At 75.1% G+C, this 229243-nt stretch carries 212 protein-coding genes, 3 tRNA genes, 2 pseudogenes and 2 riboswitches; of the genes and pseudogenes, 108 read left to right on the forward strand and 109 right to left on the reverse strand.

Annotated elements, in window-relative coordinates:
• The first annotated feature begins 142 nt into the window (after positions 1–142).
• The 17 genes from dnaA to E5225_RS00085 all read left to right on the forward strand — a co-directional run bounded on the left by dnaA (position 143) and on the right by E5225_RS00085 (position 21550).
• Positions 143–1732 (forward strand): chromosomal replication initiator protein DnaA, encoded by a 1590-nt coding sequence (gene dnaA, locus E5225_RS00005; RefSeq protein ID WP_135972194.1) that lies wholly within the window; start codon positions 143–145, stop codon positions 1730–1732.
• 934 nt (positions 1733–2666) lie between these two features.
• The gene (dnaN, locus tag E5225_RS00010) at positions 2667–3797 is read left to right on the forward strand and encodes a DNA polymerase III subunit beta (protein ID WP_135972195.1); all 1131 of its coding nucleotides are present in this window, start codon (positions 2667–2669) and stop codon (positions 3795–3797) included.
• 29 nt (positions 3798–3826) lie between these two features.
• The gene (gnd, locus tag E5225_RS00015) at positions 3827–4855 is read left to right on the forward strand and encodes a phosphogluconate dehydrogenase (NAD(+)-dependent, decarboxylating) (RefSeq protein ID WP_424945116.1); all 1029 of its coding nucleotides are present in this window, start codon (positions 3827–3829) and stop codon (positions 4853–4855) included.
• Between the two features lie 8 nt (positions 4856–4863).
• Positions 4864–6075, forward strand: a complete 1212-nt coding sequence (gene recF, locus E5225_RS00020; protein WP_135972197.1) for a DNA replication/repair protein RecF — start codon at positions 4864–4866, stop codon at positions 6073–6075.
• Entirely contained in the window at positions 6065–6748 is a 684-nt protein-coding gene (locus tag E5225_RS00025) for a DciA family protein (RefSeq protein ID WP_243738077.1), read from the forward strand. The genes recF and E5225_RS00025 overlap by 11 nt, the downstream gene beginning before the upstream one ends.
• Positions 6749–7051: 303 nt before the next feature.
• Positions 7052–9076, forward strand: a complete 2025-nt coding sequence (gene gyrB, locus E5225_RS00030; RefSeq protein ID WP_135972227.1) for a DNA topoisomerase (ATP-hydrolyzing) subunit B — start codon at positions 7052–7054, stop codon at positions 9074–9076.
• A 54-nt stretch (positions 9077–9130) separates the two neighbouring features.
• A complete protein-coding gene (gene gyrA / locus E5225_RS00035; RefSeq protein ID WP_135972198.1) occupies positions 9131–11782 on the forward strand; it encodes a DNA gyrase subunit A in 2652 nt (883 codons plus the stop codon).
• 317 nt (positions 11783–12099) lie between these two features.
• Complete coding sequence (locus E5225_RS00040; RefSeq protein WP_244243674.1) at positions 12100–12876, forward strand: DUF3566 domain-containing protein; 777 nt, start codon at positions 12100–12102, stop codon at positions 12874–12876.
• 130 nt (positions 12877–13006) lie between these two features.
• Positions 13007–13080, forward strand: a tRNA-Ile gene (locus E5225_RS00045).
• A gap of 58 nt (positions 13081–13138) precedes the next feature.
• Positions 13139–13258 carry a DLW-39 family protein gene (locus E5225_RS17810; RefSeq protein ID WP_243738078.1) on the forward strand — a complete coding sequence of 40 codons (120 nt, stop codon included), beginning with the start codon at positions 13139–13141 and terminating at the stop codon, positions 13256–13258.
• Positions 13259–13306: 48 nt separating this feature from the next.
• Positions 13307–13379, forward strand: a tRNA-Ala gene (locus tag E5225_RS00050).
• Between the two features lie 966 nt (positions 13380–14345).
• The gene (locus E5225_RS00060) at positions 14346–17177 is read left to right on the forward strand and encodes a Z1 domain-containing protein (protein WP_135972201.1); all 2832 of its coding nucleotides are present in this window, start codon (positions 14346–14348) and stop codon (positions 17175–17177) included.
• Positions 17174–18283: a hypothetical protein gene (locus E5225_RS00065; RefSeq protein WP_135972202.1), complete on the forward strand. Its 1110-nt coding sequence runs from the start codon at positions 17174–17176 to the stop codon at positions 18281–18283. Before E5225_RS00060 ends, E5225_RS00065 begins: the two co-directional genes overlap by 4 nt.
• Complete coding sequence (locus E5225_RS00070) at positions 18280–19149, forward strand: hypothetical protein (RefSeq protein WP_135972203.1); 870 nt, start codon at positions 18280–18282, stop codon at positions 19147–19149. Before E5225_RS00065 ends, E5225_RS00070 begins: the two co-directional genes overlap by 4 nt.
• Complete coding sequence (locus E5225_RS00075) at positions 19146–19433, forward strand: hypothetical protein (protein ID WP_135972204.1); 288 nt, start codon at positions 19146–19148, stop codon at positions 19431–19433. The genes E5225_RS00070 and E5225_RS00075 overlap by 4 nt, the downstream gene beginning before the upstream one ends.
• A 183-nt stretch (positions 19434–19616) precedes the next feature.
• Complete coding sequence (locus tag E5225_RS00080; protein WP_135972205.1) at positions 19617–21077, forward strand: DNA cytosine methyltransferase; 1461 nt, start codon at positions 19617–19619, stop codon at positions 21075–21077.
• Between the two features lie 32 nt (positions 21078–21109).
• Positions 21110–21550 (forward strand): very short patch repair endonuclease, encoded by a 441-nt coding sequence (locus tag E5225_RS00085; RefSeq protein ID WP_279536510.1) that lies wholly within the window; start codon positions 21110–21112, stop codon positions 21548–21550.
• Between the two features lie 175 nt (positions 21551–21725).
• Here E5225_RS00085 and E5225_RS00090 read toward each other — a convergent pair whose 3' ends face one another.
• The 6 genes from E5225_RS00090 to E5225_RS00115 all read right to left on the reverse strand — a co-directional run bounded on the left by E5225_RS00090 (position 21726) and on the right by E5225_RS00115 (position 30237).
• Positions 21726–22073: a UBP-type zinc finger domain-containing protein gene (locus E5225_RS00090; protein WP_135972207.1), complete on the reverse strand. Its 348-nt coding sequence runs from the start codon at positions 22071–22073 to the stop codon at positions 21726–21728.
• Positions 22070–23590 carry an ATP-binding protein gene (locus E5225_RS00095; RefSeq protein WP_243738079.1) on the reverse strand — a complete coding sequence of 507 codons (1521 nt, stop codon included), beginning with the start codon at positions 23588–23590 and terminating at the stop codon, positions 22070–22072. Before E5225_RS00095 ends, E5225_RS00090 begins: the two co-directional genes overlap by 4 nt.
• Entirely contained in the window at positions 23587–25266 is a 1680-nt protein-coding gene (locus E5225_RS00100) for an NAD(P)/FAD-dependent oxidoreductase (RefSeq protein ID WP_135972208.1), read from the reverse strand. The genes E5225_RS00095 and E5225_RS00100 overlap by 4 nt, the downstream gene beginning before the upstream one ends.
• Before the next feature lie 81 nt (positions 25267–25347).
• Positions 25348–26049: a GNAT family N-acetyltransferase gene (locus E5225_RS00105; protein ID WP_135972209.1), complete on the reverse strand. Its 702-nt coding sequence runs from the start codon at positions 26047–26049 to the stop codon at positions 25348–25350.
• Between the two features lie 261 nt (positions 26050–26310).
• Positions 26311–28956, reverse strand: a complete 2646-nt coding sequence (locus E5225_RS00110) for a glycoside hydrolase family 9 protein (protein WP_135972210.1) — start codon at positions 28954–28956, stop codon at positions 26311–26313.
• A 297-nt stretch (positions 28957–29253) separates the two neighbouring features.
• Complete coding sequence (locus E5225_RS00115; protein ID WP_208012445.1) at positions 29254–30237, reverse strand: hypothetical protein; 984 nt, start codon at positions 30235–30237, stop codon at positions 29254–29256.
• Between the two features lie 150 nt (positions 30238–30387).
• Here E5225_RS00115 and E5225_RS00120 point away from each other — a divergent pair, with 150 nt between their 5' ends.
• Together E5225_RS00120 and E5225_RS00125 are read left to right on the forward strand one after the other, a co-directional pair.
• Positions 30388–30927 (forward strand): peptidylprolyl isomerase, encoded by a 540-nt coding sequence (locus E5225_RS00120; RefSeq protein ID WP_135972211.1) that lies wholly within the window; start codon positions 30388–30390, stop codon positions 30925–30927.
• 175 nt (positions 30928–31102) lie between these two features.
• A complete protein-coding gene (locus E5225_RS00125; protein WP_341765554.1) occupies positions 31103–31804 on the forward strand; it encodes a rhomboid family intramembrane serine protease in 702 nt (233 codons plus the stop codon).
• 156 nt (positions 31805–31960) lie between these two features.
• On the opposite strand, the gene E5225_RS00130 is transcribed toward E5225_RS00125, so the two are convergent.
• Complete coding sequence (locus E5225_RS00130) at positions 31961–32212, reverse strand: cell division protein CrgA (RefSeq protein ID WP_135972212.1); 252 nt, start codon at positions 32210–32212, stop codon at positions 31961–31963.
• Between the two features lie 187 nt (positions 32213–32399).
• Between E5225_RS00130 and E5225_RS00135 the strand changes: the two genes are divergently transcribed.
• From E5225_RS00135 to E5225_RS00145, 4 genes are read left to right on the forward strand one after another with little or no spacing between them, the layout of a single operon-like run.
• Positions 32400–33254, forward strand: a complete 855-nt coding sequence (locus E5225_RS00135) for a DUF881 domain-containing protein (protein WP_243738080.1) — start codon at positions 32400–32402, stop codon at positions 33252–33254.
• Complete coding sequence (locus E5225_RS00140) at positions 33251–34051, forward strand: class E sortase (protein ID WP_135972213.1); 801 nt, start codon at positions 33251–33253, stop codon at positions 34049–34051. Before E5225_RS00135 ends, E5225_RS00140 begins: the two co-directional genes overlap by 4 nt.
• Positions 34052–34082: 31 nt before the next feature.
• Entirely contained in the window at positions 34083–34241 is a 159-nt protein-coding gene (locus E5225_RS17355; RefSeq protein ID WP_166435873.1) for a hypothetical protein, read from the forward strand.
• Between the two features lies 1 nt (position 34242).
• Positions 34243–34866: an aminodeoxychorismate/anthranilate synthase component II gene (locus E5225_RS00145; RefSeq protein ID WP_135972214.1), complete on the forward strand. Its 624-nt coding sequence runs from the start codon at positions 34243–34245 to the stop codon at positions 34864–34866.
• Positions 34867–34954: 88 nt separating this feature from the next.
• On the opposite strand, the gene pknB is transcribed toward E5225_RS00145, so the two are convergent.
• Genes pknB through E5225_RS00180 form a run of 7 tightly spaced genes read right to left on the reverse strand, consistent with a single transcriptional unit; the run spans position 34955 to position 44047 of the window.
• The gene (gene pknB / locus E5225_RS00150) at positions 34955–36964 is read right to left on the reverse strand and encodes a Stk1 family PASTA domain-containing Ser/Thr kinase (protein WP_135972215.1); all 2010 of its coding nucleotides are present in this window, start codon (positions 36962–36964) and stop codon (positions 34955–34957) included.
• Positions 36964–38361, reverse strand: a complete 1398-nt coding sequence (locus tag E5225_RS00155) for a serine/threonine-protein kinase (protein ID WP_136225236.1) — start codon at positions 38359–38361, stop codon at positions 36964–36966. The genes pknB and E5225_RS00155 overlap by 1 nt, the downstream gene beginning before the upstream one ends.
• Complete coding sequence (locus E5225_RS00160) at positions 38358–39809, reverse strand: peptidoglycan D,D-transpeptidase FtsI family protein (RefSeq protein WP_135975455.1); 1452 nt, start codon at positions 39807–39809, stop codon at positions 38358–38360. The genes E5225_RS00155 and E5225_RS00160 overlap by 4 nt, the downstream gene beginning before the upstream one ends.
• Complete coding sequence (locus tag E5225_RS00165) at positions 39806–41314, reverse strand: FtsW/RodA/SpoVE family cell cycle protein (RefSeq protein ID WP_135975457.1); 1509 nt, start codon at positions 41312–41314, stop codon at positions 39806–39808. The genes E5225_RS00160 and E5225_RS00165 overlap by 4 nt, the downstream gene beginning before the upstream one ends.
• A complete protein-coding gene (locus E5225_RS18095) occupies positions 41314–42810 on the reverse strand; it encodes a PP2C family protein-serine/threonine phosphatase (RefSeq protein ID WP_135975459.1) in 1497 nt (498 codons plus the stop codon). The genes E5225_RS00165 and E5225_RS18095 overlap by 1 nt, the downstream gene beginning before the upstream one ends.
• Positions 42811–42813: 3 nt before the next feature.
• Positions 42814–43332 carry an FHA domain-containing protein FhaB/FipA gene (locus E5225_RS00175; protein ID WP_136225238.1) on the reverse strand — a complete coding sequence of 173 codons (519 nt, stop codon included), beginning with the start codon at positions 43330–43332 and terminating at the stop codon, positions 42814–42816.
• A gap of 10 nt (positions 43333–43342) precedes the next feature.
• Positions 43343–44047: an FhaA domain-containing protein gene (locus E5225_RS00180; protein ID WP_135974226.1), complete on the reverse strand. Its 705-nt coding sequence runs from the start codon at positions 44045–44047 to the stop codon at positions 43343–43345.
• A gap of 285 nt (positions 44048–44332) precedes the next feature.
• Between E5225_RS00180 and E5225_RS00190 the strand changes: the two genes are divergently transcribed.
• The 3 genes and pseudogenes from E5225_RS00190 to E5225_RS18250 form a co-directional block, all read left to right on the forward strand.
• Positions 44333–44415: transfer RNA gene (locus E5225_RS00190), tRNA-Leu, on the forward strand.
• Between the two features lie 933 nt (positions 44416–45348).
• A pseudogene (locus E5225_RS18245) lies at positions 45349–45423 on the forward strand (hypothetical protein); the annotation flags it as partial.
• A gap of 128 nt (positions 45424–45551) precedes the next feature.
• Positions 45552–45932, forward strand: a pseudogene (locus E5225_RS18250) (transposase); the annotation flags it as partial.
• Between the two features lie 240 nt (positions 45933–46172).
• On the opposite strand, the gene E5225_RS00205 reads toward E5225_RS18250, so the two are convergent.
• Together E5225_RS00205 and E5225_RS17370 are read right to left on the reverse strand one after the other, a co-directional pair.
• Positions 46173–47114 (reverse strand): pentapeptide repeat-containing protein, encoded by a 942-nt coding sequence (locus E5225_RS00205; RefSeq protein WP_166435995.1) that lies wholly within the window; start codon positions 47112–47114, stop codon positions 46173–46175.
• Positions 47115–47125: 11 nt separating this feature from the next.
• Positions 47126–47419 (reverse strand): hypothetical protein, encoded by a 294-nt coding sequence (locus E5225_RS17370; RefSeq protein ID WP_135974222.1) that lies wholly within the window; start codon positions 47417–47419, stop codon positions 47126–47128.
• A 287-nt stretch (positions 47420–47706) separates the two neighbouring features.
• On the opposite strand from E5225_RS17370, the gene E5225_RS00210 reads away from it, so the two are divergent.
• The gene (locus E5225_RS00210) at positions 47707–49284 is read left to right on the forward strand and encodes a pectate lyase family protein (RefSeq protein ID WP_135974221.1); all 1578 of its coding nucleotides are present in this window, start codon (positions 47707–47709) and stop codon (positions 49282–49284) included.
• 98 nt (positions 49285–49382) lie between these two features.
• On the opposite strand, the gene E5225_RS00215 is transcribed toward E5225_RS00210, so the two are convergent.
• Positions 49383–49955, reverse strand: a complete 573-nt coding sequence (locus E5225_RS00215) for a hypothetical protein (protein WP_135974220.1) — start codon at positions 49953–49955, stop codon at positions 49383–49385.
• Between the two features lie 178 nt (positions 49956–50133).
• Here E5225_RS00215 and E5225_RS00220 point away from each other — a divergent pair, with 178 nt between their 5' ends.
• Both E5225_RS00220 and E5225_RS00225 read left to right on the forward strand, forming a co-directional pair.
• Complete coding sequence (locus tag E5225_RS00220; RefSeq protein WP_135974219.1) at positions 50134–50556, forward strand: hypothetical protein; 423 nt, start codon at positions 50134–50136, stop codon at positions 50554–50556.
• A 137-nt stretch (positions 50557–50693) separates the two neighbouring features.
• On the forward strand, positions 50694–50942 hold the full coding sequence (locus E5225_RS00225; protein ID WP_135974218.1) for a hypothetical protein: 249 nt from the start codon (positions 50694–50696) through the stop codon (positions 50940–50942).
• A gap of 69 nt (positions 50943–51011) precedes the next feature.
• Here E5225_RS00225 and E5225_RS00230 read toward each other — a convergent pair whose 3' ends face one another.
• The 5 genes from E5225_RS00230 to E5225_RS00250 all read right to left on the reverse strand — a co-directional run bounded on the left by E5225_RS00230 (position 51012) and on the right by E5225_RS00250 (position 55204).
• Positions 51012–52190, reverse strand: a complete 1179-nt coding sequence (locus E5225_RS00230; RefSeq protein ID WP_135974217.1) for an AI-2E family transporter — start codon at positions 52188–52190, stop codon at positions 51012–51014.
• Positions 52191–52285: 95 nt separating this feature from the next.
• Positions 52286–53887: a polyamine aminopropyltransferase gene (locus E5225_RS00235; protein WP_208012578.1), complete on the reverse strand. Its 1602-nt coding sequence runs from the start codon at positions 53885–53887 to the stop codon at positions 52286–52288.
• 2 nt (positions 53888–53889) lie between these two features.
• Positions 53890–54096 (reverse strand): DUF350 domain-containing protein, encoded by a 207-nt coding sequence (locus tag E5225_RS00240; RefSeq protein ID WP_135974216.1) that lies wholly within the window; start codon positions 54094–54096, stop codon positions 53890–53892.
• A 24-nt stretch (positions 54097–54120) separates the two neighbouring features.
• Positions 54121–54849: a DUF4178 domain-containing protein gene (locus E5225_RS00245; RefSeq protein ID WP_135974215.1), complete on the reverse strand. Its 729-nt coding sequence runs from the start codon at positions 54847–54849 to the stop codon at positions 54121–54123.
• Between the two features lie 10 nt (positions 54850–54859).
• Complete coding sequence (locus E5225_RS00250; RefSeq protein WP_135974214.1) at positions 54860–55204, reverse strand: S-adenosylmethionine decarboxylase family protein; 345 nt, start codon at positions 55202–55204, stop codon at positions 54860–54862.
• Between the two features lie 366 nt (positions 55205–55570).
• Between E5225_RS00250 and E5225_RS00255 the strand changes: the two genes are divergently transcribed.
• Entirely contained in the window at positions 55571–57136 is a 1566-nt protein-coding gene (locus E5225_RS00255; protein ID WP_243738322.1) for a glycoside hydrolase family 64 protein, read from the forward strand.
• Positions 57137–57212: 76 nt separating this feature from the next.
• On the opposite strand, the gene E5225_RS00260 is transcribed toward E5225_RS00255, so the two are convergent.
• Positions 57213–58778 (reverse strand): outer membrane protein assembly factor BamB family protein, encoded by a 1566-nt coding sequence (locus E5225_RS00260; RefSeq protein WP_135974212.1) that lies wholly within the window; start codon positions 58776–58778, stop codon positions 57213–57215.
• A 161-nt stretch (positions 58779–58939) separates the two neighbouring features.
• Complete coding sequence (locus E5225_RS17655) at positions 58940–60088, reverse strand: hypothetical protein (RefSeq protein WP_243738324.1); 1149 nt, start codon at positions 60086–60088, stop codon at positions 58940–58942.
• 253 nt (positions 60089–60341) lie between these two features.
• On the opposite strand from E5225_RS17655, the gene E5225_RS17820 reads away from it, so the two are divergent.
• Both E5225_RS17820 and map read left to right on the forward strand, forming a co-directional pair.
• On the forward strand, positions 60342–61013 hold the full coding sequence (locus tag E5225_RS17820) for a GNAT family N-acetyltransferase (protein ID WP_243738321.1): 672 nt from the start codon (positions 60342–60344) through the stop codon (positions 61011–61013).
• A gap of 390 nt (positions 61014–61403) precedes the next feature.
• Positions 61404–62168: a type I methionyl aminopeptidase gene (map, locus tag E5225_RS00275; protein WP_135974210.1), complete on the forward strand. Its 765-nt coding sequence runs from the start codon at positions 61404–61406 to the stop codon at positions 62166–62168.
• A 10-nt stretch (positions 62169–62178) separates the two neighbouring features.
• On the opposite strand, the gene E5225_RS00280 is transcribed toward map, so the two are convergent.
• Both E5225_RS00280 and E5225_RS00285 read right to left on the reverse strand, forming a co-directional pair.
• Positions 62179–62997 carry an alpha/beta fold hydrolase gene (locus E5225_RS00280; RefSeq protein ID WP_135974209.1) on the reverse strand — a complete coding sequence of 273 codons (819 nt, stop codon included), beginning with the start codon at positions 62995–62997 and terminating at the stop codon, positions 62179–62181.
• Between the two features lies 1 nt (position 62998).
• The gene (locus E5225_RS00285) at positions 62999–63274 is read right to left on the reverse strand and encodes a DUF1905 domain-containing protein (protein WP_135974208.1); all 276 of its coding nucleotides are present in this window, start codon (positions 63272–63274) and stop codon (positions 62999–63001) included.
• A gap of 58 nt (positions 63275–63332) precedes the next feature.
• Here E5225_RS00285 and E5225_RS00290 point away from each other — a divergent pair, with 58 nt between their 5' ends.
• Together E5225_RS00290 and E5225_RS00300 are read left to right on the forward strand one after the other, a co-directional pair.
• Positions 63333–64025: a TetR/AcrR family transcriptional regulator gene (locus E5225_RS00290; protein WP_135974207.1), complete on the forward strand. Its 693-nt coding sequence runs from the start codon at positions 63333–63335 to the stop codon at positions 64023–64025.
• A gap of 128 nt (positions 64026–64153) precedes the next feature.
• Positions 64154–65611, forward strand: a complete 1458-nt coding sequence (locus E5225_RS00300) for a carboxypeptidase-like regulatory domain-containing protein (RefSeq protein ID WP_166435997.1) — start codon at positions 64154–64156, stop codon at positions 65609–65611.
• An 80-nt stretch (positions 65612–65691) separates the two neighbouring features.
• On the opposite strand, the gene E5225_RS00305 is transcribed toward E5225_RS00300, so the two are convergent.
• Together E5225_RS00305 and E5225_RS00310 are read right to left on the reverse strand one after the other, a co-directional pair.
• Complete coding sequence (locus tag E5225_RS00305) at positions 65692–66621, reverse strand: endo alpha-1,4 polygalactosaminidase (RefSeq protein ID WP_208543835.1); 930 nt, start codon at positions 66619–66621, stop codon at positions 65692–65694.
• 14 nt (positions 66622–66635) lie between these two features.
• Positions 66636–68240 (reverse strand): DNA polymerase IV, encoded by a 1605-nt coding sequence (locus E5225_RS00310; RefSeq protein WP_135974945.1) that lies wholly within the window; start codon positions 68238–68240, stop codon positions 66636–66638.
• Between the two features lie 222 nt (positions 68241–68462).
• Here E5225_RS00310 and E5225_RS00315 point away from each other — a divergent pair, with 222 nt between their 5' ends.
• Complete coding sequence (locus E5225_RS00315; protein ID WP_166436039.1) at positions 68463–69290, forward strand: CPBP family intramembrane glutamic endopeptidase; 828 nt, start codon at positions 68463–68465, stop codon at positions 69288–69290.
• A 47-nt stretch (positions 69291–69337) separates the two neighbouring features.
• Entirely contained in the window at positions 69338–69832 is a 495-nt protein-coding gene (locus E5225_RS00320; protein ID WP_135974949.1) for a protein-tyrosine phosphatase family protein, read from the forward strand.
• A gap of 105 nt (positions 69833–69937) precedes the next feature.
• Here the strand turns inward: E5225_RS00320 and E5225_RS00325 are convergent, their stop codons facing one another.
• Complete coding sequence (locus E5225_RS00325; protein WP_135974951.1) at positions 69938–71023, reverse strand: phosphotransferase; 1086 nt, start codon at positions 71021–71023, stop codon at positions 69938–69940.
• A gap of 230 nt (positions 71024–71253) precedes the next feature.
• Here E5225_RS00325 and E5225_RS00330 point away from each other — a divergent pair, with 230 nt between their 5' ends.
• Together E5225_RS00330 and E5225_RS00335 are read left to right on the forward strand one after the other, a co-directional pair.
• Complete coding sequence (locus tag E5225_RS00330; protein WP_279536566.1) at positions 71254–71784, forward strand: low molecular weight protein-tyrosine-phosphatase; 531 nt, start codon at positions 71254–71256, stop codon at positions 71782–71784.
• 19 nt (positions 71785–71803) lie between these two features.
• Positions 71804–72979, forward strand: a complete 1176-nt coding sequence (locus tag E5225_RS00335; RefSeq protein WP_135974953.1) for a pyridoxal phosphate-dependent aminotransferase — start codon at positions 71804–71806, stop codon at positions 72977–72979.
• Between the two features lie 28 nt (positions 72980–73007).
• Here E5225_RS00335 and E5225_RS00340 read toward each other — a convergent pair whose 3' ends face one another.
• The 3 genes from E5225_RS00340 to E5225_RS00350 all read right to left on the reverse strand — a co-directional run bounded on the left by E5225_RS00340 (position 73008) and on the right by E5225_RS00350 (position 74215).
• Positions 73008–73535 carry a hypothetical protein gene (locus E5225_RS00340; protein ID WP_135974955.1) on the reverse strand — a complete coding sequence of 176 codons (528 nt, stop codon included), beginning with the start codon at positions 73533–73535 and terminating at the stop codon, positions 73008–73010.
• Positions 73532–73783 carry a hypothetical protein gene (locus E5225_RS00345; protein ID WP_135974957.1) on the reverse strand — a complete coding sequence of 84 codons (252 nt, stop codon included), beginning with the start codon at positions 73781–73783 and terminating at the stop codon, positions 73532–73534. Before E5225_RS00345 ends, E5225_RS00340 begins: the two co-directional genes overlap by 4 nt.
• Before the next feature lie 69 nt (positions 73784–73852).
• The gene (locus E5225_RS00350; protein ID WP_135974959.1) at positions 73853–74215 is read right to left on the reverse strand and encodes a hypothetical protein; all 363 of its coding nucleotides are present in this window, start codon (positions 74213–74215) and stop codon (positions 73853–73855) included.
• 123 nt (positions 74216–74338) lie between these two features.
• On the opposite strand from E5225_RS00350, the gene E5225_RS00355 reads away from it, so the two are divergent.
• The 8 genes from E5225_RS00355 to E5225_RS00390 all read left to right on the forward strand — a co-directional run bounded on the left by E5225_RS00355 (position 74339) and on the right by E5225_RS00390 (position 80955).
• Entirely contained in the window at positions 74339–74725 is a 387-nt protein-coding gene (locus tag E5225_RS00355; protein ID WP_135974961.1) for a TFIIB-type zinc ribbon-containing protein, read from the forward strand.
• Between the two features lie 42 nt (positions 74726–74767).
• On the forward strand, positions 74768–75913 hold the full coding sequence (locus E5225_RS00360; RefSeq protein ID WP_135974963.1) for a lactate/malate family dehydrogenase: 1146 nt from the start codon (positions 74768–74770) through the stop codon (positions 75911–75913).
• Positions 75910–76389: an ACT domain-containing protein gene (locus E5225_RS00365; RefSeq protein ID WP_135974965.1), complete on the forward strand. Its 480-nt coding sequence runs from the start codon at positions 75910–75912 to the stop codon at positions 76387–76389. The genes E5225_RS00360 and E5225_RS00365 overlap by 4 nt, the downstream gene beginning before the upstream one ends.
• Positions 76390–76618: 229 nt before the next feature.
• Positions 76619–77575, forward strand: a complete 957-nt coding sequence (locus tag E5225_RS00370; RefSeq protein ID WP_243738378.1) for a PaaX family transcriptional regulator — start codon at positions 76619–76621, stop codon at positions 77573–77575.
• A 173-nt stretch (positions 77576–77748) separates the two neighbouring features.
• Positions 77749–78987, forward strand: coding sequence for a cellulose binding domain-containing protein (locus tag E5225_RS00375; RefSeq protein ID WP_136225246.1), 1239 nt, complete (start codon positions 77749–77751; stop codon positions 78985–78987).
• Positions 78988–79098: 111 nt separating this feature from the next.
• Positions 79099–79998 (forward strand): DUF72 domain-containing protein, encoded by a 900-nt coding sequence (locus E5225_RS00380; RefSeq protein WP_135972603.1) that lies wholly within the window; start codon positions 79099–79101, stop codon positions 79996–79998.
• An 82-nt stretch (positions 79999–80080) separates the two neighbouring features.
• A complete protein-coding gene (locus tag E5225_RS00385) occupies positions 80081–80386 on the forward strand; it encodes a hypothetical protein (RefSeq protein ID WP_135972602.1) in 306 nt (101 codons plus the stop codon).
• A 23-nt stretch (positions 80387–80409) separates the two neighbouring features.
• Positions 80410–80955, forward strand: coding sequence for an RBBP9/YdeN family alpha/beta hydrolase (locus E5225_RS00390; protein WP_135972601.1), 546 nt, complete (start codon positions 80410–80412; stop codon positions 80953–80955).
• A 98-nt stretch (positions 80956–81053) separates the two neighbouring features.
• On the opposite strand, the gene E5225_RS00395 is transcribed toward E5225_RS00390, so the two are convergent.
• Positions 81054–82064, reverse strand: coding sequence for an aldo/keto reductase family protein (locus tag E5225_RS00395; RefSeq protein ID WP_135972600.1), 1011 nt, complete (start codon positions 82062–82064; stop codon positions 81054–81056).
• Between the two features lie 155 nt (positions 82065–82219).
• On the opposite strand from E5225_RS00395, the gene E5225_RS00400 reads away from it, so the two are divergent.
• Positions 82220–83296, forward strand: a complete 1077-nt coding sequence (locus tag E5225_RS00400) for a YeiH family protein (RefSeq protein ID WP_208012476.1) — start codon at positions 82220–82222, stop codon at positions 83294–83296.
• 91 nt (positions 83297–83387) lie between these two features.
• Positions 83388–83987 (forward strand): sugar O-acetyltransferase, encoded by a 600-nt coding sequence (locus tag E5225_RS00405; RefSeq protein ID WP_135972599.1) that lies wholly within the window; start codon positions 83388–83390, stop codon positions 83985–83987.
• 70 nt (positions 83988–84057) lie between these two features.
• On the opposite strand, the gene E5225_RS00410 is transcribed toward E5225_RS00405, so the two are convergent.
• From E5225_RS00410 to E5225_RS00420, 3 genes are all read right to left on the reverse strand, one after another.
• The gene (locus E5225_RS00410; protein ID WP_135972598.1) at positions 84058–85203 is read right to left on the reverse strand and encodes a COG1470 family protein; all 1146 of its coding nucleotides are present in this window, start codon (positions 85201–85203) and stop codon (positions 84058–84060) included.
• A gap of 72 nt (positions 85204–85275) precedes the next feature.
• Positions 85276–87927, reverse strand: a complete 2652-nt coding sequence (locus tag E5225_RS00415) for an alpha/beta hydrolase (RefSeq protein ID WP_166435913.1) — start codon at positions 87925–87927, stop codon at positions 85276–85278.
• Between the two features lie 335 nt (positions 87928–88262).
• Complete coding sequence (locus E5225_RS00420) at positions 88263–88634, reverse strand: VOC family protein (protein ID WP_135972596.1); 372 nt, start codon at positions 88632–88634, stop codon at positions 88263–88265.
• A 142-nt stretch (positions 88635–88776) separates the two neighbouring features.
• A riboswitch (glycine riboswitch) is annotated at positions 88777–88887 on the forward strand.
• Between the two features lie 198 nt (positions 88888–89085).
• On the opposite strand from E5225_RS00420, the gene gcvP reads away from it, so the two are divergent.
• The 6 genes from gcvP (at position 89086) to E5225_RS00450 (ending at position 95508) form a co-directional block, all read left to right on the forward strand.
• Positions 89086–92052 carry an aminomethyl-transferring glycine dehydrogenase gene (gene gcvP, locus E5225_RS00425; RefSeq protein WP_424945121.1) on the forward strand — a complete coding sequence of 989 codons (2967 nt, stop codon included), beginning with the start codon at positions 89086–89088 and terminating at the stop codon, positions 92050–92052.
• A gap of 38 nt (positions 92053–92090) precedes the next feature.
• Entirely contained in the window at positions 92091–93260 is a 1170-nt protein-coding gene (gcvT, locus tag E5225_RS00430; protein ID WP_135972609.1) for a glycine cleavage system aminomethyltransferase GcvT, read from the forward strand.
• Positions 93261–93333: 73 nt separating this feature from the next.
• Positions 93334–93705, forward strand: a complete 372-nt coding sequence (gene gcvH, locus E5225_RS00435; RefSeq protein WP_135972594.1) for a glycine cleavage system protein GcvH — start codon at positions 93334–93336, stop codon at positions 93703–93705.
• Positions 93706–94044: 339 nt separating this feature from the next.
• The gene (locus tag E5225_RS00440) at positions 94045–94281 is read left to right on the forward strand and encodes a helix-turn-helix domain-containing protein (RefSeq protein ID WP_135972593.1); all 237 of its coding nucleotides are present in this window, start codon (positions 94045–94047) and stop codon (positions 94279–94281) included.
• A 149-nt stretch (positions 94282–94430) separates the two neighbouring features.
• Positions 94431–94901 (forward strand): (deoxy)nucleoside triphosphate pyrophosphohydrolase, encoded by a 471-nt coding sequence (locus E5225_RS00445; protein ID WP_135972592.1) that lies wholly within the window; start codon positions 94431–94433, stop codon positions 94899–94901.
• Positions 94902–95061: 160 nt separating this feature from the next.
• Positions 95062–95508 carry an Hsp20/alpha crystallin family protein gene (locus tag E5225_RS00450; protein ID WP_135972591.1) on the forward strand — a complete coding sequence of 149 codons (447 nt, stop codon included), beginning with the start codon at positions 95062–95064 and terminating at the stop codon, positions 95506–95508.
• A gap of 69 nt (positions 95509–95577) precedes the next feature.
• Here the strand turns inward: E5225_RS00450 and E5225_RS00455 are convergent, their stop codons facing one another.
• A complete protein-coding gene (locus E5225_RS00455; protein WP_135972590.1) occupies positions 95578–96705 on the reverse strand; it encodes a MalY/PatB family protein in 1128 nt (375 codons plus the stop codon).
• A 109-nt stretch (positions 96706–96814) separates the two neighbouring features.
• Here E5225_RS00455 and E5225_RS00460 point away from each other — a divergent pair, with 109 nt between their 5' ends.
• Positions 96815–97456 (forward strand): dihydrofolate reductase family protein, encoded by a 642-nt coding sequence (locus E5225_RS00460; protein ID WP_135972589.1) that lies wholly within the window; start codon positions 96815–96817, stop codon positions 97454–97456.
• Positions 97457–97590: 134 nt separating this feature from the next.
• Here the strand turns inward: E5225_RS00460 and metE are convergent, their stop codons facing one another.
• The 5 genes from metE to E5225_RS00485 all read right to left on the reverse strand — a co-directional run bounded on the left by metE (position 97591) and on the right by E5225_RS00485 (position 103303).
• Positions 97591–99939, reverse strand: coding sequence for a 5-methyltetrahydropteroyltriglutamate--homocysteine S-methyltransferase (gene metE, locus E5225_RS00465; RefSeq protein ID WP_135972588.1), 2349 nt, complete (start codon positions 99937–99939; stop codon positions 97591–97593).
• The gene (locus tag E5225_RS00470) at positions 99936–101045 is read right to left on the reverse strand and encodes a methylenetetrahydrofolate reductase (RefSeq protein ID WP_135972587.1); all 1110 of its coding nucleotides are present in this window, start codon (positions 101043–101045) and stop codon (positions 99936–99938) included. Before E5225_RS00470 ends, metE begins: the two co-directional genes overlap by 4 nt.
• Positions 101046–101139: 94 nt before the next feature.
• Positions 101140–101247: riboswitch (SAM riboswitch) on the reverse strand.
• Positions 101248–101383: 136 nt separating this feature from the next.
• Entirely contained in the window at positions 101384–101602 is a 219-nt protein-coding gene (locus tag E5225_RS00475) for a hypothetical protein (RefSeq protein WP_135972586.1), read from the reverse strand.
• 53 nt (positions 101603–101655) lie between these two features.
• A complete protein-coding gene (locus E5225_RS00480; protein ID WP_135972585.1) occupies positions 101656–102336 on the reverse strand; it encodes a DNA-3-methyladenine glycosylase I in 681 nt (226 codons plus the stop codon).
• Between the two features lie 109 nt (positions 102337–102445).
• Positions 102446–103303 carry a TetR/AcrR family transcriptional regulator gene (locus E5225_RS00485; protein ID WP_135972584.1) on the reverse strand — a complete coding sequence of 286 codons (858 nt, stop codon included), beginning with the start codon at positions 103301–103303 and terminating at the stop codon, positions 102446–102448.
• Positions 103304–103373: 70 nt separating this feature from the next.
• On the opposite strand from E5225_RS00485, the gene E5225_RS00490 reads away from it, so the two are divergent.
• On the forward strand, positions 103374–104345 hold the full coding sequence (locus E5225_RS00490) for an ATP-binding cassette domain-containing protein (protein ID WP_135972583.1): 972 nt from the start codon (positions 103374–103376) through the stop codon (positions 104343–104345).
• Positions 104342–105142: an ABC transporter permease gene (locus E5225_RS00495; protein WP_135972582.1), complete on the forward strand. Its 801-nt coding sequence runs from the start codon at positions 104342–104344 to the stop codon at positions 105140–105142. The genes E5225_RS00490 and E5225_RS00495 overlap by 4 nt, the downstream gene beginning before the upstream one ends.
• Positions 105143–105161: 19 nt before the next feature.
• Here the strand turns inward: E5225_RS00495 and fabG (E5225_RS00500) are convergent, their stop codons facing one another.
• Positions 105162–105923 (reverse strand): 3-oxoacyl-ACP reductase FabG, encoded by a 762-nt coding sequence (gene fabG / locus E5225_RS00500; RefSeq protein ID WP_135972581.1) that lies wholly within the window; start codon positions 105921–105923, stop codon positions 105162–105164.
• A gap of 147 nt (positions 105924–106070) precedes the next feature.
• Between fabG (E5225_RS00500) and E5225_RS00505 the strand changes: the two genes are divergently transcribed.
• The 3 genes from E5225_RS00505 to E5225_RS00515 are packed head-to-tail and all read left to right on the forward strand — an operon-like array spanning position 106071 to position 108987.
• Positions 106071–107468 carry an MFS transporter gene (locus E5225_RS00505; RefSeq protein ID WP_135972580.1) on the forward strand — a complete coding sequence of 466 codons (1398 nt, stop codon included), beginning with the start codon at positions 106071–106073 and terminating at the stop codon, positions 107466–107468.
• Positions 107465–108511 (forward strand): alpha/beta fold hydrolase, encoded by a 1047-nt coding sequence (locus E5225_RS00510; RefSeq protein WP_166435912.1) that lies wholly within the window; start codon positions 107465–107467, stop codon positions 108509–108511. The genes E5225_RS00505 and E5225_RS00510 overlap by 4 nt, the downstream gene beginning before the upstream one ends.
• A gap of 50 nt (positions 108512–108561) precedes the next feature.
• A complete protein-coding gene (locus E5225_RS00515; protein WP_135972578.1) occupies positions 108562–108987 on the forward strand; it encodes a pyridoxamine 5'-phosphate oxidase family protein in 426 nt (141 codons plus the stop codon).
• 81 nt (positions 108988–109068) lie between these two features.
• Here E5225_RS00515 and E5225_RS00520 read toward each other — a convergent pair whose 3' ends face one another.
• The 10 genes from E5225_RS00520 to E5225_RS00565 all read right to left on the reverse strand — a co-directional run bounded on the left by E5225_RS00520 (position 109069) and on the right by E5225_RS00565 (position 117753).
• Complete coding sequence (locus E5225_RS00520; protein ID WP_135972577.1) at positions 109069–110004, reverse strand: aldo/keto reductase; 936 nt, start codon at positions 110002–110004, stop codon at positions 109069–109071.
• Positions 110001–110315: a DAK2 domain-containing protein gene (locus tag E5225_RS00525; RefSeq protein WP_135972576.1), complete on the reverse strand. Its 315-nt coding sequence runs from the start codon at positions 110313–110315 to the stop codon at positions 110001–110003. Before E5225_RS00525 ends, E5225_RS00520 begins: the two co-directional genes overlap by 4 nt.
• 15 nt (positions 110316–110330) lie before the next feature.
• On the reverse strand, positions 110331–111236 hold the full coding sequence (locus E5225_RS00530; RefSeq protein WP_135972608.1) for a siderophore-interacting protein: 906 nt from the start codon (positions 111234–111236) through the stop codon (positions 110331–110333).
• A gap of 178 nt (positions 111237–111414) precedes the next feature.
• Positions 111415–111855 (reverse strand): type II toxin-antitoxin system VapC family toxin, encoded by a 441-nt coding sequence (locus E5225_RS00535; RefSeq protein ID WP_135972575.1) that lies wholly within the window; start codon positions 111853–111855, stop codon positions 111415–111417.
• Positions 111845–112111 carry a prevent-host-death protein gene (locus E5225_RS00540; protein WP_135972574.1) on the reverse strand — a complete coding sequence of 89 codons (267 nt, stop codon included), beginning with the start codon at positions 112109–112111 and terminating at the stop codon, positions 111845–111847. Before E5225_RS00540 ends, E5225_RS00535 begins: the two co-directional genes overlap by 11 nt.
• 142 nt (positions 112112–112253) lie before the next feature.
• The gene (locus E5225_RS00545) at positions 112254–113021 is read right to left on the reverse strand and encodes a GNAT family N-acetyltransferase (protein WP_135972573.1); all 768 of its coding nucleotides are present in this window, start codon (positions 113019–113021) and stop codon (positions 112254–112256) included.
• A gap of 92 nt (positions 113022–113113) precedes the next feature.
• Positions 113114–114316, reverse strand: coding sequence for a VIT1/CCC1 transporter family protein (locus E5225_RS00550; RefSeq protein ID WP_135972572.1), 1203 nt, complete (start codon positions 114314–114316; stop codon positions 113114–113116).
• Between the two features lie 185 nt (positions 114317–114501).
• A complete protein-coding gene (locus E5225_RS00555; protein WP_135972571.1) occupies positions 114502–115404 on the reverse strand; it encodes an ornithine cyclodeaminase family protein in 903 nt (300 codons plus the stop codon).
• Between the two features lie 181 nt (positions 115405–115585).
• A complete protein-coding gene (locus E5225_RS00560; protein WP_135972570.1) occupies positions 115586–116581 on the reverse strand; it encodes a TIGR03557 family F420-dependent LLM class oxidoreductase in 996 nt (331 codons plus the stop codon).
• A 47-nt stretch (positions 116582–116628) separates the two neighbouring features.
• Positions 116629–117753 carry a Gfo/Idh/MocA family protein gene (locus E5225_RS00565; RefSeq protein WP_135972569.1) on the reverse strand — a complete coding sequence of 375 codons (1125 nt, stop codon included), beginning with the start codon at positions 117751–117753 and terminating at the stop codon, positions 116629–116631.
• 123 nt (positions 117754–117876) lie between these two features.
• Here E5225_RS00565 and E5225_RS00570 point away from each other — a divergent pair, with 123 nt between their 5' ends.
• The 3 genes from E5225_RS00570 to E5225_RS00580 all read left to right on the forward strand — a co-directional run bounded on the left by E5225_RS00570 (position 117877) and on the right by E5225_RS00580 (position 121273).
• Positions 117877–118587 (forward strand): Pr6Pr family membrane protein, encoded by a 711-nt coding sequence (locus tag E5225_RS00570; protein WP_243738121.1) that lies wholly within the window; start codon positions 117877–117879, stop codon positions 118585–118587.
• Between the two features lie 25 nt (positions 118588–118612).
• A complete protein-coding gene (locus tag E5225_RS00575) occupies positions 118613–119731 on the forward strand; it encodes a winged helix DNA-binding domain-containing protein (RefSeq protein ID WP_135972568.1) in 1119 nt (372 codons plus the stop codon).
• Positions 119732–119857: 126 nt separating this feature from the next.
• Positions 119858–121273, forward strand: a complete 1416-nt coding sequence (locus tag E5225_RS00580; RefSeq protein WP_166435910.1) for a family 43 glycosylhydrolase — start codon at positions 119858–119860, stop codon at positions 121271–121273.
• Here the strand turns inward: E5225_RS00580 and E5225_RS00585 are convergent.
• Positions 121266–121925 carry a hypothetical protein gene (locus E5225_RS00585; RefSeq protein ID WP_208012475.1) on the reverse strand — a complete coding sequence of 220 codons (660 nt, stop codon included), beginning with the start codon at positions 121923–121925 and terminating at the stop codon, positions 121266–121268. The two genes, E5225_RS00580 and E5225_RS00585, sit on opposite strands and share 8 nt — an antisense overlap.
• A gap of 139 nt (positions 121926–122064) precedes the next feature.
• Here E5225_RS00585 and E5225_RS00590 point away from each other — a divergent pair, with 139 nt between their 5' ends.
• Together E5225_RS00590 and E5225_RS00595 are read left to right on the forward strand one after the other, a co-directional pair.
• The gene (locus E5225_RS00590) at positions 122065–123351 is read left to right on the forward strand and encodes a sensor histidine kinase (protein ID WP_166435909.1); all 1287 of its coding nucleotides are present in this window, start codon (positions 122065–122067) and stop codon (positions 123349–123351) included.
• A gap of 83 nt (positions 123352–123434) precedes the next feature.
• Positions 123435–124091, forward strand: coding sequence for a response regulator (locus E5225_RS00595; RefSeq protein WP_208012477.1), 657 nt, complete (start codon positions 123435–123437; stop codon positions 124089–124091).
• A 272-nt stretch (positions 124092–124363) separates the two neighbouring features.
• Here the strand turns inward: E5225_RS00595 and E5225_RS00600 are convergent, their stop codons facing one another.
• Positions 124364–124708, reverse strand: coding sequence for a hypothetical protein (locus tag E5225_RS00600; RefSeq protein ID WP_135972564.1), 345 nt, complete (start codon positions 124706–124708; stop codon positions 124364–124366).
• Between E5225_RS00600 and E5225_RS00605 the strand changes: the two genes are divergently transcribed.
• From E5225_RS00605 to E5225_RS00625, 5 genes are all read left to right on the forward strand, one after another.
• The gene (locus E5225_RS00605; RefSeq protein WP_135972563.1) at positions 124707–125708 is read left to right on the forward strand and encodes a LacI family DNA-binding transcriptional regulator; all 1002 of its coding nucleotides are present in this window, start codon (positions 124707–124709) and stop codon (positions 125706–125708) included. The two genes, E5225_RS00600 and E5225_RS00605, sit on opposite strands and share 2 nt — an antisense overlap.
• Positions 125709–125832: 124 nt before the next feature.
• A complete protein-coding gene (locus E5225_RS00610) occupies positions 125833–126819 on the forward strand; it encodes an ABC transporter substrate-binding protein (protein ID WP_135972562.1) in 987 nt (328 codons plus the stop codon).
• Positions 126820–126923: 104 nt separating this feature from the next.
• Entirely contained in the window at positions 126924–128474 is a 1551-nt protein-coding gene (locus E5225_RS00615) for a sugar ABC transporter ATP-binding protein (RefSeq protein WP_135972561.1), read from the forward strand.
• Entirely contained in the window at positions 128471–129553 is a 1083-nt protein-coding gene (locus E5225_RS00620) for an ABC transporter permease (protein ID WP_135972560.1), read from the forward strand. The genes E5225_RS00615 and E5225_RS00620 overlap by 4 nt, the downstream gene beginning before the upstream one ends.
• Complete coding sequence (locus tag E5225_RS00625; protein WP_208012474.1) at positions 129550–130608, forward strand: ABC transporter permease subunit; 1059 nt, start codon at positions 129550–129552, stop codon at positions 130606–130608. The genes E5225_RS00620 and E5225_RS00625 overlap by 4 nt, the downstream gene beginning before the upstream one ends.
• Before the next feature lie 166 nt (positions 130609–130774).
• Here the strand turns inward: E5225_RS00625 and E5225_RS00630 are convergent, their stop codons facing one another.
• Positions 130775–131632: an SDR family oxidoreductase gene (locus tag E5225_RS00630; protein WP_135972559.1), complete on the reverse strand. Its 858-nt coding sequence runs from the start codon at positions 131630–131632 to the stop codon at positions 130775–130777.
• A gap of 73 nt (positions 131633–131705) precedes the next feature.
• On the reverse strand, positions 131706–133076 hold the full coding sequence (locus E5225_RS00635) for a SpoIIE family protein phosphatase (protein WP_135972558.1): 1371 nt from the start codon (positions 133074–133076) through the stop codon (positions 131706–131708).
• 183 nt (positions 133077–133259) lie between these two features.
• On the opposite strand from E5225_RS00635, the gene E5225_RS00640 reads away from it, so the two are divergent.
• The 4 genes from E5225_RS00640 to E5225_RS00655 all read left to right on the forward strand — a co-directional run bounded on the left by E5225_RS00640 (position 133260) and on the right by E5225_RS00655 (position 139524).
• Entirely contained in the window at positions 133260–134291 is a 1032-nt protein-coding gene (locus tag E5225_RS00640; RefSeq protein WP_135972557.1) for a TIGR03885 family FMN-dependent LLM class oxidoreductase, read from the forward strand.
• Complete coding sequence (locus E5225_RS00645) at positions 134288–135982, forward strand: alpha-amylase family protein (protein WP_135972556.1); 1695 nt, start codon at positions 134288–134290, stop codon at positions 135980–135982. Before E5225_RS00640 ends, E5225_RS00645 begins: the two co-directional genes overlap by 4 nt.
• 384 nt (positions 135983–136366) lie before the next feature.
• A complete protein-coding gene (locus E5225_RS00650; protein WP_135972555.1) occupies positions 136367–137341 on the forward strand; it encodes an FKBP-type peptidyl-prolyl cis-trans isomerase in 975 nt (324 codons plus the stop codon).
• A 125-nt stretch (positions 137342–137466) separates the two neighbouring features.
• Positions 137467–139524 carry an elongation factor G gene (locus E5225_RS00655; protein ID WP_135972554.1) on the forward strand — a complete coding sequence of 686 codons (2058 nt, stop codon included), beginning with the start codon at positions 137467–137469 and terminating at the stop codon, positions 139522–139524.
• 15 nt (positions 139525–139539) lie between these two features.
• On the opposite strand, the gene E5225_RS17660 is transcribed toward E5225_RS00655, so the two are convergent.
• Together E5225_RS17660 and E5225_RS17665 are read right to left on the reverse strand one after the other, a co-directional pair.
• Entirely contained in the window at positions 139540–140238 is a 699-nt protein-coding gene (locus E5225_RS17660) for a 4'-phosphopantetheinyl transferase family protein (RefSeq protein ID WP_208012473.1), read from the reverse strand.
• Positions 140235–140777: an SRPBCC family protein gene (locus E5225_RS17665; protein WP_208012472.1), complete on the reverse strand. Its 543-nt coding sequence runs from the start codon at positions 140775–140777 to the stop codon at positions 140235–140237. The genes E5225_RS17660 and E5225_RS17665 overlap by 4 nt, the downstream gene beginning before the upstream one ends.
• Positions 140778–141027: 250 nt before the next feature.
• On the opposite strand from E5225_RS17665, the gene E5225_RS17670 reads away from it, so the two are divergent.
• Both E5225_RS17670 and E5225_RS00670 read left to right on the forward strand, forming a co-directional pair.
• On the forward strand, positions 141028–141873 hold the full coding sequence (locus E5225_RS17670; RefSeq protein WP_208543836.1) for a helix-turn-helix transcriptional regulator: 846 nt from the start codon (positions 141028–141030) through the stop codon (positions 141871–141873).
• A 3-nt stretch (positions 141874–141876) separates the two neighbouring features.
• Positions 141877–142788 (forward strand): alpha/beta hydrolase, encoded by a 912-nt coding sequence (locus tag E5225_RS00670; RefSeq protein WP_135972552.1) that lies wholly within the window; start codon positions 141877–141879, stop codon positions 142786–142788.
• On the opposite strand, the gene E5225_RS00675 is transcribed toward E5225_RS00670, so the two are convergent.
• The 20 genes from E5225_RS00675 to E5225_RS00770 form a co-directional block, all read right to left on the reverse strand.
• Entirely contained in the window at positions 142767–143549 is a 783-nt protein-coding gene (locus E5225_RS00675) for a DsbA family protein (protein WP_135972551.1), read from the reverse strand. The two genes, E5225_RS00670 and E5225_RS00675, sit on opposite strands and share 22 nt — an antisense overlap.
• Complete coding sequence (fabG, locus tag E5225_RS00680; RefSeq protein WP_208012470.1) at positions 143546–144307, reverse strand: 3-oxoacyl-[acyl-carrier-protein] reductase; 762 nt, start codon at positions 144305–144307, stop codon at positions 143546–143548. The genes E5225_RS00675 and fabG (E5225_RS00680) overlap by 4 nt, the downstream gene beginning before the upstream one ends.
• Positions 144304–145206 carry a 3-hydroxyacyl-ACP dehydratase FabZ family protein gene (locus tag E5225_RS00685; protein WP_135972550.1) on the reverse strand — a complete coding sequence of 301 codons (903 nt, stop codon included), beginning with the start codon at positions 145204–145206 and terminating at the stop codon, positions 144304–144306. Before E5225_RS00685 ends, fabG (E5225_RS00680) begins: the two co-directional genes overlap by 4 nt.
• Positions 145203–145454, reverse strand: coding sequence for an acyl carrier protein (locus tag E5225_RS00690; protein WP_135972549.1), 252 nt, complete (start codon positions 145452–145454; stop codon positions 145203–145205). The genes E5225_RS00685 and E5225_RS00690 overlap by 4 nt, the downstream gene beginning before the upstream one ends.
• Positions 145455–145531: 77 nt before the next feature.
• Positions 145532–146632 carry a beta-ketoacyl synthase N-terminal-like domain-containing protein gene (locus E5225_RS00695; protein ID WP_135972548.1) on the reverse strand — a complete coding sequence of 367 codons (1101 nt, stop codon included), beginning with the start codon at positions 146630–146632 and terminating at the stop codon, positions 145532–145534.
• Between the two features lie 67 nt (positions 146633–146699).
• Positions 146700–147044, reverse strand: coding sequence for a hypothetical protein (locus E5225_RS00700; protein WP_135972547.1), 345 nt, complete (start codon positions 147042–147044; stop codon positions 146700–146702).
• Positions 147045–147497 carry a hypothetical protein gene (locus E5225_RS00705; protein WP_135972546.1) on the reverse strand — a complete coding sequence of 151 codons (453 nt, stop codon included), beginning with the start codon at positions 147495–147497 and terminating at the stop codon, positions 147045–147047. It abuts the gene before it with no gap.
• A complete protein-coding gene (locus E5225_RS00710) occupies positions 147494–147853 on the reverse strand; it encodes a hypothetical protein (RefSeq protein WP_135972545.1) in 360 nt (119 codons plus the stop codon). Before E5225_RS00710 ends, E5225_RS00705 begins: the two co-directional genes overlap by 4 nt.
• The gene (locus tag E5225_RS00715; RefSeq protein WP_135972544.1) at positions 147846–148829 is read right to left on the reverse strand and encodes an alpha/beta hydrolase; all 984 of its coding nucleotides are present in this window, start codon (positions 148827–148829) and stop codon (positions 147846–147848) included. Before E5225_RS00715 ends, E5225_RS00710 begins: the two co-directional genes overlap by 8 nt.
• Positions 148826–149692 carry an SDR family oxidoreductase gene (locus E5225_RS00720; RefSeq protein WP_208012469.1) on the reverse strand — a complete coding sequence of 289 codons (867 nt, stop codon included), beginning with the start codon at positions 149690–149692 and terminating at the stop codon, positions 148826–148828. The genes E5225_RS00715 and E5225_RS00720 overlap by 4 nt, the downstream gene beginning before the upstream one ends.
• A 1-nt stretch (position 149693) precedes the next feature.
• The gene (locus tag E5225_RS00725; protein WP_136225250.1) at positions 149694–150752 is read right to left on the reverse strand and encodes a beta-ketoacyl-[acyl-carrier-protein] synthase family protein; all 1059 of its coding nucleotides are present in this window, start codon (positions 150750–150752) and stop codon (positions 149694–149696) included.
• Positions 150749–151903, reverse strand: coding sequence for a beta-ketoacyl synthase N-terminal-like domain-containing protein (locus E5225_RS00730; protein ID WP_135975250.1), 1155 nt, complete (start codon positions 151901–151903; stop codon positions 150749–150751). The genes E5225_RS00725 and E5225_RS00730 overlap by 4 nt, the downstream gene beginning before the upstream one ends.
• The gene (locus E5225_RS00735) at positions 151900–152907 is read right to left on the reverse strand and encodes an acyl-CoA thioesterase family protein (protein ID WP_135975252.1); all 1008 of its coding nucleotides are present in this window, start codon (positions 152905–152907) and stop codon (positions 151900–151902) included. Before E5225_RS00735 ends, E5225_RS00730 begins: the two co-directional genes overlap by 4 nt.
• Positions 152904–153674, reverse strand: a complete 771-nt coding sequence (locus E5225_RS00740; RefSeq protein ID WP_166436054.1) for an alpha/beta fold hydrolase — start codon at positions 153672–153674, stop codon at positions 152904–152906. The genes E5225_RS00735 and E5225_RS00740 overlap by 4 nt, the downstream gene beginning before the upstream one ends.
• Entirely contained in the window at positions 153671–154606 is a 936-nt protein-coding gene (locus tag E5225_RS00745; RefSeq protein WP_135975256.1) for a beta-ketoacyl synthase N-terminal-like domain-containing protein, read from the reverse strand. The genes E5225_RS00740 and E5225_RS00745 overlap by 4 nt, the downstream gene beginning before the upstream one ends.
• On the reverse strand, positions 154603–155871 hold the full coding sequence (locus tag E5225_RS00750; protein ID WP_135975258.1) for a beta-ketoacyl synthase N-terminal-like domain-containing protein: 1269 nt from the start codon (positions 155869–155871) through the stop codon (positions 154603–154605). The genes E5225_RS00745 and E5225_RS00750 overlap by 4 nt, the downstream gene beginning before the upstream one ends.
• Entirely contained in the window at positions 155868–157100 is a 1233-nt protein-coding gene (locus E5225_RS00755) for a beta-ketoacyl-[acyl-carrier-protein] synthase family protein (protein WP_243738398.1), read from the reverse strand. Before E5225_RS00755 ends, E5225_RS00750 begins: the two co-directional genes overlap by 4 nt.
• Before the next feature lie 4 nt (positions 157101–157104).
• Positions 157105–157365, reverse strand: a complete 261-nt coding sequence (locus tag E5225_RS00760; RefSeq protein ID WP_208012632.1) for an acyl carrier protein — start codon at positions 157363–157365, stop codon at positions 157105–157107.
• A gap of 222 nt (positions 157366–157587) precedes the next feature.
• Complete coding sequence (locus tag E5225_RS00765) at positions 157588–160128, reverse strand: ABC transporter permease (protein ID WP_341867944.1); 2541 nt, start codon at positions 160126–160128, stop codon at positions 157588–157590.
• Between the two features lie 23 nt (positions 160129–160151).
• Positions 160152–160910 carry an ABC transporter ATP-binding protein gene (locus E5225_RS00770; protein ID WP_135972310.1) on the reverse strand — a complete coding sequence of 253 codons (759 nt, stop codon included), beginning with the start codon at positions 160908–160910 and terminating at the stop codon, positions 160152–160154.
• 169 nt (positions 160911–161079) lie between these two features.
• On the opposite strand from E5225_RS00770, the gene E5225_RS00775 reads away from it, so the two are divergent.
• From E5225_RS00775 to E5225_RS00785, 3 genes are read left to right on the forward strand one after another with little or no spacing between them, the layout of a single operon-like run.
• Entirely contained in the window at positions 161080–161697 is a 618-nt protein-coding gene (locus E5225_RS00775) for an L-threonylcarbamoyladenylate synthase (RefSeq protein WP_135972309.1), read from the forward strand.
• Between the two features lie 20 nt (positions 161698–161717).
• Positions 161718–162212, forward strand: coding sequence for a TIGR00725 family protein (locus E5225_RS00780; protein WP_243738096.1), 495 nt, complete (start codon positions 161718–161720; stop codon positions 162210–162212).
• A 7-nt stretch (positions 162213–162219) separates the two neighbouring features.
• Positions 162220–162987 (forward strand): uracil-DNA glycosylase, encoded by a 768-nt coding sequence (locus E5225_RS00785; RefSeq protein WP_135972308.1) that lies wholly within the window; start codon positions 162220–162222, stop codon positions 162985–162987.
• Positions 162988–163003: 16 nt separating this feature from the next.
• Here E5225_RS00785 and E5225_RS00790 read toward each other — a convergent pair whose 3' ends face one another.
• The 3 genes from E5225_RS00790 to E5225_RS00800 form a co-directional block, all read right to left on the reverse strand.
• On the reverse strand, positions 163004–163861 hold the full coding sequence (locus E5225_RS00790; RefSeq protein WP_135972307.1) for a CPBP family intramembrane glutamic endopeptidase: 858 nt from the start codon (positions 163859–163861) through the stop codon (positions 163004–163006).
• 191 nt (positions 163862–164052) lie between these two features.
• Positions 164053–164703, reverse strand: coding sequence for an NAD(P)H-binding protein (locus tag E5225_RS00795; protein WP_135972306.1), 651 nt, complete (start codon positions 164701–164703; stop codon positions 164053–164055).
• Positions 164703–165596: an SDR family oxidoreductase gene (locus E5225_RS00800; protein WP_135972305.1), complete on the reverse strand. Its 894-nt coding sequence runs from the start codon at positions 165594–165596 to the stop codon at positions 164703–164705. Before E5225_RS00800 ends, E5225_RS00795 begins: the two co-directional genes overlap by 1 nt.
• 173 nt (positions 165597–165769) lie before the next feature.
• On the opposite strand from E5225_RS00800, the gene E5225_RS00805 reads away from it, so the two are divergent.
• Both E5225_RS00805 and E5225_RS00810 read left to right on the forward strand, forming a co-directional pair.
• Positions 165770–166189, forward strand: coding sequence for a VOC family protein (locus tag E5225_RS00805; protein ID WP_135972304.1), 420 nt, complete (start codon positions 165770–165772; stop codon positions 166187–166189).
• A 168-nt stretch (positions 166190–166357) separates the two neighbouring features.
• A complete protein-coding gene (locus E5225_RS00810) occupies positions 166358–167248 on the forward strand; it encodes a dihydrodipicolinate synthase family protein (RefSeq protein ID WP_135972303.1) in 891 nt (296 codons plus the stop codon).
• Between the two features lie 69 nt (positions 167249–167317).
• On the opposite strand, the gene E5225_RS00815 is transcribed toward E5225_RS00810, so the two are convergent.
• A complete protein-coding gene (locus E5225_RS00815; RefSeq protein WP_135972302.1) occupies positions 167318–168646 on the reverse strand; it encodes an alpha/beta fold hydrolase in 1329 nt (442 codons plus the stop codon).
• Positions 168647–168742: 96 nt separating this feature from the next.
• On the opposite strand from E5225_RS00815, the gene E5225_RS00820 reads away from it, so the two are divergent.
• From E5225_RS00820 to E5225_RS17825, 5 genes are all read left to right on the forward strand, one after another.
• A complete protein-coding gene (locus E5225_RS00820) occupies positions 168743–169153 on the forward strand; it encodes a DUF3817 domain-containing protein (RefSeq protein ID WP_135972301.1) in 411 nt (136 codons plus the stop codon).
• 9 nt (positions 169154–169162) lie between these two features.
• Positions 169163–172978 (forward strand): TM0106 family RecB-like putative nuclease, encoded by a 3816-nt coding sequence (locus tag E5225_RS00825; RefSeq protein ID WP_135972300.1) that lies wholly within the window; start codon positions 169163–169165, stop codon positions 172976–172978.
• A 70-nt stretch (positions 172979–173048) separates the two neighbouring features.
• Positions 173049–174470, forward strand: a complete 1422-nt coding sequence (locus tag E5225_RS00830; RefSeq protein ID WP_135972299.1) for a glucose-6-phosphate dehydrogenase — start codon at positions 173049–173051, stop codon at positions 174468–174470.
• Positions 174467–175150, forward strand: a complete 684-nt coding sequence (locus E5225_RS00835) for a hypothetical protein (RefSeq protein ID WP_135972298.1) — start codon at positions 174467–174469, stop codon at positions 175148–175150. The genes E5225_RS00830 and E5225_RS00835 overlap by 4 nt, the downstream gene beginning before the upstream one ends.
• Before the next feature lie 150 nt (positions 175151–175300).
• The gene (locus tag E5225_RS17825; RefSeq protein WP_243738095.1) at positions 175301–175639 is read left to right on the forward strand and encodes an antitoxin; all 339 of its coding nucleotides are present in this window, start codon (positions 175301–175303) and stop codon (positions 175637–175639) included.
• Between the two features lie 112 nt (positions 175640–175751).
• Here E5225_RS17825 and E5225_RS00845 read toward each other — a convergent pair whose 3' ends face one another.
• The gene (locus tag E5225_RS00845; protein ID WP_425267383.1) at positions 175752–177134 is read right to left on the reverse strand and encodes an MFS transporter; all 1383 of its coding nucleotides are present in this window, start codon (positions 177132–177134) and stop codon (positions 175752–175754) included.
• Positions 177135–177477: 343 nt separating this feature from the next.
• Between E5225_RS00845 and E5225_RS17375 the strand changes: the two genes are divergently transcribed.
• From E5225_RS17375 to E5225_RS00885, 8 genes are all read left to right on the forward strand, one after another.
• Positions 177478–178206 carry a DUF998 domain-containing protein gene (locus E5225_RS17375; RefSeq protein ID WP_166435892.1) on the forward strand — a complete coding sequence of 243 codons (729 nt, stop codon included), beginning with the start codon at positions 177478–177480 and terminating at the stop codon, positions 178204–178206.
• Positions 178203–179165 carry an LLM class flavin-dependent oxidoreductase gene (locus E5225_RS00855; RefSeq protein WP_135972296.1) on the forward strand — a complete coding sequence of 321 codons (963 nt, stop codon included), beginning with the start codon at positions 178203–178205 and terminating at the stop codon, positions 179163–179165. Before E5225_RS17375 ends, E5225_RS00855 begins: the two co-directional genes overlap by 4 nt.
• A 28-nt stretch (positions 179166–179193) precedes the next feature.
• Positions 179194–179418 (forward strand): ribbon-helix-helix protein, CopG family, encoded by a 225-nt coding sequence (locus tag E5225_RS00860; protein WP_166435891.1) that lies wholly within the window; start codon positions 179194–179196, stop codon positions 179416–179418.
• Positions 179415–179786: a type II toxin-antitoxin system PemK/MazF family toxin gene (locus E5225_RS00865; protein WP_243738094.1), complete on the forward strand. Its 372-nt coding sequence runs from the start codon at positions 179415–179417 to the stop codon at positions 179784–179786. Before E5225_RS00860 ends, E5225_RS00865 begins: the two co-directional genes overlap by 4 nt.
• 226 nt (positions 179787–180012) lie before the next feature.
• The gene (locus tag E5225_RS00870; protein WP_135972294.1) at positions 180013–182250 is read left to right on the forward strand and encodes a glycoside hydrolase domain-containing protein; all 2238 of its coding nucleotides are present in this window, start codon (positions 180013–180015) and stop codon (positions 182248–182250) included.
• Positions 182251–182402: 152 nt separating this feature from the next.
• Positions 182403–183719: a glycosyltransferase gene (locus E5225_RS00875; RefSeq protein WP_243738093.1), complete on the forward strand. Its 1317-nt coding sequence runs from the start codon at positions 182403–182405 to the stop codon at positions 183717–183719.
• A 101-nt stretch (positions 183720–183820) separates the two neighbouring features.
• Complete coding sequence (locus tag E5225_RS00880; RefSeq protein ID WP_135972293.1) at positions 183821–184054, forward strand: type II toxin-antitoxin system Phd/YefM family antitoxin; 234 nt, start codon at positions 183821–183823, stop codon at positions 184052–184054.
• A complete protein-coding gene (locus tag E5225_RS00885; RefSeq protein WP_135972292.1) occupies positions 184051–184422 on the forward strand; it encodes a type II toxin-antitoxin system VapC family toxin in 372 nt (123 codons plus the stop codon). Before E5225_RS00880 ends, E5225_RS00885 begins: the two co-directional genes overlap by 4 nt.
• A 40-nt stretch (positions 184423–184462) precedes the next feature.
• Here E5225_RS00885 and E5225_RS00890 read toward each other — a convergent pair whose 3' ends face one another.
• Positions 184463–184708, reverse strand: coding sequence for a hypothetical protein (locus E5225_RS00890; RefSeq protein WP_135972291.1), 246 nt, complete (start codon positions 184706–184708; stop codon positions 184463–184465).
• Between the two features lie 173 nt (positions 184709–184881).
• Between E5225_RS00890 and E5225_RS00895 the strand changes: the two genes are divergently transcribed.
• Together E5225_RS00895 and E5225_RS00900 are read left to right on the forward strand one after the other, a co-directional pair.
• Positions 184882–186126 carry a sensor histidine kinase gene (locus tag E5225_RS00895; RefSeq protein ID WP_135972290.1) on the forward strand — a complete coding sequence of 415 codons (1245 nt, stop codon included), beginning with the start codon at positions 184882–184884 and terminating at the stop codon, positions 186124–186126.
• Complete coding sequence (locus tag E5225_RS00900) at positions 186114–186773, forward strand: response regulator (RefSeq protein ID WP_135972289.1); 660 nt, start codon at positions 186114–186116, stop codon at positions 186771–186773. The genes E5225_RS00895 and E5225_RS00900 overlap by 13 nt, the downstream gene beginning before the upstream one ends.
• 50 nt (positions 186774–186823) lie before the next feature.
• On the opposite strand, the gene E5225_RS00905 is transcribed toward E5225_RS00900, so the two are convergent.
• Entirely contained in the window at positions 186824–187696 is an 873-nt protein-coding gene (locus E5225_RS00905; protein ID WP_135972288.1) for a hypothetical protein, read from the reverse strand.
• 109 nt (positions 187697–187805) lie between these two features.
• Between E5225_RS00905 and E5225_RS00910 the strand changes: the two genes are divergently transcribed.
• Together E5225_RS00910 and E5225_RS00915 are read left to right on the forward strand one after the other, a co-directional pair.
• Complete coding sequence (locus E5225_RS00910; RefSeq protein ID WP_208012451.1) at positions 187806–189023, forward strand: sensor histidine kinase; 1218 nt, start codon at positions 187806–187808, stop codon at positions 189021–189023.
• Positions 189020–189625 (forward strand): response regulator transcription factor, encoded by a 606-nt coding sequence (locus E5225_RS00915; RefSeq protein ID WP_135972286.1) that lies wholly within the window; start codon positions 189020–189022, stop codon positions 189623–189625. Before E5225_RS00910 ends, E5225_RS00915 begins: the two co-directional genes overlap by 4 nt.
• A 46-nt stretch (positions 189626–189671) precedes the next feature.
• Here the strand turns inward: E5225_RS00915 and E5225_RS00920 are convergent, their stop codons facing one another.
• The 11 genes from E5225_RS00920 to E5225_RS00970 form a co-directional block, all read right to left on the reverse strand.
• A complete protein-coding gene (locus E5225_RS00920; RefSeq protein WP_135972285.1) occupies positions 189672–190421 on the reverse strand; it encodes a hypothetical protein in 750 nt (249 codons plus the stop codon).
• Between the two features lie 40 nt (positions 190422–190461).
• Positions 190462–190878, reverse strand: coding sequence for a DUF3592 domain-containing protein (locus E5225_RS00925; protein WP_136225256.1), 417 nt, complete (start codon positions 190876–190878; stop codon positions 190462–190464).
• Positions 190879–190912: 34 nt separating this feature from the next.
• The gene (locus tag E5225_RS00930; RefSeq protein WP_135972283.1) at positions 190913–191311 is read right to left on the reverse strand and encodes a universal stress protein; all 399 of its coding nucleotides are present in this window, start codon (positions 191309–191311) and stop codon (positions 190913–190915) included.
• Positions 191308–192834, reverse strand: a complete 1527-nt coding sequence (locus tag E5225_RS00935; RefSeq protein ID WP_135972282.1) for a tripartite tricarboxylate transporter permease — start codon at positions 192832–192834, stop codon at positions 191308–191310. Before E5225_RS00935 ends, E5225_RS00930 begins: the two co-directional genes overlap by 4 nt.
• Complete coding sequence (locus E5225_RS00940) at positions 192834–193394, reverse strand: tripartite tricarboxylate transporter TctB family protein (RefSeq protein WP_208012450.1); 561 nt, start codon at positions 193392–193394, stop codon at positions 192834–192836. The genes E5225_RS00935 and E5225_RS00940 overlap by 1 nt, the downstream gene beginning before the upstream one ends.
• Complete coding sequence (locus E5225_RS00945; protein WP_135972281.1) at positions 193391–194485, reverse strand: Bug family tripartite tricarboxylate transporter substrate binding protein; 1095 nt, start codon at positions 194483–194485, stop codon at positions 193391–193393. The genes E5225_RS00940 and E5225_RS00945 overlap by 4 nt, the downstream gene beginning before the upstream one ends.
• 218 nt (positions 194486–194703) lie before the next feature.
• Positions 194704–198834, reverse strand: coding sequence for an RICIN domain-containing protein (locus E5225_RS00950; protein ID WP_166435890.1), 4131 nt, complete (start codon positions 198832–198834; stop codon positions 194704–194706).
• Positions 198835–198981: 147 nt separating this feature from the next.
• Positions 198982–200739 carry a glycoside hydrolase family 35 protein gene (locus E5225_RS00955; protein WP_135972279.1) on the reverse strand — a complete coding sequence of 586 codons (1758 nt, stop codon included), beginning with the start codon at positions 200737–200739 and terminating at the stop codon, positions 198982–198984.
• Positions 200740–200838: 99 nt separating this feature from the next.
• On the reverse strand, positions 200839–202173 hold the full coding sequence (locus E5225_RS00960) for an ABC transporter substrate-binding protein (RefSeq protein ID WP_135972278.1): 1335 nt from the start codon (positions 202171–202173) through the stop codon (positions 200839–200841).
• Positions 202174–202253: 80 nt separating this feature from the next.
• Entirely contained in the window at positions 202254–203192 is a 939-nt protein-coding gene (locus tag E5225_RS00965; RefSeq protein ID WP_135972277.1) for a carbohydrate ABC transporter permease, read from the reverse strand.
• A gap of 3 nt (positions 203193–203195) precedes the next feature.
• Entirely contained in the window at positions 203196–204122 is a 927-nt protein-coding gene (locus tag E5225_RS00970; protein WP_424945117.1) for a carbohydrate ABC transporter permease, read from the reverse strand.
• 188 nt (positions 204123–204310) lie between these two features.
• Between E5225_RS00970 and E5225_RS00975 the strand changes: the two genes are divergently transcribed.
• On the forward strand, positions 204311–205342 hold the full coding sequence (locus E5225_RS00975) for a LacI family DNA-binding transcriptional regulator (protein WP_243738092.1): 1032 nt from the start codon (positions 204311–204313) through the stop codon (positions 205340–205342).
• Positions 205343–205566: 224 nt separating this feature from the next.
• On the opposite strand, the gene E5225_RS00980 is transcribed toward E5225_RS00975, so the two are convergent.
• A complete protein-coding gene (locus tag E5225_RS00980; RefSeq protein ID WP_135972275.1) occupies positions 205567–206475 on the reverse strand; it encodes a TetR/AcrR family transcriptional regulator in 909 nt (302 codons plus the stop codon).
• Between the two features lie 114 nt (positions 206476–206589).
• Here E5225_RS00980 and E5225_RS00985 point away from each other — a divergent pair, with 114 nt between their 5' ends.
• Together E5225_RS00985 and E5225_RS00990 are read left to right on the forward strand one after the other, a co-directional pair.
• Positions 206590–207543, forward strand: coding sequence for an ABC transporter ATP-binding protein (locus tag E5225_RS00985; protein WP_135972274.1), 954 nt, complete (start codon positions 206590–206592; stop codon positions 207541–207543).
• Positions 207540–208274, forward strand: coding sequence for an ABC transporter permease (locus E5225_RS00990; RefSeq protein WP_135972273.1), 735 nt, complete (start codon positions 207540–207542; stop codon positions 208272–208274). The genes E5225_RS00985 and E5225_RS00990 overlap by 4 nt, the downstream gene beginning before the upstream one ends.
• A gap of 139 nt (positions 208275–208413) precedes the next feature.
• Here E5225_RS00990 and E5225_RS00995 read toward each other — a convergent pair whose 3' ends face one another.
• The 3 genes from E5225_RS00995 to E5225_RS01005 all read right to left on the reverse strand — a co-directional run bounded on the left by E5225_RS00995 (position 208414) and on the right by E5225_RS01005 (position 213021).
• On the reverse strand, positions 208414–209694 hold the full coding sequence (locus E5225_RS00995; protein WP_135972272.1) for a hypothetical protein: 1281 nt from the start codon (positions 209692–209694) through the stop codon (positions 208414–208416).
• Complete coding sequence (locus tag E5225_RS01000; RefSeq protein ID WP_166435889.1) at positions 209684–210556, reverse strand: DUF429 domain-containing protein; 873 nt, start codon at positions 210554–210556, stop codon at positions 209684–209686. Before E5225_RS01000 ends, E5225_RS00995 begins: the two co-directional genes overlap by 11 nt.
• Before the next feature lie 794 nt (positions 210557–211350).
• Positions 211351–213021, reverse strand: coding sequence for an MATE family efflux transporter (locus tag E5225_RS01005; protein ID WP_135972270.1), 1671 nt, complete (start codon positions 213019–213021; stop codon positions 211351–211353).
• Positions 213022–213259: 238 nt separating this feature from the next.
• Between E5225_RS01005 and E5225_RS01010 the strand changes: the two genes are divergently transcribed.
• Together E5225_RS01010 and E5225_RS01015 are read left to right on the forward strand one after the other, a co-directional pair.
• Positions 213260–214162, forward strand: coding sequence for a phosphotransferase (locus E5225_RS01010; RefSeq protein ID WP_135972269.1), 903 nt, complete (start codon positions 213260–213262; stop codon positions 214160–214162).
• Positions 214163–214452: 290 nt separating this feature from the next.
• Positions 214453–215715 carry a hypothetical protein gene (locus E5225_RS01015; RefSeq protein ID WP_135972268.1) on the forward strand — a complete coding sequence of 421 codons (1263 nt, stop codon included), beginning with the start codon at positions 214453–214455 and terminating at the stop codon, positions 215713–215715.
• A gap of 29 nt (positions 215716–215744) precedes the next feature.
• Here the strand turns inward: E5225_RS01015 and E5225_RS01020 are convergent, their stop codons facing one another.
• The gene (locus E5225_RS01020; protein WP_243738091.1) at positions 215745–216608 is read right to left on the reverse strand and encodes a hypothetical protein; all 864 of its coding nucleotides are present in this window, start codon (positions 216606–216608) and stop codon (positions 215745–215747) included.
• Entirely contained in the window at positions 216605–217201 is a 597-nt protein-coding gene (locus E5225_RS17830) for a DUF6318 family protein (RefSeq protein ID WP_341867951.1), read from the reverse strand. Before E5225_RS17830 ends, E5225_RS01020 begins: the two co-directional genes overlap by 4 nt.
• Before the next feature lie 206 nt (positions 217202–217407).
• Between E5225_RS17830 and E5225_RS01030 the strand changes: the two genes are divergently transcribed.
• Positions 217408–218640: a Fic family protein gene (locus tag E5225_RS01030; RefSeq protein ID WP_135972266.1), complete on the forward strand. Its 1233-nt coding sequence runs from the start codon at positions 217408–217410 to the stop codon at positions 218638–218640.
• A 68-nt stretch (positions 218641–218708) separates the two neighbouring features.
• On the opposite strand, the gene E5225_RS01035 is transcribed toward E5225_RS01030, so the two are convergent.
• The 3 genes from E5225_RS01035 to E5225_RS01045 form a co-directional block, all read right to left on the reverse strand.
• Positions 218709–219266 (reverse strand): hypothetical protein, encoded by a 558-nt coding sequence (locus tag E5225_RS01035; RefSeq protein WP_135972265.1) that lies wholly within the window; start codon positions 219264–219266, stop codon positions 218709–218711.
• 66 nt (positions 219267–219332) lie between these two features.
• Positions 219333–220301, reverse strand: a complete 969-nt coding sequence (locus E5225_RS01040) for an HNH endonuclease (RefSeq protein WP_135972264.1) — start codon at positions 220299–220301, stop codon at positions 219333–219335.
• A gap of 71 nt (positions 220302–220372) precedes the next feature.
• Positions 220373–222250 carry a DUF2075 domain-containing protein gene (locus E5225_RS01045; protein ID WP_243738089.1) on the reverse strand — a complete coding sequence of 626 codons (1878 nt, stop codon included), beginning with the start codon at positions 222248–222250 and terminating at the stop codon, positions 220373–220375.
• 289 nt (positions 222251–222539) lie between these two features.
• Between E5225_RS01045 and E5225_RS01050 the strand changes: the two genes are divergently transcribed.
• Together E5225_RS01050 and E5225_RS01055 are read left to right on the forward strand one after the other, a co-directional pair.
• The gene (locus E5225_RS01050) at positions 222540–222815 is read left to right on the forward strand and encodes a type II toxin-antitoxin system Phd/YefM family antitoxin (protein WP_135972263.1); all 276 of its coding nucleotides are present in this window, start codon (positions 222540–222542) and stop codon (positions 222813–222815) included.
• Positions 222812–223204, forward strand: coding sequence for a PIN domain-containing protein (locus E5225_RS01055; protein ID WP_135972262.1), 393 nt, complete (start codon positions 222812–222814; stop codon positions 223202–223204). The genes E5225_RS01050 and E5225_RS01055 overlap by 4 nt, the downstream gene beginning before the upstream one ends.
• Before the next feature lie 31 nt (positions 223205–223235).
• Here the strand turns inward: E5225_RS01055 and E5225_RS01060 are convergent, their stop codons facing one another.
• Positions 223236–223898, reverse strand: a complete 663-nt coding sequence (locus E5225_RS01060; RefSeq protein ID WP_135972261.1) for a hypothetical protein — start codon at positions 223896–223898, stop codon at positions 223236–223238.
• Between the two features lie 327 nt (positions 223899–224225).
• Here E5225_RS01060 and E5225_RS17835 point away from each other — a divergent pair, with 327 nt between their 5' ends.
• Complete coding sequence (locus tag E5225_RS17835) at positions 224226–225194, forward strand: lytic polysaccharide monooxygenase (protein WP_136225258.1); 969 nt, start codon at positions 224226–224228, stop codon at positions 225192–225194.
• Positions 225195–225383: 189 nt separating this feature from the next.
• Here the strand turns inward: E5225_RS17835 and E5225_RS01070 are convergent, their stop codons facing one another.
• The gene (locus E5225_RS01070; RefSeq protein ID WP_135972260.1) at positions 225384–227936 is read right to left on the reverse strand and encodes a hypothetical protein; all 2553 of its coding nucleotides are present in this window, start codon (positions 227934–227936) and stop codon (positions 225384–225386) included.
• Positions 227937–228310: 374 nt separating this feature from the next.
• Between E5225_RS01070 and E5225_RS17840 the strand changes: the two genes are divergently transcribed.
• Complete coding sequence (locus tag E5225_RS17840) at positions 228311–228862, forward strand: excalibur calcium-binding domain-containing protein (protein WP_243738088.1); 552 nt, start codon at positions 228311–228313, stop codon at positions 228860–228862.
• 77 nt (positions 228863–228939) lie between these two features.
• Here the strand turns inward: E5225_RS17840 and E5225_RS01080 are convergent, their stop codons facing one another.
• Entirely contained in the window at positions 228940–229230 is a 291-nt protein-coding gene (locus E5225_RS01080) for an early set domain-containing protein (protein WP_243738087.1), read from the reverse strand.
• Positions 229231–229243 lie beyond the last annotated feature (13 nt).

Genomic DNA, 229243 nt, shown 5'->3' on the forward strand with positions numbered 1-229243 from the left:
GACGGACCGCCGGAGGTCTGGGACGCCCCGCACGCCGGTCGCGCACGAACGCACCCGCGCGCACAGGTGTGGACAACTATGTGGACGACGGGCCCGCGTGCCAGACTCGCCGGACCGCGAGACCGATCATCGAGGTAGGACGTTGTCACAGGACGAAGAACCGGCCCGCGTCTGGGGGCACGTCGTGGCGTCCCTCGAGGCCAGCCCCGACATCACCCCGCGCCAGCTGGCGTTCGTCCGCCTGGCGCACCCCCTGGGGCTGCTCGACGGGACGATGATCCTCGCGGTCGGCAACGACCTGACGAAGGAGTACCTCGAGTCGCGCGTGCGCGGCGAGGTGACGGAGGCGCTGACCGAGGCACTCGGGCGCGAGGCCCGCTTCGCCATCACGGTCGACCCGGACGTCGCCGGTGACGTGCCGCCCGCGCTGCGCGTCGTCCCTCCCGGACCGGCCGACGACCGCTTCGGCCGCGACAGCCGCGACGCCCGCGACAGCCGCGACGACGACCTGCGCCCCGACCTCGCGCTCGTCTCCTCCCCCGGGTACGGCGGCTTCGGGCGCGACGACCGCGACCCCGACCCCTCCGGACGTGCGGACCGCACGGGCGACGGGCGCGACGACGGGCGCCCCCCGCTGCGCGCCATCGACGGCAGCCTCGCCGAGGACGTCCGCCCGGCCCGCCGCGGCCTGTCCGAGCCGGCGCGGCTCAACCCCAAGTACCTGTTCGAGACCTTCGTCATCGGCTCGTCCAACCGGTTCGCGCACGCGGCGGCGGTGGCCGTCGCCGAGGCACCCGCGAAGGCCTACAACCCGCTGTTCATCTACGGGGACTCGGGACTGGGCAAGACGCACCTGCTGCACGCGATCGGCCACTACGCCCAGAACCTCTACCCGACGGTGCGGGTGCGGTACGTGAACTCCGAGGAGTTCACGAACGACTTCATCAACTCCATCAGTGAGGGAAAGGCGGGCGCGTTCCAGCGCCGCTACCGCGAGGTGGACGTGCTCCTCATCGACGACATCCAGTTCCTGCAGGGCAAGGAACAGACGATGGAGGAGTTCTTCCACACGTTCAACACCCTGCACAACGCGAACAAGCAGGTCGTCATCACCTCGGACGTCCCGCCGAAGCAGCTCAACGGCTTCGAGGACCGGATGCGCTCCCGCTTCGAGTGGGGCCTCATCACCGACGTGCAGCCCCCGGACCTCGAGACGCGCATCGCGATCCTCCGCAAGAAGGCGGCGAGCGAGCGGCTGCAGGCCCCGGACGACGTGCTCGAGTACATCGCGTCGAAGATCTCGACCAACATCCGTGAGCTCGAGGGCGCGCTGATCCGGGTGACGGCGTTCGCGAACCTCAACCGCCAGCAGGTCGACGTGTCGCTCGCGGAGATCGTCCTCAAGGACCTGATCACCGACGACCAGACGCAGGAGATCACCGCGACGACGGTGATCGGCCAGACCGCCGCGTACTTCGGCCTGTCCATCGAGGACCTGTGCGGCTCGAGCCGCTCGCGCGTGCTCGTCACGGCGCGGCAGATCGCCATGTACCTGTGCCGGGAGCTGACGGACCTGTCGCTGCCGAAGATCGGCCAGGCGTTCGGTGGCCGTGACCACACGACCGTCATGCACGCGAACCGGAAGATCCGCGAGCTCATGGCGGAGCGCCGGTCGATCTACAACCAGGTGACCGAGCTGACGAACCGCATCAAGCAGCAGCACCGCGGCTGACCCCGCCGGCCGTGCACGGCTCCCTGACGGCGTCCACGCACCGCGTGGGCGCCGTCGGTGCGTCCGGGGCCCCGCGACCGCACCATCCGTCGCGAGCACCCGCGTGCGCACGCGCCGACGAGCGTTCCGGTCGCGCCGCGACGCGGCCGGTCGGCCGCTGGCGCCGGTGGCCGCCGCACGTCGCCGCTCCACGAACGCTTCCCGCCACACGGCCTCATCCACCGCGATCTCCACCGCCCGCCCGGAGTTGTCCACAGGTTTGCCCACGGATGGGGACAACCTTCGACCTCCTCGAACGTTGCCCTGGAGCGGCCCTGGGGAGCGGTGTCAGCAGCACGGGCCACGCGCCCTGACCTGCTCTGACGCGTCCGTCCCGCTCTCCGGCCGGGCGTCGTGCTACGTGCTCACCGAGGACCGCCCATGAGAGGACTCTCACCATCAAACCCGGACAAACGTCTTGACGCGGCTGTCCACTGCAGGGTGAGACATGCATGGGACGATTGTTCACACCTGTGCACACACCTGTGGATGACGGTGGACGAACCCAGGCGTTGCTGTGGAGCGATCCTGTGCCGTCGGTGGACGGCGGTGCACGGTCCCGCGTCCGTGCACCGCCGTCCACACCTCGAGGTCGTGCCGTCACAGCGCGGCACACACCCCGATCTGCGCCCCCACCTGCACGTACGTCGCCCGTCCACACGATGCACAGCCCCGATGACGACGACGACACTTATCTGCTGGAGAGATCCACACACCGCCGTACGGCTGTGGTGGCGTGGCGACCGGGCGGCGCCCTGCCGACGGTGTTCCGGCCGTCGGACCCGTCGCGTAGTGTTCGGCAGTGCTCCGCCGGTAGCGGCCGGCCGCTCGCCGGCACCCAGCCCGGACGCCGACCGGCGGGAGCGACGACGGGTCGACGACGAGAAGGTGACGCATGAGGTTCCGGGTCGAGCGCGACGTGCTGGCCGAGGCCGTCACGTGGACCGCGCGCAGCCTCCCCACCCGCCCGCCGGTCCCCGTGCTCGCGGGAGTGCGCATCGAGGCGGACACCACGGGCACCGTGCAGCTGTCGAGCTTCGACTACGAGGTCTCGGCTCGCGCGCAGCTCCCCGCCGACGTCTCCGAACCGGGCACGGTGCTCGTCTCGGGCCGCCTGCTCGCGGAGATCTCGCGCGCGCTGCCCGCCAAGCCGGTCGACGTCGTGCTCGACGGTACGAAGGTGCAGGTCACGTGCGGGGCGAGCCGCTTCACGCTGCTCACGATGCCGGTCGAGGACTACCCGGCGCTGCCCGTCATGCCGCCCGTCACGGGAACGGTCGACGGCGACGAGCTCACGCACGCGGTCGCGCAGGTGTCCGTGGCGGCGAGCCGCGACGACACGCTGCCCCTGCTGACGGGCGTGCGCGTGGAGATCGAGGGCGAGAAGGTCACGCTCCTGGCCACCGACCGCTACCGTCTCGCGCTCCGCGAGATGACGTGGAAGCCGTCGACGCCGGACCTGTCCGCCGTCGCGCTGGTGCGGGCCCGGACGCTCAACGACGCCGCGAAGTCGCTCGGCAGCGCGGGGTCGGTGTCGGTGGCGCTGTCCACCGGCGGCGGCGTCGACCTCATCGGCTTCGAGGCCGGGGGCCGGCACACGACCAGCCTCCTCGTCGACGGCGACTACCCCGCGGTCCGCCGCCTGTTCCCGGACGAGACGCCGATCCACGCGATCGTCCAGACGCACGCGCTCGCCGACGCCGCGAAGCGCGTCGCCCTCGTCGCCGAGCGGAACACGCCGATCCGCCTCAGCTTCAGCGACGGCCAGGTCGTCCTCGACGCGGGCCAGGGTGACGACGCACAGGCCTCCGAGGCGCTGGAGGCCGTGCTCGTCGGTGACGACATCTCGGTCGCCTTCAACCCGCAGTTCCTGCTCGACGGCCTGGGTGCCCTCGACACCACGTTCGTGCGCATGTCGTTCACGCACCCCAACAAGCCGGTGGAGTTCACCGGCCAGGAGTCGCTGGACGGCGAGGCCTCCAAGGACTACCGCTACCTGCTGGTGCCCATCCGCTTCGCCAGCTGACGCCGCCCGCCCGGGCGGCGGCGGACGAGGTGCGGCACAGTGACCGGGGAGCATCCCCACGGCGGTGCTCCCCCGCGTTCGACGCGGACCACGACACGGCGGAGAACCGCCGCAGGAAGGGGCGAGGGATGCACATCGGGCTGGTCGGCCTGGGCAAGATGGGCGCGAACATGCGCGAGCGGATGCGTGCGGCGGGGATCGAGGTCACCGGCTACGACCGCAACCCCGACGTCTCCGACGTCGCGTCGCTCGAGGCCCTCGCGCAGGCGCTCCCCCCGGGTGAGCGCGTCGTCTGGGTGATGGTGCCGTCGGGTGAGGTGACGGACGCCGTCATCTGCGACCTGGCGGGCCTCCTCGACGCCGGTGACCTGGTGATCGACGGCGGCAACTCCTACTACCAGGACGACGCGAAGCACGCGGAGCTCCTGGGGCGCACGGGCATCCGCTTCGTCGACGCCGGTGTCTCCGGCGGCGTGTGGGGCCTCGAGAACGGGTACGGCCTCATGGTCGGCGGCGCTCCCGAGGACATCGAGCGGGCGATGCCGGTCTTCGATGCGCTGCGTCCGGTGGGCGAGCGGGCGGACGGCTTCGTGCACGTCGGGCCCGTGGGCGCCGGCCACTTCGCGAAGATGGTGCACAACGGCGTCGAGTACGGCCTCATGCAGGCGTACGCCGAGGGCTACGAGCTGCTCGCGGCGAAGGACCTGGTCACGGACGTGGCGGGGACCATGCGCGCGTGGCGCAAGGGCACGGTCGTGCGGTCGTGGCTGCTGGACCTGCTGGTCCAGGCGATCGACCAGGACCCGGGCTTCGCGGCCATCGACGACTGGGTCGAGGACTCGGGCGAGGGCCGCTGGACCGTCGACGAGGCCATCGACCTCGCCGTGCCGGCCCCGGTCATCGCGGCGTCGCTGTTCGCACGGTTCGCGTCCCGCCAGGGCGAGTCGCCCGCGATGAAGGCCGTCGCGGCGCTCCGCCAGCAGTTCGGCGGCCACGCCGTGAAGGTCGCCGGCGGCGAGACCGTCACGCCGACGGCCCCGGCGACGTCGGAGGGCTGAGGCGCCTCGTGTACGTCGCGCACCTGTCCCTCACCGACTTCCGGTCGTACCCGCAGGTCGAGCTGCCGCTCGAGCCGGGCATCACCGCGCTGGTCGGGCCGAACGGGCAGGGCAAGACGAACCTCGTCGAGGCCATCGGGTACGTCGCGACGCTGGGCAGCCACCGGGTGCCCAGCGACGCGGCGCTCGTGCGCGCCGGCGCCGACCGCGCGGTCGTGCGCGCCAAGGTCGTGCGCGAGGAGCGGTCGACGCTCGTCGAGATCGAGGTGACGCCGGGCCGGGCGAACCGCGCGCGCGTCAACGGCGGCTCGCCGGGCCGGGCGCGCGACGTGCTGGGCATCCTCCGGACTGTCCTGTTCGCGCCCGAGGACCTCGCGCTCGTCAAGGGTGACCCGGACGGGCGCCGGCGCTTCCTCGACGACCTCCTCGTGCAGCTCACCCCGCGCATCGCGGGGGTGCTGACCGACTACGAGCGGGTGCTGCGCCAGCGGTCCGCGCTGCTGAAGTCGGCGGGAGCCGCGATGCGCTCCCGCGCGGGTGCGGACCTGCGCACGCTCGACGTCTGGGACGCCAAGCTCGCGCAGGCGGGGGCGCAGATCGTCGTGGCGAGGCAGGCGCTGGTCGCGGCCCTGCGGCCGCAGGCCGCGGACGCCTACCGCAAGGTCAGCTCGGGGCAGGGCGAGCTGGAGATGGCGTACCGGTCCTCGCTCGACACCGCCCTGGGACTGCCCGACGACGAGGACGCGCGGGCGGCCTCGGCCGACGCACCGCCCGCGACGGCCGAGCTCGTCGAGGCGCGGCTCCTCGAGGCCATGGGACGCCTGCGGTCCAAGGAGGTCGAGCGCGGCGTCAGCCTCGTCGGCCCGCACCGCGACGACCTCGTGCTGACGCTCGGCGCGCTGCCGGCGAAGGGGTATGCGAGCCACGGCGAGTCGTGGTCGGTGGCGCTCGCCCTGCGGCTGGCGTCCTGGACGCTGCTCACGCACGGGTTCGACGACGCCGGCGGCTGGGCCGCCGACTGGGGCCCGGACGGCGAGCCGGTCCTGATCCTCGACGACGTCTTCGCCGAGCTCGACACCCGCCGCCGCGACCGCCTGGCGGAGCTCGTCGCGCCCGCCCGGCAGGTGCTCGTCACGGCCGCGGTGCCGCAGGACGTGCCCGAGCCGCTCACGGGGGCGCGCGTCGACGTCATGGGCGGCGAGGTGTCGCGTGTCGTCTGACCGGCCGCGCGCCGGCCGGGGCGCGGGACGTCGGGGCGGCGCACCGCACGCCGACCAGCACACCGACCAGCACGACGACGACCAGCACAGCACCGACCAGCACCATGACGACGCCGAGACCGACGCGACCCTCCTCCCCGCGCCCACCGTGGTGCCGGACGGCGTCCCGGTCTCGGAGCTGGTCTCCCTCACGCCGCCCGAGCAGGTGGCACGCACGGCGCTCGCGCGCGCCAAGGCGGCGGCACGCGCCCGGGGCCTGCGTCCGGGGCAGCCGGCGCGCGGTACGGCGGTCTCCAGCGGCGCGGCGCCCGGGCCGCGCGACCCGCAGCCGCTCTCGGTCTCGGCCGGTCGGCTCGCGCGCGACCTCGGCTGGGAGCCGGGGCTCGTGGTGGGCGACCTGGTGCACCGGTGGGCCCACATCGTCGGTCCCCAGGTCGCGGAGCACTGCACGTACGAGTCGTTCGAGGCGGGCCTGCTGACCGTGCGGGCGTCGTCGAGCGCGTGGGCCGCGAACCTGCGCCTGCTGGCGCCGGCGATGCTCGCGCGGTTCGACGAGGCGCTCGGGCCGGGCGTCGTGGTGCAGATCGCCGTGCTGGGGCCGGCGGGCGGTCACGGTTTCGGGCGCGGGCCCAAGAGGGTCCCCGGCCGCGGCCCGCGGGACACCTGGGGCTGAGGCGCGGGCGGCGCGACGACGCGTCCACCACGGGTCCCCCAGGTGCCCCGTTCCGCGGCCTCCACCAGGTAGAATGGAAAGGTCATTGCAGGCGTCTGCGCGCCCCCCTGCGCGGCGAACTCAGCACGCGCGGTGTGATCCGGTCTCCTGGCCGCTCGCAGCCGCTCTCGACGCGCATCACGCGCGCAGACCTCTCGAGGAGACCCGCCGCCCGTGGCCGACCAGAGCACCCCTCGCGACACCGACTCGGACCACGGCGACGACGCCACCCCCACGCCCCGCGCACAGCCGTCCCCCTCGTCCCTGCCCGGGGGCGGCGAGTACGACGCGAGCGCGATCACCGTCCTCGAGGGTCTCGAGGCCGTGCGCAAGCGGCCGGGCATGTACATCGGGTCCACCGGAGCGCGCGGCCTGCACCACCTCGTGTACGAGGTGGTCGACAACTCCGTCGACGAGGCGCTCGCCGGGTACTGCGACACCATCGACATCACGCTGCTGGCCGACGGTGGCGTCCGCGTCACCGACAACGGCCGCGGCATCCCGGTCGCGATCCACCCCACCGAGGGCAAGCCCACGCTCGAGGTCGTCATGACGATCCTGCACGCGGGCGGCAAGTTCGGCGGCGCCGGCTACGCGGTGTCGGGCGGTCTGCACGGCGTCGGCATCTCGGTCGTGAACGCCCTGTCGCGGCGCGTCGAGGCGAAGGTCCGCCGCGACGGCTTCGAGTGGGAGATGGACTTCGTCGACGGCGGCCGGCCGGACGGGCCGATCCGGCAGGGCGAGGCGACGTCCGCCACGGGTACCAGCATGACGTTCTGGGCGGACCCGGCGGTCTTCGAGACGATCGACTTCGACTTCGAGACGCTCCGCTCGCGCTTCCAGCAGACGGCGTTCCTCAACAAGGGCCTGCGGATCACGCTCACGGACGAGCGGGTGGAGCACACGGGCACGGAGGACGAGGTCACCGACCCGGGCACGGCGGACGCGGGCGCGACGACGGACGGCACCGTGGAGGCGCCGCAGGGACGCAGCGTCACCTACAAGTACGACGGCGGCCTGGTCGACTACGTGACGCACCTGAACTCCGCCAAGAAGGTCGAGCTCGTGCACCCGGACGTCATCGAGATCGCCTCGGAGGACACCGAGCGGCGCATCTCGGTCGACATCGCGCTGCAGTGGACGAGCGCGTACAGCGAGTCGGTGCACACGTTCGCGAACACGATCTCGACGACCGAGGGCGGCACGCACGAGGAGGGCTTCCGTGCGGCGATGACCTCGCTGATCAACCGGTACGCCCGGGAGAAGAACATCATCAAGGAGAAGGACGAGAACCTCACGGGCGACGACATCCGCGAGGGCCTGACGGCCGTCATCTCCATCAAGCTCGGCGAGCCGCAGTTCGAGGGCCAGACCAAGACGAAGCTCGGCAACACCGAGGCGAAGACGTTCGTCCAGCGCGTCGTCAACGAGCGCCTCGGCGACTGGCTGGACTCGCACCCGACCGAGGCGCGCGACGTCATCCGCAAGGCGATCCAGGCGGCCACCGCCCGCATGGCCGCCCGCAAGGCGCGCGAGGCGACCCGCCGCAAGGGCCTGCTCGAGTCGAACTCGATGCCCGGCAAGCTGCGCGACTGCCAGTCGAACAACCCCGCCGAGTGCGAGGTCTTCATCGTCGAGGGCGACTCCGCCGGCGGCTCGGCCGTCCGCGGCCGCAACCCGCGCACGCAGGCGATCATGCCGATCCGCGGGAAGATCCTGAACGTCGAGCGCGCGCGGCTCGACCGCGCCCTGGGCAACCAGGAGGTGCAGGCGCTGATCACGGCGTTCGGCACGGGCATCGGCGAGGACTTCGACGCCGCGAAGCTGCGGTACCACAAGATCGTGCTCATGGCCGACGCCGACGTCGACGGCCAGCACATCCGCACCCTGCTGCTGACGCTGCTGTTCCGGTACATGCCCGAGCTGATCACCCGCGGCTACGTCTACATGGCGCAGCCGCCGCTGTACCGGATCAAGTGGTCGAACTCCCCGCACGACTACGTGTACTCGGACCGTGAGCGGGACGCCGTGATCGCGGACGGCCGGGCCAACGGCAAGCGCCTGCCCAAGGAGAACGCGGTGCAGCGCTACAAGGGCCTCGGCGAGATGGACTACTCGGAGCTGTGGGAGACGACCATGTCGCCCGAGCACCGCACGCTGCTGCAGGTGACCCTCGACGAGGCGGCCGCGGCGGACGAGATCTTCTCGGTGCTCATGGGTGAGGACGTCGAGGCCCGCCGCGCGTTCATCCAGCGCAACGCCAAGGACGTGCGATTCCTCGACATCTAGGCGTGACCCGCACCCCCACGCCCCTGGCCCTCGTACCTCTGGAGTGACCCGCACGTGACCGAGACCCCCGGCGAGATCGAGCACGGCCGCATCGACCAGGTGGACCTGCAGCTCGAGATGCAGCGCTCCTACCTGGACTACGCGATGGCCGTGATCGTGGGCCGCGCCCTGCCCGACGTCCGCGACGGCCTGAAGCCGGTGCACCGCCGCGTGCTGTACGCGATGTACGACGGCGGCTACCGCCCGGACCGCCAGTTCTCCAAGTGCAGCCGCGTCGTGGGCGACGTGATGGGCAAGTACCACCCGCACGGCGACACGGCGATCTACGACGCGCTGGTGCGCCTCGTGCAGGACTGGTCGCTGCGGTACCCGCTGGTCTCCGGGCAGGGCAACTTCGGCTCCCCCGGCGACGACCCGGCCGCCGCGCCCCGGTACACCGAGTGCAAGATGGCGCCGCTGGCCATGGAGATGGTCCGGGACATCGACGAGGATGCCGTCGACTTCCAGGACAACTACGACGGGCACACGCAGGAGCCGACGGTCCTGCCGTCGCGCTTCCCGAACCTGCTGGTCAACGGCTCGGCCGGCATCGCGGTCGGCATGGCGACGAACATCCCGCCGCACAACCTGCGCGAGGTCGCGTCGGGCGTGCAGTGGTACCTGGAGCACCCGGACGCCTCGCGCGAGGAGCTGCTCGAGGCGCTCCTGCAGCGCATCAAGGGGCCGGACTTCCCCACGGGCGCGACGATCCTCGGCCGCCGCGGCATCGACGAGGCGTACCGGACGGGCCGCGGCTCGATCACGATGCGCGCGGTCGTCGAGGTCGAGGAGATCCAGAACCGGCAGTGCCTCGTGGTGACGGAGCTGCCGTACCAGGTCAACCCGGACACGCTCGCGAAGAAGATCGCGGACCTCGTGCGCGACAACCGCGTGCAGGGCATCGCCGACATCCGCGACGAGACCTCGGGCCGCGCGGGCCAGCGCCTGGTCATCGTGCTCAAGCGCGACGCGGTCGCCAAGGTCGTGCTGAACAACCTGTACAAGCACACGCAGCTGCAGGACACGTTCGGTGCCAACATGCTCGCCCTCGTCGACGGCGTGCCGCGCACGCTGAGCATCGACGCGTTCGTCCGGCACTGGACGGCCCACCAGGTCGACGTCATCCAGCGCCGCACGCGGTTCCGGCTGCGCCGGGCCGAGGAAGAGATCCACATCTACCGCGGCTACCTCAAGGCGCTCGACGCCCTGGACGAGGTCATCGCACTCATCCGCCGCTCCCCCGACGCCGAGACGGCGCGCGCCGGCCTGATGGAGCTGCTGGAGATCGACGAGCAGCAGGCGCAGGCGATCCTCAACCTGCAGCTGCGCCGCCTGGCGGCCCTGCAGCGGCAGGAGATCCTGCAGCGGCACGCCGAGCTCGAGGCCCGCATCGTCGAGCTGACGGCCATCCTCGAGTCGCCGGTGCGCCAGCGCGAGATCATCAGCGAGGAGCTGACGACGGTCGTCGACCGGTACGGCGACGAGCGCCGCACGCACATCCTCCCGTTCGACGGCGAGGTCAGCGTCGAGGACCTCATCGCCGAGGAGGACGTGGTCGTCACGATCACCCGCGGCGGCTACGCCAAGCGCACGCGGGTCGACGCGTACCGGGCGCAGCGCCGCGGCGGCAAGGGCGTCCGCGGCGCGCAGCTGCGCGAGGACGACCTCGTCGACCACTTCTTCGTCACGACCACGCACCACTGGCTGCTGTTCTTCACGAACCTCGGCCGCGTCTACCGGGCGAAGGCGTACGAGCTGCCCGAGGCCGGCCGCGACGCCAAGGGCCAGCACGTGGCGAACCTGCTGGCGTTCCAGCCCGGCGAGCAGATCGCCCAGGTCCTGGACCTGCGCGACTACGAGCAGGCGGAGCACCTGCTGCTCGCGACCCGCCGCGGCCTGGTGAAGAAGACGCGGCTGACGGAGTACGACTCCAACCGCTCGGGCGGCGTCATCGCGATCAACCTGCGCGAGGACGAGGAGGGCCGGCCGGACGAGCTCGTCTCGGCGCGGCTCGTGAACTCGGACCAGGACGTCATCCTCGTGTCGCGCAAGGGCCAGTCGGTCCGCTTCACGGCCTCCGACGACGCGCTGCGTCCCATGGGCCGCGCGACGAGCGGCGTGACGGGGATGAAGTTCCGCGGCGAGGACGACCTGCTCGCCATGGACGTCGTCCGCGAGGACGCCTACCTGTTCACGGTCACGCAGGGCGGCATCGCCAAGCGCACGGCCCTCACGGTCGAGAACTACCGCCAGCAGGGCCGCGGCGGCCTCGGCATCAAGGTCGCGAACCTGCCGGAGGCGAACGGTGACCTCGTGGGCGCGCTGGTGACGGACGCGGACGACGAGGTGCTGGTCATCATGGAGCGCGGCAAGATCGTGCGCTCGTCGACCTCCGAGGTGAACGCGACGGGCCGCAACACGCAGGGCGTCATCTTCGCCAAGCCGGACGCGGGCGACCGGATCATCGCCGTCGCCCGGAACAGTGAGCGACACCTCACGGACGTAACGGGTACCGTGGACGGGAACGGCCTGAGCACCGACGGGCCCGACGGCACCGGCACCGCACCGGACCGCGCGGCGTCCGACCTCGCTGCGACCGACGCCACTGCGCCCGACGCGACCGGGTCGGAGCCGGACAGCGGTGACCGACCCGCGGAGGACGCATGACCGACACGCCCCCCTCGATCCCGCCGCGCAAGCGGCCGACCCCGCCCGTGACGGGCCCCGCCGGCCGCGCCCCGGAGGGCGTCGGGGACCGCGCCGGCGCCGCGGCCGTGCCGGAGGGCGACGGCGCGACGTCCACGTGGTCCGCCACGGTGCGCACCTCGACGATGCCGGGCGGGGCCGGTCGCAGCACCGGGCCGACGGGACCGCGGACGAGCGGCCCGGCGGTCGGCGGACCGGTGATGCCGGCACCCGGGCGCACCGCGGAGGCGCGCCCGGACCTCCGTCCTGCGGACACACGGCCCGGAGACGCACGGCCGGTGGACGCACGGCCGGTCGACGCGCGACCCGCGGACCTGCGCCCGGCGGACGCACGCGCCGCGGGGGCACAGCCGGTCGCCCCGCCGGAGGACGAGGTCGACGGCCCGCAGGAGCCCTCTCCCCTCGTCACGGCCGTCGACACGACGACCGTCTGGCTCAAGAAGGCGGCCGGTGCGACGAGCGCCAAGCTGTCGCAGGCGTACACCCAGCTGACCCGCCCGAGGACCGAGGACCCCGAGATGACGACCACCCCGGACGCCCCCGCCACCGTCGCCCCGAGCCGTGCGGAGGCTCCTGCTGCGGGCGCCGCGCCGCGCGTGACGGGTCCCGCCACGGGTGGCACCCCGCGTGCGACGGGTCCCGCCACGGGCGCCACGCCCCGCCCCGGCACGGGGCGCATCCCCGCCGTGGGCGGGCCGCGCCGGGTGCGCCTGTCGGTGTCCCGGGTCGACCCGTGGTCGGTCATGAAGCTGGCGTTCCTGCTGTCCGTGGCGGTCGGCATCATGATCGTCGTCGCGGCCGCGGTGCTGTGGTTCACCCTCGACGGCCTGCAGGTCTTCGCGCAGGTGGACGAGCTGATCGCGCAGGTCGCCGGGCCGGAGAGCACCCTGAACGTGCTCGAGTTCCTGTCGTTCCAGAAGACGATCTCGGCGGCGACGCTCGTGGCCGTCATCGACGTCTTCCTGCTGACGGCCCTCTCGACGATCGGCGCGTTCCTGTACAACCTCGTGGCGGCGCTGGTCGGCGGCGTGCACGTGACCATGACGGACGAGTGACGTCGCCGTCGGGACGCCCTCGCCGGCCGCGCCCGGACCGGTCCGCCGGTTTGGGTTCGTCCCCGGCCCTGAGGTAGTCTCGACCGTCGCACCCGCCCGGCTCCCCGGAGCGGTCAGGGTGGTGCGAGACGGGCCTATAGCTCAGACGGTTAGAGCGCTTCCCTGATAAGGAAGAGGTCACAGGTTCAAGTCCTGTTAGGCCCACGTACGCGTCGGTCCCGCTCGGGTCGCGCCACCGGCACCACCCGAGACGGGGGATCCGATGAAGAAGCTCCTGCTGGTCGCCGCGGTCGCGGCCGTCGGTTTCGCCGCGTGGCAGAAGTACGCGCAGGACCGCGACGAGCGCGACCTGTGGGCCGAGGTCACCGACACGTTCGAGTGACCGCCGGCTCCGCTCGCGGAGCGGCGCGAAGCGGCAGCAGCCGCACCCGGGGCCATGGCGCAATTGGTAGCGCACCTGCTTTGCAAGCAGGGGGTTAGGGGTTCGAGTCCCCTTGGCTCCACTACAGATTCACTCCCGGTGAGCCTTTCGCCAGGGTGGCGACCGGTGATGCTCGACTAGGGCGTGTCTCCCATATCTGGGGGAGGCTCGCGACATTGCGTGAAGGTGTCGGCGTCTTCGCGGTATCGGGCGCTCCCGGACGAGCAGTGGGCTCGGGTCGACCCGCTGCTACCCTCGAATGAGGGCCGGAGTGGGCATCCGTCCGGGGACAACCGTCGGGTTGTCGAGAGGATCCTTACCGGTATCGGACGGGGATCCCGTGGCGAGACCTGCCGCGCGAGCAGTTCGGCGCGTAGCAGACGGCCTGGAAGAGTCATCGCTATGCCGCGGACGGGACGTGGGACCGGGTGTTGGCGCGGTAGCTCACCGAGGCCGACGTGGTCGGCGAAGTGGACTGGGCCGTCTCGGTGGACGCGACGATCGCTCGTGGACACCAGCACACGACTAATACCAGTCACCCGCACCAGGACACAGAGGGCCCCGTCGAAGCACAGGAATCTGCCGATCGCGAGGTGAACCTGCCAACCATGGCATCGGACGATCTCGCGGAGGGCTGACCACCAAGATCCACACCGCAGTCGACGGGGGTGGTCGCCAGCTGGCTGCCGTGGTCACTGTTGGGCACGGCAACGGCGGCGCGCTGCTCCCCCGCTGTGCTGGCCGACATCCGCGTCCCACGCCTGGCTGCGCGTCGCCCGCGCACCAGGCTCGACGCGGGATCGCGGACAGGCGCACTCCGCCGGCATCGATCGCCGGGCGCTGCACGCCCGCGGCACCGTGGTGCATCGTCCCGGCGGGCGGGCGCTGGGCTCAGTCGGGACTTCAGCGAGGGTGCGAGCGCGCCTTCACCCGCCCCGGGGGGCGTTGCTCCATAGGGAGGCCCCAGCTGGTAGCTATCCTCCGACTACTTGCGGCGACGCAGCCGTAACGAGTGATCGGACAGGTGGGCCGGCGATTGACTGACGAAGTGCGGAACTGGGCGACCACCCAGGACCGCGATCGACAGATCTATGAGATGCGTCTTTCTGGTGCACGCCTCGAAGCGATCGGGCACGCCTTCGGGCTCACCCGTGAACGCATCCGGCAAATCGTCGGACAGATGGGCGGCGTCGACCGCGAAGACGTCGCAGCAGCACGGAGCGCGAGGCGGGAGGCGGAGGAAGCACAACTGCGCGACCGGATCCTCGCTGTCGTTGCAACGGGCCTCGCTAGATCGTCGGCGCAGGCAGCCACGATGGTGGGGACGGACGAGGCCACCGTACGGCGCCTCGGGGGGAGGGCCCTCACCACATGGCTCGGCTCCACGAGACCGCCCAGGACTCGGTGGGCCGCGTCGGATGTCATTGGGGCCCTGCGAGTCGCTGCAACGTACGAGTGGCCACTGTCTCGAGCTGCCTACCAAGATCTGGTCGATACAGGGGAGATCGAAGGCCCAAGCTCTGCCCGGATCGAGCAACTCCACGGCTGGGCCGCCGCATGTGAGTTGGCGGGAATCGAGAGCTCGCGGCGTCGGCGTAGGGACTACCAGTCGACATGGACCGACGACGACCTGTGGCACTTCGCGCGTAAGTACATCGAGCACTGCGGGTCGACGGCACCGTTTCACGGGTTCGACGTCTGGCGCATCGAGCACGCGCCAGACGCGCCATCGAGCGGCGTCTTGCGACGGCGACTCGGCAAGTGGAACGGCATCCGACGCACCATCCTGTTCGAGGGAGATTCGATGAGCGAGGAGACGCTCACTGGCAAGGAGTCGCTCCGCCTCGATGAGCAGCTCGTCGACCGCATGGACGACGAGAGTCGTGTGCGCGTCTGGAAGTCCGTGATCGACATCTTGGAGCGCGGTCCGCAGCGCACGGGCGTCGGGGGGCAGACCGGCCTTGCGCTGGGCTACGTGCAGTCGGGGAAGACGACGTCGATCACGGCCCTGATCGCCGCAGCAGCGGACCAGGGCTACCAGATCATCGTGGCGCTGCTCGGAGGTACCAACCTCCTGCTCGACCAGAACAAGGACCGGTTGGAGAGCGCACTCGGGACGCAATCGCGCAAGGACTATCGATGGGTCACTGAGGTGAACCCCTCTGGAGCCGCGACGGCCAAGCGCATCGGGGCGCGGATCGAGGGAGGACGAGCGGTCCTGATCCCCGTGCTCAAGCACGCGGGCCGACTCAATGCTCTCGCGTCCGTGCTCGACAAGGTGCCCGAGATCGAGCGCGTCCCGGTGCTGATCATCGACGACGAGGCTGACCAGGCTTCGCTGAACACGAGCTCGACGGCAGAGAGCAAGACCTACGAGGCGATCCGTATCCTGCGCTCACGCGTGCCGAAGCACCTCTACGTCCAATACACGGCCACGCCGTACGCGCCACTGATGCTCGATGCAGATGATCTGTTGAGTCCCGACTTTGTCGAGTTTCTCGAGCCCGGCAATGGATATACTGGTGGCCGCGAGTTCTTTGTCGAGTTCGCTGACCAGGTCATCCGGGACGTGCCGCTCTTGGAAGAGCAGCCAGCAAAGGCGCCTCCCCTCGAGCTGCCTCGGAGCCTCGTGGCGGCATTGGGCTCGTTCGTCGCGGGTGCTGCGTTGCTGGTCCAACATCAGCCCGATGCAGCGCCTGTGAGCATGCTCATCCACTCCACCCAGAGGAACGACGTCCAAGAGCGGTATCGCTTCCTGGTCGAGCGCGAGCTCCGAAAGTGGAGGACCGCCGCGGACACAGCTGTGGCGGTGACCGACCTCCCCGAGTCCGTCGGGAAGGAGCGGACCGTCCTGACTGAGCGAGGGGCGCCCGACGTCGACGACGCAATGTTCATCGATAAGGTTCGGTGGGTGCTGCGTGAGACGTCGCTCTGGCTCGTCAACTCTACGTCGGCGCTCAACAAGGTCGAGTGGAACGTTACGCCGGTACACATACTCATCGGCGGCAACAAACTCGATCGCGGGTTCACGGTGGAAGGCTTGACGGTCACGTACATGAACCGGCCCCCCAGCACACAGGTCGATACGCTCGAGCAGCGCGCGCGCGCTTTCGGCTACCGGCGTGACCAGCTGCCCTATTGCCAGTTCTTCGCGACGAAGCGAAGCATCCGCTCCCTGAGAGACATCGTCTTCACAGAGTACGACCTTCGGGCCCAACTTCAGGACCACGTCGATGCTGGCGGCACCGTGCATTCGTGGGCGCGTGACGTCGGCCTGATGCTCCCTGAGGGGATGAAGCCGACGAGGGATGTCGTCGTGAACCAGCTGGACTATCTCGCTCTCGGTTGGTCGTCCGTTCGCCTGCCGCGTCTGAATACCGCATCTCTGGCCACCAACCGTGCGATCGCCGCGGAGATCGGGCTGTTCGACGCTCCGCCCGTCGACTATGGACGGCTCCTGTTGAGGACCGTCGACATCACCGTGGCTGAGGTCTTGGAGAAGGTCGTCGCGAGATGGTCTGCCGACGAGTACGGGCCGTCGTGGAGGCTGCGGGACGTCTCCGAGGCGCTTGCCCGGCACCACGATCAGGAGCAGAGGGTCCCCGTAATCCTCATGGAAGACGACGGCCGGCCACGGCTTCGCAAGTGGGACGTCGAAACGGGCTTCGTCAACCTCTTCCAGGGGCGCGACAACGTGCGCAGCAACGGTGGGGCGGCATACCCAGGAGACCGGGCCATCGGAAACATCGCTGACGACTCCAGCTCGATCGTGGTCCAGATCCATCGCGTCGCTCGCCGCGACGACCCAGGTACCGAGCTGCTCACGCTCGCCGTCCATCTCGGCGACCGCAAGATCGTTCGAAAAGGAGCCACCGCGTGACTGAGAGCCCGTCTGGGATTCGTTCCGGCGTCCCGATGCAGGTGCCGATCTCGGCGCTCTTGCTCGACCCCTTCAACCCTAGGCTCCCAGAGTCGCTCCGCGGTGGGGACCAGTCCGACTTAGCCGTCGTGCTGGAGATGGGATTCGACGCGTTCGCAGTCGCGCAGTCGGTCGCGGACAACGGGTTCTTCGCCGCCGAGCCATTGATTGCGATCCACGACGAGATCCCTGGAAAGTACGTCGTCGTCGAGGGAAACCGTCGGCTCACCGCGCTGATCGGACTGTCTCACCCCGAGATCCGAGAGCAGTTCGCGGATCCTTCGCGATGGGAGGCGGTCGCGGAGAAGGCTGCTATGTCGCCTGAGGTCGCCGTGCCGATCGTCGTCCACACCAACCGCGAGGCAACGCACGTGGAGGTGTCGCGTGCGCACGTCGTTGGCAAGCTCCAGTGGCGGCCGTACATGCAGGCCCGCTTCATCGCGGCTCGGGTAGCCGAGGGGCGCACTATCAAGGAAGTCGCCGACCTGATCGGCATCACGAAGAGCAAGGCCGCCGACCTCTACCGAGACCAGGCGATCGTGGCACAGGCCGAGACCGCCGGCCTGAACACGGGTGAGGTGGAGCGCGCATTCTCCGTACTGACGGTGGCGATGGGCAACACGAAGCTCCGTGACCACATTGGCGCGCCCCTGGGTTCTCGGCTCGAGCCCGGTCAAGCTCCGGTGCCGCCTGGAAAGATTCCCGAACTCAAGGAGGTCATCTCCTGGGTCTTCGGCGACGAGGAGGCGGAACCGGTCATCACCGACTCCCGTCAGATGAGCGCACTCGGTAACGTCGTGGCGAGCGAGGTCGGGTTGGCCTCGCTTCGATCAGGCAAGAGCCTCGAGGAGGCTAAGCAGCAGGTCCAAAGCGCTGGTATGGACCCTCGGGAACGGCTGCTCAAGCGGATGACGGCTGCCACGAACGCGCTCGGCGCAGCAAGTGACGACCTGGCCGAGCACGCGACCGACAAGCAGGTGGTCGGCCTCGTTTCCGACCTGGAGTCTCTGGTCGAATCGATGCGTAACGTCATCGATCAGGCAGCGAACGAAGCGCGTGCCCAGTGACGATCCGCGGTCGGGCCCGCATAGCCGACTGGATCGAGGTTGGGCTCCTCGTACGAGGGCCACGACCGCTCGGGCTTGACCCGCTTCAGTCGTTCTTCGAGTCGTCGATCGGTCTCGAGCCGCAGCAGGTAAACACGGGTGTTCGAGAGATGGCGCGCCGCGGGGCGTTGCTTGGTGCCCGCTACCCCTTCAAGGTCCATGGGGAGTACGCAGTGCAGTCCACGACGGACGCTGCACGGTCGACGTACATGACCGCTGCCCTGATGGCGCCCGGTAACCCGGTCCGCGAGTACCTCAAGGCGGCCCCCGACGAGTCGATGGCGGTGACGTTCGAGAATCTCGTTGCAAGCGCGGCCGCGGGTATCTGGGGCGATGCTGGTCATGCGCTCAGATTCGGTTGGCCGTCCGAGATCGGCCGGCCACCGGAGTTCGACGCTGCTATCAACTGGCTGGCTCACAGGATCGGCGTCAGCGTCGGGCAGGGCTATCGACAGCCACGCCGCAGGGATGGCGGCGTCGACGTAGTCGCGTGGCGGCCCTTTCCCGACGGACGATCAGGGTTCCCGGTTTTGCTCGTACAGTGCACGTTGCAGGAGAACCTCCTGGCGAAGGGTATGGATGTCGATACGAGACTCTGGAGTTCGTGGCTGGCGATGGACGTCGACCCGACCACCGCGCTGGCCACTCCGACGGTGGTTCCCCCTGGGGCGGTCTGGAACGAGCTTGCGCTCAAGTACATGGTGCTCGACCGCATCAGGCTGATCGGTCTGTCACCGGCGGCGACTGCGGAGCAACTAGCGGTGGACTGGGTCGCCGCCACCGTCGAGGGCCTTCGTGAGCACCTGGAAGAGATCAGAGAGCTGTGAGGATCCAGAAGCAGGACGTCGTCAGGGAGATCGCCGACGCGCTCGGTCGAGAGGCACCGACGATGTCGACGGGGTCGACGGAGCCGAGAGCGATCTTCGACATGATCGACAAGGAGCTTGCGCTCGGGCTTCCACCCGGGCTCACCAAGCCGCAGATCGCCCAGGCGATCGTCGAGTCGTCGGGTGAGGTCTGGGGACCGGATTACGAGTCGCGAGGCGGGACGGTGACGCTAAGGGGTCTTCAGGCGGTGAGGGAGGCCGTCCGGTTCTACCTCGGGAGCTAGGTGCCGTTGCGCCACAGTCCACGCGCGCCGCCCCGAGCGCGAGCGATCCGCTAAGCTGGGGCCTAGCTGAAAGCTTAGCTAAGCTCGAAGGCGTCGTCCGGTGACAGCCGGTCGCGACTCGGCTACCGTACGAGTGTTTCGAACACACGTTCGAGTTGGTGCACAGCGTCGGAGGAGGTCCAGGTGGCAACGTCGACGGATGTACCGTTCAGGTATATCGACCTCTTCGCAGGGATCGGCGGTTTCGCCGCCGCTCTCGAGGCGTTCGGCGGCGAGTGTGTCTACTCTGTGGAGATCGACGCGTCGGCAGCTAAGGTCTACGAGCGCAACTGGGGCCACTCGCCGCTCGGTGACATCACCAAGGACGCCAACGATGGTGCCATGAACGTCCCGCCGCACGACCTGCTAGCCGCCGGCTTCCCGTGTCAGCCGTTCTCTAAGTCAGGGGCGCAGCGCGGCATGGAGGAGACTCGCGGCACGCTCTTCTGGAACATTCTCAAGATCATCGAGGCACACCACCCGACGATCGTGCTCCTCGAGAACGTGCGAAACCTGGCCGGGCCGCGACACAAGCACGAGTGGGACCTAATCATCCGGACGCTCCGGGACGAGGGGTACCGGGTCTCGTCGAGCCCGACGGTCTTCTCGCCCCACCTGCTGCCCCTCGAGCGCGGCGGCCGCCCGCAGGTGCGTGAACGCGTGTTCATCACGGCCACCTATGACCCTGACGGGATCCTCGAGGGTGTCGATCCACTTCCCGCACTGTCCAATAGAACGCAGCGAGGCACGGAAGAGTGGAGCCTGCTCCATGACCTTCCTGTCGACGGTACGAGTGAGGATCCGGGCACAAGGCTGACCAAGGCTGAGGTTGCATGGATCGATGCCTGGGACGATTTCGTCACCACGATGTGGGCGGAAGTGCAGAAGACCACGGCTGATGGAAGAAGGCTGGCCGCCCTCCCAGGGTTCCCGATTTGGGCAGACCACTGGGTGACGTCGGAAGAGTTGGCCCTCTGGATGGTCGGAGGGAATTCGCCCTACGGCACGGCCGACGTTCCGAACACCTGGGACGCGGTGCCGGCCTGGAAGAAGACGTTTCTGCTCAAGAACGCCGAGTTCTACACGCGGCACAAGGCGCAGCTTGACCGGTGGGCTTCTCGGCACGATCTTGCGTCGTTCCCGCCTTCCCGTCGGAAGCTCGAGTGGCAGGCCCAGCACGCGGCGACGTTGTGGGAGTGCGTTCTACAGCTTCGGCCGTCGGGAATCCGCGCTAAGCGTCCGACGCACGTTCCTGCCCTTGTTGCGATCACGCAGACATCGATCATCGGCCCGCTGCGCCGTCGACTCACGCCTCGGGAGGCCGCTCGCCTCCAGGGATTCCCCGACAACTTCGACTTCGGTCCGCAGCGTTCGGCAGTTACGTACAAGCAGCTCGGGAACGGCGTGAACATCGGCGCCGTGTGGAACGTGCTCCGGGCGCACGCAGAACGGGATGCTGCGATCCTCCGGAGCACCGAGAGGGGCCACGCTCTACTGAAGGCGCTCGTCGACGACGCACCCAAGACGCCCGACGACCGCCTCGACGCCGTCGTGGCTCGGGGGCGCGCCAGATTCGCCGACGCGAAACTCGCGCTTCCGGTGTGAACGGACCCCCGGTTCCGACTCGGCCCCAGCATGTGCCGACACACCCCGGATCCTCGTCTGCCGCCGTTTCGAAGCGGATGAGCGCGGCGAAGCGACGTGACACCGGCGCTGAGATGGCGCTGCGGCGGGCGTTGCACGCGCTCGGCCTCCGCTATCGAGTCGCATACCCGGTGCCGGGTCAACGTCGACGAACGATCGATGTCGCGTTTACGCGTTCGAAGGTGGCTGTTTTTGTCGACGGGTGCTTCTGGCACGGCTGCCCCGAGCACGGCACCATGCCGCGATCAAACCAGGAGTGGTGGGAGACGAAGATCGGCGCAAATCGCGCCCGAGACCGTGACACCGACCGGGTTCTCGGAGAATCGGGCTGGACAGTCGTTCGGATCTGGGAGCACGCGGCGCCCGGCGCTGCTGCCCAGCGGGTTTACGGGATCGTAGGACTTCGCGCCGCATCGAGGATCACAGACAGTTGACTGACGAAGCCACGATTGGTAGAGCGCGCCTTCGTGGGCGGGGTTGGCGGTTCGATTCCCCTTCGGCCCCGTGGAGCGCGTGGCTTGTCGCATTGAACAGGCCTACGTTCCGCGGGCGTGCGCCTGGTGCGGACACACCGCGGGAAGGGACGTGCGCTCGTGCCTGGCCCGGACGTCAGGTGTGCAGGTGGGACCGCCAGTCCGCGGGGACGCGCCCTGCCGGCCCGGGCACGGGCTGGTCGTCCGGGCGGCTCTCCGGCGGGGCCAGCGCCGGGCCGCGCGCGTAGTCGTCGGCGGCGTAGTCCCAGAACCAGTCCTCCCCCGGCTCGAACGAGCGCACCACCGGGTGGCCGGTGGCGTGCCAGTGCGCCGTGGCGTGCTGCGACGGCGACGTGTCGCAGCAGCCCACGTGGCCGCACGCCGCGCAGCGGCGCAGGTGCACCCACCAGCCGCCGTCGGCGTCGCACTCCACGCAGCCGGGGCCGCTGGGCGGGACGGTGGGGTCGATGGCGTCGACGGTCATGAGGGGCGCACCTCCGCGGTGTAGGGGAGCCGGACGAGGAACCGGGTGTCGCCCGGCTGCGAGCGGACCGTCAGGTCGCCGTGGTGCTTGCCGACGACGATCCGCCACGCGATGTCGAGGCCGAGCCCGGTCCCGGACCCGACGGGCTTGGTGGTGAAGAACGGCTCGAAGACGCGGCCCACCACGTCGGGCGGGATGCCCGGGCCGGTGTCGGCGACCTCGACCTCGAGCCAGTCGTCGACGCGGCGCGTGGTGACGGTCAGCGTCCCGGCGCCGTCCAGGGCCTGCGCCGCGTTGTCGAGGAGGTTCGTCCACACCTGGTTGAGCGCCGCGCCGTACGCGTGCACGGGCGGCAGCGTGCGGTCGTAGGCGCGCACGACCGTGACGCCCTCGAGCCGCTTGTCGAGCATCGTCAGCGTCGCGTCGAGCAGCTCGTGCACGTCGAGCTCGCGGTCGGGTGCGAGGCCGATCTGCGAGTACTGCTTCGCGGCACCGACCAGCGTGGAGATGCGCGTGGTGGCGTCCTCGACCTCGTTCATCAGCTGCTCGGTCTCGAGCGCGTAGCCGAGCCAGCGCACCGCACCCTCCAGCACCTCGGGCGCGACCGCGTCGGCGACCGCGTCGAGCCACGTCCCGTCGAGGCGTGCCGACACGAACGTCGGCGCCAGGTCCCACGGCTCGCGGACGCTGTGCGCGTCGAGCCAGTCGGTGACGGCGTCCTCGGCGTCGGTGCGCTCGAGGGCCGTCGGGGGCGGGGGCGCGCCGGGCGCCCGCGACTTCGCGAGCGACTCCACGGCCTGCTCCTGCAGGTCGACGAGCGTGGCCAGCGTCGTCGCGTCGTACGGCCCCGACGCGATCAGGGCGAGCTTGTGCCGCATGCCGGCGACCCGCTCCCGCAGGGCCGACGTGGCCCGGCCGGCGGCGGCCGCGGGGTTGTTGAGCTCGTGCGTGAGCCCGGCGGAGAGGGCGCCCAGGGCGAGCAGGCGCTCGCGCTGGTTGACGGCCAGCTGGGTGTCCCGCTGCCCCATGAACAGGCCCTCGAGCAGGTGCACGGCCATGGGGAACCACTGCGTCATGAGCTCGCTGAAGTCGGCCGCGGGCAGCGCGTAGAAGCGGGACGGCGCGAGCACGCGCATCGTCTGGCTGTACGTCTGCGGCGCGCGCTCGCCGAGGTAGGCCGCCCACGCGCCGCCGTACACGCCCCGCTGCGAGGTCCGGGAGATCTCGACGTCGTCGGTGCCGACGCGGTGGTCGAGTGCGACCGAGCCCTCGAGGAGGACGTAGAACCACGCGGCGGGCTCCCCCTCGGCGTATAGGACGCCCGGCTCGCGCCGCTCGACGTGCCCGTGCGCGCACAGCCACCGCAGCTGGTCGTCGTCGAGGTGCTCGAACAGGAAGAGCGTGCGCAGCTCGTCGATGTCGCACGGCTGGGCGTCGGCCGGCCGGGCGGCCGCCACGGAGGCCGTCGCGCGCCCCGACGGGCGCACCGCGTCGGGGCCACCCGTCCCCGCGCTCACCGCTCCCCCAGGTACCGGTGCACGAGCATGACCGCCATGGCGCCCTCGCCGACCGCCGAGGCGACGCGCTTGGCCGACTCGGCGCGCACGTCACCCGCCGCGAACACGCCGGGGACGCTCGTCTCGAGGTGGTACGGCGGACGCTCGAGCGGCCACCCCGGTGGTGGGCCGCCGTCGACGAGCAGGTCGTGGCCGGCCCGCAGGAAGCCCCGGGCGTCGCGCTCCACCGTTCCCTCGAGCCAGTCCGTCAGCGGGGCGGCGCCGATGAACACGAAGAGCCAGCCGGCGGGGACGTGCTCCTTCTCCCCCGTGCCGACGTCGCGCAGCACGATCCCGTCCAGGTGCTCGTCGCCGACCGCGTCGACCACCTCCGTGCGGGGACGCACCGTGATGCGCGGGTGCGTCGCGATCTGCTCGACGAGGTAGTGCGACATCGACGCCTCCAGACCGTCGCCGCGCACGAGCAGCGTCACCGAGCGTGCGTCCCGCGCGAGGAACAGCGCGGCCTGCCCCGCCGAGTTGGCGCCACCCACCACGTGCACGTCCTGGTCGCGGCACGCCGCCGCCTGCGTGAGGGCGGACCCGTAGTAGACGCCGCGGCCGACGAGCGCCGCCGGCCCGGCCCCGTCGAGCTCCCGGTACGCGACGCCGTTGGCGAGGACGACGGCGTGCGCGGCGACCGTGCTGCCGTCCGCGAACCGCAGGGCCCGCGCCGACCCGTTCACCTCCAGCGCGACCACGTCGCGCGCCATCACGATCTCCGCGCCGAACCGCTGCGCCTGCCGCCGGGCGCGCTCGGTGAGCTGCGCCCCGGAGACGCCGTCCGGGAAGCCGAGGTAGTTCTCGATCCGTGAGCTCTGCCCGGCCTGCCCGCCGGTCGCGGTGCGCTCCACGAGCGCCGTCCGGAGCCCCTCGGACGCGGCGTACAGCGCGGCGCTCAGCCCGGCCGGTCCCCCGCCGACGACCACCAGGTCGTAGAAGTCGGACGCCGGCTCGACGGACAGTCCCACGCGCGCGGCGAGGGCGGCGTCGTCGGGGGCGACGAGCACGTCGGCGTCCGCCGTCACGACGACCGGCAGCACGCTGCCGTCCACCCCCGCAGCCTCGAGGATGCGCCGGCCCTCGGCCGACTCCACGGCGTACCAGCGGTACGGCACCTGGTTGCGGGCGAGGAACTCGCGCACCTGCGTGGACCGCGCGGACCACCGGTGCCCGACGACCTTGGGCCCGTGCACCGGCACCGGCGCCGCGGTGCGCCACGCCTCGAGCTGCGCGTCGAGCACCGGGTAGAGCTTCTCCTCCGGCGGGTCCCACGGCTTGAGCAGGTAGTGGTCCAGGTCGACGACGTTGACGGCGTCGATCGCGGCCGCGGTGTCCGCGTACGCGGTGAGCAGCACGCGGCGGGCCACGGGGAAGAGGTCCATCGCCTCCTCGAGGAACTCGATCCCGCTCATCCCCGGCATGCGCTGGTCGGCGAGCAGCACCGCGACCTGCTCGCCGCGCAGCTTGAGCTCGCGGCACGCGTCCAGCGCCTCCCTGCCGGACTCGGCGCGCACGATGCGGTACTGCTCGCCGTAGCGCCGGCGCAGGTCGCGCGCGACCGCGCGCGAGACGGCCGGGTCGTCGTCCACGCTGACGAGGGCGGCGCGCGGTGGTGGGGCTGCGACAGTCGGCACGGGGCCCTCCAGGTCGCGGAGCGCAACGGGTGGCACCGCACACTCTGCCGCTGCGCGGTGCGCCTGCACACCCCCCACCGGTCAGGGCGTCGGCTCGGCCAGCCCCAGCTGCTCGCGCAGCGCGTCGACCCCCTCCATCTGCACGTCGAGCCGCAGGTCGTCGCGGCGCGCGTCCCAGTCGGCGCGCTCGAGCACGTACAGCCGGCTCTCGACCGGGCCGCCCTCGCGCGCCTGGTACGCCACACCGTTCTCGCGGTAGCCGATCTTGCGCGTGACGCCCGACGAGCCCGGGTTGTCGGCGAACGCCGACGTGGTCGCGTGCTGCGCGCCCAGGCCCTCGAACAGCAGGTGCAGGATCAGCAGCCGCATGCGCGTGCCGATGCCCTTGTGGTGGTGCTCGAGGCCGAGCCACGAGCCCGTCTCGGCGCTGCGCGTGATCGCGAAGTCCTTGGCGTACATGCCCTGCGTGCCCACCGGGACGCCGTCGTGCAGCACGGCGAGCTCGATGGCCCAGTCGGCGGGCGTCGTGCGCTGGCGCAGGCCCCACTGGTACGTCATGACGCTGCGCGCGACCTGCACGGGGGTGCCGCGCGTCCACGGCACGAGGAACGGCATGTAGTCCGGGGGGTGCACGCCGCGGGCCGCGAGCCGGGCGAGGTCGAAGAGCATCCGGTCGTCCGGGGCGCGCAGCTCGAGGTCCCCGCTGCGCACGCGCACACCCAGCAGCGGCCAGATCTCGACGTCGGTCAGCGGTGGGGGCGCGTCCTGCTCGGGTGCCGTCATCCGCGCAGGGTGGCGGCTCGCGCGGGGCCGGGTCAACCGGGATCGCGGCGCCCCCCCTCCCGGCGGTGCCGCACGGACGCCACGGCGGCGCCGCACGGACGCCACGAGGGCGCCGCACGAGACGTGCGGCGCCCTCGTCGTGCGTCCGGACCGCCCCCGCGTCGGACGCACGCACCGTCGGCCCTTCACGGGCCGCAGCGGTGGTGGTTCGGTCCCGATCCGGCGACTCGGGGGTCGAGCCGGACCGGGACCCGTTCGGTGTCAGCCCACGGTGCAGGCCGTGCCGTTCACGGTGAACGACGTCGGGGCCGGGTTCTGGCCGGTGTGCGACCCGTTGAAGCCCACCTCCACGGACGCCCCCGGTGCGAGCGTGGTGTTCCACGCGGCGCCGGTGGCCGTGACGCGGGTGCCGGACTGCGCCCACGTGGCGGACCAGCCCTGCTGGAGCCTCTGCCCGCCCGTCAGGTCGAACGCGAGCGACCAGGTCAGCGGCGTGGAGCCGGTGTTGGTCAGCCGCACCGCGGCCGTGAACCCGCTGCTCCAGCTGTTCGCCGAGTAGCGGACCGCGCAGCCCGCGGGGGTGGGCGGCGGCGTGGGGGTCGCGGTCGGCGACGCGGTCGGGAAGCCGTCGACGATCTCGATGTCGGTCGACACCCAGGGGGACGTGCGGCCGTCCGCGGCGACCGCACGCACGCGCAGGACGTACCGGCCGTTCCTCAGGTCGTAGAACGTCGCCGTCCGCTCGGTCACCCGGAGCGTCTGCCCGCCGACGACCTCGACGTCGTACGAGACGGCCGGCGCGCCGGTGGCCGCGGCGTCCCACGTGGCGTCGACGGTCCCCAGGCTGCGCAGCCGGTAGGCCAGGTTCGTCGGGGAGCCGACGGGTGCCGGCGTGGCCGTGGGCGTGGCTGTGGGCGTCGGCGTGGGGGTGACCGTGGGCGTCGCCGTCGGGGTCGGCGTGGGCGTCGTCCCGCCCGGCTCCGTGCCCCACACGAGGCGACCGGCCTCGTACAGCGTGATCGCCGCGGTCTTCACCGGGTCGCCCGTGGCGGGCAGGCCGGCGAAGGACGGGTCGTTCGCGGCGTTCCACGACGCTCCCCCGCTGACCCGGAACTGGATCTCGCGGCGGTGCTGCGACTGGCCGCCCGGGTGGATGTTCTGCCCGGCGCACGCGATCTCGGCGTAGTACAGGTTCCCGCCGGCGTGCCGCACCACGGTCGGCTGCGTGCCGCACTCGCTGTAGTTCGTCGAGACGGTCAGCCCGGACGCGGCGTCGGAGCCGTCGAGCGTGAACCAGTACCGGATCGACGCGTCGCGCAGGGACCGCGCCGGGAAGGCGGACCGGTTCCGGATGATCGCCTTGACCTCGGTGAACGTGCCGCCCGCGGGCTGGTTGAGCTTCGCCTCGACGAACAGCTCGTCCTGGTCGGGCTTCTCGGCGACGGGGAAGCCCGCCAGCGGCGTGCCGCCGTACTCCTCGGTCAGGCGCGCGAGAGCGCTGGTGAACCCGGCGTTGTAGTCGGTGGCGACCTCGTTCGCGACGTAGTCGGAGCGGCTGTCCGTGTACGCGTCGTTGGGCGAGCCGGGCCCGCCGACGAGCGCGCCGTACAGCACGTGCCGCGTCTCGGCGGGCTGCGTGAGCGAGTCCAGCCACGAGCCGTGCGCGGTGCGGTGGTGCGGGTTCTGCGGCGGGTTGGCGCCGAAGCCGACGACGTACGACGCCTTGCGCGGGTTGTCGCCGAGCGCGTAGTGGATCTGCCGCACGCCGAAGTCGTGGTACCGCGCCTTGCGGACGGGGTCGGTCAGCCAGTCGGAGTAGACGAGCGCCACGAACGACGTGTTGGCGGCGTACCGCAGCGCGCCCCACGAGTCGAGCACGGCCATGCCGCCCGGCGAGTAGCTGACCCGCGCGCCGTTGACGCCCACGGTCCAGTAGTCGAGCCACCGGTTGGCGTCGTCGACGTACTTCTGCTTGCCCGTCTCCATCGCGAGCAGCGCGTACGCGGCGTACGACTTGTCGTCCCACGCGACCGTCCACTTGTACGACTTCGTCGTCGTCTGGTTCTCGTTGCTCAGCTTGTCGTACTCCGCCTCGGCCTTGGCCAGGTAGGCGGCGTCGCCCGTGGCCTCGTACAGCCAGTACGCGCCCCACACGAGCTCGTCCTGGTAGCCCGACCACGAGCGGTAGAACGACTGGGCGTCCGTCACGCAGTCGGAGTACTTGCCGCGGTACGTGTCCGCGAACGTGTAGAGCTGCTTGGCGTGCGTGAGCAGCGTCGACGCGTACGCCGGGTCGTCCTGGCGGAACAGCACGGAGGCCGACGCGAGCGAGGCGGCGGTCTCGGCGGCGACGTCCGACCCGGGGCACGACGCCGTGATCTTGTAGGACGGCCGCGCCATGGTCATGACCTCGGCGGGGCCCCACCACTTGTGGTCGTCGTCGCCCTTGCCGACCTGCACGTACAGCTCGTTCGGGGCGGTGTGCGCCTTGACGAAGTAGTCGTTGACCCAGCGCAGGTTGTCCTTGAGCTCGTCGAGCTGACCGGCCTTGGTGTAGCCCTGAGGGCTCTCGATCGCGCCCCACGCGAGCATCGTCGCGGTGAACGCCATCGGCAGGCCGAACTTCACGTGGTCCCCGGCGTCGTACCAGCCGCCCGTGAGGTCCTCCCCCACGTCCGCGCCGTCCTGCAGCCCCGAGTCGCCCCGCCAGGAGACCGGGAAGTCCTCCGGCAGGTCACCGGAGCGCTGCGCCTGGTAGAAGAACATCGACTTCTGGAGCGCCTCCGCGTAGTTGTACGCGGGAGCGGCGCTCGCGGCGGACAGCGGGACGGTGACCGCTCCGGCGGCGACGGCGAGGGCGGCGGCGCCGGCCCAGAGCGACCGTGACGCGCGTGCAGGACGTGGCATGGACCTACCCCTTCACGAGAACCAGGAGCGTGGTGGAGCGCTCCCACGGGGCCGGGCCCGCGGGCGACGGCGTCGTCGTCCGGGGCGGGGGCCGGGTGCGATGCTGCCCGACGCCCACGTCCGGGCGTCAACGCACTAAAGGTTTCGGCAGGCCGTCCGGACCCGGCCCGGACGCACACCGGCCCCGGTCCGTGGGGGACCGGGGCCGGTGCGGTGCAGCGGGGTGGTGCAGCGCGGTGGTGCAGCGCCGGTGGTGCAGCGCCGGTGGTGCAGCGCCGGTGGTGCAGCGCCGGTGGCTCAGCTGCCGGAGGTGCCCCGCTCGTCCTCGGAACGGGCGTCGACGACGGGGTCGGGCACGTCCCCGGTCGTCACCGTCTCCGCCGGCAGGCCCTCGGTCGACGCGGGCACGGCGGTCTGCAGACCCTCGGTCGGCTTCGGCGCGTCGGGCGTCTTCGCCGCCGAGCGACGGGTCACCTTGCGCGCCGCCTCCTCCGCGGCCTCGCGGGCCTCCCGAGCCTTCTCCGACAGGTCGTCCGTGGCAGCCGTGACGCGCTCGGCGGCCTTCCGGGTGGCCTCGCGGCTCCGCGCGACGGCGGACCCGGCGGCCTGGCCCACCACGTCCGCGGCGTCGCCCGTGGCCGCCTGCGCGCGGGTGCGCAGCGACTCGGCGTTCGCCGAGTCGCCCGGCTCCCACGGCTCGGCCCACGGGTCGGTGGTCGAGCGCGAGCGCAGCCACGCGAACGCGGCGGCGCCGGCCCCGAGCAGGCTCGCGACCAGGAAGAACGTCTTCGCGCCGGAGCCCTTCTTCTCGGCCTTCGCGGCCTCCTTCGCCGCCTTCGCGGCGGCCTTGGCGGCCTTCTTCGAGTGCTTGCCGGCCGTCGTGGCGGCGGCCGTCGCGGCCGCCTCCACCTGCGCGCCGGCCTTGACCGCCGCCTCGTTCACCGCGGCGACGACCTTCGGGATCAGGTCGGCGACGAGCTTGTCGTGGGCGCTGTCGATCGCCGGCGTCGCCCGGAGCGCGGCCTTCTCGACCTGCGGGGCCGTCGCCTTGATGCTCTCCCGGTACAGGTGCTCGACACGCGGGGTCAGCCACTCGGCGAGGGCGTCGATCTTGGGGGTCGTCCACTCCTTGGCGTGGCCGGCCGCGCCGGACGCCTTGGCAGCGGCGTCGAGGGCGCCGAGCTTCGCGACCCCCGCGGCGTCGGCGAGCGTCGCGCCCAGGCCTGCGGCCTGCACCTTCAGGCGCTCGGTGTCCACGTCGATCTTCGGACGATGGGTCATGTCCACTCCCGGAACTGGTCTCGACGACGGTGGGTTGTGGCCCCTCACTCTGCCACCGTCGTGCCTGGTCCGCCCCCCGTTCACCCCGCCGCGGCGGCGTGGCGCCCGCCGCGCCGGTGCGGCGTCGGTGCACCGTGGAACACTGGGCAGATGTTCGCCACCATCCACACGACCGCCGGTGACATCCGGGTCGAGCTCTACGAGAACCACGCGCCGCGCACCGTCGAGAACTTCGTCGGCCTCAGCACGGGCGCGATCGAGTGGACCGACCCGTCGACGGGCGCGCCCCGCACCGACCCCCTGTACAAGGACGTCGTCTTCCACCGCGTCATCCCGGGCTTCATGATCCAGGGCGGCGACCCGCTCGGCTCCGGCCGTGGCGGCCCCGGCTACCAGTTCGACGACGAGATCCACCCCGAGCTCACGTTCTCCGAGCCCTACCTGCTCGCCATGGCCAACGCCGGCAAGCGGATGGACCCGGTGACGGGCAGGGTCGGCGGCACCAACGGCTCGCAGTTCTTCATCTCCGTCGCGCCCGTGACCTGGCTCAACGGCAAGCACACGATCTTCGGCAAGGTCGCGGACGACGCGAGCCGCCAGGTCGTCGACGCGATCGCGTCGACCCCGACGCGTCCGGGTGACCGCCCGGTGCAGGACATCACGATCACGTCCATCTCCGTGGAGGACTGAGATCAGCACGTCGACGCCGGCCGGCGGCTCCGTCCCGGAGCCGCCGGCCGACCAGCCCCCGGTGTGCCCGCGCCACCCCGACCGCGCGGCGTACGTGCGCTGCCAGCGGTGCGGGCGCCCCGCGTGCCCGGAGTGCCAGCGCCCGGCACCCGTCGGGGTGCACTGCGTCGACTGCGTGGCCGAGGCGGCCCGCACCGGGCCCGAGCAGCGCACCGTCCTCGGCGGGCGCGCCCGCGGCGGGCGTCCGGTCGTCACGATGACGATCATCGGGCTGTGCCTCGTCAGCTACGTGCTGCAGTGGACCGTCCCCGGGTGGACCGACCGGTGGGTGTTCAGCCCGGTCGCGGGGGCGTTCGAGCCCTGGCGCTTCCTCAGCGCGGCGTTCCTGCACGCACCGAACCAGCTGCTGCACATCGTCTTCAACATGGTGGCGCTGTGGATGGTCGGGCCGTACCTCGAGCAGGCCCTCGGCCGGCTGCGCTTCACCACGCTCTACCTGCTGAGCGCGCTGGGCGGTTCCGTCGCCGCCGTGCTGCTCGCCCCGGCCCTGGGGGACTGGTACCAGGGCATGGTCGGGGCGTCCGGCGCCGTCTTCGGCCTCTTCGGCGCCGTGCTGGTGGTGCTGCGCCGCCTCGGCGGCGACGCGCGGAGCATCCTCGGCGTCATCGTGCTGAACGTCGTCCTGGGCTTCGTCCTGCCGGGCATCGCGTGGCAGGCGCACCTGGGCGGGCTGGTCGTCGGCGCCGTCCTCGGGGCGGCCTACGCGTACGCGCCGCGCGAGCGCCGCGCGCTCGTCGGCGTGCTCGCTCCCGTGCTGGTCGGCGTCGTGCTCGTCGGGTCCGCGCTCGCCCTCTACGGCGCGTACGGGCTCGTCTGAGCGACGGTTTCCGGACCGTCGCCCGCGTCCCCACCGTTACTCACACCTGTGGAACTACAACGGTGTAGTTATCCACAGGTCTGTGCACCGCCTGTGTACGGAACCCTCGAGCAGGCCTTGAACCTGTGGACGGCGTGGTGGGCGACGGACGGCGGCTCAGCGCCAGCGCGTGAGCATCCCGAAGCCGACGACGATGATCCCGAACCCGATCGCGAGGTTCCACTGACCGATGCCGGGCACCGGGTAGGCGGCACCGGGGGACAGGTACGTGACGACCAGCCACACCAGGCCCAGGATCATGAGGCCGAGCGAGACCGGCAGGTACCAGCGCGGCAGCGGCTTGGGCGCCGACGGCGTGCTGGGCGGCGGGGTGAACGCGGGCTTCTTGCGAGACTTCGACTCGGGCACGTCGGTGAGCTCCTGTCTGCGACGGTGGTCCGGCGGCCGCCGCCCGTCCGCCTTCGGTGCCGCCGTCCGGGGCACGTCGCTGGCTCGGTGGCGGACCGGTGTCGGCACGGCGCCGATCGTGACCTAGCGTAGTGCTGTCGTCCCGGCTGCCGTGCGCGCCGGTCTCGACCGGCGGGAAGGAGCAGGCGTGAGCCAGCGGGCGCACCGGGTGGCGGGGGAGACCGCACCGGCCGTCGAGCGCACCCGCCGCGCGCGCGTCGGCCGCGGCGCGGTGGCCGTGGGGGCCGTCCTCGGCCTGTCCGGGACGCTGTTCACCGTCAGCGCCCGCACCGCCGACGCCGGCGCCGACCGCCACCCGCAGGACCTCGGTGAGCTCTCGCGGCAGCAGGCCGCCAACGTCGAGCGGATGTCGGTCGAGGTCGACGCGCTGCGCTCGGACGTCGAGCGCCTGGCCGCCGAGCAGAACGCCGTGTCCGGGTACGCGCTGCCCACCCCGTCGGCCGCCGACCTGGTGGAGGGCGGGTCCGTGCCCGTCGTCGGGCCGGGGCTGACGGTCGTCCTCGACGACGCGCCCGCCGACGCGCAGCGCGAGAGCCTCAACCCCGACGTCCTGGTCGTCCACCAGCAGGACCTCCAGGCGGTCATGAACGCCCTGTGGGCGGGCGGTGCCGAGGCGATGGGCCTGATGGACCAGCGCGTGGTGTCGACGAGCGCATTCTGGTGCGTCGGCAACGTGCTGCGCCTGCACGGCCGCGTGTACTCGCCCCCCTACGTCGTGCGGGCCATCGGCGACCCGCAGGCGCTGCGCGCCGGCCTGGACGCGTCGCCGGCCGTGCGCGGCTACGTGCGCGACTCGGTCGACGTGGGCCTCGGGTGGGACGTCGCCGCCGACGAGCGCATCGAGCTGCCCGCGTACTCCGGTGCCACCGAGTTGTCGTCGGCCCGCGTGCCGGGTGGCATCGAGGTCCTGCCCGGCCTGCCCACCCAGCCCGACGCCTTCCCCGCACGGGGCGCGGAGCCGACCGAGGAGACCGCGTCATGACGCAGGGCGCGACCCGGCACCGCACCGCCGGCGACGCACCAGGGCACGCACGCACGGGTGCGCCGGCCCGGCGTGGCCGGGCGGTCGCGTACGGCGTCGTCGGCGTCCTCGGGGAGCTGCTGATCACCCTCGGTGTGCTGCTCCTCGGCTTCCTCGTCTGGCAGCTGTGGTGGACCGACGTCGAGGGCGACCGCGATCAGGCCGAGATCGTGCGGGAGCTGGACTACGAGGCGCCGCCGGTCGCACCCGCCGGGGACGACGCCCCGCTCGTCGCCGTGCCGCGCCGCGACGAGCCGCCCCCGCCCGCCGTCGAGCCCGCACACGCCGAGACGATCGCGACCCTGCAGGTGCCGCGGTGGGTCGGCGAGCCCGAGCGGCCGATCAGCCAGGGCACCGACCGGCCGACCGTGCTGGACGTGCTCGGCATCGGCCACTACCCCGGGACGGCCATGCCCGGCGGCCTCGGGAACTTCGCCCTCGCGGGGCACCGCGTGACGTACGGCAAGCCGTTCAACCGCATCGAGGAGCTGCAGACGGGCGACGCGCTCGTCGTGCGCACCGCCGACACCTGGTACGTCTACCGGGTGACCGGCAGCGAGGTCGTGCTGCCCAAGGACGTGCGCGTCATCGCGCCCGTGCCGAACGAACCGGGCGTGGAGCCGACCGAGCGGTACATCACGCTGACCACGTGCCACCCGATGTACTCCGCGCGCGAGCGGTTCGTCGTGCACGGCGTGCTCGACTACTGGGCGCCCGTGTCGAGCGGCACGCCGGCCGAGCTGCTGGGCACGGCATGACCGGGGCTGGGCGAACCGACGCAGGAGGCTCATGATGTACGGGTGGTTGTGGCGGCACCTGCCGGGCCCGTGGCCCGTGCGGGCGTTCCTGGCGCTGGTCCTGGCGGCCGCCGTCGTCGCCGCGTGCTTCCTGTGGCTGTACCCCGCCGTGGCGCCGTACATGCCGTTCAACGAGACCACGGTGGAGTGACGTGACGCGGATCCTGGTGGTCGACAACTACGACTCGTTCGTCTACACGATCGTCGGGTACCTCGACCAGCTCGGCGCCGCGACGGAGGTCGTGCGCAACGACGCCGTGCCGCCCGCGGCGGAGCGCGCGGGGTACGACGGCGTCCTCGTGTCCCCGGGCCCGGGCACCCCCGCGGCGGCCGGCCAGAGCATCCAGGTCATCCGCGACTGCGCCGAGGCCGGCACGCCGATGCTCGGCGTGTGCCTGGGCCACCAGGCGCTCGGCGAGGTCTTCGGCGGCACCGTCACGCACGCGCCCGAGCTGATGCACGGCAAGACCAGCGCGGTCGAGCACGGCGGCGACGGGGTGCTCGCGGGCCTGCCGACGCCCTTCACGGCGACGCGGTACCACTCGCTGGCCGTCGTCGACGGCACGTTCTCCGACGAGCTGGCCGTCACCGCCCGGGCCAACGGCATCGTCATGGGGCTGCAGCACCGCGAGCTGCCGCTGCACGGCGTGCAGTTCCACCCCGAGTCCGTGCTGACCGAGGGCGGGCACCGGCTGCTGGCCAACTGGCTCGAGCTGTGCGGCGCCACCGACGCCGTCGAGCGGTCGCAGGGCCTGCACCCGCTCGTCCGCCTCTGACGCACTGACGCGCGCCACACCCACGACGAAGGCCCCCGGGGAGATCCCGGGGGCCTTCGTCGTCGTGTGCGGCGTCAGCCGGCCGCGGTCACGGCCGCGGCCCCGTGGCCGACGGGCTGGGCGCCGGTGCGTCGTCGTCGTCCTCGCTCGGACCGCGGGACACCCGCAGCGTCACCTGCTGCTCGCGGGCGATCTGCGTGCCGCCGTTGGGATCCGAGCTGACGACCGTCCCGGCCGGCTCGTCGGAGTCGACGTCCTCGCGGCGCACGTTGGTCAGGCCGACGCCGGCGAGGGCCTCCACGGCCGCCTCGTACGTCTGCCCGCGCAGGTTCGTCGGGACCGTCGCGGTGGTCGGCGGGGAGGCGACGCCGAGGTTGACCGTCGTGCCCTGCGGCACGATGGCGCCCTCGCCGCGGTCCTGCGAGACCACGGAGCCCTCGGGCTGGTCGTCGCTCGGCTCCTCGAACGTCGAGACCTGCAGGCCCGCGTCGCGCAGGGCGGTCGTCGCCTCCTCCACGCTCCGGCCCGTCACGTTGGGGACGACCACGTTGCCGGTGGACACCGCCAAGGTGACCGTGGCGCCCGCCTCGACGGGGGCGTTCGCCGCGGGGTCGGTGCTGACGACGCGCCCGCGGGCGATCGTGGGGTGGTCGACCGGCTCGCGGTCGTCCGAGACGACCAGACCGGCCGCCTCGAGCGTGCGCACGGCCTCGGCCTCGGTCTGGTCGGTCACGTCGGGCACGGTCACCTCGGCCGGACCGGTGGAGATGAACAGGGCCACGTCGGAGCCCGGGTCGACCTGCTCGCCCTCGGCGGGGTCCGTGCGCGTCGCCTGCCCCGCGGGGACGGTGTCGCTGGGCTCCTGCTGCGGCACCGGGACGAGGTCGACGGCCTCGAGCGTCTGGATCGCCTGCTCCCGTGACTGCCCGGCGACCGGCGGCACGGGCACCGTCTCCGGGTCCGCCGCGCCCTTCGGGATCAGCAGCCAGACGATGCCCGCCACGGCGAGCACCGCGACCGCGATCAGCGTCCACATGAGCCAGGGCTTGCGCTTCTTCTCGTCCGGGTCGTCCTCCGGCGGCGTGGGCGTCGTCGTGAGCCCCGTCGACCCCCACGGCGCGCCGACCGCGGTGGGCGGCATGGCCTGGGTCGTCGCAGCCGGCGGCGCCATGACCTGCGTCGCGTCGCCCGCGGGGACCGCCGCGAGGGCGGCCCCGACGGCCGGGGCTGACACGGCACCGCCGCGCAGGACGGCCTCGAGGTCCGCGCGGAACTCCGCGGCCGTCGAGTACCGGGCGTCGCGCTCCTTGGCGAGCGCCTTGAGCGTGATGCGGTCGAGCGCCTCGGGGACGTCGGACGCGATCTGGCTCGGCACCGGCGGGGCCTCGCGCACGTGCTGGTACGCCACGGCGACGGGGGAGTCGCCGACGAAGGGCGGGCGGCCGGTCAGCAGCTCGAAGAGCAGGCAGCCCGTGGAGTAGAGGTCGGAGCGCGCGTCCACCTGCTCGCCGCGCGCCTGCTCGGGGGAGAGGTACTGCGCGGTGCCGATGACGGCCTGCGTCTGGGTCATGGTCGCCGCGGAGTCCGCGATCGCGCGCGCGATGCCGAAGTCCATGACCTTGACCGCGCCCGTGGGCGTGATCATGACGTTGGCGGGCTTGATGTCGCGGTGCACGATGCCCGCGTGGTGCGAGTACTCGAGCGCCGACAGCACGCCGGCGGTGATCTCGATCGCCTCGTCGATGGGCACGGCGTGGCCGTCGCGCAGGATGTCCCGCACGGTGTGGCCCTCGACGTACTCCATGACGATGAACGGCACGTGCGCGACCGTGCCGCTCGGCTCGGTGACGAGGTCCTCGCCCGTGTCGTACACCGCGACGATCGCCGGGTGGTTCAGCGCCGCCGCCGACTGCGCCTCGCGGCGGAACCGGGCCTGGAACGAGGGGTCGCGGGCGAGGTCGGAGCGCAGGATCTTGATGGCGACCGTGCGGCCGAGCCGCGTGTCGTGCCCGATGTGCACCTCGGCCATGCCGCCGCGCCCGATGAGCTCGCCGACCTCGTACCGGTTGGCCAGGATGCGGGATCCGTCGTCCACCACTAGGCGTCCTTCACTTCCGTCGATCGCGGGACGGGCGGATGGCCCGGGTCCCGACCTGCCGGGTCGGTCGTCGCACGCGCAGCCCGGCGCTCCGCGGTGATCATCGCACCGGGTGCGTCCGCACGAGGGTACTGGTCGGCGGCGTCCGCACCCGTCGCCCGCGCGGTCGACGTCACGCCGGACGCGCCGTCGGCGCCCACGACGCGGTCGGCCAGCGCCGCGCCGAGGAGTGCGACGAGCACGAGCACGAGGATGACGAGCGGAAGCCGGAGGCGGCGCAGGTTCTCGCCCGCGTCGCGCACGGCGCCGAGCACGGAGCCCGACGGGGGCGTCGCCGCGCGGGCCACGGCGCGGCGCGTGCCGGGCGCGGGCTCGGCCCGGCCGGAGCGGCTGCGACGCGACGGCGGGTAGGACGGCGGCACGGCACCGCGCGCGGCGCTCCGGGAGGTGGGCGGGGCGGGCGCGGCCGCGACGGCCGGGGCGGCGGCCGGGGCGGGCTCGTCGCGACGGGTGCGCGCGAACTCGTCGCGCGGGCGCTGCGGGTGCGAGACCAGCATGGGGACCCCCGCCGCCGGCGTCTGCGGCATGAGCCGGTCGAGCATGCCGGCCAGCTCCTCGCCCGACGCGGGCCGCTCGGACGGCTCCTTCGACAGCAGGCGCAGGACCAGCGCCGACAGCCGCCGCTCGACGGTGGTCGGCAGCGGCGGCACCGGGTCGTTGACGTGCGCGACCGCGATGTCGACCGCCGTCGGGCCGGTGAACGGGCGCTTGCCGGCGAGCGCCTCGTACGCCACCACGCCGAGCGAGTACAGGTCCGACAGCGGCGTCGCGGGCCGCCCGACGGCCTGCTCGGGGGAGAGGTACTGCGCCGTGCCCATGACCATGCCCGTGGCCGTCATCGTCTTCTGGTCCGCGGCGAGGGAGACGCCGAAGTCGGTGATCTTCACCTTCCCGGACCGCGCCAGCAGGATGTTGCCGGGCTTGACGTCACGGTGCACGACGCCGGCCTGGTGCGCCGCGTGCAGCCCGCGGGCCGTCTGCGCGAGCACGGGCAGCAGGCGGCGCAGGTCGAGCACGGGCTCGCGCTCGAGCAGGTCGCTCAGCGGCTCGCCCACGACGAGCTCCATGACGAGGTACGCCGACCCGTCCTGCTCGCCGTAGTCGAACAGCGCCGCGATGTTCGGGTGCGACAGGGCGGCGGAGTTGCGCGCCTCGGTGCGGAACCGCTCGAGGAAGCCGGCGTCGCCGGCGAACTCGGCACGCAGGACCTTGACGGCGACGGGGCGCTGCAGCGCGTCGTCGTTGGCCTCCCACACCTCGCCCATGCCGCCCACGGCGATCCGCCGCAGGAGCCGGTAGCGCCCGCCGCCGAGCGCGACGCCCGGAGCCGTCCTCACGATCCCAGCACCGCCTCGATCACGGCACGCGCGACGGGCGCGGCGACCTGCCCGCCGGTCGCCTCGTTGCCGAGGTTCCCGCCGTTCTCGACGATCACGGCGACGGCGACGCGGGGCGCCTCGGCCGGCGCGAACGCCGTGAACCACGCGTGCGGCGGCTGCCCGCTCACGGTCTCGGCCGTCCCCGTCTTGCCGGCCACCTGCACGCCCGGGATCTGCGCCGAGCGCCCCGTGCCCGAGTCGACGACGCCGCGCATCATCTGCGTCAGCGCGCCCGCCGTCTCGGGGGAGACCGCCGTCGACAGCTCCTCGGGCTCGGTCGTCGAGACGACCGTGAGGTCGGCCGCGCGCACCGTGTCCACCAGGTAGGGCTGCATCAGCCGGCCGCCGTTGGCGATCGCGGCGCTGATCATCGCGACCTGCAGCGGCGTCGCGGCGACGTCGCGCTGGCCGATGGCCGTCTGCGCGAGCGACGGCGGGTCGAGGTCGGTCGGGAAGACGCTCTCGACGACCTGGATCGGGACGGTCATCTCACCGCGGTCGAAGCCGAAGCGCTCCGCCTGCTCCTGCAGCGCGTCCTCGCCGAGCGTCAGGCCGAGGCTCGCGAACGCCGTGTTGCACGAGACGCGCAGGGCGTCGGCGAGGCTGACCTGCTCGCCGCCGCAGCTGCTGCCGCCGAAGTTGCCGATGGTCGCGGTGGTCTGGGGGAGCGTCAGCTCGTTGGGCGACGGCACGGGGGTGTCGGCCGTGTACGCGCCGCTCTCGAGCGCGGCCGCGGCCGTGACCAGCTTGAACGTCGAGCCGGGCGCGAAGCGCTCCTGCGTGGCCTTGCTGCGCAGCGGGTTGCCGGGGGCGGCCTCGAGCTCCGCGTACCGGGCCGACGCCTCGCTCGTGCTGTGCACCGCGAGGGCGTTGGGGTCGAAGCCCGGCGTGGAGTAGAGCGCGAGGATGCGGCCCGTCGACGGCTCGATCGCCGCGACCGCGCCCTCCTGGTCACCGAGCGCCGTGCTCGCCGCCTGCTGGGCGGCCGGGACGATCGTCGTCTCCACGGCGGCGCCCTCGGGCCGGCGACCCGTGAGCAGGTCGCGGATGCGGGAGAAGAAGAGCTGGTCGCCGCGGCCGGTGAGCTCGTCGTTCGCGGCGCGCTCGAGCTGGCTGCGGCCGTTCGCGATCGAGTAGAACCCCGTCACGGCGGAGTACAGGTCGCCCTGCGGGTACACGCGCTGGTAGCCGAACGGGTCGTCGACGGGGACGGACTCCGCGATGGCCTCGCCGCCCGCGACGATCGGCCCGCGTGCGTTCCCGTGCTCGCGGTAGAGCGTCCGGGCGTTGCGCGGGTCGGTGTTGAGGTCCGACGCCTGCCCGAACTGCACCCATGACGCGCTGCCCATGAGGGCGACGAACATGACGAGGACCAGCGTGGCGAGGCGGCGCAGCGGCGTGTTCACCGGCCGTCACCCCCGATGTGCTCGGTCGGCCGGTCGTCGGCGCGGGGCCCCGCGCCGTCGGGTGCGGTGCGGGCCGACGACCGCACCGGTGTCTCGGCGTCCTCGGCGCGTCCCGCGACGGCGACCGGCACGCCGATGTCGGGCGTCGGCACGGCCCGCACCACCGGCACGGGGCGGCGCGCCTCGTCGGAGATCCGCAGCAGCAGCGCCGCGATGACCCAGTTCGCCACGAGGGACGAGCCGCCGTACGCGAGGAACGGCGTGGTGAGGCCCGTCAGCGGGATGATCCGCGTGACGCCGCCGACGACGACGAACAGCTGGAACGCGACGACGAACGACAGGCCGCCCGCGAGCAGCTTGCCGAACCCGTCGCGCACCCCGATCGCGGTGCGCAGGCCGCGCTCGGCGAGCACCGTGTAGAGCAGCAGCACGGCCAGCAGCCCCGTGAGGCCGAGCTCCTCGCCGATGGACGCGATGATGAAGTCGGACTCGGCGTACGGCACCAGGTCCGGGCGCCCCTGACCCCACCCGGTGCCGAACAGGCCGCCGTTGGCCATGCCGAACAGGCCCTGCACCACCTGGTAGGAGCCGCCGACGTCGCGGCCGTAGATGTCCTGGTCCAGCGCGCGCAGCCACACGTCGAACCGCGCCCCGACGTGCCCGAACGTCGTCGCCGCCGCGGCCGCGCCGCCCACGAACAGGATGAGGCCGATCACGACCCAGCTGGTCCGCTCGGTGGCCAGGTAGAGCATCGCGACGAACAGGCCGAAGAACAGCAGCGACGTGCCGAGGTCACGCTGCCCGACGAGGACGAGCAGCGACGCGCCCCACACGAGGAGGATCGGCCCGAGGTCGCGCGCCCGCGGCAGCTGCAGCCCCAGCACCTTCTTGCCCGCGAGGGCGAGCGTGTCGCGGTGGGTGACGAGGTAGCCGGCGAAGAAGACGGCGAGCGCGATCTTCGCGAACTCGGCGGGCTGCATGCCGACCGGCCCGACCCGCACCCAGATCTGCGCGCCGTTGACCGACCGCCCGATCACGGGCAGCAGGGGCATCACGATGAGCGCCAGCGCCAGGACCATCGCGGTGTACGTGTAGCGCCGCAGCGTGCGGTGGTCGCGCAGGAACAGCAGCACGCCGACCGCCAGGGCCACCGAGATCGCCGTCCACGCGAGCTGCCGGTCGGCGAACCCCGAGTCGGCGCGCCCCCGCTCCGCGTACGCGAGCGAGATGCGGGAGATCATCGCGAGGCCCAGGCCGTTCAGCGCCACCACGACCGGCAGGATCACGGGGTCGGCGTACGGCGCGCGCACGCGCAGCACGACGTGCACCACGAGCGCGAGGACGGTCATCCCGACCGCGTACGCCACGGCGTGCGCCGGCACCTCGCCGGTCACGCCGAGGCCGGCGAGGACGTACCCGGCGATGCCGATCGCCAGGGCGGGCACGAGCAGCAGGAGCTCGGTCCCGCGCCCGGGACGGACCCGGTGGGGCTGGATGCTGGCCATCACCGCGCGCCGGCCTCGTCGAGGTCGGTCCCGGCGGGCACGGCGGCGCCCGCCGCGTTCGGCTGGGGGTCGGTGGGGGCGGGCACCAGCGGCTCGGTCGGCGCCGGCGGCAGCGTGGTGCCGTCGGTCGGGAGCTGGCCCGGATCGGCGGGCTCCGGCGTGGCCGGCTCCTCGTCCTCGATGCCCGCGGAGAGCATCTCCACGAGGTCGCGGGCCTGCGCGAGGGAGTTCGCCGAGATGGTCTGGTGGACGCGTTCGCGCAGGTAGGCGGGCAGATCGGCGACCGCGAGGTCGGTCCGTTCGACGACGGACGTCAGCTCGAGCGGCCCGAGCGTCTGCGGGATCCCGCGGTACACCGTGACGCGTCCGTCGCCGTCGCCGACGTAGTACTGCTGCTGGGTCCACAGGTAGCCCAGCACCACCGCGGCGACCAGCGCCACGCCGACGGCGACCCACGTCACCAGCAGCCCGCGGCGCTGCGGCGGCGGGGCGAGCGGCTCGTCCTCGTCGTCCTCGTGGTCGCCGTCCCCGCCGTCGGCCGGGCCACCCGCGGCGGCGACGCGTGCGGTGCCGTCCGCGGGGGTGTCCTCGTCGGGCTCCGGCGCCCCCTCGGGCGTCGGTGCCGCCTCACCGCGGCGCGCGCGGCCCGTGAGCCACGCGGCGCGGGCCGCGGGGCTCTCGGCCGCGGCGGACCGGCGCTTGCGGGAGCGGGCGGCCGCACCGACGACGCTCGCGTTCGTGCCCGGCATGGCACCGTCCGGCAGGTCGTCGAGCTCGACGACGTCCGCGAGCACGACCGTGACGTTGTCGCCGCCGCCCGCGCGCAGCGCGAGCTGCACGAGCAGGTCGGCGCACGCGTCCACGTCCGGGACCGTCGCGAGCGTCTCCTCGATCGTCTCGGCGGACACGAACCCGGACAGGCCGTCGGAGCACAGCAGCCACCGGTCACCGACGCGCGCCTCGCGGACCGAGAGGTCGGCGGTGACGTCGGCGTCGAAGTCCCCGAGCACGCGCATGACGACCGAGCGCTGCGGGTGGTGCTCGGCCTCCTCCGCGGTGATGCGGCCCGTGTCGACCAGGTGCTGCACGAACGTGTGGTCGGTGGTGACCTGCGTGAGGACGCCGTCGCGGAACAGGTACCCGCGGCTGTCGCCAAGGTGCACCATCGCGAGCTTGTTGCCGGCCCGCAGGATCGCCGTGACGGTGGTGCCCATGCCCGCGAGGTCCGGCTCCGCGGTGCTGCGCGCGATGATCTCGGCACGCGCGTCGTCGAGCGCGACCTCGAGCTCGTCGAGCGCGTCGTCCGGCCCGTGCGACTCGCCGTCCAGGGGCGCGAGCGCGGCCACCGCGACCGACGACGCCACGTCACCGCCCGCGTGCCCGCCCATGCCGTCCGCGACGACCAGCAGGTGCGGTCCCGCGTAGGCGGAGTCCTGGTTGTCGGAGCGCACGAGCCCCACGTCGGAGCGTGCGGCATAGCGGAGGGCGACCGTCACGGGCTACCTCTGCAGCTCGAGGACGCTCTGCCCGACCCGCACCGACGTGCCGGTGGGGACGGGCGTGGCGCGCTCGACCCGGTGGTCGCCGACGTAGGTGCCGTTGGTGGAGCCGAGGTCCTCGACGAACCACTGGCCGTCCTGCGGGAACAGGCGCGCGTGCCGGGAGGAGGAGTAGTCGTCGTCGAGGACGAGCGTGCAGCTCGGAGCGCGGCCGATCAGCACAGCCGACGAGCCGAGCGGCAGCGTCGTGCCGCGCAGCGGGCCCTCGGTGACGACGAGCCGGCTCGGGCCGCCGCCCCGCGTGCGGCGCGGCGTCCGGCCGGTCGGCTCCGCCACGGGTGCGGGTGCCTCGCCGGCGCCGGCACCGGCCGCGGCGCCGCGTGCGGCGGGCGCGCGGCGGCGGTCGATGATCCGCGTGCCGTACAGGTCACGGCGCAGCACCGTGATGGCGGACAGCACCAGCAGCCACAGCAGGGCCAGGTACCCGATCCGCAGGAGGGTGACGGTCAGCTCGCTCATGCGCGCCGCATCACTCGTCCGCGTCCGGGCCGCCGGTCCAGAACAGGATCCTGGTGCGCCCGATGGTCAGGGTGTTGCCGTCCAGCAGCGTCGCCGCCGGCACCTGGTGGCCCTCGACGTACAGGCCGTTGGTGGAGCCCATGTCGCTCGCGATCACGCCGTCCGGCGTCACGCGGATCTCCAGGTGCCGCCGGGAGACGCCCGGGTCGTCCACGATGATGTCCGCCTCCGAGCCGCGCCCGATGACGGTGACCGGCCCGGTGAGGATGTAGCGCTGGCCGTCGATGTCGATGAGCGGGTGCCGCGGGCTCGGGGCCGAGGTCGTCGCCGGGGCCACCGCACCGCGCACCGTCGCGCTGTGCACCGCGAACCGGCCGGCGTCCTGCTCGGTGTTCTCGCTGAACGACACCGTGACCGGGCCGACGAACGCGTAGTGCTGACTGCCCGCGTGGTCGGTGACGTTGGCCGCCAGCTCCTCCGCGAGGGCCTCGGCACCCCACTGCTCGACCTGGTCGTAGTCGGCCGTGGACAGCTCGATGGTGAACTCGTTGGGCACGACCGTGCGGTCGCGGCCGACGACCGCCGCACGGTCGTCCAGCTCACGCCGCAGCGCGTCCGCGAGCTCGATCGGCTTGACCTCGCTGCGGAAGGCGCGCGCGAAGGCGTTGTTCACGACGCGCTCCACGCCGTTCTCGAATTTGTCGAGGAATCCCACGCCCACCTCCTCCCGCCGGTCGTCCGGGCCGGTCGTCCAGGCCAGGAGGCCCGCCCGCGTGCTCGTGGATCGCCGGGCGGGTGCCGCGACGGTCCGTCCCGATGCTAGCCGTGCCGTGCGCGGCCCGTGCCCCCGGGCCACCGACACCCCGGTGCGGTCGCCCGGTGCCGGGGCCGTGACCAGGGCCGGTGCAGGACCGGCGCCCGGGCGGGACGCGGCACCGACGCGAGCCGCTGACCGGCAGGTTCGGTACCCGGACCGTACCGTGCTACTGTTCCGAACCGCGCGCGAGTGGCGGAACGGCAGACGCGCTGGCTTCAGGTGCCAGTGTCCGAAAGGGCGTGCGGGTTCAAATCCCGCCTCGCGCACAAAGGCATGTTCGTCCAGGACGGCCGCGGCAGTTCAGGTAACCCCCGGTTGGACATCGTCCGACCGGGGGTTACGTGTTTCTGGCGCTGACCTGCAGTTCTACTAGCACGCTGGCGTGCTGAAGGCCGGAGCCTGCCAGTCAGGGGCGCAGTCGCACGCACGCCAGTGAGCCCGCTGACCTGGTGGTCAGCGGGCTGCAGTCATGGCGCTGTTCAGTTCGCGGGACCGTCGCCCGGCGGCGGAGGTCAGCCGGGTTGGTCTGGCGGTGGGTAGACGACAGGCCCAGCGGAGTTCCCGGCTGGAGGCGCGCTCGGCGCGCCGGTACGGCGCTCCACCGTCCACCGCCTCCTGCCCTTGTGCCCGTACGTCGGGCGCGGTGCGGTACGCAGGCGGTTGGAGCCTGACCCGCTTCCCCGGACACCTGCTGTGAGGCGACGATGTCATCTCCGAGAGGAGTCGTTGTGCCTGCAGCCAAGCCGCCGGAGTTCCGGCGTCGAGCAGAGGACCTGGCCCGCGGCGGCCAGTAGCCGGTCGCGAAGGTCGCGTCCGACCTGGGCATCAGCGAGTCGTGCCTGCGCCGGTGGATGGCCCAGGACGACGTCGACACCGGCCGTCGGGGGGCTGACCAGCCAGGAGCGCAAGGAGTTGGTCGAGCCGCGCCGCCGGACGCGGGTGCTCGAGATGGAGAACGAGATCCTCAAGCGGGCCAGCGCCAACTTCGCGCGGGAGAACGTCCTCCCAAGAATGACGTTCCGGCTGGTCGGTGAACTCGCCGCCGACGGGATCTCCGTGGCGGTGGCCTGCCGGGTGCTCAATGTCTCCAGGTCCTGCTACTACGGCTGGTCGACCCGGCCGCCCTCGGCCCGGTCGCTGGCCGACACCGAGCTCACCGCGACGATCCTGGCGGTCCACCAGATGTCGCGGTCCACCAGATGTCGCGGTGCTCCTACGGGTCGCCGCGGGTCCACGCCGAGCTGCGGCTGGGCCTCGGGCTAGCCTGCGGGCGCAAGCGTGTCGCGAGGCTGATGCGCGCCGCCGGGCTGGTCGGGGTCTGTCACCGGCGCAAACGCCGTGGTCAGCCGCCGCTGCGGCCCTGCGCGAGGACCTGGTCCGGCGCCGGTTCACCGCTGACGGCCTGGACCGGTTGTGGTGCACCGACATCACCGAGCACCCCACGGCCACCGGAAAGGTCTACTGCGCCGCGGTGCTGGACGTCTTCACCCGCACGATCGTCGGGTGGTCCATCGCGGACCAGATGCGCGCCGAGCTCGTCGTCGACGCCCTGCAGATGGCGATCTGGACCCGCCAGCCAGGGCACGGAGTGATCGTCCACGCGGGCCGCGGAGCCCAGTACACCTCGTGGATCTTCGGCCACCGCCTGCGCACCGCGGGCCTGCTCGCGTCCATGGGCAGCGTCGCCTCGAGCGTGGCCAACACGATGATGAAGTCATTCTGGTCGACCATGCAGCGCGAGCTCCTCGACGGCCGCACCTGGGCCGACCGCGAGGAGCTCGCCTCGGCGATCTTCGAATGGATCGAAGGCTTCTACAACCCTCTCCGGCGCCACTCCGGCTCGGCTACCGGTCCCCGAACGACTTCGAGGACCTTCGCACCGCCGCTACCGCGCCGGCATGATCACCCAACCCGAACCGTCCGGGAAAACCGGGTCAGGCTCCGTTTGCTCGACGAGTTCGCCCGCGAGTACCTACGCAACGTCTTAGACATCGCAACCGAAGGCTGCGTGGACGTCGTCAGCTCAAGCCGTAGGAAAGTACAAAGTCTCCGCAAGGGTCGCGAGCGGTTCACCGCCCCACTTGACGTAGTCCTCCCGGACAAAGACGCCAGCCGAGTCCTCTGCACCGCGAAACTTCAGCTCCGGCTCGATAATCCAGCGCATCTGTTGGGCCTCGTGCCGCTCGTCGCCTTCAAGGCGCGCCAAGGCCGCACGCATTATCTCGTACTGGCGGGGGTAGACGCGGATCCCTTGTACCGTCGGCCACCGTACGTCCTCGAATCGACAGCCCGACAAATAGACCTCCTGGAACGTGGCCCGAGAGAAGTCAACGCGCCTCATGGTGTCCGCAACTGGCATGTCCGGGACTACGCGGGCGTCGAATCGGACGTCCTGCAGCGTGCCGGCGAACGTGCAGTCCCGGAAACTCGTCTGCCGGAACTCCTGCCCGCGCAGCGACGCGTCGTCAAAGGCGCAGCCGTCGAATGTGCCGCCCGACGTGGTCGAGCCACGCAGGTTCGTCCGACGGAATGAGACGTCCGTCCACGTGTTCGTCTGGCCCTCATGCCACGACGTCAGTAGTGCGTCGCGCAGGTCCGCCCGCTCGAAGTCACATGCCCGGACGGTCGAGCCCCACAGCCGCCAGTCGATGCACCGCGAACGCACGAATGCGCAGTTCTCGAACGTGAAGTCGAAGAATCGCAGGTTCGGCAGTGTCGACCCGCTCAGATCTATTGCGCTCCACGAGTTGCTCCGAAGCTCGATCACTCCAGAAAGGACGCTCGTCGAAACACCGCGGAAGCCGTATCTAGCCAGAACTTGTGGCGGAGCCAACGACAGCCCGCGGAGGTCGACCCTCCCGTCGACGTCGCCGAAGCCTTCCGGCCGCGGAACGTCGTCCCCGAGCAGCCACGCAGTCGCAGCTGCCTGACGGGCGAGCCCGTCAGGCGTCGCCCATCTCTTCATCCATGCAGTAGTCATTCGGTGAACAGGCCGATCCCTTCGCCCCACTCGAGCCCGTAGCGATTCAGGTTCCCCTGCCATCCCTTCGACGTCGTGACATCCCACCACGTGCTGGTGGCTATGTCATGGAATTCGGGACCGAACTCACCGGATCGTGAGACCCACAGATGGCTGAGGTTCGGGTCGTTCCTGACCGAGTCCTTCACGAGCGTGTCGGCCTGCTGGCCCCGGCCAGCGGCTGCGAGACCGGGCCCCGCCGGGCGCTGACCAGGGCTGAGGGTGACAGCGCCGGAGTCGAACTGCTTCACCGCACTGTCCATTCGGAGAGTTGTCCGAACAAGCCACAGACGGCTTGTTCGACCTGGTACCTGACGGCGTTCCAGACGTCCGGGACCAGCTGCCACTCGTCGGCGGCGTCTCGACGTCCTCGTCGGCCGGCGCTGCCGAGCAGCCGACTCCGAAGCGTTTCACCTCGTGAAGTGCCCCTTGCGGGATCGGAAAGCGGTCTCCTACGGTCGAGAAACCGGTTACTCGACGCGTCAGCGGCGGTGCCGGTGCAGTCCCCACTTCATACGACGAAGGTGAGACGACGACGATGACACGACCCACTGCCCTGCGATCACTGGCGGCCGGAGCCTCGATCGCGCTCGCGGCCGCGGTCGGTGTGACCGCGCTCGCCGCCCCCGCGGCGCACGCCGTCACCGGCCGTGCGGACGGCTTCGCGGCCCAGAACGGCGGCACCACGGGCGGTGCCGGCGGTCAGACCGTGAGTGCGTCCACCGGCACGGCGATCCACCAGGCGCTGTGCAGCCGGCCCAGCACCAGCACGCCGATCACCATCCAGGTGTCGGGCACCATCACCGTCGGCAACACCGCGAAGGTGTCCGGGAGCGGCTGCAACACCGCCGCCGGCGTGATCGAGCTCAAGGGCATCAGCAACGTGACGATCGAGGGCGTCGGCTCGGGTGCGACGTTCGACCAGATCGGCATCCACATCCGCGACTCGAGCAACATCATCATCCAGAACGTCACCGTCAAGAACGTGAAGAAGTCGGGCTCCCCGACCTCCAACGGCGGCGACGCGATCGGCATGGAGAGCACGGTCCGCAACGTCTGGGTGGACCACGTGACGCTCGAGGCGTCCGGCGGCGAGTCCGAGGGCTACGACGGCCTCTTCGACATGAAGAACGACGTCGAGTACGTGACCCTGTCGTACTCGATCCTGCGCAACTCCGGGCGCGGCGGGCTCATCGGGTCGAGCGAGAGCGACACGGGGAACAGCAACATCACGTTCCACCACAACCTGTACTCGAACATCGACTCGCGCACCCCGCTGCTGCGCGGCGGCCTCGCGCACATCTACAACAACCACTACCTCAACCTCCACGAGTCCGGCATCAACTCGCGCGCCGGTGCGCGGGCGAAGGTCGAGAACAACTACTTCGAGGACTCGAAGGACGTGCTCGGCACCTTCTACACGTCCGAGCGCGGCGAGTGGCAGACGGCCGGCAACATCCTCGACAACGTCACGTGGTCGAGCCCGGGAGGCGACACCCGCCCCGCCGGGCCGAGCATGGCGTCGACGACGACCGTGAGCGTGCCCTACTCCTACCGCCTCGACGGTGCGAGCTGCGTGCCCGCACTCGTGCGCGCCACGGCCGGTGCCGGCACCGGCATGCGGGTCTCCGACGGCTCCTGCTCGCCGCAGACGCCGGCGCCGAACCCGACCACGCCGGGCCCGAACCCGACCACGCCGGCGCCGAACCCCACGACGCCGGCCCCGAACCCGACGACGCCGGCCCCGCAGCCCGGTGGCACGAACCTCAGCCTCGGCGCCGGGGCCGACGGCTCCGGCAAGGGCGGCGGCACCAGCTACGGCGCCGTGGTCGACGGCAACGCGAGCACCTACTGGTCGCCGAGCGGGTCCACGGGCCGCGTCTCGGTGAAGTGGGACTCGGCGACGATCGTGTCCTCGGTGGTCGTCCGTGAGGCGTCCGGCGGCGGCTCCATCACCGGCTTCCGGATCGTCAACAACGACACGGGCGCGGTGCTCGCCACGGGCACCCGTGCCGGGACCGTGAGCTTCCCGGCGGTGTCGCTGAGGAAGATCAACCTGGAGATCACGAGCGCCAGCGGCACGCCGCGCGTGGCGGAGCTCGAGACCTACCGCTGACGGTCGGCGGCCCCGGCCGCCCACCGCCCCCCGAAACCGAACCCGGAGATCCTCAGGAGCGAGCCGGCCTCGCCCTGAGGATCTCCGGGTTCGCCGTGTCAGGCGGCGTCCGGGTGGTCGGCCGGGTGGTCGGCCGGGTGGTCGGGCGGGTCGGGGATCAGGGCCAGGGCCGTCATCGCGAGGCCCAGGACCACCGCTGCGCGGGTGTGCGCGAGCGGCCGGCCGGCCGCGGCGAGCGCCTCACCGCGGCGGAAGATCCACCGCTCGGCGGCCACGGTGCCGACCGTCGAGCCGGCGAGGACCACCGCGCCGACCCCCACGCGCACCGCGAGCGGCACGTCACGCAGGGGGGCCGTGGCCTCGTCGGTCGTGAGGTTCTCGTCCGCTGCGCGCTCGTCCGGGCCGGTCCCGCCCGGCTCCGTGGGCGCAGCCGAGCCGTCGGCGTCGGCGGAGAGAGCCTGTGCGTCGGCGGCGCGCTCCCGCTGGGCGGCGATCGCCGCGCGCAGGTCGGGGATCGACGCGGCGACGACCACGGCCGCCAGGCCGGTCTTCGCCCACCCGCGGGCGGTGCGGGAGCGGATGAGGTCGGGCGTCGCGTAGTAGGCGGTCGTGGCGGCACCCGTGACGAGGGCGGCCAGGACGCGGGGGAGGGTCGGTCGGGGCGTCGTCATGCGGCCATCCTCGCCCGGCGGCGCGCGGCCCCGACACCCCCCGCGGGACGAGGCGCCACGACCCGGCCTCATCCCCGTGACGCCGGACCCGACCGCGTCCGGTCGGGTGAACGGTGCCCGAACGGGGCCCGATCCGCCCGGCGCGAGGCCTACGGTCCGGCTCTACCGAGGAGGGCACGTGAGGGCGACGACGGCGGTCTGCGCGACGGCGCTCCTCCTCGCGGGTTGCGCCGGTGCGTCCGGCGGCGACGAGCCCGGCGGGATGACGTTCGAGCAGCACTGTGAGCTCCGCACCGGCGTCGTCGAGCTCGCCGCCACCCCCGACGCCGAGGGCGTCGTCGTGACGTGGCACGACGAGAGCGGGGGCCTGGACGACGCCACCTTCTGGGTCGCGCACCGCGCGGCGGCCGATGCCGCCTGGACGGTCGTCGCGACGCTCGAGCTCACGGCCGACGCGGAGCGCCGGTACGTGCACCGGGGGGCGACGCCCGCGGGCGAGTACACGGTCGCCGAGGACGACGGCTGCGTCGACGGACCCGAGGGCGTCTGTGCGCCCGAGCAGCCGTGCCCGGTCGCGACGACGGCGCGCGACGAGGGCTGACGTGGCTGTTCCCCCGGCACCCGAGGAGCGACTGACACGATCGGAGGACATGCTGCGGTCCTGACGAGTCCGTCGCGATCAGCGCCGCTATCTTCGGGCGATCCGCGCCCGACCTGGGCGCCTTCACCGGGAGAACGATGAACCTCAAGCAGCGCATCGCAGCGGGCTCCGCGTCGGTGGTCCTCCTCACGGCGGCGTCGCTGGGCCTGGCGGGACCGGCGCAGGCGGCGCAGATCTACAAGGAGTTCTCGACGCCGGGCAACTGCCACTACGCGTTGAGCCAGAACCTCGCGAAGATCAAGAAGACGTCGACGGTTCTCTACGCCGCGTGCACGTACAGCTCCAGCAGGGGTGTGTGGATGCACATCCTGACGTTCAAGAGCTGAGCCGGCGGTCCGTCCCGGTCGTGGTGGACCGGCCGCGGGCGGGGCGCCGATGCCCCGCCCGCGCCCGGGTCAGACCGTCTCGGGACGCTTCTTGCGCGCGAACCGGGCCGGCAGGTCGGGCCCGTCCCACACCTGGACCGCGCGCCAGAGCGACGCCGCGATCGGCACCGCCAGCACGGCACCCGTGATGCCGGCGAGCACCGTGCCGGCGGTCAGGGCGAACAGGATGACCAGCGGGTGCAGGCGCAGCGAGCGGCCCATGACGATCGGCTGCAGCAGGTCGCCCTCGAGCTGGTTGACCACGACGACGATCGCGACGACGATCAGCGCCTCCACGGGGCCCACGGCGACGAGCGCGACCAGCGCGGCGAGGATGCCGGCGAGCGTCGCGCCGACCAGCGGGATGAACGCCAGCAGGAACACCAGCACGGAGAGCGGGATGACGAGCGGTACGCCCACGATCGCCAGGCCGACGCCGATGCCGATCGCGTCGACCGCCGCGATGATCGCGGTGCCGCGGATGTACCCGCCGAGCGTGCGCACCGTCGCGTCGCCGACGCGCTTGCCCCGCTGGTAGCGGTCCCCCTCGAACGGGCGGAGCAGGAACTCCCAGATCGCCGGGCCGTCCTTCAGGAAGAAGAACAGCACGACGATCATGATGAAGAAGCCGGCGACGAAGTCAGCCGTCTGCGAGACGCCGGCGATGGCACCGGAGCCGACGGCGTCGGACTGCAGCAGCCCCGTCGCCGACTCGCGGAAGGACGCGATCTGCTCGTCGGTGATGTCGAACGGCAGGCCCTGGATGTACGTCTGCAGCTCGTCGAAGCCGTCGAGCGCCTGGTCCCGCAGCTCGCCCCACTGCGCACCCACCGCCCGCACCACCAGCCACAGGATCCCGGCGAGCACCGCGACGACCGCCAGCAGGGCGATCCACGTCGCGAGCAGCGACGGCAGCCCGCGCCGGCGCATCCAGCCGACGAGCGGCGAGATGGCCGCCGCCAGCACCAGCGCGATGAGCACGGGGATGACGACGAGGGTGAGCTGCATCAGCGCGAGCACGAAGACCGCGAGGACGGCCACCACCGCGAGCGTCTGCAGCGACCGGGTGGCGGCGCGGCCGAAGCCGTCCGACCAGAGGCGCGACGTGCGGCCCTCGTCGGGCGCGCCGCGCCCGGTCGGCGTCTCGACGTACGTGACCGCGACGTCCGGGGCGGCGGGCGGCGGTGTGCGGCGGCCGAAGAGACCCATCGCGTGTCCTCCTGGTGCAGTGCCCGGCGGGCGCCGGACGTGCTGACGGTATTGCCGCCGTGCCCCCGCCGCGCGGCGACCCGCGCGGGCACGGGTCAGTACCGCCAGCGCCCCATGTCCTGCTGGTACGTGCGGTGGATGGTCGGGGACAGCAGCGTCGACGCCGCCAGGTCCCGGGGTGGGGCGTCCGCGGGGAGCTGTGCGGTGGCCCGCAGGGACGCCTCGTCGTGGAACCGCAGGCCGTCGGGCAGGGCGGTCGCGGCGAACGCCTGCGACCCGTCCCCCGGCAGGGACAGCGCGAACCCCCACTCGCCGAACGACGGCACGTTCACGCCCAGCGGGAGCACCGTGCGGTCCGGTGCGGCGGCGCGCATCGTCGCCACCACCTGCCAGAACGCGTTCGGCGTGAAGTACGTGGACGTCGCCTGCGTGCTCATCACCCCGCCCGGCCGCAGGTGCGCGGCGACCATCGCGTAGAAGGGTGAGGAGTACAGCTTCGCGACGCGCTCGTTGGCCGGGTCGACGAGGTCGACGAGCACCGCGTCGAACGTGCGGTCGCTCTCGCGCAGCCACGCGAAGGCGTCGGCGTTGACCACCTCGACGCGCGGGTCGTCGAGCGCGTGCTCGTTGAGCGCGCTGACCAGCCGGTCGTTCCGGCCGAGATCCGTGACCGCGGGGTCGAGGTCCACCACGACGACCTCGCGCACGGTCGGGTAGCGCAGCACCTCGCGCGCGAGCAGGCCGTCGCCGCCGCCGAGCACCGCGACCGACGTCGGTGCGGCGACCGAGGTGAGCGCCGTGTGCGCGAGGGTCTCGTGGTAGCGCGCCTCGTCGACCGACGAGAACTGCAGCTGGTCGTTCAGGTACAGCCGCGTGTCGCCCTGGTACGTCGTGACGACGAGCTTCTGGTAGGCGCTCTGCTCGTAGTGCAGCACCGGGTCGACGTACAGGCGCGTGTTGATCGCGTCCTCGAGCGCCGTCGCCGACACCAGGCCGGCCACGAGCAGCACGCTGACGACGGCCGTCGGCCACGTCAGGCGCACCGGCCAGCCCATGCGCCCGAGCATGAACAGCGCGACGAGCACGTTGAGCAGCGCCACCGCGAACGCCGTGCGCACCAGGCCGAGGGTCGGCAGCAGCAGGAACGGGAACAGCAGCGACGCCGCCAGCGCGCCGAGGTAGTCGAGTGCGAGGACCTTCGACAGCAGCGACACCGACTCGTCGCGCCCGTGCTCCTTGAGCAGCGCCACGAGCAGCGGGATCTCGACGCCGATGGCGATGCCGATGAGCAGCGAGAGCACCGTGAACACGACCCACGCGAGGTCGGTCGTGGCGTACGACCAGAACAGCAGCAGCACCGACGACCCGCCGAGCACCCCGAGCAGCAGCTCGTTGCGCACGAACGCGCGCCCGGGGGAGCGGGCGAGGCGGACCGCCAGCAGCGAGCCGATGCCCATCCCGAACATCGTCACGCCGGTGGCCAGCGAGAACGCGACGACCGAGTCGCCGAACAGGCTGGACGCCGCCGTGCCGAGGATCAGCTCGTAGATGATCCCGCCGACGGCGACGAGCAGCGCCGCCGCGAACACGGTCGGGCGGTCCCCGCGGCGCGCGCCGCGGGGACCCGGGAGGTCGAGGACGGCGCCGGTGGTGCCGGTCGAGCCCGCCGCGCCGCCCGGGGTGGTGCCGTCGGCCACGGTCAGGAGCTGATCGTCCCCGCCACGATCACGCCGATCGCGATTGCCAGGCCGGCGATCACGATGCCGAACGCGACGTTGTGCTCGTCCACGAGCTCGCGGTGCAGGTCGAGGCGGAACAGCTTGTTGACGATGACGACGGTGATCAGCAGCAGCACGATGCCGAGCACCGAGTAGACGATCGTGGACAGCAGCTCGTCGAGGGCCATGGGTCTCTCCTGGTCCGTTCGGGGTTACTTGCCGAGCCCGCCGATCCCGGTGACCGGGCGGCGGTAGCAGATCTGGTTCTGGTCCTCGGAGACGACCGTGCTGCCGGCGGGCGGCGCGGTCGCGAGGCTGCGGGGGGTGCAGTCGGTGCGGCTGTCGGGGCTGCAGGCCCCGGCGAAGCTGAAGGCGAGCAGGGTGGCGACGATCAGCCCGACCACCGGAGCGCGCCACTGGCGCGGTGCGACGACCTTGCCGAAGTGCTGCTTCTGGGCCTTGGCGTCGAGCACCGTGCCGCGGTAGACGTCGAGCACGCGGGCGTCGAACTTCTCGACCGAGAGCACGAAGTCGTCACCGTGCAGCTCGGCGTACGCGACCGTCTGACCCTTCTGCAGGTCGTACGTGAAGGAGCCCTCGAGCGTGCGGATGGTCCCGGCGCCGACCTCGCCGACGCGCAGCTTCTGCTTGCGCCCGTCGACGGTGGCGGTGATCTCCTGGCCGGTGCGCAGCTTCTCGGGGTCGATCGTCTCCGGGACGGTCTCCGGCCAGTACAGCGTCACCTTGCGGGTGTCGTGGTCGTACTCGACCCAGTAGTCGAGGTTCTGGTAGCCGAGGAGCTCCCACTCCTCCCAGTGGTACCACTTGCCGTCGGAGGCGTCCTTCTCCGCGTAGACGACGACGCCGTGCGGCATCGAGCGCCACGGCGGCTCGCCGACGAGGGCCGTGCCGAGCTTCATCCGTGCCTGGTGACGAGCCATGTCGCGCCCCTCAGACCAGCGTGCGGACGTCGACGTGGGCAGCCCCGAGGGCGTCGGCCAGCTCGGCGCGCGTGGCGTCGATGAAGTCGTCCCCGTCGGGGCGGCGGCACGTCGTCAGCGTGACGTAGGCCGTGCCGCGCTCGGGCCAGGTGTGCACCGCCACGTGCGACTCCGCGAGGATCACCGCGAGGCTCAGGCCCTGGGGGGAGAACCGGTGGCCGGCGTCGGCGCCGACCGGGGTGAGGCCGGCGCGGGCGATCACGGCGTCGAGGCAGCGGCGGACCGTCGGCTCGTCGTCGAGGCGCACGGCGTCGGCGCCCGCGACGTCGAAGACGTACACGAGGTTGCGGTCCACGGGCGTGCGGCCTCCAAGCGGGGGGTGGGGGGCGCGGCAACCCTAGTCGAGCGTCCGGGCGACTCCCGCCACCTCCACCCGTTCGCGCGCGCCGCGCCGCGGGGTGCGTCCGCGCTGGTCAGGCACTGGTCCCATGACTGCGGTGGGACCGTGCTGACACTCTCACCCGTTCGAGTGATGCGGCGTGCTCGCGGCATATGTCAGGGTTACTTACTAATTCGCCGACGACGTCGTCAGCAGGACGCGCCGCCGTCGCGAGGGTGCGCAGCGCCGCGCACCCACCCGTGCGCGGGCACGCGCGCGGGCCACCCGGGGGGCGGAAGGACGACGATGCGTCAGCAACGCAGATGGCTCACCGCGCTGGCCGTGGGAGCACTCGCAGTCATGGGGGCGGCCGCGCCGGCGGCCGCGGTCGGGCCGGACCGGCTGCCGATCACGGTCGCCAACCAGTCGGGACGGGCCGAGCAGGTGTACGTGCACGTGCTCGGCACCAACCTGGCGACGGGCCGGCTCGGCTGGGTGGACGCGGGCGGGACCTTCCGGCAGTGGCCGGCCGGGTCCAACCCGCCGTCGCCCGCACCGGACAGCGCGATCGCCGGGCCGTCGAACGGCGGCGCGGTCACCGTGCAGGTGCCGCGCGGGTTCTCCGGCCGGATCTACTTCTCCTTCGGGCAGAGGCTGCCGTTCTCGCTCACGCCGGACGGGCTCGTGCAGCCCGCGCCGTGGGCCGGCGGCGACCCGACGCGCGACATCCTGTTCGACTGGAGCGAGCTCACGTACAACGACGACGGGCTGTGGCTGAACAGCTCGCAGGTCGACATGTTCGCGGTGCCGCACTCGGTGAGCGTCACGGGCGCGTCCGGCCAGACGCGCACCACGGGGCGCCTCGTCGCGAACGGGCGCCAGCAGATCATCGACGCGCTCCGCGCCGACCCGGCGTGGGCCCGCAGCGTCGTCACGCGCGCCGACGGCACCGTGCTGCGCGTCCTCGCGCCCGGCAAGGCGGCGAGCGCCGGCCTGCTCAGCGCCACGTACCTCGACGGGTACATCGCCTCGGCGTGGAACGCGTACACGTCCCGCACGCTCACGGTGCAGCCGTTCGGCGACCGGCCCGAGGTCCGGTACACGGGCCGCACGTCCGGCACGACGATGCGGTTCACCGACACCTCGGGCCGCGAGGTCGCGGCGTTCCAGCGGCCGTCGTCGTCCGACGTGTGGGGCTGCGACGGCGCCCTGCACGCGCCGAACGACCAGGTGGTCGGGCCCATCGCGCGCACGCTGTGCGCCGCGCTGTTCCGCGGGACGCTCGGCACCAGCACCACGGAGCCCGTGCTCGACGCGGCGCAGTTCTACCGCAGCACGCCGCCCAACGTGTACGGCCGCGTGGTGCACGAGGCGATGGTCGACAAGCGGGCCTACGCGTTCGCGTTCGACGACGTCGGTGCGTTCGAGTCGCTCGTCCACGACCGCGACCCGCGCAGCGCCCGCGTCGACCTGACCCCGTTCACGGGCGGCACCACGACGGACCCCGGCACCCCGACCACCCCGACGGGCCAGGCGCTCGTCAGCCGGTGGAACGGCAAGTGCCTCGACGTCCCGGGCGGCACGTTCACGGCCGGCAGCCGCGTGCAGATGTGGGAGTGCAACGGCACCGCCGCGCAGCGCTGGCGGGCCGTGGGCGGCGCGCTGCGCGTCGGCCCCGACCAGTGCCTCGACGCCGCGTGGGGCGGCACGACCAACGGGACGCCCGTGCAGATCGCCACGTGCAGCGGGAACGCCGCCCAGCAGTGGCTCCTGACGGCGGCGGGCGACCTGCGCAACCCGCAGTCGAACCGGTGCCTGGACATCGCCGACTGGAACGGCGCCGACGGTGCCCGCCTGCACCTGTGGGACTGCGCCGGCACGGCCAACCAGCGGTGGACGCGCGCCTGACGCCCACCCCGACGAGCACGCGGCCGCCGGCCCTCCCACCCGGGACGGCCGTCGGCCGTCGGCCGTCGCCGGACGCTCAGCCCAGCACGGACAGCCGCCGGTCGTCCCAGCCCACGGCGACCCCGCCGACCGACTGGACGCCGCGGACCCCCGCGGGCAGGGTCGTCCGCCACAGCTCGTGACCGTCCGCGGGGTCGAGCGCGGCGAGGACGGGGTTCCCGCCGCCGTCGCCGTCGCGCGTCACGTAGAGCAGCCGGCCGTCCGTCACGGCCGCGCCGAAGGAGGCGGGCGGCACGTCGCGGTGCCGCCACAGCTCCTCACCCGTCGCGGCGTCGAGCGTCACCAGGCCCTCCTGCGTGTCGGCGTGCACGCGCCCGCGCAGCACCACCGCGGTCGTCGCCTCCAGGTCGGGGGCCTCCCACCGCCGGGCGCCCGTGGCCGCGTCGTGCGCGCGCAGCGCGCCGTCCGTCATGAGCAGGAGCCCGGGGACGCTGCCGTCGTCGACCGTGGTCCACACCGCGGTCCCGTCGAGCACGAGGTCGCCGTCGGGACGGACGACGGTCGTCGTGTCGGCGCCGGCCAGGCGCAGCACGCCGTCGTGCACGTCGAAGCCGGAGCCCGACTCCGGGTCGGCGCCCCCGCGGGGCACCGTGCGGCGCACCGTCCCGTCCGCCTCGACGAGCACGACGTCGCGCTGCCCGACCACCGCCGCCACGCCGTCCATCACGACCACCTCGGCCCGCCACCACGGGTACGGGTCGCCCGCGCCCGCGGAGACCGGCACGCGCCACAGCTCCGCGCCCGTCGTCAGGTCCAGGCCCCACGCCTGCGTGCCGCCCTCCGGCGCGGGTCCGGCGGCGACGGCGACGCCGCCGAGCACGCCGACGGCGTCGGCGAACGTGCCCGGCACCGTGTCCGTCGGCAGGTCGGCGACCACCGTGCCGTCCGCGGTCTCGAGCACCACGACCCGGGACGTCGTGGGCGTCGTCCGGGCCCAGTCGTCGCCGCGGCGCACCTGCCAGACGTCGGAGGCGAGGCAGGCGATGCGCGTGGGGAGCCTGTGCCGTGGCCCGGGGGTCGCGTCGGCCCGGACGCACAGCGACCCGACGGCACGCACCTCGCTCCCGCCCGGGTCCTGCGGTGGGACGAGCGGCACGGACCACCGCGTCGCGCCCGTCGCGGGGTCGATGGCGACGACCTCGCTGCCCCGCTCGGCCGACGCCCGCAGGCCGACGATGCCCTGCGACCACGGCCACGTGACGGCGTACGGCACGTCGTCACCCGTGGTGGACCACAGCACCTCGACGTCCGGCGACAGCGGGGCGACGACCCCCGGGACGGTCGCGAGCCGGGTGAGCTCCGCGCGCTCGCGGGCGTCGACGACGAGCTGACCGGCGACCGCGCCGGCGGCGACCGCGCCGGCGGCGACGACCCACCACCAGCGGCGCAGGGCGGCAGGCCGCGCGCCGGTCCGGGCGTCCGCGCCCGCGGGGGTGCCGGCGTCGCACGGCAGTGCCGGGGCGGGTGCGGCCGCGCGGACGGGTGCCGGGACGGCCGGTCCGTGGGGAGCGGTGCGCGCCCGGGCGGCCGGGACGTCGTCCTCGACGAGCTCGACGTCCGTCTTCCGCGTGCGGCGCCCCACCACATCGACGGTAACCGCCGCCGGCCGGGGCGCCACCGGGTGGCGGCGGACCGGAGCGGTGCCGCGGTCCGCGGGCGGGGAGCGGGTGGGGAGCGGGTGCCGGACGTGCGCGGGCCCGGACCGGACGGGGCTCGGGGCACCGTCCGGTCCGGGCGCCTGCGTCAGGCCTCCGTGGTGTTCCCGCGGCGACGCAGGATCAGCAGGGCGCCACCGATCCCGACGGCGCCGACGGCGGCCAGCAGCCCGACGAGCACCGACGTGCCGGTGGCCGCGAGCACCTGGCCGCGGCTGCGCGGGGTGTCGTCGGTGGCCGCGAGGACCTCCGCACGCTCGGTGACCGAGGGCGACGGCGTCGCGCCGGCGACCGGTGCCTGCGTGGCGGTGGGCTGCGGCGCGGCCGAGACCTCCGCCGTGGGGGTGGGCGTCGGCGCCGGCGTCTCGTCGTCGACGTCACCGGTCGGCGTGGGCGTGGGGGCCGGCGTGGACGGCGCGGGTGCCGGCGCCGACGGCGACGGCGCGGGGACGACCGGCGCGGGTGCGGGGGTGGTCGGCGTCGGCGCGGGCGTCGTCGGCGTCGGGGCCGGCGTGGTGGGCGTGGGCGTCGGCGCCGGGGTGGTAGGCGTGGGCGTCGGGGCCGGGGTGGTCGGCGTCGGCGTCGGGACGACCGGCGGCACCTCGGTGTCGGGCGCGCACAGCTCGTCCACGTCGATCAGCTCGGCGACGTCGTAGTGGCCGTAGTACGCGAGCGTGTTCGCCTTGAAGCCGCCGTCGGGCGGCGTGATGACCGTCGGCACCAGCGACGCGACGTCCACCGGGCGGCCGGTGCCGTTGCCGACGAGGTCGACCTGCAGCCCGTACGCGTCGGGCTCCTCGCAGACGGCGGCGGCAGCAGCGGCGTCGAGCTCGAGCGGCTTGATCTCGTACGTGCTCGGGAGCGTCTTCGACCCCCCGTGGCGCTGGCCGGCGTCCTCGGTCGGCCACGCCCACACGGGGTGGAGGGCGACCCGGTGCTGCTGCGTGCTGTTGGACCAGCCCGCGCTCCTGGTGGCGTCCTTCTTCACGTAGAGGAAGTAGCCGGTCGCCTTGTCGCACGTGTAGGCGTCCCAGCGGACGGCCTGACCGGGCTTGATGCCGCAGAGCGCGGGCTTGCCGTTGCCGGGCTTGCCGGGCTCGCCCTTGCCGGGCTTGCCGTGCCAGGTGCTGGCCTGCCGGTGGCGGTCACCGTCGCCGGTGGCGGTCGCGGCGGCGGCGGGCGCGACGAGGAGGGCGCCTGCGGTGAGGAGGACGAGGGGGAGGTGGCGACGCTTCACGGGGGGTGCTCCAGAAGACCGTGGGACGGGGGACGGGGGCCGGGGTCGCACGGTCACGCCGTCGGCCGCTCCGGACAATAGGGCGTATTCGGACAACCGTGCAGATCCCACCGGGAAGTCACCCGAAAGGGTCGCGCAGGATGCGCCGACCGGCGTCTGCGTCGCCGCGCGCTGCCCGCGCGGTCGGAGGTCCCGTGACTGCGCCCCCGCCGCCCGTTCCGTAGTCTGGAGGCCCGACGTCCGAGGAGGCCGCGTGATCGTCGTGACCCCCGCCGGACCCGCCGACGCGGCGGCTGTCACGCTCGTCCTCGCGGAGGCGTTCGAGGACGACCCGACCCTCGCGACGGTGGTCGGCGGCCCGCCCGGCCCGCCGCGGCGTGCGCGGCTGCGCCACCTGTTCGACGGCATCGTGCGGTCGGGTCCGCTGGCGGCGGGCACGGTGGACGTCGCCCGGCCGGGCGGTTCGGGGCAGGTCGTCGGCGCCGCCGTGTGGCACGCCCCCGACGCGGCCGTGGGACTGACGACGCAGCTGCGGCACCTGCCGGCGTTCCTGCGCGTCGACGGCGTGCCCGGTCTGCTGCGCGCGCTGCGGGTGCAGCACGTGCTCGCCGGCCACCGCCCGGCGCGCGCCCACTGGTACCTGCAGGAGATCGGGGTCACGGGTGCGGCCCGGGGTCTCGGTGTCGGCGCCGCGCTGCTGGACGCGCGCCTGGCGGCCGTGGACGCGGACGACGCAGCGGCCTACCTCGAGTCGTCGACGCCCCGCAACCGGCGCCTGTACCGGCGGCACGGGTTCGTCGAGACCGCGCCGGTGCCGGGCCTGCGCGGGGCCGCGCCCGTGGGCATGTGGCGCCCGCCGGCGTCCGAGCGCGCGCCGGGCGTCACCGGCCCGTCGGACGCGGCCGGCACGCCCGACGCCGCCTGACGCACGCACCCGGCCGGTGCGCGGTGCAGGCCGCCCTCCGCTCGCCGTCGGCGAAAACCCTTGGCGTCGGCGCCGCGGAGTCGTACGGTCGTCGGCACACGGGAAGGAGGTGGTCCGAGACATGAAGTCTTCTTGGACGCGTGAGGTGACTGCCAGCTAGTCGCCCGAGGCATCGGACGGACTCCGAGGTCCGCCCGCACCCCGCCAGGACCCCCTGGCCGGGCGGCGAGCGAATCCCCGGCAGTCACCGCAGCCCGTGGGTGCCGCGACATCGTCCATCGCGGCGGGGTCCTCCTCCTGGAGGGCCCGCCCCACGGGCTGTTGCCTGCCCGCGCACGGGCTGCGTCCCCCCGGCGGCACGCACCGACGGGCGGGTGAGAAGGTGGGACCGTGCCCCTGAAGAAGCCCGCCGAGATCCAGGAGATGCGGCCCGCCGGCCGCTTCGTCGCACACGTGCTGTCCTCCCTGCGCGAGCACGCGCGCCTCGGCATGACGACGAAGGACCTGGACGCGCACGCGCACGGCCTCATCGACGAGGCCGGCGCCCGCTCGGTCTACCTGGGCTACCACCCGAGCTTCGGCGCGATGCCGTACCCGGGTGTGCTGTGCACGTCCGTCAACGACCACGCGCTGCACGGCCTGCCGTCCGACCGCGTGCTCGAGGACGGCGACGTGCTGAGCATCGACTTCGCGGCCGAGCTGAACGGCTGGGTGTGCGACTCCGCGCTGACGTTCCAGCTGGGTACGCAGACGCCGGAGGCGCAGCGCCTCATCGCCACGACCGAGCAGGCGCTCGACGCCGGCGTCGCGGCCGCGCTCGCGGGCGGCCGCATGGGCGACGTGTCCGCGGCGATCGGCCGGATCGGGCGCGACGCCGGGTACGGCATCAACGGCGACTTCGGCGGCCACGGCGTCGGCCGCACCATGCACGAGGACCCGCACGTGCCGAACCTGGGCCGGCGCGGCACGGGCGAGCGGCTCAAGCCGGGCCTGGTCATCGCGATCGAGCCGTGGTTCATGGCCGGTGGCGACGGGTACGAGGTCGACGACGACGGCTGGACGATCCGCACCGCCGACGGCTCGCTCGCGGCGCACGCCGAGCACACGGTCGCGGTGACGAGGGACGGCCCGGTCGTCCTGACCGCGCGCGACTGACGCCGGGCCGCTAGTCGGACGCCAGCACCGCGCGCAGGCGGTCCGTGAACGCCTCCGGCTGCTCGAGGAACCCGGTGTGCTCGCCGGGGAACGCCGTCAGCGGGACGCCGAGCCGGTCGGCCAGCGCGGCCGAGGTGGCCGCCGTCTCGAGCGCACCGGAGTCCACGCCCAGCCCCACGACGACCCTGCCGGCCCCCGCGCGGACCGCGGCGACGTCGGGCACCCACGTCGTGGTCCACGTGAGCTCGTGCAGGAAGAAGCGGGCGCCCTCGCGCTCGAGCTGCTCGTCGTCGCCGGTCGCGGGCGGGCCGGCGGCGTCGTCGTCCCACCCTGCGGCGCCCATGAACGCCCCCCAGGCGGCCGCGGCGCCGTGCGCGCGGAACGTCTCGACCACGAGCGCCGTGCGGGCGTGGTGCGCGGCGGCGTCGGGCAGGAGGTCCAGCAGGGGCGGCTCGTGCGCCACGAGCGTGCCGACGCGTCCCGGGTGGCCCTGCGCGAGCGCGAGCGCGGTGACCGCGCCGCCGCTCGAGCCGAGGACGTCGGCCGTGCGGGCGCCGAGCGCGTCGAGGACTGCCGCGACGTCGTCGGCCCGCAGCTCGGGGGTGGAGTCCTGCGCGGGGTCGTCGACCGTGCTGCGGCCGGTGCCGCGCGGGTCGAGCGTGACGACGGTGCGCGCGTCGGCGAGCAGGTCGGCGGCGGCGGCGAACGCGTCGGCGCCCATCGGCGAGCCGACGAGCACGAGCACGGGGCCCGCGCCGCGCACCTCGTAGGTGAGGCGGGCGCCGGGGACGTCGAGCGTGCGGACGTCGGTGGTCGCGGTGGCGGTCATGTCAGCTCCGTCGGGTGGTGAGGTGGACGGCGACCTCGTCGCCGGCGGTGTCCTTGCCGATCGCGGTGCGCAGCGCCTTGCGCAGCGGCAGCCAGTGCGGGCCGCCCCCGGACGGCATGAGCGTCGCCTCGAACGGGTGGCCGTCCAGCGTGCCGCCGACCTTCACGGCCCGGGCCGTGCCGAGCACGTGCTGGGAGTCCGGCACGGTGAGGAAGGTGTCGAACGCGCCGCCCTTCTCGAGCGGCGCGGTGAACGCGAGGTCCAGCGGTACGGGCATCGTCGCTCCATGTCTACGGCGTGTACTTCGCGGATGTCCACACCGTAGACTTGCCCACGTGACGACCGCAAGGGGCAGCTACCACCACGGCGACCTGCACGCGGCGCTGGTCGACGCCGGCGTCGCGCTCGCCCGCGAGGCCGGCGCCCCCGCCGTCGTCCTGCGCGAGGTCACCCGCCGCGCCGGCGTCACGCCGAGGGCCGCCTACCGCCACTTCGCCGACCGCGCGGCGCTGCTGGGGGCCGTCGCCCGCGTCTCTCTCGCCGCCATGGCCCGCACGGTCGAGGACCGCCTCGTCGCGGCCGAGGACGGCGCCGCCGCGCTCACCGCCGTCGGCGAGGGGTACGTGCGGTTCGCGCTCGACGAGCCCGGCCTCTTCGAGGTCGCGCTGTTCGCGATGGACGACATGGCCGTGGTCGACCACCCCGAGGCGGCCGGTGCCGGCGGGCGCTCGCCGTACCACCAGCTCCAGGACGCGCTCGCCCGGCTCGTGGCCGAGGGGCGGCTCGACGGTGCGGCCGTCGAGGGCGCGGCCCTGACCTGCTGGTCCGGCGTCCACGGGTACGCGACGCTCGCCGCGCTCGGCCCGCTGCGGTCGCTGCCACGAGCGCAGCGCGACGCGGGTGCGGTGGCCGTCGTGGCGCGGCTGGTCGGCGCCGTGGTGAGCACGGGCACGGCGCCGGGCGGCGAGCGTGTCGGCCCTGAGCAGCGCGCACCCGAGCAGGTCGGCCCCGAGCACGCGTCGTCCTGACGTCGTCGTCCCGGGCGGAGCACCGCCGCAGGAGGCTGCGGAAGGACGGCGACGCCGTGAAACGGTTCGTCGTCCGGGACGGTGGGACGCTGCGAGGACGTGGCCCGTCCGCGACCCGAGGAGTCCTCGTGCGCAGCTCTCGACGTCCCGTCAGGTCCGCCCTCGCCGCCCTCGCCTCCGGCGTCCTCGTCGCGGTGGCCCTGGGCACGGCACCGGCCATCGGTACCTCGGCGAGCGCCCCGCCCGCGCCGTCGTCGTCGGCGCCGAGCGCGCCACCGACCCCCACGTGGACGTCGTCGCCGACCCCCGTGCCCACGTCGCTGCCGACCCCGGCGCCGACGTCCCTGCCGACGCCGTCGCCGACCGGGAGCACAGGCCGGTCGCAGCTGAGCGGGCGGGTCACCGACGTGGACGGCGAGCCCGTCGCCGGCGTGCGCGTCGAGGCGCACGGCTCCGGCCTCGGCTGGGCGGTCACCGACGCGTCGGGCGCCTGGACGATCGGGGGCCTGCCCGCGGGCAGCTACCGGATCCGGTTCGAGGCGTTCGCGGCCGGCCTCGCGCCCGAGTACTGGGACGACGCCCCGTCGATGATGACGGGGACGGTGGTCCGGGTGGCCGAGGGGGAGGCCGTGGCCGGGCTGGACGCGCAGCTCGCTCCGGGGGCCGTGGTGCGCGGACGGGTCGTCGACCCCGCCGGTGCCCCGGTCGCGTTCGCGACGGTCTCGGTCGAGCGGCTCGACGTCCCGGGCGTCCCGCCGTCCGGCGCCTACACCGACGCCGACGGGACGTACGAGGTCCGCGCGCTGGCCGCGGGGACCTACCGGCTCAAGGTGGTTCCGGCGCCCGACAGCGGCCTGAGCACGACCTGGTGGACGCGGACCGCGGACGCCGCGGCGGCGACGCCGCTCACGCTCGCGACCGGCCAGCACCGGGAGGGCGTCGACGTGACGCCGCTGCCGGGCAGCGGGATCGCCGGCACCGTCACCGCCCCGGCCGGCGTGCCCCTCGAGGAGCTGACGGTGGTCGTCCAGGAGGCCGGACCGGACGGGTCGCTGCGAACGGTCGGCGGCACGACCCCTGCCGCCGACGGCACCTACCGGTTCACGGACCTCGCGCCCGGCACGTACCTGGTCCGGGTCGAGCACGTCGACTGGAACGGGCCGCTGCTGCCCGAGTACTACCGGGACTCGACCTCGGCGGAGCGCGCGGTCCCCGTCGAGGTGACGGTCGGGGAGGTCGTCGGCGGCATCGACCTCACGCCGGGCCGCGCCGCCCGGATCACGGGCGTGGTGACCGGGCGCGACGGTCCGGTGCAGGGCGTCGAGGTCACGCTCGTGCCGCGCAGCGGCCAGCTCGGCACCTGGGGGTTCGCGGAGACGGGGCAGGCGGGGGAGTTCCTGATCGGCAGGCTGCCCGCGGGCCGGTACGCGGTGCGGTTCGCCCTGCCGGACGGGTCGGTGCGCTACTTCCGGGCGCCGTCCGGGACGACACCGCACCTGCACGCGGCGACCTCGGTCCGGGTGCCGGCCGGCGGGTCGGTCGAGATCACGGCGCGGCTGCGCGGCGGTCCGGCGAGCGTCGGCTGACGGCTCCCGGGTCCTGCCCGCGGAGTCGTGCGGGCGGAGCCGTGCGGGCGGAGCCGGTGGGCGCGGCGGCGACGGACTCGTCAGCAGGCCGCGTGCACCGCACCCCGCGCGCCGCGGGGGAGCACGTCGAGGTCCCGCAGCACGAGCGAGAGCCCAGGCAGCGCCGTCGCGGGGTCCCGCTGCGCCGCGCACGCCGGGGCGAATGCGTCCGCGTCGTACTCGACGTCGAGCACCACGGGGTACGCGTCGGTGTACGTCGCGCACTCGTCCCACCGCGCGCAGTCCTCGGCGACCACGAGGTCGGCGCCCAGCGCGCGCACGCGGTCGGTGACCTCGGCGGCGTTCTTCTGCGCGTACGCGAGGCCGTGCGCGTGCGCGCGCTCGACGAGCAGGGCGGTGAACGCGACGGCATCCTCGGCGTCGAGGAGGCCGTGCGAGCGGGTCCACGAGTCGAGGTTGTCGACCTCGACGGCGTCGGAACCTGCGGCGGCGCAGCGGTCGAGCAGCGGGCCGACGAGCTCGGCGACCAGCCGCTCGCGCAGCGCCGGCGTCGACACGTCGAGCAGCACCTCGTCGGGCCAGTCCGGGTCCGCGACGGGCTCGCCGTCGTCGTGCAGGACCAGCTCGGGGGTCGCACGCAGGAGCCGGTCGGTGTCGCCCGGCTGGCTCTGGAAGCCGTTGACGTAGCAGACGTCGTACCGCCCGGACGGCGCCGCCGTGGCGTCGCGGACGACGACCTCCGTGCCGGCCTCGGGCGCGTCGGCGCCGCCGAGCTGGTACTCGAACGGCGCGCCGGGCCGGGGGAGGGTGACCGCGGGAGAGGGGGGTGTCGACGCAGGGCCAGGGCCGGCCGTGGGTGCCGCGCCCGTCGCCGCCGGGGCCGGCGGGCGCGGCGGCGACGCGTCGGCCCCGGCGCCGCAGGCCGTGACCAGGGCCACGAGCGCGGCGGCGGCCGTCGCACGCGCCCACCCGACGGCACCCGCCGTGCGGCGTCGTCCGACGGTCCCCACCGCGCGCACCCGCGTCACGAGCCGGTCCGGCGCAGGTCGGCCGGCACGGCGTCCGGCGGCGTCACCCCGACCGGCTCGACGAGCACGAGCGGGTCGGCGTCGAGGTCGAGGACGCGGGAGCGGGCCGGCGGCGTCGTGGCCGTCTCGAACCGGACCGTCGCCTCCCGGTCCCGCACGTGCACGACCCAGCCGCGCCCGAGGGTGGCGTGCTCCACGTCGAGACCCGGGCGCGCGTTCGTCGCGTCGAGGGGGCGGCCGGTCGGGGCCGGTCCCAGCGGGCGGCCGACGACCGGCTTCTCGGCGCCGACGAGCCGCGGGTCGTCCTCCGCGCGGGGCAGGTCGGGGCCGGGGTCGTCGGCGGGGTCGTCGGCGGGGTCGGGCTCGTCGGCGTGCGGCGCGGTGGCGTCGTCCGGGCCCGCCGCGCCTGCCTCGCCCGCCGGCGCGTCGAGCCCGTCCAGCAGGTCCGGCTCGACGACGGGCGCGTCCGCACCCGGCGCCGCCTCCTCCGTGCCGTGCAGGTCGAGCGCGAGCTGCGCGTGCGGGGCGAGGTTGTGGAACGAGACGCCGAGCAGGCGCACCGGCGTGTCGATGCCCGCGGCGAGCGTCGCGCGGCGGGCGGCGTCGCGCAGCTCCCCGGCCGACGCGGTGGGCTGCGAGAACGTCACCGAGCGGGTGACCGTCGAGAAGTCGCCGTACCGGACCTTCGCGACGACGGTCCGTGCCGCGCCCCCGTGCCGCTCGAGCCGCTGCAGCGCCTCGTCGACGACGTCGTCGACGGCAGACAGGACCAGGTCGCGCCCGAACAGGTCCTGCGCGAACGTCCGCTCCGCACCGGCGGACTTCCGCTCGGTCGAGACGACCACCGGCCGGTCGTCGAGCCCGCGGGACATGAGGAACAGGTGCGTGCCGTTCGCCTCGCCGAGCGTCATCGTGAGCGTGTCGAGCGGCTGGCGGCGCAGGTCCGCGACCGTGCGCACGCCGACCCGCTCGAGCGCGGCGGCGGTGGCCGGGCCCACCCCGGGGACGACCCGGACGTCGAGCGGCAGCAGCACGTCGTCCTCGTCCTCGGGGCGCACCACGACGACCCCGCCGGGCTTGCGCAGGTCCGACGCGATCTTGGCGACGAGCTTCGAGCGCGCGACGCCGACCGACACCGTCAGCCCGGTGAGCTCCGCGACGCGCGCCTGCACGCGCGCCGCGGCGTCCTCGGGCTCGGGTGCACCGCCCTCGGCCTGGGCCAGGTCGGCGAACGCCTCGTCGATCGACAGCGGCTCGACGCCCGGCGTCAGCTCGCGCAGCACGCCCATGATCACGGCGGAGTACGCCGAGTAGGCGGCGAACCGCGGCGTGAGCACGGCCGCCGCCGGGCTCAGCCGGCGCGCCCGCGCCATCGGCATCGCCGACCGGGCGCCGTCCCGCCGCGCCTCGTACGACGCCGTCGACACCACGCCCCGCCCGCCGACGCCCCCGACCAGGACCGGCTTGCCGCGCAGCGACGGCTTGTCGCGCTGCTCGACGGCGGCGAAGAACGCGTCCGCGTCGAGGTGCATGACCGTGGCGGCGTCGCGCACGCGCACGGCGTCCATGAGCCGCCGCGCCCGATCACCCCTCCCGTCCACGCCCCCATCCTCCCCGCCCGCCGCAGCGGACCACCCCTCGAAGGGGACCTGGCGCGTGCATCCGGCCCTCCACGTACCCACCACAGCCCCGTCCACACGTGCCGGACGTGGGGGGACGATTCCCCTCCGGGGGCCTGCGGGCGTCAGTAGGGTTGTGGGGGTCGTCCGGCGCGGCTCGCCGGTGGGCGCCGGACCGTGCCGCAGCAACCGGGGAGGACCACCGTGACGACGACCTCCGACGCTGCCCGGGCGGAGGCGGTACCGCTCCCACCGGGTCCACCGGTCTGGCAGGTCCTCCTCGTCTTCCTCGGCGTCTCGGCCCTGGCGTCCGCCCTGCTGGCAGCCGTGCAGGGCGCGGTCGGCCCGCCCACGGACGTCCTCGTGCTGACCCAGCTCGCGACGGCCGTCGGGGCACTCGTCACCTGGCTGCTGTGGCGCGGACGGTTGGTCCTGCCGCCGGTGCGCACCCGCGGCTGGCGTGCACCGCTGCTGACGTCCCTGGCCGTCGCCGTGGTCGTCGGGGCCGTGCTCTGGCTCGTGCAGGCGGCCGGGGCGGGGACCTGGCCACCTCTGGACCACGCGACGCTCGGCGCGCCGCTCGTGGTGGTGCTCGCGGCCCAGCTGGTCGGCGCGGCCGGCGAGGAGGTCGGCTGGCGGGGACTCGTCCAGCCGGTGCTCGAGACGCGCCTGCGACTGCTGCCGGCCGCGCTGGTGACGGGCCTGATGTTCGGGCTGGGGCACGTGCACGTGCTCGCCGCCGGCATCGGCGTGTACGCGCTGTTCCTCGTCTCCGCCGTGGGGCTGTCCGTCGCGTTGGCTGTCGTCACGGCGGGCCGCGCGGTGCTGCAGCGCGTCGTGCTCGCGACGGTCCTGCACTGGCTCGTCAACGTGGTGATGCTCGTCGGGTTCTCCGGCGGCGACACGTCGGTGGGCTGGACGGCCGGCACGGCGGCGGCCACCGTCGTCGCGGGCCTCGGCTGCGTGCTCGTCGCCCGTGCCCGCCGCGCCGGTCCGCGTCCACCGCGGCGCACCGCGTCCGACCCCCGGTGACGGACGCTCGCCGCGCCGACCTCGCCGGGCGTGGCTACCGTGACCGCGTGAGCGCCCCCACCGTCAACATGACGACCGACCCGGTCGAGCTGCCGGGCGTCGACCCCGCCGACCCGCCGACCGAGCTGCTGCCCGGGCAGCTGTGGCAGGGCGGCTGCCCGGTGGACTTCGACTGGGTGCGCGCGACCGGGATCGGCGCGGTCATCGACTTCGCGGACGCCGACGCGCTCGCACCCGCCGACGACATCGACGGGCTGGTGTACCTCAAGTCGCCGCTCGTCGACGGCGACGACCTGCCCGACCCGGCGGTCACGCTGCGGCTCGCGACCCTGGTCGCGGGGCTGATCGCCGACGGGTACCGCGTGCTCGTGCACTGCACGTTCGGGCGCAACCGGTCGGGGCTGATGGCGTCGCTGGTGGTGCGCGAGGTGCTGGGCGTGACGGGGGCGGAGGCGCTCGCGCACGTGCAGTCGCACCGCCGGCGGACGGTCAACAACGAGGCGTTCGCCGCGTGGCTGCGCACGCTTCCGGCGCCCCGCTGACCTGCCGGGTCCGACGGTCCGCGCGGACGGACCGGCGCTGACGGACCGCACCCGACCGGCCGGACCGCACGGATGGTGTTTGGGCGCCGCCCGGTCAGCGGCGCGTCAGAGCGGCGTCCGCCAGCGCGCGACCGCTCCGCCCAGCCAGTCGAGCGGCCGCCCGGCCCGCCGGTCGTCCCACACGCGGAACGCCACGCCGCCGAGCTGCGCGATCGCGTCGAGCACCGTGCGCCCGTCCCACCCGCGCACGTCGGCACCGTAGGTGCGGCAGAACGCGAGGTACTCGTCGGCGGGCAGCTCGCCGGCGTCGGCGCGGCGGGCGGCGCTCGACAGGTCGTACTCGAGCGGGGCGCGCGCGGCGAAGTCGAGGTCGATGAGCACGGGGCCGGCCGCACCGGCGAGCACGTTGGCGGGCGACACGTCCCCGTGCACGACGCCGACGCCGAGCGGCGAGCGCAGGCCGGCGAGGGCGTCGAGGAGCGCGGAGCGGGCGTCGAGCAGGACGCCCGCCGCCGCGTCGGGCAGCCCGGGCGCGATCGCGACGACGCGCCGCAGCGGCTCCCACGCGGGCACGTCGGCGTCGGCGTGCTCGGCGTGGAACGCGCGCAGCAGCGCGCCCGTGCCGGCCCAGCCGACCGGGGCCGCCGCGGCGAGCCACGGCGAGGCGACGACGACGCCGTACGACGTCACGACCGGGGGCGCGACCGGCAGCAGGGCCGTCGCGGAACCGGCCAGCGCGGTGGCCAGCCGCGCGAGGTGGTCCGGGTCGGTGCCCGGCGGGTACACCTTCACGGCGAGGTCGTCGCAGCGCAGCACCACGGTGGTCAGGGCGCTGACGACGGCGGCGCGCGGCACCGCGAACGGCAGCGCGAGCCGGGCCTCGTCCAGCGCGAGCAGCGCGTCGGGTGCACCCCACGTCCCCGCCGGCAGCGGCAGCGGCTCGACGGGCGCGCCGGACCGGGGCGACGTCGTCGGGGCGGCGAGGGCCGCGGCGGCAGGCAGGTCGCCGGAGAGCACCAGGTCCTCGAGCGGCAGCTCGTCGAGCGCCGGGCCCTCGAGCGCCGGGCCCTCGAGCGCCGGGCCGTCGGCGGGGGACGGCGAAACGTCCGCGGGCCGTGCCGCCACGGGCGCGGCGAGGGCGGCGGGGACGCCGGACGGGCGGGGTGCTGCGGGCTCGGCGGTGAGCGTCATGGCGTCTCCCGGTCAGGTGCGGACGGTGCCACCACACGACGTCGGTGCACGCGCACGACCGGGTTGGGACCAGGACTGTAACCCCCCGCCACCCCCCACGGCAGTCACCCCCCAGGAGGACGGCGCCGGTGCCCGGCGAACGCAACCTGGTGTCCGCGCGTGGGCGCGAAACGGCACACCAGGTTGCCCTCGGCGGGGAGCTCCCGTGGGGCGTCGGGGAGGATGGGGGCGTGGAGACCACCTACCGCGTCATGACCGTGTGCACGGGCAACATCTGCCGCTCGCCGATGGCGGAGGTCGTGCTGCGCGCGAAGCTCGAGGAGGCGGGGCTCGGCGACGTCGTCGAGGTCGACTCGACCGGCATCAGCGACGAGGAGCACGGCAACCCCGTCGACCGCCGCGCGCGGACCGTGCTGCGTGCGCACGGCTACCCGACGGGCGACGGCCACCGCGCCCGGCAGGTCCGCCCGGCCGACCTGCTCGCCCGCGACCTGCTGCTGCCGATGACCGCCGCGCACGCCCGCGCGCTGCGTCGCCTCGCGGGCGACGACCCGGCCGTCACCGACCGCATCCGCATGCTGCGCACGTTCGACCCCGCGGCACCCGCCGACCCCGGCCAGCACGAGGACGTGCTCGACGTCGACGACCCCTGGTACGGGCCGGACGCGGCGTTCGAGCGGACGCTCGCGGAGATCGAGGCCGCCGCGGACGGCATCGTCGAGCACGTCCGCGCGGGCCTGACCGCCCGCGGGCACTCCTGACGCGCGGGAGGATGGCGCCATGAAGGTCGCCCGCCGCGCGCACGTGCCGCCGTTCGCCGTCATGGAGATCCTCGCCGCCGCGAACGCGCGCCGCGCCGCGGGCGAGCACGTGCTCAACCTGTGCGCGGGGGAGCCGTCCACGGGGGCGTCGGACGTGGTCCGGCAGCGCGCGATCGACCTGCTCACCACGGGCGACCTCGGGTACACCGAGTCGCTCGGCGCGCCGGGCCTGCGTGCGGCGATCGCCGCGCACTACGGCGCGACCTACGGCGTGGACGTCGACCCGGGGCGCGTGGCGGTCGCGACCGGCTCGTCCGGCGGGTTCATGCTCGCGTTCCTCGCCGCGTTCGACGTGGGCGACCGCGTCGCGCTGGCCCGCCCCGGGTACCCGGCGTACGCCAACATCCTCGCCGCGCTGGGCATCGAGGTCGTCGACCTGCCGTGCGGTCCGGAGCAGCGGTACCAGCCGACGGTCGCGCAGCTCGAGGCGCTGGACCGGCCCGTCGACGGCCTCGTGATCGCCAGCCCCGCGAACCCGACCGGCACGATGATCGAGCCGGCCGAGCTGGCCGCGCTCGCGGCCTGGTGCGCGGAGCACGGCGTGCGACTGATCAGCGACGAGATCTACCACGGCATCACGTACCCGGACGCGTCCGGCGGCACGCCCGAGACCGCGACCGCGGCGCAGTACCTCGACGCGGGCGCGGTCGTCGTGAACTCGTTCTCCAAGTACTGGGCGATGACGGGCTGGCGCCTCGGCTGGCTCGTCCTGCCCGACGACCTCGTGGCCCCCGTCGACGCCCTCGCCGGCAACGTCGCGCTGTGCCCGCCGGCCCTCGCGCAGCACGCGGGCGTGGCCGCGTTCAGCGACGCGGGGATGGCGGCGGCGCGCGCCAACGTGGAGCGCTACGCCGTCAGCCGGCGGCTGCTGCTCGACCGCCTGCCCGACCTCGGCTGGGCCCCCGTCGCACCGGCCGACGGCGCGTTCTACCTGTACGGCGACGTGTCCGCGACGGGCCTGGACGCGGTCACGTGGTGCGCCCGGGCGCTCGACGAGGCCGGCGTCGCGCTCACGCCCGGCACGGACTTCGACCCCGTGGGCGGGGGCGACTGGGTGCGGCTGTCGTTCGCGTCGGCGCCCGAGGTGGTCGCGGAGGCGGCGGACCGGATCGTCGACTGGCAGCGAGGGCTCTAGCCGCCTGCCCGCGCCGTGCTGGTGGCGGTCAGGTCGCCGGCCGCACCTGGAAGCAGTCCGGGAATCGGGTGGTGGCGAGCACCCAGCCGTCCCGCCCGCCGAGGGCCGACGGCCCGAGCATCGAGACCCGACGCACCTCCCAGCACTGCGGGTCGCGGGTCAGCACGTGCTCGCCGTGGCGCGACGCCACCGGGCGCCAGCCCGCACGCCCCGCGAGCGTGAGCTGGGCGACCTCGTCGGCCCGGCTCACGGGGCCGAGCAGGCGCTCCTGCGCCGCGAGGTCCCTGGGTTCACGCGTCCCGAAGCGTTGCTGGGCTGCCTGGCGGGAGATGCCCAGCGCCTCGCCGACGTGCGCCCAGCTGGCACCACCGGCCCGCGCCGCCGTGACGGCATCGCGCTGCAGGCGCTCGGCGACCACGGCGATGTCGCGCAGCCGCACCGCCGCGCGCAGGTGAGCGTCCGCCGAGGTGGCATCCCCGTCCGCACGGGCGCTGAGCCGGCTGTCGGGCTGGGCCGCCAACCGGGCCAGCGCCACCTCGACCTCGTCCGGGGTCACCGGGTGGTGTCGTTCCCCGGACGCCACGACATGCCCTGGGCGGCGTGCAGCTCGGCGGCGCGCCGCTCGGCGGAGACCGTGAGGATCCACGAGACCGCGGCGCCGACGGCCGCACCGCCGGCCGTGACCAGGACGAGACCTGCGATGCTGCCCCCCACGACGAGCGTGACGAGAGCCAGTGCGCCCGCCACCACGACGGCAGCACGGACGGCACGGCGGACGGCGAGGAGGTGGCGCTCGGGACTCATGGCTCGAGCATCGGTGCACCGGCCCCCACTGTCAAGCACAGGTTGACAGTGGGTCGGAGGAGGGGGCACCTACGCGCCGGTGACGCCCGGGCCCTCGGCGACCTGGTGGACCGACACGGTGGCGCCGGCCGCGACGCCCCCCGTGACGCAGGCGAGCACGCGTTCGACGTCGGACCGCCGGGCGTCGGCGGCCAGGACGAAGGCGGCGCGGGACGACGGCATGTCGGCCGACATGTACCAGTCGGCCACGGCGACGTCCGACCCGCAGTCGCTCGCCCCGCTGACGTCGCCCGCCACGTACACGGCCCACGGCCCCTCGGCGGGGATGGCCACCGCCGGCCGCCGGACGACCATCGCAAGGGCTGCGAGCACCGTCGACGCGAGCATCGCCGCCACGACGACGACGGCGACGAGCCGCGTGCGTGCGCGCATGGTCGCTCCTCCCGCTTCGGACGGTCCGACCCTATCCACGCCCGCGCGCCCGTCCCGCTGCCCCCGCCACACCCCTGCCCGGCGTGGCGTAGGTTCGGCGGCAGCCGACCGAAGGAGCCCGCCATGCAGTGCCCCGTGGACCAGGCCCAGCTCGTGATGACCGAGCGCCAGGGCGTCGAGATCGACTACTGCCCCGTGTGCCGCGGCATCTGGCTGGACCGCGGCGAGCTCGACAAGATCCTCGACCGCGCCGCGGGACCGGTCGCGCCCGCCGCCGTCGACCCGCGCGCCGTCCCGGGCGTGCAGACGCCCGGCCCGCCGCCCGGCTACGACGACCGCCGCTACGACGGCGGCCGCCCCGACCGCGGCTACGAGCGCGAGTACGGGCGCGGCTACGACGACGACCGCCGCGACCCGCGCCGGGCCGCCCCCGGCTACGGCACCCCCGGCTACGACCCGCGCCGCAAGAAGAAGAAGGAGTCCTGGCTCGAGGACCTGTTCGACTTCTGACGCGCAACGTCCTCGTGACCTCGCCCCCGTAGCCTCGCCGGCATGGACGTGGCGGTGCTCGGGGCGACGGGGGACGTCGGGCGGCAGGTGTGCACGCAGCTCGTGGAGCGGCAGGTGCTGCCCACGACGTCGCGGCTGCAGCTCGTCGGCCGGCCCGGCGGGTCGTCCGGACGGGCGGTGCACGGGCTGCGGGCGGACCTCGTCGACGCGTACGACGAGCATGCGCCGGTGCTCGACGTCGCGCTCGACCCGGCGGACGTGGTCGCCGACGTCGTCGTCGTGGCCGCCGGCCGGACCGTGCCGCCGCGCAGCGACGGCGTCCCGCCGAGCCGGGCCGAGCTGGCCGCCGAGAACGCCGCCGTCTTCCGCGCGTACGCGGACGCCCTCGCCGCGCACGGGTCCGGCAGCGAGGTCGTCGTCGTGGTGTCGAACCCGGTGGAGCTCGGCGTCGCGGTGATGGCCGAGCGGCTGGGCCGGCACCGCGTGATCGGCATGGGCGCCTGGCTGGACACGCTGCGGTTCCGGCGGGAGATCGCGGTGCAGCTGGGCGTGCGGCGGCACCGGGTGGGCGGTTTCGTCGGCGGGCAGCACGGCGACGACGCGGTGCCGCTGTGGTCGACCGTGCGGATCAGCGGGCTCGACGTGGCCGAGCGGCAGCGGGCGGTCGCGCGGCTGCGGGGCGGGCGGACGCTCGCGACGTTCCCCGCCGAGGTCGCGCGCGCCAAGCAGGACCTGCTCGCGGTCGCCGCGACCGACATCGCCGCCGCGTTCGCCCTCATCGACACCTGGCCGCCGGACCTGCGGGCGCTCGCCCGCCCGTGGATGACGCACCAGTCCGGCGCGAAGACGGCGACCGGAACGGCGTCGGCGACCATCGACCTGCTGGAGACGATCCTCGACGGGCGCGACATCGTCGTCGCAGGTCAGGTGGCCCTGGAGGGCGAGGCGACGGTCGGCGGGTCCCCGGTGCACGGGGTGCTCGGCGTGCCCGTCGTCCTGGGCCCGGAGGGGTGGACCCGCGTGCTGCTCGACCCCCTCCCGGCCGACGAGGACGCGCGCCTGGCCGTGGCCGCCGCGACGATCGCCGCGGGCAGCGCGCCGTGGACGACCGCGGGAGCGGCCGCGCCCGCCGCCGCCCCCACCCCCGACCCTCCCGCGACGGCCGCCGCACCGGAGGTGCACCGATGACCGCGCCCACGCCCACCGACGACGACACCCGCTGGGTCGGCTGGGTCCGGGCCGAGCACCGCACCGGTGCGATCTCCGCGCTCGCGGGCGTGTTCTCCACGCGCGGCGTCAACGTCGACTCGATGTCGACGGGCGACCTGCGGGACGACGCCGGGCTCGTCGTCGTGACGTTCCGCGCGGGCGAGCGCCGCGCGCGCCTGCTGGCCCGCACGCTCGAGCGGCTGCCGCAGGTGCGGTCGGTGCAGGTCCGCCGCGCCGATGACCTGGGCGTGCGCGCCGCCGCGGTGGTCCACCTGCCGGCGGGCGTGGCGTTCCGCCCGCCGCCGCACGCGGCCGTGCGCTGGTCGGGCGACACCGCCGAGGGTCAGCCCCTGCTCGTCGAGGGCGCGCTCGCGGACGTCGAGCTGACGGTCGAGGCCGCCCGTGCCGCGGGCGCGACGAGCGACGCGACCGTCATCCAGCCGCCGTACGCCTGACGTCCAGCCCGTGCGGCGCCCCGGGACGCGCACGTCGCCGCGTGTCGCGCGGGCGTGTCGCACCGGACGCCGGGCCTTCTCCGCGGGCGTACGCCCGGTGTGCGTACGCCTGTGGGAAGGGGCCCCCGCCCCGCGCCGACACACCACGCGCCGACACGCCGCGTCGGGAACCGACCGCCCGGTGCGCCGCCGCGGACGCGGCCACGTCCACCGCGGCTACGTTGACGGCGTGGAAGCGCACGACGCCGTGGACGCACCGCGCGCCCAGGCCGGCCCGAACCCGCAGCACCTGCTCGCCACCGTGCTCGGGGAGTACCTCGACTCGTCCGAGGCGGCGCTGCCGGCCGCGGCGGTCGTCGCGGTGCTGGGCGAGTTCGGCATCACCGCGGGCAGCGCCCGCGCCGCGCTCTCGCGGGTCGCGCGCCGGGGTCTCGTCGCCGTCCGTGCGGGCACCGGCCGCGCGCCGGTCTACCACCTGACGCCGCAGGCGATCGCGCGCCACCGGTCGACGATGCACCGGTTCCTCGCGTTCGGCGCCGTCCCGCGCGCGGGGGACGGCCAGTGGCTCGCGGTGTCGTACTCGCTGCCGGAGCCGCGCCAGTCGCAGCGGCACGCGGTGCGCAGGACGCTGGGCGCGCTGGGCCTGGTGCGGCTGTACGACAGCGTGTGGGTCGGCCCGGACCCGGACCCCACCGCCGTGCGCGGTGCGCTGGCCGGGCTGCTGGACGGCGTCCCGGGGGCGCGGTGGTCGGTGATGTCCGTCCGGTTCGACGACGAGACCGGGCCGCACGGCCCCGCGGCGGCGTACGACCTCGCGGGGGTCGCGGCGGCGTACCGGGAGTTCCTGGACGAGCACACGGGCCTGCGGGACCGGGTGCGCGCCGGCCGCGTGGCCACCGCGGACGCGCTGGTGGCGCGGACGACCGTCATGGACGCGTGGCGGCGCCTCGTGCAGGCCGACCCGGACCTGCCCGCGCACCTCCTGCCGGCGGCGTGGCCGCGCGACGAGGCGCGGCGGCTGCTGCTCGAGGTGCACGCGGCGCTCGGCCCGGCGGCGCAGGGGCGGCTCGTCGAGGTGGTCGCGCCGTGGTGGCCGGACGCCGGGTCCTGGGTCACGCACTTCGTGGCGGCGGACGACCCCGCCGAGCCCCCGCGGCGCGGGCGAGGAGCACCCGCCGGCGCCTGACCGGGCCGGAAACGATTCGGGTGCCGTGGATCGCGGAGTCCTCCTGGACATGTCCCACGACTCCCGCGACGGTTTGTGTGCAGGAGATCGACCGGTCGCCCCGGCGCCGACGCCCGGGCCGCGCCGTCGACGGCGCGCCTCGACGGGTGCCCCTCACCACCGGAGGTTGCGACATGAGACGCACCATCACGCGCGCGGCGCTCGCCGCGGCCCTGTCCCTCGGTGCCCTGGTCGGCACCGCCGCGCTGACACCGGCCGCCGCTGCACCCGGCGGCTCGGGCCCGTACCCGGCGGACCACTCGACGTCGCCGAGCCTGCCGAACCACACGATCTACCGGCCGGTGAACCTCCCCGCGGAGCGGCTCCCGGTCGTCGTCTGGGGCAACGGCGCGTGCTCGGCGGACGGCACCTCCGCCCAGAACTTCCTGCGCGAGATCGCGTCGTACGGCTTCCTCGTCATCGCGAACGGCAACCCGGGCGGCTCCGGCTCCTCGACCTCCGCCATGCTCACGCAGTCCATCGACTGGGCGTTCGCGCAGAACACCGACGCGCAGAGCCCGCTGCGCGGGCGCGTCGAGACGAGCGAGGTCGGCGTCGCCGGCTTCTCGTGCGGCGGCCTGGAGGCGTACGCGGTCGCGAACGACCCGCGCGTGACGACCGTCGGCATCTTCAGCAGCGGCCTGCTCAACGACGCCGACGACTACCAGCTGCGCCGGCTGAACGACCCGGTCCTGTACGTGGTCGGCGGGACGAGCGACATCGCGTACCCGAACTCCATGGACGACTGGGGCAAGCTGCCCGCCGGGCTCCCGGCGTTCATGGGCAACCTGAACGTCGGGCACGGCGGGACGTACCACGAGACCAACGGCGGGCAGTTCGGCTACGTCGCCCAGCAGTGGTTCCGGTGGCAGCTCAAGGGCGACACCCAGGCGGGCCGGACGTTCGCCGGCACCGACTGCCCGCTGTGCAGCCGGGGCTGGCAGGTGCAGCGCAAGAACCTCACGCTCGGCACCGACCCGTCGCCCACGCCCACCCCGACGCCGACGCCCACCCCTACTCCGACGCCGACCCCGACCCCGACCCCGACGCCCACCCCGACCCCCACCCCGACCGCCGGCCCGTCCGCGTGCACCGCGACGTACACGGTCGCGAACCAGTGGGGCGGCGGCTTCGTCGCGGACGTGCGGGTCACCGCCGGCACGGCGGTGACCGGCTGGCGGGTCCGGCTGACGCTCCCGTCCGGCGCCGCGCTCACCCACGCCTGGAACGGCCGCAGCACCGGCACGGGCGGCACGGTCACCGTGTCGAACGCCGAGTGGAACGGTTCGCTGGGCGCCGGGCAGAGCACGAGCTTCGGCTTCCAGGGCACCGGCACGGGGACGGGGGCCACCGTGTCGTGCGAGGCCGCCTGACCTGGTCGGCGGCCCCACGGAGCGGCGGGCGGGACGGGACCCCGCCCGCCGCTCCCGCGGGACGGCCGCCCCGTCGGGTGCGGCGCGCGGTCCGCTCCTAGAGTCGCCGGCATGACCAGCGGCGACGTGCGCATCGGCATCTCCGGCTGGCGGTACGCCCCGTGGCGCGGGGAGTTCTACCCGCCCGGCCTCGTGCAGCGCCGCGAGCTCGAGTACGCGGCGCAGCAGCTGGGCTCGATCGAGATCAACGGGTCGTTCTACTCGCTGCAGCGCCCCGACAGCTACCGGTCGTGGCGCGCGGACACCCCCGACGGGTTCGTCTTCTCCGTCAAGGGCCCGCGCTTCATCACGCACATGAAGAAGCTCGCGGGCGTCGAGGCGCCGCTCGCGAACTTCTTCGCCTCGGGGGTGCTGGCCCTCGGGGACCGCATGGGGCCGGTCCTGTGGCAGCTGCCCCCGAACCTCGGCTTCGACGCCGACCGCCTCGCGCGGTTCTTCGACCTGCTGCCGCGCTCCACGGCCGCCGCCGCGCGTCTCGCGGAGCAGCACGACGACAAGGTGCCGGAGGGTCGCGCCCTCACGACCACGGACGAGGACCGCCCGCTGCGCCACGTCCTCGAGGTCCGCCACGACACGTTCCGGACGCCCGCGTTCGCGGAGCTGCTGCGCGCGCACGACGTCGGCCTCGTCGTCGCCGACACCGCGGGGCGCTGGCCGCACCTCGAGGACCTGACCAGCGACGTCGTCTACGTGCGGCTGCACGGCGAGAGCGAGCTCTACGTCTCCGGCTACGACGACGCGTCGCTGGACCGGTGGGCGGCCAAGGTGCGGGCGTGGTCCACCGGCACGCCACCGCCCGACGGTCCGCGCGTGACCCCGCCCGCCCCGGACCGTCCCCGCGACGTGTACGTGTACTTCGACAACGACGTGAAGGTGCGCGCGCCGTTCGACGCGATGGCGCTCGCGGCGAGGGTCGGCGCGGGACCGGTGCGGCGCGCGGCGACAGGGTGACGCCCGCTGGTCGTGCACGCGCGACGGCCCGTGGGAGCGCCTACGCTCACGCCGACTCGACGGATCGACACCGGGACGGCACGTGATCTTCTTCGGCTGGGGCAAGCGCTCCACGACGGCTCAGCTCGACGCCGGGCGCGCCCTCGTGCGCGTCTGGGGCTACTTCCACCTGTTCTGGCTGTTCCGCCTGTCGTGGCCGAAGGGCTACCTGCTCGCGACCGCCACCGAGGCCGGGTGGGCGCAGCAGCCCGTCTCCGACGCCGAGGGTGCGAGCCTCGACCCGGAGGGCCGGACGAACCTGAACCCCTGGTGGCGCTTCGGCCTGCTGCTGCCGGTCGTCGGCGTCGTCGTGACGATCGTGCTCGGCACGCTGTTCCCCGGAACCTGACGCCGACCCTCGAGGAGCCCCGCATGCAGCGCACCCGGCCCACGCCCGTCTTCGTCGCCGGCATCACCGGGTCGGAGCCCGAGCACTGGCAGGCGCGGTGGCACGCCGAGCTGCCGCACGGCGTCTGGGTCGAGCACGCGTCGTGGGACGAGCCGGTCCGGGACGCCTGGGTCGACGACCTCGACGCCGCGCTGCGCGGCGTGCACGGGCCGAAGGTGCTGGTCGCGCACAGCCTGGGCTGCACGGTCGTCACCGAGTGGGCGGCCACGCACACCGACGACGACATCGTGGCCGCCCTGCTCGTCGCGCCGCCGGACGCGCACGGCCCGGCGTTCCCGGCCGCCGCGCACGGGTTCGACGCGCCGCGCCGCCGCCGGCTGCCGTTCCGCACGGTCGTCGTCACCAGCGACGACGACCCCTACGGCACCCCGCAGCACGCGGCGCAGCTCGCGCGCGACCTCGGCGCGGAGCTCGTCGACGTCGGCCCGCTCGGGCACATCAACGCGGAGTCCGACCTCGGCACGTGGCCGCAGGGGCGCGCGCTGCTGGCGGAGCTGCTGGACGGCTGACCGGCCTGCGCGGCGCACCGCACGCGCGACGGCCCGGACACGCCGACGCCCGGCGGCCGCTGGGGCCACCGGGCGTCGGTGCGGTCGGGCCGGGAGGGTCAGACCGGGCGCTTCTTCGGCGCCGTCTCCGCCGTCTTGCCGGCGTCGCGCTCGACGACGTCACCGAGCACGTCGTCGATCTTCGCCATGACCTCGGCCGGGATCGTCACGCCCGCGGCCTTGACGTTCTCGTGCACCTGCTCGGGCCGCGAGGCACCGATCAGCGCGGCGGCGACGTTGTCGTTCTGCAGCACCCACGCGACCGCGAGCTGCGCCATCGACAGGCCGAGCTCGTCGGCGACCGGCTGCAGGTCCTGCACGCGCGTGAGGACGTCGTCGTTCATGAACCGCTTGATCATGTTCGCGCCGCCCTTCTCGTCCGTGGCGCGCGAGCCCTCCGGCGGCTTCTGGCCGGGCTTGTACTTGCCGGTGAGCACGCCCTGGGCGACGGGCGACCAGACGATCTGGGAGATGCCCAGCTCGCGGGAGGTCGGGACGACCTCGTCCTCGATGACGCGCCACAGCATCGAGTACTGCGGCTGGCTCGAGATGAGCTGGAAGCCGAGCTCCTGCGACAGCGCGTGACCGGCGCGGATCTGGTCCGCGGTCCACTCCGAGACACCGATGTACAGCGCCTTGCCCTGCCGGACGATGTCGGCGAACGCCTGCATCGTCTCCTCGAGCGGCGTCTCGGTGTCGTACCGGTGCGCCTGGTAGAGGTCGACGTAGTCGGTCTGCAGGCGCTGCAGCGAGCCGTTGATCGACTCCATGACGTGCTTGCGGGACAGGCCCACGTCGTTCTTGCCCTGCGGGCCGGTCGGCCAGTAGACCTTCGTGAAGATCTCCAGGGACTCGCGCCGCTCGCCCTTGAGCGCCTCGCCGAGGACGCTCTCGGCGGCGGTGTTCGCGTAGGTGTCCGCGGTGTCGAACGTGCTGATGCCCGCGTCGAGAGCCGCGCGCACGCACTGCGTGGCGGTCTCGTTCTCGACCTGGGAGCCGTGCGTGAGCCAGTTGCCGTAGGTGATCTCGGAGATCTTGAGCCCGGAGTTGCCGAGGTAGCGGAATTCCATGCCCTCATCCCAGCACCTCGGCGGCGGTGCTGCCGTGCGAGGCGCGCCGCGGCGCCCGCACGGATGCCCCGTGGCCTGCACAGGGGCCCGGCGCGGCGGCGCCGGGGCGGGTGCCCGGTTCGCCGGTGCACGGCACCAGGGCGCACGCTGGGGCCGTGCCCGAGCCTCGACGTCCCGAGCCCGGCCGCGCGCCGGCCCTCCGCGGCCCGGTCCGTGCGCCCTGGCGGCGTTCCCTGCCGGGTGTCGCGGTGGCGCTCGGCCTCGGCGCGGCGGGCGCCGGGCTCGGGGCGTCCGTCCCCCTGCTGGGCGGGGCGGTGCTGGCGCTGGCGCTGGGGGTGGCGCTGCGGGAGTTGCTCTCCCGCGCGCCGGGTGCCTGGGCGCAGGCCCTCGAACCGGGCGCACGCGCGTGCTCCGCTGTCGCGCTGCAGGCGGCGGTCGTGCTGCTGGGGTTCGGGCTGTCCCTGCGGCAGGTCGCGCAGACGGGCGGCGCCGCCCTGCCGGTGATGGCCGCGACGCTGACCGTCGTGCTCCTGGTCGCGGCCCTGCTGGGGCGCCGGCTCGGCCTCGACGGCGAGACGCGCACGCTCATCGGCGTCGGCACGGGCATCTGCGGCGCGTCGGCGATCGCCGCCACGAGCGCGGTCATCCGGGCGTCGCAGCCCGCGATCACGACCGCCATGGCGACGATCTTCACGTTCAACGTGCTGGGGGCCGTCACCTTCCCGCTGCTGGGGCGGGCGATGGGCCTGTCGCAGGAGGGCTTCGGCACGTGGGCCGGCACCGCCGTGAACGACACGTCGTCGGTCGTGGCCGCCGCGACCGCGTACGGCGCGCTCGCGCTCGAGACGGCCGTCGTCGTCAAGCTCACCCGCACCCTGGCGATCGTGCCGGTGACCCTCGCGCTGGCGGTGCGGCAGGGGCGACGCGACCGCGCCGCGGCCGACGCGACCGCGGGCCGGACGTCGTGGACGCGGCTGGTGCCGCCGTTCCTCGTGCTGTTCGTCGCGGCGTCGGCCGTCACCACGCTCGGCTGGTTCCCGGCGGGGTGGGAATCCGGTGCCGACACGGGGGCGCACGCCCTGACCGCGGTCGCGCTCGCGGGGGTCGGGCTGCTGACGCCCGTGGACGCGCTGCGCCGCGCCGGCTGGCGGCCGCTGGCCCTCGGCGGGGCGCTGTCCGTCGCGGTCGCCGTGACGAGCCTCGCGGTGCAGGCGGCGACGGGCCTGCTCTGAGCGCGGGAGCGCGCCGGGACGCTCGGCCCACGGGCGGGTGCGCCCGCGGTGGCAGACTCGGCCGGCGCCACCACCGACACCAGGGACGGACATGGACCTCGACCTCGCGACCGCACTCGCGGACGCCCGAACCGAGTACGACAAGATGGTCGCGGGGGACTGGTACCGCTACCGGTACGGCCCCGAGCTGGCCGACCTGACGACGTCCACCCAGCGCACGTGCCGGCGCATCACCGCCCTCTACGACGAGGACCGCGCCGCCGCGCAGGCGATGTTCCGCGAGCTGCTCGGCACGGTGGGGGAGGGCGTCGACTTCCGCCCGCCGTTCTACCTGGACTACGGCCACCGCCTGCACGTGGGGGACCGCACCTTCCTCAACGCCGACTTCCTCACGCTCGGCGGCGGCGAGATCCGCATCGGTGCGGACGTGCTCATCGGCCCGAGCGTGCGCCTGTACACCCCGACGCACGTGCTCGACCCGGAGCTGCGCCCGCAGGGCTGGGAGCGGGTCTCCCCGATCACGATCGAGGACGGCGCGTGGCTCGGCGGCAGCGTCGTGGTGTGCCCGGGCGTGACGATCGGCGCGCGGTCGGTGGTGGGTGCCGGGTCGGTCGTCACGAAGGACGTGCCGCCGGACGTCGTCGTCGCGGGCAACCCGGCGCGCGTGGTCAGGGAGCTGCCCCGGGCGTGACGGCCCGGCCGTCGCCGTGTCCGGATCGCCCGGTGTTCCACGTGCAACCACCGGGACCGGGGCACCGGCGTCAGGCCCCGTGCGTCCCGGTGGTGCTCGCGTCCGGTGCCGGCTCCCGCGCGACCCCGGCCGCCGCCAGCGCCGCGTCGATCTGCTCCTGCACGCGCCGCGCGGACCGCCGCCGCAGCCGCACGGCCAGCAGCACGGCCCCCGCGAGGACGAGGAGCAGCAGCAGCTGCGCCCACGGCGGCGTCCAGACGGCGACCGCGACCGACGTGTCGTCCAGGGGCACGTCGACGACGTCCGCGCCGACGACCAGGGGCGTCACCGCCACGCGTCCCGACGCCCGCAGCAGCGGCCACACGGGCACCGCCGCCGACACCGCCGCCGACCGGCCCGGCAGCACCTCGCGGACCTCCGACGTGCGCGTCGCCGCACCCGCCCCGAACGGCCCCGCGAGCCGCGCGGTGGACCGCGCCCCGAGCCGCACGTCGCCCGCGTTGCGCACGACGTAGGACACGTGCACCGTGCCCGGCGTGAACGGGTTCCACGACGGCTCCCAGCGGGCACGCACGTCGTCGGCCACGACGCCGGCCGCGATGTCGCCCGCGACCCGCAGGTGCACGCGCGTGCCCACGCGCGCCTCGAGCCGCACGCCCGCGTCGTCGTCGACGAGCTCGGCCACCACGCCCGCGGGGTGGTCGCCGGGCCGCGCGTCGGCGGGGACCGTGATGGTCAGCGGGATCGTGACCGCCGCGGTGGGCTCCAGCGTGAGCGTCAGGCGCCCGGCCGCGTCGGCCTGCACGCCCTCGGGCGGGGTCAGGCGGACCCAGGCGCCACCGTCCTGCGGCGAGCCGTCGCCGGGCAGCACGTCGAAGTCGCCGCCGTCCGAGACGGTGCCGTCGCCGGCGGAGACGACGAAGGTGGCGGCGCGGTCGCCGAAGTTGGTGACGGTGACGTGGTCCTCGACCGTCGCGCCGGGGTCGAGGACGTGCCGCAGCGAGACGCGCCCGTCGGGCCCGTCGGCCGTGGCCGGCTGGACGGTCCACGTGACCGTGCCGGTCGGCTCTGCCGCCCCCGGCACGGCTGCCGCGGGTGCGACGGGGGTGGCCGCGGCGGCCGGTGCGCCGGCCGCCCCGGACGGCGACGGCGCGAGCAGGCCGAGCAGCGCGAGCGGGACGACGGCCACGACCCGGCGCAGCGCGGTGGTGCGCATGGTGTCTCCTGGGTCGGCGCGCGGCGGGGCCCCCTGGGTGCCCCGCCGCGCGCCGGCGGTCGGTCCGCGCCGTCAGTCGACGGGGAACAGGGAGAGGGTCAACGTGCCCTCGTACGTGCCCGGAGCCGTGTCGACCGGCACCTCGAGGACGAGGTCCGCCCCGAGCGTCGCCGAGCCGAACCGTCCCTCGGGCGTGGCGGACGCGAGCCGGCCCGGCACCGCCAGGCCCTCACCGCCGCCGAGCACGGTCGCCCGCTCCGCACCCGCCGTGAGGCCGGCGCGCGCGGTCTCCACGCGCGGGCGCCACCCGAGGTGCTGCGCGTCGAGCAGGCGCGTGCCGGACGTGAACGCGTACGCCTGCCCGCTCACCGCCCAGCCGCTCGCTCCGGCCTGCGCGACGGACCGCGAGTCCGTCACCGTGACCGCGGGCAGCGCGCCCGTGAACCGCAGGCGGTCGCCCGCGTTCCCGGCCGCCCCGAGCGTCACGCCGTCGCCGTGGTCCGCGACGGACAGCGCGAGCACGCCCTGCTCGCCCTCGGGGACGACGGCGCGCAGCGGGATGCCGGCGCCCGTCTCCGGCCGGAACAGGCGCGGCAGGAGGTCGATCAGGTTGCGCTGCCACGTGTCGAACCCGTGCGGGCCGACCGTGACGCCGGCGAACTCGTGCTCGATCCCGTTCTCCTCCAGCAGGTCCAGCAGGTTCATCGTGTGCTGGTAGGTGAAGTCGGTGACGTCACCCGTGTAGACGCGCGCCAGGCGGGTCTCGGCGTTCACCGCGGCCGGGTCGAACTCGGGCGTGGTGAAGAAGAGCCCGCCCGAGAACGCGCCCATCCACCCGAACTCGCCCGGCCGCGTGAGCCAGGTGGTGAGGGTGTGCATGGCGCCCATGGACAGCCCGGCGATGCCCTGCCGGGCGGCGTCGGACGCGATGTTGTACTTCGCCCGCGCGGCCGGTGCCATGTTGTCCAGCAGCTCCGCCGGGAAGTCGGGCACGTTGCCGTTGCCCATGACGACCACCATCGGGACGATCGAGCCGTCGACCGAGTAGTTGTCGAGGATCTGCTTCGCGCGGCCCACCTCGACCCAGTCGCCCCAGCTCTGCCCGCCGCCGTGGTTGAGGTACAGCACGGGGTAGGGCTCGGCGCGCCCGGCGTCGTAGCCCGGCGGCGTCCACACGTAGGCGGACCGCTCCTCGCCGGCGACGGCGCTGTCGTACGTGAGCACGGACAGCTCGCCGCCCCGGCCCGCGGGCACGTCGCCGAGCATCCGGTCGGTCGTCCCCGGGACGAACAGCGGGCTCACCCCGGTCAGCGTGTTCACCTCGTCCGCGGGGTCCTTCTGGTCCACGCCGTCGACGACGTACCGGTAGTAGTAGAAGCCGTCGAGCGGGCCCATGGACAGCCGCCACCGGTCGCCGACCTTCGTCATCGGCACGCGGAACCACGCGCCGTTGGGCGCCCAGTTGGCCCACACGGTGACGCCCTTCGCGTCGGCCCACTGCGTGCCGGTCTCGAACGTGACGATGCCGTTCGCGCCGATGTGCGGGGTCGTGATCGAGCCGGCCGCCGGCGCGGTGTACGGCGCGTCGAGGGGCAGGTGCCCGGCCCGCGGGCCGGCGTCGGTGCCGTCGCGGAACACGCGCGAGGCGAAGTCGCGCAGACCCTCGCGCCACGTGTCCCAGGTGCCGCCCGAGTCCGGGTCGACGCCGTCGAACTGGTGCTCGACGCCCGCCTGCTCCAGCGTGCGCAGCAGCGCCTCGTTCTGGTTGTACGCCGGGTCCAGGACGTTGCCGACGTAGACGCGCAGCAGGTCCGTGCTCTCGTTGATGGCGCGGGCGACCGAGCCGCTGATCGACCCGCGCAGCCGGCCCGAGAACGAGCCGACCGAGCCGAATACGCCGGGGTCGGTGCGCAGCACGTTCAGCGCCTGGTATCCGCCGTCCCCGATGCCGGCGACGGCCTGGCCGCCCGCCTCGTCGGACACGCGGTAGGCGTCCTGCGCGGCCGCGACGACGCCGTCGAGCAGCTCGGCGCGCGGGTCCGCTCCGCCCACCTCGGCCATGACGACGACCATGGGCGCGAGCCGGCCCTCGGCGGCGAGGTTGTCGAGCACCTGCGGCACGCGCCCGAGCTCGGCCCACTCGCGCGCCGACTGGGTGCCGTCGGCCAGCAGGTAGAGCACCGGGTACGGCTCGGCGCGGTCGGCGTCGTAGCCGGGCGGGGTCCAGACCAGCGTGCTCCGCTCGTCGTCGGTCACCGGGCTGGCGTAGGTCAGCTCGCGGACGTCGCCGCCGGCCGGCACGTCGGACATCCACTGCACCGACGGCCCGGGCACGAACAGCGTGTTCCACTCGGGGTGCGAGGTGACCGCCACGGGGCTGGTCGGCTCGCGGAACGACGTCGTGGTCCGGTCGGGCCACGTGGCCGTGTACCGGTAGTAGTACAGGCCGGGCTCCAGCGGGCCGACCGTCGTCTGGTAGTTCGAGCCGTTCGGGTCCATGGCCAGGTCCGACCACGTGCCGCTCGGGCCGATGTTGCCCTGCAGCTCGAGCACCTGCGGGCGCGAGCCCAGGATCCGCTCGACGTCCGCCTGCGGCGCCGTGAAGCGGTGGTACCCCTCCGGGATCGTCGAGACCCACGGGTCGGGGCCCGGCTGCTCGGCGGCGGCCGCCGCGGGCGGCACCACGACGGCCACGCCCAGCACGAGCGTGAACCCTGTCGTCACCGCCGCGTGACGCTGTCCGGCACGTGCGGGGCGTGTGTCCTGGTGAGTCATCCCCATCGATTCCTCCTCGGTCGCCGACCGGTGCGGTGACGCACGGCGCGGACCGGCCCTCGCCGTCGAGGCCCCTGACCGCGCCGTCCCCTCCCCCCGGAAGGACGTGGGCGCCGACGGCGACCACGACTGCACCCGTGCTCTACACCGGTGTAGAAGCGGGCTGACCGAATCGTCTCGGCCCGCGCGGCCCGCGTCAAGGGACTGCCCGGACGCGGCCACGACGGGAGCCGGTGACCCCCGCGGCCGAGGGCGTCCCGGCGGCTCGGGCCCGTCGGGCTGCTTCAGCCCACCTCGTCGATGAGGGACAGGCAGAACGGGTGCCCCGCCGGATCGGCGAGGACCAGGCAGTGCGCGGGGTTCGGCTGGTGGTCGAAACGGCGCGCCCCGGCGCGCACGGCGCGCGCGCCGGCCTCGTCGAGGTCGTCCACGAAGAAGTCGATGTGGACGAGGGCCGAGTCCTCGGGCCACCGGGGCGCCTGGTAGTCGCGCACACCCATGAACTCGAGCCGACCGCCGTCGCAGCGCACGGTCGCCCACTCCTCGCCGTGGCTGAAGGTGACCTCCCCGCCCGTGAGGTCGGCGTAGAACGCCGCCAGGACGGTCGGTTCCGGGCACGCCAACGTCGTCGAGCTGTAGCGGATCCGCTCGGACATGCCGCCACGCTAGCGTCCGCGAGCCCTCCGGACCGGGCTCACGTCCGCGGGCCGCTGCCGTTCGGGGCGCGCTGTGGCGCCCGCCGGGCACCACCTCGTGCCGTAGGCTGACGTGAAGCACGCCACAACTGAACACGCTGCTCGAACCGCGGCGGGAGAGCTCCCGCCGGTCGCCCGCGGGCGGCCGAGGCGGGACGCCGAAGGAGCAAGCCCTCCCCGGGAATCTCTCAGGCACCCGTACCGCCGTGGCCAGGCAACTCTGGAAAGCGGCGCCGGCACGTCCGGCGCCCACCGACGGTGCAAGCCGGCGCGCCCCGGAGCCTCGTGACGCGAGCGCTCATGGCGGACCGGCAAAACTCTCAGGTCGCTCCCCTCGCGGTGGGCGGATGACAGAGCGGGGAGGCCCCTGCCCGTCCCGGCGCGCGCCGGACGACCCCCCGTGGAGCCCCGAGTGACCGACCTCGACGTGCAGCCCCCTGCCGCAGCACCCGCGCCCCGCCCCGTGCCGCACACGCCCGCCGCCCGTGACTTCGCCGACCGGCACATCGGCCCCCGCGGCGACGAGACCGCCCGCATGCTCGCCACGCTCGGGTACGACAGCCTCGACGCGCTCGTCGACGCGGCCGTGCCGGCGACGATCCGCACGGACCGCCCGCTCGACCTGCCGCCCGCACGCTCGGAGCAGCAGGTGCTCGCCGACCTGCGCGCGCTCGCGGGCCGCAACCGCGTCATGACGCAGATGATCGGGCAGGGCTACTACGACACCGTCACGCCGCCGGTGATCCGCCGCAACGTGCTCGAGTCGCCCGCCTGGTACACCGCGTACACGCCGTACCAGCCGGAGATCTCGCAGGGCCGGCTCGAGGCGCTGCTGAACTTCCAGACCGTCGTCTCCGACCTCACCGGGCTCGACGTCGCGAACGCGTCGCTGCTCGACGAGGCCACCGCCGTCGCGGAGGCCGTCGCGCTCATGTGGCGGGCGTCGAAGGCATCCACGGGCACGGTCGTGCTCGACGCGGACCTGTTCCCGCAGACGCTCGCCGTCACGCGCGGCCGGGCGGCGGCGGTGGGGCTGCCCGTGGTCGTCGCGGACCTCACCGACGGGCTGCCCGAGGTCGACGGCCCGCTCGTCGGCGTCGTGGTGCAGCAGGTCGGCGCGTCCGGTGCGCTGCGCGACCTGCGTCCCGTGGTCGCCGCCGCGAAGGAGCGCGGCGCGCTCGTCACGGTCGCCGCGGACCTGCTCGCGCTCACGCTCGCCACGACCCCCGGCGAGCTCGGTGCCGACGTCGCGGTCGGCTCGGCGCAGCGGTTCGGGGTGCCGCTGTTCGGCGGCGGCCCGCACGCCGCGTTCATGGCCGTGCGCCAGGGGCTCGCGCGCACGCTGCCGGGCCGGCTCGTGGGCGTCTCGGTCGACGCCGACGGCGCGCCCGCGTACCGCCTCGCGCTGCAGACCCGCGAGCAGCACATCCGCCGCGAGAAGGCGACGAGCAACATCTGCACCGCGCAGGCGCTGCTCGCGATCGTCGCGTCGATGTACGCCGTCTTCCACGGTCCCGACGGGCTGCGCGACATCGCGCGGCGCGTGCACGGGCACGCGGTCGCCCTCGCCGAGGTGCTCGCCGCCGCCGGCGTCGCGGTCGAGCACGAGGCGTTCTTCGACACCGTCCGCCTGGCCGTCCCGGGCCGGGCGAAGGACGTCGTCCGCGCCGCCGCCGCCCGCGGCGTCAACCTGTACGCCCCCGACGCCGACCACGTCCAGGTGTCGTGCGACGAGACGACGACGGACCACGACCTGCTGCGCGTCGCGCTGGCGTTCGCGGAGGGCGGCGCGACGACGCTGACCCCGGACGCCGGCGGCCGCTACTCCGTCGGGTTCGTGGGCGCCCGCCCGGCCGACCTGCCGCCGCACCTGACGCGCGCGACCGGCTACCTGGCGCACCCGGTCTTCCACCGCTACCGCTCCGAGACCGCGATGCTGCGCTACCTGCGTCGCCTGTCGGACAAGGACCTCGCCCTCGACCGCACGATGATCCCGCTGGGCTCGTGCACCATGAAGCTCAACGCCACGGTCGAGATGGAGCCCATCTCCTGGCCCGAGTTCGCGAGCATCCACCCGTTCGCCCCGCACGACCAGACCGACGGCTACGCCGCCCTGGTCGACGAGCTGCAGCGCTGGCTCGCGGAGATCACCGGCTACGCCGCCGTGTCCGTGCAGCCGAACGCCGGCTCGCAGGGCGAGCTCGCGGGCCTGCTCGCGATCCACGCCTACCACGAGGCGCGGCGCACGCCCGGTGCCGAGCACCGCGACATCTGCCTCATCCCCGCCTCGGCGCACGGCACCAACGCGGCGTCGGCGGCGCTCGCGGGGCTCAAGGTCGTCGTGGTCGCGACGGCCGAGGACGGCGAGGTCGACCTCGGTGACCTGCGCGCGAAGCTCGAGCAGCACGGCCCGCGCGTCGCGGCGATCATGATCACCTACCCCTCGACGCACGGCGTCTACGAGGAGCACGTCCGTGAGGTGTGCGACCTGGTGCACGCGGCGGGCGGGCAGGTCTACATCGACGGCGCGAACCTGAACGCCCTCGTCGGCCTCGCGCGTCCCGGTGAGCTGGGCGGCGACGTGTCGCACCTGAACCTGCACAAGACGTTCTGCATCCCGCACGGCGGCGGCGGCCCGGGCGTCGGCCCGGTCGCGGTGGCGCGGCACCTCGTGCCGTTCCTGCCCGGCGACCCGCGCCCGGGCGGCGAGGGTGCCGCGGCGCCGGTCGCTCCCGTGTCGGCCGCGCCGTGGGGGTCGGCGGGGATCCTCCCGATCTCGTGGGCGTACGTCGCGCTCATGGGCGCCGACGGTCTGCGCACCGCGACCGAGGTGGCGGTGCTCGCCGCCAACTACGTCGCCACCCGCCTCGCGCCGCACTACCCCGTGCTCTACACCGGACCGAACGGCCTGGTCGCGCACGAGTGCATCCTCGACCTGCGGCCGATCACCCGGGCCACGGGCGTCACGGCCGAGGACGTCGCCAAGCGGCTCATGGACTACGGGTTCCACGCCCCGACGCTGTCGTTCCCCGTGCCGGGCACGCTCATGGTCGAGCCGACCGAGAGCGAGGACCTCGCCGAGCTCGACCGGTTCGTCGACGCGATGGTCGCGATCCGCGCCGAGATCGACGCCGTCGAGGACGGCCGCTGGCCGCTCGCCGACAGCCCGCTGCGGCAGGCCCCGCACACCGCCGCCGCGGTCACCGCGGACGCGTGGGACCACGCCTACGGCCGCGAGACCGCGGCGTACCCGGTCGCGAGCCTGCGCACCGACAAGTACTGGGTGCCCGTGCGGCGCATCGACGGCGCGCGCGGCGACCGCAACCTCGTCTGCTCGTGCCCGCCCGTCGAGGCGTTCGCGGACGGGGACCTGGCGTGAGCGACGCGACGACGGGCGCGACGACGACGGAGGGCACCATGACCGAGGCCGCGACCGACCGGCGCTCGCCGCTGCACGACGAGCACGTGGCGCTCGGTGCCGCGCTCACCTCGTTCGCCGGGTGGCAGATGCCGCTGCGCTACACCTCCGACCTGGCCGAGCACACCGCGGTGCGGACCGCCGCCGGCCTGTTCGACCTCTCGCACATGGGCGAGATCGTCGTGTCCGGGCCCGACGCCGGGGCGTTCCTCGACCGCGCGCTCGTGGGCGCCCTGTCGGCGCTGAAGGTGCTCGGCGCGCGCTACACGATGGTCGTCCAGGAGGACGGCGGCGTGATCGACGACCTGGTGGTCTACCGCACGACCCCGCACGACTACCTGGTCGTCGCCAACGCCTCGAACCACGAGACGGTGCTGGCCGAGCTGCGCGAGCGGGCCGCCGGGCTCGACGTCGAGGTCGCCGACCGGTCCGCCGCGACCGGTCTCGTCGCGGTGCAGGGGCCGCGCGCGCTCGACGTCGTGCTGGCGACCGCGGGCCTCGAGGCGGACCCCGACGCCCCGACGGAGCTCACGCCCGCCACGTCCCGGTACTACGCGTGCCTGCCCATGCGCTTCGCCGGTGCGCCCGTGCTCCTCGCCCGGACCGGCTACACCGGGGAGGACGGCTTCGAGTTCTTCCTTCCCGCCGGGCACGCGCCGGCGCTGTGGCGCGCGCTGCTCGCCGGGGGCGCGCCGCACGGTCTCGTGCCCGCCGGGCTCTCGGCGCGCGACTCGCTGCGGCTCGAGGCCGGGATGCCGCTGTACGGCAACGAGCTCGACCGCACGACCACCCCGCACGACGCCGGCCTCGGCCGCGTCGTGAAGCTCGACAAGGTGGACGCCGACGGGGCGCCCGTGCCGTTCGTCGGCCGTGCGGCGCTGGCGGCCCGCGCCACGTCGGCGCCCGCACGCGTGCTCGTCGGGCTGCAGGGGCTCGGCCGCCGTGCCGCCCGCCACGGGTACGCGGTGCACGCCTCGACGGCCCCCGACGCACCCGCCGTCGGCACCGTGACGTCGGGCGCGCCGTCGCCGACGCTCGGCCACCCCGTCGCGATGGCCTACGTGACGCCCGAGGTCTCCGCCGAGGGCACCGAGCTCGCCGTCGACGTGCGCGGGCGGCGTGAACCCGTGCGCGTCGTGCCGCTGCCCTTCTACCGTCGTCCCCGGTGACGTCGTCCGCACCGACGACGCGCGACGCACCACCCGCACGCCCCCGCACCCGACCGCCCCGACAGGAGCACCCATGGCCGCCGAGCTGCCCGACACCCTGCAGTACACCGCCGAGCACGAGTGGCTCGACGGCGCGTCCCCCGCGACCGTGGGCATCACCGCGGTGGCCGCCGACGCGCTCGGCGACATCGTCTTCGTCGAGCTGCCGGCCGTGGGCGACGCCGTGACCGCCGGCGCGGTCATCGGGGAGATCGAGTCGACCAAGTCGGTCTCCGAGCTCTACTCGCCCGTGACGGGCACGGTCGTCGAGGTCAACCAGGGCGTCGTGGACGACCCGGCCGTGGTGAACGCCGACCCCTACGGCGCCGGCTGGCTGCTGCGCGTGGACGTCACGGAGACGGGCCCCCTCCTGTCCGCGGCGGAGTACGGCGCGCTCAACCCCTGACGGCGGCCCCGTCGCGGCCCGCGTGGGTGCGAGCCCCCAGGCGAAACGGGCACCGTTGCGCCGGACGGGTGACGGGGTGAGCCCCTCCGTCTTCCGGGTGCTTGCCCCGTACGGGTGAGCGGGCGCACAGTGCTCGCGTCGGACCATGACGCCATGTATCACGCGGTGCGCTGGGACGTCTTGGTTGGTGCAGCGATCGGCACCGCGGGGGGGACCTTCGGTGGTCGGGAGAACAGGGTGGCAGAAGTCCCGTCATAGGGACGTGTCACGTCGCTCTCATCCGGTACGCAGCCCTCGGGGGTCGGACGGTCCGGCCCCCGCCGCCCACCGGAGGACATCATGAGCATGCTGGAGACCCGCGCCAACGCGGCGACCTTCACCGGCCACACGCTCACCCGACGCGAACGCGTCGTGCTCGCGGAGCTCGCGGAGGACGTGACGCTCGAGGAGATCGCGACGCGGCTCTTCGTCACCCGCAACACCGTCAAGTCGCAGGTCCGCAGCGTCTACCGCAAGATCGGCGCCTCGACGCGCGCCGAGGCCGTCGCCTGGGCGGTCGCGCACGGCATCCGCTGACCGCACCGCCCGCACGGTGCGGCCGGTGGCGCGCCCGACGTCCGCAGGGGGAGAGCGGAGGTCGGTGGGCGCCGGTGCCGGCGGCGCACCGCCGCGCGCGGCCGGGGGTGCGTGACCGTGCCGTGACCCCCGGCTGGCACACTGCCCGTATGACGCCACCCGTCCTCGTCGTGGCAGCCGCCCTCGTCGACGACCTCGACGACCCGCGCCTGCTGCTCGCGGCGCGCCGCGCCACACCCGCCAGCCTCGCGGGGCGGTGGGAGTTCCCCGGGGGCAAGGTCGACCCCGGTGAGTCGCCCGAGGAGGCCCTGCACCGCGAGCTCCGCGAGGAGCTGGGCGTGCGCGTCGGCCTCGGCGTCGAGCTGCTCGGCCCCGACGACGGTGCCTGGCGGCTGTCCGACCGGTACGTCATGCGGCTGTGGTTCGCGGAGGTGCTCGTCGGTGAGCCCGAGCCGATCGTCGAGCACGACGAGCTGCGCTGGCTCCCGCAGAACCAGTGGTTCGACGTCCCGTGGCTGGATGCGGACGTCCGGATCGTCGAGGCGCTGAGCGCGTTCGTCGCGACGTTCCCCCGCTCGCGGGCCGACGGTCGCCCGGGCTCGGTCGGCCGCAGCGCCTGACCGACCGCCGCCGTTCTCGGTGCGCGAAACCTGCCTCCCAGGGCTAGCACTCTCCACGTGAGAGTGCTAAGTATTTCGATGTAGCCACCGGTGCGGAGGGGGCACCGGGACGCACGGGGGCCCGGGAGGTCCGAGGTCCCACATCGAGGAGGTGAGGGGCGTGGCTACTCGTTTCGACCCGTTCCAGGAGATGGACCGCGTGCTGGCGCAGGTGTTCGCCGCCGACCGCGCGTCGGCGACGATGCCGATGGACCTGTACCGCGACGGCGACCACTACGTGCTCCACGTCGACCTGCCGGGCGCCGACCCGGGCACGATCGACGTCAACGTCGAGGACCGCACGCTGACCGTGCGCGCGCAGCGCTCGGCTCGCACCGAGCACGACGTGCAGTGGCTCGCGAAGGAGCGTCCGTCCGGCACGTACGCCCGGCAGCTGACCGTCGGCCGTGGCCTCGCGCTCGACCGCATCAGCGCCACCTACGCCGACGGCGTCCTCACGCTGACGATCCCCGTCGCCGAGGAGGCCAAGCCGCGCCGCATCGAGGTGCAGCACGGGACCCGGCCCACGTCCATCGAGGCGGGGCACCCGGCGGACGCGACCGTCTGACGTCGTCCGCGCGCACTCCCGGCGGCCCCGCTCTCCCGCAGAGCGGGGCCGCCGTCGCGTGCGCCGGGGTCAGGCGAGCGTCGTGACGAGGCGACCGAGCAGCTGGTCCAGGGTCGCGGGGGAGCAGGCGAGGTTGAGCCGCACGTGGCCCTCGCCGCCCGTGCCGAAGTCCGTGCCGCGGAACGCCGCCAGGCGGCCCTCGTCGAGGAGCAGGCGCGACGGGTCGGCGCCGCTCGCGCGGACCGCGGGGGTGTCGCGCAGGTCCAGCCACGCGAAGTAGGTGGCCTCCGGGGCGCGCCACCGGGCCGACGGCAGCCGCTCGGCGAGCGTCGTCGCGACGGTCGCCACGTTGCCGCGCAGCACGGCGAGCACCTCGTCGAGCCACGGCCCGCCCGTGCGGAACGCCGCCTGGTGCGCGACCGAGCCGAGGTGGCTGACGCCGTGGCCCACGATCTCCGGGATGCGCGCGAGGTCGGCCGCCGCCGGCCCCGGCACCGCGACGGCGGCCTTGAGGCCCGCGAGGTGGAACCCCTTGGACGCCGAGTGCAGCGCCACCGCGTCGGGGATCACGGTCGTCGTCGGGACGAACGGCGCGTCGCCGACGACGAGCGGCGCGTGGATCTCGTCCGCGACGACGCGCACGCCGTGCCGGGCCGCGAGCTCGCCGACGGCGGCCAGCTCCGCGCGCGAGTGCAGCGTGCCCGTCGGGTTGTGCGGGTGGCACAGCAGGTAGACGGTGGCGTCCGCGAAGGCGCGGTCGAGGGCGTCGAGGTCGAGCCGCCCGTCGGCGCCCAGCGGCGCGTCGACGACGCGGCGACCGGCGTGCTGCAGGAACGGCCGGAACGGCGGGTAGACCGGCGGGTTGATGACGACGCCGTCGCCCTGCGCGGTGAGCACGCGCACGACCTCGACGATCCCCTGCATCACGTCCGGCACCTGCCGGGCCGCCGCGACCGGGACGTCCCAGCCGTACCGCTCGGCCGCGAAGCCGGCGAACGCCTCCGCGTAGCCGTTCCCCACCTCGTAGCCGGTGTCGCCGGCGGCCATCGCGTCCGCGACCGCGCGCACGACCGCCTCCGGCAGCCGCACGTCCATCTCGGCCACGAACGCCGGCAGCACGTCGGCCGGGTACGTCGCCCACTTGGCCGACCCGCGCGTGCGGAGCTCCTCGAGCGGGACGTCGAAGGGGGTTCCCATGCGCCGACGCTAGCCCCGCGTGGCGGGTCGCGGGGCCGGTCCCGACGAGTTCGGCGGCCCGCGCCGGTCGGTAGTGGCACGACCGACCGAGGACGGCAGGAGGCGCACGATGCGACTGACGGTGCACGAGTTCATGACGCTCGACGGCGTGGTGCAGGGCCCGGGAGCACCCGACGAGGACCCGCGCGACGGGTTCACCGCCGGCGGGTGGGTGGTGCCGTTCGCGGACGACCCGGTGTTCGGCGAGGTCGTCGGCGACTGGTTCGGCCGGACCGACGAGCTCCTGTTCGGGCGCACGACCTGGGAGCTGATGCGCGCGTACTGGCCGCAGGTGACCGGCGACGACAACCCGGCGGCGGTGCAGCTCAACGGGCGGCCCAAGCACGTGGTCACGTCGAGCGCGCTGGGCGGGGACTGGGCCGGGTCGGTGCGGCTCGAGGGCGACGTGTTGGAGGCGGTGACGGCGCTGAAGGAGCGCGACGGCGGCGAGCTGCAGGTGCACGGGTGCGCGCGGCTCGCGGCGACGCTGCACGCGGCGGGGCTGGTGGACGAGTACCGGCTGCTCGTCGCGCCCGTGACGGTCGGGCACGGACGCCGCCTCTTCGGCACGGACGCCGTGCCGCGCGGGTACGACGTCGTCGACCACCGGTCGAGCGCGCGCGGCCTGACGTACCTGGCGCTCACGCCGCGGCCCTACGAGGTCGCGGCCGCGGCGGTCGTCGACGGCCGGGACGTCGTCGTGCCGGTCTGACGCCGTCCGGCCCGCACCGACGACGGCGCCCGCCCCCGGTGCGGGGACGGGCGCCGTCGTCGTGCGTCCGCGGTGGTGGGCGCACCCCGGACGCGCGTCGCCGGGCCGGCGCGAGCGGACGCCGGCCCGGGCCGTCAGAGCGTCGCGCGGACCGTGCGCGTCGCCGCGACCAGGTGCTCGAGCGAGGGGGTGACCTCCTCGTAGCGGCGGGTCTTGAGGCCGCAGTCCGGGTTGACCCACAGCTGGTCGACGTCGATGGTGCGGACGGCCTCGCTGAGCAGCTCGGTGACCTCCGCCTCGCCCGGCACGCGCGGGGAGTGGATGTCGTAGACGCCCGGGCCGACGGCGCGCGGGTAGCCCGCCGCGGCGATGTCCCCGAGGATCTCCATCTTCGAGCGCGCCGCCTCGATGCTCGTCACGTCCGCGTCCAGGCCGTCGATCGCGTCCATGATCTGCCCGAACTCCGAGTAGCACAGGTGCGTGTGGATCTGCGTCTCGGGGCGCACGCCGGCGGTCGAGAGCCGGAACGAGCGCACCGACCAGTCGAGGTACGCCGCGTGGTCCTTCTCGCGCAGCGGCAGCAGCTCGCGCAGCGCCGGCTCGTCCACCTGGACGATGCCGATGCCGGCGGCCTCGAGGTCCGCGATCTCGTCGCGCAGCGCGAGGGCCACCTGGTTCGCGGTGTCGCCGAGCGGCTGGTCGTCGCGGACGAACGACCAGGCGAGGATCGTCACCGGGCCCGTGAGCATGCCCTTGACGGGCTTCTCCGTCAGGGACTGCGTGTACGTCGACCACGCCACGGTGATCGGCGCGGGCCGCGAGACGTCGCCCCACAGGATCGACGGGCGCGTGCAGCGCGAGCCGTACGACTGCACCCAGCCGTTGCGCGTGACGGCGAACCCGTCGAGGTTCTCCGCGAAGTACTGCACCATGTCGTTGCGCTCGGGCTCGCCGTGCACCAGCACGTCCAGCCCGATCCGCTCCTGCAGCTCGACGACGCGGCGGATCTCCGCCTTCATCTCGTCCTCGTACTGCTCGGCCGTGAGCTCGCCCTTGCCGAACGCCGCGCGGGCCCTGCGGATGTCCGGCGTCTGCGGGAACGAGCCGATCGTCGTGGTCGGCAGCGCGGGCAGCCGGAGGCGTGCGGCCTGGGCGCTCTTGCGCTCGGCGAACGGGCCGCGGCGGAACTGCTCGTCCGTGAGGCCGGCGGCGCGCTCACGCACCTCGGGCCGCACGACGCCCGGGGCGCTCGCGCGGCTGCGCACGGCGTCGGACGCGGCGAGCAGCTGCTCGTGCACGGCCTCCCGCCCCTCGGTGAGGCCCTCGGCGAGCACGGCGACCTCGCGGACCTTCTCGTCGGCGAACGCGAGCCAGGACGCGAGCGTCGCGTCGAGCGCCGGCTCGTCCTCGACGGTGTGCGGGACGTGGAACAGCGACGTCGACGTGCCCACCGTGACCGCGCGCGCCGCCAGGGTCTCGAGCCGCTCGAGCACGGCCAGCTTCGCGTCGAGGTCGGCGCGCCAGATGTTGTGGCCGTCGACGACGCCCCCGACGACCGTCTTGCCCGCCAGGCCGCCCACGACGACGGTCGGCGCCTCGCCCCGGACCAGGTCGATCGCGATGCCGTCCACGTCCGTCGCGGCGAGCACCGGCAGCGCGGGGCCCAGGTCGCCGTAGGGCGCGGCGACGAGGATCGCGGGGCGGTCGGGACGCGCGAGCTCGGTGGCCAGCGCGCGGTAGGCGCGGGTCGTCGCCTCGTGGAGCGCCTCGGCGGGCACGCCCACGGAGTCGGACACGAGCGCCGGCTCGTCGAGCTGCACCCACGTCGCACCGGCCGCCGCCAGCTCGGTGAGCAGGCGTGCGTAGACGGGCAGCAGGTCGTCGAGGCGGTCGAGCGGGTGGAAGCCCGCGGGCGCGTCCTCGCTCGGCTTGGACAGCGCGAGGAACGTGACCGGGCCGACCACGACGGGACGCGTGAGCACGCCGTCCGCGAGGCCCTCGGCGAACTCCGCCACCGGCCGGTCGCTGGCGTAGCGGAACGCCGTGCCCGGGCCGATCTCGGGGACGAGGTAGTGGTAGTTCGTGTCGAACCACTTCGTCATCTCGAGCGGGAGGTCGTCGCCGCGGCCGCGGGCGACGGTCGAGTAGCCGGCGAGGTCGAGGCGGCCGTCGGCGTCCTGCAGGTCCGCGAAGCGCGCGGGGACCGCGCCGACGAGCGCGGCGGCGTCGAGCACGTGGTCGTAGAACGAGAACGCGCTCGGGATCGCCGGGGCGTCCGTCGCGAGGCCGAGCTCGGCGAGGCGCGTGCGGGTGCGCCGGCGCAGGTCGGCGGCCACGGCCTCGACCTCGTCCGCGGAGGTGCGGCCGGCCCAGAAGGCCTCGAGCGCCTTCTTCAGCTCGCGGCGCGGCCCGATGCGCGGGTAGCCCAGCACGGAGCCGGCGGGGAACGCCGGGGCGGCGGTCGGGGTGACGGTGGTGCTCATGACGGGATACCTCGCGGTGTGGTGGTGGGCACGGCGGCGGGGTCGCCGGCGGGCTCGGGGGACGTCGTAGGACGGGTGGGCGCGGCGCGGTCCGCCGGGGCACGGCCGGGTGCCGGGGGGCCGCCGCGCAGGTCGGCGCCCTCGAGCAGGTCGAGGGCTGCCTCGTGCCTGTTGAACGTGTAGACGTGCACGCCCGGCGCACCGCCGTCGAGCACGCCGTTGACCAGGTCGACGCTCGCGCGGATGCCGCGCCGGTGGCGCTCGGCGGGGTCGTCGACCGAGCCGAGCAGGTCGAGGAGGGTGCGCGGGACGGGCACCCCGGTGAGCTCCTGCACGCGCTCGAGACGCGCCGGGTCGGTGGTCGGGATGATGCCCGGCACGATCGGGATGGTGACCCCCGCGCGCCGCGCCTCGGCGACCAGGCCGAGGTACGCCTCCGCGTCGAAGAAGACCTGCGTGATGGCGAAGTCGGCACCGGCCTCCTGCTTCGCGAGCAGCGCCTGCACGTCCTGCTCGCGCGTGCCGCCGGTGGCGTGGTTGCCACGCGGGAACGCGGCGACGGCCACCGACAGCGGCCGCACGCGCGCCCGGACCGCCTGTGCGGGGCTGCCCGCGCAGCGCCGCCGCTCGATCTCGCGCAGCAGCGCGACGAGCCCGGCCGCCGTGTCGACGCCGTCCGGGTGCGGCTGCCAGTCCGTCTGCCCCGCGGGCGGGTCGCCGCGCAGCGCGAGGAACGAGCGCACGCCCTCGTCGAGGAACTCCTCGACGATCGTGGCGACCTCCTCGCGCGACGTCCCCACGCAGGTCAGGTGGGCGATCGGGTTCAGCGTCGTCTCGCGCAGCAGGCGCGTCACGAGCGCGCGCGTCGTCTCCCGCGTGCGGCCGGAGGCGCCGTAGGTGACGGACACGAAGTCCGGCTCGGCGGCCTCGAGCTCGCGCACGGTCCGCCACAGGCGGGGCGCCGCGTCGAGGTCCCGCGGGGGGAACAGCTCGAAGGACACCGTCGGCCGGTCCAGCGCGGCGGCCGGCTCGCTCCGCCGGCGGGCGGTGCGCGGCGGGGCCTCGACCGCCGCCGCGGGTGGCCGGGTCCCGGTCACGGCGGTCATCGGGCGGTCCCGGCCGAGGTGCGGCCGGGAGGGGCTGCGCCGGCGTCCCCGGCCGGCGCGGGGCCGTCCGAGGGGTCGGCGGCGTGGGTGGGCACGCTCATCGTCACTCCATCGTTCCTGGCGGAAGCACCCACACCCTCAACGTGGAGGGGGGTTGCTGCGGCGTCGCTGAGCCAGGTCTCTCGGCCGCTCTGGATGGTCGAGGGGAGCGTATCCAGCGTGACCGGATGGCGGACAGAGGTGACCGTTGGGTGAGACGACCGGTTCCGCGGTGCGGTCGTGCGCCTGGGACGACGGGCGGGTGCGCCGGGGAGCGGGGTCCGGGGTCGGGGGTGGTGTCAGCGCTCGCGGCGGTGCAGCGACTGCGCCCGCTGGTCGCGCGGATGGCGCGGCCGCGGTACGCCGTACCAGGCGGTGGGCGAGCCGGCGGGCACCGACAGGAGGCCGTCCTGCACGGCCTCGAGGACGCCCGGGTCGGGCGTCGCGCACGACTGCCACGCGTCCTGAGCGGCGCGCACGGCGTCGTGCCGCCCCTGGCCGTCCCGCTGCTCCGCCATGCCCGGCACCCTAGTGCGCGCCGCGCGTCCGGGTGAGCCGTCCGGGCGCGGTGTCACCCCGCCGGAGCAGCGTCGTGGCCCGGGGCCGTCCCGTCCGCCGCGGTCCGGTCCCCGCCGCCCGACCGCGCCCGGGAGGCCACCACCGGGCACGTCGCGAGGTGGTCGTCGACGACGCCGCACGCCTGCATCGCGGCGTAGGCGGTGGTCGGGCCGACGAACCGGAAGCCGAGCGCGCGCAGCTCACGCGCGAGCGCGGCCGACTCCGGGGTCCGGCCCGGCACGTCCGTCCACGTCGTGGCGCGGGGGCGCGGGCCGGTGGGCGCGTGCGACCACAGCACCTCGTCCAGCGTGCGGCCCGCCGCGTGCAGCGCGAGCGTCGCGCGCGCGTTCGCGACCGTCGCCTCGATCTTGGCCCGGTTCCGCACGATCGCCGCGTCGGCGAGCAGGCGCGCGACGTCGGACTCGTCGAACCGTGCGACCACCTCGGGGTCGAACCCGGCGAAGGCCGCGCGGAAGGCGGGCCGCTTGCGCAGGATCGTGATCCAGGCCAGCCCGGACTGGAACGCCTCGAGGGCGAGGCGCTCGTACAGCGCGTGCTCGTCGTGCACCGGGACGCCCCACTCGTCGTCGTGGTAGGCGGCGTACAGGGGGTCGCCGTCGCCGAAGCAGCGGCCGGCGACGAGGGGCCGGTCGGCGTGCGCGGCGGTCGGGGCGTCCGGCGTCGGTGGCGTCATGCCGGGATCCTGCCTGGCGCCGGTGACGTCGTCGACGCGCGTCCTGGCGCCCGGTGCGCGCCGGCGCGACGCCGCGGGCTGAGGGCGGCTCGGTGCCCGCCGCCGCGCGTCACGGCCGTGCGGACCGGGCGACGAGCGCCGCGATCCCGTCGAGGATCATCGTGGTGCCGAAGTCGAGCCCAGCGCGGTCGGTCGGCTCGGCGGTCGGCTCGCCGGCCGGCCGGTCGAACGCGCCGCCCGCCACGGCCCGCGCGAGGGCCGGGTGCTCGTCGGGCGACACCAGCCGGGCGATCAGGGCGTCGGGGTCGCCCTGCCCACCCCCGGCGGCGGCCACCTGTCGCTGCCGTGCGGTGTAGGCGCTCTCGAGGCGCGCCCAGTCCAGCTGGTGGCTCGCGAGCACGCCGACCGCCTCGACCTTGTGGGCCTCGGGCACCTGCGTGTCCTCCAGGCACGCGAGCATCGCGTCCATCCACGCGAGCCGGTTCGGGCCCAGCGCGAACAGCACGGCGGGCAGGTCCGCGAACCACGGGTGGGCGGCGAGGGTGGGTCGCTGAGCCTCGAGGAGGGTCTCGAGGCGCGCCCGCCAGTCGCCCGCCTCGGGCCCGACGGGCGTCGGCGGCCCGGCAGCCCGGTCGACCATGAGCATGAGCAGCTCGTCCTTGCTGCGCACGTGCCGGTAGAGCGACATCGTGGTGAAGCCGAGCGACTGCGCGACCCGCGCCATCGACACGGCCTCGAGCCCCTCGGCGTCCGCCAGTGCGACGCCGGCGTCCGCGATCCCGTCGAGCGACAGGCTCGGCCGCGGTCCGCGCCGCCCGGGTGCGGGGCGTCGCCACAGGACGGCGACGTCGGGAGGCAGGCCCGCGGGCTCGCCCGGCGGTGCGGGCGCGACGGGGCTCTCGCCCGCCGGGCCCTCGGCGCGCCGGTCGGGTTCGGGGCGCGCGGCGCCGTCCGTGTGCTGGTCCATTGACGACCGATCCTATGACTGTGTATGACATACACAACGAGTGTGCGGCATACACAGAATCGAGGCGGCGATGGACGAGGCGATGATCGCGGCGCGCGGGCTGCGCAAGGCGTACGGCGGGCGGGCCGTCCTGGACGGGGTCGACCTCACCGCGCACCGCGGGCAGGTCGTGGGCCTGCTCGGGCCCAACGGCGCCGGCAAGACGACGGTGGTGCGGATCCTGTCCACGCTCGTGGCACCCGACGGCGGCGCGGCCCGCGTGGCCGGGTTCGACGTGGTGCGCCAGGCCGCCCGTGTCCGCGGCGCGATCTCGCTCACCGGTCAGTACGCGGCCGTCGACGAGCTGCTCACCGGCGAGGAGAACCTGCGCCTCGCCGCGCGGCTCGCGCACCTCCCCCGCGGTCAGGTGCGCGGGGACGCCGCGGACATGCTCGAGCTGTTCGACCTGACGGACGCCGCGCGCCGCACCGTCCGCACGTACTCCGGGGGCATGCGCCGCCGGCTCGACCTCGCCGTGAGCCTGCTGAGCCGGCCCCAGGTGCTCTTCCTCGACGAGCCGACCACCGGCCTCGACCCGCGCAGCCGCAACGCGCTGTGGGACGTGGTCCGGTCCGTCGCGGCGGCGGGCGGCACGGTCCTGCTCACCACGCAGTACCTCGAGGAGGCCGACGCGCTCGCCGACCGCGTCGTGGTGATCGACCGCGGCGTCGTCATCGCGGAGGGCACCGCCGCACGCCTCAAGTCCGCGGTCGGCTCGGCGCACGTCGAGGTCGTGCTCGCGGACGGCACGACGCGGCGCACGGCGACCGACGGCTCGGTGGCGGACGTGCGCCGGATCCTCGCCGACGTCGAGCAGCGCGCCCTCGACGTCGTGCACTGGCAGGTCCGCACCCCCACGCTCGACGACGCGTTCCTCGCCCTCACCGGCCAGGACGCCCGCCCCGGGCCGCGCGCCGTCCCGCCCGCCCTCGTCCCGCCCGCGTCCGCCCCGGCCGCCCCCGCCCCGCCCGCCCTCGTCCCGCCCGCCCAGGAGCCCCGATGACCGCCGTCGACCTGACGCCCCGCCCCGTGCCCGCGCCGCCGCGCCCCGGCGACGTCCTCCGCGACACGCTCGCCCTCGTGGGACGCAGCCTGCGGCGGTCCACGCGGCAGCTCGACACCCTGCTGCTCGCGGTCCTGCTGCCCGTGGTGCTGCTGCTGCTGTTCGTCTACGTGTTCGGCGGCGCGATCAGCTCCGGCATGGCGTACGTCGACTTCGTCGTGCCGGCGATCGTGCTGCTCACGGCGGGGTACGGCGCGGCGACCACGGCGGTCGACGTGGCGAGCGACATGACGAACGGGATCGTCGACCGGTTCCGCAGCATGCCCGTGCCGGCGGGCGCCGTGCTCACGGGCCACGTCGCGGCGAGCCTCGCCCGCAACGTCGTGTCCACCGCGCTCGTCGTCGCGGTCGCGCTGCTCGTGGGCTTCCGCCCGGACGCGTCCGCCGGACGGTGGCTGGCCGCGCTCGGCGTCCTGCTCGTGTACGTGCTCGCCCTCACGTGGGTCGCCGTCGCGATCGGGCTCGTGGCGTCCGGGCCGGAGGCGGCCAGCGGGTTCACCTTCGTCATCATGTTCCTGCCGTACGTCTCCAGCGCCTTCGTGCCGGTCGGCACGATGCCGTCGGTGCTCGCCGCCCTGGCGGCGGTGAACCCGGTGACACCCGCCGCCGACGCCCTGCGCGGGCTGCTCCTCGGGCTGCCGGCCGACGGCGCGGCCGTCGCGGCGGTCGCGTCCTGGGGGGCCCTGCTCGTGGTGGCGCGCGTCGTCGCCGGCGCCCTGTTCCGCCGCCGGCGCTGACGCCCGCCCCGGGCGCGGCCTACAGCTCGGCGAGCGCCTCGGGGGACTCGGGCAGGGTCTGCCCGCCGTCGACGACCAGGCCCTGCCCCGTCACGTACCGGGCACCGTCGGACGCGAGGAACGCGACCGCCGCGCCGATGTCCTCGGGCTCCGCGAGGAAGCCCAGGGGCACCGACCGCGCCATGCGCGCCATGTAGTCCTCGCCCAGCGCGCGCAGCCCGGGCGTCAGCACGTTGCCCGGGAGCACGGCGTTGACCGTGATCCCGGCGCGCGCCAGCTCGATCGCCGCCGTGCGCACGAACCCCAGCTGCGCGGCCTTGGTCGCGCCGTAGTGGGCCCAGCCCGGGTAGCCGGTCAGGTTGCCGGTGATCGAGCTCGTCACCACCACCCGGCCGCGGCCGGACGCTGTGAGCGCCGGAACCGCCGCCTGCACGGCGTGGATCGTGCCCTTGAGGTTGACGTCGACGATCCGGTCGACGTCCTCGTCGGTCATGTCCGCGACGCGCGCCTGCGGGTAGATGCCGGCGTTCGCGGCGAGCACGGACAGGCCGCCCAGGTCGGCCGCGACCCGCTCGACGACCTCGCGGCAGGCGGACGCGTCCCGCACGTCGAGGACGTGGGCCGTCGCGCCCCGCGCGCGTGCGTCGGCGCACTCGTCCTCCGTGAGACCGGTGACGACGACCCGGGCGCCGTGCGCCGCCAACGTCTCCGCGATGCCGCGCCCGATGCCGAGGGTCCCCCCGGTGACCAGTGCGGTGCGACCCTCGAGCAGTGCGGCCATGACCGGCCCTCCCTCGCGGCGGTGGACGCCGTCCTCCTCGACTGTCGCGCACGCGCGCCCGCACCGCACCCCGGCGCGACGGCGCCGCGCGTCGCCCGTTCGCCACGCCGGCACGCCGGCCGGCGCACCGCGCCCTACGCTCCCGGCATGGCCCACCCCACCGCCGAGGTCCCCGCCGGCTCGCCCGTCGCCGAGCCGCCCGTCGTCCGTCGTCAGGTCGTGGCCTGGGCGGCGTGGGACTGGGGGTCGGCGGCCTTCAACGCCGTCGTGACCACGTTCGTCTTCACCGTCTGGCTCACGGGCTCGTCGTTCGCGGAGCCGGGCGCCGACGTCGACGCCGTCACGGCGCTGCACAGCCAGTGGCTCGGGTGGGGCCTCGCCGCCGCGGGCGTGCTGGTCGCGCTGACGGCACCGGCGCTGGGCACGCTGGCCGACGCGGGCGGCCGGCGGCGGCTCCTGCTCGGTGTGACGTCGGCGGTCGTCGGGCTGAGCATGCTGTCGCTGTGGTTCGTCCGGCCGGTCGAGGGCGGCATGGCCGACGCCGTGCGGCTCGGCGTGCTGCTGCTGGCGGTCGGCACCATCGCCGCCGAGATCGCGGGCGTCGCCTACAACGCGCTGCTCGTGCAGATCAGCACCCCGACGACCATCGGACGCATCAGCGGCATCGGCTGGGGCGCCGGGTACGTGGGCGGCATCGTGCTGCTCGTCATCCTCTACGTCGGGTTCATCCAGCCGGACGTCGGCTGGTTCGGCATCGGGTCCGAGGGCGGCATCGACGTGCGGGTGTCGATGCTCATCGCGGGGGTGTGGTTCCTCGTGTTCGCGGTGCCCGTGCTGGTGGCCGTGCCCGACCAGCGCCGCCCGGGGGCGCCGGAGCGCGTGGGCGTCGTGGGCGCGTACCGGACCGTCGGGCGGCACATCGCCGAGCTGTGGCGGCACCGGCGCTCGACCCTGCGGTTCCTCATCGCCAGCGCCGTGTTCCGCGACGGGCTCGCGGGCGTGTTCACGTTCGGCGGCGTGCTCGCCGCCGGCACGTTCGGGTTCTCGCCCGGCGACGTCATCCTGTTCGCGATCGCCGCGAACGTCGTCGCCGGCGCCGCGACCATCGGGGCCGGCTGGCTCGACGACCGGTACGGTCCGCGGCGGGTCGTGGCGTGGTCGCTCGCCGTCCTCGTCGTCGCCGGGACCGCCGTCTTCCTGCTGCACGACCTCGGCGCGCCGGCGTTCTGGGCCGGCGGGCTCGTGCTGTCCGCGTGCGTCGGGCCGGCGCAGTCGGCGTCGCGCGCGCTGCTCGCGCGGCTCTCCGACCCCGGGCGGGAGACCGAGCTGTTCGGGCTGTACGCGACGACCGGCCGGGCGGCGACGTTCCTCGCGCCGGCCGCGTTCTCCGTGGCCATCGCGCTGGGTGGCGAGCAGTACTGGGGCGTGCTCGGGATCGTGGCCGTGCTGCTCGTGGGCCTGCTGCTGTTCGTGCCCGTGCGGTTCCCGCGCGGGCTCGGCGTCGACGGGCGGCGGGACGTGGCGACGGCGACGATGGACGCGTGACGGGAGCGACGGGAGCGGGGCCGGGCGCGGCGGGGGACGTGGCGGCCGGCTGGTCCCCGGACCCGCTGCTCGCCGGCCACGAGGTGCGGACCCTCGCCGGGTGGTGGCCGGCGTCCGGCGGGCCGTCCTGGCCGGCCGTGCGCGCCGGCGGCGCGGCGCCCGTGCTCACGCTCGTGCGGCCCGTCGAGACGCCGGCCGCACCGCGCGGCGTCGTCGTGCACCTGCACGGCTACAACGACTACTACTTCCAGTCGCACCTCGCGGACGCCGTGCGCGACGCCGGCTGGGCGTTCCTCGCGCTCGACGCCCGCCGCGCCGGGCGGTCGCATCGCCCCGGCGACGTGCCGCACTACCAGGGGGACCTCCGCGAGCAGGCGTCCGACCTGACGCGCGCCGTCGCGGCGGCCCGGTCCCTGTGGCCGGGACTGCCCGTGGTGGTGCACGCGCACTCCACGGGCGGGCTCGTCGCCGCGCTGTGGGCGCACGCGCACCGGGTCCGCGGCGGTGCCGACGCCGTCGTGCTGAACAGCCCCTTCCTCTCGGTCGAGCGGTCGTGGGTGACGCCCCTGCAGGACCAGGCGCTGCGCCCGCTCGCCCGCACCGCGCCGCTGCGCGTCGTCTCGGCCGCACCGTCGCGGTACGCCGGGCGGATGCGCGAACGGTGGGAGTTCGACACCGACCTGAAGCGTCCCGACGGCGTGCCGGTGCGGGCCGGGTGGCTCGCCGCCGTGCGCCGGGGGCAGCGGCGCGTGGCGAGCGGGCTGGAGATCGGCGTGCCGCTGCTGGTCGCGCGGTCGGCACGCTCGGGGGCGGACCTCGTCGAGGGCGCGGACCTCGACTCCGTCGACACCGTGCTGGACGTCGCGACGATCGCCGCGCTCGGGCCCGGGCTGGGCACGGACGTGCGCGAGCTCGTCGTCGACGGGGGCGTGCACGACCTGGCGCTGTCGCACGACGAGCCCCGGGGGGTGTACCTCGATGCGCTGGGGCGCTTCCTGGCCGAGGTCGCGGGTGCCGGCGCCCCGCGGCGGATGAACGCGTGACCCGGTGCCGTTGAGGCCGACGTGAGCCGCCCGCCGACCGAGGAGCCGCGATGAGCACCGACACCTCCCTGACCGCCGACGACCTGGAGCTGCTCCGGCGGCCGCTGCACGGGTTCCTCACCGTCGCGGCCGGCCCCGTGCCGCCGCAGCCGCGACCGGTGTGGTTCGAGGCGGCGGACGACGGCACCGTCCAGCTGTTCACCGGCCCGGACACCCTCAAGGTCCGGCGCCTGCGCCGCGACCCCCGCGCGTCCCTCGTCGTCGCCGCGCCCGTGGGCGAGCGCGAGCACTGGGTGGCGGTGGCCGGGCCGGTCACCGTCGAGGCGGACGGCGCGCACGAGCTCGCCGCGCGGCTGGCGGCGCGCTACTGGGACCTGGACGACCCGGTGCGCGCCCGGGACCTCACCGCGATCCTCGCCGAGGACCAGGTGCGGCTGGTGATCCACCCGGAGCAGGTCAGCCGCTACCGCTACTGAGGGCGGTGGCGTCGCCGCCCGGCCCCGGACGCACGTCGGCCGCACGGGCGGGGGCCCGTGCGGCCGGCGCGTGCTCGCAGGTCAGGGCACGAGGTGCCCGGCGGCCCGGAACAGCTCGTACCACTCGGCCCGGGTCAGCGGGATGTCCGAGCCCTGCGCGGCGCCGGCGACGCGCTCCGGCGTCGTCGTGCCGAGCACGACCTGCATCTGCGCGGGGTGGCGCGTGATCCAGGCGGTGGCGATCGCGATGGGCGGCACGCCGTACTGCGCGGCCAGCCGGTCGATGACGGCGTTGAGCTCCGGCAGCTCCGGCGAGCCGAGGAACGTGCCGGTGAAGAACCCGGTCTGGAACGGCGACCACGCCTGCACGGTGATGTCGTGCAGGCGGCAGTAGTCGAGCACGCCCCCGCCGTCACGGGTCGTGGACTGGTCCACGCCGACCATGTTCATCGCGGTGCCCTGGGCGACCAGCGCCGCGTGGGTGACGGACAGCTGCAGCTGGTTGGCCACCAGCGGCTGGCGCACCGACCGCTTGAGCAGCTCGATCTGCATCGGTGTGTGGTTGGAGACGCCGAACGCGCGCACCTTGCCAGCCGCCTCGAGCTCGTCGAACGCCCGCGCGACCTCGTCCGGCTCCACGAGCGCGTCGGGCCGGTGCAGCAGGAGCACGTCCACGTGGTCGGTCCGCAGCGCGCGCAGCGAGCCCTCGACCGACGACATGATGTGCTCGTAGGAGAAGTCGAAGTACGGCCCCTCCCGCACGATCCCGCACTTCGTCTGGATCGTGATCTCGTCCCGCTGCGCGGGCGTCAGCTGCATCGCGTCGGCGAACCGGCGCTCGCACTCGTGCTTCTCGTTGCCGTACACGTCGGCGTGGTCGACGAACGTGATGCCCGCGTCGCGGGCGGTCCGCACGAGCTCGCGGATCTCGTCGTCGGACTTCTCGGCGATGCGCATCAGGCCGAGCACGACGTTGGGCGCGACGATGTCGGTCCCGGGCAGGGTGAAGGTCCTCATGACGCCACCTTCGTCGACGCGGCCGCGGTCTGCCAGCACTGGAGGAACCGCCACATGGCCGTCGCGCCCGGGTCCTGCAGACCGATGCTGCGCTCCTGCAGCCAGGAGGCCCGCCCGCGCCGGGACTGCAGGTCGCGCGTGTCGACGACCGCCTTCTCGGCCGCCGCGATCGCGGCCGGCAGGCGGGTGCCGCCGTCGGGGGCCGCGTCGAGGGCGTCCGCCCCGCACGTGGAGCCGGTGTCCCTGCTGCCGGAGGTGCGGATGCACCGGGAGTGGGACCTCGCCGAGGATCTGCCGCTCCTCCACGACACCTCAGCGCCCCGGCGTCAGGCGCCCTCGCAGCGCCCCTCGCGCCAGTAGCCCATGAACGCGACGGCCTTGCGGTCGACGCCGCACTCGCGGACGAGGTGGCGGCGCAGGGTCTTGATGACGCCCGCCTCGCCGGCGAGCCACGCGTACAGGTGCGCCTCGGCGGCCAGCGCGGTGCCGGTCGCGTAGTCGACGGGCACCTCCCAGAGCATGCCGTGGTCGACGTCGACGTCCTCGAGGTCGACGTCGGGCGCGGGCGCCTGGCCGGGCAGGAGGCGCGCGCACGCCGCCTGGACGGCCGGGACGAGCAGCTCGCCGTGGCGGCGGCCGTCGCGGCCGTACCAGCGGACGGTCACACCCTCGGGGGCGTGCAGGTCGAGGCGGTCGTCCGACCACGGCATCTCGATGACGACCTCGCCGCGCGCGTCGCGGGGGAGGCGCTCGACGATGCCCGCGATGGCCGGCAGGGCGGTCTCGTCGCCGGCGATGAGGAGGCGGTCGGTGCGCGCCGGCGGGACGAAGTCGACGCCGCCGTGCGGGCCGGCCCAGTCGGCGTTCGGGCCCAGGACGACGAGCTCGTCGCCGACCTCCGCGGTGGACGCCCAGCGGGACGCCGGTCCGCCGTCCCCGTGCAGCACGACGTCGACGTCGAGCTCGCGCAGCTGCTGGCGGACCGTGCGCGCGGTGTAGGTGCGCAGCGGGTGGCGGCGGTCCTCGGGGAGGGCGCGCCAGCGCCCGTACCAGTCGCCGGACTGCCCCAGGTCGAGCAGGCCCTCGTAGCCGGCCGTCTCGATGGGCAGGAAGAACTTGATGCGCTGGTCGAAGCCGTTGTCCGCGAGGCGGTCCAGCTCGTCACCGGTGAACGTCACGCGCAGCACGCTCGGGCACATGCGCTGCAGCCGGGCGACGCGCACGTGGAACATGCGGAACGGGGAGACGGTGGTCTCGACCGACGCCGCGGGCGCCTCGGGCACGACCGGCTCGGTCGTGTCGGTCGGCTGCGGGATCGCCGTGGCGGTCGTGGTCGCGGTCACGCCCGAAGCATAAGGTCAGGCTTACCTGACCTGGCAAGGGACGAGTGCGTCACGTCACGCCGCGGCATCACGGTGCAGCGGTCGGCCGGTCCACGGGGACGATCTCGACGACGTCGCCCAGGCCCGCGAAGTCTGCGGGGTTCGTGGTCCACAGCGGGAGCTCGTTCGCGGCCGCCGTCGCGGCGATCATGAGGTCGGCGACGCGTCGCCGGGGCGTCCGGCCGAGGCTGTGCACGGCCGCCGCGAGCCGACCGTAGATGCGCGCGGCCTCGGCGTCGAACGGCAGCGGGTCGAACTCGTTCTCGGCGCGCTGCAGGACGTCGGTGCGACGCGCGCGCTCGGCGCGGGCGTCGGCGTCGTCCCCGGCGACGAGGTGCACGCCGGCGGCGAGCTCCGCGAGCGTCACCGCGGAGACGGCGACGTCGTCCGGCAGCCGCTCCGCCGCGATCCCCCGGCGCAGGATCAGGATGTTCGTGTCGAGGAGCCCGCGGCGTCTCTCACCGTGCATAGGGGTCGATCTCATCCGTCAGCAGCGCGTCCTGGTCGGCCCGGAAGCGCTGCAGGTCGACGGCCGGCGCCGTGCGGGACATCGCGACGAACTCCGCCCGCGGCACGAACCGGCGCCGTCGGCGCAGCGGCACGAGCTCCCCGATCTGGTGCCCGTCGCGCGTCACGGTGAAGGTCTGGCCACCCTCGACGGCGTCCATGATCTCCTTCGAGCGCAGCCTCAGGTCGCGCTGGCTGATCTCGGGGTGCGTGGACACCGGACCACCGTAGCGCGCGGTGCTACGCAGTGCTACAGCGGTCCTACCCACCGCCGGGGCGGACGTCGGCGGGACCGCCCGGTGGCGGCACCGCTCCTCGAGGACCGGCTGCGCACCACCGACGGCACGGCGCACCCGTGCTTCAGCGGACCGTCGGTGCGAACACCACCAGGTGGATCGTCGAGACCTCCTGGAACCCCAGCCGCGCGTACACGGGGGCGCCGGAGCTGCTGGCCTGCAGCGTCACGACGTGCGCGCCCGAGGCGACGGCGTGCCCGACCGCCGCGTGCACGAGCGCGGTGGCCAGCCCGCGGCGCCGGTACGTCTCCAGGGTCGCCACGAGGTACACGCCGGCGACGTCGCCCGTGACGAGCAGCTCGGTCGTCGCCACGACCCGTCCGTCCACGTCGGCGACGAAGCGCGTCAGCGTGTCCTCCCCGTACGACCGCCCCGCGTCTAGCGCGGTCAGCGCGGGGAAGTGCTCGGGGCGCAGGCCCATCGGCGGCCCGTAGGCCGCGACCCAGTCGGCGAGGTCCGCGCCGTCGGGCAGCTCCCGGACGCGCACCGCGCCGTCCGCGTCGGCCGGCGGCCGGTACCGCCGCGTCTCCAGGGCCATGACCGGCATCGCCCCGGCATCGTGCCCGCCGAGCGCGAGCAGCTCGTTGTGGGTGCCCGCCGGCGCGAGCTCCGTGACGCGCCACGCCCACGGGACGTCGGCGAGGCGCTCGCGCAGTGCGGGGAGCACCTGCGCCGGCGGGACCGTGCTGTGGGTGACGCCGTTGAGGATCCCGTACGGCTGGCCGGAGACGTAGTACGCGGCGTCGGGTCCGTCGCCGCGGTCCGCACACCCGTACGCGTGCCAGTACACCCGGTGGTTCGCGAGCTGCGGGTCGAGGTGGTGGATCGGCACGGTGCGCTCCTGTCCGCGGACGCCGTGCGTCCGCTCCCGTCCCCCCCGACGTCGCCCGGCCCCTCGGACGTGGAAGCCGGTCGGCCCCGATCTCACACCGTGCTCGTGCCGAACGCCAGACCCAGCAGGTAGGTGGCCGCCGCGGCGCCGAAGCCGATGCCGAGCTGGCGCAGGGCACGCCTGCCCGGCGACGCCCCCGACAGCAGCCCCACGACCGAGCCCGTGCACAGCAGCGCCACGCCGACGAGGCCCGCCGACCACGCCACGGCGGTCAGGCCCTCGGCGCCCAGCAGGTACGGCAGCACCGGCACGGCCGCGCCGGACGCGAAGAAGCCGAAGCTCGACAGGGCCGCGCCCCACGGCGTGCCGACGGACTCGTGCTCGTCGCGCTCCGGCCGGGCGGGCGGCGGGGGGCCGTCCGTCCCGGCGTCGGCGCCCGGCACGGGGATCGGGCCGGGGAGCGACGTGGTGGTGCGCAGCAACGAGCCGGTGACCTGCTGCTGCGCCTGGTACTGCGCGAGCGAGGCGAGGACGACGTCGGCGCGCTCCTGCGCGTCCCGCGACGACATCCCGCGCGCCCGGTAGACGAGCGCGAGCTCGTTCGCGTCGACGTCGAGGTGCGCGAGCGCCGCGGCCGCGGCGGCGTCGGGACGCGACGCCTCCAGCAGCTCGCGCTGCGAGCGCACCGACACGTACTCGCCGGCGCCCATCGAGAGCGCACCCGCGAGCAGACCGGCCAGGCCGGTGAGCAGCACGGTCCCCGTCGGCACGCCCGACGCGCCGATGCCCAGCACGAGGGCGAGGTTCGACACGAGCCCGTCGTTCGCGCCGAACACGGCGGCCCGGAACGTGCCGGACATCTGCTGGCGGCCGCGCATCGCGAGGCCGCGGACGACCTCCTCGTGGATCTGCTCGTCGGCGGCCATGCGCGGCGTCGCCTCGGCGTCCCGCTCGTACGTCGACCGGGCCTCGGCGCGCTGCGCGAGCGCGAGCACGAACACGGACCCGAACCGGCGGGCGAGCCACCCCAGCACGCGACTGCGCCAGTCGCCCCGCAGCGGCCGGCCGACCTGGTCACCCAGCAGCTCCAGCCAGTGCGACTCGTGCCGGCGCTCGGCCTCGGCGAGGGCCAGGAGGATGTCGCGCTCCTCGCCGGTGCGGCGCCGGGCGAGATCCCGGTAGACGGCGGCCTCCGCGCGCTCGTCCGCGAGGTTGCGCCGCCACCGGCGCAGCTGCGCCGGGGTCGGGCGGGGGAGGTCCGTGCCGGCGGGTGCGGGACGGTCGGGCGTGCTCATGGGGCTCCGGGGACGACGACGGCGGACGCACGCGGACGAGCCCGGGACCGCGTGGTCCCGGGCTGCGTCGGCGCACCCGCACCGTAGGCGCCGCGGCACGGTTGCGATAACGGGCGACGCCGGTGTGGGGCCGCCCGGTGCCGCGGCTTCCGGCCGTCCGAACCCTGCCGGAGGTCCCCCGGAGGTCAGCGGCCGGTGTCGGTGTGGCGCAGGACCGCCTCGGCGACGACGACGTCCTGCCAGGACATGCCCACGCCCTTGAACACCACCGGCCGGTCCGCCGGCAGCGCGACGGTGCCGCGCACGACCTCGCGCAGCGGGACGAGCTCGTCGACCCGCAGCCGGCCCTCCGCGACGGCCAGCACCACGTCACCGGCCTCCCGGAGCGCGGTCGCGACGTCCTCCACGACCACCGTGGCACGCTCGAGCAACGGCCCGTCGAGCTCGCGGGCGTCGGGCTCGTGCGAGCCGACGGCGACGACGACGACACGCTCGCCCAGCAGCGACGAGTCGAACACCGGGACGCGGGCCGAGGTCGCGCACACGACGACGTCCGCCCCGCCCAGCGCCGCCGCCGCCTCCGGTGAGCCCAGGCGCACCGCGGGCACCGGGCCGCCCACCGGGTCACGGAGCAGGTGGGTCACGGTGGCCAGGGGACGGACGGCCGCGAGCGTGCGCACGTGGCCCAGGGCCTGCGGTCCGGCGCCGACCACGGCCAGGTGCAGCGGCCGGTCCGGCAGCGCCGGCAGGACCGTCGCGACCGACACCGCGGGCGTGCGCAGCGTGGTCAGCGCCGTCCCGTCGAGCGCGGCCCGCAGGGCGAGGCTGGTCGGGTCGAACAGCAGGTAGGTGGCCTGGATGCGCGGCAGCCCGCGGCGTGGGTTGTCCGGGGCGACGGTCGCGACCTTGACCCCCACGGCCGTCGGGCGCTGCGACGGCATCAGCAGGAGCTGGCCGTGCTCCAGCCCGACCGGGATGCGTGCCAGGTCCTCCGCCGGGTCCAGCCCGTCGCGCAGCGCGTCGACGACCGCTGCGACCGCCCCCGCCGGCCCCAGGGAGAGGACGGCGTCGGCGTCCAGGTACCTCATCGCGGGGCCGTGCCGGGCGGGAGCGCGCCGTGCGGGTGGACGGCGTGCGGGTGGACGGCGACGCGGTCGCGACCCGCGTGGTGGTCGGCGGCCGGGGTGGGCGGGGGCAGCACGCGCCCACCCTGCCACCCGGGGCAGGGTGGGCGCGTCGCCTCACGCCTCCCGGTCGCGGCGGCCGGCGTCAGGACGACGGGGCGGCCGCGCGGAGCTTCGCGAGCAGGGGTTCCGCCGCCTCGGCCAGGAAGCGCTCCTGCGCCTCGTCGCCCACCTGGACGACCGCGATGTCGGTGAACCCGGCCTCCCAGTAGGCGGACACGGCCTCGACGATCGCGTCGAGGTCGGGACCGCACGGGATCTGCTCCGCGACGTCGTCCGGCCGGACGAACTGGCTCGCGGCGTCGAACGCCTCGGTCGTCGGCAGGTCGGCGTTGACCTTCCAGCCGCCGCCGAACCAGCGGAACTGCTCGTGCGCGCGCTGCTTGGCGCGCTCGGGGTCCGGGTCCCAGGAGATCGGGATCTGGCCGATCTTGCGCGACGGGGTGTCCGCGAGGCCGTCCTCGGCGCGCGCGGCGTCCCACCGCTCGACGATCTGTGCGTCCGGCTCGACCGCGATGAGGTGGTCGGCCAGGCCGCTGAACCGCGAGATGGACTGGCTGCCGGACACCGCCACGCCGATCTCCACCGGCTGATCGGGCAGGTCCCACAGCTTGGCGGAGTCGACGCGGAAGTGGACGCCCTCGTACGTGACGCGCTCGCCGGACAGCAGCTCGTGGATGATCTCGAGCGCCTCCTCGAGCAGGTCGTGCCGCTCCCCGACGGCGGGCCAGCGCTCGCCGACCACGTGCTCGTTGAGGTTCTCGCCCGCGCCCACGCCGAGGGTGAACCGGTCGTCGGAGAGGATCGCGAGCGTCGCGGCCTTCTGCGCGACGACGGCCGGGTGGTACCGGATCGTCGGGCAGGTCACGTAGGTCATGAGGTCGATGCGCTGCGTCGCCTGCGCGACCGCACCGAGCAGCGTCCACGCGTAGGGCGCGTGCCCCTGCTCCTCCAGCCACGGGAAGTAGTGGTCGGACGACACGGCGAAGTCGAACCCGAGCCGGTCGGCGGCCTGCGCGTACCGCACGAGCTCGCGCGGCCCGGACTGCTCGGTCATGAGGGTGTACCCGAAGCGCGTCATGCGACGAGCGTGGCCCGGCCCCCGCGATCCGGCATCCGGAGGCGGTCTCAGGCGTCCGCCCACGCCTCCGCGGCCGTCGTCACCGGGGCGCCCGTGCGGGCCGACTCCTCCATCGCGAGGCCCAGCAGGTGGTCCTGGATGCCGTCGGCGAGCGGGTACGGCGGCGGCGCGTCACCGCGCACCCACGCACCCGTGAGGTCGAGCAGGTGCGCCACCGCGATGTCGTCGTCGGCGAGCCGGGCGCCCGTGAACGGGTTGCGGTACAGGACGCGCCCGTCGATCGACAGGTGCTCGAGGTCGAAGCCGTCGAGGTCCTGCTCGATGCCCGACTGCCGGCGCGAGATCCGGGAGGTCAGCACCGTGCGCGGGTCGAGCCACCGCGTCACGTCGTCCCCGACGACCTCGCCGAGCGAGCCGCGCACGACGATGCGGTTGGCGCGCAGCGGGTTGTGCCACTGGTTGTCGGTGAAGTCGTAGAGGATGTGCCGGCCGTCGCCGAGGTCGATCGTCGCGAGGATCGTGCGGGCGGCGGCGGGCTCGGTGGCGTTGGACCAGCCGTGCCGGGTGATCGGGTCGACGAGCGGCGCGGTGAACGCGCGGGCGTGCACGGTGGTCGCGCCGCGGCCCGCGCCGAGCAGCCGCCGGGCCAGCCCGACCGCGTGGTACAGGTGCGTCGAGGAGACCTGCACGCTCGTCGGGGCGCCGATGAGCCCGTCCGCGACGAGCCGCTGCCGCGCCTGGTGCGCGGGCATGAACGGGCTGTGCTCGGCGACCTGCACGAGGCCGGACGTGCCGACGTCCGCCCACAGGCGGCGCAGGCCGTCGACGTCGGGGGCCGGGGGCGTCTCCGCCAGCACGGGCACGGACGCGTCGACCAGCTCGCGCACGACCTCCGGGGTCACCGGCCACGGCGTCGCGGTGACGACGAGCTCGGGCCGGTCGGGCGCCGCGCTCGCCCCCGGGACGGCACCCGTGACGAGCTCCTCGACGGTCCGCACGGTCGGCACGCCCCACCGCGCCTCCACCTCGGCCCCGCGCTCGGCGGTGCGCGTCACGACGCCCGTGCACGTGAACCGCTCGGGCATGAGCCGCGCCATCCGCACGAAGAACTCGGCGCGCCAGCCGGAGCCGATCACGCCGAACCGGACGGGTGCGGGGGAGTGCTGCGTCATGGGGGGCGTCGTCCTCGTCGTCGAGCGATGGGTCCAGGCGACCCTAGCCGCGCGGCCGCGCGCGCTCGCGGTGAGCGGTCCCGGCGGCACCCCGGTGCTGCGGGCCGCGGTGCGCGTGGCACGGTGGACGCACCGGCGCCGCCGCCGGCCGGACGCCAGGAGGCCCAGGTGCGCGTGCTCGACGTCGTCGTCGCCCAGCTGCGCCTGTGCGTGGCGACGCTCGCGCTGGCCGGGACGCAGGAGGTGTGGCGCGAGGGTGACCTCGGCGGCCTCGTGTACTTCACGAACCTGTCGAACCTGTCGTTCGCCCTGGTGCTGGTGTGGGCGGCGGTCGCGTCGCTGGCCGGGCGGGGCCACCCGCCGGCGGTGCTCAAGGCCGGGGTGACGCTGTTCCTGCTCATCACCGGGCTCGTGTCGTGGCTCGTCCTCGCGCCCGGGGCGCCGGGCGCGCCTGCCGTCGCGCTCGGCCTGACGGGCGGGCAGATCGAGCACGAGGTCGTGCCGGTCGCGGCCCTGCTGGACTTCCTGCTGCTCGACGCGCACCGGCGCCTGCGGTGGCGCGCGGTCGCGTGGTGGGTCGGGGCGCTCCTGCTGTACTGCGCCGTCACGACGGCCCGCGGTCTGCTGGTCCCCGGCGCGGGGTACCCGTACGGGTTCGTCGACCTCGGGGCGCTGGGGTGGGGCGGCCTGCTGCGCAACGTGCTGGCGTACGGCACGGCGTTCGCGGGCCTCGGGGCGCTGCTGGTGCTCGCCGACCGCCGGCTGCCCGCCGGTGCGCTCGTCGGCACCGCGGGCCACCCGGTCGCGCTGCGGCAGGAAGCGGCCGGGAGGTGACCGCTTCCGGCCCTAGCGTCGGGGCATGACGACCCTGTCGCTGCGGCGGCTCAACCGCACGCTGCTGCACCGTCAGCAGCTCGACGTGCGGTCCGACGGCGGCGTGGTGGCGGCCGTGCGGCGGCGCGTCGCGGTGCAGGCGCAGGAGCCGAACTGGGTGCACGTGGGGATGTGGGCGCGGCTGGCCGGCTTCCGCACTGCCGACCTCGACGCGGCGGTCGAGGCGCGGACGCTCGTGCGCGCGCCGCTGCTGCGCGGGACCCAGCACCTGACGGCGGCGGCCGACCACGGCTGGCTGCGGCCGACCGTGCAGCCGGTGCTGGACCGGCTCGTGCGGGCGCCGTACTACGCCGAGCACGTGGGCGACCTCGACCCCGCGGTGCTCGTGGCCGCGGCGCGCGAGGTGCTGGGCGACGCCACGGTGCGGCGGCGCGACCTGGGTGCGGCGCTGGTCGAGCGGTTCCCCGGGCGCAAGGCGGCCGTGGTGGCGGCGGCCGTCGAGGCGCTGACGCCGGTGGTGCACGACCCGGCGACGTCGGCGTTCGGGTCGTGGTGGAGCCGGCGGTCGATCGCCGTGACGGCGGCCGACGCGTGGCTGGGCGCGCCGGTGGGCGAGCCGGACGTGCCGGCGCTCGTGCGCCGGTACCTGGCGGCGTTCGGGCCGGCCGGGGTCATGGACCTGCAGGCGTGGTGCGGCCTGACCCGGCTGCGGCCGGTCGTCGACGCGATGCGCGGCGAGCTCCGGGTGCTGCACGGCCCCGACGGTCGCGAGCTGCTCGACGTGCCGGACGGCCCCCTGGCGGACGAGGACGCGCCCGCGCCCGTGCGCTTCCTCCCGATGTTCGACGACGCCGTCCTCGCGCACCGCGACCGCGGCCGGATCCTGCCCGAGGCGGTGCGCCGGGACGTGATGCCGGGGTGGTCGATGGTGCGCGCCACCGTGCTGGTCGACGGGTTCGTCGCGGCGACGTGGGAGCTCGCCGAGGGGCGCGTGGTCGTCCGACCCCTGCGTCCGCTGACGCCGGCCGAGCGGGACGCGGTCGGTGCGGAGGGTGCGGCGGCGGCCGCGTTCGTCGGGGCCGACCCCGAGATCCGGCTGACGTCGACCCCGGTCACCCGCGTCCCGGGCGAACGCACCTCCTGACCCGTCGCGGACCCCGCGGGTAGCGGGCGGTGCGCTCACGTGACTAAGCGATTCACAACGTTGTACAAGAGAGCGTTTTCCGCGATGTTAGCGATCACACGCCCCCACGTCCGAAAGGCGGCATCGATGCAACGACGCATCCACGCGACGGGGGTCCGCGCCCTCGTCCTCGCCGCGGCGGCCGCCCTGGTCGCCGCCCTCGCCGGCACGGCCTCCGCCCCACCCGCGCAGGCCGCGCCGCCCACGCTCGTCTCCGCGCAGTCCGGCCGGTGCCTCGACGTCGTCGGCAACGACTCCACCCCCGGCGCGCGCATCCAGATCTGGGACTGCAACGGCGTCGCCGGGCAGGGCTGGACGCTCACGTCCTCCGGCGAGCTGCGCACGTTCGACGGCACGCGCTGCCTGGACGCGCTCGAGTGGGGCACCACCCCCGGCACTGCCCTGATCTCGTGGAGCTGCACGGGCAGCGCCAACCAGCGGTTCGCGCGCGGCGGCAACGGGAGCCTCGTGCACCAGCCGTCCGGGCTGTGCGTCGACGTCACGGGCGCTCGCACCGCCAACGGCACGGCGGTCACGCTGTGGACCTGCACCGGCCGGGACAACCAGCGCTGGACCAGCACGACGTCCGGCGGCGGCAACGACGGCGGCGGCACGGGCACCCCGCCCGCCGCCTACCCCGGTCCCGGCGTCGTCACGGGCGCCACCTGGGCGCACGACCCCACGGTCGTCAAGCGTCCCGACGGGTCCTACCTCGTCGCGACGACCGGCCGCGGCATCCCCCTGAAGACGTCCCGCGACCGCACCGCGTGGACCGACGCCGGATCGGCCTTCCCCAACGGCACGCCGTGGACGTCCGCGCACACCACCGGCGACCTGTGGGCGCCCGACCTGTCCTACCGCGACGGGCAGTACTGGCTGTACTACTCCGCGTCGACGTTCGGGTCCCGGAACTCGGGCATCTACCTCGCGACCAGCCCCACCGGCAACGCCGGGTCGTGGACCAACCGCGGCCTCGTCGTGAGCACCACGGCGTCGAGCGACCACAACGCGATCGACCCCGACGTCGTCACGGACGCGCAGGGCCGGACCTGGATGAGCTACGGCTCGTTCTGGACCGGCATCAAGCTCATCGAGATCAACCCGTCGACGGGCCTGCGGCAGGGCACGGCCCTCCACTCGCTCGCCACCCGGAGCGCCGGCCTGGAGGCGCCCGACATCCTCTACCGCGACGGCTGGTACTACCTGTTCGTGTCGTTCGACGCGTGCTGCCGCGGTGCCGACAGCACGTACCGCGTGGCCGTCGGCCGCTCCGCGTCGATCACCGGGCCGTACGTCGACCGTGCCGGCACCCGCATGACGAGCGGTGGCGGCACGGAGATCCTCGCCGGGCGGGGCTCCGTCAACGGCCCGGGCCACAGCGCGACGCTGCGGGACACGGACGGCGACGTGCTCTTCTACCACTGGTACACCGACGCGGGGGACTCGCGGCTGGGCATCAACCTGCTCGGCTGGGACTCCGCGGGCTGGCCGTTCGTCAGGTGACGGGCCCCGGCCGGACGTCGCCGCGCGCGGCGTCCGGCCGGTCCGGCTCGGTGCGCCGCGGCTCGCCGCGCTGCAGTTCGGCGCGGTCCGGCTCGTCGCCGTCCGTGAACAGCTGCCACACCGGCCCGAACACGCACCACAGCACCATGACGAGCGTCGCGCGGCCGGCCCAGCCGGCCAGCACCGCGCGCTGCTCGGGTGCGGACGCGATGAGCGCCAGCACCCCGAGGATCCCGCACGCGACCGCCCACGCGAGCACCACCCGCAGCCACAGGCGCCACTCGTGCCGCAGGGCCGCCCGACCGCGCTTCGGCGCCCGCGGCGGGCGCGGCCCGTCGAAGAACCGCCACGCGACCCACGCGTCGACCTTCTCGACCGTCCACCTCCCGAACGCCACCGTGTACCCGAGGTAGACCGCCGCGAGGCCGTGCGTCCACGTGGGCTCGCTGCCGCTCACCAGGTCCCCGACCGTGGCCACGAGCAGCACGACCTCGATCGCCGGCTCGCACAGCAGCAGCACGGTGGACAGCCGCCGGCGCCCCAGGACGTACCGGGCGGCGACGGCGGCGGCGAGGAACACCCAGAACGCGATCTCGCACGCCACCACGAGCGCGCCCACGGGGTGGTCGAGGACCCAGTCGAAGAACGTCATGCCCCCACGCTCGCCCGGGCGGGTGGGCGGGCGCGCCGGGCGGACGGAGGGTCCTGGCGGGGGTGGCCGGTCCGGAGGGACGACGCGCCTCCTCCCTTCGGACGAGGGTGCGCGCCCGGGCGTCTGCTGGGATGGGCACATGCTCACCGCCGTGCGCCGCCACGCGGCCGCCGCCACCGGCCGGTGGTGGGCCGCGCGCGCGTCCGGGGCGACGGACCGGGCCGACGCGCTGGGCCTGCTGCTGCTCGGCCTGCTGCTGCTGGCGCTGGACGTCGGCGGGGTGGGGCCGACCGAGCGGGTGCTCGACCTGCCGGGGCCGCGGTGGTGGCAGGCCGGCCTGCTGCTCGTGGGCGTGCTGCTGCTCGTCGCGAAGCGGCGCCGGCCCGTGGCGGTCATGCTCGCGGTCGTCGCGCTGTCGGTCGTCGACGCCCTGCTCGGCGGCGGGCTCGGGATGTACCTCGTGCTGTTCGACGCGCTGTTCACCGTCGCGGTGCACGCCGGGTCACGGGCGCGCCGGGTCACGCAGGGCGTGGTCGTCGGGGGCGTCGTCGCCCTGGCGGGTGCGGCCGCCGTCGCCGGGGGGTCGGCGCGCGACGTCGTGCAGGTCGTCCTCGTCGCCGTCGCGCTGTTCCTCACGCCGTTCTGGTGGGGCGGCGACGTGCGCCGCACCGAGGAGCTCGCGCGGTCCGAGGCGCAGCGTGCGGACCTCGAGCGGCAGCGCGCCGACCTGGAGGCCGAGCGGGCCGACCTGGCGCGCGCGCACGCCGACGACGCCGCACGCATCGCCGCCCTCGACCGGGCGTCCGCCGTCCAGGACGAGCGCACCCGCATGGCCCGCGACCTGCACGACGCGGTCGCCGGGCACCTGTCCGCCGTCGCGATCCACGCCGAGGCCGCGCTCGCGAGCCCCCCCGACGAGGCCCGTGACCGCACCGCCCTGCGCGCCGTGCGCGCGGCGGCCCTCGACGCCCTGACGGAGATGCGCGCGATGATCCTCGTGCTCCGCGCGGGCGCCGGCGCCGGCGACGTGCCCGCGCCCCCCGGCCTCGACCGGGTCACGGCGCTCGACGTCGACGTCGACGCGGCGGCGCTGCCGGCGGTGTCCGCCGCCGTGGGTCAGACGGCGTACCGGATCGTCCAGGAGGCCGTCACGAACGCGCACAAGCACGGCGCCGGCCGGCCCTCCCTCGCCGTCCGCACCGACGGCCACGCGCTGCACCTGGAGGTCCGCAACGCCGTGCCCGCCGGCAGCCCGCCCGTGACCGGGGCGGGGGGCCCGCCGGTGCTGCCGTCGTCCTCGTCCGGGCTGACGACGATGCGCGAGCGCGCCGCCACGCTCGGCGGCACGGCGACGGCCGGACCGGAGCACGGGACGTGGGTCGTGCGCGTCGCGCTGCCGCTCGAGCCGTCGGCGGTGCCGGCGTGAGCGGCGCGGGGCCCGGCGGCGCTGCGGGCGTGGCGGTCGGGGGCGGCGCGGTCGGGGGCGAGGCGGGTGCGAGGCGGGTGCGCGTGCTGCTCGCCGACGACCACGGCGCGATCCGCGCGGGGCTGCGCCTCATGCTGGAGCAGTCGGGCGACGTGGCGGTCGTCGGCGAGGCCGGCGACGGCGACGTGGCGGTGCGCCAGGCGCGGGCGCTGCGCCCGGACGTCGTGCTCATGGACGTGCGGATGCCCGGCACGGACGGCATCGCGGCGACCGAGGCGATCGTGGCCGCCGGCCTGGCCGAGGTGGTCGCGCTCACGACGTTCGACCTGGACGAGTACGTCGTCGGCATGGTGCGCGCGGGTGCCGCGGGCTTCCTGCTCAAGTCCGTGGGCGCCGCCGAGCTCGTCGACGCGGTGCGGCGCGTGGCCGCGGGCGAGGGCGTGCTGGCGCCCGAGGTGACGCGCCGGCTGCTCGACGCGGTCGCGGGACGCCAGCCGCTCGGCGGCACCCCCGCGGCGGACGCGCCCGACGCGCCCGAGGACCCCCGGATCGCCGCCCTCACCGCCCGGGAGCGGGACGTGCTCGCCGGCCTCGGTGCGGGCCTGTCCAACGCGCAGCTCGCGGAGCGGCTCGTCGTCTCTCCGACGACGGTGAAGTCGCACGTCAGCCACGTGCTCGCGAAGCTGGGCGTCCGCTCGCGCCTCCAGGCGGGCGTCCTCGCGCGCGACCTGCTCGGCTGATCCCGCCGCCGAGGCCGGACCTTCTCAGCACCGGCGGCCGCACGTGGTCAGGAACCGCCGGTTCGGCGTCCGGCGGAGCGGACGGGCAGGTCCGGGCGGTGGCAGCGCCGTCGACGAGGCGCACGCCCGCGGGGTCGCGGCGGTCGCGGACCGGTCGGGCCGCCGCAGCGCCGTGGACCGATGGGCGTGGCGGCGGTCCGGCAAGGATGATGGGGACGTGACACGGCGGACGCGCGGGGGCCTCGCCGCCACGGCGACCACCCTGTTAGCGTTCACAGGCAGACAGCGGCGTCGTCCCCCCCGGCGACGGCCACCGAGGGGGAAGAGCCGGGTGTGACGAGGAAGTCGACGAGGGAGCCGGTCGCACCGCGCGTGGGCGGGCGCGACGCCCCGCCCACGGGCGCAGCGACCCCGGGTGCGCGGCCCGCCACCGCGCCGCACGGCACGACCGTGCCCGCGACTGCCGTGCCCGCCACGACGGTGCCCGCCACCACCGTGCCGGCCACCACCGTGCCGGCGACGGCGGTGCCCGCGACGGCAGTGCCCGCCACGGCAGTGCCCGCCCGCGCCGTGCCGGCCACCGCCGTGCCCGCGTACGGCGACCGTCCGCCGGCCATGAGCGACGTCGCGCAGCTCGCCGGCGTGTCCCACCAGACCGTCTCGCGCGTCCTCAACGACCACCCGAACGTGCGCGCGGAGACCCGTGCGCGCGTCGTGGCGGCGATCGAGCAGCTCGGGTACCGCCGCAACACCGCGGCGCGCGCCCTGGTCACCCGCCGTACGGGCGCGATCGGGGTCGTCACCGAGGACTCGCCGCTGTACGGGCCGACGATGACGCTCATCGCGCTCGAGAACGCGGCACGCAGCGGCGGCATGTACGTGTCGGTGGCGACCGTGACGCGGTGGGACGTCCCGACGGTGCGGGCGTCGCTCGAGCACTACCTCGACCAGGGCGTGGACGGCGTGGTGGTCATCGCGTCCCACGACGAGGCCGTGCGCGCCGTGCAGGCGTTCAGCGCACGGGTGCCGGTCGTCATGGTCGGCCCCGCGGAGCTCGACGGGGACATCCCCACGGTCGCGGTGAACCAGTACGCGGGCGCGCGCCTGGCGACGCGGCACCTGCTGGACCTCGGGCACACCGACGTGCTGCACGTGAGCGGTCCGTCGGTGTGGCTGGACGCCCGCTCCCGGGAGCGCGGCTGGCGCGACACGATGCAGCAGGCGGGTCTGCAGCCGCGTGCGCCGGTGCCGGGCGACTGGACGGCGTCGACCGGCTTCCGCATCGGCACGCAGCTCGTGGCGCGGGACCGGGCGGGCGAGGAGCGCCTGCCGACGGCCGTGTTCGCGGCCAACGACCAGCTCGCGCTCGGTCTGCTGCACGCGTTCGCGGAGTCCGGGGTGCGCGTCCCGCACGACGTGTCGGTGGTGGGGTACGACGACGTCGAGGGCGCGGCCCACTTCTTCCCGCCGCTGACCACGGTGACGCCGGACTTCGTCCAGCTGGGGAGGCGGTGCCTGGACCAGCTCGTCGCCGCGATGGCGAGGGAGCCGGCCGAGCCGGCGCTCGTGCCGGCGGCACTGACGGTGCGGGCCAGCACCGGTCCCCCGCGCCGCTGACCGGGCGGCCCGGAGGTGTCGGTGTGACCGGATCGTGACCCGCGCGAGCCTTGACCCCCATGTTGTGAGCGTTAACAATCGACATGTCCGACACCGAGGTCGGAATCGGCTCAAGGAGGAGTCCATGTCTCGTCCCGCGTCTCTGCGGTCCCGCCTCACCGTCCTCGTCGGCATCGGCGCCGTGCTCGCCCTCGGCGCCTGCAGCAGCGGCGGCGGCGGCGACGCCGGCGCGTCCGGCGACACCGGCGGCGACGACCTCATCCGCGTCGGCTTCTCGCAGCTCGGGGCCGAGAGCGGGTGGCGCACCGCCAACACCGAGTCGGTCAAGGAGAGCCTCACGGAGGAGAACGGCTTCGACCTGACCTTCGTCGACGCCCAGCAGAAGCAGGAGAACCAGATCAGGGCGCTGCGCGACTTCGTCGCCCAGGACGTCGACGTCATCGCGTTCTCGCCGGTCATCGAGACCGGCTGGGACGAGGTGCTGCAGGAGATCCAGGACTCCGGCATCCCGGTGGTCCTCGTCGACCGGACCGTCGAGACGGACGTCGAGGACCCCTTCGTCACGTGGATCGGCGCGGACTTCGAGCAGGAGGGGCGCACGGCCGGCGAGTGGGTCGCCGAGAACGCGCCCGACGCGAAGGTCTTCGAGCTGCAGGGCACCCTCGGCTCCGGTGCGCAGGTCGACCGCGAGGAGGGCTTCAACGAGGTCGTCGGCGAGCAGGTCATCGGCAGGGCGTCCGGCAACTTCACGCGCGCCGAGGGCCGCACGGCCGTCGAGGGCGCGCTGCAGGCCTACCCGGAGATGAACCTGATCTTCACGCACAACGACGACATGGGCCTCGGCGCCATCGAGGCGATCGAGGCGGCCGGCAAGGTGCCCGGCGAGGACATCCAGATCGTGTCGGTCGACGGCGTGCGCGACGGCCTCCAGGCCCTCGTCGACAAGAAGTTCAACTACGTGGTCGAGTGCAACCCCGTGTTCGGCGACCAGCTCGCCGAGCTCATCACCCAGGTCGCGAACGGCGACGACGTCCCCGAGACCACGGTCGTCGAGGACGCGTCGTTCGACCAGACCATCACGCAGGCCGACGTGGACGCCCGCGCCTACTGACGCACGCACGGACGGGCGGGCCGGCCGGCCCGCCCGTCCCGCCGCCGTCCCGCAGTCCCGCCGTCCCGCACTCCCGCCGCCCCCGGGGGCGAGGAAGGACATCGATGTCCGACAGCAACCCGCAGGCCGACGACGCCGCGGTGCGGATGACCGGCATCACGATCAGCTTCCCGGGCGTCAAGGCGCTCGACGGCGTCGACCTCGTGCTGCGCCGCGGTGAGGTGCACGCGCTCATGGGCGAGAACGGCGCCGGCAAGTCGACGCTCATCAAGGCGCTGACGGGCGTGTACCGGGTCGACTCCGGCGGCATCCAGGTCGACGGGCGCGAGCTGCGGTTCGACGACCCGAGCCAGGCGCAGGCGGCGGGCATCAGCACCGTGTACCAGGAGGTCAACCTCTGCACGAACCTCACGGTGGCCGAGAACGTCATGCTCGGCCACGAGGTCCGCCGCGGCCCGTTCGTCGACTGGCGGGCCACCCGGCGCGAGGCTCGGCGCTACCTGCAGCGGCTCCACCTCGACATCGACCCGCGGTCGCCGCTCGCGGCGCACAGTATCGCGGTGCAGCAGCTGTGCGCGATCGCCCGTGCGCTCGTCGTCGACGCGAGGGTCCTGATCCTCGACGAGCCGACGTCCAGCCTCGACAAGGCCGAGGTCGCCGAGCTCTTCCGCGTCGTGCGGACGCTGCGCGACGCGGGCGTCGCGATCCTGTTCGTGTCCCACTTCCTCGAGCAGGTGTACGCGCTGTCGGACCGCATGACGGTGCTGCGCAACGGCCGGTTCGTCGGGGAGTTCCGCACCGCCGACCTGTCCCGGCGCGACCTCATCTCGCACATGGTGGGCCGCTCGGGCGAGGCCCTCGCGGGCATCGAGGAGAAGGCCCGCGCGGCCGTCACGACCCACTCCTCGCGCGAGACGCCGCTGCTCACGGGCGTCGGCATCGGCAAGGACGGGTCCGTCGAGCCGTTCGACCTCGACCTCTACCCGGGCGAGATCGTCGGCTTCGCGGGGCTGCTCGGGTCGGGCCGCACCGAGGCCGCGCGGCTGCTCACCGGCGCCGACCGCCCCGACCACGGCACCCTCGCGGTGCAGGGCACGCCCGTGCGGCTGAGCACGCCGCTGGCCGCCCTGCGCCGCGGCATCGCGCTGTCCACCGAGGACCGCAAGAAGGAGGGCGTCATCGGCGACCTCACGGTCCGCGAGAACATCGCCCTCGCGCTGCAGGCCAGCCGCGGCACGTGGCGCCGGGTCCCGCGGCGCGAGCTCGACGAGCTCGTGCAGAAGTACATGGTCGCGCTCAACATCAACCCGCCGAACCCGAACGCGCTGATCCGCAACCTGTCCGGCGGCAACCAGCAGAAGGTGCTGCTCGCGCGGTGGCTCGCCACCGCGCCGCGGCTGCTCGTGCTCGACGAGCCCACGCGCGGCATCGACATCGGCGCGAAGACCGAGATCCAGCGGCTCGTCACGGAGCTCGCGGCCGACGGCATGTCCGTGGTCTTCATCTCCTCCGAGCTGGAGGAGGTGCTCCGCCTCAGCCAGCGGGTCGTCGTCATGCGCGACCGGCAGAAGATCGCCGAGGTCACCAACGGCGACGACGTCACGACCGAGACCGTCCTCGAGACCATCGCGAGCAGCGGGGTGCACGCCTCATGACCACGTCCACCGCCCACGCGCCCGGCGGCCGCGCCGGCACCCTGTGGCGCGAGGTCACGCAGCACGGGCTGCTGTGGCCGACCGTCGCGCTCGTCGTGCTGCTGCTGGCCTGCGGCGCGAAGAGCCCCGGCTTCCTCGACGTCACGCTGCGCGACGACCACCTGTACGGCCAGCTCGTCGACCTGCTGCGCAACAGCGCGACGCCGCTGCTGCTGGCGCTCGGCATGTGCCTCGTCATCGCCACCGGCGGCATCGACCTGTCCGTCGGGGCGGTGATGGCGATGTCGCTCGCGGTCTCGCTCACGTACCTCGACGGCGCGGCGGACCCGAGCAGCCCGGTGACGGTCGCGACGGCGCTCGCGCTCGGGCTCGGGCTGGGGGTCGTGGCCGGCGCCTTCAACGGGTTCATGGTCGCCGTGCTCGACATCCAGCCGTTCATCGCGACGATGATCCTCATGGTGGCCGGGCGCGGCATCGCGATGCTCATCACCGAGGGCCAGATCACGACCGTCACCAGCCCGCCGTTCAAGTCGCTCGGGTCCGGCTTCGTGCTGGGCGTGCCGACCCCCGTCGTCGTCGCGGTCGCGGTGTTCGTCCTCGTCGCGCTCGCGGTCCGGCGCACCGCGCTGGGCATGTTCCTCGAGTCCATCGGCATCAACCGCGAGGCCAGCCGGCTCGCGGGCGTCAAGGCCCGGTCGACGACGTGGACGGTGTACATCATCGCCGGGCTGCTGGCCGGCCTCGCGGGGATCGTCTACGGCGCCCCGACCATGGCCGCCGACGCCAACAACATCGGCCTGCTCAAGGAGCTGGACGCGATCATGGTCGTCGTCCTCGGCGGCACGCGGCTCGACGGCGGCCGGTTCCACCTCGGCGGGCTCGTCGTCGGCGCGCTGCTGCTCTCGGCGCTCGAGCGGGCCGTCATCATCTTCGAGCTGCCCAGCCAGACCACGCCGCTGTTCAAGGCCGTCGTGCTCATCGCGGTCTGCGTCGCGGCGTCCCCCTACCTGCGCAGCCGGCTGCGCAGGCCCCGGCCGCGCGCCCGCGGCACCGCCCGCCCCGTGGAGGTGGCAGCGTGAGCACCGACCAGCTCGCCCGGACGGCCCCGCGCGGCACCGGCCCGCGCGCGTCCGTCGACCGCGTGCGCGGCTACCTCGGCCGCGTCGACCGGCGCTTCCTGCCCGTGCTCGGCACGGTCCTCACGCTCGTCCTCATGCTCGGTGTCGGGCAGAGCCGCTACAGCACCGACCGGGCGTCGTTCCTCAGCATGAAGCTGCTGTCGAACCTGCTCATCGACAACTCCTACCTGCTGGTGCTGGCCGTGGGGATGACGTTCGTGATCCTCGCCGGCGGCATCGACCTGTCGGTGGGCGCGGTCGTCGCGCTCGTCGGGCTGGCGACGGCGCGGCTCTTCACCGCGGGCCTGCCGCTGCCGGTCGTGCTCGTCGTCGGGGTGCTCATCGGCACGTCGTGCGGCCTGATCATCGGCGTGATGGTGCAGGTCTTCGAGATCCAGCCGTTCATCGCGTCCCTCGCGGTCATGTTCCTCGCGCGCGGGCTCGCGAACGTCGTGAGCACCAACTCGCTCGCGATCGACGACCCGGGGTTCTCCGCGCTGGCGTCGTGGAGCCTGAAGTTCGGCGAGGGCCGCGGGCTCTGGCGCATCAACGCGAGCATCCTCATCGCGCTCGCCGTCCTGCTCGTGGCCGTCTACCTGCTGCACTACACGCGGTTCGGGCGGACGGTCTACGGGCTCGGCGCCGGCGACCGCGGTGCGGCCGTCCAGCTCATGGGCCTCAAGCCCGCCCGCACCCGCGTGTGGGTGTACGTCATCAGCGGGACGTGCGCGGGCATCGCCGGCATCCTCTTCGCCCTGTACACGAAGTCCGGTTTCAACCTCACGGGCATCGGCATGGAGCTCGACGCGATCGCCGCCGTCGTCATCGGCGGGACGCTCCTGTCCGGCGGGGTCGGGTTCGTGCTCGGCACCGGCGCGGGCGTGCTCGTGTACGGGCTCATCCAGGTCCTCATCGCGCGCGAGGGCCTCGACTCCTGGTGGACCCGGGTGTTCATCGGGGCCGTGCTGCTCGCGTTCGTGGTGCTGCAGCGCGTCATCGCGGTCCGCCGCCGCTGACGCGACCCGTCCCCTCCACCCCGCCCCCGCCCCCCGCCCCCACGGCCCCCACCCGCCGCCGAACCCGGACGTCCTCCGCACCTGCGGGGTGTCCTGCTGAGGAAGTCCGGGTTCGCGGGGCGTGGCGGGTCGGGAGGTGGCGGGTCGGGAGGCGGCGGGGACCCCGTCAGGCGAGGGCGGCGCGCAGGCCCTCGGTGAGCGGGGTCGTCGGGCGGCCGATGAGGGTGCGCAGGTGGTCGGTCGCGTCCGCGAGCTCGCCCGCGGCGATGTTCGCGTCGAGGGCGACGACGAAGCCGGCGGTGCCCTCGTCGAGGCCCGCGGCCGTGAGGACCGCCAGGTGCTCGGCGGCGTCGACGCGGCGGTACGCGACCGGGCGGCCCAGCAGCGCGGTCGCGGCGGCGGCGAGGTCGTCGAAGTCCCACGCGACGTCGCCCGTGAGCTCGTAGGTGCGGCCCTCGTGCCCCTCGCCGAGCAGCACGGCGACGGCCCCGGCGGCGAGGTCGGCGCGCGTCGCGGACGCCACGCGCCCGTCGCCGACCGACGCCACGATCTCGCCCGTCGCCGCCGCCTGCTGCAGCGTGGTGACGTAGTTCTCGGTGTACCAGTTGTTGCGCAGCACGGTCACGGGCAGGCCGGACGCCGCGAGCATCTCCTCCGTCGCCCGGTGGTCGGGCGCGAGGACCAGGGACGTCGTGTCGGCGTGCGGGGCCGACGTGTACACGACGCGCCCGACGCCCGCGCCGACGGCCGCGTCGACGACGGTCCGGTGCTGCGGGAGGCGCCGGCCCGGCTCGCTCCCGGACACGAACAGCACCGTGGAGGCGCCCGCGAACGCGGCGGCCACCGTCTCCGGGCGGTCGTGGTCGAGCGTCACGACGCGCACGCCGCGCGCCGCGAGGTCCGCGATCCGCTCGGTGGCGCGCCCGCCCGCGACGACGTCGGACGGCGTGACCCCCGCGTCGAGCAGGCCCTCCACGACGAGACGGCCCAGATGACCCGTGGCCCCGGTGACGACGATCGACATGCGTGCTCCTCGGTGGGTGGCCGGCGCCGGGCGGACTCCCCGCACCGACGACCGCCACAACCGGCGCGGCCGGCTACGCCTTCCCGGCGCCGTCCGTGGGCACCGCCGCCGACCCCGCGGACGCCGTCCCGGGCGCCTCCCCGGCGGGGTCCACCCGGACGGCCAGCAGCGCGACGTCGTCGTCCGTGCCGCCGGGGATGAACGCCGCGAGGGCCGCGTCGAGCAGCTCGTCCGGCGCGTGCGCACCGAGGGCCGCCACGCGGTCCGGGAGGCCGGCGAGGGTCGCGCGGAGCGACTCGCCGCGGCGCTCGACCAGGCCGTCGGTGTAGAGCAGGAGCACGTCGCCGGGGTGCAGCACGTCCGTGTGCTGCGGCCGGGGCGCGCCCGTGCCGTAGCCGAGGAGCATGCCGGGGCGCCCCGCGAGCAGCCGTGCGCTGCCGTCGCCCCGCACCAGCACCGCCGGCGGGTGCCCGGCCGACGACCAGGTGAGCCGTCGGCTGCCGTCCGGCGCCGCCGCGTCGACCCGCGCGACCACCGCCGTGGCCGTCACGCCCAGCCCGAGACCGGTCGCGGTGGCGTCGGTCAGGTCGAGCGCGGCGCCCGGTGCGGCGTCGTGCGTGTACGTCACGGCCCGCAGGGTCCCGCGCAGCTGGCCCATCCGCGCCGCGGCGGCCGTGTCGTGCCCCGTCACGTCCCCCACGACGACGACCGTCGCACCGTCGGGCGCCGCGAACGCGTCGTACCAGTCGCCGCCGACGTTCGTCTCCGGCGCGGCGTGCCGGTACCGGACGGCGATCGTGAGGCCGGGCACGTCGGGCGGCGGGGTGAGCAGGGAGGCCTGCAGGTGGATCGCCGCCGCGCGCTCCCGCTCGAACGCGGCGGCGAACCGCCCGATCGTCGAGCTGACGGCCATCGCGTGCTCGATGACGCCGTGCTCGGGCGGGACGGCCGGGGGCGCGTCGGCCCCCGTGGCGAGCCGCCCCGCGACGACCACGTCCGTGACGTCCTCGGCGCGGTGGACGAGGTAGGCGACGCGGCCGCCGGCGTCGACGACGGGCACGTTCGTCGTGATCCACCAGCGCTCCGCCCACGCGCCGCTCCGCTCGGGCACGTCGTACCGGTGCGGCCCCACCATCTCGAGCCGCGCGGTGCGGACGACCCGCCGGAGCGACGCCACCACGACCGAGACAGCCTCCGCACCGTCCGGGCCGACGGGGAACGCGTCGACGAAGTGCCGCCCGAGCACGGCCTCGGCGGGCCGGCCCACCGACGTGAGGAACGACTCGTTCGCGTCCAGCACGACGAGGTCGGGCGAGAGCACGACCTTCGGCGCGGTGAGCACGGCGAACACGGCCCGGTAGTCGACGTGCGCCCCGCCCGCGGGGGCCTCGCCTGCCGCGGCGTCCTCCCCGCCCGCGGCGGACGGCGTGGCCCCTGGGCGCATGCGCTCTCCCGTCGGGCCGGCGACGGACGTCGGCGACCGGGTAGGTCCGATGCCTCGGGCTTACCACCGATCAGGTGACCCCACACCCGGAGCCCGGCCCCGGCCGCCGGGCGCCCCCGGAGCCTGCGGACCGCCGCCCGCTCCGGAGGCGGGACGAGCGTCCAACCGGTAGGAACGTGCCCCATGGTGCGCGTCGGACTCCACAACTCACACGAGCAGATCCACCCCTCGGCGCTGCTGGCGGCGACCCAGCTGGCGGAGCAGCGCGGCTTCGACGCCGCGATGTGCTCCGACCACTGGGCCCCGTGGTCGGCGACACAGGGCCACTCGGGCTTCGCCTGGACGTGGCTCGGCGCGGCGATGGCGACGACCCGGCTCCCGTTCGGGGTGGTCAACGCGCCGGGTCAGCGGTACCACCCGGCGATCATCGCCCAGGCGGCGGCGACGCTGTCCGCCATGTTCCCCGGGCGGTTCTGGGTCGCGCTCGGGTCCGGCGAGAACATGAACGAGCACATCACCGGGGACGGCTGGCCGGCCAAGCACGTGCGCGACGCGCGCCTGGTGGAGTGCGTCGCGATCATCCGCGCGCTGCTCGACGGCGAGGAGGTCACGCACGACGGCCTCGTGAAGGTCGACCGCGCGCAGCTGTGGACGCTCCCGGACGTGAAGCCGCTGCTCATCGGCCCGGCCGTGTCGGCCGAGACGGCCGCCCGGCACGCCCGGTGGGCCGACGGCCTCGTCACCGTCAACCAGGCGCCCGAGACCCTGCGCGCCCTCGTCGACGCCTACCGCGACGCGGGCGGCCGCGGCGAGATCTCGCTGCAGGTGCACGTCTCCTACAACCCCGACGCCGACGAGGCGTTCCGCCTGGCGCGCGAGCAGTGGGCGGGCAACGCGGTCGGCCCGCCCGTCGCGTGGGACCTCGACACCCCCGAGGCGTTCGACGCGATCGCGCCCAAGGTGTCGGAGGACACGATCCGGCAGTCGGTCATCGTCGAGACGGACCCGGCGCGGCTCGCCGACCGGGTCGCCGCGCTCGCGGAGATCGGCTTCGACGCCGTCTACCTGCACCAGGTCGCCACCGACGCCGTCCCTTCCGACGAGAAGCACCCCGACGCGGCGCCGACGGTCACGCCCCCGGCGTCGTCGCTGGAGGCGTTCGTGGACGTCGCCGCCGAGCACCTGCTCCCCGTCCTGAAGCAGGTGCGCGCATGAGGATCCGCGACACCGGCGACCTGTGGTGGAAGAACGCGGTCGTCTACTGCCTCGACGTCGAGACCTACATGGACTGGAACGACGACGGCGTCGGCGACCTGGCGGGGCTGATCCAGCGCATCGACCACCTCGCCGAGCTGGGCGTGACGTGCCTGTGGCTCATGCCGTTCTACCCGACGGCCGACAGGGACGACGGCTACGACATCAGCGACTACTTCGGCGTCGACGAGCGCCTGGGCGACGCCGGCGACGTCGTCGAGCTGATCCGCACGGCGCGCGACCGCGGCATCCGCGTCATCGCCGACCTCGTCGTCAACCACACGTCCGACCGGCACCCGTGGTTCCGCTCGGCGCGGCGCTCGCCCGACAGCCCCTACCGCGACTTCTACGTCTGGCGCACCGACCCGCCGCCGGACACGAGCGCGGAGGTCGTCTTCCCCGACAAGGAGGACGGCATCTGGACGTGGGACGAGCAGGCCCAGGCCTGGTACCGCCACCGCTTCTACAAGCACCAGCCCGACCTCAACACCGCGAACCCGCAGGTCCGCGACGCGATCGCGAAGGTCGCGGGGTACTGGGCCCAGGTCGGCATGTCCGGGTTCCGGGTCGACGCGGTGCCGTTCTTCCTCGCGGACGCGGCGAACGACCCGCACGACGAGGTCGAGCGGCCCCACCAGTTCCTCCAGCAGCTGCGCACGTTCCTCACCCGCCGCGTCGGCGACTCGATCCTCATGGGCGAGGTCAACCTGCCCTACGAGGAGCAGGTGCTGTTCTTCGGCGACCACGACGGGGACGGCGAGCACGAGGGCGAGGAGCTGAACCTCCAGTTCGACTTCGTCCTCATGCAGCAGATGTACCTCGCGCTGGCCCGCCAGGACGCGGGCGTGCTCGCGGCGGCGCTCGAGGCGCGCCCGCCCATCCCGCACGACGCGCAGTGGGCCACGTTCGTGCGCAACCACGACGAGCTGACGCTCGACAAGCTCTCGGACGACGAGCGCCAGGAGGTCTTCGACGCCTTCGGGCCGGACGAGGACATGCAGCTGTACGGGCGCGGCCTGCGTCGCCGCCTGCCCCCGATGCTCGACGGCGACCCGCGCCGCATCCGCATGGTGTACTCGCTGCTCTTCACGCTGCCCGGCACGCCCGTGCTGTTCTACGGCGAGGAGATCGGCATGGGCGAGAACCTCGCGGCCGAGGGCCGCCTCGCCGTCCGCACGCCGATGCAGTGGACGTCCGGCAAGAACGGCGGCTTCTCGGCCGCCGCGCCGTCGAAGCTGTCGGGGCCGGTCGTGGAGGGCGCGTTCGCGCCCAAGCACGTCAACGTGGCCTCCCAGCGCCGCGACCCGGACTCGCTGCTGTCGTTCGTGCAGCTGCTCGCGCGGCGGTACCGCGAGTGCCCCGAGCTCGGCTGGGCGGAGCGCGCGGAGATCGTCGAGCAGCCGCACGCGTCGGTGCTCGCGCACCGCTGCACGTGGCAGGAGGCCTCGATGGTCGCGGTGCACAACCTCGGGCCGCACGCGGTGACCGTGCCGCTGCAGCTCGACGACGCCGACGAGACGTGCCGGCTCGTCGACCTGCTCGTCGACGACGAGCACGCGCTCGACGCCGACGGGCGGGCCGAGATCGAGCTCGACGGGTACGGGTACCGCTGGCTGCGCGTCGTGCGGCCGGACTCGCGCCGGCTGCTCTGAGCCCCGTCGTACCGACGAGGCGGTCGCGGGCCCGGCTCAGGGCCGGGCCCGCGACCCGGGGAGAACCCGGCCCGTCGGGGAAGCGGGCCGGGAGGCCCGGCCCGCCGGGGGGAAACGGGCCGGGAGGCCCGACCCGCCGGGGGGGAAGCGGGCCGGGGAGGCCCGACCCGCTGGGGGGAAGCGGGCCGGGCGGCTCGGTCGGTGGCGGATGCCACCACGTCCTGGACGCCCGTCCATTGAAGTCACGGATCCGTGACGGACATGGGACCGAGGTCCCATGAAGCGTTTCGGCGGTCGGAGCCTCAGGGGACGTCCAGGTTCGTCACGTAACGTGCCGGGGTCCGCCGCCTCACCGGGCGGGACCCGATGACGACGGAGGAACCCGTGCGCCGCACGACCACCGCTCGACCCGCCGCGCGCCGCGCCGCCGCGGCCGCCCTCGCCCTGACCCTGGGCGTCGGCCTGGCCGCCTGCTCCGGCGAGGCGAGCGACGACGCCACGACCGCAGCGCCCACCGACACGGCCTCGGCGGCCCCGGCCCAGACCGCCAGCCCCGAGGACGTCGAGGCGCTCGAGGGCGTCACCGTCGAGGGCGACCTCGGCGCGAAGCCGACCATCGGCCTGCCGAGCACGCCGTTCGAGGTGTCCGCGCCCGTCGCGCGCCTCGTCGACGAGGGCACCGGCGATGAGATCGCCGAGGGCGACCTCATCGACATGAACACCGTGTGGGTCAACGGCACCGACGGCGCCGAGGTCTCGACGACGTACGGCGCGACCCCGGAGAAGCTCCAGGTCAGCCCGGACATGCTCCCGCCGGCGCTCGTCGAGCTCCTGGTCGGCGGCAAGGTCGGGCTGCGGTTCGCGTTCGCCAGCCCGGCCGAGGGCGGCTCGACCGTCGCCGTGGCCGAGGTCATCGGCTCCGTGGCGCCGCGCGCCGAGGGCACCGAGGTCGCCGCCGTCGAGGGCCTGCCCACGGTGACGCGCGCCGAGGACGGCGAGCCGTCGATCGAGGCCGCGTCGGGCGAGGCGCCCGCCGAGCTCGTCGTGCAGCCGCTCATCCAGGGTGACGGGCCGGCCGTCGAGGCCGGTCAGACCGTCTACGTGAACTACAGCGGCTTCCTGTGGGACGGCACGCCGTTCGACTCCTCGTGGGGCCGCGGCCAGCTCTTCCCGGTGGCGAACATCGGTCAGGGCCAGGTCATCGCGGGCTGGAACGAGGGTCTCGTCGGCCAGAACGTCGGCAGCCAGGTGCTGCTCGTCGTGCCGCCGGAGAAGGGCTACGGCGAGGAGGGCTCGGGCGACACGATCCCGCCGAACTCCACCCTCGTGTTCGTCGTCGACATCGTCGGCGTCGGCTGACGCAGCACCCGCAGCACCCGCACCAGCACAGGACCGCCGGCCCCACCAGGGACCGGCGGTCCTGTCGCGTCCGGCGCCGCCGTCCTACGCTGACCCGATCAGCTCCTCCGGCGTGGGAGGCACGCATGGACCAGGCGACGACGCCCCGGATCCGCACCGTGGCGCTGGTCGGCGCCGCCGGTGCCGGCAAGACGACCCTCACAGAGGCCCTGCTGCACCGCGCCGGCGTGCTCGCGCGCCCGGGCCGCGTGGAGGACGGCACGACGGTGTGCGACCACGAGCCCGAGGAGGTCGCGCGCGGCGTCTCGCTCGCACTCGGCGTCGCGCCGTTCCGGTGGACGTACGACGACGGCGGCGCGTACGACGTGACGCTGCTGGACACGCCGGGGTCCCTCGACTTCGCCGGCTGCGTCGACGCGGCCCTCGCGGCGGCCGACCTCGCGCTCGTCGTGGTGAGCGCGGTCGACGGCGTGCAGGCGGGCACGGTGCGCGCGTGGCGGGCCGCAGCGGCGGCGGGCGTGCCGCGGATGGTCGTCGTCACCAAGGAGGACAAGGCGCGCGCCGACTACCGGCACGTCCTCGACGACCTGCGGGCGGCGTTCGGCGAGGGCGTCGTGCCGCTGGAGCTGCCGCTCGGCGAGGAGGCGGCGTTCGCCGGCGTCGCGGACGTGCTCAGCGAGGACGGCTACGCGTACGGCGAGGACGGGCGGCACCACCGCGAGCCGCTGCCGGCCGGCCTCGCCGACGAGGAGCACCGGCTGCACGACGAGGTGACCGAGGAGATCGTCGCGCACGACGACGACCAGCTCGAGCGCTACCTCGCGGGCGAGGTGCCGACGGTGCGCGAGCTCGAGCGGACGCTCGCGCACGAGGTCCGCGACGGGCAGGCGTTCCCCGTGCTGGCCACGTCGGGGGTGACCGGGGTGGGCGTCGACCGGCTCGCCGACCTGCTGTGCGCCCTCGGCCCGGGGCCGGCCGACCGGCGCGTCACGGTGCTCGCCGACGCGACGGAGGTCGAGGTCGCCGTCGACCCGGACGGGCCGGCGCTCGCGCACGCGTTCCGCACCGTCGCGGACCCGTTCGTGGGTCAGGTGACCCTGCTGCGGGTGCTCTCGGGCACCCTGCGGCCGGGCGACCGGCTGGTCAACGCGGTGACGCGGACCGAGGAGCGGGTGCCGGGGCTGTTCCGGCTGCGCGGCAAGGAGCACCTGCCGGTCGACGCGGCCGTCGCGGGCGACGTCGTGGCGGTCGCGAAGCTCACGGGCACGCCGACGGGGTCGCTGCTCGCGGCGAAGGGCAGCCCGGGCCTGCGCCTGACGGCACGGCCCCTGCCGGCGCGTCCGGCGGTGTACGGGCTGGTGCTCGAGCCGGTGACGCAGTCCGACGACGACCGGCTGTCGGCCGCGCTCGGGCGCCTGCTCGCCGAGGACCCGACGCTCGCGGTCGACCGCACGGGCGACCGCACGGTGCTGCGCGGGCTCGGCGACACGCACCTGGCGGTCGCGCTCGAGCGGCTCGCGCGCGTGTTCGGCGTGCACGTGACGACCGCGCCGGTGCCGGTGGGGTACCGCGAGACGGCCGCCCGCACGGTCGAGGTCGAGGGCAAGGTGAAGAAGCAGTCGGGCGGGCACGGGCAGTTCGCGGTCGTGCGGCTGCGCGTCTCGCCGCTGCCCGCCGGGTCGGGCGTGGAGGTCGTCGACAAGGTCGTGGGCGGGGCGATCCCGCGCGGGTACCTGCCGGCGGTGGAGCGCGGCGTGCGTGAGGCGGCGGCCGCCGGCGGGCCGCACGGGTTCCCGGTGGTCGACGTGCGCGTCGAGGTGGTGGACGGCAAGGCCCACTCGGTGGACTCCTCGGACATGGCGTTCCGCACCGCGGCCTCGCTGGGGCTCAAGGAGGCGCTCGCCACCGCGGGCACGGTGGTGCTCGAGCCGGTCAGCCGCGTGCGCGTCACCGTGCCGTCGGCGGCCCAGGGCGACGTGATGAGCGACCTGTCGTCACGCCGGGGGCGCATCACCGACACGTCGGCGGTGGACGGCGGTGAGGTCGTCGTCGAGGCGACCGTCCCGGAGGCGGAGCTCACCCGCTACGTCCTGGACCTGCGCTCGCTCACCGGCGGCCGCGCGGACCTCACGCTCGCCCCGGACCACTACGCGCCCTGCCCCGACCACCTCGTCACGCCGTGAGCGGTCCGCGCCCGGTCACTCGGGTACGGCGCTCGTCACGACGAGGTCGTCCTGCACCGCCCACGAGCCGCGGTAGCGCGTCGGTGCGCCGCCCCCGCGCGCGTGGACGGTCGCGAGCAGGGCGCCCGCGCCGAGCACCACCCGCACGTCCGCGAGCCTTATCGGTTCGCCGCCGTGGCCGCACCACGCCTTGTAGACGGCCTCCTTCGCGCTGAACAGCAGCACGGGCACGTGCGCCGCGGCCACGCCGACGGCCGTCTGACCGCGCTCGTCGGGGCGCACGACCGCGTCCCGCGTGGCGTCGGCGAGCGTGCGCAACCGCTCGGCGTCCAGCCCGACGGCGGCCAGGTCGACCGAGCGAGCGACCACCGCGGCACGGTAGCCCCGGCAGTGCGTGAGGCTGCCGACCACCCCGGCGGGCCACACCGGTGCACCGCGCACGTCGCGCGGCACGGGCGCGACGGGCGCCCCGAGCGCGGCGAGCGCGACGCGCGCGCAGTGCCGGGCCGTCGTCACCTCCCGCGTGCGGCCGGGCACGGCGCCCAGGACGAGCGCACGCTCGACGCCCCGCAGCGCCCCCACCGGGCGGCCGCCGGTGTCGACGAGGTCGCCGGTGGCGTCCGCGCCGACCGCACCGGGCGGGAGCACGGCGCGCAGCAGACGGCCGCACAGCGGGGCGCCGGCGGCCGGGCGCGTCGGTGCGCCCGTCGTCACCCGTGCACGTCGCGCTCGGCGAGCGCCCCGAGCGTGCGCAGCTGCTTGCGCATCATCAGCAGGTCGCCCCGTGCCAGCGCGGCCCGGCGTGCGGCCGGGAGCGGGCCGGGCGGGTCCTGCACGCGCAGCGCCGCGACCAGTCGGGTGTCCCCGGGGCTGCACGGCGACGGCTCCACCCGGTAGGTGACGGCGAGGTCGCCGAACACGGTGCGCGGTCGCCCCTGCCGCATGACGAGCGTCATCTCGACGTCCGGCACGAACGACTCGAGGGTGAAGATCGTCATCACCCGCTGCCCGACCTCCAGCTCCTCGCACCACGGGAGGAGCCCGCGCGGGCTGCGCCGGCCGAGGTTGTCGACCCAGTCGTAGCTGTACGGCGCCGCGCGCAGGTGGCACAGGCGGCGGAACACCGCCGGCGCGGGCGCCCGCACGTCCACCGCGCGCAACCAGCGCCCGGGCGCGTGCGCCATCAGCTCGTCGGCGCGGTAGGTCGCGCTGCGCTCGTCGGGCGTCACGTTCCACTCGGTGGCAGCGGCCACGGCATCTCCTCGGGCCGGCGGGGGAATCCGGGGCCACGGTACGACCGGATCGGTACGGTATGTCCGGCGTGTCAGCATGTTGACGGGTCCTTGCCGCTCGGTGCGCCCCCCGAGATCATCGAGCGCGGCGCGACGACCCGAGCCGTCCGGGGGGCACCTCCCGGGCGGTTCGCACGACGAGAGCCACAGCAGGACGCCCAGGGGGGACCACGTGCACGAACCGACGACGTCACGACGACATCCGCACCCGGTGCACGAGCCGTGCCGGTTCGCAGCGACCGAGCCGCACTCCTGCGGTGCCGCACCGACCGCACCGACCGCACCGGCCGCACCGGCCGGACCGGCCGGCACGGCACCCCGCACGGCACCCCGCACGGCACCGACGCCCGTACCGGGCGCCTCGCCGCTCGCCGGCCAGAGCCCGGAGGCCGTGCTCCAGTGGCTGCTCGGTGCCGTGCTGAAGGGCGGTGCGGCGGCCGTGCCGGCGGGCGACCAGCCGTCGGCCGCCGACGTGCTGCGCTCGTCCTCGAGCGTCTTCGTCATGATCGGCGACGACCTGCTCGGCACCGACGCGCTGGCGGTGCTCGACCGGGTCGGGCGCCGGCCGGCCGGCACGACCGCCCGCGTGCTCGTCCCGCCGTCCTGCACGCGCCGCGGCGCCGTGCGGCAGCTGCTCACCCGGCTGGCGACGGCGGAGGGGACACGCGTGCGCACCGCGCTGAGCAGCCTGGACGTGCTCGCGGTCGTGGCGCCCCAGGGGCCGATCATCGTCCAGCACGCCGGCGGGGTGCCCCAGCACGTGCAGTCCCCGGCGCTGCAGGCGTCGTTCCTGTGCATGGTCGAGGCCGTGTGGCAGAGCGCGACCGAGCTGGAGACCATCGCCGCGCTGGAGGACACCTCCCTGCCGCCCGAGCGCCGGGCCGCCGTGCTCGGCTACCTCGTGGACGGCGTCAAGGACGAGTCCGCGGCGCGGCTCCTCGACGTGTCCGTGCGCACGTACCGCCGGTACGTCGCGCGGATCATGGAGGAGCTGGGCGCCGCGTCCCGGTTCCAGGCGGGCGTGCACGCCGTGCGCGCCGGACTCGTGAGGAGATGACCGGTGACGATCTCAGCCCGTGCGGGCGCCTGGTACGGGCGCAGGGTCGCGGAACGCCTGTTCCACCCCCCGCGCCGCACGCACCACCGGACGCCGGCGGACCGCGGGCTGGCGTACACCGAGGACGCCGTGACCACCGACGACGGCGTGCGGCTGCACCTGTGGGTCGTGCCCGGCGGCGAGGACCGGGTCGCGGTGGTCGGCCACGGCATCGGGCTCACCAAGTCGGCCAGCCTCCTGCAGGCGCGGCTGCTGCACGAGCGCGGCTACACGGTCGTGATGTTCGACCACCGCAACCACGCCCTGTCGGGGCACGACCCGGCGCGCACCGACCTGTCCGACCGGTTCACGCGCGACGTCGAGGCCACCGTGCAGCACGCACGCCGGCTGCGCCCGGACGCGCGCACGCTGGTCGTGTGGGGCTTCTCGTTCTCCACGTTCCCGTCGTTCTGGCTGCTGTCGCGCGACCGGTGCGAGGTCGACGCCGTGCTGTGCGACAGCGGCCCGGCCGACGCGCTGGAGCCGCTGTTCGGCGGCTTCGTCGACTCCGGCGCGGTGCCGCTGCCCGGGCCGCTGCGACGCCCGGCCGTGCGTGACGCCCTCGTCGCGGCCTGCGCCGAGCGGGCCGTCGCGATGCTCGGCGCCGACTGGCCGCCGCCCGCCACGGGCCGGTTCGCGACCACGCCGATGCTGTTCCTCGCCAGCAGCGGGGACACGATCGTGCCCGCCGACCTCGTGCGGCGGCTCGCCGACCGCTACCCGCACGCCCGCACCGAGGTGGTGCGCGGACGCCACCTCGCCGGTCTCAAGGAGGACGCGGACGCGTACGGCCGGCACGTCAGCGACTTCCTCGACTCCGTGGAGCGCGCGGCGGAGCCCAGCACGGTCGACGCTCACCCGCAGCCGCCCGCGTGACCGTCCGGTGCCGCTGCGCCCGCCCCTGCGGGGACGGACGCGGCGGCACCGTCGGGCGCCGCGCGTGCCGGGTCTGCGGCGCGGGCGCGCAGCAGCGCGTCCGTCGCCGCGGGCAGCCGGTCGACCCCCCAGAACGGCTCACGGCCGACCCGCACGTACGGCACGCCGAACACGCCGTCGCGCTCGACGGCGCGCAGCTCGTCGAGGCCGGCCGCGCGCCACCGCGGGTCGGTCGACGCGTCGGCGACCGCGGGCGGCAGGCCCACCTCCTGGGCGCACCGGCGGACCACCTCCCGGTCGGCGATGTCGCGGCCCTCCTGCCACCGGGCGCGCGTCAGCCGCAGCACGAGCGCCCGCGCGCACTCCTCCCCGTCGCGGCCGTCGGCGTCCGACCGGTCCGGCCCGCCCGGGCCGCCGGGGCAGTGCCCGGCGCCCGCCGCGAGCACGGCCAGGCTCGGCACCGTCCAGTCCGGTGCGCGGTCCAGCGGCCACGTCGGCGTCAGGCCGCGCGCGGCGGCCAGCCGGGCGACGTCCCGCAGGATGTACAGGTGCTTGGCCCGGGACATCGGCGTGTACGGGAACGTGACGCCCGCGGCCTCCGCCTCGGCCCGCAGCCCGGCGTCCGGCTCGAAGAACACGCGCCAGCGCGCGGTCCGCAGCAGGTCGTGGTGGCGGCGCTGGCCGTCGTGCAGCGCGAGCCAGGAGTACGGCGAGCGCAGCGACACCCACCACGTGACCGCGTCGGCGGGGCGGGCGGTCACAGGACCAGGCCCCCGTCCACGCCGAGCACCTGGCCCGTCACGTACGACGCGTCGTCGGAGGCGAGGAACGACACGGCGCGCGCGACCTCGTCCGCGGCGCCGAACCGCGCGGACGGGATCCGTCCCCGCGCCGCCTCGCGCACCCCGTCGGCCAGGACCGCCGTCATGTCGGTGTCGATGAAGCCCGGGGCCACGACGTTGACGCGCACCCCGCGCCCGGCGAGCTCCTTGGACAGGGAGCGGCCGAAGCCGATGATCCCGGCCTTGGTGGCGGCGTAGTTGCTCTGCGTCGCGTTGCCGTGCACGCCCGCGACCGAGCTGAGGAGCACCAGGGCGCCGCGGCGGCGCTTCATCATGGAGAAGACGACCGACCGGCAGGCCACCCAGGTGCCCGTGAGGTTGACGTCGAGCACCTGCGACCACTCCTCGTCGCGCATGAGCAGCAGCGGGTTGTCGCGCGTGATGCCGGCGCACGTGACCAGGACGTCGACGGGGCCGAGCTCGTCCTCGACGCGGCTGACGTGCGCGCCGTACGCGGTGCGGTCGGTGACGTCGACGCGTTCCGCGAGCACCTGCGGGGCACCGGCGTCCTTGGCGAGGCGGACCGTCTGCTCCGCGGCCTCGTCGCGCGAGGCGTAGCAGAACGCGACGGCGTACCCCTGCGCGGCGAGACGCGTGACCACGGCCCGGCCGATGCCCCGGGAGCCGCCCGTGACGAGCGCGACGGGGGCGGTGGGGGCGTCCACGGCGGCGCTCACGGGGTCACCGCCGCGACCTCGGGCACCCGCAGGGCGTGCGCGGGACGCAGGGCCATGGAGACGCTGCCGACCGTCAGCACGGTGCGACCGCCGACGTGGCTGCTGCCGGTGACGACGACCGCGCCGTCGAGCATGCGGACCAGGCGCACGTGGTGGCGCAGCACGTCGCCGGGCCGCACGCCGTGCCCGAACGTCACGTCGGACAGGCCCGCGAACAGCATGACGTCGCCCGCGAGCACGTCGGGGTTCGGCCGCTCCCAGGCGGCCAGCACGCCCGCGCCCTGGCACCAGGACTCGAGCACGAGCGGCCACGGGTACGCGCCCGCCGTGCCCACCCCGTCGAACACCCAGTCCTGCGCGCTCACGGCCTTCTCGGTCACCGCCCAGGCGCCGGAGCGCACGGCGACCGCGCGGTCGACCAGCAGCATCGGCCACCGGTGCGGCAGCACGGAGGCGACGTCACGCGCCAGCACCGCCTCCTGGGCCGGCACGCGCGGCGCACCGTCGGGGTCGCCGAGCGCCGCTGGCCCGTCCAGCACGACCGTCACGGTGGCGACGGGGACGTCCGCGACCGTGAGGCGGCAGCGCACGGCCGTCCCGCCGCCCGGTGCCGGGGTGGCGCGCTCGACGTGCGCGGTCGTCGTGTCACCGGGCAGGACGGGTCGCAGGAAGCGCACGCGCTGCACGCCGGTCGGCCGCGCGACGCCGTGCCCCACGAGTGCGACGGCCGCCCGCGCCGCGGTGTCGACCAGGAACACGCCCGGCACGATCGGCAGCCCGGGGTAGTGGCCGCGCAGCGGCAGCAGGTCGGCGGGCCAGGTGAGCGACGCCGACGCGTCGTCCGCCGCGACGTGCAGCGGCACCCCCGTCAGGTCGACGGGCACCGGTCCGCGGCTCACCGGCTCGCCCCCGCCACCCGCTCCTCGAGCATGGCGTGCGCGCGGTCGAGGCTCGTGATCTCGCCGAGCAGCGACTCGTCGAGCTTGACGCCGTACGTGCGCTCGAGCACGACCATCACCTCGAGGGCCATGAGGGAGTCGACCTCGAGGTCCTCGCGGAAGTCGGCCTGGTCGGTCACCTCCGTCGGGTCCACGTCGAGCGTCGCGGCGATGCGGCGGCGCAGGTCCTCCTTGTCCACGGTGGCCATGGCAGTTCCCCTCTCGGTCGGTGCGGGTCTCGGTGCGGGTCTCGGTGCGGTGGTGGTGGGCTGGGTCGTGCGGCGGGTCATGCGGTAGTGACGGGGCGCACCAGGAGCGCCGACACGACGCCCTCCGGGTCGACGCCGGTGACGAGGGCGAGGCCGGTGGCGGCCGCCGCGGCAGGCGTCGGCGCGGCGCCCTGGCGCAGGACCGTGACGGCGGCGAGCAGCTGCAGGAAGCCGCTCACGCTGGACACCTCGCCGACCACGGCGGCCGTCGCCAGCGTCGGCACGTCGCCGAGCACCGCGCGCACGGCGGTCCGCTCGGCGGAGCCGTCGGCGGCGTCGAACGGCGCGTGCACGGCCACGGGGGCGCCGCCGGCGGCACGCAGCACCGTCTCGACACAGCCGCGCACCGCGGCGGACACGCGGTCGGCGTCCGCGCTCAGGGACATGGCCGTCGACACGGCGAGCACCTCCGCGAGCGCCGGGCCCGTGGTGGCGCCCGGGGGCTCGAGCAGCAGCGCGACCGCACCCTCGCCGAGCCCCTGCCCGGCGGGCAGCCGGCCGCCGACGCGCTCGATCTGCGCGCGCTGCGCCGTCAGCTCCTCGGTCGCGGCGACGATGACACGATCGGCGTGCCCGAGCGCCAGCCAGCGGGCCGCGTACCGGACCGCCGCAGCCGCCGTGGACCGCCCGGCCGTCACCGTCGCGTTGGGCCCGCGCAGGCCGTACCGGATCGCGCACTGCCCCGCGGCGAAGTTCATGACGGTGTTGGGGAAGCGCGCGGGGTCGACGAGGTAGGGGCGGTCGCCCTCGAGCGCGTCGCGGGTGAAGCCCATGGTCGAGGCGAGGCTGCCGGCGGCCGTGCCCATGACCAGGCCCGTCGTGGTGCCGTCCACGGGGCACCCGGCGATGAGCCGCCCCACGGTCGCGGCGGCCAGCAGCGTGCTGCGGTCGAGCGTCCGGATGCCCTTGCGCCCCAGCTCGGCGACGGGGTCGAAGTCGGCGACCGGTACGTCGGCCGCCGCCGCGGGGGCGGCCCCGGCGGCCAGCACGGCGCGTCCCAGCGCGTCGGCGTCGCGCGCGGCCCCGCAGGTCACGGCGCTGTCGCGCACGACCGCGACGACGGGGGCACCGCCGTCCTCTGCGGCCGCGCGGCGCACCTGCACGTCGGTCAGGGTCATGGTGGCGTCTCCTCGGGTGGCGTGGGGGTGGGGGTCGGCGTCGGTGGGTGGACGGTGCGGCGTCGGCTCAGACGAACCAGACGGCGTCGTGCGCGGCCCACAGCCGGCCGTCGTCGTCGACCGTCTCCACCCCCGGGCGCAGGGGGTCGGCGGCGAGGCCCAGCGCGTCGCGGTCGGCGCGCGAGACGAGCACGCGCACCCCGGCGGCACGCAGCCCGTCGAGGTCGAGCGGCTCGACGCCGTCGGCGGGCTCGTGGCCGAGCAGGACGGCCTCCCCGCGCAGCAGCAGCGTCAGACCGCCCAGCTGCGCGCCGAGCACGAACGACAGGTAGAAGCAGTCGGCGTAGCCGCGCTCGACCGTGCCGCGGTAGGGCGCGTCGACGACGGCGAGCACGGACGGCGTCCCGGGCACTCAGACCACCCCCACGACGACGGTCTTCGCCGACTCGCGCACGTGCCGGACGAACGACATGGCCGGCCGCACGCGCACCGCCGGCACGTGCGGCCCCTGCCCGCGCTCCTCGCTGCAGAACCGGCACACCAGCCAGCGCACCCGGTCCGGGTGCTCGGCGACCAGGGCGTCGAGCCACGCGACGCTCGTCGGGTGCTCCTCGTGCCGGCGCAGCGGGTGGGCGACCTTGGCGTGCCCGAGCGCGGCCTGGCTGAGCGAGGTGGCGTAGCCGCAGGTCCACACCTGGACGCGCGTGCCGGCCGCGACGGCCGCACGGGCCCAGGTCAGCGCGGTGCTCACGGTGTCGCCCGCGTACGGCGCACCGAGCAGCACGAGCAGGAGGTCCCACGCGGGCGCGTCGCCGGCGGCCGTCGCGGTCGCCACCGGCGGCGTGGTGCGGCCGGGGGCGGTCATCGCCACACCGTCCGCAGCCCCGGGTCGGCCAGCAGCGCGCCCAGCGCGGGGGGCTCCGCCGCGGGGACGTCCAGCCGGTCGAGCACGCCCCGGCGCCGCGCGGCCGCCGCGTCGACGAGCACCCGCACGCCCGCGGCGGCGACCCGGCTCCGCCACGGTGCACCCCGCAGCAGGTCGACCACGACGTCGTCCGTCACGACGAGCACGACGTCCTGGCCGGCGCGCGCGAGCGCGGCGGCGTCGTCCCACGCGGTCGCGCCGGCGGCCGCGGGCCGGCGGCTGGCGACGACGAGCCAGCGCGCGGACCCGCCGGCGGGCGTGGCGGCGGTGGCCGTCGCGGCGGCGTGCTCAGGCATCGGTGCGGCTCTCCTCCGGGGCGGCGGTGACGACGCGCGGCGCCGTGCCCGGGGCGGCGCCCGGCGCGCCGCACGTCGCGGTGAGGAAGTCCAGGACGTGCCGCCGGTAGCCCTCCGGGTCGACCGCGAGGCCGCGCAGGTGCCCCGTGCGGCGCAGCACCACGACCGACGTCCGCGGCATGCGAGCCGCCACCTCGGCCACCTCGGCCGCGGGGAGCAGCCGGTCGCGGTCGCCCGTCAGGCACAGCACGGGCGGGCCGTCGGCCACCGGGGGCCACGCCCGCTGCCCCAGGGCGAGGCGCACCGCGGTGCGGGCGGACCACAGCAGCGCGGCCGAACCGGCGGGGCGGCCGGCCCACGCGGGCAGCGTCACGGCGCGCAGCCGCGCCAGCCGGCCGACGCCCGCGGCCAGGTCGGCCACCGGCCCCGAGTCGCACACGACGGCGTCGACCGGCGCGCCCTCGCTGCGTGCGGCGCGGACCGCCGGCCAGCAGGAGAACGAGAACGCGAGGACCGCGACGGACCCGGTCACGCCCGGGGCGGCACGCACGCGGGCCACGGCGTCGCACAGGTCGGACGTGAAGCGGGCCGCCAGGTCCCGCACGTGCCGGTCGGTGCCGCTCGCGCCGTGGTTGCGGCTGTCGACGGCCAGCACGTGCCAGCCCGCGTCGCGCAGCATCTCGACGTGCGCGCGCACCGCCGCCCGGGAGCCGCCCATGCCGTGCGAGACGACGACCGCGTGCGGGCCCGTCGACGGCACGAACCAGGCCTCGACCGGCACGTCGTCGCGCGTGGTGCGCCACGTCCAGTGCTCCGCGCCGGCGGGCGCGGCGGCGGGCTCCCGCTCCGCCGGGGGCGCGGGCGCGAACACCGTGCGCGCCACCCGGACCCCGGCGACGAGGCCCCGCGCGGCGTCGGCGACGTCGCGCGGGTGCGGGCGCCGGCGGGCCGCCGCGGCCGTGGTCCCCGTCGTCATGCCGTCAGCACCTCGCCGCCGTCGACGCCCACCACGTTGCCCGTGATCCAGCTCGAGGGCGACGCGGCGAGGCGCACGAGGGCCTCCGCGACGTCCTCGGGGGCCGTGAGGCGGCCGTGCGGGTTGCGCGCCCCGGCGGTCGCGAGCAGGCGCGCGCTGTCCGGGATGCGCTCGAACGCCGGGGTCGGCGTCACGCCCGCACGCAGCGCGTTGACGGCCACGCCGTGCGGCGCCAGCTCGACCGCGAGCTGGCGCACGTGCGACAGCAGCGCCGACTTCGCGGCCGACACCGCCCCGTAGCTGGCGGACACGCGGGCGTCGCCGGCGCTCGTCATGGCGAGCACGTGGGAGCCCGCGCGCAGGCGGCCGGCGTCGTGCAGGTCGCGCACCCACCACACCAGGCTGTGCGCCATCACCTCGAGCGTCATGGTCATCTGCCGCGGGCTCAGCACGTCGTGCGTGCCGTCGCCGACGAACGGCAGCAGGCTGCCGAACGCGAGCGAGTGCAGCAGGACCGTGCGCGGCCGGTCCGCCGCGACGTCGCCGAGCGCGGCCAGCACGGCCAGCCGCGTGTCCACCGTCGTGGCGTTCGCGTTGAGCAGCACGTGTGCACCGCCCGCGGCGCGCAGGCGTGCGTCGAGGGCGGCGACCTCCGCGTCGCGCGCGGACGTGTCGAGGTGCACGCCGACCACGGCGGCGCCCGCGTCCGCCGCGGCGACGGCGCACGCGCGTCCGATGCCGCTGGACGCGCCGAGCACCACGACGGCGGCGTCGACCAGCGCGCCCGGCCGCGCCGCCGGCGGGGTCGTCGGAGCGGTCTCGGGGTGGTCCTGGCTCAGGTCGGTGCTCAGGTCGGTGCTCACGTCACGGCCTCCTGGTGGGGGTGGGGTCGGGGGCGGCTGCGGCGGGCACGTGCAGGTGCACACCGGCCAGGTGGCCGTCGGGGCCGACGACGAGGACGAGCGCGGGGGCGCCCGTGCGGGCGGCGCGGCGTGCGGCGTCGAGCAGGGCCGCGGCCGGCCGGTACGCGCCGGCGCCGCCCCCGCGCACGTCGACGCGGGCCAGGGGCCAGGGCGGCGCCCAGGCGCCCAGCTCGGCGTGCAGCCGCCGGCCGGCCACCACGACGACCGACCCGGGCACCGCGCCGCCGGCCGCGACGAGGTCGCCCGTCAGCTCGTCCAGGTCGGCCGGCAGCGTGCCGGCACGCCACGTGCCGCGGCGCACCCGCACCGCGGGCGTCGGGACGCCCGCCCGCTGCAGCGGGCCGGACGCGGCGGCCAGCACGAGGGCGACCGCACCCGTCTCGGGCGTCGACGGCCCGCGGTCCGCCGGGTCCGCGGCCTCCTCGACGGCGACCACCACAGCGACGTCGCAGCGGCCCGTCGTCACGTCCCGCAGCCCGGAGACGAGCGCGTCGGCGACCGCCGTCCCGGGGGTCGTGAAGGTCGTGGCGCCGCAGTGCGCGGCGAGCTCGGCGGACAGCCGTGACCCGACGAGGTTGACCGAGAAGTACGGCGCCGTGAGCGGGCTCAGCAGCATCGTGCCGTGCGCCAGCACCGTGGCGTCCATGCGGGCGTGCGTGGCGGACGCCGCCACCGACGTCGCGACGTGCAGCGACCGGCGGTCCGTCGGCACCGCGTCGAGCGCCGGGCCCAGCGCGGCCACGGCGCGGCGGCCCGCGGCGAGCGCCAGCTGCGCGGCCACCGGCTCGTGGCGGTGCCCGCGGCCGAGCTCGGCGCGCAGGTCGCACCACGCCGCGACCGGCCCGGCCGACGCCTCCGCGGCACGTGCGCCGGACGCGTCCTCCGGGGCGGTCGGCGCGAGCGCGACGGCCGCGGCCAGCACGGCGACGCGTGCGCCCGCCGGTGCGGTGGGGGCGGGCGCGCCGCCGGCGGCCTCGGTGCCCGTGACCGTGGCGCTCATGCCGCACCCGCCAGGACGAGGCTGACGTTGTTGCCGCCGAACGCGTACGCGTTGACCACCGCGACGCCCGGGCCGAGCGGCGTCGGCGCGCCGACGGGCAGGTGCACCGGGCAGTCGGGGTCGAGCTCGCCGACGGGCACGTTGCCGGGCACGGCCCCGCGGCGCAGGATCTCGACGGCGGCGACGGTCGCGAGCGCCCCGGCCGCGCCGCCGGTGTGCCCGAGCAGGGCCTTGAGGGAGTACAGGGGCACGTCGCGGACGCGCGCCCCCAGGACGTCGGCCAGCATCCGGCTCTCGACGAGGTCGTTGTGCGCGGTGCCCGTGCCGTGCGGGACGACGGCCGCGACCGACGCGGCGTTCGTGCCCGCCGCGGCGAGCGCCGCCACCAGGGCGCGCCGGGCCTGGGCGCCGTCCGCGGCGGGTGCCGTCGGGTGGTCGGCGTCGCAGCTGCGCGCGTGGCCGAGCACGCGGGCCAGCGGGGTCGCCCCGCGTGCGGCCGCGTCCTCGGCGCGCTCGAGCACGAGGACGGCGGCGCCCTCGCCGAAGACGGTGCCGGCGCGCTCGCGGGCGAACGGCCGGCACCCCGTGGCGTCGACCGCGCCCATGCGCAGGAAGCAGCCGAGCGCGACCCGGGAGAACGACTCGGCGCCGCACGCCAGGACCGCGTCGACCTCGCCCGCGGCGAGCGCGTCGACGGCCTCCACGACGGCGTACGCGCTCGCGGCGCACGCGTTGCTCACGCTCACCACGGGACCGCGGGCGGCCACGTGCTCGGCGAGGGCCGCGGCCACCCCGTACACGAGGTCGCCGGGGTCGGCCGCGTCGGGTCTGCCCTCGCGGCGCCGCTCGTGCGCACCCGTCTCGCCCATCGCCGTGCCCAGCACCACGCCCACCCGGCGCGGCGTCGGCAGCGCGGCCCGGCCGCCCGCCGCGGCGAGCGCCTCGTCGGCCGCCCGGACCAGCAGCTGGGCGGTGCGGCGCCGCGCCGTCGGCACGCCCGCCACGCCGTACAGCAGCGCCGGCACGTCCACGTGCGGGTCCGTCACCGGTGCCGGCGCGGGATCACCCGCGACCATCCCGGCCCACAGGCCGGCCACCGAGGTGCCGGCGTGGCTCAGCGCACCGGTGCCCGTGACGACGACGCCGGTCATGCGCCGCGGACCGCCGTGAGCAGCCGCTCGTCGAACGGCACCAGCGACCAGGACGTGCGGCCGTCGATCAGCGCGTACCCGTGCGTGATCTCGCCGGTCGCGACCTTCTCCAGGCCGCCGTCGCGGTGCACGTACGTGTCCACGCGGGCGGTGTAGGTGAGGTCCTTGAACACGTGCACGACCTCCAGCACCGTCACCGCGACCTCCTCCAGGAGGAGCTCGCCGCGCCACGTGACGCGCGAGTGCGGCACCACGGGGATCCACGCCTGCTCGTCGAGCAGCGTGCGGATGCTGACGCCGTGCGCGTCGAGGAAGAGGTCCACGACCTCCTCCATGTTCCGCAGCAGGCCGGACGCCTGCGCGCGCGTCGTGAAGTGGCAGTACGGGTAGGGGATCCGCCACGTCCACGCGACGGCCGGGCCGGTGCCGGTGCGCAGCGCGGCCGGCACGTCCGCCGTCACCGTCCCGCGCCCGCCGGGCCGGGCCTGCGCGAGCGCCTGCGTGGCCGCGGCGTCCAGCTCGACGCGCTCGCCGGCGGCCGGCGCGCCCGCGACGGCGTGGGCCAGGTGGTCCGGTACGGGGTCGGCCGGCGCGCCGGTGTGCCACGTGTCCGTGCGCAGCGCGACCGCGACCTTGGAGGTGACCGCCTTGAGCCGGCCCTCGGGCCGGTCGACCTCGACGACGACCGCGAACCGCAGCAGGCCGTCGGTCGCGGGCTTCGGCGTGACCGTGGCCGTGACCTCGTCGTCCATGTGCAGCGCGTGCAGGATCCGCGTGTCGACGTCCACCAGGTCGACGCCCACGCCGTGCACCTCGAACAGCTCGCGCGCCGGCGTGCCCCGCTGGCGGAACCAGTCCAGCACGGCCTCCTCGACGAGGTAGTTGACGTGCTTGAAGCCGATCCAGGTGCAGATGTTCGAGCCCTCGTACCGGGGGCGCAGCGTGGTGCTCGTCGGTGCGGTCGGCGCGGTCGCCGCCGGGGTGGTCGCAGCGGTCACGGTCATGGCAGGACCTCCTGAGGGGTGGGCGCCCACGCACGCGCGGCGAGGGCGGCGACGGCGTCGGCGACGGCGTCGGGGGCGGTGAGCATGGGGAAGTGGCCGGCGCCGGCCACGGGCACGAGCCGCGCGCCGGGCACGCGGTCGGCCAGCGCGGCACCGTCGGCGGGCAGCGCGACGTCGTCGTCCTGCCCGTGCACCACGAGCAGCGGCACGTCGAGGGCGGCGACGTCGAGCGAGGGCGTGCCCAGGTACGCGGTGAAGAAGCGGACCCACCCGTGCGCTCCCACGCGGTCCCGCACGGCGACCGCCATGTCGGCGAGCAGGTCGTCCGCGATGGCACGGCTCGCGACCGCGCGCACGCCCTGGGCGAGCAGCAGGTGGAAGTCGTCGAGGTAGTGCGCGAGCGTCGACCAGCGGAAGTCCCGCGCGTCGGGCCGGTAGAACGGCGAGACGAGCACGACGCCCGCGGGCCGCACCGGCAGGTCCCCGCACAGCCGGGCCAGCAGCAGGACCGCGGCGAACGAGTGCGCGACGACGACGTCGCCGTCCGCGAGCAGGGTGTCGAGCACGCGCCCGGGGTCGGTGGCGTCCCACGCCCACGACGGGTCGGCGCCGCTGTGCCAGGGCAGCGCCGGCGCGACGACGGGCGGTGCACCCGCGGCCGGGTGGACCCCGACGCGCTGGGCGACGGGTGCCCACGTCGCCGGCCCGCCGGCCAGGCCGTGCAGCAGCACGACCCGTCGGGTGCCGCCCCCGGGCGCGGCGGTCACGGCCGGCCCTCGTGCACGGTCCAGGCCTCGGGTGACCCGCCGGTCCGGGCAGCCGCGGTGGGCGGCGCCGACGCGAGCCGCACCGCGGCACCGTCCCGGGCGGCCGCGACGGCGCCGACCGCGAGGTCGAGCACCCCGCCGACCCCCGCGGGCTCCAGGCCGGGCAGCAGCGGCGGCAGCGGGCGCGGGGTGAGGGCCCCGGCCGGGCCCGGGACCGCACCGGCACCGTCCGCACGCGCGAGCAGCACAGCGCCGGCGCCGTCGACGAGCGGGGCGGCGCCCGCGCCGCGCACGTGCCGCTCGGCGGGGGACGGCGTCTCGACGCCCACGACGAGCACGCGGTCCGCGCGCGCGGCCGCCAGCAGCCGGCCCGCCCACAGCAGCGCGTCCCAGCCGGCGGTGTGCCCGTTGCACACGGACAGGCACACGCCCGTCACGGCGAACCGGATCGCGACCGCCGCCGCGACCACGTTGCTGCTCGCGTTGGGCAGGTCCATGGGGCTGATCGCGCCCGTGCCGTCGCGCTCGATCGCCTCCGCGACGTCGCAGACCGTGCCGACGTTGCCGTAGCAGCTGGCGACGACCACGGCCGTGCGGGTCGCGTCGGCCGGCGCCGGCACGCCGTCGAGGACCGCGGCGGACGCGGCGAGCGCGAGCAGCGTCGCGCGGTCCTTGTAGCGCACGCCCTTGCGGCCCAGGTGCTCCTGCGCGTCGAAGTGCCACGGCGTGCGCGCGCCGGCCGCGAGCAGGTCGGCGGGCGTGCGGACGCCCTGGCCGGGCAGCAGCGCGGCGGCGGCGAGGACGGCGGCCGGGGCGTCCGGCAGCCGGACGAGCGCGAGGGGCGCCGGGCCCGGACCGCCGACGTCGGTGCCGTCCGGCGTGCTGCCCGGTGCGCCGCCGGCGGCGACGGTCGGGGTGTCGAGGGTCGTCATGCCGGCTCCCGGGGTGCGTCGGTGCCCGTCCGCTCGAGGACGGCGACGGCGTTGAGCCCGCCGAAGCCGAACGCGTCGACCTGGGCGATGCGGCTGCGGCCGATCCGCACGGTGCCCGTGGGCAGCCGCAGTCCGGCCGCGGCGGGCGTCGGCTCGCGCAGGCCGCGGACCCCCGGCACGAGGCCGGTCGCGAGCGTCCGCTCGGCCATCACGAGGCTGAACAGGCCCGAGCCGCCGGAGGTGTGGCCCGTCGCGCCCTTGACGGCGGCCGTGACGGGCGCGTCGGCGCCGAACACGCGGCTCAGCGCCACGGCCTCCGCCTCGTCGTTGAGCAGCGTGCCGGTGCCGTGCGCGTAGACGACGTCCACGTCGCGCGGGCCCACCCCCGCGGCGGCGTGGGCGGCGCGGATGGTGCGCTCGACCCCGTCGGGGTCGGGCGCGGTCGCGTGGAAGGCGTCGCAGCCGAGCGCGACCGCACGCAGCAGGGTCGCGCGGGACGCACCCGCCGCGGCGTCGCGCGCCGCCGCGCCCGGCGCCGGTCCGCGGGTCAGCACGACGGCCGCCGCTCCCTCGCCCATGAGGACGCCCTTGCGCGCGGCGTCGAACGGGCGCAGCCGCTCGGGCGGGTCGAGGTGCACGCGGTCGAGCAGGCCGAACATGCTCGACGTCAGCACGTCCACACCGCCCACCACGACGGCCGGGTGCCCGAGCGCCAGCAGGTCGAGCGCCAGGCCCGCCGCGTACAGGGAGGCCGAGCAGGCGTTGGAGAACGTGTGGACGTCATCGGCGCCCAGGGCACGCAGCGCGGGGCCGAAGTGCAGGTCGTCGGGCCCGAACGGTGCCGGCACGCGGTCCGGGTCCGGGCCGTCCGCCCGTCGCAGCCAGGACAGCTCCAGCGAGCGCAGCTCGCGCAGCCCTGTGCCGACCAGCACGGGCACGCCCGCGAGCGTGCCGAGGCCCGCCGCGTCGGCCGCCTCGCGCACCGCGGCGACGAGCAGCGCGCCCGCGCGGCCGGGCACGTCACGGCCGTCGGGCCGGTCGTCGACCTCGTACGCGTGGCCGGCGCCGTAGCGGCGCGCGTCCAGCCCCCGCAGCGGGGCCAGCCCGTCGCGCCCGTCGAGCAGCGCCGCGAACGACGCCTCGACCCCGTGCCCGACGCTGCACGTCGCCCCCGTCCCGGCCAGCACGCCGGTGACCGCCGGCGGCGCCGCGCCCGGCGCCGCCTCCGGCGCGCGGCCCGTCGCGTGCGCGGTGGCCGCCGTCACGCGGCGGTCCCGCGGTCGACGCGCGCGAACAGCACGACGGAGTTGTTGCCGCCGAACGCGAGGCCGTGGTTCTGCACGACGTCGAGCGCGGCGGGGGCGCTGACGTTGGGCTGGCAGTCGACCGCGCACGCCGGGTCGGTCGTGCGGTGGTTGATGGTCGGCGGCACGAACTGGTGGCGCAGCGCCAGCGCGCTCGACGCGGCGCCGAGGGCGCTCGCCGCGCCCATCGCGTGCCCGAGCATCGACTTGATCGACACCGTGCGGGGCAGCGCGTCGCCGTACACCTCGCGCAGCGCGCCGACCTCCGTGACGTCGTTGGCGCGCGTGCCGGTGCCGTGCGCCGAGACCAGGTCGACGTCGGCGGGCTCCAGCCCGGCGCGGTCGAGGGCGGTGCGGATGGTCCGGGCGACGCCCGCCACGTCGGGCGCGACGGGATGTGCGGCGTCGCACGCGAGCCCGTACCCGAGCACCTCGGCGTACGGGCGGGCGCCGCGGGCGCGCGCCGACGCGAGCGTCTCGAGCACGAGCACGGCGCCGCCCTCGCCCGTGAGGATGCCCTCGCGGTCGGCGTCGAACGGCCGGCACACGTCGGGCGCGATGGTGCCGAGGCGGTAGAAGCCGGTGAACGTCTTGCGGCAGAGCGCGTCGGCGCCGCCGGTGAGGGCGATCTCGACGTCGCCGGACACGATCGCGTCGTACCCGTAGCCGATGGCGTAGTTGCCCGCCGCGCACGCCGTCTGGAGCGTGAGCACCTCGGCCCGCTCGAGCTCGAGGTGGCGGGCCACGGCGGCCGACAGGCGCAGCGGCTGCACGCGGCGCGCGAGCACCGCCGACCCGTCGCCGGTGGCGCCCGCCACCTCGAGGCCGACGATGTCGTCGAGGTCGCGGGACTCGCCGTCGGTGGTGCCGACCGCGACCGCGACGGGCACGGACCGCAGCGCGGACGCCTCGAGGCCCGCGTCCTGCAGGGCGAGGAGGGTGGCGTCCACGGCGAAGGCGGCCGCCCGGCCCAGGCCCGTGCCGGCGGGGGTGTGCAGCGCGCCCTCGGGCACCTCGCAGCCCTGGGCGTGCGCGAACCCCGTGGTGTCGAACGCCGTCACCGGGCGGGCGCAGTCACGGCCCTCCCGCAGCCCCGCGAGCAGCGCGTCGACGCCCCGGCCCATGGCCGACACGCACCCGATGCCCGTGACGACGACGCGCTCGTCGTCGCTCCTGCGCCGCGCCGCCACCGGTTCAGGCCCGTCGGGCCGCGAGGCCCTCGTCGACGACCGCGTACACGCCCTCGAGGTTGCCCATGCGGGCCAGCTCGGCCTGGTCGATCGTGATGCGGAACGTCCGCTCGAGGCTCGCGAGGATCTCGATCGAGCGCAGCGAGTCCGCGTCGTGGTCCTCCTTGAAGGAGCTCGTCCGCGTGACCTCGTCGGGCTCGATCTCCAGGATCTCGCAGACGATCTCCTTGATCTGCTCCTCGACATCCGTCGTCAGCTCGGCCACTGTCGCCTCCGGTCCGTCGGTGGCGCGGGACGTGCCACGGCCGTCGCGGCCGCCCGTCCCGCACCTGCTCGTCGGCGACGCTAGGAAGGCGCGGTCCGGGTGCCGGCGGGTGCGTCCGGATGCTGTCGTGGACGCGTGTCCGCCACGTCGTCGCCCTGCCAGCCGGTGGCCGGAACGGGACACCCGGCACCGCGTGCGGCGGTGGCGTGCTGGACGGCCCTGCTACTCCGACGCGATCGCGTCCAGGACGCGCAGGCGCGACGCCCGCCCCGCCGGCCACACCGCCGCCAGGACCCCGACCACCGCGGCGAGCGCGACCATCGCGAGCAGCTGGCCCCACGGCAGGACGAGCCGGTCCAGCCCCTGCTCCGCGTAGACGCGCGGCATGGCCGACGCGAGCCCGACGCCCACCGCGAGCCCGACGAGCGTGCCGAACACGGCCGTCAGCACCGACTCGACGGTCACCGTGCCGGCCAGCTGCAGCCGCCCCAGCCCGACCGCGCGCAGCAGCCCGATCTCGCGCGTGCGCTCGATCACCGACAGGGCGAGCGTGTTCACGATGCCGAGCACGGCGATCACCAGCGACAACCCGAGCAGCGCGTAGAGGATGACGAGGAGCTGGTCGACCTGCGCGGCGAGGGCGTCGACGTACTCCTCGCGGTCCTGCACGGACACCACCACGTACGGCGCGACGGCGGCGGCGACGGCGGCGCGCAGGTCGGCGACGTCCGTGCCGGTGGACGCGTCGAGGAACACGGTGTCGACCTGCGGCTCGGGTGCCAGCGCGTCGAGGACGTCGCGCGTGACGACCACCGGCGTGCCCAGCACCTGCGTGTCGACCACCGCCGCGACCGTGAGCTCGCGCGCACCGGCCGGTGTGGTCACGGTGACGGTGTCGCCCACGTGCCAGTCGCCGTCGGCGACCCGCGCGTTGACGACCGCGGACGCGTCGTCGAGGTCGGCGGGGTCGCCCTCGACGACGTCGACGAGGACCGTGCTGCCGAGCACGCCGGGTTCCAGCCCGACGACCACGCCGCCCGGCGCGGCGGTGGGCTCGCCCGGTGCGGCCGAGACCCCCGCGGGCGTGGACGCGACCTCCGCCGCACGGCCGACCTCCGGCAGGGCGCGCACGTCCGCGACCGCGCCGGCCGGGACCGCGCCCGTCGCGGACCGCAGCACCAGGTCGGCCTCGGTCGAGCTCTCGACGACGCTCGCGAGCGACGCCTGCGCCGACGCGGCGATCACCGACACCGCGCCGACGAGCGCCATGCCGACGACGAGCGCACCGGCCGTCGCGGCCGTGCGCCGCGGGTTGCGCGTCACGTTGCCGCGGGCGAGGCGGCCCATCGGCGGCAGCAGCCGCACGAACGGTGCCGCGAGCGCCCCCATCGCCGCCCGGGCCACGGTGGGCGCGGCGACGAGCACGCCGACGAGCACCGCCGCCGCACCGCCCCCGAGCAGCACGTCGGCCGCGCCCAGGGCCGGGCGGGCCGCCGCCGTCGCGACGCCCGCCACGCCCAGCGCGACCACGGCGCCGCCGGCCCACGCGCGCCGCCGCAGCGAGCGCTCGGGTGCGGTGACCTCGCCGCGCATCGCCTCGACCGGCGGCACGAGCGCCGCCGTGCGCGCGGGGACCGCGGCCGCGAGCGCGGACACCACCGTGCCGACCGCCAGGCACAGCACCACGGTGCCGCCCTCGAGCGGCACGTCGCCGGTCAGGTCCATCCCGACCTGCCCCAGCACGACGCGGAGCGCCGACACGAGGCCCAGCCCGCCGAGCACCCCGAGCGCCGCACCCACGAGCCCCACCGCGACGGCCTGCCCGACGACCACGCCGAACACCTGCGCCGGCGACGCGCCCACCGCGCGCAGCAGCGCGAACTCGCGCACGCGCTGGCGCACCGACATCTGGAACGTGTTGGCGATGAGGAACGCGCCGACGAACAGCGAGACGACGGCGAACACCAGCAGGAACGTCGTGACGAACCCGAGCAGCCGGTCGATGTCGGCCTGCAGGTCCGCGCGCAGCGACGCACCCGTCACGACCTCCGCGCCCGCACCGCCCGGCAGGTCGGGCAGTGCCGCGGCCACCGCGTCCACCAGGGCCTCCTCGCTGAGCCCGTCGCGGGCGTGGACGGCGACGGTCGCGACCGTGCCGTCGGGGGCGTACGCGGCCACGCCCGTGTCGCGGTCGAGGAGGACGAGCGTCGCGCCGGCCAGCGGCCCGCCCGCGGAGACCTCGCCGACCACCTCGACCTCGCGCACCTCGCCGCCGAGCACGATGCGCGTGCGGTCGCCGACCGCCAGCCCGGACGAGGCGAGCGTCGCCTCCTCGAGCGCGACCTCGCCGGCCGCCGCCGGGGCGCGTCCGGCCACGACGCGCAGGGCCGGGTCCCGCGGGTCGGCGGCGATGCCGATGCTCGGCGCCTGCGTGGACTGCACCGCGGTGCCGTCGGCGCCGACGAGCACGACCGGCCCGGACACGTCGGGCAGCGCGGCACGCACGCCGTCGACCCGCGCGAGCTCCTCGGCGAGCGCGAGCGGGACGGGGGTGCGCGCGTCGCCGACCGGCCCGGTCGCCCCCGCGCCGCCGGGCAGCGGCTCGGCGCCGCGCACGTACGCGTCCGCCGGCGCCTGCGCGTCGACGATCCCGTGGAACGTGTCGGACAGCATCGCGCGCAGCGCGAACGTGCCCGCGACGAACGCGACGCCCAGCGCGACCGCCAGCACCGACAGCGCGAACCGCACCGCGTGGGCGCGCACGCCCCGGAGCGTGAAGCGCAGCATCAGCGGGTCGGCGCCGGGGGAGCCGCGGCCCGCCGGGTGAGGTCCGCCAGCCGGTCGAGGACGGTGTCCGGCGTGGGGTCGGCCAGCTCGTCGACGACCCGCCCGTCGGCGAGGAACAGGACGCGGTCGGCGTAGGACGCGGCCGTCGGGTCGTGCGTGACCATGACGACGGACTGCCCGAGCTCGTCGACGGACCGGCGCAGGAACGACAGCACCTCGCGCGCCGACGCGGAGTCGAGGTTGCCCGTCGGCTCGTCGGCGAACACGACGGCCGGCCGCGTGACGAGCGCCCGGGCGCACGCGACGCGCTGCTGCTGCCCGCCGGAGAGCTCCGCCGGCCGGTGGCCGAGCCGGTCGGCCAGCCCGACGGCGCGCACCACGGCGTCCAGGTGCGCGCGGTCCACGGGGCGGCGCGCGATGTCGAGCGGCAGCGTGATGTTCTCCAGCGCCGTGAGCGTGGGCACGAGGTTGAACGCCTGGAAGACGAAGCCGATGCGGTCGCGGCGCAGGCGGGTGAGCCGCCGCTCCGACATCGCGCTCACCTCCTCGCCGTCCACGACGACGGTGCCCGAGGTGGGCCGGTCGAGGCCCGCCATGCAGTGCATCAGCGTCGACTTCCCGGAGCCCGAGGGGCCCATCGTCGCGGTGAGGCGGCCGCGCTCGAAGTCCACGTCGACGCCGTCGAGGGCGCGCACCGCGGTCTCCCCGCGCCCGTAGGTGCGGGTGAGCGCCCGGGCGCTCGCGATCGGCGTCGTCACGGGGTCCGGCCCGGCGGGCGGGCGCTGTCGGTCACGGGCCCATCGTCCCGCCGTGCGGGCGCCGGTGCCCGTCGGCGACCTCGGGGTCACGGCCCGCCGCCGGGGTCCTCGTCGGTGCGCGACCGCGTCCGGGCGGCGGCCCGCGCGGTGCGCGCCTAGCCTGACGGGCATGGCGCGCTACTTCGACGTCCACCCGCAGACGCCCCAGCCGCGGGCGGTCGCGCAGGTCGTCGCGATGCTCCGCGACGACGCGCTCATCGCCTACCCGACCGACTCGATGTACGCGCTCGGCACGCGGATGGGCAACCACGCCGGTGCGGAGCGCATCCGGCGCATCCGCCACCTCGACGACGGGCACCACTTCACGCTCGTGTGCGCGGACTTCGCGCAGCTGGGCCAGCTCGTGCACCTCGACAACGCGGCGTTCCGCGCGATCAAGGCGGCGACGCCCGGCCCGTACACGTTCATCCTCCCGGCGACGCCGGAGGTGCCCCGGCGCCTCGCGCACGAGAAGAAGCGGTCGGTCGGCGTGCGCATCCCTGACGACCCGGTCGCGTGCGCGATCCTGCGCGAGCTCGGCGAGCCGCTGCTCTCCAGCAGCCTGCTCATGCCGGGTGCGGACTGGCCCATGACCGAGGGCTGGCAGATCAAGGAGGAGCTCGACGACCAGCTCGACGCCGTCGTCGACGCGGGCGACCGGGGGACGACGCCCACGACGGTCGTCGACTGGACGTCCGGCGCCCCCGAGGTCGTGCGCGAGGGCGCGGGCGACCCGACGCGGTTCTGAGTGGGCCGGTGGGCGGGCCGGTGAGCGGGCTGGGGCGGGTCGCCGGGCGCGACCGCGTGTACGTGGCCGTGGTCGGGCCCTCGGCGCCGACGACCGCGCAGGAGCGGGACGCCGAGGAGGTCGGCGCGGCGCTGGCGCGGCGGGGCCACGTCGTCGTGTGCGGCGGGCGCGGCGGGGTGATGGAGGCGGTCGCGCGCGGCGCCGCGGGCGCCGGCGGGGAGGTCGTCGGGCTGCTGCCGGGCACGGACCGCGCCGAGGCCAACCCGTACGTCACCGTCGCGCTGCCCACCGGCCTCGGCGACGTCCGGAACGCGCTCGTGGTCCGGGCGGCCGACGTCGTGGTGGCGGTCGGCACCTCGTGGGGGACGCTCAACGAGGTCGCCCTCGCCGTCTCCGTCGGCACCCCCGTGGTCGCCATCGGCGGGTGGCCCCTCCCGGACGCGGGCGGGCCGCGGTACGTCCGCACGCCCGCCGAGGCGATCACGGCGGTCGACGCGCTGCTCGGCGACCGCTGACGGCGCGATGACCGCCGCCGACGTGCCCCGCACCGCCGCGGACGTGGTCCGCGCCGCCGGCACCGCGCCGGACCTGGAGACGCTCGACGCGCGCGTCGTCGACTGCTTCGCGTGCCCGCGCCTGGTCGCGTGGCGGGAGGCGGTCGCCGCGGCGCCACGGGCGTCGTTCCGCGGGCAGACCTACTGGGCCCGGCCGGTGCCCGGGTTCGGGGACCCGCACGCGCGCGTGCAGGTCGTGGGGCTCGCGCCGGCCGCGCACGGCGCGAACCGCACGGGCCGCATGTTCACCGGGGACCGCTCCGGGGACTTCCTGTTCGCGGCGATGCACCGGGTCGGCATGGCCAACCAGCCGACGTCCGTGAGCGCCGACGACGGGCTGACGCTGACGGACGTCCGCGTCACCGCGCCCGTCCGCTGCGCCCCGCCCGCCAACGCCCCGACGCCCGAGGAGCGGCGCACGTGCGGCCCGTGGCTCGCGCGCGAGATCGAGGTGGTCGCGGCGCGCGTGCTCGTGGTGCTGGGCGGCTTCGGCTGGCAGGCGGTCCTGACGACGCTCTCCGAGCAGGGCTGGGACGTGCCCCGCCCCCGGCCGGCGTTCGCGCACGGCGCCGAGGTGGTGCTGCGCCGCCGTGCGGGTGCCGGTGCGGCCGACGGCCGCGCCCTCACCCTGCTCGGGTGCTTCCACGTGAGCCAGCAGAACACCTTCACGCGGCGCCTGACGCCGGAGATGCTCGACGCCGTCCTCCTGCGCGCCCGCGCGCTCGCGGACGGCTGACGCCCCCGCCGCGGGGTCACCGGGTCAGGGCGACGACCACGAGGTAGCCGTTGACGACCAGGTGCATCGCGATCGTCAGCGGCACGTTGCGGTACCGGGACCACAGGTACCCGACCGTCAGCCCGAACGACCCCTGCGCGACGAGCGCGGCGGCGACCTCGACGACCGGTCCCTGCCCCTGCCGCGTCCCGACGTGCATCAGCGCGAACACCGCCGTCGCGACCGCGATGCCGCCCCACCGCCCGAGCAGGGCCTCGAGCCGCGTCTGCAGCCACACGCGGTAGAACAGCTCCTCGCCGATGCCCGCGGCCACGGCCGTGGCCAGCGCGGCGGCCACGACGAGCTCCACCGGGTACGCCGAGTAGTCCGGCACCGGCACCCACGGCGCGGCCTGCGAGAGCGCGGTCCAGACGACCAGCACGACGGCCGGCGCCCACCACCTCCACGCACCGGGCGCCCACGCCGCGGACGTCGCCCCGCGGGTGACGGCCACGACCAGTCCCGGCACCGCGACCAGCAGCAGGACCTTCACGAGGTGGTACCACTCGGACCGGCCGACGTCCGCGACGCCCACGACGACCGGGAAGGCCACCGCGCACGCCAGCAGCGCGGCCACCGCCGCCCCGAGCCGCCGCCGGTCGACGACCGCGGGTGCCAGGTCCGGCGCGCGCGGGGGCAGCAGCCGGATCAGCGCGAGGGCGACGGCAGCCGGCAGCAGCACCTGCCAGTACGGGACGACGGGTGCGCCGTCGTCGGCGGACTCCCGCACGCCCGCGGGCGCCAGGGCGAGGAGCGTGCCGAGCGCGACGAGGGCGAGCGCGGCCAGGCCGACGGCGAGCCGGGTGCCGGTGCGGGCGTACGGGGGAGTGGTCACGCGCCGACGGTAGGAACGGCCGACCGCCGGCCGCCTCGTCCGGACGGACGAGGCCGCCCCGCGCGTCTCCGCCGTTCCGACGGCGTTCGGCGCGCCGTCTCCGCACGCGTGCGCGCGCCCCGGTGACGTCCCCGCGCGCACGACGGCCCGGCACCCCGCGGGGCACCGGGCCGTCGGCGTGCGTGCGGCGGTCAGCCCGCCGCGACCGCCTCCGTGATCGGCTGGTCGCCCGCGACGAGCTCCCACTGCTTGCCGACGCTCGCCGGCTCCGCCAGCACGGCCGCGATCACCGCCGCGACGTCGGAGCGCGACACCTCACCGCGCGGCACGCTCGTGCCGAGCAGCACGCGTCCCGTGGCCGGGCCGTCGGTCAGGCCGCCCGGGCGGATGATCGTCCACGCGAGGTCGGAGGCGCGCAGGGCGGCGTCCGCGTCGCGCTTGGCCTCGACGTACGCGCGCCACACCTCGCCGGTGTCGTCCGGCACGGGCTCGTCGACGCCGATCGCGGAGACCTGCACGAACCGCTGCACACCGGCCCGCTGCGCGCCGTCGATCGACTTCAGCGCCCCGCCGAGGTCGACCGTCCTCTTGCGGTCCGCGCGACCGTCGGCGCCGGCACCCGCCGCGAAGACCACGGCGCCCGCGCCGGCGAACGCCGCCGCGAACGCGTCCGCGTCCTGGCCCTCGATGTCGAGCAGCCGCGGCTCCACGCCGGGGCCGCGCAGCTCGTCCGCGTGCTCCTGCTTGCGCACGAGCGGGACGACCTCGTCCCCCCGCTCCGCCAGCAGGGGGATGAGCGCGCGCGCGACCTTGCCGTGCCCGCCGACGATCGCGACCCGCATCAGGCCAGCTTCCCGCCGGTGGCGACGATGCGGTCGCCCGTCACGTAGCTCGACTCCTGCGACGCGAAGAACACGAAGGCGGGCGCCATCTCGGCGGGCTGCCCGGCGCGGCCGAGGGGGGTGTCGCCGCCGAACGAGTCGACCTTCTCCTCGTCCATCGTCGCGGGGATCAGCGGGGTCCAGATCGGGCCCGGGCAGACCGCGTTGACGCGGATGCCCTGCTCGGCGAGCTGCTGCGCGAGGCCCTTGGTGAAGTTGAGGATCCCGGCCTTGGTGGTCGCGTAGTCGAGCAGGCCCGGGCTCGGGTCGAACGCCTGGATCGAGCTCGTGTTGACGATCGTCGAGCCGGGCTTCAGGTGCGGCAGCGCGGCCTTCGTGATCCAGAACATCGCGTACAGGTTGGTCTTGAAGACGCGGTCGAGCTGCTCGGTCGTGATGTCGGCGAGGCCGCCGGCCTGGTTCATCTGGAAGGCGGCGTTGTTCACGAGGATGTCGAGGCCACCGAGCTCGTCGACGGTGCGCTGCACGAGGTCGGTGCAGAACTGCTCGTCGCGGATGTCGCCGGGGATCGCGAGGGCCTTGCGGCCGGCCTCCTGGACGAGGCGGACGGTCTCCTGCGCGTCGTCCTCCTCCTCGGGGAGGTACACGATCGCCACGTCGGCGCCCTCGCGCGAGTACGCGATGGCGACGGCCCGGCCGATGCCCGAGTCCCCACCGGTGATGAGCGCCTTGCGCCCGTCGAGGCGGCCGGAGCCGCGGTACGTGTGCTCGCCGTGGTCGGGCTCCTGCGGCATGTCCTCGGTGCGGCCGGGGTGCTCGATCGTCTCGCCGGTCTGCGCCTCGGTGCCGGGGTACTGGGAGCGGGGGTCCTGGTTCGTCGTCTGGTCAGCCATGCACTCCATCGTCGGGAGCGAGCCGCCGCGCCGCACGCCGAGCCGCCGCACGGGGCCGACTTCATCCGTCGGGAGAGAGGTCGCGGCCGACCAGGGTGTCGACGCGGGCAGGGGTGTCGGGCCACGCTGGTAGCACGGCGCGGGCGCCGCGCCACCGTCCTGGGGAGGCCACGGTGCAGGTCCAGTTCGTCGCAGGGTTCGGTCCCATCACGCAGGACGCCGGCGCGGCCGGCGCGTTCTGGGCGGACGCACTCGGCATCCCGTTCCAGGAGCCCGCGCCCGGGTACTTCCGCAACGACTCGTTCTCGGGTGTCGGCTCGTTCGCGCGGTGGCCGCTGAGCCAGGCGGCGGAGGCGACCTTCGGCAGCCCGGACTGGCCCGTCGACCTGCCCGTGCCGCAGGCCTGGCTCGAGCTCGACGTCGCGTCCGCCCAGGCGGTCGCCGACGCGGTCGCGGAGCTGCGCGCCGCCGGCCACGAGGTCCTCGTCGACGCCCACGAGGAGCCGTGGGGCCAGACGACGGCGCGCATCCAGAGCCCGGAGGGCGTCCTCGTCGGCATCACGTACACCCCGTGGATGCACCGCGAGCCCTGACGCCCGCCACCGACCCGATCTCGGCGTCGGCCCGACCCCGGCCGTCGACCCCGGAGTTCCTCAGCACCTTCGGGGCCGCGTCCTGAGGAACTCCGGCGTGGCCGGCCTGACCCGTGGGACCGTGGGGCGCCGGCGCCGCGACCGGCGCCGCACGACCCGAGGAGACCCGTGTTCGCCGGTGTGAGCGCCTTCCCCCTGTCCCCGCTGCACGACGACCGGGTGGACGCCGACGCCCTCGGGCGGCTCGTGGCCGGCGCCGCTGCGGCGGGCGTCGACTCGGTGGGCGTGCCGGGCTCGACGGGCGTCGCGCAGTACCTGACCCGCGACGAGCGACGGCGCGTCGTGGTGCGGGCCGTCGCCGAGGCGGGTGACGTGCCGGTGCTCGCGGGGATCGGCGCCCTGCGCACGTCGGACGTGCTCGCGCACGCGCACGACGCCGCCGAGGCGGGGGCCGCCGGCATCCTCCTCGTCCCGACGTCGTACCACCCCCTCACCGACGACGAGGTGGTCGGCCTGTACGCCGACGTGACCGAGCGCGTCCCGCTGCCGCTCGTCGTCTACGAGAACCGCCGCACGACGTCCGTGGCGTTCACCGACGACCTGCTCGCTCGCGTCACCGCGCTGCCGCACGTGGTCGCCGTGAAGGTGCCCGGCGCGCCCGGCGACGTCGCCGACGTGACCGCCCGGCTCGCGCACCTGCGGACGGTCGTGCCGGCGCACGTCGGCATCGGGATGTCCGGCGACGCGTTCGCCGCGACGGCGCTCGTGGCCGGGGTGGACACGTGGTGGTCGGTGCTCGCGGGCGTGCTGCCGGGCACGGCCGTGCGCCTGGCGCGGGCCGCCCGGGACGGGGACGCGGCGACGCTGTCCGCGCTCACGGACGCGCTCGCCCCGCTGCTCCACCTCGTCGGCCCGCGCGGCGGCGTGCGGGTCGCGGCGGCGCTGGCCGAGCACCGCGGCCTGGTCGACGGCCCGTGCCTGCCCCGGCCGCTGCACGGCCTCGACGCGGCCGAGCGGGCGACGGCCGTCGCGTCGGCCGAGGCGGCGGAGCGGGTCTGACGCCTCCGCCCGGGTCGCGCGAGTCTGCTGAGCAGGTCCGGCGCCTCGGGCCGGGTCGGCGCCGGGGCGTCAGGGGTGCCGCGTCGTCGCCCGGACCACGGCGGTGACGGCCGTGCCGACGAGCCGGGACGGGCCGCGCCGCGGAAGGGCGGCCAGCCTGTCCGCGAGGGCCGGCAGCCGGGGCACCGCACCGACCGCGGCCGCGTGCGCCGCGTGCAGCGCCGCGCGACGGTGCGTGTCGAGCGCGCTGTGGCCGGTGGCGGCGAGCGGCACGAGGACCGCGCCCGGGACCAGGTCGACGACCCGCTCCGCCACGGGCCGGGGCGTGCGCAGGTCGCGCTCGCCGGACAGGACCGCCGTCGGCCAGGCGAACGCCGGCAGGGCCGCGGGGAGGTCGGTCGGTCCGGGCCGTGTCGGCGACGCACCTGCCGGGTCGTCGTGGCCGACGGTGACCGCAGCGTCCGCCGCGGCGTCGGCCGTGACGGTCTCCCGGGCCGCATGCCGGGCCGCCGCGTCGGCGAAGGTCAGCTGCGGGTCGAGCGGGCCCCCGTCCGGCGGCAGGCCGAAGCCGACCTCGTCGTACATGATCCCCGCGACGAGGTCGGGCTCCATGACGAACGGCACCCCGGCGCCCTCGCTCTCGCCGGCGCCGAGGGACGCGACGCGGTCCCACACGGCGCGGAGGCGGCCGGCGCGTCGGGCGAGGAGCAGACGGTGCAGCACGTCGGGACCGGCGAACTCGTGCACCACCTGCACGACGTGCGCGAGCTCGGCGGCCGGCACGTCGTCCGCCAGGGCGTGGACCGCGGCGGCGACGCCCGCCAGGGCCGGGTCGTCACCGTCGCGCAGCGCGCCGTCCCAGAGCAGGCGGCGCCGGTGCCGGCGGGACAGCGCGAGGTCGTCCGCGGGGGCGAGGACGGGGGAGTCGAGCACCATCGCGGCCACGCGGTCGGGGTGGCGCGCGCCGAACGCCTGGGCGACGTACGTCCCGTAGGACGCGCCGTAGAGGACCGCGCGCCGGACGCCGGCGTCGTCGAGCACCGCCGCGAGGTCGTCGACGACCGCCGCCACGGTGACGGCCGACCGCGGCAGCTCCGCGCCGGACGCGTCCCGGCGGGACAGCCCGATGCCGCGGTGCTCGACCATGAGGACGTCGAGCCCGCGCCGGGCGGCGTCCGCGCGGAGCTGCACGTACGGCAGGACGGACGCGAGACCGGGACCGCCGGGCAGGACGACGACGGGTGGCACGTCGGCGCGCGGCCCCGTGCGGACGTACGCGAGCGGGAACGTCGCGTCCGACCCGCCGCCCACCGGCCGGTCGACCGTCCGCCCGTCCCGCCCGAGCACCTGCCGCGCCGCGCGCTCGGTGCCCGGCGCCGTCGTCCGCTGCGTCGTCATGACTCCCGCAACGGGCGCGCGGCGCCGCGGGTTCCGAGCAGCGCGCTGCCGTGCGGCACGATGGGCGCGGCCATCCCCCGAGCCAGGAGCGACCGCATGCCCCCGCCCCCCGCCACGACCACCGGCACGACGACCGCCACCAGCACCGCCGCGCACCCCGGCGCCGCTCCGAGCAGGACCGGACGCGCCTTCGCCGTGGTCGCCCTCGTCGAGGCCTGCACGTGGGCGGGTCTGCTCGTGGGGATGGTCCTCAAGCACGTCACCGAGACGACCGAGCTGGGGGTGACCGTCTTCGGGCGGCTGCACGGCGGCGCGTTCCTCGTCTACGTGGCCGTCGCGCTGGTCGCGGCCGTGCGGCTGCGGTGGCCGTGGTGGGTGACCGGGCTCGCGCTCGCGGCGGCCGTCCCGCCGCTGGTCACGCTGCCGCTGGAGCGGTGGCTGCGGCGCACCGGCCGGCTCGCACGGCCGGTCGGGCCGCGCGGCGGGGCTGTCGGTGCCGGCACGTAGCCTCACCGTGTGATCCTGCTCGACGACGGCACGCTGACCTACTCCGCGAGCGACCTGACGGCCGCGGCGGAGTGCGAGTACGCCGTGCTGCGCGCCCTCGACGCCCGGCTGGGCCGCGGCCCGGCGGTCGTCACCGACGCCGACGCGATGCTGGCGCGCGTCTCGCACCTCGGCGACGAGCACGAGCAGCGGGTGCTGCGCACGCTCGTCGACCGGTACGGCGTGTGGCGCCCGGGCGCCGCCGGCGGGGTCGCCGCCGTCCCGCGCCCGCGCGACCCCGAGTCGCGCGCCGACCTCGAGGCCGCCCACGTCGCGACGCTCGACCGGGTCGCCGGCGGCGCCGACGTGCTGCACCAGGCGGCGTTCTTCGACGGGCGGTTCGTCGGGCGCGCGGACTTCGTCGTGCGCGAGCCCGGCCCGGACGGCGACGTGTGGAGCGTGCGGGACGCGAAGCTGGCCCGCAACGCCCAGCCGACGGCGCTGCTGCAGGTCGCCGCGTACGTCGACCAGCTCGACCACGCCGGGGTGCCCGTGGCGCCGGAGGTCGTCCTCGTCCTCGGGGACGGGGCGACCGCGACGCACGCCGTCACCGACCTCGTCCCCGTGTACCGGGAGCGTCGGGCCCGGCTCGAGGCGCTGCTGGACGCGCACCGCACCGCCGACGCACCGGTCTCCTGGGGCGCGCCGGACGTGGCGGCGTGCGGCCGCTGCGCGCTGTGCGTCGCCGAGCTCGAGGCCCGGCGCGACCCCACGCTGGCCGCCGGCGTGTACGAGCGCCAGCGCACGCTGCTCGCCGCGGCCGGCATCACGACCGTCGACGCGCTCGCGGCCGCGCCGGACGACCTCGCGGTCGAGGGCCTGAGCCCCGCGCAGGTCGCCCGCATGCTGCGGCAGGCCCGCCTGCACGTCGAGCTCGAGGCCCGCAACGCGGACCCCGCGCACCCCACCGACGTCCCGTGGGCGGTGCCGCACCCCGACCGCATCGCGGAGCTGCTGCCGGCCGCGGACCCGGGCGACGTGTTCTTCGACTTCGAGGGCGACCCGCTCTGGTACGACGCCGCGCTCGCCGGTGAGCCGGACGCGTGGGGCCTGGAGTACCTGTTCGGGGTCGTCGAGGCCCCGGAGACGCCCGGCGCGGAGCCGCGGTTCGTGCCGTTCTGGGCGCACGACCGCCGGCAGGAGAAGCAGGCGCTGCGCGCGTTCCTCGACTACCTCGCCGAGCGCCGGCGCCGGTTCCCCGGCCTGCACGTCTACCACTACGCCGCCTACGAGAAGGTCGCGCTGCTGCGGCTCGCCGGCCGGCACGGCGAGGGCGAGGCGGAGGTCGACGGGCTGCTGCGCGAGGGCGTCCTCGTCGACCTGTACGCCGCCGTGCGCGCGGGCGTGCAGACGGGCCAGCGGTCGTACTCGCTGAAGAAGCTCGAGCCGCTGTACATGGCGGAGGGACGCGGTGACGGCGTGACCAACGCCGCCGACTCGATCGTCGAGTACGCCGAAGCCGTCGCCGCGCGCGACGCCGGGCGGGACGGTGAGTGGCGGGACCGCATCGCCGCGATCGCCGAGTACAACCGGTACGACTGCCTCTCCACGCTCGGACTGCGCGACTGGCTGCTGGCGCGCCTGGGCGAGGCGGGCCTGGAGCCGCAGCGTGCGGCGGTGCTCGACGAGGAGGCCGCCGCCCGCGCCGCCGAGCTCGGCGAGCCGGACCCGCTCGAGGACGGGCTCATGGCCGTCGCCGGGCCGGGACCCGGCGAGGGCGTCGTGCGGCCGCCCGGCCGGCAGGCCGTCGCGCTCGTCGCCGCCGCGCTGCGCTACCACCAGCGCGAGGACAAGCCGTACTGGTGGGGGCACTTCGACCGGCTGAAGGCGCACCCGTCCGACTGGGCGGAGCGGCGCAACGTGCTGCTCGCCGACGAGGTCGAGGTGGTGCAGGACTGGGACAGCCCGACCGGGCGGCAGGTGCCGCGACGCGTGCTGCGCATGACCGGACGGCTCGAGCCCGGCAGCGACCTGCGCGCGGGGGCCAAGGCCGTCGGCCTGTACGACGCCCCGTTCCCGGCGTGCATGAAGTCGTCCGCCGACGGCCCCCGCGGCTGGTGCGAGCGCATGACCGTGCTCGACGTGGGCGCCGTCGAGCGCGGGGGACGCGTGCGCGAGGTCCTGCTCGTCGAGGAGACGCGGCCGAAGGGCTCGGAGGCGTTCGACGCGCTGCCGATGGCCCTCGCGCCGTCGTCCCCGATCCGGACGGAGACCCTGCGCAGCGCCATCCGCGCGCTGGCGGAGGACGTGGCGACCGCGCTCGGCGTCCCGGCCGGGGACGGTGCTGCGGACGGGGCGGCGCTCGCCCCGGCTGGCGGCGACGTGCGCCTCCCGGCGCGTGCCGTCCTCGACCTCGCTCGGCGGGTCCCGCCGCGCACGCGCTCCGGCGCACCGATCCCGCCCCTCGACGACCCCGCGGATGCGGTCGACGTGCTCACGCGCGCGCTGCTCGACCTCGACCACTCGTACGTCGCCGTGCAGGGCCCGCCCGGCACGGGCAAGACGTACACGGGGGCCCGGGTCGTCGCGGAGCTGGTCCGGCAGGGGTGGCGCGTCGGCGTGGTGGCCCAGTCGCACGCGGTCGTGGAGAACATGCTCGGTGCGGTCGCCGGCGCGGGCGTCCCCGCCGACGCGATCGCGAAGAAGGCGCCCGGTGCGCAGGACGGCCGCGTCGCCGACCCGGAGGCCCCGTGGACGTGGGTGCCGGACAAGGCCTTCGCGGGGTTCTGGTCCGCGCACCCCGGCGGTGCACCGGGCGCCGGCGCGGTGCTCGGCGGCACGGCGTGGGACCTCGCCAACGCCGGCCGGCTGCCGGGTGCGCCGCTCGACCTGCTCGTCGTCGACGAGGCGGGCCAGCTCGCGCTCGCGACGACGTTCGCGGTCGCGGGCGCGGCCCGGAACCTGCTGCTGCTCGGAGACCCGCAGCAGCTGCCGCAGGTCAGCCAGGGCACGCACCCCGAGCCGGTCGACCGGTCCGCCCTCGGCTGGCTCACCGACGGGCACGACACGCTCCCGCCGGACCTCGGCTACTTCCTGCCCGTCACGCACCGCATGCACCCCGAGCTGTGCGCCGCGGTGTCGACGCTGTCGTACGCGGGCCGGCTCGCCGCCGCGCCCGCCGCGGCCGCGCGGCGCCTCGACGGCGTCGCGCCCGGGGTGCACGGCGTGCTCGTCGAGCACGCGGGCAACGCGGTCCGCTCGGTCGAGGAGGCGGACGCCGTGGTGGCGCTCGTGCAGGACCTCGTGGGGCGCACGTGGCGGGACCCGTCCGCGGGCACCGGCGGTGCCGAGCGCCCGCTCGACGCGCAGGACGTGCTCGTCGTCGCGCCGTACAACGCGCAGGTCTTCACCGTGCGGCAGGCGCTCGACGCGGCCGGGCTGCAGGGCACGCGCGTCGGCACGGTCGACAAGTTCCAGGGCCAGCAGGCACCGGTCGTCGTGGTGACGACGGCCGCGTCCTCGCCGGCGCAGGTGCCGCGCGGTCTCGACTTCCTGCTCGACCGCAACCGGCTGAACGTCGCGGTCTCGCGCGGGCAGTGGGCGGCGTTCGTCGTGCGCAGCACCCGCCTCACGCACGTGCTGCCGCGCCGGGCGGAGACGCTCGAGCGGCTCGGGGCGTTCATCGGGCTGACCACGCGCAGCGTCGTGCCCGTTCCCGGTGGCTCGGGACCCGACGGCGCGGCATCCCGCAGCACGGTGCCCGAGGGCACGGCCCCCGGCGTGAACGTGCCGCACCCGGTCGCGCCGCCCGACGCTGACCGCGCGCCCGTCGGCAGCGCGTCGTAGCGTCGGGGCGTCCACGACCTCCCGCCGCGCCCGCCGCCCTCGCGCGCACCGTGGCCCGACCCCTCCGGAGATGGTGCCCGTGCCGTCCGACCGCCCCCTCGTCCTCGTCCTGCACGGCGCCCGCGGCGACCTGTCGCGGCGCATGGTCATCCCGGCGCTCGCGACCCTCGACGCGCGCGGCCTGCTGCCGGAGCGGTGGGCCCTGGTCGGCACGGGCCGCAACGACCTCGAGGTCGAGGAGTTCCGCGACGTCGTGCGCGAGTCGCTCGCCGAGTTCGGCGACGACGAGTCGCGGCACGCGCTCGACGACGTCCTCGAGCACGTGGCGTGGTGCCGGGACGTCAGCGAGGAGGACGACGACCCGGGCACGCTGCCGGACGCGCTCGCGGACCTGCGCGAGCACCTCACGGGCGACCGTGCCGGCGACGTGCTCGTCATCCACTACCTCGCCGTCCCGCCCGAGTCCTTCGTCCCGCTGACCCGTGCCCTCGACCGGCACGGGCTCGCCGAGGGCATCCGGATCGTCTACGAGAAGCCGTACGGCACGTCCCCGGAGTCGTTCCGCGAGCTGGACGAGGTCGTGCACGAGGTGTTCGACGAGGACCAGGTCTTCCGCATCGACCACTTCCTGGGCAAGGAGGCGACGCAGAACCTGCACGTCTCGCGGTTCGCCAACGAGCTCATCGGCGGCGCGTGGGACCGCCACCACGTCGCCCAGGTGCAGATCGACGTGCCGGAGACGCTCGGCGTCGACCAGCGCGCGGAGTTCTACGACGCGACGGGCGCCGCGCTCGACATGCTCGTCACCCACCTGTTCCAGGTCGCCGCGCAGGTCGCGATGGAGCCGCCCACCGCCCTGGCGTCCGACGACCTCGCCGCCGCGCGCGAGGACGTCATCACCTCCTTCCGGCCGCTCGACCCGCGCGAGGACGTCGTCCTCGGTCAGGTCGAGGGCTACCAGGGCATCGAGGGCGTCGCCGACGACTCCCCGGTGGACACGTACGTCGCCGTGCGGATGTGGGTCGACACCGACCGCTGGCGCGGCGTGCCGTTCCTGCTGCGCACGGGCAAGCAGATGGCCGCGTCCGCGCAGCAGGTCACGCTCGTGCTGCGCGCGCCCGACGAGCTGTTCGGCGAGCAGGTCGGCCCGAACCGCCTGGAGTTCTCCCTGAAGGGCGGCGGCGAGGTCCGGCTCGTGACGACCGTGAAGAAGCCGGGGCCCAACCTGGAGCTCACGACCGGTACGGTGCGGCTCTCGCTCGACGACGTGCCGGGCGCGTCCCTGCCCCCGTACGCGGGACTCCTGCAGGACGTGCTCGTCGGGGACCGCACCCTGTTCACCACACCCGCGGGCCTCGACGCCGCGTGGCGGGCGTTCGAGCCGTTGCTCGGCGACGACCGGCCGGAGCCGCTGCCGTACGCCCGCGGCTCGTGGGGGCCGGAGGCGGCCCGCCGGCTGGCGGAGCCGCACGGGTGGGTGCTGGGCGAGTGACCACGACCGACGAGCGCGAGGACGGACCGGTGGACGAGCGGGTGGACCAGCAGGTGGACGAGCAGGCCGACGACCAGGTGGACGAGCGGGTGGTGCCGGAGCGGGACGAGCGGTCCGGGCAGCCGGCTGCCGAGCCGGCGATCGGCAGCGCGGCGAGCGTTGAGGAGGCGTTCGACCGCGTGCGGGAGGAGCTGCACGCCGAGGAGGCGCGGCTCGCGGCCGAGCTGGAGCGCAACGACGCCGAGGCGCGCGCTGCGGTCGACGCGACGGTCGCCGCCGTCAAGGAGGACCTCGCGACGCAGGCCGAGCGGGTGCGTGCCGCCATCGCGGAGCAGCGTGAGGCCGTCGCCGCCGAGGGCGAGCGGGTCAGCGCCGAGCTCGACGCACAGGCCGACGCCGAGGCGCACGCGGCGCAGGGGCCCGACCTGGGCGCGCCGGACGTCGACGCGCCCGACACCGACGGGGCCGACGCCGACGCGCGCGACACCGACGTGCTGCCGGCCAAGCACGGGTCGGTCGAGCACGAGACCTCGGGTGGGGACGACGAGGGCACCGGTACAGAGGTCCGCGTCGAGGACGGCGAGGTCACCGAGGTGCGGACCGAGACGGTCGAGGACGAGGCCGATGACGACCGGGGCGGTCCCGGCGAGGACGTCCGGGACGAGGACGTCCGCGCCTGAGCCGCAGGCCGCCGCTCGGCTGTACCGCCGCCGGGCCGTAGCGCTGTCCGGCCGGGGGCGGCGCGCACGTGCCGTGCGGGGCCGCCCCCGGCAGACTGGGCGCGCGACGTGCCGACCGGCGCGCGCACGCAGACGGACGGAGGACTGACCATGGGACTCGGTGATCTCGTCGGCAGGGCGAAGGGTGCGCTGGCCGGCCGCGAGGACCAGGCCAAGGCCGCGCTCGAGAAGGCGGCGGGCATGGCGAAGCGCCGCACGGACGCGCGCACGGACGCCCGCATCGACGGCGCCGTCGACAAGGCCGGGGCGTTCCTCGACCGGCAGAAGCCGGCGGGCGGCACGGGGCACGGCACGACGGGCACCGGCGCGGCCGGCCACGGCACGACCGCGCCCGGCACGACCGGCACCGGCACGACCGGCACCGGCACGACCGGCACCGGCACGCCGGGCCCGGCGGCCCCTGACCCCCGCGACGCCCCCGGCCGCTGACGTCCCGGCCGCCGACGTCCGCGACCGCGGCGCCCGCCGACCCGGACGTCGGCGCGCACGGACGTCCGCGCCCGCGCACGCGCCGTCCGCGGGCGCGCCCGGGCGCACGGGGTCACGCGTCGAGCGACTCCCCGCTGCGCTCGGGGAGCGCGAGCGCGCCCGACGCGGCGACGACGAACACCGCCGCGAAGATCGTGAACAGCAGCGCCGTGCCGCCGGCCTCCCGCAGCGGCGGCACGGCGAGCGGCGCGAGGATCGACGCGGTCCGCCCCACGCCCGCCGCCCACCCGGCGCCCGTGGTCCGCACGGGCGTCGGGTACAGCTCGGGCGTCACGGCGTAGAGCGCGCCCCACGCGCCCAGGTTGAAGAACGACAGCAGCAGGCCGGCGCCGATGATCGCGACGTCACCGGACGCGACGGCGAACAGCCCGGCGGCGACGGCCGACCCGGCGAGGAACGCGGCGAGCGTGCGTCGCCGGCCCCACGTCTCGACCAGCACGGCGGCGACCGCGTACCCCGGCAGCTGCCCGAGCGTGATGATCAGCGTGTACGCGAACGACCGGACCAGCGTGTGCCCGTCGGCCGCGAGCAGGGACGGCAGCCAGATGAACGCGCCGTAGTACGAGAAGTTCACGGCGAACCACACGAGCCACAGCGCGGCGGTCCGCCGGCGCAGCGCCGGGGCCCACAGGGCCCGGAGACGCGCACCCCCCGGCGGGCCTGTGGGGGCGTCCGCGGGCACCGCCGCGCGCGGGTCCGCCGTCCGCGCGTCGCCCGCACCCGCCGCCGTCCCACCGGCCGACGGTGCCGCCGCCGCCTGCGCGTCGCGCACCTGCGCGCCCGTGCGCCCGTCCCCGCGCACGACCGGTGACTCCTCGAACGAGCGGACGACGGCGTCGGCCTCGGTGTGCCGTCCGCGCGCGACGAGGAACCGCACGGACTCGGGCAGCCCGCGCCGCACCACGACCGCGTAGACGGCGGGCAGCGCGCCCAGCGCGAGGGCCCACCGCCAGCCGTCGTCGCCGACGGGCACGACGAGGTAGCCGATCAGCGCCGCGAGGATCCACCCGACGGCCCAGAACGACTCGAGCACGACCACGGCCCGGCCGCGGATGCGGGGCGGCGCGAACTCGCTGACCAGCGTCGACGCGACCGGCAGCTCGGCACCGAGCCCGAGCCCGACGACGAACCGCAGCGCGATGAGCGCACCGACGGACCACGCCAGCGCCGACGCGCCGGTCGCGACGCCGTAGACGAGCAGCGTCAGCGCGAACACCTGCCGGCGCCCGATCCGGTCGGCGAGCAGCCCGCCGAGCGCCGCGCCGATGGCCATGCCGAGGAACCCGGCGGACGCGACCCACGACAGGGTCGTCGTCGGCGTCCCCCACACCACGGCCAGCTTCGCGATGACGAACGAGATGAGGCCGACGTCCATCGCGTCGAAGGTCCAGCCGACGCCGGAGCCGAGCAGCAAGCGCACGTGCCGGCGCGTCACGGGCAGCCCGTCGAGGCGTGCGGTGGTGCCGGCCGCGGCGCCCGAGGGGGCGGTCGGGGGCAGGGGGCGGGCTGCGGGTCGGGCACGACGCCTCCTGGGCGGCGGGCGCGCGGCGGGGGCGCGGCGCGAAACGGTGCTGAGCGGGACGGTGCGGGGCGGTGCGGGGCGGTGCTGCGTGGGACGGCGGGGGCGGTGGCGACGGGCACGCGGCCCCGGCCGGCGGCGGGTCGCCCGGCGCTGCACGCATCGTGCTCGTCCGGCGCGGTCGACGCCAGCGGCGCCACGCCCGCGCGTCCGGGCCGGTGGGCTGCCGGACCATCGGTCCGTCGCGCAGCATGGACGCGTGACGGACGACGCGCGCCCGCGCCGGCGGGACGTCCGGCGGCACCTCGTCGGCGGGCTGCTGCTGCTCGCCACGGTGCAGGTGCTGGTCGTCGAGGCGGTCGTGGCGTCCGCGTGGGACGTCGTCCCGTACAGCCGCGCGGACCACTACGTGAGCGACCTGGGCCTGGCCGAGTGCGCGGAGCTGACCGGCCGGACGGTGTGCTCGCCGCTGCACGCGCTCATGAACACGGGCTTCGTCGTGCACGCCGTGCTGGTGGTCGCGGCAGCCGTGCTGCTGCGGGACCTGGTGCCCGGGCGCGCGCGCCCGTGGGTCGTCGCGGCGGTGCTGGTGCACGCGGTGGGCGTCGCGTGGGTGGGGCTGGTGCCGGGGTCGCTCGCCGAGCCGGTCGGGGGCCTGCCGCGGTACGTCGTGCACAACGTCGGCTCGGTGATGGCGGTCGTGGGCGGCAACGTGGGTGCGCTCGTCGCCGGGGCGGCGCTGCTGCGCCGGCACCGTGCCTGGGCGGTGACGTCGCTGCTGCTGGGCGGGATCGGGGCGGTCGCGACGGTGCTCGACGTGGTGGGCGTCGACCCGGGCCTCGGCGTCGGCGGCAGCCAGCGGGCGACGATGTACCCGATCGTCGTGTGGCTGGTCCTCACCGGTGCCGCGGTCGTGGTGTCGGCGTCGCGCGACCGGCGCGGCGGGGTGCCGGCGCGGGGCGGCGGTGCTGGTAGGCATGGGGCATGACCCGGATGCAGGCGATCGGCGTGATGCTCCCGCGCGACCTCGACCCCGGCCGCGTGACGTCGTTCGCGCGCCGTGCGGACGACCTCGGCTTCGACGAGCTGTGGGTCGTCGAGGACCTCGGCTTCCGTGGCGGGATCGCCCAGGCGGCGGCCGTGCTCGCGAGCACCGCACGCGTCCGCGTGGGCGTCGGCATCCTGCCCGCGGCGGTGCGCAACGTCGCGTTCGCCGCGATGGAGGTCGCGACGCTCGTCCAGCTCTTCCCGGGGCGGGTGGACGTCGGCATCGGGCACGGGATGCCGGACTGGATGCGGCAGGTGGGCGCGTGGCCGGCGCGGCCGCTGACGCTGCTCGAGGAGTACGTCGTCACCCTGCGCGCCCTGCTGCGCGGCGAGGCCGTGACCAGCCCGGAGGGCTCACCGCTCGCGCTGACCGACGTCGCGCTCGACCCGTCCTGCGTGCCCGCGACCGTCCCGGACCTGCTCGCCGGCGTGCGCGGCCCGCGGTCGCTGGCCGCCGCGGGACGCGTCGCCGACGGCACGGTCCTCGCCGAGCCGGTGACCCCCGAGTACGCGCGCGCCGCGCTCGCGCAGGTCGCGCCGGCCGGGCCGCACCGGGTCGCGGCGTACAACGTGGCGGCGGTCGACGACGACGCCGAGGCCGCCCTCGACGCCGCCCGTCCCGCGCTCGCGTGGATCGGCGAGCCCGACTGGGACGTGCACATCGCCCCCCTGCCGTTCGCCGACGCGTTCCGCGAGCTGCGCGCGTCCTGCGCGACGCGGGCGGAGTTCGTGGAGCGTCTGCCGGCGGAGTGGGTCGCCCGGCTCGCGCTCGCGGGGACCCCGGACGAGGTCCGCGCGCGCCTGGCGTCCCTCGCCGAGGCGGGCGTGACGAGCGCGGTCCTGCTGCCGGCGGGTCCCGACCCGGTCGAGGCCCTGACCTCGCTCGCGCGCGTGCTGTGAGCGGTATACCGGCGGTATACTCGTAGGCGTGACCGCCACGACGATCAAGCTGGACTCGGACCTCCGCGACCGCCTCAACGCGGCCGCGCGCGAGCGCGGTGTCACGACGGGGTCCTTCGTCGAGGCGCTGTTCGAGGGCTGGCTCAGGGAGCAGCGGTTCGCCGCGCTGCGCGAGGAGATGGCGCGCACACCCCCGGACGCCGCGTACGCCGCGGACGCGGACGCCTGGGACGTGACCCTGGCCGACCGGTGACGGCGCCGGCGCCGCTCCCCGGGTCCCCGCGGGACGTGGTGTGGCGCGGCACGGTGGCCTGGGCCGACCTCACGCCCGGACGCGGGCGCGAGCAGGACGGTCACCGGCCGGTGCTCGTCGTGAGCTCCCGTCAGTACCTCGAGACGGTGACGACCGTGCTGGTGGTCCTGCCCGTGACGTCGACGGACCGCGGCTGGTCGAACCACGTCCCGCTCCGCGGCGCCACGGGGCTGGGGCGTCCGTCCTGGGCGATGACCGAGCAGCCGCGGACCATCGCGCGCGAGCGCCTGTCCCGCGTCGTGGGGGTGGTCGACGACGCGACGCTGCGCGACGTGGACGGCTGGCTGCGCGACCTGCTGGGCCTCTGAGCCGCCCCCAGCCCTGCCGGGCGGTCGGGGCCGCACCGGTCGTGACCTTGCCGCAACACCGCCGACACACCCGGCTCGTACCGTCACCGGGTCGCGGGGACCGACCCCGTGGCCCGGCGATCGGCCGGTCAAGAACCGTTCACCGTCGGGTCATGGACAGCGCGGCCGCGAGGCGTCACGCTGTGCCGACCGTGCGCGGGCCGGTGCGAGGACGTGGGAGGTGCCGGTGTTCGAGCACGTCGACCCGTTCATCGGCACCGAGCAGACGTCCCTGCCGCCCGCGTCCGGCCTCGCCGCCACGTGGTGGTGGCCCAAGCCGCAGGTCGGGAACACCCACCCGGGCGCCACGTACCCGCTCGGCATGGTCTCGGCGTGCGCCTACTCCGGCGCGTACCCGACCGGCTACGGCCGCTACGACCTGTCGACCGAGGGCCAGCCGCCCGTGCTGCACGACCGGCAGGTCGCCAGCGGGTTCACCCACTTCCAGCAGTCCGGCACCGGCGCGATCCGCAAGTACTACAACTACTTCCGCGTCACGCCGATGCTGGGACCGCTGGACGACCTCGGCCAGACCTGGGACGTCGTGGACGAGGAGGCGTCGCCGGGGTACTACGCCGCGACGCTCTCGTCCGGCATCCGCTGCGAGGTCACCGTCGGGCCCAAGTCGGCCGTGCACCGGTACACGTTCCCCGCACACCACGACGCCCGCCTGGTCATCGACTTCTCCCTCGGCGGGCTCGACATCCCGTACGGCCGCACGGTCCCGCTGCGCGCGCACCTCGGGTCCGTGGCCCCCGGGGTCGCCGAGGGGGAGATCGTCGTCGAGGGCGCCCCGCTCGCGGTGCGGGTCGAGTGCGACGCCCCGCTCTGGCGGCAGATGCTCTGGTACGACCGGCGGCTCATGCCCGGCGGCACGCGCCTCGACTTCGACCGCATCCGGCCCACCACGCTGCGCCCGTTCGGCCTCATGTGGGCCGGCCCGACCGAGCCGGGGCAGGTCGTGGAGCTGCGGTTCGGGTTCTCCCTGCGCGGGGTCGACCAGGCCCGGGAGACCCTCGCACGCGAGTGCGGCGACGGACCGCGGGCGTTCGACCTGCGTCGCGACCGCACCGAGGCCGTGTGGCGCGAGCACCTCGACAAGGTCGCGGTCGACACCCCGTCGTCCGACCGGCGCACCGTGCTGGCGACCGCGCTGTACCACTCGCTCGTCAAGCCCTGCCTGGCACCCGACGAGAGCCCCTTCTGGCCGACGCCGGGCCCGTTCGCGTTCGACCTGTCGACGATGTGGGACATCTACCGCACGCAGCTGCCGCTGCTGACGGCGCTCGTCCCCGACCGCGCGGTCGAGCTCGCGAACGCCCTCCTGCAGATCGCCGAGGAGGAGGGCAACCTCCCGATCGGGTACCGCATGGCGCGCGGCGCCGACCGGTTCTCGCGGCAGGGCTCCGCCCTCGCGCACACGTTCCTCGCCGACCTGTGCTCCATCGGCCTCCCCGGCGTCGACTGGGACTGGGCGCTCGTGCACATGCACGACGACCTGCGCCGCACGTACGGCGAGGAGTTCCTGCTGCGCGGGCGCGCCCACCCCATCAGCCACACGCTCGACCTGGCGTTCGGGTACTGGTGCAGCGCCATCGTCGCGGCCCGCGTCGGGGACCTCGCGCTCGTCCAGCAGTTCCGCCCCCTCGCCGCCCGGTGGGTCAACGCGTTCGGGCCGGACGGCCTGCTCGTCGACTCGACGTACTACGAGGGCGGCCGGTGGAACTACTCGTTCCGGCTGATGCACGACATGGCGGCGCGCATCGCGCTCGCGGGCGGCGACGACGCGTTCGTCGCCCTGCTCGACCGCTTCTTCGGGTACGGCGCCGAGCCCGTCGTGCAGCCGGGCCTGCGTCCCGACGCCGACGAGCTGCTCGCCGGCTACGGGCTGGACCGGTTCGAGGGCCTCAACAACGAGCCCGACATGGAGGCCCCGTGGGCCTACATGTACGCGGGCCGCCCGGACCGCACGGCGGAGGTGGTGCACGCGATCGTGCAGCACCAGTTCGGCACCGGCCGCGGTGGCCTTCCCGGCAACGACGACTCCGGGGGCTTGTCGTCGTGGTACGTGTGGGCCACGCTGGGGCTCTTCCCTGTCGCGGGGCAGAACCTGTTCCTCGTCAACGCGCCCGCGTGGCGCGAGGCGCGCATCGACGTGGGCGGCCGGCCGCTCACCGTGGAGACGACCGGCTTCGTCGAGCCCGAGCCCGGCGGACCGGCCCAGTACGTGCAGTCCGTCCACCTCGACGGCGAGCCGCTCGACCGCCCCTACCTGACGGGCGGCGAGCTGCACGGCGGGGGCCGGCTGCTCATCGGCCTCGGCCCGGAGCCGTCCGGGTGGGGCACCGTGCACCGCCCACCGAGCGCCCCGGCACCGCAGCCGCCCGCCGGCGTCCCACCGTCCGTCCGGCTCGACCGCACCTGACGACGCACCGCCCGCGCCGGCACACCCCGCCGGACCGGTCCGCACCCCGCGTGCCCCACGACGTCGCACCCGACGGCGCGGCCCGCAGCACCTGCCCGACCCCCGTTCCCCACCCGAGCCCGAACCCGCTCCCGGACCGAGAGGACGACGCCGTGACCCCCTCCGCCGCCGCCCCGCACGTGCGCCGCGCCCGCCGCCTCGTCATCGTCGTCCGCGCCGACCCGGTCATCTGCGGCCACTCGGGCGAGGCGCGCAACCTCGCCGAGGCCGCGCTCGACCGCGGTTTCGACGAGGTCCGCATCGTCACGTGGCCGATCGAGCGACTGCAGGCCGCGGGGCTGCCGCTCAAGCCGCTCGACGGCGTCCTGCCGTACCGCGACGGCGTGGTCGTGGAGCGGCCCGAGCCCGTCGGCGACTACAAGGTGCCCGACGGCCGCTACCTGGCCGGGCTCACGGGCCGCCTCGTCGAGCTCTTCACCGACGGCGTGCCCACCGTGGCGCTGTCGCTGTACCTGTCGCCCCACGCCACGGCCGTGGCCGATGCGGTCTCGATCGCCCGGCGCACGGGCCTGCCCGTCGACGTCGTCACGGTCGCGGAGGCCGTCGGCTCGGACGTCACGAACGTCGTGCGCGCGTGCGTCCAGGAGGACAAGTTCGGCGCCGCCGCGCACGTGCTCGCGCAGTACCTGTCGCACGACGTCTGCCTCGCGGTGTCCACGTACACGCGGGACCTCATCGTGACCGAGGCGGCGGCGATCGACGCCAAGCACGGCACCCGGTTCGCGGAGCAGTGCGCCGCGCGGGTGCAGGTCTCGTACCCGGCGATCGACGTGGGCGCGTACCTGGCGCGCACCGAGGCGGGGACGGACGCCGTGCTCGCCCGGCGCGGGCTCGAGCGGGACGGGTACGTGCTGTTCCTGTCCCGGCTCGCGCACGCCAAGGGCGTCGACGACCTCATCGAGGGCTTCGTGCGCTCGGGGGCGCCCGCCGCCGGTCAGCGCCTCGTCATCGCGGGCAACGGTCCGCAGGCCGACGAGCTGCGGGCGCTCGCCGCCGCGACGCCCGTCGCCGACCGCATCACGTTCCTCGACGACGTGTCCGACGACGAGAAGTCCCACCTCATGGCCGGGTGCACGGCGTTCGTGCTGCCCAGCAAGCCGCGGCCGGAGTTCGTGGAGACGTTCGGCATCGCGCTCGCGGAGAAGATGCTGTCCGGCGGCGGCCCGGTCATCACCACGGACACGGGCGGCATCGGCGAGGCCGTCGGCGACACGGCGGTCATCGTGCCGGTCTCGGACCCCGACGCGATCGCGTCCGCGCTCGACGACGTCCTCGCCACCGACCCGGTCGACCGGGCCGCGTGGGCCGAGCGGTCGCGCGCGTACGCGCTGCAGTTCGACCGCGCGGTCGTGCTCGACAAGATCCTCGATCGCGTGGCGGCGCTGGAGGCGGCGCCGGCCCTGGCCTGAGGTCGGTCGACGCGTGTGGGGCGACCGCTCGCGCGCGTCGTGGGGCGCCGCGAACGTCGACGAGACTTGACCAAATCTGGTCAGAGTCCAACACTGGCGGCATGGAACCCGTGAGCATCTACGACGCGAAGACGCACCTGTCCCGCATCGTGACGCGGGCGGAGGCGGGCGAGGAGACGGTGATCACCCGGCACGGGCGTCCGGTGGCGAAGGTCGTGCCGATGCCGGCGCGCCCCTCGGTGCGCACCCCCGGCGTGCTGGCGGGGCGCATCAGGGTCGCGGACGACTTCGACGCGTTCACCGACGAGGATGCCCGCGACTGGTACGGCGCGTGAAGGTCCTGCTGGACACGCACGTGCTGCTGTGGTGGCTCGCGGACGACCCCCGGCTCAGCGCCCGCCATCGGGACGTCGTCGCCGACGGTCGCAACGACGTCTACTACTCGGCGGTCAGCATCGCCGAGATGGCCATCAAGACCTCGCTCGGCAAGCTGGAGGCTCCCGCGGGTGTCCCCGCAGCCCTCGAGGCGCAGGGGATGACGCCGCTGCCGTTCACGGCCGCCCACGCCGAACGACTGCGGGACCTGCCGTGGCACCACCGCGACCCGTTCGACCGCATGCTCGTGGCGCAGGGGCAGGTCGAGGGGCTGATGGTCGCCACCGTCGACGCGCGGATCCGCGCCTACGACGTGCCGACCCTCTGAGCCGCCCGGACGTACCGCAGGACCGTGCCGCGGGCGGCCGTCAGGGGTGCGTGCGCCGGTGCTCGACCACGAGGGCGGCACCGAGGCCGAGGACGACGACCCCGAGCGGGACGCTCACGGCGACCAGCCCCGCCATGGAGCTGACCACGCTGCCGACGACCGCGGCGAGCAGCAGCAGCCACAGCCCGAGCCGCAGCAGCGGGTCCCGGCCGGTCTCCGTGGGCGTGTGCGCGGCGGGCGCCGTGCCGGCGGCGACCGTGTCGGTGCGGGTGTGCCGGTCGGTCATCGGGGGGCTCCTCGGTGCGTCGGGACGATGGTCTCGACGCTACGGAGCGGGGGTGTGCCGGCACGATCCAGCACGCTCCCGAGCCGGGGTACAGCAGGCTGTACTTCCTGCTCAGCGGCCGTCCCCGCGCCGCCGCGGTGGCCTAGGGTCGCCGTCGACGAGGAGGTGGTGCCATGCCGTCCGAGCCCGTGGCCGCCCGGGCCCGCCGCCGCGCGGCGCGCACCCTGGACGCGCTGGAGCACGTGGTCGGCGGCCTGGGCACCGGCGTGCTCGCCCTCATGGTGCTGCTCGCGCTCGTGCTCACCGCCCTGCTGTGCGTCGTCGGCGTGGGTCTGCTGCTGGCACCCGGTGCGCTGCGCGCGGTCCGGGCCGTCGCCGACCGGGAGCGCACGCGGCTGTCGCACACGGGGGCCACCGTCGTCAGCCCCGGTCCGCTGCCCGACGGCCTGCGCGCCCAGCTCGCCGACCCCGACCTGCGCCGCGAGCTCCTCTGGACCGTCGAGCACGCCACCGTCGGCGTCGTCCTGGGGCTCGTCGCGGTGACGCTGCCGTTCTCCGCGGTGCGGGACGTGACGGTGCCGCTGTGGTGGCGGGCCTTCCCCGACGAGGTCGCGTCGACCGACCTGATGTCCGTGCCGGTCACGTCGTGGCCCGACGCGTTCGTCGTGTTCCTCATGGGGGTCGGCTGGTTCCTGCTCGCGGTGCTGGTGCTGCCGCCGCTGGCGCGCCTGCAGGCGTGGCCAGGCCGCGTGCTGCTCGCGCCGCCGCCGGGCACGGACCTGGCGCTGCGCGTCGCGCAGCTCACCGCGACCCGCGCCGGCGCGCTGGACGCGCACGTGGCCGAGCTGCGGCGCATCGAGCGGTCCCTGCACGACGGCACCCAGAACCGCCTGGTCGCGGTGACGGTCCTGCTCGGTGCCGCCCGGCGCGCCGTCGTGCGCGACCCGGCCGACGCCGAGGCGCTGCTCGAGCGCGCGCAGTCCGCCGCCGAGGAGGCGCTCGCGGAGCTGCGGGCCGTGGCGCGCAGCATCCTGCCGCCCGTGCTGACCGACCGCAGCCTCGCCGACGCGCTCACCGGGCTCGCGTCGTCCAGCCTCGTGCCGTGCGCGCTGCGCGTCGACCTGCCCGTGCGGTGCGCGGCGTCGGTCGAGGCGACGGCGTACTTCACCGTCGCGGAGGCGCTGACCAACGCCGCGCGGCACAGCGGTGCGGGCGCCGTGAACGTCGACGTCGCGATGGCCGGGGACCGGCTGCGGGTCGTCGTCACCGACGACGGCGAGGGTGGTGCCGACGAGGCGGCCGGCTCCGGGCTCGCGGGCATCCGCCGGCGCACCGAGGCCCACGACGGGTCGCTGCAGCTCACGAGCCCGCGCGGCGGGCCGACCACCCTGGAGGTGACCCTGCCGTGCGGATCGTGATCGGTGAGGACGACGCGCTGCTGCGCGAGGGCCTGGCGCTGCTGCTGCGGGCCGAGGGCCTGGACGTCGTCGCGACGGCGCCCGACGCCGAGGGCCTGCTCGCGGCGGTCGAGCGGCACGAGCCGGACGTCGCGATCGTCGACGTGCGGATGCCGCCCACGCACACGGACGAGGGCATCCGCGCCGCGGTCGAGGCGCGCCGGCGCCGGCCGGGCCTCGCGGTGCTCGTCCTCTCGGCGTACGTCGAGCAGGCGTTCGCGACCGACCTGATGGTGCACGGCGGCGCCCGCCTCGGGTACCTGCTCAAGGAGCGCGTCGGGCGGGTGGAGGAGTTCCTCGACGCGCTGCACCGGGTGGCGGCGGGCGGCACGGCGATCGACCCCGACGTGGTCGCCCAGCTGCTGACCCGGACGCGGTCCGACCCCCGTCTCGACCGGCTCAGCCCGCGGGAGCGGGAGGTCCTCGAGGTCATGGCCGAGGGACTGGGCAACACCGCGATCGCGTCCCGCCTGTTCATCACCGAGGGCGCGGTGCACAAGCACATCCGCAGCATCTTCGCGAAGCTGGACCTGCCGCCCGACGACGAGGCGGACCGCCGCGTCACCGCCGTCCTGCGCTACCTCGAGGACGCCCAGCGGCGGGGGTGACCGCGGACGCACGCACGCGGCCCGGCCCGGCGACGCGTCAGGTGAGAGCGTCACAGGGCCAGCAGGACCGTCACGCCCAGGACGAGGTCGATCACGGCGCACGCCTCGGCGAACCAGCGCCACGTGACGCGCCCGGCCCGGTACAGGGCCGCGTCCCAGCCGACGTGCAGGAGCCACCCGGCGGCGACGACGGGCCCGGCCACCGCCGCCGGCGCGGTCGCCGCCACGGCGGCGAGCCCGAGGTAGAGGACGAAGCCGGCGACGTGGGCGGCGAGCAGCCGGTCGCCCCGGAACTCGCGCCGCACCGCACCGATGACGAGGTACTCGCCGCCGAGCACGACGAGCGTCCACGCGGGCAGGATGCCGGGGCGCAGCCACGAGTCGAACGTCAGGCCGAGGGCCAGGAGCGTCGGCCAGCGGTGCGCGACGGCCTCGACCCCCCGGCCCCACGCCGTGGGCGCCGGGGCGTGGACGTGCCCGCCCGTGTACCGGTCCCGGCGCAGGAGCATCACGGCCGCCATCGCGGGCAGCATGAGGACGTGCCCGACGACGAGGGCGTCGGCCGCGGACACCAGTCCCGCCCAGTACGGCGCCAGGCCGGCCGCGAACGGCAGGACCATCGCGGCCGACATCTCGCCGACCGCCCGCGGGCCGTGCCCGCGGTGCACCATCCACACGGCCATGCCGAGGGTCATGGTCGTCGCCATGACGAGCGCCGCGGCCTCCGGGCCGGCCGCGGCCAGGTCCCACCCGACCGCGGCGGCCAGGCCTGTCGCGACGGGGGCGAGCAGGAGCATCCCGAGGAGCATGGCCAGGACCATGCCGCCGAGATGGAGGGCGAACGTCACGGCGGGCCCCCGGGGCGGGCGTGCCGTGGTCGTCGCGGTGCGGTGGTGCCCGGGTTCGTGCGTCGTGGTGATCATGGGCCCACGCTGCGGCCGGTGCGCGCCCGCGGGACCGGTGGCGTGCGCACACGATCCGGGGCGGACCGCACGGGTCCGCCGTGCGGCGAGCGCGCCTAGCATCACGCGTGTGAGCACCCTCGCCGCGTCGCCGTGGGTGGCCGCCCCGCGCGACCGCCGGCTGGGCCGCGCGCGGGCGCTCGTGCTCGTGTGGCTCGCGACGACGGTGTGCACGAGCCTCGTGCTGCCGGGGATCGGCCTGCTCGAGGAGCCCCGCCCGCTGTGGGTCGCGCTCGGCTCGGTCGGCATCGCGGCGTTCGCGGTGGCGTCGGCCGGGGCGGTGCACGGTGCCGTGACGCCGTGGACGCCCGCCCGCACGCGCCGGGCGTGGGCGGTGGCGCTCGTGTCGGTGTCGGTGGCGTCGCTCGTGCTCGTCGCGCCCGTCGCGGCCGGGCGGTGGGCCACGTGGTCGTGGGTCGGCGCGGGGATCGTCGGCATCGCGCCGCTGCTCGTGACGTGGCGGTGGGTCGTCGTCGTGGCGTCGGCCTGCAGCGCGGTCAGCGTGGTCGTGGCCGGGGTCGTCGGCGGGTCGCCCGTGCAGGCGCTCGTCGTGACGGGCGGCGTCGGCCTGTCCGTCGCCGCCGTCAACTGGGCGCCGGTGTGGATGTGGGCGCTGCTGGTCGACGCCGACGCCGGCCGCGACGCCCGCGCGCGCCTGGCCGCGGGCGAGGAGCGGCTGCGGTTCGCGCGCGACGTGCACGACCTGCTCGGGCACAGCCTCACCGTCATCGCGCTCAAGGCCGAGCTCGTCGCGCGCCTGCCCGTCGGCGACCCCGGGGTCCGCGCCGAGGCGGAGCAGATCCAGCGCCTGGCCACGACCGCGCTCACGGAGGTCCGCCAGGCCGTGCACGCCTACCGGTCGGTCGACCTGCGCGAGGAGGTCGCGTCCGTGCGGCAGGTGCTGGACTCCGCGGGCGTGCGGTGCACGGTCGTCGGCGACGCCGCGGCCGTCCCGGCGGAGGCCGCCGCGCGGCTCGCGCCGGTCCTGCGCGAGGCCGTGACGAACGTGCTGCGGCACAGCCGGGCGACGTGGTGCCGGGTCGAGGTCGGTGCGGACGTCGGAGCCGACGCAGGTGCGGGCGGCACCGCGACGCTCACCGTCCGCAACGACGGCGTCGACCCCCGGTCGGCCGACGCGCACGGCTCGGGGATCGAGGGTGCGGCCGGCCGCCTGGCGGACGTGGGCGGGCGGCTGCGCGTCGAGCGGCTGGGGGACGAGTTCGTGCTGCGGGCGAGCGTGCCGGTGCGCGGTGGCGCGCCGGCGGCGCCCGGAGGTGGCGCTCCGTGATCCGCGTCCTGCTCGCCGACGACGAGGGGCTCATCCGCTCGGCCGTGGCGGCCCTGCTCGCGCTGGAGGGCGACCTCGACGTCGTCGCGCAGGCGGTCGACGGACCGGCCGCCGTCGCCGCGGCGATCGCGCACCGCCCCGACGTCGCCCTCGTCGACCTCGAGATGCCCGGGCTCGACGGCGTGCAGGTCGCCGCGGAGATCACCCGTGCCGTACCCGCGTGCCGCGTCGTCGTCCTGACCGGCCGTGGGCGGCCCGCCCACCTGCGGCGCGCGCTCGAGGCGGGCGCGCGGGGGTTCGTCACGAAGGGGGCGTCGGGTGCGACGCTCGCCGGCGTGCTGCGCACCGTCCACGCCGGCGAGCGGTACGTCGACCCGGGGCTGGCGGCCGACGCCCTCAGCGCGCCGACCTGCCCGCTCAGCCCGCGCGAGCTCGAGGTGCTGCGCCTGGCGTCGTTCGACCTGCCGCCCGCGGTCATCGCCCAGCGCGCGCACCTGGCGCCGGGCACGGTGCGCAACTACCTGCTCGCGGCGCAGGCGAAGCTCGACGCGTCCACCCGTGCCGAGGCGGTGCGGACCGCCGAGCGGTTCGGCTGGCTGTAGCGAGTCGCCGCGCGCCGGCGGGCGCGGCCCCGCACGGTCGCCGTCCTCAGGCGCCGGCGGCGCGTCGGGCGCGGGCCCGCACGACCCACCAGATGACGCCGCCGAGGACCAGGCCCGTGCCGAACGACCCGAGCAGGATCACGCCGAAGACGCCCGCGATCGACGCGAGGAGCTCCCCGACGAACGGCGCGGCGTCCTGGTCGGGGGCGATCAGCACGCGCGCGCCGTCGACGTCGGCCGGCGGTACCGCCACCTGGTACGTGCCGGACTCGGGCGCGGTGAACGCCGCGACGGACGTGATCGACCACGCGCCGACGGCGAAGCTGCTGTCGACGGCCGGGTCGCCGTCGGCGGCGAGCACCGCGCCGGAGGGCGCCTGGAGCAGCACGTCCTCGGTGAGGGCCGGGTCGGCCGGGCCGGAGCCGTCGCGCCAGGCGAGGTGCACCGCGTACCGCTGCCCGGCTTCCAGCTCGGCCGTCGTCATGCCCGGGGCGTCCGCGTCCGCGACCACGTCGGGCCCCGGTGCGCCGGACGACGTCAGCACGTCGGTGCTGAGCACGCCGACGAACGCGCGCACCGTCAGCAGGCCGACCGCGAGCGTCGCGACGAGCACCAGCACACCGAGGGACGTCGTCACGACGGGACCGGTGAGCGAGGTGCGGCGCACGGGCGCCGGCTGCGGGGTGCCCGGCTGGTGGATCGCCGGCTGGTGGATCCCCGGCTGCGGGCTGCGGGGCTGTGGTGCGCCGGGCGGCGGTGTGCCGGGCGGGGGTGCGGGCGTCGGCGCGGCGGTCACCCTCGCACGCTAGCGGGCGCCGCGGCCGGGCGGGCCGCCCTCAGCGGAGCAGCTGCAGGAAGGCCGCCGCCACCAGCAGCACGCCCGCGACGACGCCCGACGCCACCGCGTGCCGCGCGCCCGGCACGCGTGCGTCGCCGGGCACCGCCTCGAGCGTCATCCACGCCGGGTCCTGCGGGTCGTAGCGGACGTCCACCGGCTGGGCGACGAGGTACCGGGCGGACGGGCGCGGGGTGCGGGGCGTGGTCTCCAGCCGCTCCGAGCCGACGTGGTAGCGCACCGTCGGCACGGCCTGCCCGCCCACGTCCGTGACGGCGACGACCTCCCCGGAGGCGGTCCGCGCCCGGGCGAGCCGCCGGCGCGCGTCCGCCGATCCGCGCACCGACACCAGGACCGGCGCGACCAGGGCGACCGCCGCGACGACGAGCACCACCTGCACCACGAGCACGAGGGACATGACAGCCATCGTCGGGCATCCGCGCGCCGCGGGCTCAGCGACCGTCCGGTGCCTTCACCGCGAGCACGGGGCAGCGCGCGTCGAGCAGGAGGCGCTGCGCCGTCGAGCCCATGATCAGCTTGCCGACCGGCGACCGGTGCCGGATGCCGATCACCAGCAGCGACGCGTCGACCTCCGCGGCGATCGCGAGCAGCGCCTCGGTGACGTCCTTGACGACCGGCTGGCGCACCTCCGCCTCGACGCCGAGCTGCGCGAGGTGGGTGCGGACCGCGGTGACGTCGGACGCGCGGGCGAACCGGTCGTCGACGGTGGACGTGCCGGTCGTCGCGTTGACGACGAGCAGCCCCTCGCCGTGCACGCGCGCCTCCTGCGCGCCCCGCACGAGCGCGGCGTGCCCCCGGGCGTCGGCCGTCCAGCCCACGACGACGGTCATGACCTCACCTCTTCCTCGAGCGCGTCGATGTCGTCCTCCAGCCGCTCGGGCCCTTGCCGCCCGGGGACGAGCCGCAGCACGAGCGGCCCCAGCAGCAGCACCGCGATCACCACGTAGACGATCACCGCGACGGGCTCGCTCCACAGCGCCGCGACGTCGCCGCGCGACAGCTGCAGCGCCTGGCCGAGCTGCTCCTCGAGCCGCGGCCCGAGGATGACGCCGACGATCAGCGGCAGCACCGGCAGCCCGAACCGGCGCATCGCGAACCCGAGCGCGCCGAACAGCCCGAGCAGCGCGACGTCGAACCACTGGAAGTTCACGCTGTACGCGCCGAGCACGGCGAAGAACAGGATGCCCGCGTACAGGTACGGCCGGGGGATGCGCAGCAGCCGCGCCCACAGCGGCGCCATGGGCAGGTTGATGACGAGCAGCAGCGTGTTCGCGACGAACAGGCTGGCCAGCAGCGTCCACACGAGCTCGGGCTCCGCCTCGAACAGCTGCGGCCCGGGCTGCAGGCCGTACCCCTGCATGGCGGCGAGGATGACGGCCGCGGTGGCCGTGGTCGGCAGCCCGATCGCGAGCAGGGGGACGAGCGTGCCGGCGGCCGACGCGTTGTTCGCCGCCTCGGGCCCGGCGACGCCCTCGATGGCGCCGTGACCGAACTCGGCCTTGTGCTTCCCGGCCAGCCGCCGCTCGGTGATGTACGACAGGAACGTCGGCATCTCGGCGCCGCCCGCGGGCAGCGCGCCGAACGGGAAGCCGAACGCGGTGCCGCGCAGCCACGGCTTCCACGAGCGGCCCCAGTCCGCGCGGTCCATCCACGGCCGCCCCACGGGGATGATCTCCAGCGGCCGCCGGCGCAGGTGCGCGGCCACCCACAGCGCCTCGCCGACCGCGAAGATCGCGACCGCGACGACGACGATGTCGATGCCGTCGGCGAGCAGGGGGTTGTCGAACGTCAGGCGCGCCTGGCCGGTCGCGGTGCCGACGAGCCCGATCGTCAGCCCGAGCGCGAGCGAGATGAACCCCCGCAGCTTCGAGCTGCCCAGCACGGACGTGACGGCCACGAGCGCGAGCACCATGAGGGCGAAGTACGACGGCGCCCCGAGCACGACGACCCACTCGGCGACCGTCGGCGCGAGCGCGACCAGCAGCACCGTGCCGATGGTCCCGGCGACGAACGACCCGATCGCGGCGGTCGCGAGCGCCTGCGCCGCGCGCCCCGTCTTCGCCATCTTGTTGCCCTCGAGCGCCGTGACCACCGACGACGACTCGCCCGGCGTGTTCAGCAGGATCGACGTCGTCGACCCGCCGTACATGCCGCCGTAGTAGATGCCGGCGAACATGATGAGCGCGGCGCTCGGCGACACGTTGTACGTGACGGGCAGCAGCAGCGCGACCGTCATCGCGGGGCCGATGCCGGGCAGCACGCCCACCGCCGTGCCGAGCAGCACGCCGACCACCGCGTACAGCAGGTTCTCGGGGGTGAGGGCCAGCTCGAAGCCGGTCAGCAGCGCGTCCATCAGAGGATCCCGTCGAGGACGCCGGCCGGGATCGGGATGCCCAGCCCGACGTAGAAGCCGTACCAGGACGCGACCGACAGCACCGCGCCGATCAGCAGGTTGCGCACCCAGTGCCGGTTGCCGAGCACCGTCGCGGCGCCCGCGAACAGCAGCGCCCCGACCACCGCCCAGCCCAGCCAGTCGATCAGCGCGACGGTCGCGGCGAAGACGCCCGCGAGCCCGGCGAGCGTCCGCCAGTCGGTGCCCCGGTCGAGGTCGACGTCCTCGCCCGGCTCGCCCTCGGCGCGGTCGCCGCGCGCGGTCGCGACGGCCAGCAGCACCGCCAGCAGGACGAGCCCGGAGCCGATGACGTAGCCGAACGCGCCGGGCCGCACGGCCTGGTCGGCGAACCCCGGGCCGAGGCCCGCCGAGTCGACGACCGTCCAGACGCCGATCACCGCGAGCACGGCCGCGAGGGCGTACTGCGCGCGGTCGACGGGTGGGTGCTCGACCGCGGGGTGGTCCGACGTCGGCTGCCCGGGCGCGGGCCGGCCGCCCGGCACGGCGTCCGCGGCGCTCACAGCAGCCCCAGGTCGGTCAGCGTGCTCGCCACGCGCTCGTCCTGCTCCACGAGGAACTCCTCGAACTCGTCGCCCGTCACGAACGCGTCCACCCAGCCGTTGGTCTCCAGCGCCTCCTGCCACGCGTCGGTCGCGTGCATCTGCTCGAGCAGGGCGATGTGCTGGTCGCGGACCGCGTCGCTGATGCCCGGGGGTGCCAGCACGCCGCGCCAGTTGGTGAAGACCAGGTCGATGCCGGACTCCTGCAGCGTGGGTGCGTCGACGCCGTCGAGCCGCTCCTCGCCGGACACGGCGAGCACGCGCAGCGACCCCTCGGCGATCTGCCCCTCGAACTCCGCCAGGCCCGACGTGCCGACGTCGATCTTGCTGCCGAGCAGCGCCGTGGTCAGCGGGCCGCCGCCGTCGTAGACGATGTAGTTGACCTGCGTCGGGTCGACGCCGACCGCGTCCGCGAGCTGCATGGGGAACAGGTGGTCGGGCCCGCCGGGGCTCGACCCGCCGCCGACCCGCACGCTGCCGGGGTCGGCCGTCCAGGCGTCGACGAGGTCCTGGACCGTCCGGAACGGCGAGTCCGCCGGCACGAGCAGCCCCTCCTGCTCCTCGATGAGCTGCGCGATCGGCGTCGCGCCGCTCACCCGCGCGTCCGACCCGTTCGTGTACGTCGCGCCGACGACGCCGAGGCCCATCGTCATGAGCAGGTCCTCGGCGCCCTCCTCGTTGACGAGCCGCTGCATCGCGACCGTCCCGCTCGCGCCGGTGACGTTGCTGACCTCGAACCGCCCGGTGAGGTCCGCGGTCTCCATGACGCGCGTCGCGGCCCGCCCGGTCTGGTCGTACCCGCCGCCGGGGGAGTTGGGGATCATCATGCGCAGCCGCCGGTTCTCGCCGCCGTCGTCGCCGCGCGTGACCCCGCACCCGGTGAGGGCGAGGACGGCGACGAGCACGCTGACGAGGACACCGCGGGTGCGCCGTCGTCGACCCGAGGGCGACCGGTGCAGCGTCGTGGACCCCGGGTGACCGGAACGCTGCACGAGGTGGTCGTCCTCCGCCCGGCCGCCGGTGCCGTGCGTGCGTCGACGCGTGATCGCCATGCCGAACACCTCCTCGTGTCCTGCGTCGATCCTGGCCCTCCGGGACCCGGCGCGCGAGTGCGCCCGTCGTCGCGCGAGTGCACCGGTCGTTGCGGGTGCGCTCGCGCGCGGACGGGTGCCCTCGTCGCGGGGGGGGAGGTGCGGGAGGGACGGGTGGACGCGACGCGGCCCCGGGGAGGGTGCTCCCCGGGGCCGCGTCGGTGGTGCTGTGCCGTACGTCAGGCGGTGGTGCCGCCCTGGCGTCGGCGGACGACGACCACGGCCGCGCCCGCGGCCACGAGGCCGAGGGCGAGCGCGAGCAGGGCCCACGGCTCGGCGCCGGTGGTGGCCAGGCCGCCGCCGGTGCCGTCGACGACCCGGAGGGTCGCCGTGCCGGTGGCACCCGTGGCGCGGTCGACGACCACGACGGTGTGCGTGCCCAGCGTCGTGCCGCGCGGGATCGTCACCCGGGTGGTGACGGTGCCCGCCGCGTCGGCCGTCCGGGTGGCCAGGTGCACCGGCGTCGAGTGGAGCTCGATGCCGGCCTCGCCGGCCGCCGTCAGGCCGCGTGCCGTCACGGTGACGGTGCCGCCGCGGCGGACCTCGTCGGCCGAGAGCGTCACGGTCGGGCGGGCGACCTGGCCCGGCTGACCGGGCTGACCGGGCTGACCGGGCTGGCCCGGACCCGGCTGACCGGGCTGTCCCGGCTGACCCGGACCGGGCTGACCCGGCTGACCCGGCTCGCCCGGCGGACCCGGGTCGACGGCCGCGACGACCGTCGCCGGCGCCGACGCCACCCCGGCGGAGGCCGTGAAGCCCTCCGCCGCCGCGGTGACCGTCACGGTCACCGCACCGCCGACGTGCGCGGCGGTCGGCGTGAACGACGCCTGGTCGGTGCCCTCGACGGGCTCCCCGTCGACGGCCCACGCGTACGTGAGCGCGGCGTAGGCCGGGTCGACGTCGGCGACCGCGATGAGCGCGGTGCCGGCCGTGGCGGACCCGTCGGCCGTCAGGCCGCTGAGGGTGACGCCGCGGACGACTGCCCGCCGCTGCACGGTCACGGTCGTCTCGGTGGTCGTCGTCCCGTCCGGGGACGTGACGCGCACGGTGGCGACGCCGCCGTTCCCCTCCGACGGCTGCGTCACCTCCACCAGCGCGGCCGCGTCGACCGGCACGGCGACGACGGTCGGGAACGCCGACCCGTCGACGTCCACGCGGTACGACGTGACGTCCGGCGCGAAGCCGGGGACGTCGACGCCGTTGGTGCGCAGCGCGGCGAGGTCCGCCACGGACGACGCCGCCGGGGCGAGCGCGCCGATCTCGACCTCGGACACGATCATGTGCACGCCCGGGTTGGGCGTGAGCACGAAGCGCAGCCCGGTCGCCGCGACGCCGTCGAGGTCGAGGGTCACCACGGGAGCCGTCCCGTCGGCGGGGACGACGACGGTCGTCGGCGTGCCCCACCCGGGCACCGGCTGCCACGTGCCGGCCTCGTCCTGGTACTCGACGACCATCTCGCGGGCCCAGCTGCGGTGGCTGCCGTCCGCGAAGAAGTACACGGACGCGTCCGCGAGCTCGGTCGCGGGGAACGAGTACGTCAGGGTGTCACCGGTGCGGGCCGTGCCGACCCAGTTGGACCACGCCTTGTCGGTGCGGTCGCGGTTGCGGGTGTTCTCCATGGAGTACCCGGGCTCGGTGAACGTGGCCTGCACCGTCGTCGTCGGCAGCGGCGCGATGTTGGCCGACGACCGCGCGGTGACGACGACGTTGAGCGTCGCGGCGACCGGCTCCGCGCCGGCCTCGTTCGACTCGGCCGTGCCCGGCACGGTCACGACGCCCTCGTCCACGAACGACGCGTCCGTGACACCCGACCAGTCCCACGTGACGGGCGTGTCGAACGTCGCGGTGGACGCCCCGACGCGCGCCGGCACGACGGCCGGGGCCGCGGCCTGCACCTGCGCGAGGCCCGCACCGACGTACGTCGTCACCGACACCGGGTCGGTGACGGTGAAGCCGCCGACGTCGACGGTCCCGATCACGAGCAGCGACGCGCCGTACACGTCGGTCGCCGTGCCGGTGACCGTCACCTGGCCGGTCCGCGCCCACGCGGACGCGGGCACCTCGTCCCAGACCACGGTCGCGGCCGGGCCGGTGCCCCACCGGTACGTCGGGACGACGGTCGCCGGCAGCACCGGCGCGACGCCCACGGTCGTGCTCACGGTCACCGGGGTGACCCCGGTCGCCGCGACGTCGCGCGGGGTCCAGCGCTGGTTCGCGCCGCCGTTGGAGCCGTAGACCCCGACGCCGGCGTTCTCGGCGGTCGACTGGCCGCCGACCTCGAGCGCCTGCCCGATGCCCTCGTTGACGAACGCGAACGTCCGCCCCTCGGTGGACGAGACGATCCAGCGGGTCGCCGGGTCACCGGCGGCCGCCTCGACGGTCGTCGACCGCAGGTCGGTGCCCGCCGTCGTCGCGCCGAGCACGCGCCCGTCGGACGCCGCGAGCACGAACCGCCGGGTGCCGTCGAGCCGGCCCGCGGGGACCTCGTGCGCGGTCCACAGCTGCGGGGCGACGGCCTCGGGCGTCGTGCCCGCGGTGGTGATGGTGGTGGCCGTGGCCGCCCCCGTCGCCGCCGTGAGCGCCTTGCCGCTCTGCACGCCGGTGAGCTGGTACGTGTGACCGTCGGCGATGGCCGCCGCGTCCTCGGCCACGCCGCTGACGCCGTCGAGCTCGATCGAGGTGACCGAGCGCGCCGGCAGCGTGAGCGTGACGGTCTTCGCGGCCGCGTCGACCGCGACCGCGTCGCCCTCGACGAGCGCGTTCTGCGACGGGGCGTCCGCCGGCGACTCGGTGGTCACGTACGGCGTCGCGGAGGCGCCCTCGGCGATGGTGCCGAAGTGGCGCAGGTCGACCGTCAGCGTGACCGGCTCGGCCGACGCGTTGGTGTGCACGAGCGCCGTGGAGGCGCCGTCGGCCTTGAGGGCCGCCGTCGTCGTGGTCGAGTCGGTCGCGATCACGCGGTCGCCCGGGCGGACGAAGTGCGTGAAGTTGCGCGTCGTGTCGTACTTCGTGTTCGTCTCGACGTGGCACGCCTCGACCTCGGAGAAGTCGCCCCCGGCGGCCTCGACGCGGCGCTCGGACGCGAACACCGCGTCCTCGCCCGTGCCGTACCAACGGCAGTCGAGGTCGATGAAGACGCCGCCCCAGTTCGAGTTCTCGCCCTGCGGCTCCATGTTCCACAGGTCCTCGACCGGCTGCCAGAACACCCACGCGTCCGACTCCAGCTCGCGCAGGTCGTCGTGGATGCGCCCGGCGAGGCCGAGCCCGTTGACGATGCTGGCGGGGTTCCAGCCGCTGACCCAGCTGCCCTCGACCTCGCTCATCCACAGCGGCTTGTCGGCCACCTTGGCGAGGTCACGGACCGTCTGGCGGCCGCCCGTGCCGTACGTGTGCACGTTGAGCTGGTCGACGTTCGCGCGCGTCTGCGCGTCGTACGCGTTCCAGTTCGTGACGAACGTGCCCGGGTTGGTCTCGTCCATCGCCGAGACGACCGCGTCGGTCGTCGTCGACGGGTCGCCCAGGTGCCCGGCGAGCGCGTCGATGAGGTCGGCCTGCCGCGCGGGGCCGACGTGCATGCCCTCCTGGCGGCCGCCGACCGGGACGCCGTCGCGCAGCGTCGTGCCCCAGTAGTTGGTGTTCGGCTCGTTGAGCGGGTCGATGGTGTCGACCGTGATGCCGTGCGCGTCCTCGAGCTCCTCGCTCACGCGCACCAGGTAGGCGGCGAAGTCGTCGATCGAGTCCGGCCGCAGCTGCTCCGCGCTGGCGTTGAGGCCGCCGGACACGTAGCCGCTCTCGGTCATGAACCACGGCGCCGAGTTGGCGAACGTCTCCCAGTGCGTGATCTGGTCGTCGGCCGTGAGCTGGTCGACCCACCACCGCTGCGTCGCGTCGGCGTCGAGGTCGTAGAAGCGGTCGTCGGCCGGGTCGAACGCCTCGCGGACCGCGGCGGCGTTCGCGTGGTCGGTCGGGGCGCCGTACAGCTCGCCCGTCTCGTCGGGCTGCCACCAGCCCTCGACGGCGCCGCCCGCGCGCAGGTAGTCCTCGACGTCGGACGCGTGCCCGCCGCCGATGTTGTACCGGGCGATGTTGAGGTCGAGGCCCTCGGCGCCGAACAGCTTGTCGTACAGGTCCTGGCGGACGTCGGCCGGGTAGTCGCCGGTCGCGTTGGCGAACCAGACGAGGCTCGTGCCCCAGCCCTGGAACTCCTCGCCGGCGTACCAGGGGTTGGGCGTGACGGTCACCGCGGCGGCCGCCGCGGCGGGTGCGGTCACGGCCGGGGCTGCGATGAGCCCGGCCGTCAGCGCGAGCACGGCGGCTCCCGCTGTGGAACGACGTGACGTCGTCGTCATCGGTCCTCTTCTCTGAGGTGGGTCCTGCATGGGTCGTGCGGGTCGTGCGGGTCGTGCGGGTCGTGCGGGTGGTGCGGGGCGTGCGGCCCTCGTGGGGCCGCACGCGGGTCAGGACTCGGTGTGGCCGAGGTCGGGGGCGTCGACGAGCTCGAGCGCGCCGGCGCCGCCGAGCAGCTCGAGGACGACGACGCGGTCGCCGCGCCCGCGCACGGCGGGCGAGGGCACGTAGAGGGTGGTCTGCGGACCCTTCGACCAGTACCGGCCGAGCGAGGTCCCGTTGACCCAGACGACGCCCTTGCCCCAGCCGCGCGTCGAGACGAACAGGTCCGCGACGGGCAGGTCGGTCTCCCAGACGCTGAACGACGGGCCGGGGACGGGGCCGCTCGACACGGCGGCGTCGGCCGCGAGCGCCGGCGACGCCGCGAGCGCGTCGACGTCGACGGGCAGCACCCGCCAGCCGGTCAGCGGGCGTCCCCCGAGGGTCGCGGGGCCGATGAGCCCCTTCGCCTCACCGATCCGCGGGCCGTAGTTGACGCGGCCCTGGTCCTCGACGAGGACGTCGAGGCGGCCGCTGCCGGCGGGCAGCGTGAGCGACGTCGCCCGCTCGGACCGGTCGATCACGCCGACGGCGCGCCCGTCGAGGAACACCTGCGCGCGGTCGTGGACCTCGCCGAACGCGAGCACCGCGGGCGCGTCCAGGTCGACCGTCGTGCGGTAGAGCACGAACCCGCTCGCCGCGGCGACCTGTTCGTGCGTCGGGACGTCGTGGGCGTCGACCCAGCCGTCGAGGCCGGCGACGGCGGACCACAGGTCGACCGTGCGGCGGCCGTCGGCGAGCGTGGCGGCCGGCGCGGGGCGACGGTCCGGGGCGGTCTCGGCCGGCAGGTCGGTGTACCGGCCCAGCACCGCGCGGAAGGCGTCGTACTTGGCGGTGCGCGTGCCGTCCTCCGCGAGCGGGGCGTCGTAGTCGTACGACGTGACGGTCGGCTGGTAGACGCCCTTGTCGTTGGCGCCGGACGTGAACCCGGCGTTGGTGCCGCCGTGGAACATGTAGACGTTCACGGAGCCGCCGGCCGCGAGCAGCGCGTCGAGGTCGCCCGCCGACGCCGCCGGGTCGGTCGTGTGGTGGTGCGCGCCCCAGTGGTCGAACCAGCCGCACCAGAACTCCATGCACATGAGCGGGCCGGTGGGCTGGTGGCGCCGCAGCGTCTCGAGGCGCTCGGCGGTCCGCGAGCCGAACGTCGCGGTGCGGTGCAGCTCCGGCAGGCCGCCGCGCTCGAGCATCTCGTCGTCTGCCTGGTCGCAGGTCAGCAGGGGGACGTCGATGCCCTGGGCGCGGTTGATCGCGACGAGCGCGCGCAGGTAGTCCTTGTCGTCGCCGTACGCGCCGTACTCGTTCTCCACCTGCACGGCGATCACGGGGCCGCCGCGCGTCACCTGGCGCTCGGCGACGATCGGCAGCACGTGCTCGAGGTACTGCTGCACGGCCGTCATGTACGTCGGCTCGTTGCGGCGCACGCCCACGCCGGGCATGCGGAACAGCCACGCGGGGAACCCGCCGTTGTCCCACTCGGCGCAGATGTACGGGCCGGGGCGCACGATCGCGTGCATGCCCTCCGCCGCCACCAGGTCGAGGAACCGCCCCAGGTCCCGCGGGCCGCTCGTGTCGAAGACGTCGGGCGTCGGCGCGTGCACGTTCCACGCCACGTACGTCTCGATGGTGTTCAGGCCCATGAGGCGCGCCGAGCGGATGCGGTCGGCCCACAGGTCCGGGTGCACGCGGAAGTAGTGCAGCGCGCCGGAGAGCACCTGGTGCGGGCGGCCGTCGAGCAGGAAGTCCTGCTCGCCGATCTCGAACGTGGGCATGGGGAGGGCTCCTGGGGTCGGGAGGCGGCGGACGGCGGGGGCGGCAGCGCGGTGCGCGGCCGCCCCCGTCGTCAGGGCGTGCTCAGGTGGCGCTGCAGGTCACTCGACCGTGAAGCCCTGGTCGTTGCCGTACGTGGTCAGCTGCTCCTGCCACGCCGACAGGCCCTCGGTCAGCGTGGTGTCGGAGACGTACGCCTGGCCGACCGTGTCGTTGAAGACGCTGTTGCCGTAGACCTGGAACGGCAGGTACTGCCAGCCCTCGGAGACGTCCGCCGCGGCCTGCGACAGCACCTCGTTGATCTTCTGGCCGCCGAAGTACTCCGACTCCTCGCCCAGGTACTCCTCGGACTCGAGGTCCGCGACCGTGGCGGGGAAGCCGCCGCCCTCGAGGCGCAGCGCGACGCCGTCACCGGCGGACGCGAACTCGAGGAAGTCGTACGCGAGCGCCTTGTTCTCGGACGCCTCGGTCACGGACATCGCCGAGCCGCCGTTCTCGGCGGTCACGGACTCGCCCTCGGTCCACTGCGGCATGGGCGCGACGCGCCACTTGCCGGCACCCTCGGGCACACCGGACTCGAAGTTGCCGGGCATCCACGCGCCGGTCACGAGCGTCGCGATCGTGCCGTTGCCGAGGCCCTGGTACCACTCGTCGCTCCACGCGCTGATCGGCGCGACGAGGTCCTCGCCCACCAGCTGCTGCCACATCGTGGCGTACTTCTGCGAGCCCTCGTCGGCGAGGTCGATCGTCACGTCCGTGCCGTCGACCTGGAACGGGCGGCCGCCGGCCTGCCACATCAGCGACGTGGCCAGGCCCGCGTCGCCGGTGTCGGCCGTGATGTACGCGTTCGGGTCGGCGGCGTGCAGGGCCTGCGCCGCGGCGACGTACTCGTCCCACGTCGTCGGCACCTCGATGCCGTGCTGCGCGAAGACCTCCTCGTTGTAGAAGAGGGCCATCGGGCCGGAGTCGAGCGGGAGGCCGTAGATGCCCTCGCCCTGCTGCACCGCGCTCCACGGGCCGGGCGTGTAGGTGCCCTCGAGCTCACCGGCGCCGAGGTCGGTCAGGTCGGCGAGCGACTCGCCGATCGCGAACTGCGGGAGCGCGTAGTACTCGATCTGCGCGAGGTCCGGCACGCCGGAGCCGGCGCCGATCGCGTTCTGCAGGGCCGTGTACTGGTCGTTGCCCGTGCCGGCGTTGACGAGCTCGATCGTCACGTCCGGGTTGGCCTCCATGTACGCCTCGGCGATGGGCTCCACGGTCGGGTCCCAGGCCCAGACGAGCAGCTCGCCGCCCTCCTCGGCGGCGGCCGACGGGTCGGCGTCGCTGCCGCCGCCACCGCCGCTGCAGGCGGTGAGCGTCAGCGCGAGCGCGCCGGCGAGGGCGGCACCGCGGACGGCGGTGCGGTGCGCCGCGGTGCGGCGGGGGGTTCGGGTCATGGGGGAGATGTCCTCTCACGTCGTCGTACGGGAACGGGGTGCGGATGACTGCGGGCGCGCGACTTCCGTCGGCTGCGCCGTCACTCCTTGACGGAGCCGGCGGCGAGGCCGGACTGCCAGTAGCGCTGCAGGAAGAGGAAGGCGACGACCAGCGGCACGATCGTCAGGACGGACCCGGTGATGACGAGGTTGAAGATCGCCTCGCCGCCCGCGGTGGCGGCCTGCGCGTTCCACGCGTTGAGGCCGAGCGTCAGCGGGTACCAGTCGGGGTCCTTGAGCATGATCAGCGGCAGGAAGTAGTTGTTCCACGTCGCGACCATCGTGAAGAGCAGCACGGTGACGATGCCGGGGGCGAGCAGCGGCAGGCAGACCTGCGCGAACGTGCGGGCCTCGCTGGCGCCGTCGATGCGCGCGGCCTCCATCAGCTCCGTGGGGATCGCCTCCGCGGCGAACGTCCACATGAGGTAGAGGCCGAACGGCGAGATCAGCGACGGGATGATGACCGACCACGGCGTGTTGGTCAGGCCCATCTGGCTGAACATGAGGAACGTCGGCACGGCCAGCGCGGTGCCGGGCACGGCCACGGCGCCGATGACGACCGCGAAGACGCCGCGCTTGCCGGGGAACTGGAACTTCGCCAGCCCGTACCCGCCGAGCACCGCGAGCAGCGTCGCACCGCCGGCGCCGAGCACCACGTACAGCACGGTGTTGAGGAACCAGCGGACGAAGATGCCGTCGTCGTACGTGAGCGTGTCGCCGATGTTGGTGAGCAGCGCGAACGAGCTGCCGAACCACAGGCCGAACGACGAGAACAGGTCGCCCTGCGTCTTGGTCGCGTTGATGACGAGCCACGCGAGCGGGACGAGCGAGTACAGCAGGACGAGCGAGGTGAGGACCGTCAGCAGGACGCTGCGGCGCGGGCGCGTGCCGCCCGGGCGGCGGCCGCGGGTGCTGCGCAGACGCGGCGCCGGGGAGCGGCGGGGCGCCGTCGCGGACGGGGTGGGGGTCGCGGTGGTCATCGCTCACGCCTCCTTGCGCATGCCGCGCAGCTGGACGACGTAGGCGATCACCATCGTGAGGACGCCCATGATGAGGGCGACCGTGGCCGAGTAGTTGTACTGCTGGCCGGAGAAGCTCAGCGAGAACGCGTACAGGTTCGGCGTGAAGTACGTGGTGATGGCGTTGGGCGCCAGCGACTGCAGGATGCTCGGCTCGTTGAACAGCTGGAAGCTGCCGATGATCGAGAAGATGCCCGCGATGACGAGCGCGCCGCGGATCGCGGGCAGCTTGATCGCGGTGATGACCCGCCACTGGCCGGCGCCGTCGATCTGGGCCGCCTCGTACAGCGAGGTGGGGACCGTGCGCAGCGCGGAGTAGAAGATCAGCATGTTGTAGCCGACGAACTCCCAGGTCACGATGTTGCCGATCGCGGCAAGGACGAGGTCGGGCGACAACGGGTTGGGCAGCGTCGTGCCGAGGGCGTCGTTGATGTTGCCGACGAGGCCGAACCGCGTGCCGTACATGAAGCCCCACATGAGGGTGGCGACGACGGCGGGCACGGCGTACGGCAGGAAGATCGAGATGCGGAAGAAGTCGCGACCGTAGAGGCGTCCGCTGTCGAGCGCGAGCGCCACGAGCAGCGCGATGCCGAGCATCACCGGCACCTGCACGGCGAGGAACACGGTGACCCGGCCGAGCGCCGACCAGAACTGCGGGTCCTCGAGCGCGCGCTGGTAGTTCTCGAGGCCCACGAACGTCGTGCCGCCGACGAGTTGCGTGCGGAAGAGGCTGATCCACAGCGAGTAGGCGATCGGTGCGAGGAACACGAGCGCGAACACGGCCATGAACGGCCCGACGAAGCCCCACCCGGTCCACGACACGCGCGTACGGCGGTGGGGCAGCGCGAGGGCCGCGGGCGGGGCCGCGGCGGGCACGGCGGTCTGGGTCACGGGACACTCCTTCGTGGCGCCGAATGTTGACGTCACCATTGGCGGCAACCGGCACGCTTTCATCGGGGGTGCGGGGTGTCAAGCGATCGCTCGATACTGCAGGTCACGGAATGGTGACGTCACCATCCGTCACATCCGGGGATGACGTGGCGGGTGATGGCGACGTCGCCATCGCTATGCTGCTCGGCATGTCGCAGGTGCCACCCGCCCGCGGCCGCCCGGGCCCGTCCATCGCCGACGTCGCGCGGCTGGCCGGCGTCTCGCAGCAGACCGTCTCCCGCGTCTCCACCGGCGCCACCAACGTCCGGCCCGAGACGCGTGAGCGCGTCCTCGCCGCCATGGACCAGCTCGGCTACAGCCCCAACCACGCCGCCCGTGCGCTGCGGTCCGGCTCGTTCGGGACCATCGGGCTCATCGCGCACCGGCTCACCCGTACGGGGGAGTCGCGCACGTTCGAGGGCGTCGTCGAGGCCGCCCGCCAGCACGGGTACAGCGTCACCCTCGTGGACGTCCGCACGCCGTCGTCGTCCGACCTGTCCGACGCCGTGCGCCGCCTCGGCCACCAGGCCATCGACGGCCTCGTGGTCATCCGCGCCGAGGACGCCACCCCCGCCACGCTCGCCCTGCCGCCGCGGCTGCCCGTCGTCGTCTCCGACTCCCGGTTCGTCGGGCACCACCCGGCCGTCGGCACCGACCAGGCCGAGGGCGCGTCGCTCGCCGTGCAGCACCTGCTCGACCTCGGGCACCCGACCGTGCACCACGTCGGCGGGCCGCTCGACTCCACCCCGGCCCGCGTGCGCGCCGACGCGTGGCGCACCCGCCTGCGCGCCGCCGGGCGGGCCGTGCCGGACGAGTGGCACGGGGACTGGTCGGCGGCCTCGGGTTACGAGGTGGGCGCGCGGATCGCCGCGTCGCCCGAGGTCACGGCCGTGTTCTGCGCCAACGACGAGATGGCGGCGGGCGTCGTGCGGGCGCTGCACGAGGCCGGCCGCCGGGTGCCCGAGGACGTCTCGGTGGTCGGCTTCGACGACATCCCCATGGCCGAGTACCTGTGGCCGCCGCTGACCACCGTCCGGCAGGACTTCCAGGCGATCGGCGCCGAGCTCGTCGAGCTGCTCATGCGCCAGATGCGCGAGCACGTCAGCCTGGCGGGCCACCACGTGGTCGTCCCGACCCGCCTGGTGGAACGCGCGAGCACGGCCCCACCGCGCACGCGCTGACCCCCGGCCCGCCGCCCCCCGCCCCGCCGCCCGCCGCCCGCCGCGCGAGGGCAACGTGCTGCCCGCATCGGCTCTCGGAGGCGATCACCAGGTTGCCCTCGCTCCCTGGCCGGGTGCCCGGGCCCCCGCGGTCGCGGGGCCCCGCCGCCGAGGGGGCTGTGATTCGTCCGCCGCGGCCCCGCCACGCGAACCAGCGCCCCCTCGGCGGGCGGGTGGTGGTGGGGTCAGGAGAGGAGGCGGGCGATGATGCGGGCGCCGGCCTGCGGGGACAGGTGCGGCGAGCCCGTGAGGCGGCCCTCGAGCGCGGCCACGTTGAGCACGCTGATGACGGCGAGCGCGGTGTCGTAGTCGTCCTGCGTGGTGCCGGGTGCCGCGTCGTCGCCCTGCCGTGCGCGCCGGACCTCGGCGACCTGCTCGGCGAGGACCTGGTGCGACGCGACGTGCAGGCGCGCGAGCTCGCCCGACGCCTCGGGGTGCCGCAGGCCGTACGCCAGGAACTCCAGCGACAGCAGGACGCGCGGGTCGTCCTGCACGCCGCACAGCCAGTGCGTGAGGGCCTCCTCGTCGACGCCGTCGACCGTGACGCCGGGCAGCGTGGCGTCGGGCGAGTCGATGGTGACGTGGAGCTGGTCGCGCGCCAGGGTCAGGAAGACCTCCTCCTTCGACGCGAAGTGCGCGTACACCGCGCCCTTCGTGTAGCCGGCCTCCGCGGCGATGTCCCCGACGGACGCCCCCTCGTAGCCCTTCGCCGCGATGACGCGGGCCGCGGCGGCGAGCAGGTCCGCGCGCGTGCGGTCCACCTTCTGCCGGCGGCGGTCATCGGCGCGCCCGGCGGCTGAGCGTGCGGCGCCCTCCGCACGGTCGGCGGCGTCCCCGGCGCGTCCGGCGGCGGCACGTGCGCCGGCCTCGGCGCGGTCCACGGCGGCATGCGCCGCGGTGGCGGCGGTGTGCGCCATCGACTCCGACGCCTGCGCGAGCCCGCGTGACGCCTCGCGCAGCGACTGCGCGACGGCGTCGCCCACCTCGGGCACGACCGTCCGCGCCTGCTCGCCGAAGAGGCGCGAGAGCGTCGTCGTGGCGTCGACCAGCGCGCGCGTCGCGGTGCTGAGCGGGTCCTCGTGGTCGCTGGCCATGCCCTCAGCGTACCGGGCGGTACGCCGCCATACCGCTGGGTACGGAAAGCCCTTGATGCCCACGGGTCCGCGAGATACCGTCGGGAACGTACCGATCGGAATGAGGAGGCGGAGATGAGCACGGACGTGCTGCTGTCCGTCCGCGGGCTGCGCAAGCGGTACGGCGGGCGGACCGGTGTGCAGGCGAACGACGGGATCGACCTCGACGTCGCGGCCGGGCAGGTCGTCGGCCTGCTGGGCCACAACGGCGCCGGCAAGACGACGCTCGTGCACCAGGTCGTCGGCCTCGTGAAGCCCGACGCGGGCACCCTCACGCTCGGCGGCGTCGACGCGGTCGCGCACCCCGAGGCCGCCCGGCGGCTCGCGTCGATCCAGGCGCAGGCCAACGTGCCGATCACGGGCCTGACACCGCGTCTCGCGATCGAGCTGGTCGGGCGCATCCGCGGCGGCGAGCGGGCCGCCGTCCGCCGCCGCACCGAGGACCTCCTCGACGCGCTCGACCTCGGCGCCTGGGCGGACACCCGCGCGGAGAAGGTGTCCGGCGGCGTCGCGCGCCTCACGTCGTTCGCGATGACGGCCGTGCAGCCGGGCGCGCTCGTCGTGCTCGACGAGCCGACCAACGACGTCGACCCCGTGCGCCGCCGGTTGCTGTGGAACCAGATCCGCGGCCTCGCCGACGCGGGCCACGCCGTCTTGCTCGTCACGCACAACGTGCGCGAGGCCGAGCGCGTCGTCGACCACCTCGCCGTGCTCGACCACGGCGTGGTGCTCGCGTCCGACACCCCCGCCGGCCTCACCGCGGCGCTGCGCGGGTCGCTCACGCTCGAGGTCGACCTGCCCCACGACGGTCCGGTCGCGTGGCACCCGGCCGTCGAGCCCGGCGCGACCGGGCGTCTGCGCGCGAGCGGCGTGGTGCCCGCGGACCGTGCGTCGGAGGTCGTCGCCTGGGCGCAGGCCGAGGTCGACGCCGGACGGCTCGAGCGGTACGCGCTCACGCCGGCGTCCCTCGAGGACGTCTACGTCCGGCTCGTCGGTGAGGACCGCGCCGCCGAGGGGGTGGCGGCATGACCGGCGTCCGGCAGACCCTGCTGCTCGCGCAGTGGCAGCTCCGCCGGCAGGCGCAGTTCCTGCCGCTCATGGTCGTCGTGCAGGCGTTCATGGCCGTCGCGACCGTCATCGGGTACGGCCTGCTCGTCGGCGACCCCGACCCGGTCACCGCGCTCTACCTGGCCACCGGCGCGCCGACCATCACGCTCATCGTCATCGGCCTGGTGCTCACGCCGCAGCTGCTCTCGCAGGCGCGCACCGAGGGCAGCCTCGACTGGCTGCGCACGCTGCCCGTGCCGCGCACCGCGTTCCTCGTCGGCGACCTGCTCGTGTGGACCATGCTGGCGCTGCCCGGCATGGTGCTGGGCGTCCTCGTCGGCGTCTGGCGCTTCGACGTCGACCTGTCGCTCGCGCCGTGGCTGGTGCCCGCGACGCTGCTGGTGTCGCTGACGGCGGCGTCCGTCGGGTACGCGATGGCGTCCCTGCTACCGCCCGCGCTGGCGCAGCTGCTCACGCAGGCGCTGGTGTTCGTCGTCCTGCTGTTCTCGCCCGTCTCGTACCCCGCCGACCGCATGCCCGGCTGGCTGCAGGACGTGCACGCGTGGCTGCCGATCGAGCCGATGGCGCAGCTCGTGCGCGCGGGGCTCGCGTCGGAGGCGTTCACCGTGCCCGGCCGGTCGCTCGTGGTGCTGCTCGCGTGGTGCGCGGCGTCCGTGGTGGGGGCGGTGCTGGCGCTGCGCAGGCGGGCGTAGGGCCGGGGGCGGCGGGGGCAGGGCAGCGGGGGCGGGTCGACGACGACGGACGACGACCGCGCCGGGACGACGACGGTGCCGGGACGACGACGGCGCCGCGGACGGGGTGTCCGCGGCGCCGTCCTGACGTGGTCCGGCGTCAGCCGTTCGTGACGATGAACTCCTCGTGCGTGACGTAGCTCGGGCTGAGCTCGAGCTCGAGCGTGGCCGGGTCGGTCGCGGTGAAGCCGATGTTCCACGTCACCGACGCGCCCGGAGCCAGCGCGCCCGACGGCGGCATGCCGACGTCGTTCGCGGAGTCGAAGATCTGCCTCGCCTCGACGCCACCGGACGTCCCCGAGGCGAGGAACAGCAGCGGGTCGAAGGCCTCGGACGTGCCGTTCTGCACCGTGACGGTCATGCTCACGTGCTCGCCGGTCGTGCCCGCGACCGCGCTCTCCGACGGCGTGTACGGCTGCGGGGCACCGACCGTGACCGCGAGGCCGTCCTCGTACTCGAAGACCTCGCCGAAGGGGACGGTCATCAGCTCGGTCGGGCCGCCGGCACCGTCGTCCTCCACGACCGAGTCGTCGGACGGGGCGGCGGACGGGACGACCGCCTCGGCCGTCGCGGTGGTCGACTCCACCTGGTCCACGAACTCCCGGAGCAGGCTGGAGTACACCAGGTGCGACAGCACCACCATGACCACGGACACGACCGCGACGACGACGGCGCCGATCGCGAGTCCGCGGCCCGGCCGCGCCTTCACGAGCGCCACGATGCCCAGCACGAGGCCGACGACGGCCAGCACGCCGGCCAGGTAGCTCACCACCGGCACCCAGCTGAGCAGCAGCGCGACGCCGGCCAGCACCAGCGCCGTGATCGCCATGCCCTTGCCGGCGGGCCGCGGCCCGGCGGGCGGGAAGCCACCGGGCTGGCCCGTGCCGGGGGCGAGGTAGGGCGGCGGCGCGCCGGGGGTGCCGTAGCCGGGTGCCTGCGACGGGGCGGACCCGTCGGCGGGTGCGGCCCCGTAGGCGGGTGCGTCGGTGGGGGACCCGTAGCCGGGCGCGGTGGCACCGGCGGACCCGTCGGCCGTGCCGGACCCGTAGGAGGGCGCCGACCCGTAGCCGGGGGCCGATGCGGGTGCGCCGTAGGGGTTCGCGGGCGTGCCTCCGGAGGCGGAGGGTGCGGTGGCCCCCGGGGCCGCGGCGGGCGCCAGCGGGATCGCCGGTGCGGCGCCGTACGGGGCCGCCGGGGCGAGGGCCGGGTCGGCCGACGGCGTCGTCGGCGCGCCGAACACGGGCGCCGACGGGGCGGACGCGGCGGGGGCCGGCGCGTCGGTCGTCGCGGGCTCGGCCGGCGTGGTGGGGCGCTGCTCGTCCGAGGGGGACGGGGGTGCGGTCGGCGGCGGCGGGACGGCGCCGGGCTCGTCAGTGGTCACGCGGACGGGGCTCCTCGGGAGGGTGGTGGGGGGCCGTGACGTGCGCGGACATCCGCGCACGTCGTGCGGGGCCAGTATCGAGCACGGGTACGACAGGCGGGTTAGCCCGTCCGCGTGGCGTCGGCGGGACCGTGGGCGCGCCGGGCACCACGACGTACCCGTCGTGCACGTCGCCGAGCACCCGCATGCGCGGGTCGCCCGTCCCCCACAGCCACGCGAGGTGCACGCACAGGATCGCGTCGACCTCGTCCTCCACGGCGCGCAGCTGGGAGACCCGCTCCGCGCCCGCGACCGCGGCCCGGATCTCGCGCCAGCGCGGGTGCTCGGCCAGGTGCAGCGTCGGCCCGCACACGCGCTCGAGGTGCTCGACGAGCCGGCGCCACGCGTCCCGCAGCGACGCGAGGTCGCGCCCCGGCTTGACCTTGTACGGCAGCACGCGCCCGAGCCCGAACAGCGCGACCATCGCCGGGTGCGGGTAGACCTCGACCGCCACGGACGTGTCGCCGTCGGGCGCGGTGGCGGGGTCGACGTCCCAGCCGAACCGCTGCGCGAGCGTCCACCCCCGCGGCGGGTCCATCCACGGCCGCGACCGGTTGCACGGGTGCGCGCCGGCGTCGTACCGCCCGAACTCGGCCTGCAGCAGCTTCTCCGGGACGCGAGACCCCGTCGCGTTGGGCACGACGAGCGGCGCGTCGAGCGCCGCCACCACCCGTCCGGGTGCGTGCACCGCGAGGGCGTCGGCGATCTCGCCGTCCGTGCGGACGGTCGCCGAGTGCGTCAGGCGTCCGGCCGCGTCCGCGAACGCCAGGCCGGTGCGGTTGCGCGTGCCCCAGGCGAGGTCGACGCCGACGTACGTCGTCACACGGGCCAGTGTGCCCGGGGCATGCCGCGGCCGGCCGTGGGCGTCGAGGCCACCGCTCCCGAGCTCGCCGGTCCGCCACCGAGCCCGCCGGTCTGCCGCCGAGATCGCCGGGCCAACGCCGGGCGCGCCGGTCCGACGCCGGGCGCGCCGGCCCTCGCCGTCGACGTCCCCACCGGGCCGGCCCTCTGGCCGAAGGGGAGCCGCACGCGGCGAGCCGAGCGTGGCCACCTCGTCACCCGTGCTCGACCTCGTGACCGGCGCTCGACTCGTGACCGGTGCTTGACCTCGCGACCGGCGCTCGACCTCGTGACCGGTGTTTGACCTCGTCACCTGTGCTCGAGTTCGTCACCCGTGCGCGACCTCGTCACTCAGGAGTGACGATCTCGATGCAGGAGTGACGAGTTCGGCGGGCCGGACGGTGCAGCGGCGGTCGCGGCTGCGGCGTGCTGCCGGTCGGCGGCCGAGGACCGGGAACCGGCTCCCCGCGACCGACACCGATCGTCACGTGCTGACGGAGCGCACCGGCCGCCCACCGAGTCCGCCGGTCGCTCACCGAGTTCGCCGGTTATGCGCCCAGTTCGCCGCTCACAACCGCCGAACTCGCGGCCGAACCGGCGAACTCGCCGACACGTGCGGTGTCGGGCGGTTGCCGGCGACCTCGCGGCCGGCCCGCGAGCTCGGGCCCTACCGCCGAACTCGCGGAGGCGAGCGGCGTGGGGGCGACGGCGTGCCTGGAGACAGCGACGCGCCGGCCCACGGGTGCGGACCGGCGCGTCGTGGTGCGTGTCGCGACGTCAGCGGCAGGGGCCGCCGGCCTCGCTTAGGGTCGGGACGTCGTCGCGGGCGTCGAGGTCGCCGACGTGGAGGTCGGCCCACCGCGGGTCGACGTCCCGCGGGTCGACGTCCCGCAGGTCGAGTGCTCGGACGTCGAGCTCCCCGGCGTCGTCCCCTCCCCCGGCGTCCCGGTGCGGCTCGCGGCTCCGGTCGTCCGCCCTGACGTCGTCCCGTGCGTCGTGCGCCGCGTGCGTGTCGACCGCGTCGACATCGGGCACGAACGCGTCCATGACGGCCGATCCCTCGTGCGGGCCGCCCTCGAGCACGAGCGTGTCGGGGGCCTGGACGCCGAGCACCACGGGCTCCGTCCCGAGTGCGCGGTGCGCGCGCAGGTACGCCGGCACGAGCAGCGCGACGGCGCCGAGCCACGCGAGCGGGTTCGCCCACACGACGCCGGTGAAGCCGAACGCCGCACCGAGCACGATCGCGGCGCCGACGCGCATGACGAGCTCGATGACGCCCGTCAACGTCGGGACGCCCGTGTGCCCGAGCCCCTGCAGGGCGCCGCGCAGCACGAACAGCACGCCGAGGATCGCGTACAGCGCCCCGTTGACGTGCAGGAAGTGGGCCGCCATCGCGACGACGCGCTCCTCGCCGGGGCCGACGAACAGCGCCACGATCGTGGACCCGCCGGTCACCAGCACGACACCGAGCACGAGCGAGCCGATGACGGACATCCACACGGCCTGCACGACGCCGGCGCGGATGCGGTCGGGCCGCCCGCCGCCGTGGTTCTGCGCGACGAACAGCGACACCGCGAGGCCGAGCGACTGCAGCAGCGCCACGGCGAGGCCGTCGACGCGCGCGGCCGTGGTGTAGGCGGCGACGGCGTCCGGGCCCAGCCCGTTGAGGCGGACCTGCACCGCGAGCGTGCCGATCGCGATGATCGACATCTGGAACCCCATCGGCACGCCGATGCGCAGGTGCCGGCCGAGGTCGGCCCGCGTGACGCGCCAGTCCTCGCGGCGCACGTGCAGGACGGGCACGCGGCGGCGCACGTACTCCAGGCACAGCGCGACGGAGACGCCCTGGCTGATGACGGTCGCGAGCGCGGCACCGCCGACGCCCAGCCCCAGCACCGGCACGAGCAGCAGCACGAGCCCGATGTTCAGCACGCAGCTCAGCGTCAGGAAGATCAGCGGCGTGCGGGAGTCGCCGATCGCGCGGATCACCGCGGACAGGTAGTTGAAGAACATCAGCGTGCTGCCGCCGAGGAAGCAGACGAGCGTGAACGTCGTCGCCTGCTCGAGGAGCGGCTCGGGCGTCCGCATGAGGCGCAGCGCGGGCCCGGCGACGAACGGTGCGCCGGCGGTCAGGACGAGGCTGCCGATCGCGCTGAGGATCGTCCCGGACGCCACCGAGCGGCGCACGCCGGCCGCGTCGCCGGCGCCGAACGCCTGCGCCGTCGGGATCGCGAAACCGCTGGTCATGCCCCACGTGAAGCCGAGCAGCAGGAACGTGAGCGCGCCCGTGGCGCCCACCGCCGCGAGGGCGTCGACACCGAGGACGCGGCCGACGACCACGGCGTCGGCCAGGTGGTAGAGCTGCTGGACGACGTTGCCGACCAGGAGAGGGACGGCGAACAGGAGGATGACGCGCCAGGGACGGCCGGCGGTCAGGACCTTGGGCATGACAGGGGGCTCCGCAAATCGGAGGGATGGGGTGGGGGCGTGCGCACGGGCGTTCTCGCCGGTCGCTGTCGCCCCTGAATCGTATCGATACGAGGCGAGTACGTCTGTAGTCCTTTAGGGGACGGTGGTGTCCGCCTGGTCACACGGGGTCGGGGGTCGCGGCACGGAATCGGGGTGATCCGCGCGCCGGGCGTCCCTACGCTGGCGAGGCCCGCCGGCTACCCACCGAGGAGGGGCCGTGACCGCTCCGCACGACGAGGTCCCGATCGACGCCGGCGTCGTCGCGGCCCTGCTCACCGAGCAGCACCCGGACCTGGCGGCGCTGCCGGTCGGGCAGCGGTACTCCGGGTACGACATGGCGATGTTCCGGCTCGGCGACCACCTCGCGGTGCGGCTGCCGCGGCGTGCGGCGTCGGTGGGGTCGATCGAGGCGGAGATCCGCTGGGTGCGCGCGCTCGGTGCGCGGTGGACGTTCCCGACGCAGCGCGTGGTGCGCGTCGGCGCGCCCGGGGACGTCTACCCGTGGCCGTGGGCGGTCGTCACGTGGCTGCCGGGCGTGCCGGCGGCGGAGCGCCCGCTGGACGTGCCGGGCGGCGAGGCCCTCGGGCGGGCGCTCGCGGAGGTGCACGCGCCGGTGGGGGAGGACGCGCCGTACAACTCGGAGCAGTCGGTGCCGCTCGCGTCGCGCGAGGCGGGGCTGCTGACCGCGCTCGACGCGGTGGAGGCGGCGGCACCGGGACGCGGGCTGCAGCTGGACCGCGCGCTCGCGGACCGGACGTGGGCCGAGGCGATCGCGGCGCCGGTCGACCTGCCGCGGTCGTGGATCCACGCCGACCTGCACCCGTTCAACCTGCTCAGCGACCGCGGGCGCCTGGCCGGGATCATCGACTGGGCCGACATCGCGGGCGGCGACCCGGCGACCGACCTCGGGTTCCTGTGGTTGTCGCTGCCGGCGCGCGGGGTCTCGGCGGCGCTCGAGGCGTACGGGGGCGTGTCCGCGGCGACGCTGGCGCGGGCGCGCGGAACCGCACTCGCCATGGCCGCCGGGTGGGCGACGTGGACCGGCGCGGACACGGTGGGGTTCGGGTGGCGGGCGCTCGGCGAGCTGGGCGTGGTGCGCGCGGGTGACGGCGTGGGCTGACCGGGTGCCCGGCGGGCGCACTGTCGCGGGCAGACGCCTCCGCCTCCGCCGCCGGCGGGCCCGCCGCCCTGGGTGGCCCATCGTCGCCCCGGGCGGAGGAGAGTCGTCGAACGGGCCCGCCGGGGGGTCGGGCGTGGCAAGGTCGTGGGTTTCATGTCCGGGGACGTCACGACGGGGAGGCCAACGGAAGTGTCCGGTGTGTCGGAGCTCGGCCCGTGCCGCCCGTGGACGACCGCGTCCGCGCGTGCCCGCGGCTCAACGCGGCGCCCGTCCGTGCCGATCCTGCCGGGGTGAGCGTGCCCAGCGACGACCTGCCGCGGTCCCCGTCGGGACGTGTGCCGCAGTGGGTCGCCGACGAGGCCGCCGGTGTCGCCACCTCCCCCGACGGGTGGCGCGTCCACCCGCTCGCCCCGCCGCCGCCCGAGCGTCCGCGGCGGAGCCTCGTCGCCCGGCTGCTCTCGATCGTGCTGTTCGCCGCCGTCGGTGCGTGGGGTGCGGTCACGCTGCTCCCGCCCGCGCTCGAGCACGTCGACGCGCCGTGGCTCGACACGTACGTCGTCGGCCGCGTGCCCGAGCCGACCGCGGAGGTCGCGGCGCTCGCCGACGAGATGTTCCTGACGGACGAGGGCCGCGACGTGCTCTACCGCGCGCGTCCGCGGCTGCTCGGGGCGTCGGAGCTCGCCGGTGCCTGCGCGCGGGACGACTCGGCGGCGGAGCCCGGCGGCGGCAGCGTGGTCGGCTGCTACCACGGGCCCAGCGGCGCGGCGCGCGCGGACGCGTCCATCGCGATCTACGAGCCGGCGGACGCGCGGCTGCGCGGCTTCGTCGTCGAGACGGCCGGGCACGAGCTGCTGCACGCTGCGTGGCTGGAGCTCACGCCGGGCGAGCGGGCAGAGGCCACCGGGCTGCTCGAGCAGGTCGTCGCCGGCCTCGACCCCGCGGACGAGGTGCACGCCCAGATCGCCGGCTCCGTGGGGCCGTACGCCGAGAAGCGGGCGACCGAGCACTTCGCGTACGTCGGCACGCAGGTGTGGCAGCCCGGCGGCCTCCACCCCCGGCTCGAGGAGCTGTGGGGTCGGTTCGTCGCGGACCGTGGCGCGCTCGTGGCGGTGCACACCGGTCTCGAGGGCATGCTCGACGGCATGGTCGCCGAGGTGACGGCGGCGCAGGGCGCGCTCACCGCCCAGAGCCTGGAGCACCACACCGCACAGGCGCAGCTCGACGCGGACACCGCGACGCTCGAGAGCTACCGGGGCGTGGTCGAGCAGGAGGAGGCGCACCTCGCGGCGATGTCCGCCGGCGAGCGGGCGCGCTGGCGGCTGTCGTGGACGTGGATCGACGGGACGAAGCTGCCCATGGCGCCGGCCGCGGAGACCCTGGCGCAGGCGCGGGCCCTGCTGGTGCGGGACGAGGCGGCGCTCGCGCAGCGCGCCGAGGCCGTGCGGATCGCGGGGGAGGCCGTGGCCGCGGAGGAAGCGCGGGTGGCCGCGCTGAGGGCGGACGTGGAGGCGCTGTACGCGCAGCTGGCACCGGGGGCGGCCGCCGGCGGGTAGGCGGGTGGTTGCCGGGGACGTGCTGCTCGTCAGCAGTCGTCCGGTGTCGGGACGGCGGTGCACAGCTCGGCGACGAGCTTGCTGGTGCGTTCGACGACGTCGAACGGTGCGCTCGTGGTGGTGGTCTGGGCGGTGCCGTCGACGTCGCGCCAGGCCGGGGAGCCGGCGACCTGGTAGCGGCCGGACCACTCGGTGGTCAGGGTGATCGTGCGGGTGCCCAGCGCGCGGTAGACGTGGAAGGTGTCGAACGCGGGGTAGGGGGAGCCGGGGTCGGTGGTGACCAGGGGCTTGGAGCCGTCGCCGAAGTCGTAGGTGTAGCGGGTGGGGGTGGCCTCGACGGTGACCTGGTAGCCGAGGAGGTCGGTGGTCAGGGTGACCGGGGAGGGGTCGGTGTAGACGATCGTCTCCATGTTCACCAGCACCCAGTCCGCGGCCGGCTGGACGTTGAGGACCGGGGCCGGGATGGGGAGGCGACGGAAGTCCTCCGCGGTGAGCACGGGCAGGATGTCGGCACCGCAGCCGCCTCGGTCGACCTGTTCCCACTCGCCCCATGGCGAGGCGGGCGTCGCCCTCTGGCGCCGCCACATCGCGAGAACCACGGAATCCTCGCCGCATTCGGCAGTCCCGAACGGCGTCCCGTCGATCGGGCAGCTCCCGTCGAGGTTGCCCTTGACCCATACCCACGGCAGCGTCGTGCAGATCGGGGACCGCTCGTAGTCGACGAGCCGCTCTGCGGACGAGACGGCGGCATTCCGGCGAGCGACGTCCTCCGCCACCGCGACATTCATGTCGATGGCGGCGCGGTCTGCTGACACTGCTCCCCCGAGGTCGCGACCGCCCGCCACGCTAGCGAGAACGAGCCCGACGACGTAGGCGACCGCGCGCACGCTCATCCGTCGGTCCTCGACACGTCGACGGCCTCAACCGTCCAGTCGCCGTCCCACGACAGCGCGAAGTAGAGCTCGTACGTGCCACCGGCCGAGGACGACACGACAGTGCCGTCCTCGGCTACTTCCTCGGACGGCGGCTCGTCGATCGACAGGGTCGCGGAGAACCACCTGTCCGGGTCGATCTCGACGCCCGACGACGTGAGGACCGCCACCGGTTCGCCCTCCGTTCTCGCCCCGGACCCCGCCATCCGCGTCGCGTCGTCCCGCCGTCCGATGCAGAAGTCGCACGTTGGTGAGGAGAGCTGTTCCCACGCAGCGACGTCCGCAGTGGCATACATGTAGCTGTAGACAGCCATGAAGTAGGTAGCGGCCGCCGCGGCGCCATCTGCGGTCGGGGACGTCATCGCGTCCGGTCGCGCCGGAGGAGTGCTCACCGTCGACGTCGGACTCGCGGTTGGAGCTGGGGACGACACCGCGGATGACGGGGTCGTGGAGGACGTCGGCACCGGTGGCGACGCCGGGTCGGTGCACCCGGTGGCGAGCGCCCCGAGCGCGAGCCCTGCGCACACCGCCATTGCGATTCGCCGTCGATGCATGCCCGGAAAGTACCGGTTGTCGACTGTCTCGACGCCAGCACCGCCCACGCTGTGGATGGCGAGCGCGGCCGTCGAATCAGAGCACCGAGGAGGGTTCGGTGTAGGCGATCACCTCGACGCTGACCCGCACCCAAGGGCGCCGCAGGGATTCGCACTTGATGGCCGCTATCCATCCCTATCGCGGCATAGATAGATAGTCTCGACCCATGTCCATCCCTGTCGACCCGAGAACCACGGGCGCATCCGAGCGTTCGTGGCCGGCGCTCGCCTGGGAGGAGCTGCGGTGGCAGTCCACGCTGCCGCCCGAGCTGCTGTCGCGGTCCGCCCGGGAGGAGCTCGCGCGTCCGTACCGGGCGGCGGTGACGCCTGCGATCGCCGACCTCGACGTCCACCTGCCCCGGGCGACTGCCGCGGCGGCAGAGGAGGCGTCCGCTGTCATCCGCGACTTCGACGCCGAGGCGGCCGGTGATGTCGCCCCGTTCGCGGCGATCCTGCTGCGGTCCGAGTCCGCATCGAGCTCGCAGATCGAGAACCTGGCGTCCGGTGCGAAGCAGATCGCGCTCGCGGAGCTGGGGGAGGAGTCGCGCCGCAACGCGGCCCAGATCGTCGGGAACGTGCACGCGATGCAGGCGGCTCTCGCGCTGTCCGAGGCGATCGACGCGGACGCGATCCTCGCCATTCACCGGGCCCTGCTGGTGGACGCCACGCCCGACCTGGCCGGTCGGTGGCGGACGGAGCAGGTGTGGATCGGCGGTGGTGGGTACTCGCCGCACGGCGCCGCGTTCGTCGCACCGCACGCGGGCCGCGTCCCCGCCGCGATCGACGACCTCGTCGCCTTCACCCGACGCGACGACGTCCCGCCCTTGACGCACGCCGCCCTCGCCCATGCGCAGTTCGAGACCATCCACCCGTTCCCCGACGGCAACGGGCGCACCGGGCGCGCGCTCGTCCACGCCCTGCTGCGACGCCGGCGCCTCACCCGGACGCTGACGGTCCCGGTCTCGGCCGGACTGCTCATCGACACCGCCGGGTACTTCGGCGCCCTGACCGCGTACCGAGAGGGCGACCCGGCCCCGATCGTCGATGCGCTCGCCGGTGCGGCCCACGCGGCCGTGCTCAACGGGCGGGTGCTGCTGGCGGACCTCCGCACCATCCGGCAGGAGTGGCGGGCGGCCATCACGGCACGCTCCGACTCGTCCGCGTGGCCGCTGGTCGACCTCGTCCTGCGCCAGCCGGTCCTCCACACCGCGCTCGTGCAGCAGGAGCTGGGCATCTCGCACACCAACGCGACGCGGGCGATCGAACGGCTCGTCGCCGCGGGTGCGCTGGTGGAGGTGGGGGGCCGGCGGCGGTCGGTGCTGTGGCAGTCGACGCAGGTGGTCAGTGCGCTGGACCGGTTCGCTGCCCGGGCTGGAAGGCGAGGGCTGGGGGAGGCGTGACGAGGTGAGCTGCGTCACGACCGTTATGGCTCGTCGCGCAACCGGCGTTTTCGCCGGTACGGCCGTACTCAGCGTGCCGCGGGTGCGTCGCTGCCATAGCCGAACACGTGCGCGCTCAGCACGTCGACCTCTCGGCGCGCGTCGCCGAAGAACGCGGCCAGCCGGTGTGCGACCCGCGCGAACGGCCGTTCCCGCGCCTGACCTGCCTCGTTCCAGTTCGCCGCAGGCACGACGAGGAACAGGTGCTGTGCGTCCTTCGCGATGTGAACCTTCCAGAAGTCCTTGAGGTCGTGATTGTTCGTCGTCGTGCCGCCACGCTCCACCTCCGCGATGATCCCCCGGCCGTCCGCGATCGGGAACACGAAGTCGGGGCGCGCACGCGTCACGAAGCCGTCCTGCGGGGTGAGTACGACCTCCTCGTCGAACCCGATCTCCCGTAGGAGCTCACCGACCACCGCCTGCACCGCTGAGCTCGATGCTCGGTGGACGTGCACGCGGTCGATCTCGTCGCGTCGCACTTCCAGGTGCGTCCGGAGCCTTCGCGCGAGCTCGTCGACGACGGCCACCTCGGCGACCTCGGAGTCCGTCAGCGCGCTCCGCACGAAGCGCGCGTGACGGTCGGGCATGCACCCGAGCTTCTGCGGAAGCGGACGGAGAAGCTAGCTCCGATCGGGGGATATCCCGGCTAGCGATTACGTGAGGAAGATGCGCTCCCGGTGCCAGTCCAGGTAGTCGGGTCGCGGGCTGTGCCCGCCCGGCAGCAGACGAATGTGCTGGCGCAGGAGGGGCGCGCCGAACATGAGTCGCACTGCGGGGTTGCTCGACGAGGTGATGCGCGCCGATGCGATGACCTCGAGTTCCTCGCTCAGCGTGAGGTCTCCGGCGTCGAAAGCGGCGTCATGCGTAGGGCATGCGGCCACGCCGTTCCGGACGTCGCGCCGCTCGTGGTCGTCACTCGATCGCCACGGCTTGATGTGACTGGCTCGTAGAAGAGTGGGCTTAGACCTGTCCGTCAGCCCGAACCCGCAGAAGACGCACTCCCACCCGCAGTTGATGAGCACAGCCTTGGCGAACCGGTGCTGGTCGATGCGCACCCGCGCGAGGACCTGCCGCTCGGACGGTCGCTCAGACCCGGCTCCGGTGTACTGCTCGAGCCTCTCGCGGAGCGCCGCCTCGACGGCGGTCTCGTCGATCTCGTCCTGACCGAGCAGCTCAAATGTGTCTGAGTGCTCGAGCTCGAGGAAGTCGGGGAGCAGCTCAGGCCTGGCGCCCGTTCGTCGAGCCGCCGCGAGTATGACGCGGTACAAGTCGAACAGCTGACGGTGGTCGTCGCGCAGCACCTCCCACAGGCGCTGATCACTCCGTCCGCCCCGGCTGCGACCACCCTCCAGGTTTGCCATCTTCGACGTGATGCTTGTACGACGACGTCGGAAGACGTGTGCGAGCTCGGGAATCGGCGTCGGCCCTCTCGACGCCAGCCCGCTCCCGTAGCTGACGTTTCCGAGCGCGACCATCGCCGCAGCGCACAGGAGTGTCTCCACTGGGACGTAGTCGACCTGGTTCTCGCCCGGTCCTACCTCCGCTCGCGCGAGGATCGAGCGCCACTGCGCCTCTGCGTCGGCGAGCGTCAGACCGAGGTACTGCTTGACGTCGTAGGGCATGCGTCGAACCTCCCGAGACGGGATCGGCTGTGCCGCCGCTCTGCTCAAGCGCCGTCACCCGCACGCCAGCGTCAGGCGTTCACGAGTGACCGCAGGTAGTCCCGGGTCTCCGCGTCCACCGAGTACAGGACGGTCCCGACCATCCCGCGTGTCAGCAGCACCTTGTACACATGCCGCGCGAGTCGGTCGAACGTCGCGTCGTCGACGGTCTTGCGCGACCGGAAATCGGGGTCCTTGTTGTACTCGCGCCGGCTGACCCACCGACCGTCCCGCCACACCAGATCCGGGCCGAAGATCACGCCGTTCCACGAGTACTCGAAGCCCTGAGCCGTGTAGACGCAGCCCACCTGCCCGAACCCGCCCTCGCCCGTCGCCCACAGCGCCGACGGCGGCGCACCGCCGACGGACCGGTCCCCGCGCAGGTTCCACGGCCGGCGCCAGTCACCGATGACCACGTCGTCCACGAGCGTCCCGTCGGGCCGCGGGTCGCTCCACGGCCAGCAGTACCCGGCGGTGATGCGAGCGTTCAGGCCCTTGTCGAGCTCTGTGGTCAGTCGCCGTTCAAGCTCCTCCGGAGAATCGACCACCTCGACCGCGAACCGCTCCTCGTCGTGCCACTCGACCGGCCCGTCACCGCGGAGCTCGAGCAGGCGCAGCACCCAGTCGAGGTACGCGTCGCTCCCACCCGAGCGGAACTGCGCGTTGAGATCGACGTGCCGCACGTCGAGCCCGCGAGCGCGGGCGTGGTGCTCGATCTCCGGCACGGAGCCCATCTCGCCGGGCCGCACCACCTGGTACTGGTCCAAGAGGAAAACGGGAACGCGCGCCGCGTCGAGCAGTTCTTCGACCTGGGGCCGCGCCGTCTCCCGAATCTCCTTGCGCGTGTACCGGTTGACAGACGTGAGGCGCAGGCGGTGCGCCTCGTCGAGGATGAGGACGTCCAGCCCGTTCTTCTCTGCGGTCATGAAGTTGTTGAAATACGTGAAGAGGTTTTTCGTCCTCGTCGAGCCCTTGCCCGCCACCTGCCGCAGCGTCTGCGTGAACGAGCGTGACCCGGTCGCGTGCATGACGGTGCGGCCCTCTCGGGCGAGCTCACCGAGCAGGGAGAGGGCGATGACGCTCTTCCCGCTGCCGGGGCCACCGGCGATGACGACCACGGCCTTGTTGTCGCTCTTCCGCGCGCGCCGCACCTCGGCCAGCACGAGCTCGTACGCGACCCGCTGCTCGTCGAGGAGGACGAAGTGCTCCCGTTCCTGCACCTCCTGGGCCGCGACCGACAGCAGCTGCCGCGACGGCGCGACACGTGAGCTCAGCAGGTCGTCCGCGGCGCGCACGCCCGAGTCCGGCGCGAGACGGGAGCGCAGCCAGTCATGGAGGTCCGACCGCCGCTGACCCGTGAACACGGGCGAGCGTGCCCCCGACTCGGCCCGGCGCAGATCCGCGACGCCCGACTCTGTGGCGTTGTGGAGGTAGGCCGCCCCCCGCACGGAGTCGTCGTCGTCCGCCAGTACGCGGACGAAGTCCCGGAGGTATTCCACGTAGCCGTCCACCTGCAGGGCCGGGTGCAGCGACGGGCGGTACGGCGCGCCGATGACGTCGACGAGCGTGTCACTCGCTTCCCAGCGTCGGGCGCCGGACCACTGCTTGAGCTCGAGCACGACGTAGGAGTGCCTGCCCGTCCGCGGGTGCACTCCCGCCAGGATGACGTCGGCGCGCTTGCTCGTCAGCGGCAGTCGCGTCTCGAGCAGCACCTGTACGCCTCCGAGGCCGGCATCTCGTAGGTCGTTCGCCAGCGTGGGCACGGAGGCCCGCCATGACCGCCGCTCCGACTCACCGACCCGTCCCACACCCTCGTGGTACAGGAAGCGCGCGAGATGCTCCTCGATGATGGACGGACCGGCGTCGGTCTCCGCGACGAGCTCGACGGCACTGCGACGCAGCGCTTGCACGTGGACGTCCCCCAGGCAGCACGAATGAACGTGCGGGGGGACATGTCTCCGGCGCTAGCCGGAGAAGTCCGTCGATCCGCTGACGGGGGAACGGTAGTTGCCGCGCCGGGGATCGTGGACAAGCCCGGTGGGTGAGTTCGCCGTGTCGCTGGTATCCAGGTGGTGACCGACCGGTGAGGCAGTCACCGGGCGGCGTTGGATCCGGACAGCATCGGGGCGGCGTGGTCGGGGTTCCGAAGCACCTGAGGGTCGTGTAGACGCGCGTCTACACCGTCCGTACCCTCGACGCATGTCCACCGTCGGCACCCGTGAGCTCAAGCAGAACCCGCAAGCCGTCGTCCGGCGCGTGCTCGAGTCCGGCGAGGCGGCGGAGGTGACGGTGCACGGGCACCCGACGGGCGTGCGCCTCGTCCCGGACCAGCCGTCCCGCCGCGCCTGGGTCCGAGGGGCCGACCTCGCGGACGTGCAGCCTATGGACCGCGCCCACGCCGAGCGTTGGCACGACGACCTCACCGGCGTCGACGACGACGACGAGCCCCGCGACCCGTGGAGCCGTCAGGCGTGATCGTCCTCGACGCGAACGTCCTCATCGACCTCGACCTGTACGCCCTGGACCCCGACGAGCTCTACGCCGCGAGCATCCTGTCGCGCGCCGAGCTGGAGTTCGGCGTCCGGGCCGCGCGCACAGCCGCGGACACCGCCGCCCGCACCCGCCGGCTCAACGAGCTCGATCGGCACTTCGACTGGCTCCCGCTCGACGTCGAGTGCACCCGCTCCTACGGGCTGATCGCCGTGTCGGCACGTGCCACGGGCGCCAAGGTGCGGAGCAAGGACGCGCTCATCGCTGCTCAGGCGCACCGGCACGGTGCGGCGGTCATGACAGCGAACCTGGACGACTTCCGGCCGTTCGACCACCTGGTCGAGGTCGTCGCGCCACGCCGCCGCGAGGCCTGACCGCCACACCCCACCGTGGCACCCGGGCGAGCTACCGTCGCCGCCGCCGCAACCCCGCCTCCGACCGTGCCGTCTCCGAGGTGACCCCAGCCGCGCGCGCCACCTCGAGCCGCGCGACCAGCTCGCGCACAGCACCCTCCCGGGCCCGCACCAGCGACCCCGCACGTCGCGCCGGCTCGAGCACCAGACGGTTTCCCCGCGCCGTCACGAGCACCAAGGCGCTGGCCGACCGCCCGGCAGCCGCCTCGAACGCCTCGACCGCCGACCACCGCACCGAGTACACGAGCGACGGCACCCTCCCGCCGGCCCACAGCTCCACCCCCTCGGAGCCCACCGCCAGCGAGAGCGGCGTCCGCCGCCGCGCGCGCACCAGCGCGCGTTGCGCCTTCTCCCCGGCGAGCGCGTCCTTCAGCCCGACGGCACCCCACACCTCGACGACGTCCGCCTTGTGCCGCAGCGTCCGGACGGCGGCGTGCCGGCGCCGCGTGCTCCGGCGGGCCGTCGCGGGCACGGCAGCGCAGCCGACCGTGACGACCGCCCCAGGGATCAGCGCGAGCGGAGTGAGCCACCCACCTGCGACGGCGCCGACGAGCGCGGCCGCGAGCACGGCGGCCGCGACGACGAGGACCGGGACGGTGACGGCCCGCCGGCGCGGGCGGTCGCGATCACCACGAGGAGCCGAGGACGCAGACATCGGGACCAGTGTCCCGCCTCGGCGTGGCCACCGGCGTGCGAGGCCTTGGCGATTATCCGACACGGGCGCCCGACCTTTCGATGCCCGGCGAAGCTGTGACGCACCGGCGAATAGCGCTCCGGCGATATTTGCCGGGAAATTCCACCGCTCTTCGGCGCGCGCATAAAAGGACTGCCTTACCGGGCGCAACTCGCGTCACCACGCTGCGATTCGCCCTCGTTCGCACTGGCGCGTTAAACGTTTCCTACTCTGTCTTTCCGGCTCGTCGCCGCGTACGTTCGAGGTCTCTTTCCATGTCCGACCCACACCCGGTCGAGGTGACCCCGCATGAGACCTCTCGTCCTCCCCCGTACCCCCCGATCCGCCGTCGGGCGGCTGCTGCTGACCGCCCTGGCAGCGCTCGCGCTGACCTTCGCGATGCTCACCGTCGCACCCGCGCCGTCCGCCCAGGCGCACGGGTGGATCTCCGACCCGCCCAGCCGGCAGGACCTCTGTTACACCGGCGCCGTGAAGGACTGCGGTCCCGTCCAGTACGAGCCGTGGAGCGTCGAGGCCAAGAAGGGCTCGATGCAGTGCTCCGGCGGTGGCCGCTTCACCGAGCTCGACAACGAGTCCCGGGCCTGGCCGCGCCAGGCGCTCAAGACCAACCAGACGTTCACCTGGGACATCGTCGCGAACCACTCCACGTCGACGTGGGAGTACTTCGTGGACGGCAAGCTGCACACCACGATCAACGACAACGGGGCGATGCCGCCCAAGCGGTTCACCCACCAGATCAACAACCTGCCGGAGGGCAACCACAAGATCTTCGTCCGGTGGAACATCGCCGACACGGTGAACGCGTTCTACCAGTGCATCGACGCCTACATCACGCCGGGCGGGAACCCGGCGCCCACCACGCCGGCGCCGCAGCCGACGACGCCGGCCCCGCAGCCCACCACGCCGGCCCCGCAGCCGACGACGCCGGCCCCGCAGCCGACGACGCCCGCGCCCACGACCCCGGCCCCGCAGCCGGGCAACGGCTCCTGCACCGCCACCGTGCGTGCCGCCAACTCCTGGGGCAGCGGCTTCCAGGGTGAGGTCACCGTGAAGGCGGGCACCGCGGCGGTCACCAGCTGGAAGGTCACCGTGAACGGCGCCACGATCACGCAGGCGTGGAACTCCGTGCTCAGCGGGACCACCACGCTCGCGAACGCGGGCTGGAACGGCAAGCTCGCCGCCGGCGCCTCGACCACCGCGGGCTTCATCGCGAACGGCAGCGGGACCGGCCTGAGCGCCACCTGCACCGCGAGCTGACCGGTACGGACCAGCGCGACGACGGCCGGCCGGGGCGAGGACGCCCCGGCCGGCCGTGCGCGTGACGGGGTTGGGACACCCGGCCGAGCAGCGCCGGCCACAGCCGCACGGCCGGCTGCGAGCACAGATCGCGGGAACGCCCCACGCGTCGGTCCCGAAACCGCCCGAGGCCGACCGCCCCCGCCCTCCTCACAGGTACCGCAACGGCACCTCCGGGTCGATCACCTTCCGGTCCCGCACGATCCCGTGCGGAACCCCGTTGCGCGCCGCCGCGTCCGCCTGCACCGCGTCGCACGTCGCGTCGACGCACCGCCAGAACGCCGGGTCCACCCAGTAGCCGGTGTGGCTGAGCACGGGCGGCAGCGGCTGGTCGACGACGTGCTGGTCGGTCGGCGGGTCGACGAGCTCCGTGTCCGCGCCCCGGGGCACCACGGACTCCGCCGTCCGCACCGCCCCGCCCACGTAGTCGGTCGCGTAGTACACGTTCGTCCACGCCACCGGCCCGATGCCCGGCCGCCCGTGCGCGATGCCGTCGAGGAACCCGTCGGTGAACAGCGCCGGGAACGCCCACCGGTACAGCTTCCCCAGCGGCGACCCCACGGTGACCAGGCCGATCGTCGGCTCGTCGTCCCGGGTCGACGTCCGCCCCACGACCGCCGCCGCGAGCACGCTGCCCTGCGAGTGCGCGGTGAGGACGACGCGTCCGCCGTTGTCGTGCAGGCGCCAGATGCGGCGTGTCAGCTCGGGCACGGCGCGCTCGGCGTACGACGGCGGCGCGAACGGGTGGAACGACCGCGGGAAGAACGTGCCGACGTCGAACACGGAGCCGAGCGCCTTGCGCCACCGCTCGCGACGCCACATGAGCAGCAGCACGCCGACGTACGCGGGCGGCAGCAGGACGGCCAGGGTGATGCCGATCTCCGGCAGGACGATCGGCGTCCCGGCGCGCAGCAGCCACACCCGGACGAGGAACGTGACGGCGCCGATGACGCCCGCGACCGTCACCGCGACGAGCAGCCACGCGACGTCGCGCGAGTGCGAGGCGACGAACCGCATGCCGGCGACCTTGCGCACCCACGCGCTCGGCCGCCCCACCCGCCGCGCGTGCACCTCGAACGCGGGTCCGTCGAACGCCGACCGCCACCACGCGGCATCGTTCCGCGCCGACGCGACGACGGCGTGCCCGTTAGTCTCGCCGCCACCGTCGTCCGACGCGTCCCGCTCCCCGTCCGCGATGCCCGCCCCCTCGGCCCGCGCCGCCGCGTACGCCTCGCGCAGCTCCGCCTCGACCCGCGGCGCCCACGCTCCCCGCGCCACCACGTACCGCACCGCGAACACGAGCCCGAACGCCAGCCCCATCCCCACCAGCCCCAGCGACAGCACCGACGCGATCGACCCGATCGCCGTCGGCAGGTAGATGACGCCCGCGGCCACCCCCGGGTCCGTCGGCCCGAACCCCCACTCGACCGGCGCGAGCGCCCGCGCCACCCACACGATCACCGACAGCAGCACCGCGTTCGCGATCAGCAGCGCCACCGCGTTCATGACGAACGGCGCCGCCCACGGGAACAGCTCGAGCCGCGGCGACCGCCCGCCCGAGCGCTCCTTCCGCCGCCGCGACACCCACGCCCCGACCTGCTGCGCCGCCAGCGGCACGAGCAGCCCCAGCGCGACGCCCCACGCCCAGTTCACGGCAGTCCGCGCGCCCGGTGCCATGCCGGCCGGACCGGCCCCGGCGGGCAGCGCCACGGCCGCGAACCCCGCCAGCAGCAGGCCCGCGGTCGTGACGACGAGCAGCGTCGCGGACGCGCGCAGCGCCGACCGGTCCCGCGCCAGCAGCCCCATCACGGCCAGCACGGACGCCGCCGCCACCCCGACGGACACCCACCCGAGCGTCCCCCACACCGTCCCGGCGCCGAGCCCCGCGACCACCCCGCCGACGTAGAGCGTCACCACCGCCAGGCACGCGGCCAGGTGCACCTGCGAGAGGAACTGGTGCCACACCCTCCCGGACCAGAAGTGCTCGTTGCGCAGCCCGCCCTCCCGCGCGGCGGCGCACGTGCACGACGGCTTCGGGGTCCTCGCCCCCGCGCGCGTCCCGGCGCCCGGCAGCGACGGCGGCTCGACGCTCTCGTACGCGCGCCGCGTGCGCCCTGCCAGCAGGAACACCCCCACCGCCAGCAGCGCCGACACCGCGGCGCCCGCCCCCACCCGGTTCCCGGGCTCGTCCGCGCCGGCCCACCGCTCGACCGCGCCCGTCCACCACCCCGTCGCGCCGCACCCGGCGATCGCGCCGCACTGGTACGCGACCACGTCGACGAACAGCAGCACCGACATCGCCGTCGCCGCCAGCGTCAGCGACAGCGCCGACAGCCGCGCGAACCACCGGAACAGCCACATCGTCGGCTTCTGCGTGACCTCGTCCTCGCCGGACGTCACCCACCGCCGCGCCATCCAGCCGGCCATGTTCGCGAACATCGCCGGCACGAGGAACATCCACAGCGCCCGCAGGGGGCTGTGCGACGTCATCCCGCCCCACGAGTACGCCTCCCGGTGCCGCCCCGCCACGTCCGACGTCCGGTAGAAGCCGGCGATGCGGTCCCCGCCGACGCGCGTCGGCGTCAGGTCGCCGAGCAGCGACTCCGGCCCGGTGCCGCCGACCCCGTGCACGCGGATCTCGGTGAGCCCGTCGAGGGCCGCCCCCGCGGGCACCAGCCCGGCCGATCGGTGCGCGTCGGGCATGGCTCCTCCTCGGGGCACGGCCGCGCCGGCGCGACCACCTGGAGGAGAAGGACGTCGGGACGCCCGTGAGATACCTCCGCCGCGCCGGTGGCGTCGCCCAGCCGAGCCGCCGTCGACCGACGCGATCTCACCCCGCGTCTCACCCGCCTCGTCCCTGGTCCCTGGGCGTTCGGCCGCGGGACAGTGGACGCACCAGCGCGTCGATGCCGAGGACGGCAGCCATGACCCAGGTGTTCAACCCTCCGCCCGGATGGCCCTCCGCCCCGGCGGGGTGGGCACCACCGGAGGGCTGGCGGCCCGACCCGAGTTGGCCGGAGCCTCCGCCCGGCTGGCCGCTGTGGGTCGACGACTCCCGCCCGCGACGCCGGTGGGCGGTGCCCGTCACCGGGGTCGTCGCGTTCGTCGTCGGGATCCTGTTCGGCGCGGTGGGCGGGGGCGGTGACACCGCCGCGCTGCGGGACGCTGACGCGACGATCGACGAGCTGACCCAGGACGTCGAGGTGCTGACGGACGACAACGTGGGTCTCACCGAGGAGAAGGCGGCGCTCGAGTCAGCGGGTGCCGAGCTGGAGTCCGCGGTGCAGGCCGCCGAGGCCGAGGTCGCCCGGCTGTCGGGCGAGCTCGAGGCACTCGCCGGCCAGGCGCAGGACCTGGCGGCACGAGAGGCGGCGCTCGCCGAGCAGCGGGCGACCGTCGAGGCGGCGGCAGCGGCCGTCGCGCAACGGGAGTCCGCGGTCGCGCAGGCTGAGCAGGGTGCCGGCGCCCGCGCGGCCGTCGTCCCGCCCCCGGCGGGTGGAGGGTCGTCGACGGCGGCCTTCGAGAACTGCTCGGCCGCGCGTGCCGCCGGCGCCGCGCCGGTGCGCCGCGGCGAGGCGGGCTACGGCCCGCACCTGGACCGCGACGGCGACGGCGTCGGCTGCGAGTAGCCGACGCCGGCCCCCTTCCGACCGCGACGACCGACCGGCCCGCCGTCGCCCAGCGGAGCCGCCGGTGACCCGACCCGTCAGACCGCGACGACCGACCCCTCGTTGGTCACCCGGTCGGCGTCGATGTCGTCGAACCACTTCCCGCCGTCCCCGAGGTACCGGAACGTCACGACGGTCCCCACCGGCACGGTGACCGACGTGCTCGACATCCCGTTCGACCGCTTGCGCAGCACGTGCCGCGCGGGCGTCCAGTCGTTGAACGTCCCGACGACGCTGACCGGCCCGTCGAGGCTCGGCGTCGGGAGGGCGAACGTCAGGGTGCAGGTTCCGGACTTGGCGGAACGGGACTTCTTGAGCACGGGTGGCATCCACTCTCTGGCT

The sequence above is a fragment of the Cellulomonas shaoxiangyii genome (assembly GCF_004798685.1).
Classification (GTDB): domain Bacteria; phylum Actinomycetota; class Actinomycetes; order Actinomycetales; family Cellulomonadaceae; genus Cellulomonas; species Cellulomonas shaoxiangyii.

Bases quoted from the DNA above. Each gene is read 5' to 3' on its own strand.
- E5225_RS00965 (WP_135972277.1), bottom strand. From the start codon at position 203,192: ATGACCACCGCGACCCCCACCCCGTCCGCGACGGCGCCCCGCCGCTCC.
- E5225_RS17355 (WP_166435873.1), top strand. From the start codon at position 34,083: ATGATGTACGGGTGGTTGTGGCGGCACCTGCCGGGCCCGTGGCCCGTG.
- E5225_RS00470 (WP_135972587.1), bottom strand. From the start codon at position 101,045: ATGACCGCCGTGACCGGGACCCGGCCACCCGCGGCGGCGGTCGAGGCC.
- E5225_RS00280 (WP_135974209.1), bottom strand. From the start codon at position 62,997: ATGACCGCCACCGCGACCACCGACGTCCGCACGCTCGACGTCCCCGGC.
- E5225_RS00515 (WP_135972578.1), top strand. From the start codon at position 108,562: ATGAGCACCGACACCTCCCTGACCGCCGACGACCTGGAGCTGCTCCGG.
- E5225_RS00360 (WP_135974963.1), top strand. From the start codon at position 74,768: ATGGACGTGGCGGTGCTCGGGGCGACGGGGGACGTCGGGCGGCAGGTG.
- E5225_RS00575 (WP_135972568.1), top strand. From the start codon at position 118,613: ATGACGACCCTGTCGCTGCGGCGGCTCAACCGCACGCTGCTGCACCGT.
- E5225_RS00205 (WP_166435995.1), bottom strand. From the start codon at position 47,114: ATGAAGAGATGGGCGACGCCTGACGGGCTCGCCCGTCAGGCAGCTGCG.
- E5225_RS00565 (WP_135972569.1), bottom strand. From the start codon at position 117,753: ATGACGCAGCACTCCCCCGCACCCGTCCGGTTCGGCGTGATCGGCTCC.
- E5225_RS00590 (WP_166435909.1), top strand. From the start codon at position 122,065: ATGCTCACCGCCGTGCGCCGCCACGCGGCCGCCGCCACCGGCCGGTGG.
- E5225_RS00895 (WP_135972290.1), top strand. From the start codon at position 184,882: ATGCCGTCCGAGCCCGTGGCCGCCCGGGCCCGCCGCCGCGCGGCGCGC.
- E5225_RS00925 (WP_136225256.1), bottom strand. From the start codon at position 190,878: ATGTCCCTCGTGCTCGTGGTGCAGGTGGTGCTCGTCGTCGCGGCGGTC.
- E5225_RS00745 (WP_135975256.1), bottom strand. From the start codon at position 154,606: ATGACGACCCTCGACACCCCGACCGTCGCCGCCGGCGGCGCACCGGGC.
- E5225_RS00985 (WP_135972274.1), top strand. From the start codon at position 206,590: ATGAGCACGGACGTGCTGCTGTCCGTCCGCGGGCTGCGCAAGCGGTAC.
- E5225_RS00555 (WP_135972571.1), bottom strand. From the start codon at position 115,404: ATGAGGTACCTGGACGCCGACGCCGTCCTCTCCCTGGGGCCGGCGGGG.
- E5225_RS00140 (WP_135972213.1), top strand. From the start codon at position 33,251: ATGACGCAGGGCGCGACCCGGCACCGCACCGCCGGCGACGCACCAGGG.
- E5225_RS00990 (WP_135972273.1), top strand. From the start codon at position 207,540: ATGACCGGCGTCCGGCAGACCCTGCTGCTCGCGCAGTGGCAGCTCCGC.
- E5225_RS00645 (WP_135972556.1), top strand. From the start codon at position 134,288: ATGAGGATCCGCGACACCGGCGACCTGTGGTGGAAGAACGCGGTCGTC.
- E5225_RS01020 (WP_243738091.1), bottom strand. From the start codon at position 216,608: ATGAGCGTGCGCGCGGTCGCCTACGTCGTCGGGCTCGTTCTCGCTAGC.
- E5225_RS00490 (WP_135972583.1), top strand. From the start codon at position 103,374: ATGGACGAGGCGATGATCGCGGCGCGCGGGCTGCGCAAGGCGTACGGC.
- E5225_RS00390 (WP_135972601.1), top strand. From the start codon at position 80,410: ATGCAGCGCACCCGGCCCACGCCCGTCTTCGTCGCCGGCATCACCGGG.
- E5225_RS00800 (WP_135972305.1), bottom strand. From the start codon at position 165,596: ATGGCTGACCAGACGACGAACCAGGACCCCCGCTCCCAGTACCCCGGC.
- E5225_RS00830 (WP_135972299.1), top strand. From the start codon at position 173,049: ATGGTGCCCGTGCCGTCCGACCGCCCCCTCGTCCTCGTCCTGCACGGC.
- E5225_RS00240 (WP_135974216.1), bottom strand. From the start codon at position 54,096: ATGGCCCTCGACGAGCTGCTGTCCACGATCGTCTACTCGGTGCTCGGC.
- E5225_RS00690 (WP_135972549.1), bottom strand. From the start codon at position 145,454: ATGGCCACCGTGGACAAGGAGGACCTGCGCCGCCGCATCGCCGCGACG.
- E5225_RS00695 (WP_135972548.1), bottom strand. From the start codon at position 146,632: ATGACCCTGACCGACGTGCAGGTGCGCCGCGCGGCCGCAGAGGACGGC.
- E5225_RS00605 (WP_135972563.1), top strand. From the start codon at position 124,707: ATGAGCGACGTCGCGCAGCTCGCCGGCGTGTCCCACCAGACCGTCTCG.
- E5225_RS17830 (WP_341867951.1), bottom strand. From the start codon at position 217,201: ATGCATCGACGGCGAATCGCAATGGCGGTGTGCGCAGGGCTCGCGCTC.
- E5225_RS01060 (WP_135972261.1), bottom strand. From the start codon at position 223,898: ATGTCTGCGTCCTCGGCTCCTCGTGGTGATCGCGACCGCCCGCGCCGG.
- E5225_RS00375 (WP_136225246.1), top strand. From the start codon at position 77,749: ATGAGACGCACCATCACGCGCGCGGCGCTCGCCGCGGCCCTGTCCCTC.
- E5225_RS00945 (WP_135972281.1), bottom strand. From the start codon at position 194,485: ATGGCGATCACGCGTCGACGCACGCACGGCACCGGCGGCCGGGCGGAG.
- E5225_RS00165 (WP_135975457.1), bottom strand. From the start codon at position 41,314: ATGGCCAGCATCCAGCCCCACCGGGTCCGTCCCGGGCGCGGGACCGAG.
- E5225_RS17825 (WP_243738095.1), top strand. From the start codon at position 175,301: ATGGGACTCGGTGATCTCGTCGGCAGGGCGAAGGGTGCGCTGGCCGGC.
- E5225_RS00905 (WP_135972288.1), bottom strand. From the start codon at position 187,696: ATGATCACCACGACGCACGAACCCGGGCACCACCGCACCGCGACGACC.
- E5225_RS00930 (WP_135972283.1), bottom strand. From the start codon at position 191,311: ATGACCGTCGTCGTGGGCTGGACGGCCGACGCCCGGGGGCACGCCGCG.
- E5225_RS01040 (WP_135972264.1), bottom strand. From the start codon at position 220,301: ATGCCCTACGACGTCAAGCAGTACCTCGGTCTGACGCTCGCCGACGCA.
- E5225_RS01070 (WP_135972260.1), bottom strand. From the start codon at position 227,936: ATGCCCGACGCGCACCGATCGGCCGGGCTGGTGCCCGCGGGGGCGGCC.
- E5225_RS00730 (WP_135975250.1), bottom strand. From the start codon at position 151,903: ATGACCGGCGTCGTCGTCACGGGCACCGGTGCGCTGAGCCACGCCGGC.
- E5225_RS00325 (WP_135974951.1), bottom strand. From the start codon at position 71,023: ATGACGCTCACCGCCGAGCCCGCAGCACCCCGCCCGTCCGGCGTCCCC.
- E5225_RS00120 (WP_135972211.1), top strand. From the start codon at position 30,388: ATGTTCGCCACCATCCACACGACCGCCGGTGACATCCGGGTCGAGCTC.
- E5225_RS00635 (WP_135972558.1), bottom strand. From the start codon at position 133,076: ATGCGCCCAGGGGCCACGCCGTCCGCCGCGGGCGGGGAGGACGCCGCG.
- metE (WP_135972588.1), bottom strand. From the start codon at position 99,939: ATGAGCACCACCGTCACCCCGACCGCCGCCCCGGCGTTCCCCGCCGGC.
- E5225_RS00960 (WP_135972278.1), bottom strand. From the start codon at position 202,173: ATGACCCGAACCCCCCGCCGCACCGCGGCGCACCGCACCGCCGTCCGC.
- E5225_RS00955 (WP_135972279.1), bottom strand. From the start codon at position 200,739: ATGCCCACGTTCGAGATCGGCGAGCAGGACTTCCTGCTCGACGGCCGC.
- E5225_RS00285 (WP_135974208.1), bottom strand. From the start codon at position 63,274: ATGCCCGTACCGCTGGACCTCGCGTTCACCGCGCCGCTCGAGAAGGGC.
- E5225_RS00615 (WP_135972561.1), top strand. From the start codon at position 126,924: ATGTCCGACAGCAACCCGCAGGCCGACGACGCCGCGGTGCGGATGACC.
- E5225_RS00460 (WP_135972589.1), top strand. From the start codon at position 96,815: ATGCGACTGACGGTGCACGAGTTCATGACGCTCGACGGCGTGGTGCAG.
- fabG (WP_135972581.1), bottom strand. From the start codon at position 105,923: ATGGCCGCACTGCTCGAGGGTCGCACCGCACTGGTCACCGGGGGGACC.
- gcvT (WP_135972609.1), top strand. From the start codon at position 92,091: ATGACCGAGGCCGCGACCGACCGGCGCTCGCCGCTGCACGACGAGCAC.
- gcvH (WP_135972594.1), top strand. From the start codon at position 93,334: ATGGCCGCCGAGCTGCCCGACACCCTGCAGTACACCGCCGAGCACGAG.
- E5225_RS00090 (WP_135972207.1), bottom strand. From the start codon at position 22,073: ATGACCGTCGACGCCATCGACCCCACCGTCCCGCCCAGCGGCCCCGGC.
- E5225_RS00405 (WP_135972599.1), top strand. From the start codon at position 83,388: ATGGACCTCGACCTCGCGACCGCACTCGCGGACGCCCGAACCGAGTAC.
- E5225_RS00550 (WP_135972572.1), bottom strand. From the start codon at position 114,316: ATGAGCACGCCCGACCGTCCCGCACCCGCCGGCACGGACCTCCCCCGC.
- E5225_RS01035 (WP_135972265.1), bottom strand. From the start codon at position 219,266: ATGCCCGACCGTCACGCGCGCTTCGTGCGGAGCGCGCTGACGGACTCC.
- E5225_RS00585 (WP_208012475.1), bottom strand. From the start codon at position 121,925: ATGACGTTCTTCGACTGGGTCCTCGACCACCCCGTGGGCGCGCTCGTG.
- E5225_RS00890 (WP_135972291.1), bottom strand. From the start codon at position 184,708: ATGACCGACCGGCACACCCGCACCGACACGGTCGCCGCCGGCACGGCG.
- E5225_RS00335 (WP_135974953.1), top strand. From the start codon at position 71,804: ATGAAGGTCGCCCGCCGCGCGCACGTGCCGCCGTTCGCCGTCATGGAG.
- E5225_RS00365 (WP_135974965.1), top strand. From the start codon at position 75,910: ATGACCGCGCCCACGCCCACCGACGACGACACCCGCTGGGTCGGCTGG.
- E5225_RS00380 (WP_135972603.1), top strand. From the start codon at position 79,099: ATGACCAGCGGCGACGTGCGCATCGGCATCTCCGGCTGGCGGTACGCC.
- E5225_RS00580 (WP_166435910.1), top strand. From the start codon at position 119,858: ATGCAACGACGCATCCACGCGACGGGGGTCCGCGCCCTCGTCCTCGCC.
- E5225_RS01080 (WP_243738087.1), bottom strand. From the start codon at position 229,230: ATGCCACCCGTGCTCAAGAAGTCCCGTTCCGCCAAGTCCGGAACCTGC.
- E5225_RS01030 (WP_135972266.1), top strand. From the start codon at position 217,408: ATGTCCATCCCTGTCGACCCGAGAACCACGGGCGCATCCGAGCGTTCG.
- E5225_RS00880 (WP_135972293.1), top strand. From the start codon at position 183,821: ATGGAACCCGTGAGCATCTACGACGCGAAGACGCACCTGTCCCGCATC.
- E5225_RS00795 (WP_135972306.1), bottom strand. From the start codon at position 164,703: ATGCGGGTCGCGATCGTCGGCGGGCACGGCAAGGTCGCGCGCGCGCTC.
- E5225_RS00935 (WP_135972282.1), bottom strand. From the start codon at position 192,834: ATGGACGCGCTGCTGACCGGCTTCGAGCTGGCCCTCACCCCCGAGAAC.
- E5225_RS00620 (WP_135972560.1), top strand. From the start codon at position 128,471: ATGACCACGTCCACCGCCCACGCGCCCGGCGGCCGCGCCGGCACCCTG.
- E5225_RS00715 (WP_135972544.1), bottom strand. From the start codon at position 148,829: ATGACGACGGGGACCACGGCCGCGGCGGCCCGCCGGCGCCCGCACCCG.
- E5225_RS00710 (WP_135972545.1), bottom strand. From the start codon at position 147,853: ATGCCTGAGCACGCCGCCGCGACGGCCACCGCCGCCACGCCCGCCGGC.
- E5225_RS00350 (WP_135974959.1), bottom strand. From the start codon at position 74,215: ATGCGCGCACGCACGCGGCTCGTCGCCGTCGTCGTCGTGGCGGCGATG.
- E5225_RS00175 (WP_136225238.1), bottom strand. From the start codon at position 43,332: ATGAGCGAGCTGACCGTCACCCTCCTGCGGATCGGGTACCTGGCCCTG.
- E5225_RS00110 (WP_135972210.1), bottom strand. From the start codon at position 28,956: ATGCCACGTCCTGCACGCGCGTCACGGTCGCTCTGGGCCGGCGCCGCC.
- E5225_RS00630 (WP_135972559.1), bottom strand. From the start codon at position 131,632: ATGTCGATCGTCGTCACCGGGGCCACGGGTCATCTGGGCCGTCTCGTC.
- E5225_RS00820 (WP_135972301.1), top strand. From the start codon at position 168,743: ATGCCCCCGCCCCCCGCCACGACCACCGGCACGACGACCGCCACCAGC.
- E5225_RS00495 (WP_135972582.1), top strand. From the start codon at position 104,342: ATGACCGCCGTCGACCTGACGCCCCGCCCCGTGCCCGCGCCGCCGCGC.
- E5225_RS00610 (WP_135972562.1), top strand. From the start codon at position 125,833: ATGTCTCGTCCCGCGTCTCTGCGGTCCCGCCTCACCGTCCTCGTCGGC.
- E5225_RS00560 (WP_135972570.1), bottom strand. From the start codon at position 116,581: ATGACGCGCTTCGGGTACACCCTCATGACCGAGCAGTCCGGGCCGCGC.
- E5225_RS00725 (WP_136225250.1), bottom strand. From the start codon at position 150,752: ATGAGCGCCACGGTCACGGGCACCGAGGCCGCCGGCGGCGCGCCCGCC.
- E5225_RS00735 (WP_135975252.1), bottom strand. From the start codon at position 152,907: ATGACCGTGACCGCTGCGACCACCCCGGCGGCGACCGCGCCGACCGCA.
- E5225_RS00520 (WP_135972577.1), bottom strand. From the start codon at position 110,004: ATGAGGACCTTCACCCTGCCCGGGACCGACATCGTCGCGCCCAACGTC.
- E5225_RS00215 (WP_135974220.1), bottom strand. From the start codon at position 49,955: ATGACGACGCCCCGACCGACCCTCCCCCGCGTCCTGGCCGCCCTCGTC.
- E5225_RS00245 (WP_135974215.1), bottom strand. From the start codon at position 54,849: ATGGCTCGTCACCAGGCACGGATGAAGCTCGGCACGGCCCTCGTCGGC.
- E5225_RS00105 (WP_135972209.1), bottom strand. From the start codon at position 26,049: ATGACGGCACCCGAGCAGGACGCGCCCCCACCGCTGACCGACGTCGAG.
- E5225_RS00445 (WP_135972592.1), top strand. From the start codon at position 94,431: ATGACGCCACCCGTCCTCGTCGTGGCAGCCGCCCTCGTCGACGACCTC.
- E5225_RS00975 (WP_243738092.1), top strand. From the start codon at position 204,311: ATGTCGCAGGTGCCACCCGCCCGCGGCCGCCCGGGCCCGTCCATCGCC.
- E5225_RS00600 (WP_135972564.1), bottom strand. From the start codon at position 124,708: ATGGCCGGCGGACGGTCGCCGTACGCGGGCACGGCGGTGGCCGGCACG.
- E5225_RS00485 (WP_135972584.1), bottom strand. From the start codon at position 103,303: ATGGACCAGCACACGGACGGCGCCGCGCGCCCCGAACCCGACCGGCGC.
- E5225_RS00785 (WP_135972308.1), top strand. From the start codon at position 162,220: ATGACCGCCGCCGACGTGCCCCGCACCGCCGCGGACGTGGTCCGCGCC.
- E5225_RS00480 (WP_135972585.1), bottom strand. From the start codon at position 102,336: ATGACGCCACCGACGCCGGACGCCCCGACCGCCGCGCACGCCGACCGG.
- E5225_RS00355 (WP_135974961.1), top strand. From the start codon at position 74,339: ATGCAGTGCCCCGTGGACCAGGCCCAGCTCGTGATGACCGAGCGCCAG.
- E5225_RS00855 (WP_135972296.1), top strand. From the start codon at position 178,203: ATGACCCGGATGCAGGCGATCGGCGTGATGCTCCCGCGCGACCTCGAC.
- E5225_RS00345 (WP_135974957.1), bottom strand. From the start codon at position 73,783: ATGAGTCCCGAGCGCCACCTCCTCGCCGTCCGCCGTGCCGTCCGTGCT.
- E5225_RS01050 (WP_135972263.1), top strand. From the start codon at position 222,540: ATGTCCACCGTCGGCACCCGTGAGCTCAAGCAGAACCCGCAAGCCGTC.
- dnaN (WP_135972195.1), top strand. From the start codon at position 2,667: ATGAGGTTCCGGGTCGAGCGCGACGTGCTGGCCGAGGCCGTCACGTGG.
- E5225_RS00775 (WP_135972309.1), top strand. From the start codon at position 161,080: ATGGCGCGCTACTTCGACGTCCACCCGCAGACGCCCCAGCCGCGGGCG.
- E5225_RS17835 (WP_136225258.1), top strand. From the start codon at position 224,226: ATGAGACCTCTCGTCCTCCCCCGTACCCCCCGATCCGCCGTCGGGCGG.
- E5225_RS00210 (WP_135974221.1), top strand. From the start codon at position 47,707: ATGACACGACCCACTGCCCTGCGATCACTGGCGGCCGGAGCCTCGATC.
- E5225_RS00410 (WP_135972598.1), bottom strand. From the start codon at position 85,203: ATGCGCACCACCGCGCTGCGCCGGGTCGTGGCCGTCGTCCCGCTCGCG.
- E5225_RS00115 (WP_208012445.1), bottom strand. From the start codon at position 30,237: ATGACCCATCGTCCGAAGATCGACGTGGACACCGAGCGCCTGAAGGTG.
- E5225_RS00225 (WP_135974218.1), top strand. From the start codon at position 50,694: ATGAACCTCAAGCAGCGCATCGCAGCGGGCTCCGCGTCGGTGGTCCTC.
- E5225_RS00535 (WP_135972575.1), bottom strand. From the start codon at position 111,855: ATGCACGGTGAGAGACGCCGCGGGCTCCTCGACACGAACATCCTGATC.
- E5225_RS00530 (WP_135972608.1), bottom strand. From the start codon at position 111,236: ATGTTCCACGTGCGCGTCGCCCGGCTGCAGCGCATGTGCCCGAGCGTG.
- E5225_RS00455 (WP_135972590.1), bottom strand. From the start codon at position 96,705: ATGGGAACCCCCTTCGACGTCCCGCTCGAGGAGCTCCGCACGCGCGGG.
- E5225_RS00705 (WP_135972546.1), bottom strand. From the start codon at position 147,497: ATGACCGCCCCCGGCCGCACCACGCCGCCGGTGGCGACCGCGACGGCC.
- E5225_RS17810 (WP_243738078.1), top strand. From the start codon at position 13,139: ATGAAGAAGCTCCTGCTGGTCGCCGCGGTCGCGGCCGTCGGTTTCGCC.
- E5225_RS00395 (WP_135972600.1), bottom strand. From the start codon at position 82,064: ATGGAATTCCGCTACCTCGGCAACTCCGGGCTCAAGATCTCCGAGATC.
- E5225_RS00655 (WP_135972554.1), top strand. From the start codon at position 137,467: ATGGACCAGGCGACGACGCCCCGGATCCGCACCGTGGCGCTGGTCGGC.
- E5225_RS00980 (WP_135972275.1), bottom strand. From the start codon at position 206,475: ATGGCCAGCGACCACGAGGACCCGCTCAGCACCGCGACGCGCGCGCTG.
- E5225_RS00815 (WP_135972302.1), bottom strand. From the start codon at position 168,646: ATGACGACGCAGCGGACGACGGCGCCGGGCACCGAGCGCGCGGCGCGG.
- E5225_RS00230 (WP_135974217.1), bottom strand. From the start codon at position 52,190: ATGGGTCTCTTCGGCCGCCGCACACCGCCGCCCGCCGCCCCGGACGTC.
- E5225_RS00420 (WP_135972596.1), bottom strand. From the start codon at position 88,634: ATGTCCGAGCGGATCCGCTACAGCTCGACGACGTTGGCGTGCCCGGAA.
- E5225_RS01005 (WP_135972270.1), bottom strand. From the start codon at position 213,021: ATGCCCAAGGTCCTGACCGCCGGCCGTCCCTGGCGCGTCATCCTCCTG.
- E5225_RS00640 (WP_135972557.1), top strand. From the start codon at position 133,260: ATGGTGCGCGTCGGACTCCACAACTCACACGAGCAGATCCACCCCTCG.
- E5225_RS00475 (WP_135972586.1), bottom strand. From the start codon at position 101,602: ATGGCGGAGCAGCGGGACGGCCAGGGGCGGCACGACGCCGTGCGCGCC.
- E5225_RS00505 (WP_135972580.1), top strand. From the start codon at position 106,071: ATGGCCCACCCCACCGCCGAGGTCCCCGCCGGCTCGCCCGTCGCCGAG.
- E5225_RS00440 (WP_135972593.1), top strand. From the start codon at position 94,045: ATGAGCATGCTGGAGACCCGCGCCAACGCGGCGACCTTCACCGGCCAC.